Genomic DNA, 226,040 nt, shown 5'->3' with positions numbered 1-226,040 from the left:
CAGGGCAACGCTTGGTTCGCCATCGACACGCCGGCCGGCACCGTCATGACCCGCGACGGTCGTTTCTCGATGAACGAGAATGGCGAGCTGATGTCGGTCGAGGGCCATCCGGTGCTCGACGCCGGCGGCGCGCCGATCCAGCTCGATCCCCGCAACGGTCCGCCCAAGGCCGGCGCCGACGGCTCGCTGCGCCAGAACGAACAGCTCGTCGGCTCGATCGGCCTCTACAATTTCGACCCGGGCGAGAATTTCGTGCGCTACGGCAATTCCGGCATTGTGCCCGCACGCACGCCCGAACCGGTCACCGACCGCTCCGACATCGGCGTCGCGCAGGGTTTCGTCGAGGAATCCAACGTCAATCCGGTGCTGGAAATGACCCGGCTGATCATGGTCCAGCGCGCCTTCGAGAACACCGCCGCGCTGATGCGGCAGACCGATTCCTCCACCGACGAGGCGATAAAGACGCTCGGCTCGAAGTCATAGCATGTCGTCAGAGCAGCCATCCATCCGCGCACCCGAAAGACAGCTCCAGCCGGCGCCGCAGGATAGGCTTGCCGCTTTGGAGCGGATTGTCAGGCGCTTCGGCGACAGCGACGGGCTGGTCAAGCGCGGAGGCCTCGTCACGGAAGTCACGCCCACGCACTACAAGGTGCACGGCCTTTCCGATTTCACCAGGCTGGGTGACATTGTCGAGCAGCGCGGCCAGGCCGGCGCGCGCCGCGGCGAGATTGTCAAAATCAGCCGTGACGAGGTTGTGATCGCCCCCTTCGAACGCAGCGCCGACACCGGCATCGGCGATGCCGTGTTCCGCAGGGGTCCACTCGCGGTGGCGCCGCATGCCTCGTGGCGCGGTCGCGCCATCGATGCGCTCACCCGGACGATCGATGGGGGTCCACCTTTGGTAAGGGGCGACGACATGTCGGCGGCGGCCGCGACACCCGGCGCCATGGCGCGGCAGCGTGTCGGCACCGCCTTCATGACCGGCGTCAAGGTCATCGATATCTTCACGCCGCTCTGCTTCGGCCAGCGCATGGGTGTCTTCGCCGGCTCCGGCGTCGGCAAGTCGACGCTGCTTGCCATGCTCGCCGGCGCCGACGCGTTCGACACCGTCGTCGTGGCGCTGATCGGTGAACGCGGCCGCGAGGTCCGCGAATTCCTCGAGGACACGATCGGCGACAGCATGGCCAAAACCGTCGCCGTCGTCGCCACAAGCGACGAGAGCGCCATGATGCGCCGGCGCGCGCCCGACACCGCCATGCGCGTGGCCGAACACTTCCGCGACCAGGGCCACCGTGTCCTGCTGGTGCTGGATTCCATCACCCGCTTCGCTCATGCGCTGCGCGAGGTGGCGACGGGAACCGGCGAGCCGCCGGTCGCCCGCGGCTATCCCGCCTCTGTCTTCACCGAATTGCCCAAGCTGCTCGAGCGCGCCGGGCCTGGAGCCGAAGGTAAAGGCTCGATCACCGCCATCATTTCCGTGCTGGTCGACGGCGACGATCACAATGATCCGGTCGCAGATTCCGTGCGCGGCATCCTCGACGGCCATGTCGTGCTCGACCGCGCGATTGCCGAACAGGGCCGCTATCCGCCCGTCAATCCACTGTCGTCCATATCGCGACTTGCAGGCAAGGCCTGGAGCGTCGAGCAGCGAGCCCTTGTGACGCGGCTGAAGTCGATGATCTCCCGTTTCGAGGACACGCGCGATATCCGCCTGCTCGGCGCCTATCAGGGCGGCGTCGACGCCGAACTCGACATGGCCGTGCGCCAGGTGCCCCTGATCTATGAGGCGCTGGCGCAATCGCCGAGGGACCGCCCGTCCGCCGATCCGTTCTCCGACCTTGCCCGCCACCTCAAGGGAAAGCAGAATGCCGAACCAGGAGACTGAACGCCAGTACACCGAGCGCCTCCTGAACGAGATGATCGCCGAGGCGAACGCCGCGGAGCAGGCTCGAGCGGAGGAGGCCAGGGTCGCCAAGGCAAACGCCGTTGGCGCCATGGCTGCCAGGACCGCGGCTGTTCTGGCCAGGGCCGTCAAACCGGCTCTCCCCAGATCCGAAACTGTTCTTGGTCGGACCGCCCTTTCCTCAACGCATGTGGTTCCCGGCGTCGATGCTCCCGAGATGACGCAGGCAAGCCGCGAATCGCTGATCGATGGCCTGTTCGCCGCCACCGAATGGCCGCAGCCGCCAAAGCCGCAATTCCCCAGACTGGGCAAGAAGGCGGACCGTCGCGCCGACGTCGTCATCGCCGCGCTCGGCATCACGCTCGGCCTGACCTGCGCCCTGTTTCCCTGGTACATTTTCTTCAATCAGGACCAGTTCGGCGTGCAGGCGATCAAGTTCGGCGGCACAGGCACCAATTCGGGACGTGCGGGCGGCGGCGTGGTTTCCGCGCGCAGCGCGCCACTGACAGCCAAGGACGTTCCCAACACCAACGTCGACCTGCTTGCCACCGGCACGGTGCAGGACGATTCCAGAACGGAGCCGCCCGGCGATCAGCCCTTCCCCGCCGACATCGCGAAGTTCCGCATGGTCCATGTCGCCAACGGCCGCGCCATGATCGAGGACGACACCGGCCTGTGGATGGTCCAGCGGGGTTCGACGCTGCCGGATTCCAGCAAGGTATCGGCGATCGAGCAGCGCAATGGCAAATGGGTCATGCTCACCAGCGCCAACCAGGTGATCGAGCTTTCCAGGTAAGGCTGTTTCGGCTTTGCCCCGAGCCGGATCCAAGTCCAAAAAGACGGAGCAAGATGCCGTCCGAAAACCGCCTCATATTTTTCGCTGTCATACTCTAGCGACCGTCCGCAAGGTCCGCGCAAGACTGGCGGCCTAGTCTTTGGGCACATGCCCGGAGATTCCCATGGAGCCCGTTTCCCTTTTCGATCTCGCCGCCAAGCAAGCGCAGTGGCTGTCTGTGCGTCAGTCGGCGGTCGCCGGCAACATCGCAAATGCCAACACGCCGGGCTACACGGCAAACGATGTCGAGCCGTTCGAGAAGGTGCTCGACCGCACCGCGGTGTCGCTCCAGATCACCGAGCCCGGCCATCTCGGCAGTGCTGCCACCAATGCCGGCTTCACCATCAAGCCGCAGGAAGACGATGGCGTGATCATGCCGTCCAAGAACACGGTCGTGCTTGAAGACCAGCTTCTCAAGGCCGGCGAAGTACGCCGCTCCTTCGAGCTCAACACGGCCATCGTCAAGGCATTCCACTCAATGATGATGATGGCGGTGAAGAGCTGACCATGGACGCACTGACCGCAGCCCTCAAAGTCGCAGCATCAGGCCTCGGCGCTCAGTCCGAGCGCCTGCGCGTGGTTTCGGAAAACCTCGCCAACGCCCAGTCGACAGGCACCACGCCGGGCGCCGACCCGTATCGCCGCAAGACCATCAGCTTCGTTTCCGAACTCGACCGGGCCTCCGGCAGCTCAACGGTTGAGGTGAACTCGATCGACCGCGACCCGAGCGACTTTCCCATCGAATTCCAGCCCGGCAACGAGGCCGCCGACGACAAGGGCTACGTCAAGATGCCCAATGTCAACGTGCTGATCGAAATGGCCGACATGACCGAGGCCAACCGCTCCTACGAGGCCAACCTGCAAGTCGTGAAGCAGGCGCGCGACCTCATTTCAATGACCATCGACCTGATGAGGAACCAATGATCGTCAACGGCATCGGCGCGCTTAACCTGAAGCCTGGGCTGGGCGATACAGCCACCGACCTGCTGCAGGGCGGTGTTGCGTCGGCGGCATCGGGCAACCTCGGCACCTCCTTCGCCGAAGCGGTGAGCCAGGCTGCTTCCAACACCGTCAGCACCATGCAGAATGCCGAGCAGGTATCGATGCAGGCGCTCAAGGGCGACGCCGACGCCCGCCAGGTGGTCGATGCCGTGATGAGCGCCCAGCAGGCGCTGCAGACCGCCGTCGCCATCCGCGACAAGGTCGTCTCGGCCTATCTCGAAGTCAGTCGCATGGGCATCTGAGGAGCAGGCCATGAAAGCACTCGCCATCGCAGCCACCGGCATGAATGCCCAGCAGACCAATCTGGAAGTCATCGCCAACAACATCGCCAACATCAACACCACCGGCTACAAGCGCGCGCGCGCCGAATTCTCCGACCTGCTTTACCAGGTCGATCGCACGCAAGGCGTGCCGAACCGTTCCAACGCCTCGCTGGTGCCGGAAGGCGTTTCGATCGGCCTCGGCGTCAAGACGACCGCCGTGCGCAACGTTCACACACAGGGCGAGCTGACCAGCACCGGCAACAGTTTCGACATGGCGTTGACCGGCAGGGGCTGGTTCCAGATCGAAGGCGCCGACGGCGGCACGCTCTACAGCCGCGCCGGTGCCTTCAACACCAACGCCACCGGCCAGTTGGTGACCGTGGACGGCGCCAGTGTCATTCCGGCCATCACCGTGCCGACTAATGCGGTCGAGGTCATCGTCAACAAGACCGGTCAGGTCTTCGCCCGCATCGACGGCCAGACCAACCTGCAGACGCTCGGCCAACTTCAGATCGCCAACTTCGCCAACGAGGCCGGCCTCGCGCCGCTTGGCGACAATCTGTTCCAGGAAACGACGGCTTCCGGCCCGGCCAATGTCGGCGTGCCCGGCGATCCCGGCTTCGCCACCATCCAGCAAGGCTATCTCGAGGCTTCCAATGTCGATCCGGTCAAGGAAATCACCGAGCTGATCTCGGCGCAGCGCGCCTATGAGATGAACTCCAAGGTAATCCAGGCCGCCGACGACATGGCCTCAGTCGTCTCCAAGAACATCAGATAACGGATGATGGCCATGCCGATCTCCTGTTCAGCATTCCGCCGCGCCGCGCTGACCCTTGCGCTGGTGGCCGGCGGCATGCCGGCTTTCGCCCAGGAATCGACGAGTCAATCGGCAAGCCAATCGACGGGCCAATCGACCTCCCAGATCGCCAGCAACCAGCCTGCCGGCGAGGTCGTGCTGATCCCCAACCGCGTCATCTATCCCGGCGAGACGATCGAACTCGGCGCCCTGAAGCAGGTGACCCTCCTCCCCGGCAAGCACAAGCCGGATGCCGTGGCGACCCGTTCCGAGGAACTCCAGGGCAAGATTGCCAAGCGCACGCTGCTGCCGGGCCGCTATATTCCTTCCGCCGCCATCCGCGAGGCCTGGCTGGTCGAACAGGGTGCCGCCGTGCAGGTCTTCTTCGTCGCCGGCGGGCTGACGATAACGGCCACCGCCGTGACCTTGCAGCCGGGCTCGGCCGGCGACTTCATCAAGGTTCGCAACAGCGACAGCGGCAAGATCCTCTCCGGCACGGTGATGGCCGACGGCACCATCCAGGTCGGCGCTTCATGATGCGCCCATTTGCCCTTCTGCTCGCGGCGGCACTTGGCCTGCAGCCGGCGCTGGCCGATGGCTTGACGCCCAAGGCCAAGCGAGAGCTCGCCGCCAGGAGTGGCGGTGTCTACGACGATCCGGAATATGATCCGGCCACCACCACGCGCATGTTCCGCGTTTCGCCGGGGCCGAGTTCGCTGCCGCCAGGCCAGGTCGCCTCGCGCATCAAGGACATCGCGCAACTACAGAGCTCGCGCGACAACCAGCTCGTCGGCTACGGACTTGTCATCGGGCTGGCCGGATCCGGCGACAGCCTGCGCAATTCGCCGTTCACTGAACAATCGATCCGTGCCATGCTCGAAAATCTCGGCATCGCCACCGAAGGCGGCAGCGCGCGCGCCAAGAATGTCGCCGCCGTCATCGTCACCGCCAACATGCCGCCCTATGTGCAATCGGGCGCCCGCATCGACATCGATGTTTCGTCAATGGGCGACGCCACATCGCTTGCCGGCGGCACGCTGATCATGACGCCGCTGAAGGCGGCGGACGGCGAGATATACGCCGTCGGCCAGGGCGCGGTCATCGTTTCCGGTTTCACCGCCCAGGGTCAGGCCCAGCAATTGACGCAAGGCGTGCCGACCGCCGGCCGCGTGCCGAACGGGGCCATAGTCGAGCGGCAGGTAAAGGCCGAGTTCGACGACCAGTCGACGCTGACGCTGCAATTGCGCAATCCCGATTTTTCGACCGCCATCCGCATCGCCGACGCGATCAACGACTACACTGCCCAGCGCTTCGGCATGCGCGTGGCGGCCGAGCGCGATTCCCGAACCGTGCAGATCAGGCGGCCGAAGAGCGTTTCGGCTGCCCGCTTCTATGCCGAGATCGAGAATCTGGTGGTCGAGTCCGACACGCCGGCCCGCGTCGTCATCGACGAGCGCACCGGCACCATCGTCATCGGCAACGACGTCAAGATCTCACGTGTCGCCATCAGTCACGGCACGCTGACGGTGCGCATCACGGAAGCGCCGCGCGTCGTGCAGCCCGAACCCTTCTCCAAGGGCGAAACCGCCGTCGAGCCGTTCACCGCCATCGATGCCAGCCGGCCCGACGCCCGCGTCGCCGTGCTCGACGGGCCCGACCTGCAAACCCTCGTTTCCGGCCTCAACCGTCTCGGCGTCAAGCCGGACGGGATCATTGCCATCCTGCAAGGCATCAAGTCGGCCGGCGCCCTGCAAGCCGATCTGGTTCTCCAATAGGCGATGCCGATGATGCTTTCCCTCTCACCCAACGAAAGACGCCGGGCTCGCGCCATCCTGTTCGCGGCCGCGGCTCTCGCGGCCGTGTCCGTCTTCGGCGGCCGCGCTCACGGCGAGGACGCGGTTCGCCAGGTTCTGCCCGGAGCACAGCCCGCCGTGGCGCCGCAGCAATTGACGCGCGAGAAAACGCCGGACCAGAGTGAGATCGAGCGCTTCTGCTCCAATATCGCCGACGCCGCCCGCGATCGCCGCTATGCCCTGCAGGCCGAGGAGTTGAAGCAGCTCCAGGCCGGCATCGACGAGCGCATGAAGGCGCTGGACGCAAAGAAGGCCGAATACGAGACCTGGCTGAAGCGGCGTGAAGTGTTCCTGGCCCGGGCCGAGGACGGCGTCGTCAAGATCTATGCCGGCATGAAGCCCGATGCGGCGGCCGAACGCTTGGCGATCGTCAACGCCGACCTCGCTGCGGCCATCCTGATGAAGCTCGATTCACGCAAGGCCAGCGTCATCCTCAACGAAATGGACCAGAAGGCGGCGGCGACGCTTACCGGCATCATGGCCAGCGCAGCCCGAAGGGTAGATCCGTCATGATCCGCAGAATGCTCATCCTGTGCGCGGTCGCAGCACTGTCCGGCTGCGGAACCAACCTCAAGGACGTCGGCAAGGAACCGGCATTGTCCCCGGTCGGCTCCGGCATAGATGTCGGCAACACCGGCTCGCTGTATAAATACCCGGAAACGCCGCGGCAGCCGGTAAAGAAGTTCTCGCTGTGGAACGACCGCCAGAGCCGACTGTTCACCGACCCGCGGGCGCTGTCGCAAGGCGACATCCTGACCGTCAAAATCAGCATCAACGACCGCGCCAACTTCAAGAACCAGAATGACAGAAGCCGCACCGCCAGTCGGCAGCTTGGCTATGACATCAGCGCGCAATGGGACAAGCTCAGCACCGCCGGCAAGGGCTCTGGAGCGCTCAACTCCCAGACGGACACGACCGCCGATGGTGAGATCAAGCGGTCGGAAACGCTTGAGCTCAATGTGGCAGCCATCGTCACCGATGTCTTGCCCAACGGCAATCTGATGATCACCGGGTCGCAGGAAGTGCGCGTCAATGCCGAGCTCCGGGTGCTGACCATCGCCGGCATCGTGCGCCCAGCCGATATCGGCGCCGAGAACACGATCCCCTACGAACGCATCGCCGAAGCGCGCATTTCCTACGGCGGACGCGGCCGCATCACCGAGATCCAGCAACCGGCCTATGGCCAGCAGGTCCTCGACCAGGTTCTTCCGTTCTAGTTCTTGGCCTTGTGGGGATTGGAGAGCAAAACACCGTGGCCAACGTCGAACAGGTTCAGCCTCGCAAGGGTCCTTCCCTTGCCATCCAAGGCGCCATGCTGCTCGTGGTGACGGCCGCCGCCATCGGCATGGGCTGGATGTCAGGCGGCTATCTCAAAGGCGTCGATGCACCACCATCGGTGCCGGCTGCGCCTGAAAATGAGGGCAAGGTCGCCCAGCCCGCCGCACAACAGCCGGGCACAGGCCCGACGCTGGTCGCACTGGCGCCGATCACCACCAATATCGCCTCGCCCGCGGATACATGGATCAGGATGGAAGTATCCGTGGTCTATGACGCGCCGCAGCCGCCGACCATGGCGGAGGACATTCAGCAGGATCTTCTGGCTTTCGTGCGTACCCTGAAGATGCACCAGATCGAAGGTGCCAGCGGCTACCAGCATCTGAAGGCCGACCTCGACGAACGCGCCTCCATCCGCAGTCAGGGGCACGTCAAACAGATTCTTATCAGGACATTGCTGCTCGAATGAGAAAATTCCTTCTTGCCGCGGTACTGATCGGTGCCGCCACCTCCGTCGCGGCGGCCCAGCAACTGGACCTTGGCGGCATCGGCAAAGCCGATGGCACCACCGTCGGCTACATCATTCAGATGTTCGGCCTGCTTACCGTCCTGTCGGTGGCGCCGGGCCTGCTGATCATGGTGACCAGTTTCACCCGTTTCGTCATCGCCTTCTCGATCCTGCGTGCCGGCATTGGCCTGCAATCGACACCGGCGAACCTCATCCTCATTTCGCTGTCGCTGTTCATGACCTTCTATGTCATGGCACCGACCTTCGATCAGGCGTGGAACACCGGCGTCAAGCCGCTGATGGACAACCAGATCAGCCAGACCGAGGCCTTCGAGAAGATCTCCGATCCGTTCCGCACCTTCATGCTGCACAATGTGCGCGACAAGGACTTCGATCTTTTCGCCGACCTCGCCCGCGAGCGCGGCCAGGTTGTTGCCAAGAAGACGGTCGACCTGCGCATCCTGGTGCCTGCCTTCATGATCTCCGAAATCCGGCGCGGTTTCGAGATCGGCTTCCTGATCGTGCTGCCATTCCTGGTCATCGACCTGATCGTGGCCACCATCACCATGGCGATGGGCATGATGATGCTCCCGCCCACGGTCGTGTCGCTGCCGTTCAAAATCCTGTTCTTCGTCCTGATCGACGGCTGGAACCTGCTCGTCGGGAGCCTGGTGCGCTCTTTCACCTGATCTCCCACGCTCGACATCAGGCACCGCTCGCCCGAGGAACCGGGTGGCGCGAGCATCATCGAATTTTCTCCGAATTATTTTCGATTAACCGTCCAGTTTAGTCCTTTGGTAGGGACTCGCCGCCATAGTCGCTCGCAGATGGCGGGTGACCCAAACGCAACGGTCATTGGCATGATGCCGCTCCGTCATACCGGACAAACCGGTATGCAAAAAACACCTGTAAAAACAAGGTACGAGTAGCCATGGCCAGTATCATGACCAACACCGCCGCGTTGACGGCGCTGCAGAGCCTTAATGCCACGCAGAACAGCCTCGCCACCACCCAGTCCCGCATTTCGACGGGCTATCGCGTCTCCCAGGCTTCGGACAACGCCGCCTACTGGTCGATCGCGACCACGATGCGCTCCGACAACCAGGCCATGTCCACCGTTTCGGACTCGCTCGGCCTCGGCGCCTCGAAGGTCGACACCGCCTACACCGGCATGAGCAGCGCGATCACCACCATCAACTCGATCCAGCAGAAGCTGACCGCATCCTACGGCCAGACCGACGCCTCCAAGGAAAAGACCCAGGTCGAAATCAAGGCGCTTCAGGATCAGTTGAAGGCCTACGCCGATGGCGCGACCTTCTCGGGCACCAACATGCTTTCGGTGTCGACGGCTTCGGGCACGGCAGCCGACGTCAAAGTGGTTTCGGCTTTCAACCGTAGCGCCGCCGGCGCTGTTTCGATTTCGACGATCGACGTCAATGTCGAAAGCATCAAGCTCTATGACGCCGGCGCCGCACCGACCGCCAAGGGCATTCTGGACACAGACCGCCTCGGCGCCACTGGCGCAGCGGTTACATCGGCCTCGGCCCCGACCCTGGGCGCTGCCGCAGCGGGCACCGACACCTATTCGGTCGCCAGCTTGGCCATCTTCTCGGGCACCACGGCCGCCAGCGACAGCCAGATCTCGCAGATGATGACGGTTGTCGACGCCGCGCTCAAGGACATGACGACCGCCGCCACCAAGCTCGGCGCCGCCAAGAGCTCCATCGACCTGCAGAAGACCTTCACCTCGAGCCTGATGGACTCCATCGATCGCGGCGTCGGCCAGCTCGTCGATGCCGACATGAACAAGGAATCGACCCGCCTCCAGGCGCTGCAGGTTCAGCAGCAGCTCGGCGTCCAGGCGCTGTCGATCGCCAACGGCTCCTCGCAGTCGATCCTGTCGCTCTTCCGCGGCTGATCACACTCAACCGGCTACATTAGACCGACGGGCCGCGCCAAAAGCGCGGCCCGTTTTGCGTTTGCTCCAGCCCCGCGCAACCCTCGTTCCTTAACCCTCCAAAGTCAGCTTTTAACAGGCCGTTAACCATAACGCGCTAGTCATGGTTAACCAATGACTTACAACGGATTGCCGAATCGGCCCGATCGGGGCGGCGGCAATCCACGGGCGGGTCGAGCGGCTCGCGAGGGCAACGCCGGTTTTTGAGAAGACCGGTCTGGAAAAAGGAGCGAGTTTCTTGGCGAGCATCATGACGAACGCTGCGGCGTTGACCGCACTTCAAAGCCTCAACGCCACCAACAAGTCGCTCGAGCAGACACAGGCCCGCATCTCGACGGGTTACCGCGTCTCTCAGGCCTCCGACAACGCCGCCTACTGGTCGATCGCCACGACGATGCGCTCCGACAACCAGGCGCTCTCGACCGTGCAGGACGCCCTCGGCCTCGGCGCCTCGAAAGTCGACACCGCCTATACCGGCATGAACAATGTTCTGACGTCGATCGGCCAGATCAAGACCAAGCTGCTTTCCACCGTCGGCCAGACGGACGCCGCCAAGGCAAAGACGCAGACCGAGATCACGGCGCTCCAGGCGCAGATGAAGTCCTTTGCCGATGCCGCCACCTTTTCGGGTTCGAATTACCTTTCGGTGACGTCCAAGCAGGTCGCCGCGCCGAATGATGGCGTCCAGGCCGACGCCAAGATCGTCTCGTCCTTCAACCGCTCATCCTCGGGCGCCATTTCGCTTGGAACGATCGACATCAATGTCGAGAGCACCAAGCTGTTCGATTCCGGCCTCGCCACCGACGTCAAGAACCAGGGCACGCTCGATCGCCAAACCTCTGTCTACTCGACAGCGGCGGCACAGAGCCAATATGACACCGCTTATGCGACCGCGCTCGCTGGCGGCGCCACGGACATTGCCGCCAACACCGCGGGCCAGGCCGCGGTAAGCCCGGCTGCCACGAAGATCGACAATGTCTCCGCCTACAATCTCGACATCACCGCGACGGGCGTGACCGACGACATCATCACCCAGATGATCGGCAAGATCGACAAGGTCATGGCCCAGTTGACCGACCAGGCCACCATTCTCGGTTCTGCCAAGAGCAGCATCGACCTGCAGAAGACCTTCACGCAGAGCCTGATGGATTCCATCGACCGCGGCGTCGGCCAGCTCGTCGATGCCGACATGAACAAGGAATCGACCCGCCTCCAGGCGCTGCAGGTGCAGCAGCAGCTTGGCATCCAGGCGCTGTCGATCGCCAACAGCTCCTCGCAGTCGATCCTGTCGCTGTTCAAGAACGGCTAGTCCAGCCTTAGCTGACGGGTTACTTCTACTTCGAATTCACGGGCCGCGCCGCAAGCGCGGCCCGATTTCATTTTCGCACAAGCTTCGAGGGCTAGTGTTCCGGCGGACAGTCATGCTGGGAGTCGCTCAATCGTGCCGGAACAGATCCAGAGCATCATCTCGAATCTCCGCGGCTTTGGCGTCAGGCGCCTGGCCATGCTGGCGGGCATCGCCGTCCTGGTGATGGGTGTCATCGGCATAGCCTCGGTCTACCTCAACCGACCGGCCTACGACACGCTCTATGTCGGACTCGACCGCTCCGACGTGAACCAGATCGGCCTGGTGCTGGGCGAGGCCGGCATCGGCTTCGACGTCGGCGCCGACGGAACCTCCGTGCTGGTGCCGGCCGGCACCACGGCGCAGGCACGCATGCTGCTTGCCGAGAAGGGCCTGCCGACCAGCGCCAATGCCGGCTACGAGCTGTTCGACAATGTCGGTGCGATGGGCCTCACCTCCTTCATGCAGCAGATCACCCGCGTGCGTGCGCTCGAAGGCGAGATCGCCCGCACCATCCAGTCCATATCAGGCATCAAGGCGGCACGCGTCCACATCGTCATGTCCGAGCGCGCCAATTTCCGCCGTGACGAACAGCAGCCTTCCGCCTCGGTCGTCATCCGTTACGCCGGCATCGACGCGGAGAAAAGCGCCATGTCGATCCGCCACCTCGTCGCCGCCGCCGTCCCCGGCCTGGCGGCCGACAAGGTGACGGTGCTCGATTCCAACGGCAATCTGCTGGCCGCCGGTGACGATCCCTCCAACACCAGTGCCGCCCGCACGCTCGGCGTCGAACAGACCGTCGAAGCGCAGATCGGCGACAACATCCGCCGCGCGCTGACGCCCTATCTCGGTCCCGACAATTTCCGTGCCAGCGTCAAGGCCGATGTCAACACGGACACCCGTCAAACGGAGGAGACCATCTTCGATCCGAATTCCCGTGTCGAACGTTCCGTGCAGTCGGTGCGCGCCAATGAGAACAGCAACCAGAAACAGGCTTCGACCCCCGCCAGTGTCGAGCAGAATCTGCCGGAGACCCAGGCTACCGCGACCGAGGGCCCGCAAACCTCGTCGGCGAACGACCGCAAGGAAGAGATCACCAACTACGAGATCAACTCCAAGAAGATCGCCACCGTCTCCAACGGCTATACCGTGACCAAGATGTCGATTGCCGTCGTCGTCAACCAGGACCGGCTGAAGACGATCCTGGGCAAGGACGCGACACCGGAACAGATCGCCAAGCGTGTCGCCGACATCCAGAAGATGGTGAGCTCCGCCACCGGCTTCGACGACAAGCGCGGCGACGTCATCGACGTCTCGGCCGTCGAGTTCATAGACGGGCTGGACGGCGAGGCGGTGCCCCAGGCGGGAATGCTCGATTCCATCGGCCAGCATGCCGGCACGCTGATCAATGCCGGCGCCATCATCGTCGTGGTGTTCCTGGTCGCCTTCTTCGGCTTGCGGCCGATGGCGGCCGCGTTGACGGCAAAGGCGACGCCCGCCATAGCAGGCCCCAATTTCGATGAAGTCCAGCGCTCTCTGCCGACGCCGGAGGCAGCCGCTTCCGCCGATGCGGGTGCGCCCATCGGTGCCCTGCCCGGCACCCGTGCCGGCGCCACCCCGCTCGACGATCTGCGCCAGAAGATCAGGCCGGCCCCGCAGGAGCGGCTTGCCCGCATGGTCGACATCAACGAGGAACGCACCGCGCAGATCCTGCGCAAATGGGCGGCCCAGGAAGTCGCGGCCTAGACCATGCCCTCAGCAGCCCTCTTCGATCTTCTCCCGGATTTCGGCACCCGCGCGCAACGTGCCCGCCAGCCCCAGGCCGCCGCCGAGCAAAAGCCCGACGCGGCTGCACCGCCGGCCGATATCGGTACGCTGATCGCCGAAGCGGTTGCCCAGGCGGAGGCAACGCTCGGCGAACGGCTTGCCGCGGCCCATGAGGCAGCGCTGGAAGCGGAACGCCAGGCAAATGTCGAGGAAGCGAAGGCCTTTCTCGACAGCTTCGGTGGCGATGTCGGCAAGGCGGTCTCGTCGCGGCTCGACGCCATGGAGGCGCGCGTGACGGATCTTGTCGGCGCCACGGTCGCCCGCATCATCGGCGGCGTTGTCAGCGACGATCTGCGGAAGCGCTCGCTTGAAGCGCTCGCCGGCGCGGTCCGCGACGCCGTTGGAGATGGCGAAGCCGTGCGCATCGCCGTCCGCGGGCCGCTCCCGCTGTTCGAAACGCTGAAGGCATCGCTTGGGCCGCGCGCCGAAAATCTCGACTTCATCGAGGCGCCCGGCTTCGACCTGACGGTCACCATCGACGAAGCCGTGTTCGAGACGCGCATGGCCGAATGGTCGGCAGCACTTTCCGAGGTGTTGTCATGAGCGTCGCCGATGCCGATCATGGTAGGCACGAGATCATCATCGTGCGGCGCGGGCATGACGACCACGACGAAGGTCACCATGGCGGCGTCTGGAAGATCGCCTTCGCCGACTTCATGACCGCCATGATGTGCTTCTTCCTGGTCATGTGGCTGATCAATGCCGCCAACGAACAGACCAAGGCGGCCGTCGCCAGCTACTTCAACCCCGTCAAGCTGGTCGACCGCAATTCGAGCCGCAAAGGTCTGGAGGACCTTGGCGACGGGCCGCACGCGATCGGCACGACGGCGCAAAACCCGCAACAGGCGAAAGACAAGGCCGATCAGGGCGGCAATGGTGAGGCGGGTTCATCTGATCGCAAGCAGGACAAGCAAGAGCCAGAGCAGTCCCAACAGTCAGACGATCATCTGTTCGCCGACCCTTATGCGGTGCTCTCCGAGATTGCCACTGACACCGGCGTCATGCAAAATGTCAGCCAGAAAGGCGATGGCGGCGCGCAGAATTCCGGCCCGGCGACGGGCGCCTCGGGCGGCGCGTCCTACCGCGATCCCTTCGAGCCTGACTTCTGGTCGCAGCAGGTCGCCGTGCCGGGCGCCGAGGCCAGCGCCCAGCGTCCCCGGATCGAGGGCGATCCGCTCAAGTCCGGTGACAAGGCGGCCGAGACACAGGTCGCCAAGGTCAAGGCCGTGCCGCCGGCACCACCCATCAAGGACGCACCGCTCGAGCCCCTGGCCGGGGATGGCAAGGACGCCGCCGCGACAATTGTCAAGACCGGCGATGCCAAGACTGGCGATGCCAAGGCCGGCAACGCCGACGCTGGAGACGACAAGGCCGCGGATACGGCCAAGGCGGGCACGGCCGTCGCGAAGCAGGAGGCCACAAAACCCGAGGCGGCGGACAAGGCTCCGACCGCCGCCGCTGTGAAGGCGGCAGCCAACGTCAAGCAGCAGCTCGCCGATGCCTTCAAGCCCGGTGACAAGCTGCATGACGGTGTCTCGGTCGAAGCCACCGACAAGGGTGTCGTCATCTCCATCACCGATCAGCTCGACTTCGGCATGTTCGAGGTCGGGTCGGCGGTGCCGAGCCGTGAACTGGTGTTGGCGATGGAAAAGATCGGCCGCATCGTCAACGGCCAGAAAGGCACCATCAGCATCAACGGCCACACCGATGCGCGCCCTTTCCGCAGCGCCAGCTACGACAATTGGCGGCTGTCGACGGCGCGCGCGCACTCCGCCTACTACATGCTCGTGCGTGGCGGTGTCGATGAACGCCGCATCACCGAGGTTGCAGGCTTCGCGGATCGCCAGCCCAAGGATCCGGCAGACCCAATGTCGGCGGCCAACCGCCGCATCGAAATCCTGATGGCGACCGGCGGATGAAGCGGGCGGCGCTGACCAGCCGCCTGACGGGCCTGTTGCTGCTGCTGGCCGCGGCGTATCCGTCGGCGGGCTTCGCCCAGGATACGCTGCAGCCTTATCAGCTGGTACGCTCGTTGCAGCTTGTCCAGGACCGCATCGCGGCCGGCGACCACGCCGCGATGCCGATGCAGGCCAAGCTGCTCGAGATGACCGATGCGCGCTTGCGCGCGGCGGATGCCGACGATTTCAAGGATCCCAGGAATTTTCGCGCGCTCCTGGTCTACGGCATGAGCGGCGGCAATCCGGTGACCGTCGAGGCGGCCGTATCGCGCGCCGCCTCCGATCCACGGAACCTTGCCATAGCCAAGGGTGTGATCGACTATCTGAACGGCCGGCCCGGCCAGGCGATCGAAGCCCTGGGGCCGATCGACCCGATGGCCCTGCCGGGCGATCTCGGCGCGTTCCTCGCCTTGGTCAAAGGGTCGCTGCTTGCCACGGAACAGCCGGCGCTCGCGCTCACCCTGCTCGATGAGGCCAAGCTGCTCAGCCCCGGCACTCTGGTCGAGGAGGCGGCGTTGCGGCGCTCGGTCGGCATTGCCGTGACGCAAGGCGACGCGGCGCGGTTCGCGCTTGCCTCCACCCAATATGTCGAGCGCTATCTCTATTCGCCCTATGCCAGCCAGTTCGCCGACTCCTTCGTCTCCGGCGTCATCGCACTGCACATGTCGATCAGCCAGGACAAGCTTGTCGACATCACCTCTATGATGGATCCCGAGCGCGAGAAGGTGATCTATCTGCGCATCGCTCGCCGCGCTGCGATTGACGGCATGAGCGACTTGTCGGCCTTCGCCTCGGCACGGGCCGAACAGGGTCGCGACGGCAACACCAATCAGGGCGATCCGCGCGCCCTGCTCTATTCCAGCCTGTCCACGGTGACCTCCGATACCATCGAGGATGTGCGCGCCAAACTGGGCAAGATCGACCGCAGCAAATTGTCGGATGGCGACCGCGCCTTGCTCGACGCGGCCCAGACCATCGCCGGCGAAGTGGTGGCGCCGCCTGCCTCCCCTCCGGCCGCAGATCCGGCGCCCGCCCCGGTCGCGCCATCGCCCGAACCCGAGATTGCGGCCGCGTCGCCCACCGATGCCGCCGGATTGCCGCCTGTCGAGGGCGCCGTCTCCGAACAGCCGGCCGTCGCGCCATCCCTGGAAGCGGCAGCGGCTGCGCCGAGCGCACCCACGCCCGCAACCGACGCGGCAACCGTCCTGCCGGCATCTGCACCGGCGACCTCGGCCAGCGCCGACACCACAGACCCGACCGACGCCGCCATGACGAAAACCCGTCGACAGCTAGACCTGATCGACCAGATGCTTGGAGCCGCCCCGAAATGACCCCCAGCCTCGGCCCGGCCCTGCCAGGATTTACCGCCGCGCGCACGGCCGAGCAGCCGGCCGCGTCTGGAAAGAAGGACGACGCCAGCTTCGGCGAGATGGTGCACGGCGGTGCGAACCCTACTCATTCGGAAAAGCAGCCACCGGCCGAGGCAGGCTCTCGCGATCCGCGTTGGAGCAGACTTGCTGCGGACCTTGCTGCAAAGGAAGGCAAGGACGAGCCGATGCCCACGGGCAAGACAAGGACCACGCCAAGCGGATCGTCTGCCGCGAAATCCATGAAGGACGGCAAGGACGCCAGGGCGGACAAGGATGCCGATGCCGACGCGCCGGTCGCCGAACCGGGCGCGACGGCGCTCGACGAGCATCTGTCGCTGCTGATGGCGTTTCATGACCTGCGCCATTTCTCGACATCGGCCAAATCGGCCGACCCGAGCGAAGCAGGACAGGGCGCGGCTGTCGTTGGACAGCTTCCGCCGAAGGCCTATCGGCAGAAATCCGCCGCTGACGGTCTCGAACCCATATCCAAGCCTGAGCGGGTATCGCTCGTCGACGGACCGTTGACCAAACTCGACGGTCAGTTCGTCCGCGACACCCCCGTCGCGCCGAAACACGACAATACCATCGCGGCCGGCCCCCTGCCCGAGGCGCCCGCGGAGGTGCCGGGCGTGAAGACGGAACACGCGCCGCCGCAGCTGAAATCCATCGCCGACCTTCAGTCCTCATTGCGGTCCGAGCCGGGAAGACAACAGTCGGCGGCGGCACGCATCGACGTGGTTTCCGAACGCAGCTTTCCCGCGCCGCCGCAGGCGCCGATGAGCCAGGCAGCCCTCAACGTGATCGGCGCCATTTCAGCCGATGGCGGCCCGAACCAGGCGCTTTCCACGGCTTCCGCGACCGCTCAACTGACGGCCTCTGTTGCCGTTCCGACACATGTGTTGAAGATCGAACTTCACCCGGCCGAACTGGGTATGGTCACCGCCCATCTTCGGCTCTCTGGAGAACAACTGTCGATTGAATTGAAGCCCGAAACACACGATGCCTATCGCCGGCTTTCCAGCGACAGCGAGGCGATCGGCAAGTCGCTGCGCGGACTGGGCTTCGAGGTTGATAAGGTCACCATCCTGCAACCTTCGGTAGCAGCTCCCTCTGCAACCCGGACGGATACAACCGCCTCCGTCAGCGCTGCACCGGGCCGCGATCCATCATCCTTCCAGCCTGGAAATTCCGGCGGCGGCAATAGCGGAGCCGGCGGCCAGCAGTCGGGTCAGCAATCCGCAAGGGGTAACCATCATGAAGCGCAAGCACACGGCCGCGCCGCTTCGCCTTCTCGCGAGCGCGTTGGCGGCGATATCTTTATCTAGCCTCGCGAGCAGCGCTGGCGCCGCCACCAATCCTTGCGAACCCGAGATCCTGCGTGCCGCCGACCGCTATGGCGTGCCCGCCGGTATCCTCTATGCCGTCGGGTTGACGGAAACCGGCAACAAAGGCAGTCTTCAGCCCAACGCATTGAATATAGAGGGGAAAGCAGTCTTCCCGACAAGCCGGACCGAAGCCCTTGCCGCCTTCGCCAACGCCCAGCGCGAGGGCAAGACGCTGATCGATCTCGGCTGCATGCAGATCAACCATCACTACCATGCCTCGCATTTCCGCAGCGTCGAGGACATGCTCGACCCACGCCAGAACGTCGACTACGCGGCCCGCTTCCTGGCCAGCCTCCATGCCCGCCACGAGACGTGGTCGATGGCCGTCGCCCGCTATCATGCCGGTCCCGACAACGATCCGGCGCAGAAGGTCTATGTCTGCAGGGTGATCGCCAACATGGTGGCCACCGGCTTTGGCAAATGGACCGCGAACGCCCGCGCCTTCTGCAACCCCTAAGCGCATTTTCTCCTGCTAATACATCGATCCCCTGACACGAAGCGGGTAGTACGACTTCGTCACGAGTTGGACCGGTAAGCATATCTGGCGGCATGCTAATGCAACCGATGCGATTCCAGACTCCCAAGAAACTAGTTACAAGAAATGATGGTTGTTCAGGATTCCCGCCAGCGGATACGCCTTTCCCCACGGGGCAGATGTGCTGATTCGGAGGCGGGGCCGATGATCGTTATCGTTGACGAGCGAGAGCTCGTGACAGAGGGCTATAATTCACTTTTCGACCGCGAGGGGATCGCCTGCGCCGGTTTCGCGCCGGGCGAATTCGGCGAGTGGGTCAACTCGGCCGCCGACACCGATCTGCGTTCGGTCCGGGCCTTCCTGATCGGCGACTGCCGTGACGGCGCGATCTCGCCGCGCCAGATCCGCGACCGCACCGGAGCTCCGGTCATTGCGCTCAGCGAGCAGCATTCGCTGGAAAACACGCTGCGGTTGTTCGAGAGTGGCGTCGACGACGTCATCCGCAAGCCGGTGCACATCCGCGAAATCCTGGCCCGCATCACCGCCATCCGCCGACGCGCCAGCGAGGACGTCGCCTATACCGAGATCGGCGCCATGCGCATCTTCATGGACGGCCGCGATCCCGAGATCGACGGCCAGCCGCTGCCCTTGCCGCGCCGTGAGCGCCGTATCCTGGAATATCTGGCGAGCAATCGCGGCCGCCGCGTCACCAAGACCCAGGTGTTCAACGCCATCTACGGCATCTTCGACGAAGAGGTCGAGGAGAACGTGGTGGAAAGCCACATCAGCAAGTTGCGCAAGAAACTGCGCGAGAAGCTCGGCACTGACCCGATCGATTCCAAGCGCTTCCTCGGCTACCGGCTCGTGTTCTGATGCGGCACCGCGCCAGCCTCGCGCAAGACAGGACGCGTAGCCTCGAAGCCAGCGGCATGGATATTGCGGAGACATCTCGATGAGCCTCTACGGAATGATGCGGACCGGCGTTTCCGGCATGAATGCCCAGGCAAACCGCCTGTCGACGACGGCCGACAACATCGCCAACTCCGACACCACCGGCTACAAGCGGTCTTCGGCCGAATTTTCGACGCTGATCATGCCGTCGACCGGCGGCGCCTATAATTCCGGCGGCGTCACCACGACGATCCGCCAGGCGGTGAGCGATCCGGGCGTGCTTCAATACACGACCTCGGTCTCCGACCTTGCCGTCAGCGGCGATGGCTTCTTTGTCGTCCAGGACCCGAGCGGCACGCCTTTCCTGACCCGCGCCGGCGCCTTCGTTCCCGATGCCCAGGGCCGGCTGGTCAATGCCGCCGGTTTCCAGCTGATGGCCTACAGCTATGCCAACGGCACGCCGGCGGCGACGGTCAACGGCTTCGAAGGTCTCGAGCCGGTTGTCATCTCCGACCAGGGACTGACCGCGACGCCGAGCACCCAGGGTAATTTCAGCGGCAATCTGCCGGCAGGTGCGACGCCGGTCGCCGCCGGCAACCTGCCCAGCACGAACTCGGCGGGCGCGCAGTACACTTCGAAATCGTCGATGGTCGCCTATGACAATCTCGGCAACAAGAAGCTGCTCGACGTCTATTTCACCAATACCGGTGCCGGCACCTGGGAGGTGGCGGTCTTCGACCAATCGAAGGCGACGGCCGGAACTGGCTTCCCCTACGCTACCGGCGGTGCCCTGGGCACGGCCAACCTGACCTTCGATACCACGACCGGCAAGCTCACCGGCACCCCGACCGACGTTTCATTCACAGTACCGGGCGGCGCCAGCCTCGACCTCGATCTGTCGAAGCTGACCCAGCTCGGCACCGGCTTCACCGTCTCCGACGCACAGGTCAACGGCAACGCGCCGAGCACCATCGACAAGGTGCAGATCAGCAAGGACGGCACCATCTACGCCCAGTACAAGGACGGCACCTCCAAGCCGCTCTACAAGATTCCGCTGGCCGACGTGCAGAGCCCCGACCAGCTCAAGGCGCTGCCTGGCAATGTCTACGCCCAAGGCACCGACTCCGGTGCGATCCGTGTCGGCTTTGCCAACGAAGGCAAGCTTGGTTCGATCATTTCCGGCGCACTCGAAAATTCCAACGTCGATATCGCGGAGGAATTGACCGACATGATCGCGGCTCAGCGCAGTTACACCGCCAATTCCAAAGTCTTCCAGACCGGGTCCGATCTGATGGACGTCCTCGTCAACCTGAAGAGATAAACCGGGCTCCGCCCGTGAAAGACCAGCATGTCGCTTTCCTCCGCACTGAGCATCGCCCAATCGGCGCTTCTGGCCACCTCGCGGCAGACAAGCGTCGTCACGCGCAACGTGGCAGACGCCGACAATCCGAACTATTCGCGCCGCATCGCGCTGGTCACCAGCACGACGCCCGGCGCGCGTTCGGTTGATGTCCAGCGTGCAGCCAACGACCTGCTGTTTCGCCAGAACCTCGGCGCTCTGTCCGCCTACGCCGGCCAGAACGCGCTCTACGGCGGCATGGACCAGCTCGACGTTTCAGTGAATGGCGTCGACAACGCCTCCTCACCTTCGACCGCCATCGCCAACCTGCAGCAGGCGCTGCAGCTATACGCCACCTCGCCGTCCAACCAGAATCTTGGCTCGAGCGTCATCGACGCGGCCAAACAGGTCGTGCGGTCCCTGAATGAGGGCTCCAAGGCCATTCAGGATTTTCGTACCCAGACCGACGGCCAGATCGATACCGCCGTCAAGGATCTCAACTCCCTGCTCAACCAGTTCCAGGACGCCAACACGGCGGTCATGTCCGGAACCCGTTCCGGCACCGACGTTTCCGATGCGCTCGACCAACGCGACGCATTGTTGAAGAAGATCGCCAATTACATTCCGGTATCGACCTTCACGCGTGGCGACAACGACATGGTCATCACCACGGGTGACGGCACGACGTTGTTCGAGACGATCCCACGCGCCGTCAGCTTCGCCCCATCTACGGGCTATGCCGCGGGTGCGGCCGGCAACGCTGTCTACATCGACAACGTACCGGTCTCGGCGGGCAGCGGCGGCAACACCACCGCCAGCGGCACGATTGCCGGCCTGCTGCAATTGCGCGACGGCGTCGCCTCGACCATGCAGAGCCAGCTCGACGAAACCGCCCGCGGCCTTATCACCGCCTTTGCCGAAACCGCACCGTCGATGCCCAACGCGGCGGGCCTGTTCACCTGGTCGGGCGCACCGGCGGTGCCAGCCGCGGGCACGCTCGTCGATGGCCTTGCTGGAACGATCAAGATCAACGCCGCGATGGATCCCAGCGCTGGCGGCAACCCGACATTGCTGCGTGACGGCGGCGCCAATGGCGCCGCATACGTCGCCAACACTGGCGGAGCCTCATACTCCAACCTTCTGGTCGCCTATGGCGACCAGCTCGACAAGCCGATGACGTTCGATCCCTCGGCCGGGATTTCGGCAACCTCCAGCGTTGCCGACTACGCCGCCAATTCGATCGGCTGGTTGCAGGGCGTTCGTCAGCAGGCTTCGACCGCAGCCGACGCCAAGGAAGCCCTGGCACAGCGCAGCGCCGATGCCTTGTCCAACGCAACGGGCGTCAATGTCGATCAGGAGATGTCGCTGATGCTCGATCTCGAGCACACCTATCAGGCATCCGCCCGGATGATGAAGACCGTCGACGACATGATGACGGCTCTGTTGAACGCGGTGGGATAAGCCATGACCTTTGTCTCCTCTGCTGCCCTTACGAATGCCATGCGCTATCAGCAAATGCGTATGCAGGCCGATCTCGTCAAAGCCACGAAGGAGTCCTCGACCGGCAAGGTCGCCGATGTCGGTCTGGCACTCGGTGGGCGTACCGCACAGTCCGTCACCTTTTCGCGCGACCTCGACCGGCTCAACGTCATTGTCGATTCCAACGGACTGGTGGCCGCCCGGCTCTCATCGACCCAGACCTCGCTCGGCCAACTCTCCAACGTCGCGCAGACTTTCCTGTCCAGCCTGACCACCGCATCGTCGGGCGACAACACCGACAGCCTGACCCAATCGACCGGCCAGACAACCATCCAGCAGCTTACGTCGATCCTCAACACCAGCGTCAACGGCGAATATCTGTTCGCCGGCACAAACACCGACGTCAAGCCCATCAACGATTTCACGGCCGCCGGCTCTCCCGCCAAGGCCGCCTTTGACGCCTCCTTCGTCGCCAAGTTCGGCTTCACGCCCAATGACCCGGCCGCAGCCAACATCACCGCGGCCCAGATGGATGATTTCATCACCAACGATGTCACGCCGCAGTTCCTCGGCGCGGGCTGGCAGACCAACATGTCGAACGCGACCGACCAGCAGATCGTCAGCCGCATCGCGCTCAACGAAACCACCGAGACCTCGACCGGCGCCAACAGCGACGGTATCAGGAAGCTTGCCATGGCGGCCGCCTTGGTCTCCAGCCTGATGTCCACCAATATCAGCCAGGCGGCGAAGGACAGCATCGTCGACCATTCGCAGAAACTGGTCGGCGAGGCGCTGAGCGGCATCGCGCAGGTGCAATCCCAGACCGGCATCGTCCAGAAGCGCGTCTCCGACGCCAGCGACCGTATGAAGACGCAGATCGACCTGTTCGAACGGCACATTCTGGATCTCGAAGCAGTCGATCCGGCGGAAGCAGCGACCCGCGTCGCCGACCTGACGCAGCATATCGAGACGTCTTTCGCTCTGACGGCGCGCCTGCAGCAGCTCAGCCTGTTGAATTACCTGACCTGACACCTCTAGCGGAACGGTAGAGCCAACAATGTACCAATTCTCCTACGCCGACGTTCAGAGCACCTCCGTCGCGGACGCCAAGGACCGCGAACGGGAGCTGCTGACCCGCTCGATCGACATGCTGTCGGCCGCCGCCGCGGCCGGTCAGGCTTCGATGGAGGCCGTGGAGGCGCTGCATTTCACCAATCGCGTCTGGACCACCTTCGTCGAGGATCTTGGCTCCAGCGACAACGCACTCCCAAAGGAATTGCGCGCCAACCTGATTTCCATCGGCCTGTGGCTGTTGCGCGAGGCCGAGGACATCCGCCAGGGCCGCACCGACAATTTCGAGGGGCTGATCGAAGTGTCCCAGATCATCCGCGACGGCATTCAATGACCAACACGCTGAAGATCTCGCTGAAACCCAACGAGAAGATCTACATCAACGGCGCCGTCATCCGCGTCGACCGCAAGGTCACCGTCGAGCTGATGAACGACGTGCAGTTCCTGCTCGAAAGCCATGTGATCCAGGCCGACGAGGCGTCGACGCCATTGCGGCAGCTCTATTTCATCGTGCAGGTCATGCTGATGAACCCCGCTGGTGCCGATGAAGCCCGCGAGATGTTCCGCCGCTCGCTGCCGCTGCTTATTGCAAGTTTCGAAGACGCCGAGATCGGCAGCGCGCTGAAACAGGTCGACCGCATGGTCGGCGAGGATCACATCTACGAGGCCTTGAAGGCGATCCGTTCGCTTTATCCTCTCGAACGCCGCGCGCTTGGCGGCAATGACGATATTCCGGGCGCCGCGCGCCCGCTGGCCGTGGGAGCACGATACTAATGACCGTGGATATGACGACGACGGTACCGGTTGGCGCCAACCAGACCACCACGCAGACCGCCAAGACCGCTGTCGACTATAACTCGTTCCTGAAACTTCTGATCGCCGAGATGAAGAACCAGGATCCGACCAAGCCGATGGATTCGACGCAGTACGTCGCCCAGCTCGCCACCTTCTCCCAGGTCGAGCAGTCGGTACAGACCAACACCAAGCTCGACCAGATCATGCAGTCCTCGGCGCTGTCGCAGGCCGACGCTCTCATAGGCCGCAACATCACCTCGGCCGATGGTAAGACCACGGGCACGGTGGCGTCGGTGACGCTTGGCAGCAACGGCCTGATCGCAGTGCTGCAGGATGGCACCACGGTCCCCGTCGGCGCGGGCGTATCGATCAAGCCGGCGAGCTAGGCCGACCGCCGACATGAACGAGGCCGACGCACTCGATATCGTCCAGTACGCGGTGTGGACGGTGCTGACGGCATCCGCGCCGGTGGTGCTGGTCGCAATGGCCGTCGGCATCGGCATCGCCTTGATCCAGGCATTGACACAGGTCCAGGAAATCACCTTGACCTTCGTGCCCAAGATCGTCGCCATCATGCTGGTGGTGGCGCTTACTGGCCCATTCATCGGCGGCCAGATATCGGCCTTCACCAATGTCATCTTCGAGCGCATCCAGAACGGTTTCTGAGCGATTCCAGAAAGGATGCTCGGTGCCTTCCGCCACAAGCGTGTGGCCCTCCGCTATCCCCTTGTTGGACCATGATCTTGCCCGCAAGGCATTCGCCCTTTGCGCCGTGATGCCATAGTTTCGGCAAATCATGCGGGGAAACGGATCACCGCAAGGATCAGCGCGCCGTGGCAGGAACCGCCCATGATTGACGAAAAGCCGGATAGCGAAAGCGTCTCGGCGCTGGCGCCGTTCCGGCATGGCATCTTCCGCGCCGTGTGGGGCGCAAGCCTCGTCTCCAATTTCGGCGGCTTGATCCAGGGTGTCGGCGCCGCCTGGATGATGACCACCATCGCCACCTCGCCGTATCAGGTCGCCCTGGTCCAGGCCTCGACCACCTTGCCTATCATGCTGTTCGCGCTTGTCGCCGGCGCCATCGCCGACAGTTTCGACCGCCGCAAGGTGATGCTGGTCGCCCAGGCATTCATGCTGGTCGTTTCGGCGCTTCTGACCGCCTTCACCTATTTGGACCTGATCACGCCGTGGACGCTGCTGGCCTTCACCTTCCTGATCGACAGCGGCACGGCGCTCAACAGCCCGTCATGGCAGGCCTCCGTCGGCGACATCGTTCCGCGCAACAAGGTGCCCGCCGCCGTGGCGCTGAATTCCATGGGCTTCAACCTGACCCGCAGCGTCGGACCGGCGATCGGCGGCATCATCGTCGCGGCTGCCGGTGCGGCCGCCGCCTTCGCGGCGAACGCGGTGAGCTATGTCGGCCTCATCGTCGTGCTGGCACGCTGGAAGCCGGATGTACCGGTCTCGGCCCTGCCGCGCGAGTCATTGGGAGCCGCCATGGGCGCGGGCCTGCGCTACGTCGCCATGTCGCCCAACATCGGCAAGGTGCTGGTCAGGGGCGCGGCCTTTGGCTTCAGCGCCGGCGCGGTGCTCGCGCTGCTGCCGCTGGTGGCCCGCGATCTCGTCAAGGGCGACGCGCTGACCTACGGCATCATGCTGGGCGCCTTCGGCATCGGCGCGGTCGGCGGCGCGCTGATCAGCGTGCGGCTGCGGCAGTTGCTCTCCAGCGAGACGATGGTGCGCTGCGCCTTCGGCGGTTTCGCTGCCTGCGCCTTGAACGCCGCTATCAGCCAGCATGCCTGGCAGACCTCGCTCGGCCTGCTTGTCGGCGGCGCCTGCTGGGTGATCGCGCTATCCCATTTCAACGTCACGGTGCAGATGGCGACGCCGCGTTGGGTGGTCGGCCGGGTTCTCTCGGTCTACCAGACCGCCACCTTCGGCGGCATCGCGCTGGGCAGCTGGATCTGGGGTGTCGTCGCCGATGCGCATGGTGCCGGGACCGCGCTGATCGCCGCGGCCATCGCAATGCTCGCCGGCGGCGCCCTCGGCCTTGTGCTGCCGCTGCCGCAACAGCAGGTGCTCAACCTCGACCCGCTCAATCGCTTCAAGGAACCGCATCTCGCCCTCGACCTCAAGCCGCGCAGCGGCCCGATCGCCATCATGATCGAATATGTGATCCGGCACGAGGACGAGGCGGAATTCCTCGCCACCATGGCCGAACGTGGCCGCATCCGCCGCCGTGACGGTGCCCGCAACTGGACGCTGGCGCGCGATCTCGAAAATCCGTCGATCTGGATCGAGCATTACCACACGCCGACTTGGCTCGAATATGTCAGGCACAACGGCCGCATCACCCATGCCGACGCCATTGTCGGCGAACGCTTGCGGGCGCTGCACTCAGGCGATGAGCCGCCGCGCGTGCGACGCGTGATCGAGCGCCCGACAACCGCCGGCACGGCGTTGGTGCCTGCCAAGGGACCGATCGAGCACTGACGAGTTCGGAAACCGCGGGCGCCTATCCCTCGCCCGACAGGTCTCGGCGCGCCTTTTCGAGTTCCTCCGCATAGCGCCGCATCAAATGCCCCTCGGTCAGCAGACCGAGCACGATGTGGTCGGCGAAGTCCTCGACCACGGCCAGTTCCTCGGCGCCGGCGCGCTGGAAGGTCTCGGCGGCGGTCTGCACGTTCATGCTGGGCACCAGAACGGCATCCTTGTACTGGGTAAGATCGCGCACCGGCACCTCGCCGCCGGAAGGATCGCTGTGCAGTTCGGCCACGATCAGCATGCCGACATATTCGTCCCCCGGGTCGACGGCGATCACGCGCTGGGCCGACCCCAGCGGGAACTCCTTGCGGAAGGCGGCCAGCGTCGTCGACGCATCGATGGTCTTGATGTCCTCGCGCATCATCGAGTCGACGGTCAGGCTGCGCATCCAGCCGACATCGTGGGCGCTGCGGATCGTCTCGCCGCGCAGGTGGAAGCGCCAGGTAGAGAACGAATAGCCGAAGGTTTCGCGCACCAGGATCGCCGCCATGATCGAAGCGGCCAGCACCACGCCGGTGAGCGTCAGGTCGCGGGTCGATTCCAGCGCCAGGAAGGTCATGGTCAGCGGACCGCCGACGACACCGACGGCAAGCGACGTCATGCCGACGACGGCGGCGACGGAGGGGTCGATGCCGGTCGCCGGCGAGACGAGCGCCATGACACCGGCGAACGCCTTTCCGAGCAGCGCGCCGAGGAACAGTGAGGCGAAGAACAGTCCGCCGCGAAAACCCGAGCCCAGCGAGATAGCCGACGCCGCCAGCTTCAGCACGAAGACGCTGGCTACCACCGCCAGCCCGTAATTCATGGCGAACTCGCGGTGCAGCGCACCGTGGCCGCTGGACAGGACCTGCGGCGTGATCAGGCCGAGGAGGCCGACCAGGACACCGCCGATGACGGGCCGCAGCGAGGCATCGATCGAAAGCCTGTTGAAACCGCGCTCGATCAGCGTCACCAGTTGCATGATGGCGATCGAGGCCGCGCCGCCGAGCAGGCCGAGCAGAAGGAATGGCACATATTGGCTGGCGGTGAGTTGCGGCAACCCTGAAAGCTCGAGCGGGAACGGGACGCCGCCGAACACTTCCGCCGTCAGCGACGCCGAGACCGCGGCCGTCATGACAGGCGCGACATTGGCGACCGAGTAGATGCCGATGACCAGCTCGAAACCGTAGAAGGCGCCGGTCAGCGGCGCATCGAAGGCGGCTGATATGGCGCCGGCGGCGCCACAGCCGACCAGGATGCGGACATCGTTGCGGCGCAACCGGAAGGCGCGCGCCATCCGCGAGGCGACACCGGAGCCAACCTGCGTATAGCCGGCCTCCAGGCCTACGGAGGCGCCGAAGCCGCTGGAAATCATCGTCTGCACGACGATGATGAAGGTGTCGGTCAGCGACATGCGCCCGCCATAGAGCGCGTTGGCCTCGATCGGGTCGACCGGCGTGCGGAATTTCCGAAGCCTCAGCCAGACCACCGATATCCCGAGCAGGATGCCTCCGATCGCGGGGATCAGCGCCTGCATCGGATTGGCAAGCGAGAACATGCCCGACAGCCGCCCGCCGGGTTGGACACCGAACAGCAGCCCGTGCAGGTCCTGCACGATCTGGCTCATCGAGGTAACCAGTATGCCGGCCATGACGCCGACAACGCCCGCCATGATGACCACGGCGATGCCGCGCGCCTCCAGGAGAGGGACTGACCTCAAAAGCACCGCGCGCAGCCGGCGGGCGTAGACTTGGGGTTGGTTTCTGGAAAGCACCGGGACGGCTCGCCGATATCAAAGGCAAAGGAAGACCCGCCTGATACGCCGGGCGGCACGTCGTGACAACCACAATGCCGACATCAAAGGCGCCAATATGGCCGCGATACCGCCCGATCCGGCTTTTCTCGCCCTGGGAGCGGAAAGCCACCGGCGTCGTGCGGTCAGTCCGGTATCGTCAGCGGGCCGCAATCGTCGTCGGCAACAAAGGTCGCCAGCAGTTCGGCCGGCTCGGTGGTGCTGGCATTCTCGGCAAAGAGATGGATCGCTCCGGGTGGCTCGAACCAGGTTTGTCCCTCCGTATAGGTGCCGACGGGGCCGCCCGCCAGTTGCGAACGCAGCGTGCCCTTCAGCACAAAAGCGCTGACCGAGCCCGGATGCCGGTGTCGGGGCGTATAGGCATTTGGAGGAAATGCGACGACGACCGTGGTGATCGACTTGCCGGGCACGTTAGGCAGCCTTTCGCAGGAGACAGGCGTGACCACCGTCTTGGGCCGCGCGGCGGCGGGGCTGCCCTCGGCAGCGCCTTCCATGTTCATATGCGTTTCCATGCCAACCGGCTCGACACCCGTCAAACCCGGACCGGTCCATTTCGCCGCCAGCGCGAACAGAACCGCGACGGCACTGATAGCGATCAGAGACTGGCCAGTGCGCAAACGGGCATGATTGCTGATCATGTCGATGTCTCCGAGCGGATTGGTTCAGGCGGGCAAGCGGAAATCGGCGCGCCAGCCGAGCTCCTCGGCCGCCTTTCGCGTCGAGACGGCCCCGTTGGGTTCGGCAACGTTGAAGATGCCGGGCGCGCCATTGTCCAACGCGAGCAGCGCCGCATGGGCGGCCGCATCGACATGCAGCGGCGACGCGCCGGCAGCCGTATTCGCTCCCGTTCCCGGGCCATAGAGCTGGCCATACCGCAGGACGATGCCGGCGAATGGTGCGTCGAGGACGGCCGTTTCGAGCGCGATGACCCCGCCGACGCTGATGCCGCGATTGCCGCTTGCCCCGCCATCCAGGGGATCGGCCTCGGCATGCGGCTCGGGACCTGATGCATAGGCCCAGGCGATGCTTTGCGCGACCATGCGCCTGACGCCAGCGGCGGCGGCCGCGGCGACCAGATTGCCTGTGCCCTCGTCGCGAATGCGGGCGTTACGCACGACAGCCTCGGCCATGCGGCTCGGGTCCAGGCCCGCCGGCAGGTCGGTCAACTGGTGGACGACGATGTCGGGTCGGGCAGCAAGCATCGCCTGCATCAGTGCTTCGGCATCGAATACATCCACAACCGCCGGCTCGACGCCAAGGGCCTCCAATCTGGCGGCCTTGTCGGCATTGCGCGTGGTGCCCGTCACCTGATGGCCAGCGGCCAGGAGTTGCGGGACCAGCCGCTGCCCGATGGCGCCGGAGGCGCCGGCGAGAAAAATCCGATAGGCCATCGTCTTCGTCCTCGCTCTGCTTTAATATCAGTGTTCGAATTACATATAAGAGCTCTTACATCATGCGCAAGCCAAATCAGCCTCCGTCGGTTCCAGCTCCGGGCGAAGGCAAACGCGGCGAGGAAGGTTATCTCGGCTATCTCCTGCGGCAGGCGGCCGGCGCGCATCGGCTGAGAGTCGACCGGGCGCTGGCCGACCTCGGCGTGACCCAGCCGCAATTCGTCACTTTGACCATGCTGGCGGCCTATCCAGGCCTCTCCAACGCCGATCTTGCCCGGCTGGCGCTGCTCACCCCGCAAACGCTCAGCGTGATCGTCACCAATCTGGAGCGGGCCGGCTCGCTGGTGCGCAAGCCGCACGCTGTTCATGGCCGCATCCAGCATATCAAGCTCAGCGCCAGCGGACAGGCACTGCTGCGGCGATGCCGGGACCGTGTGCATGCGATCGAGAGGCAATTGGCCGCCGGCCTGTCGGCGGCGGAGGAACGGGTCGTCAGGCGGTGGCTGGTCGGCGTTGCCACCGCCGACACCGCCGGGACCTGATTGCTTGCTGGCGGCCGGCAAGGATCGGGGCGCCGGACCGCTCAAGTCGGCATGGCTTCGCCGGCCTCGTGGAGCACGAGATTGCGCTCGCCGATGCCGAGCTCCGGCCAGGTCGCACGCCAGTCGGCGATATGCGGCGAGCGGAAATGCGCATCGAGCGCCGGCCTGTCGCGCCATGCCTCGGTGACCCGGATCAAACCGGGATCAAGCACATCCTGCGCATAGGAATATTCAAGGCAACCGTCCTCGGCCCGGCTGGCGCGAACCATGCGCTCCATCACCGGCCTTGCCTCGTCGAGCCTGTCGGGTGGCAGGCGGATCGTACCGATGATCAGCAGCATGGATTGTCCTTCGCGAGAGAGTCGATCCGGCCACTCTCCCACCCTCGCGCAAGCTTGGCCAGCTACCCTCGCCGGGCTGTCGCATGCTCGGCAGCCCATGGGTTCGAGGACGAGAATGGCGATCAGCGAAAGCATCCAGCCCGGCGCGGTGGCCAAGAACGGCCGCGATATCTTCTTCGCGCTTGGCATCGTCATCATCCTGGCCGTGCTGTTCCTGCCGATCCCGGCTTTCCTCATCGACATCGGCCTCGCCTTCTCGATCGCGCTTTCGGTGCTGATCCTGATGGTGGCGCTGTGGATCCAGCGGCCGCTCGATTTCTCCTCGTTCCCGACCGTGCTGCTCATCGCCACCATGCTGCGCCTGTCGCTCAACATCGCCACCACGCGCATGATCCTGTCGCACGGCAATGAGGGCACGCACGCCGCCGGCTATGTCATCGCCGGCTTCTCCAAGCTGGTCATGGCCAGCGACTTCGTCATCGGCCTCATCGTCTTCATGATCCTGATCGTGGTGAACTTCATCGTCATCACCAAGGGCGCCACCCGTATCGCCGAGGTCGGCGCGCGCTTCACCCTCGACGCCATTCCCGGCAAGCAGATGTCGATCGACGCCGACCTCTCCGCCGGGATGATCGACGACAAGACCGCGCAGTTGCGCCGCCGCGAACTGGAAGAGGAATCGTCCTTCTTCGGCTCGATGGACGGCGCCTCGAAATTCGTGCGCGGCGACGCCATCGCCGGCCTCATCATCACCGCCATCAACATCGTCGGCGGCATCGCCATCGGCTACATCAGGCACGGCATGGGCATGGGCGAAGCCGCCGACGTGTTCATCAAGCTGTCTGTCGGCGACGGTCTGGTCACCCAGATCCCGGCGCTGATCGTCTCGCTCGCCGCCGGCCTGCTGGTCTCCAAGGGCGGCACGCGCGGCTCGACCAACCAGGCCGTGTTCGGTCAGCTCGGCGCCCATCCGCGCGCGCTCTACGTGGCGGCCGCACTGCTGGTGCTGCTCGGCCTGATGCCCGGCCTGCCACTGTTCCCGTTCTTCGCGCTCGCCGCCGGCATGGCCGGCCTCGGTTACGTCATACCGATGCGCCACAACCGGGCCGTCGCCGAGGCCGAGGCACAGAAGAGCCAGGAGAAGGCGACCAAGGCCGAGGAAGAAAAGAACTCGGTCAAGGCCTCGCTCGCCACCGCCGAGATCGAACTCCTGATCGGCAAGCAGCTTTCGACCCGGCTCCTGGTCTCGCATCAGGAACTGGTCTTCCGCATGTCCAAGATGCGCAAGAAATTCGCCCAGCAATACGGCTTCGTCGTTCCTGAAGTCCGTGTCGCCGACGACTTCGCCATCCCGCCGAAAAGTTATCAGATCAAGGTGCATGGCACCGTGGTCGCCGAATATTCGATGCGCGTCGGCGAGATCATGGTGCTGCTCGGCAACCGCGACATACCCGAAATCCCCGGCGAGGAAATCCGCGAGCCCGCCTTCGGCATGCGCGCCTACTCCGTCATGGAAACCTTCGCCGAGGATTTGAAGCGCGAGAACTTCACCTTCGCCGACAACATGTCGGTGCTGCTCACGCATCTCTCGGAAGTCATCCGCAACAACCTGCCGCAGCTCCTCTCCTACAAGGACATGAAGGCGCTGCTCGAACGCCAGGACCAGGAATACCGCAAGCTCGCCGACGAGATCTGCACCACCCACATCTCCTATCCTGGCTTGCAGGCGGTGCTGAAGCTTTTGCTTGCCGAACGCGTCTCGATCCGCAATCTGCATCTCATCATCGAGGCTATCGCCGAGATCGCGCCGCATGTGCGCCGCACCGAGCAGATCGTCGAACATGTGCGCATCCGCATGGCCCAGCAGATCTGCGGCGATCTCTCGGAAGGCGGCGTGCTCAAGGTGCTGCGCCTCGGCAACCGCTGGGACCTCGCCTTCCACCAGAGCCTCAAGCGCGACGCCAAGGGCGAGGTGCGCGAGTTCGACATCGATCCGCGCCAGCTCGAGGAGTTCGGCCAGGACGCCACCAAGGCGATCAAGAAACATCTGGAAGCCGGCGAGCGCTTCGTGCTGGTCACGGCGCCCGACGCCCGCCCCTATGTGCGCATGATCATCGAGCGCCTGTTCACCACGCTGCCGGTGCTCTCCCATGTCGAAATCGCCAAGGGCGTCGAGATCAGGGTGCTCGGGACCATATCGTGAGCGTTCTCTCGCAGGCCGTCGTCATCGCGGCGTTTCTCGCCTTCTGCCGCATCGGTGCCTGTTTCATGCTGATGCCGGGCCTGTCCAGCGCCCGCATCCCGGTTCAGGTCAGGCTGTTCGTCGCGGTCGCCGCTACCGGCGGCCTGCTCGCCTTCCTGTGGGACAAGATCTTTCCCTTCGTCGATCCGCGCCCGCAGATCCTGGTGCCGATGATCGTCTCGGAGCTGCTGGTCGGCGGACTGATCGGCGCCATGACCAGGCTCTACATGGAATCGCTTCGCTTCATGGGCTCGGCCATCGCCATGCTGATCGGCTATGGCGGCTCCGGCGGACCGGCGATCGAGGAGCCGGAACCGCAGGCGGCGCTTGCCGCCATCATTTCGTTCTCGGCGCTGCTGATGCTGTTCGTCTTCGACTTCGACCATGAGATCGTCCGCGCCCTGGTGACGTCCTACACGGTCGCGCCGGTCAACGTCTTCTTCAACCCGCAGGCAGCGCTGGTCGACATCACCGACACCGTGTCGGACACGTTCTTCCTGGTCATCCGCCTCGGCAGCCCGTTCGTCGCCTATGCCATTCTCGTCAACCTGACGATCGGCTTCGTCAACAAGCTGACCCCGCAGATCCCGATCTACTTCATCTCCCAGCCCTTCGTCATCGCCGGCGGCATGCTGATCTTCTATTTCGCCATCGGCACCATGCTTTCGCTGTTCGTCGACGGCTTCGTCGACCTCACGCTGGCGAGGTGACATGAGCACGCGCAAGGATCGCTTGAGAAAACTGGTCAAGGTGCAGGAGCAGCTGAAAGACCTGCACGAAACCCGCCACGCCACCTTCGTCGCCGCGGCAAACGCCGCCGAGACCGAAGCCCGCGAATTGATCGGCCATTTCGACCAGGACAATTCCCTCTCCAGCCTGTTCCCCGATCTCTATCATCGCCGCATCGCCCAGGCCGTCGTGCGCCAGGAGGAGAGCCTGGAAAGCGCAAGGCAAGAAGCCGGCCTCATCGCCGCGGCAAGCGCCCGCACCAACATGGTCGAGCGCGCCTACAAGGACGTCCGCAACCGCGACGAACGCGAGAGATCAGACCGCGAGCGCCTGGACCTGATCGCGCAGAAGCGGGGCGAGGAATAGTGCGGGGCTCGATCATTGGCCCGAATTCATCAATGTTGCGAAGACAGCCCATCCGCCTGCCGCGGAAATTGTGTTTAACGGTCGACACCCCAAACGTCCGGATTTCGTGCGAAGTACTCGATCAGCATTTCGATGAGGACCCGGACCTTTCGCGCGGGGTGCCGACCCGGCGGTCGGACGACATAAGCGCCTGCCGAAGGTGGGGGATAGCGTGTCATCACCGGAACCAGCGCGCCGGAGGCCACATATTCGTATGTGATGCAATCGGGGAGCCAGGCGATGCCGAGTCCTGCCGCGGCGGCAACGGCAAGCGCCGTAGCGTTGTCGGCCTTGAACCTGCCCTGCGGCTGAACCGTGACGATCTTGTCGCCATCCATGAACTGCCAGGCTTCCGTTCCCTGCATGAGGGCCTGATGGTCGACGAGTTGCTCTACCGTCTCAGGTGAACCGTGCGCTTTGATATAAGCCGGGCTTGCGACAAGCTTTCCGTAGATCGGCCCGATGCGCTTCGCGATCAGGTAGGAGTCCTGAAGATAACCGACCCGGATCGCGCAATCGAAACCTTCGGAGATCAGATCGACGAAGCGATCGCTGTAGGAGGTATGGATGTGGAGCTGCGGGTGATGTTGCGCCATTTCCGCAAGAACGGGGGCGAAGTGGGTCGGGCCGAAAGAAAGCGGCATCGCAACCCGCAGGCGGCCGCGCAACTCACCAGTGGGGAGGATCGTTTCCCTGGCCGTGTCGATCTCGGCGCTGGCTCGGGCCGCATGGTCCCTGAACGTCATGCCCGCTTCCGTGAGCGCAGCGCCACGGGTCGTTCGTGCCAGAAGCTGGACGCCAAGCTCCGCTTCAACCCGAAAGAGCCGCCGACTGACGATCGATTTGGAGACGCCGAGCCGGCGCGCGGCGGCCGATACGCCCCCTGCATCGGCCACTACGACGAATGTCTGTAGATCTTCAATGTCCATTCCGGCGTTCCTCGTTTCGCAACACAGCTTGCCTCACTATGGCACTACCGCATCACCAAGAGGAACAGCAAATTGCGTCCAGGCAACGCCGCCCGCTGGCGCATGTCTCCCCTGAACCCATTGCCGTCCATGGCAGCAGAGAAAGGAAGTCTTGATGACCCCTCGCAACGGCCTTGATTCGCTTCTTCGTCCTGAAGACTCGGTCCTCGTTCTGATCGATCACCAACCTTATCAGCTCGCAAACCTGAACAGCCACGATCCGCATATGGTGGTCAACAACACGACCGCGCTGGCGAAGCTAGCAAAAGCCTTCAATGTTCCGACCATTCTCACCAGCGTGATCGCGGCGCGCGGTGGACTTCTCTTTAAGCAGATCACCGACGTATTTCCGGACCAGGAAGTCATCGATCGCACCTGGGTGAACACCTGGCAGGACGAGAATGTGGTGAACGTCGTCAAGGCGACCGGCCGCAAGCAGCTGATCATCGCCGGCCTGTGGACCGAGGTCTGCGTCGCAATGCCTGTGATCCAGGCGGCCGGCGAAGGCTGGGACGTGACCGTGATCGCCGACGCGTCGGGCGGCATTTCGAAGGAGTCTCACGAAGTTGCCATCCAGCGAATGATCACGGCCGGCGCGAACGTGATGACCGTGATGGCGCTCGCTGGCGAATGGCAACGCGATTGGGCGCGCACCGAGCATGTCGAGGAGTTGACCGAGATTCTCATCCAGCACTTCGGCGGAAGCGGCATCGCGTATCTTTGGGAGCAGCAGCTTCTCAACACGCCTGTGCCGAGCACGGTGCGCTGATTTGGGGGGGTTGACGAAAGTCTTGAGCGATCCGCTCCGAACAAGCTGATTGCATATCGACTAGCGTCATCCCCTCATGTTCTGCTTCTGGCACTTGGCAGACCCGATTCCCGCCCCTGCGCCTCCCACTCCCCGCAAGCCTGCCACAAGCTTGTTGAGGCATGGTCCGGGCTAAGGAAACCCGGCAAAAGGCGGACCTTCTTGGCGATCTCTCCACCCAGCGACATCGTGATGGATGTCGCCCGAGCTGCCGATCCGATGGATATAGAGGCTGCCCGCGCCGCGCTGACCAAGCGCGCCGGGAGCGTCGCCGGCACGTTTTCGGTCGACACCGCGGCCTCGGTCGATGCCGGCTCGATCCTGTCGCGCGCGACGGCTGACAAGGCTGCGGCGACAGCCGATCCTGCCAAGAAATTCAAGAAGTTCGAGGCGATGGTCTTGCAGACCTTCATCCAGAACATGCTGCCCAAGGATACCGAGGGCGTCTACGGCACGGGTCTCGCCGGCGACATGTGGAAATCGCAGCTCGCCGAGCGCGTCGCCGACGTCATGGCCGATCGCGGCGGCATCGGCATCGCCAAGTCGCTGCTCGCCGACCACTACATGGACGGCAAGCGCAAGGTGCCGATCGGCCCGGTTTCGAACGGACCGGAAAAGACCGAGATCGATCAGCAGACCCGTCTGTCGACCTCGCTCGTCCAGGAATTGCAGCGCAAGGCCGCCAAGTCGATGACCGGCGACGAGACAACCATAAAAACAGACATCAAGATCTAGACTGGGAAACACCATGGCCGACTCTTCCGAATTGACCGCCAACCTGCCAGCGCGCGCGAGCGCGTCGGACGCACCGACCGCCTTTGCACGGCCTGGAAACCTTGCTGCCATCATCGGCCGCATCGAGGAGGTGGTCGAGGAAGAGACCGCCGGCATCCGCACCGACACCGGCTATGACCTCAAGGCGTCGAACGCCCGCAAGAGCCGTTATCTCTACGAGCTGACCCGTGCCATGAAGGGCGGCAGCGAGGCCGAATTCCTCGAGCAGCACCGCGAGGGCCTGACCCGGCTGCGCCAGAAGCTGGCGAAGAACGAGGCCGCCATCCTGGCGCATCTGAGCGCCGTCAACGAAGTCGCCGGCCTGCTGCGCAGCGCCATCCAGCGCGCCGAAACCGACGGCACCTACTCCGCCGGCGAGTTCGGCAGGCAAAAAGGTTAGAGCGCGGCGATGCCGGGCTCGGGATCAACATGATCAAGGTCATCGCCATAGCGGTCTGGATCTGCGCCGCCACGCTCGGCGCGGTGTTCTATTCGTTCCAGGCCGCCGGCGAACGCGGCGTCGGCGAAAAACCCAAGCCGATGCTGGGCGGGTTGGACTACGTCAAGACCGACGTCATTTCGGTGCCGCTGATCCACGATTCGAAGATCGACGGCTACTTCCTGGCCAAGCTCGTCTATACCGTCGAGCCGGAACAGATAAAGAAGCTGTCGATCCCAGCCGAGGCGCTGATTACAGACGAGGTCTACACCTATCTCTACGCCCACCCCCAGATCGACTTCAGCAAGAAGGCGACGGTCGACCTCGATGCCTTTCGCGGCGCCATCCGCCACACGATCAACACCCGTGTCGGCGCGACCCTGGTCCATGAGGTCCTGATCGACCAGGTCAATTTCCTCAGCAAGGATGAGATCCGCGACAACTGGCTGCGCCGGCGGCAGGACGCCGGCACCCCGGCGCCCGAGACTCCCAAGCCGGTCAGCGCGCATTGAGCTATCGGCCCGGTTCCGGTCGCCCTGATAGCAGTCGGGGTCGGGGCCGATTCCTGCAATTCGCGTTGACGTAAACGTCAATCCAAAGCTATATGCGGCAGCGATCGTGATCGCCAGTGATGCCGCACGGCTGGACCGAAGTGCCGTTGCGCGACAGAATGCAACCAGACAGGAGAACAGCGTGAGCGTTCAGGAGATTGCCGAGAAGATCAAGTCGCGCGTGGCCAGCAGCGGGTTCGATCGTTCCGTGAAATTCGACACCGGCAGCGACGGCGTCATCGTCATCGACGGCGCAACCGTCTCGACCACCGATGCTCCCGCCGACTGCACCATCAAGCTGTCGCTCGACGATCTGGATTCGCTGATCGCGGGCGACCTGAACCCGACAATGGCGTTCATGACCGGCAAGATAAAGGTCGAAGGCGACATGACCGTCGCCATGGCGCTGAGCCAGTTGATCGGCTGAACGGACGCGGCCGCCAGAAGCGGCTTTGAGATAACAAAACGCCGCCTTTTCAGGCGGCGTTTTGTTATGAAGGGCAAGTTGCGCTTAAGCCTCACGCGCCAGGATCGGCGCCTGTGCCTTGAGCTTGCGGCCGGATGCCTTCAGCGTGCCCTTGGCGCCATCAAGCGCGCCGTCCACCAGTTCCAGCGCCAGCAGGCGGTGCCGCTCGTAAGGTCCCGGCATGGCGAGCGCACCGGTCCTGGCGGCCGAAAAGCCGAAGCGGCCATAATAGGGCTCGTCGCCGACCAGCAGGATCGCCGCGTGGCCGAGGCGCGCGGCTTCCGCGATCGCATGGCGCATCAGCGCCGAACCGATGCCGGCACTCTTGAGCGAGGGATCGACGGCGAGCGGGCCGAGCAGCAGCGCTGCCGGACCACCCTCACCCAGCGTGACGTCCCATAGCCGCACCGTGCCGGCCACGCCGCCCGAGGCATCGCGCGCGACGAAGGCAAGACCCTCCGAGGGCCGGCGGCCGCGCCGCAGCTTCTCCGACGATTTGGTCTTGCGCTTCGGGCCCATGGCACGATCGAGCAAGGCTTCGCGCGCCGCCACGTCGGCAACGGTTTCGGCGACCATTACGAAGGCCGGCGCATGAGCCACGATTTCAACTGACATTTCCATTTCCGCAATCCTTGGCGAGCGGAGATCTGTTCCACAGGCGAGCCCAAGCGGGCGACGGGCGCCCACCAGGGGTGATCTGAACAGCTCTAGCGAGCCGTCAGATCACGTAGGATCGGAGAGGCTCGAAGCCGTTGAAGGCGACAGCCGAGTAGGTGGTCGTGTAGGCGCCGGTGCCTTCGATCAGCACCTCGTCGCCGATGGTCAGCGACAAAGGCAGCGGATACGGCGTCTTCTCGTACATCACGTCGGCCGAATCGCAGGTCGGGCCGGCGAGCACGCAAGGCGCGGTCTCGGTGCCGTCATGCGCGGTGACGATCGGGTAGCGGATCGCCTCGTCCATCGTCTCGGCCAGACCGCCGAACTTGCCGATGTCGAGGAACACCCAGCGCACATTGTCGTTGTCGGCCTTCTTCGAGATCAGCACGACTTCCGACTTGATGACTCCGGCGTTGCCGACCATGCCGCGGCCCGGCTCGATGATGGTCTCGGGAATGGCGTTGCCGAAATGCTTGCGCAGCGCCGAGAAGATCGCCTGGCCATAGGCCTGCGCCGCCGGCACGTCACGCAAATAGCGCGTCGGAAAGCCGCCGCCCATATTGACCATCTTGAGCACGATGCCTTCTTCGGCGAGCGTCGCGAACACCTTCTTGGCGTCGGCCAGCGCACGGTCCCATGCGGTCAGGTCGGTCTGCTGCGAGCCGACATGGAACGACACACCATAGGCGTCGAGGCCGAGGCCCTTGGCATGGCGCAGCACGTCGACGGCCATCGCTGGCACGCAGCCGAATTTGCGCGACAGCGGCCATTCGGCGCCTTCGCCATCGGTCAGCACACGACAGAACACCCGGGCGCCGGGAGCGACGCGGGCGATTTTCTCGACCTCTTCGACGCAGTCGACCGCGAACAGCTTGATGCCGAGCTGAAAGGCGCGTGCGATGTCACGCTCCTTCTTGATGGTGTTGCCGAAGGAGATGCGGTCCGCCGGCGCACCGGCGTCCATCGCCATCTCGACTTCGGCAACGGAAGCGGTGTCGAAGGACGAGCCCATCGCAGCAAGCAGGCGCAGGATTTCCGGCGCCGGGTTTGCTTTCACCGCATAGTAGATCCTGGAATCGGGCAGAGCCTTCTCGAAGGCGCGGAAATTGTCGCGCACGACATCGAGGTCGACGACGAGGCAGGGGCCGGACGGGCGTCGGGTGGCGAGGAAGTCGAGGATGCGCTGTGTAGCCATCGGGTTTCTCCATCGCGCCTTTCGGCGCGCACAAGGGTGCGGACACGGGCTTTCGGCCTCGCGAACACGCGGTCAAACAAAGGCGGGACGGAAAATCCATGGAACCAGCCGGTGGAGACCCCGGAACCATGAAACGCCGTCTCGCGGCGATGAACCTTGGCCTTGCCCGGCTTCGGTTCGCTTTGTCTGCCTTGGCTTGGATTGGGAGAACCCCGTTCCGCACTGCCGGCAATGAAGGTGTGCCTCTTCAGTAACCCCGGTCTTTGGACAACCGGCAGAGAACCAGAAAGGCCCGCACCGTCGTTGCTTCAAGGTGTCCTCGGTCTGGCGGTTGGCCGCTAAACCGACTGGAGGGGTTGGCTCCAGTTACCTTACCGAATTCCTCACCATTCGAGGACCGGCGGACACCCACAGGCACGTGCGACTTTGGGCAAGCGCGATATAAGAGCGAAGCATTTCACAATCAATAAAAATCGTATCCCAGGTTGAAAAATTTCTGGCATCGAACAATGTTGGCGCAACCGTATCCGGATATCGAACGATGACAGGCACGCACGGCCCCTTCAATGCCTTTCTCGACCTTCGCCAGATGCCGGTGGCGCATGCCGAGCTTGGGCCGCTGGCCGGGCTGCGGCTGGCGGTCAAGGACATTTACGACGTTGCCGGCTACCGTACCGGTTGCGGCAATTTGCAGAAATTCGCCGAAGGCCACGCGGCGTCGCGCACGGCGCCCGCCGTGCAGATGATTCTCGACGCCGGCGCGCGTTTCGTCGGCAAGACCCAGACCGACGAGCTCGCCTTCGCTCTGTTTGGCCAGAACGCGCATTTTCCGTTTCCAATGAATCCCGCGGCTCCCGACCGCGTCACCGGAGGCTCCTCGTCGGGGTCGGCGGCGGCGGTGGCGGGCAGGCTGGTCGACATCGCCACGGGCTCCGACACCGGTGGTTCGATCCGCGCTCCGGCGAGTTTCTGCGGGCTGATCGGGCTGCGCACCACGCATGGCCGCATTTCCCTCGAAGGCACCATGCCGTTGGCGCCCAGTTTCGACACGTTCGGCTGGTTCGCCGACGACATCGAAACCTACGAGACCGTCGGCAAGCTGCTGCTTGGCCGCGACCCGCACCAGCATCCGCTCGACCGCCCGCTGACGCTCGGCTGGCTGGACGAAATGGTCGCCCGGCCGGCACTCGCCGAATATGCGGGAATGAAGGCGCTGGCCGGCGCGGTGTTCGGCACGCCGGCGACGCCGACGACGCGCTTCAGCTCTCCGCCGGATGAACTCTATTGGTGCTTTCGCCGGCTGCAGGCCAGGGAGGCCTGGACGGTGCATGGCGAATGGATCACCAGCGGCGAACGTGACCTTGGGCCTGGGGTCGAGGAGCGTTTCGGCTTCGGCCGTGCGGTCGACGACCGGACGGCACAGGCCGAAAAAGTGCGCCGGCTGACCTTTCGCGGTGAATTGAGCGCCCTGCTCGGCAAGGACGGCTTCCTTGTCCTGCCGACGGTGCCAGGCCCGGCGCCATACGTCGACAGCACATCCGAGCAGTTCCAGGCCTATCGCGAGCGCGCCTTGCATCTTCTGTGCCTAGCCGGGCTCTCCGGCTTTCCCCAAATCACCTTGCCGATCGGCTCGGTCGCTGGCGCTCCTTTCGGCCTGTCGCTGCTTGGCCCTTCCGGCAGCGACATAGCCCTGATACGGCTCGGCCGAAGACTTCTCGATGCCGCACGAAAGGCTTGATTCATGGACACATTGACGCGCATGCGCGCCTTCATCGACGTCGTCGAGGCCGAGGGCTTTTCGGCGGCGGCGCGCAAGATCGGCCGCTCCAAGGCACTGCTGTCGAAATATGTGCGCGAGCTGGAGGACGAGCTCGGCGCGCTGCTGCTGAACCGCACCACGCGCCAGTTCTCGATGACCGAGGCCGGCCACACCTACTACCGCCGCGCCTCGGAGATCGTGCGCGAGGTCGACAGCCTGGCCGACGCCGTGCGCGAATCCTCCGGCGACGTGCGCGGCCGGATCAAGCTGTCGGCGCCGCGCACTTTCGCCGACGCGCCGATCGGCCAGTCGCTGATCGACTTCGCCAAGCAATATCCCGATATTGTCCTCGACATCCAGCTCGACGACCGCTTCGTCGATCTGGTCGAGGAAGGCTTCGACCTCGCGGTGCGCATCTCGCGGCTGGAGAACTCGTCGCTGATCGCCAGACGGCTGGCGCCGTTTTCGATCAAGCTCTGCGGCTCTCCCGACCTGATCGCCAGGCACGGCATGCCGACACGGCCCCAGGATCTCGGCCACATGCCCTGCATCGTCGACACCAATGGCCGCGGCCTGAACAACTGGCCGTTCAAGGGCGACAATGGCGATCCGGTGAGCATCGCCGTGTCGGGTCCGATCGAGGTCAACAGCCCGATGGCGGCGCGCGCCGCGGCCTTGTCGGGGCTTGGATTCTGCATCCTGCCGGATTTCATCGCCGCGCCCGACCTCAAGAGCGGCCAATTGGTGGCGGTGCTGGATGACCGCATCCTGCCCGGCGGCGGCATCTTCGCCGTCTACCCGCATCGCCGCTATCTGCCGGCGAAGGTGCGCGTTTTCGTCGACTTCCTGGTGCAGTGGTTCAGGACGCGCGAGAACGCCTGACCAGCCTCAGTGTGCGTGTCGTTGTCCCGAAACCGCTTCGCACTTTTGGGTGACATGCGCCGGCGGTCCCATTTTCGCCCCCTTTCTGGTAACCTTCGACAACTCTCTCCGAAAGCCAAGGGAATCGCGACCGCGAATGCATTTGAAACGGCACGCAATCATGCTGGCTTCGGCCTTGGCGGCGACCTTTGCCGCGACGGGACCCGCCGAGGTGCATCCGCACGTCTTCGCCGAGGCACGCCTCGACGTCATCCTGTCCCCGGATCACCAAAGTGTGAAAGCGTTGCGTCACCTGTGGCGCTTCGACGACCTGTTTTCGAGTACTGTGATGATGGAGTTCGACAAGAACTCCGACCTGAAGCTTGACGACAAGGAGCTGAAGGAGGTCGCCGATACCGTCCATGCCTCGCTGGCCGAGTTCAATTATTTCCAACTCGTCACGCAGAACGGCAAGGACGTGACGATGGTGCCGCCGCCGCATCTGATGGCCAATTTCGACAACGACCAGTTGATCATCCTGTTCGAGTCCGAACCCAAGGTGCCGATCAAGCTGACCGGTACGATCGACATAGGCGTCTACGATCCGACCTTTTACACGGCGATCGACTTCACCGAGGATTCCAACATCACCGTCGAGGGGCTGCCGTCGAACTGCACGAGCAAAGTCGTCCGGCCGGACCCGGACGAGGCGATCAAGGAAAACCAGAAGACCCTGACGGATGCTTTCTTCAACGATCCGACAGGCACCGACATGAGCAAGATCTTTGCCACCAAGCTCGAACTGACCTGTCAGCCAGAAGGATAGATCCGGTGAACCTGATCGGGAACTGCTCGAAACCGTCCCTGCGTCTGGCATTCGGCCTGTTGGCCCTCACCTTTGCCATGATGCATTTCGCCAATGCCGCGCACGCCCAGAGTTCGCTCGGCATCGGCGTCAATGACGGCATGGCGCCGACCACCGGTCCGTTCGCCCATATCCTGATGTGGATCAATCTCAGGCAGCAGGAATTCTATCGCGCGCTGGCGACAGCCATGAAGGCGATGCGCCAGGACAACAGCAAGATCTGGATACTCGTCGGACTGTCCTTCGCCTACGGCATTTTCCACGCCGCCGGCCCCGGCCACGGCAAGGCGGTGATCTCGTCCTACATGGTGGCAAACGAAGTGGCGCTGAAGCGCGGCATCCTGTTGTCCTTCGTCTCGGCGCTGCTGCAGGGCCTGACGGCGATCCTGGTCATGCTGCTTGCCTATTTCGTCCTGCGCGGCACCACCATCTCGATGACCGATGCGGCCTGGTTCATGGAGATCATGAGCTTTGCCCTGGTCACCCTCTTTGGCGCCTGGCTTTTGTGGCGCAAGCTGGGTCCAGCCGTCCTGCGCCTGTTTGGCAAGGGGCCGGCCTACAGCCTCTCGGCGGCTCACGCCGGTCATTCCCATGCGGGCCATTCGCATGGCGCTCACGACCATACCGCGCATGCACATTCCCATGCACTTCACACGCATGGGGACCACGACCATGCGCATGGCCATTCGCACGATCATCACGACCACGGCGCGCATGGCCACCATCATGACCATGGCGCGCACGATCATGCGCATCACGACCACGCCAGCGGCGAGGTCTGCGAAACCTGCGGCCATTCGCATGCGCCCGATCCGGCGCTGCTGTCGGGCGACCGCTTCGATTGGCGTACCGCATGGTCGGCGGTGGCGGCGGTCGGCATCCGCCCCTGCTCCGGCGCGCTGATAGTGCTGAGCTTCGCGCTTCTCAACGGGCTCTGGCTCGGCGGCTTGCTGTCGGTGCTGGCGATGTCGATTGGAACCGCCATCACCGTTTCGGCGCTGGCGACGCTTGCCGTGACCGCCAAGAACTGGGCGGTCTATTTCGCCGGTGATGGCCGCATGGGCAACCGCATTCATTCGATCGTCGAGATCGGCGGCGCCGCCTTTGTGTTCCTGTTCGGGTTGTTGTTGCTGTCGGCGAGCCTGACAGGCACCGTGTAGAGCTGCCCCATTCCGTTGGAATGGGCAAGGCGCGCCGCAACTCCTAACTGGGAATCTTGCCGCCGAGCTCATCCTCGATATAGGCTCGGATGATTTCGTCAAAACTCTTCTCGGCGCTGAAGCCAAGCTCCCTTGACCGCCGCGCCTCGAACCGCGTCGGCCAGCCCTTGACGATCGCCCAGATCGTCTCGTCGGGCACCTCGCGGATCAGGCTTACCGCCTTCGATCCGGCGATGCGTTCCAGCGCCTCGATCTGCTCACCGACGGTGACGGCGACGCCCGGCATCGTCAGGTTGCGGCGCGGCCCGACAGCATTGCCGTCGATGCCAGCCGCATGGATCAGGAAATTCACCGCCGAGCGCGGGCTGGCGTGGGTGTGCACGACCGAGCGCGGCACCGGCAGGATCGCCTCCTGCCCGCTCAGCGGTTCGCGGATGATGCCGGAGAAGAAGCCGGAGGCCGCCTTGTTCGGCTTGCCCGGCCGCACGCAGATCGTCGGCAGCCGGATGCCGATGCCATCGAAGAAGCCGCGCCTGGAATAGTCGGCCAGCAGCGCTTCGCTCATCTGCTTCTGGGTGCCGTAGGAGGTCAGCGGCGTCGGGTGGAATTCGTCGGGTATGACATCCGGGAACGGCGCGCCGAACACCGCGATCGACGAGGTGAACACGACGCGCGGCGCGAACCCCGCCAGGCGGATGGCCTCGAAAAGCGCGCGCGTGCCGTCGAGGTTGACGCGGTAGCCGAGTTCGAAATTCGCTTCCGCCTCACCCGACACGATGCCGGCGAGGTGGAAGACGACATCGGGGCGCGACGCAACAAGACCTTCTGCGGCGCCTGCTTCGGCAAGGTCACCCGTGTGCAGTGCGACGCCGACGCCGTCCATGGCTGGCGCCTGCGGCGGCACGATGTCGTGCAGATCGAGCGCGGTGATCTTCTTGCCGCGCAACGTGCCGTCCTTGGCCAGCCGGGCGATGAGCTTGCGGCCGACCATGCCCGCGGCGCCAGTGATCAGAATGCGCATGTCCGATACCCCTTACTTGTCCCGATTTTTGCGCTGGGTGCGCGCGCGCAGCCAGAACACCAAGAAAAACGCCAGCACGAAGGCGGTGCCGAAGATACCCGCCAGCACGGTAGAATAGTTGCCGAGTGCCAACATCACGGTCGGCAGGTAGAAAACGGCAATGCCGAACAGAAGCATGATCCAGACCGCCGCGATGGCCGCATTGCGCGTGTCACGGTCCATCATGCCGCACCACCGGAGCGCCGGTCGTTCATCGGGCTGAGTTTCAAGGCTGGAGAACTCCTGAGGCAGATCCGATTGATGGTCATCGATCGGACCTAGTGATAGTGGCCATGATGCGGGGCCGCATCGTGCTCATGCTCATGCTCGTGGTCGTCGCCATCGTCGGCGCACTGGCCGAATTCCGATTCCACGGTGGCATGGCTGATGCCGTGCTCGCTGGCAAGCCGCTTCTTGATGGCACTGACCGCCTGATGCGCATCGACGCCCTCGTCAAGGCAGGCGTGCAGTGTCGCCATGCTGCTCGTGCCGTCGATCGACCAGATATGCATATGGTGCACTTCGCGCACGCCCTTGACTGTTGTCTGGATATCCCCGGCGATCAGGTCGCGGTCGAGGCTTGGCGGCACGCCTTCGAGCAGGACGTGGGCGGCGGCGCGCATCAGCGACCAGGCGGTGGACAGGATCAGCAGCGAGACCAGCACGGACAGGATCGGGTCGATCGGCGTCCAGCCGGTCGCCACGATGACCAGTGCCGCCACGATCGCGGCGGCCGAGCCGAGCAGATCGCCAAGCACATGCAGGATGGCGCCACGCATGTTGAGGTTGTCTCGATCGCCGCCATGCAGCACCAGGAAGGAACCTATATTGACCAGCAGGCCGAGGATCGCCACCACCAGCATCGGTCCGCCCAGCACCGGCGCCGGTGTCAGCAGGCGATTCCATGCCTCGTAGACGATCCACAGCGCGATGACGAAGATGGCGATGCCGTTGGTGTAGGCTACCAGCGTCTTGACCCGGCCGAACCCATAGGTGAGCTGGCCGGTCGCCGGCCGGCCTGCCAGATGGAAGGCATACCAGGCCAGGCCGAGCGCAATGGCGTCGGCGAGCATGTGGCCGGCATCGGCCAGCAGCGCCAGCGACCCCGTAAACAGGCCGCCGAGCGCCTCCGCCACCATGAAGCCCGCGGTCAGGCAGGCCGCGATCAGGACGCGCTTCTTGTCGGTCGAGCCATGCATATGGCCGGCGCCGTGGTCATGCCCGCCGTGATCGTGCCCGCTGTGATCGTGGGTATGCGCCAAATGGCAAACTCCCGTTACGCGCCGAATTCCGCGCGAAAATCCTCCAGGCGGCGTTTTTGCTGGCCATCGGCGTCGAAGTTGGCCGGATCGAGCCATGCTTCATAGGCCTTGCGCAGAGCCGGCCATTCCTTGTCGATGATCGAATACCACGCGGTGTCGCGGTTTTCACCCTTGACGATGAGATGCTGGCGGAAAATGCCCTCGAACTTGAAGCCGAACCGTTCCGCCGCGCGCTTCGACGGCTCGTTGCGGTTGTTGCACTTCCACTCGTAGCGGCGATAGCCGAGTTCGTCGAAGATGTATTTCATGAACAGGAACTGCGCTTCCGTCGCCGCCGGCTTGCGCGAAATGAGCGGTCCCCAGTAGATGTTGCCGATCTCGATGACGCCATAGGCCGGATCGATGCGCATCAGCGTCTGGCGTCCCGCTATCTTGCCGCCGGCCTTGTCGATGACCGCGAAGAACAGTGGATCCTCGCTCGCCTCCACCTTGTCCAGCCAGGGCTGGAAGGCGGTGCGGGTTTCCGGCGGATAATCGGGCAGCCAGGCGAAGCGGCCGTCGACATCGGCTACGGACGACGCTTCATAGAGGCCGTCGCCATGTGTTGCGGCACTCAGCGGCTCGAGCCTGACATAGCGGCCCTCCAGCACCTTGCGCTCGGGCCGCGGGCGCGGCTGCCAATTTTCAAGATTTTCCGACACCAGAAACTCCAATCCGTTTGACTTTTGCGAGCGGACGCTCACAAAAACGCTGCCGCAGAGTAAGAACCACAGGGACGGGAAAAATGCTCCACACGATTTCGGCCTTCGACCGTCTCGGCGAGGAAAACGCCTTTGCCGTGCTGGCGCGAGCAACGGCACTTGCCCAACAGGGCCGCGACATCGTCAATCTCGGCATCGGCCAACCCGACTTCAAGACGCCGCAGCACATCGTCGAGGCGGCGATCAAGGCGCTGCGTGACGGCCATCATGGCTACACGCCGGCCAACGGCCTTCTGGCAACGCGCGAGGCGGTGGTGCGGCGCACGCTGACCACCACCGGCGTCGAGGTCTCGCCCGAGGCGGTGATGATCATGCCCGGCGGCAAGCCGACCATGTTCGCCGCCATCCTGATGTTTGGCGAACCCGGCGCGGAGATCCTCTATCCCGACCCCGGCTTTCCCATCTACCGCTCGATGATCGAATTCACCGGTGCAACCCCCATTCCCGTGCCGATGCGCGAGGAGAACGGCTTCGCCTTCTCGGCGCAAGAGACGCTGGCGCTGATCACGCCGAAGACCAGACTCCTGATCCTCAACTCGCCGGCCAACCCGACCGGCGGCGTCACGCCCCGGGCCGAGATCGAAAAACTGGTCAAGGGGCTGGAGAAGCACCCCGACGTCGCCATCCTCTCCGACGAGATCTACGACGTCATGACCTATGACGGCGAGACGCATTGCTCGCTGCTCGGCTTTCCCGAGATCCGCGACCGGCTGATCGTACTCAATGGCTGGTCGAAGACCTGGGCAATGACCGGCTGGCGCATGGGCTGGTCGATCTGGCCGAACGGCGACAAGGGCGCCCATCTCTACGACAAGGTGCGCAAGCTGGCGGTCAATTGCTGGTCCTGCGTCAACGCGCCGAGCCAGTTCGCCGGCATCGCTGCGATCGACGGCCCGCAGGACGACGTCGACAAGATGATGCGCGCCTTCGACAACCGCCGGAAGATCGTGGTCGAAGGCCTGAACGCCCTGCCAAACGTCTCCTGCATCACGCCCAAGGGCGCCTTCTATGCCTTCCCCAATGTATCGAAGACCGGCTGGAAGGCCAAGAAGCTCGCCTCGGCCCTGCTCGACGAGGCCGGCGTGGCGCTGATCGGCGGCCCCGATTTCGGCATTCTCGGCGAAGGCTATATCAGGCTCTCCTACGCCAATTCCGAGGAGAACATCCTGCGCGCGCTGGAGCGGATCGGAGCGTTCCTGACAAAGTGAGCTCGAGCGACGCGCTCCAAGCCTTGTTGTTATCAAGCGCGTCTTCGCGACGGTCCAGTCGCAGTCTCGGCGTCGCAAGCATCGCCGCCGCATGATGACCCGGAGCAAAAAAGCAGGCGTTTGATCCAGCGCAAAATGCCGGGCTGCCTGACGTGTAGGATGACAATCGTCAGCGATAGGACAATCCCATGCGGAAAGCTTTGATGAAGTCACCTACGGCAATCAGCGCGATCCTGGCCCTTGCGCCCGGCGCTGCATGGGCACAGGCACTGCCGGATGCCGACAGGTATGCCTATGGTCCCCGCATGATGTGGTGGGGCGGAGGTTGGGCGATGATTTTCGGTCCGTTGTTCATGATCCTCTTTTTCGTCGTGTTGGTGGCTGCTGCCGTTCTGCCTCTCACTCGCTGGCTGGGCGGGGCGGTTGTAATGCCACCTCATCACCACGCGCTGCCGGGTCGCACGCCTGTTGACATTCTCAAGGAGCGCTTCGCGCGCGGCGAAATCGACAAGAACGAGTTCGAGGGGCGACGGCGAGTGCTCGGCGATTGATGCACATCGCCCAAAGTGGGCAGCGGCTTCGGCGAATGCATCGAGACAAAAACCTGAAGCGCGTCGTCTGAACCCGTCTCAGCGCGACATGCGGTAGGTGCTTCGCTCGACCAATGCTTGGCGGCTATCCGCGGCCGACAAACGGCATCTTCGTCGCCATCACGGTCATGAACAGCACATTGGCGTCGAGCGGCAAGCTCGCCATGTGAAGCACCGCGTCGGCAACGCGCTGGACATCCATCACCGCTTCGGCGGCGATCGAGCCATTGGCCTGCGGCACGCCTACCGTCATCGGCTGCGCCATCTCGGTCAGCGCATTGCCGATGTCGATCTGGCCGCAAGCGATGTCGAAGGGACGGCCGTCGAGCGCCAGCGTCTTGGTGAGACCGGTGATGGCGTGCTTGGTCGCCGTATAGGGCACGGAGCCCGGACGCGGCGCATAGGCCGACACCGAGCCGTTGTTGATGATGCGGCCGCCCATCGGCTTCTGCTTGCGCATGGCGCCGAAGGCAGCGCGCGCGCACAGGAACGAACCGGTAAGATTGACGCCGACAATATCGTTCCACACCTCGACCGGGATCTCGTCGATCGGCGTCGACTTGTAGCCCATGCCGGCATTGTTGAAGAGCAGGTCGACGCGGCCGAACGCCTCCGCCACAGTCTCGAACAGATCGTCGACCTCGCCGGCCTTGCTGATGTCGCAGGCAACCGCCAATGCCCCGGCCTCGGTCGGGCCGATCTTGGCGATCGCGGCATCCAGCACCGGCTTGCGGCGCCCGCAGAACACCGTGTTCCAGCCCGCCTTGAGCAATGCCGTGGCGACGCTCTTGCCGATCCCGGTGCCGGCGCCGGTGACGATGGCGGTTTTTTGCTCGGTCATGGCAGTTGTCCTCCGGCAGCGCTGTGCGTGCTCGCCCGATCCACAAGTTTGGTTCGAGTGGAGAAGGCATCGCAAATGATGGCAGCGATGGCAAGCGCGGCCACCGGGGCATGCCCTCGAAAAGTGAAACGCGTTTCTTGGGAGAGAACCCGGCGAGCACCGACAAAAAGGGCGGTCATTGGCGACCGCCCTGATCTGAACCGGGCTTGGGAGGAGGAAAAGCCGATCCGACTGTGTAGAATCATGCGCTTCCTGAGTTAACGAAAGGTAAACGCCTCCGGGGCCCTCTGTGCCAATCCGGGTTACCAGCGCGGATTGAGTGAAGTACCCTTGGCGGTGGGCACTTTCGCCGCCGAAACCGTTGCCTCGACATGGTCGATCAGGGCATCCGGCAGGCCAAGCCGCCCGGCAAGCAGGTCGAGGTAACCGCGCTCGGCACGCGTATCGGGGTCGATGGTGAGGCGCGACGCCGTATAAAGCTCGAGCTTCTGCGCATCGGTCCTGGCGCCGGCCACCAGCGTGTCGAGGTCGAGCGGGCTCTCCAGCTCCGCCATCAGGAATTTTTCAGCATCGGTGCCGATCCCGGCGAGGCTGAGCTTGCCGGCGATCTTCTGGCGTTCCTCGTCGTCGACATGGCCGTCGGCCTTGGCCGCCGAGATCATCGCCCGCACCAGGGTTAGCGTGAACTCATCCTCGCCTTGCGGCGCCTGCGACGGGTGGAAGGCAGTGTCCTTGGGTGGCGGCAGCAATTCCGGCTCGCCGGCGGCGGGCGCCTGTTCCGGTGCGTTGCCGGCCTTGTAGTTCTGGTAGGCCTTGTAGGCGAGGCCACCGATGGCGGCCAACCCGCCGAGCTTCACCGCGGCACCCGTCACCTGCCGGCCGGCACCGGTCCCAAGCAGCACGGCCGCCAGCGCACCGGCGGCCAGCGGATTGTCCCTGGCCATCTGCACCGCCTGGCCGGCCTTGTCGCGGACCGTGCCGCTGGTGCCGGGAACTTGCGAGCCGAGCAGATCGTCGAGAAGCTTCTTGGGATCGAACATCAATGCCTCCAGGATTTGCCCGCCCGAACGGGCAGGTTTCGAACGCCGAAGACGTAGGTCCCGAAGCTTGACATTGCAATGACAGGCGGCCCCGGTTTGCCCGGCCCCGGCGCCTCGATCAGGATCCGATATGCGGTCCCCTGCCCCGGGCTTGCGCGAGCTCGACCTGCCGCTGGCGCTCTGCGTAGCGCTTGCGGTCCTCATCCGAGCGGGCGTCGAAGCAATGCGGGCACGAAACCCCGGCGGCATATTTCGGCGACATCAGGTCGCTCTCCGTCAGCGGATGGCGGCACGCGCGGCACAATTCCGCTGCGCCCTCCGCGAGGCCTTGCGACACCGAAACCCGCTCGTCGAAGACGAAGCATTCGCCTTGCCAGAGGCTCTGTTCGGATGGAACCTCCTCGAGGTATTTGAGAATGCCGCCCCTGAGGTGGAACACGTCCTCGAAGCCGAGCGACTTCACATAGGCGGTCGCCTTTTCGCAGCGTATGCCGCCGGTGCAGAACATCGCCACCTTGCGGCCTTCGAGATCCGCCCGATGCGCTTCCACCCAGGCCGGGAACTCGCGAAAGCTCGCCGTCGCCGGATCGACGGCGCCCTTGAAGGTGCCGATCGAGACCTCATAGGCGTTGCGCGTATCGATGACGATCGTGTCGGGTTGCGAGATCAGCGCATTCCAGTCGCCCGGTTCGACATAGGTGCCCGCGCTTGCCGCCGGGTCGATAGTCTCGACGCCCATGGTGACGATCTCGCGCTTCAGCCGCACCTTCATGCGGTGGAACGGCATGGCCGCGGCACTGCTGTACTTGACCTCGAGGCCCGCCAGGCCGTCGATGGCTTGGATATGTTCGATCAGCGCGGCGATCGCTTCCTCGCTGCCGGCTACGGTTCCGTTGATGCCCTCGTGAGCCAGGAGCAGCGTACCCTTGATGCCGCGGCCGCAGCAGAAGGCTGCAAGCGGCGCGCGCAACGCCTCGAAGGCGTCGAGCCGGGCAAAACGGTAGAGCGCGGCGACGCGAACTGGCTGGGATGGCGCGGGCGGTGTTGTCATTGCCTGAGCAACTAGACGCTCGTGGAAGCCGATTCAAGGCGAAACGGGTCGGGCTGCCTGTCATGGCCTTGTCGAGAAAGAACCTTTAAGCTTGATGGCAGCGCGTGACATCGCGCCGCGACCGGTTTCGTGGACAGGGCAATACCCGTCTGCTAATCGGTTGAAATTCCCTTCGATGCGGCCTGACAAGGAGAGACAGATGCCCAGCAAGACCGAGAAACTCCTGTCGCTCCTCAATGGCCAGCCAGTCATTCCGGTGTTGAAGATCGCCAACGTCGCCGATGCGGTGCCGCTGGCCCGTGCTCTGGCGCGCGGCGGCTTGCCTGCGATCGAGATTACGCTCAGGACCGCGGATGCGCTCGAAGCGATCCGTCGTGTGGCGGGCGAGGTCGAGGAGGCCATCGTCGGCGCCGGCACCATTCTTGACAGCAAGCAGTTCGACGAGGCAGCCGGCGCCGGTTCGCGCTTCATCGTCAGCCCCGGCATCACCCGCGAGCTTCTGGCTGCCGCCGCCGACAGCGAGGTTCCGTTGCTGCCCGGCGCCATCACGCCCGGCGAGATCATGGCCGCGCGCGAAGCCGGCCTGCGCTTCCTGAAATTCTTCCCGGCCGAACAGTCCGGCGGCATCGCTTCGCTCAAGGCTTTTGCCTCGCCACTGGCGGACGTCAAGTTCTGCCCGACCGGCGGCATCACCGGCAAGAACGCGGCCGATTATCTCGGCCTGTCCAATGTCGTCTGCGTCGGCGGCTCGTGGGTGGCGCCCGACGACATGGTCAAGGCCGGCAAGTGGGACGAGATCGAAGCGCTCGCACGCGCCGCGAGCAAACTCGCGAAATGAAATAACCTTTCGCGGCCGATGCTACCGCCAGTGCCGCACGCGTCGCACCTCTGGACAGCAAAAAGCCGCGCGGGTCGCCCGGCGCGGCTTCAGCAATATTGTGGTCTGTTCGTTACTTCGTCTGGAAGCGGGCGACCGACAGGAACTTGACGGCATTGCCGGTGAAGCGGCTGGCGTCGGCCATCTGGTTGCTCGGCTGGAAGCCGGCCGTATAGACCTCGCTCGGCGGCGTATGCACGATGTTGTAGGCGTAGCCCGGCGCGGTCGTCGCGCTCGAAACGGTAGCGACGTTCTCGCCGCTGGTCAGTGCCCAGCGGGCGGCCTGCGGCGCCGCGGCAACCACCACGGCCCTGGGGCCGGGTTTCTGATCGCGGGCGGTGGCCCTGGCCTCCTTGCGGGTCGTCTTCACGCCGGCGCCGATCGCGGCGACCGGATCGGAACCGGCAGGACGGGCGGCAACAGCTTGGCGCGGCGACGCCGCATCGACACCCGACGGATCGTTGAAGGCCGAACGCGGCTCTTCGGACAACGAAGCCACCTGATATTCGGCGGCGGTGCCGACCTGGGCATTGGCTTCGTCGAGCACGGCCTTGACGGCGTCGGGCCTGGTTGGCTCTGGACGCGCTGTCGGCAGCACGGAGAACGCATCCGTCGCGGTCTTGTCCTGGTCAGCCGTTTCGGCCAGCGCCATCAGCACATCCTTGCTGGGCGGCGGGGCGAGGTCCGCTGGCAGCGAGTGCTCGGGGCGCCATGTCGGCAGGGGAATGTTGTTGACGGCAACCTGCGCCTGATCGGCGGCGGCGGCTTGCGCGATGGCTGCCGGATCGGACTTGCCGAAAGGCATGTTCGCCGGTGCCTGCGCGGTCGCCACCGCCTGTTCGGTGGTGGCCGTCGCATCCGCCATGGCGAAGGGAACATTCTCAGGCTGTGCGCCGACATCGGCCTTCGGCCGCGGCGCGAAATCGGGCAGCGGGATTTCCTTGGCCGGCAGCGCCGCGATGATCGTCTCCGGCGTGTTCTTCTCCGGCTCTGGGGCTTGCTCGTCGGCAACCTGAGGAATGTCGGCGCGCTGGGCATTCTCCGGGGCCACGATGGCGATACCAGGCAGGTTGCTGCTCTTCGCGGTCGCGGCCGGCTTCAGATTTCTAGCCTTGGGCGCAGGTGCGGCCGAAGCGGTTTCCACGTCGGCGCTGTCGTCGGCCTCGTCGGCGCCACCGCCGCCGAACAAGGCAGAGAGGAACCCGCCGGATTTCTTGCCGCTGCCGCCGGCGCTGGCCATTTCGATATTCGGAGTGCCGGAACCCTTGCGCGATTGATAGGAGGCCAGCGCCTGTTCATAGCCGGGCAGCGGCCGGCCGTCGCTCGGCACATGCAGCGTCTTGCCATTGGGGAACAGGCTGACCAGTTCCTGGCGGCTGATGCCGGGCCAATGGCGCACATTGCCGACATCCATGTGGACGAATGGCGAACCGGAGGTCGGATAATAGCCGACGCCACCGCCCTGCATCTTGAGGCCGATATTGCGCAGCTTCTTCAGCGGCACGCCGGGAATATAGAAATCCATCGCCTTGCCAAGCATATGCTGGCTCTTCTCGGCGACGCCGCGGCTGCGGCTGCGCAGCATCGAATTGGTCGATGGCGAACGATAGCCGCAGACGACCTGGATATAGTCGGTTGAGCCGCTTTCGCGATACGCTTCCCAGACCAGATCCAGCAGACGCGGGTCCATCTTGGTCGGCTCGTTGCGGCGCCAGTCGCGCAGGATGATGTTGATCTTCCTCAGGCCCTCGGGAACGTAGCGGCCATTGCGCTTGTAGACGATCTCCGCCTTCTCGTGCGTGTGGAGGTGGTAGAGCTTCAGCGAACGAACTTCGGCCTGGGCGCCCGAGGCGGCCGCGGCGACAAAACCAAACGCGACAATCACCGCCGCCAACCATCTCGGCCAGACGCTCAAATGATAGTGCCGCCCGTTTGTGAGTCGTTCGATTCTGTTCAAATCAAAAGGCCTTGCAGGCTGCCGTTTGTCCCCGGATTTGCCCAAACGGACGTGTCGTTATCACATCCGAATATCGATCCTAATGGTTAATCATCGCTTATTGAAGCCGAAATGCGGTAACACGGTGGCGATATCCCGTCAAAAATTATCCGCAAGGTTTCTTGGTAAACCGCTGGTTTAGATCATGTTTTCCGGCTTTGGCCGAACACGATCTGTTACCGTTAGCCTTAATGCGTGAACACTGCCCCATCGAGCGCCGCCTCCGGCCCGCCATAGTCCGGGGAGGCGCTCTGTCAGCTGATATAGTGACGAGGGAAACTGGTCCCGGCCTTGCGGCTCAGGAAGCAAGCCTGTCGACGCGGCCGGTTTCCGGGTCGATGCCGTATTCCTTGAGCTTGCGGTAGAGCGTCGAGCGACCGATGCCGAGCCGGCGGGCGACCTCGCTCATTTGGCCATTGTAGTGATCGATGGCGAGCTTGATCATTTCGAGTTCGACATCGGCCAGCGCACGCACATTGCCGCGCTCGTCGAGTGCCCGCAGCATGCCGAAGCGGGGCTGCGCCCCGGCCGGCTGCTCGCGCACGGGAACGGTCTCGTCGGACACGACGTCCTCATCGCGCGGCGCCAGCGGCGGCGCGGCGCCGCCTGCTTCGAACGTGTCGTCCGCGTCAAGATTGACGGTGCCTTCCACCTGCGCCCGGATCTGCGGAAAATCGTCGGCGGTCAGCACATCGCCTTCGCACAGCACCGAGGCGCGGAAGACGGCGTTTTCGAGCTGCCGGATGTTTCCGGGCCAGTCATAGGCCTGCAGCACCGCGAGCGCCGCCGCCGAAATGCCCTTCAGCCGATGGCGCGGGTCGGCCGGCGCCACCTTTTCCATGAAATGCGTGACCAGATGGGGAATGTCGTCGCGGCGATCGCGCAGCGGCGGCACAAAGATCGGGTAGACGTTCAGCCGGTAGAACAGATCCTCGCGGAACTTGCCGTCCTTGACCTGCTGCAGGAGGTTGCGATGCGTCGCCGAAATCAGCCGGATGTCGACCTTGACGGTCGAGCGGCCGCCCACGGGATCGACCTCGCCCTCCTGGACGGCGCGCAACAGCTTGACCTGCACGTCGAGCGGCAGGTCGCCGATCTCGTCGAGGAACAGCGTGCCGGAATGCGCCTCGACGAATTTGCCGGTGTGCTTGTCAGTGGCGCCGGTGAACGACCCTTTCTCGTGGCCGAACAGGATGGACTCCACCAGATTGTCGGGGATGGCGCCACAATTGACCGTGACGAACGGTTTCGAGCGACGGTCGCCGCTTCCTTGGATGGCACGCGCCACCAGTTCCTTGCCGACGCCGGATTCGCCCTCGATCAGGATCGGGATATTGGAGGCCGCCGCTTTCTGGCCGAGGCGTATCACCCTGTCCATGGCCGGACTGTGGGTGATCATGTCCCTAAAGGTCAGCAGCCCGCCGCGTTTGCGCGACGTGCGCTTGACCTCACCCTCGACGGCCTCGACCTTGAGCGCATTGGAAATCGAGGCCTGCAGCCTGTCGGGCGAGGCCGGCTTGACGACGAAATCGAAAGCACCGTGGCGCATCGCCGAAACCACGGTTTCGATACCGCCCTGGGCGGTCTGCACGATGACCGGCACGCTGATGTCGCGCTCGCGCATCGCCTTCAGCACGCCGATGCCGTCGAGACCGGGCATGACCAGGTCGAGAATCACAACCGAGACGTCGCGGGCGCCACGCCCGTCGAGAACTTCGAGGCCGGCAGCACCGCCATCGGCGACGATCGCGGTATGGCCGAACCGCGTCACCGCCGCCTCGAGCAGCCGGCGCTGCACGGGATCGTCATCGACTATGAGTATGGAACCTGTCATGACTGTCTTGGTTTGCCCGCGCCCGAAATCCCCATGGATCATCTTGGCACAGGGTTCTAAATAAGGTTTCAAAAAACCCGGTGAACGAATTCCTTAGGATTTGACCGGCTTCTCCATTCCCTTGATCCTGGCTTCCCAATTGCGGCCACTTGATTCAAAGCCGGCCACTCGATTCAAAAAGCCGGTTTCTTGATCCAAAAAGAAGGTATGTCGATGCGCATGATGTTTGATCGGCGGATTGCGGCGCCAGCGTCCGGTCAGGGCGCGGCCGGGCTTGGCGATCTGCCGGAATGGAACCTCGCCGACCTTTATGCCGGCATGGACGCGCCGGAACTGAAGCGCGACATTGCCAAAGCGGCTGCCGACGCCATCGCATTCGAGGCCCGCTGGAAAGGCACGCTCGCCGCCGAGGCCGGGCGCGGCAGTGCCGGCAGGCTGGGCGGGGCCCTTGCCGCCTACGAGGCGCTCGAGGAACTGATCGGCCGCATCGTCTCCTATGCCGGCCTCGTCTATGCCGGCAACACCGCCGATCCGCAGCGCGCCAAGCTCTATGGCGACGTCCAGGAGAAGATGACCGACGCCAGCGCGCATCTCCTGTTCTTCGCGCTCGAACTGAACCTGATCGAGGATGCGGCGATCGAAGGCGCGCTGGCCGGCGACCCCGCCTTCGGGCATTACCGCCCGTGGGTGCTCGATCTGCGCATGGACAAGCCTTATCAGCTCGAGGACCGCGTCGAGCAGCTTTTCCACGAAAAGTCGATCACCGGGCGCGGCGCCTGGAACCGCTTGTTCGACGAGACGATGACCGATCTTCGCTTCGATATCGATGGCGAGGAACTGACGCTGGAGCCGGCCCTCAACCGCCTTCAGGATGCCGATGGCGAGGTCCGCCGGCGTGCCTCGGAGGCGCTGGCCACGACCTTCCGCAAGAATTTGCGCACCTTCACGCTGATCACCAACACGCTGGCCAAGGATAAGGAAATTTCGGACCGCTGGCGCGGCTTCGAGGACATTGCCGATTCACGCCACCTCGCCAACCGCCTCGAGCGCGGCGTGGTCGATGCGCTCGCCACCGCGGTGCGCGAGGCCTATCCGCGCTTGTCGCACCGCTACTACGCCATGAAGGCGCGCTGGCTCGGCATGGAGGTGATGAACCACTGGGACCGCAACGCGCCCTTGCCGGAGACGCCGCAGGCGGTGATCGGCTGGGACGAGGCCAGGAACACCGTGCTGTCGGCCTATCACCGCTTCTCGCCTGAGATGGCCGAGATCGCGCGCACCTTCTTCGACCGCAACTGGATCGACGCGCCGGTGCGCCCAGGCAAGTCGCCGGGTGCCTTTGCCCACCCGACCGTACCATCGGTTCATCCCTATGTGCTGCTCAACTACATGGGCAAGCCGCGCGACGTGATGACGCTGGCGCATGAACTCGGGCACGGCGTGCATCAGGTGCTGGCCGCCGGCCAGGGCGCACTGATGGCCCCGACGCCGCTGACGCTGGCGGAGACGGCATCCGTCTTCGGCGAAATGCTGACCTTCCGTTCGCTGCTCGAGCGGACCACCGACCGGCGCGAGCGCAAAGCCATGCTCGCCCAGAAGGTCGAGGACATGATCAACACGGTGGTGCGCCAGATCGCCTTCTATGAATTCGAGCGCAAGGTTCATGCCGAGCGCCGCAACGGCGAACTGACCTCCGACAGGCTCGGCCAGTTCTGGCTGGAAGTGCAGGCCGAAAGCCTCGGACCGGCGATCAAGTTGCGCGAGGGCTACGAGGTGTTCTGGACCTACATCCCTCATTTCATCCACTCGCCCTTCTACGTCTATGCCTATGCGTTCGGCGACTGCCTGGTGAACTCGCTCTATGCGGTCTACCAGAATGCCGAGCGCGGCTTTCAGGACAAATATTTCGAGATGCTGCGTGCCGGTGGCACCAAGCATCATTCGCAGCTTCTGGCGCCTTTCGGCCTCGACGCCACCGACCCTGCCTTCTGGCAGATCGGGCTCGGCGTGATCGGCGGCCTGATCGACGAATTGGAAACGCTGGACGATTGAGACGCCTCTCGCCCGGCAAGAACAGTTTAGCCCGAATGCATGTATGGACCGTGCTATTCTTGCCCTAAATATTTGTTCTTGAAGAACTCTGCACGGACGTTTTCCCATAGCTTTCGGCAAGCTCTATGGTAGCTTTCCCTTCAAGCTCAGCCGGAGCGCATGCGGATCGGCGAGGGAAAGTCCCGGCCGGCCGTGCGTTCAGGCGAACGCGACAACGGCCGTTGGCCATGGGCAGGCAAAGCCGATCGCCGACAGCTCGAACCGAAGCCGGCTGTTTCGCGAATCCGCGGAACCATCGAGTAGTCCATCGCCGAAGGTCATGACCCCGCGGCAGACGGATCTGACTGGAGAGAGATAATGGGCACTTTTTTCTACATGCTGCTGGCGTTCCTGGTAGGCGTGTTGGTTGGCTGGTTCATCTGGGGGCGTTTGCGCGGTGAGCTCGACGGTCTTCGAGGCGACCTCGATCGCACCCGCGGCGAGCGCGACAAGCTGCGCGCCGACAGTGATCGCCTGACCGGCGAACTCAATGCATGCGGCAAGACCCGCTCCGACCTCGAGCGCCAGTTGCGTGAGGCGCAGGCCTCGTCGGGCGCCGGCGGAGCAAAGGCGTCAAGTCCGGCACCGGCAGCCCTGATGTCGACGCCTGCCGCTGCCGAATCCACTCCGGCTGCAGCCAAGCCGGCTGCGGCGAAGGCCGCCCCGGCAAAGGCGGCGCCGAAGCCCGCGGCGGCCAAAACTCCAGCGAAGACCTCGGCCGCTCCCAAGACAGCGCCCGCCGCCAGGAAGGCCGCAACGGCAGCAGCCAAACCGGCGTCGGGCAAGCCCGACAATCTGCGCCGGCTGATTGGCATCGGCCCCGTCAACGAAAAGCTGCTCAAGGCGCAAGGCGTCACCACCTTCGCCCAGATCGCGGCCTGGACATCAACCGACATCAAGCGGATCGAGGATGTGATGAACTTCGACGGCCGCATCGCGCGCGAACGCTGGATCGAGCAGGCCAAGCTGCTCGCCGCCGGCAACGAGGCCGAATTCGCCAAGCAGTTTCCGACGGCCGGAACCGCCAGCAACACCTGAACGATGGCACAGAGACCTTGTGAGCGGCGGCGGCCTTGGCGCCGCCGCTTCTCTTTTGCCGGCAAGGTTGGATCCGGCCAAGGTCGGCTTTGAGGGACAGGGTGCCGTTCTCTCGATTGCGCGCGCCCGGTCCCCCATATAGAGCGATCGTCGGCTACATCGATCCCGGTTCCCATGTCCCTGCCCGCCGCAATTTTCCGCAACGACGAAAGCGCGCGCCAGCTCGTTTTCGAGCGGCCGGCCGATATCATCGTCGCGCATGAGGCCAAGGACTTCCCGGCCGCGTTGCAAGCGGCGCAAGCCGCGCACGACGCCGGCAAATGGCTGGCCGGCTATTTCTCCTACGAGGCCGGTTACCTGCTCGAGCCGAAACTGGTTCCCCTGCTGCCGGGCCGGCGCCGGGCCCCGCTGGTCTGCCTAGGGGTCTTCGATGCCCCCGATGAAGAGGCGGTGCCGCCGCGAAGCACGCCCACCAACGGCCCGATCTTCGACGCAAGGGCGACGTGGTCGTTCGAGGATTACCAGAAGCGGTTCTCGCGGCTGCACCGGCACATCAGGCGAGGCGATTGCTACCAGGGCAATCTAACTTTTCCGGTGCACGCGCAATGGTCCGGCGATCCGCTCGCCGCCTTCGACGCGCTGACCGAACGCCAGCCGGTGAAATATGGCGCGCTGGTCGCGCTCGGCGACCCGATCGTTCTGTCGCGCTCGCCCGAACTGTTCTTCGAGATCGATGTCGCGGGGATGATCGAAACGCATCCGATGAAGGGTACCGCACCGCGCGGCGCAACCAGGGACGAGGACGAACGGCAGAAGAATTTCCTGCGCAATGACGAGAAGAACCAGGCCGAGAACCGGATGATCGTCGACCTCCTGCGCAACGACATATCGCTGATCAGTGAGGTCGGCACGCTGGAGGTGCCGGAATTGTTCCGCATCGAGACCTACCCGACCGTCCACCAGATGGTGAGCGACGTCAGGGCCAAGCTGCTGCCCGGCCTCGGCATACGCCAGGTTTTCGCGGCGCTGTTTCCCTGCGGCTCGATCACCGGCGCGCCGAAGATCCGTGCCATGGAGATCCTGCATGATCTGGAAGGCACGCCCCGCGACGTCTATTGCGGCGCCATCGGCTGGATCGCACCCGGCGGCACGATGCGCTTTTCCGTCGCGATCCGGACCATCTCGCTCTTTGCCAGCGGCGAGGCCGTCTACAATGTCGGCGGCGGCATCGTCTTCGATTCGGTCGCACAAGAGGAGTATCAGGAGTGTCTGCTCAAAGCCCGCTTCGCGACGGGGACGCCGCCGGTTTCGAGCTGATCGAGACCATGCGCTGGGAACCCGCCTCGGGCTTCCTGCGACTCGATCGCCATCTCGCGCGCCTTTATGGCTCGGCGGCGGAACTGGGGTTCAGCTATGATCCGCAAGAAGTCGGCGAAGCCCTGAGCGGCGCGGTCGATCGATCACCCATCGCCATGCGCACGCGGCTCGCTCTGTCGCGCAACGGCGAGGCCAACGCCTCGGCGCAGCCCTATGAACCCCTTGCCGCCGACAAGGTGTGGGCGCTGCGGCTGGCACGGACGAGGCTCGATTCGAGCGACATGCTGCTGCGCCACAAGACCAGCCGGCGGCAGCTCTACACCCATGCCCGCTCCGAATATCTCATCACCCAGGCCGACGAGGTGCTGCTGGCCAATGAGCGCGGCGAGATCTGCGAAGGCACGATCACCAATGTCTTCGCCGATTTCGGCGATGGCATCCTGGCGACGCCTCGGCTCGATTGCGGCCTGCTGCCTGGCGTATTGCGCGCCGTGCTTCTGGATGAAGGCCGCGCCAATGAAGCGATCTACAGCTTGGATGACCTCAAATCCGCCAAGGCGCTGTTCGTCGGCAATTCGCTGCGCGGGCTGATCCCCGCCAGGCTGTCGTGACCCAAGCCCGGAGAATACAATGTTCGTCGTGTCGCTGAACTACAAGGTGCCGCTCACCGAGATCGACCGCTTGGCGCCAGGCCATATCGAGTGGCTGGAAGCCTGCTACGCCGAAGGCATCTTCGTTGCGTCCGGGCCCAAGCGACCAAGAACCGGCGGCATCATCATCGCACGCTGCCCCCGCGAAGTGCTCGATGCCAGGTTGGCAGCCGATCCTTTCGCCCAGGCGGGCGCCGCCGACTACGACATCACCGAATTCGCGGCGCGGATGACCGCCGCCGGCTTGGGCTCGTTCAAAGAGGCATGAGTTTCCGGCAACCCACCCATACGCCCTATGACGGCTCGTCGAAACTCTTCACCGTCGGTCTGAAGCCGCTGGAATCCGTGAACTGGATCGAGGTGGACGGTCACCTGCTGCCCTATCTCGCCGAGAAGCGCCGGCTCTATGACGAAATCCCCGAGCGCGTCTTCGTCGAGGAGGACGGCACGCGCGCTGCCCAGCAAGAGGTGCTCGACTTGCTCGGCGCTTACCTCCCGGAAAGATTTCCCGACACTCACCGGCGCAGCGATGCGGGCGTTGCGGTCATGGGCGCGACGAGCCATCCGGCAGTCCCGTCCAGCCTCGCCGGCGCTCCCTTGGTCGCGGCCTCGCTGCTGGTCCAGGAAGACCTGATCCTCATGCGCCGGGGCGAAGACGGCTGGCGTCTGGCCGCGGGTTCACTGTGCTTCCCCTCATCCTGGTCGCTCACCGAGAAATTCGGCAAGCCGTTGCAGCAGATCCATCAGCCGGTGCCGGGCTTCGGCCCGGGCACGAGACCGGCCGATCTCATCAACCGGATGTTCGATGGCCTGCAGGGCCAGGCCGTCGAACGTTACAACTGGTCGATCCAGTCAGGCGATGCGCTCTACCACCCGCTGTCCAATGTCGAGCGCATCGACCGCGCCACCAGCCGGCCGACGCGTTTCCCCGACGGTGACGTGAAGGCGCACGCCTTCATCCGCGTCGAGCGTCAAACGCTGCGCAAACTGCCCGCCTCGCGCGATATCCTGTTCACCATCCGCATCCACCTCGACCCGCTCGCCGTGCTGGCGCGGCATCCGGACCGGGCGACGCTGGCTGCGTCCTTCGCTGCCCAGCTCGAAGCGCTCGACATCGCCCAACTCGACTACAAGGGCCTGACGTCGGATCGCGATCGGCTGACCGCTGTCCTTAACCACATGGCCAAAGACGCGTAGTCGCGGGTTGGCGGTTTTCGCTGGTTTATGACAATGATCTGTGATGTAGCGCATGGCCGTTGGGCGAAAATGCCCGGCTTTTGCACGTGGTTGTTCGGCTTTTGCACGTAGTTGCCCAGCTTTTGCACGCAGTTGAAGGAGTGCTCGATAAAATGGCGAATGAAAACTGGCCCGTTTACGGTGAGATCACCGGCCCCGTGGTGATGATCGGCTTTGGTTCGATCGGACACGGAACGCTGCCGCTCATCGAACGCCATTTCAAGTTCGACAAGTCGCGCATGACGGTCATCGACCCGCGCGATACCGATCGCAAGCTGCTCGACGAGCGCGGCATCACCTTCGTCCAGGAAGCGGTGACCGAGAAGAATTACAAAAAGCTTTTGACGCCGCTGCTGACCAATGGTGGTGGCCAGGGCTTTTGCGTCAACCTGTCGGTCGACACCGGCTCGGTGGACCTGATGCGGCTCTGCCGCAAGCTCGGCGTGCTTTACATCGACACCGTCGTCGAGCCCTGGCTTGGCTTCTATTTCGACGCCAAGGCCGACAATGCCAGCCGCACCAACTATGCGTTGCGCGAGGCGCTGCTCAAGGAAAAGTACGACAAGCCGGGCGGCGCCACCGCCGTCTCCACCTGCGGTGCCAATCCCGGCATGGTGTCCTGGTTCGTCAAGCAGGCGCTGGTCAATCTCGCCACCGATCTAGGCATGGAGTTCTCCGAGCCCGCGCAGGAAGACCGCGAGGGCTGGGCCAAGCTCATGAAGAAGGCTGGCGTCAAGGGCATCCACATCGCCGAGCGCGACACCCAGCGCACCAAGAAGCCCAAGCCCATGGATGTGTTCTGGAACACCTGGTCGGTCGAGGGCTTCATCTCGGAAGGATTGCAGCCGGCCGAGCTCGGCTGGGGCACGCACGAGACCTGGATGCCGAAGAACGGCAAGAAGCACAAGCACGGTTCCAAGGCCGCGATCTACCTGGAGCAACCGGGCGCCAACACCCGCGTGCGCTCCTGGTGCCCGACGCCCGGACCGCAATATGGTCTGCTGGTGACGCACAACGAGGCTATCTCGATCGCCGATTTCTTCACCGTGCATTCCAAGAAGGGGAAGGTTCAGTACCGCCCGACCTGCCACTACGCCTACCATCCCTGCAACGATGCGATGCTGTCGCTGGACGAGATGTTCGGTGCCGCCGGCAAGCCGCAGCCGGTGCACCACGTGCTCGACGAGAACGAACTGGTCGACGGTGTCGACGAACTCGGCGTCCTGCTCTACGGCCACGACAAGAATGCCTACTGGTACGGTTCCCAGCTGTCGCTCGCCGAGGCGCGCAAGCTGGCCCCCTATCAGAACGCCACCGGCATGCAGGTTACCTCGGCGGTTCTGGCCGGCATGGTCTGGGCGCTGGAAAATCCGGCCGCCGGCATCGTCGAGGCCGACGAGATGGACTACAAGCGCTGCCTGGACGTGCAGTCGCCCTATCTCGGACCGGTCAAGGGCTATTATACCGACTGGACGCCGCTCGACAGACGCCCGGGTCTCTTCCCGGAGGACCTCGACCGCAGCGACCCGTGGCAATTCCGCAACATCCTCGTCCGATAGCATCACCCGGACCATGCGCCATTGCCTTGCAATCGCCCGGAAATCGGGCGATTGAAGGGTGCGGCCTGGGGTGGCGATGTGCGTCCGTCGGACGCTAAAGCATATTCCAGCACTTTGGACGTTCGCGTCGCGCTTCCAGAAATCGACCCGATTTTTGGACCGACGCGTTTGGAGAGGATTTCATATGACGATTGCGCGCAAAGTTCTTTCGATGGGCATGGCGGGTGCCCTCGCCTCGATGCTTGCTGCCTGTGCCACCAGCGGCCCCGACCAGCCGCCGATGGCTGCCGCGCCGAAAGGCGTCGAAGGTTCGTGGATCGATGCCAAGGGTACTGGCCTGTCGACCTTCACCGGCGGCACCTTCACGACCGTCGCCACGGACACGGGACAGAAGCTTGCCGATGGCAGTTACACGATGACCGGCGCCACGTCGGTGCAGATCAACGGCACCTCGCTGATCCGCCAAACCCCGGTGAGCTTCAATTGCCTGATGGTGTCGACCAGCCAGCTCAACTGCACCAGTTCCGCCGGCCAGAATTTCGTGCTGACGCGGCGCACCTGAACCTGGCGAACGTTCCAGTCACAAAGAACGGCGGCCGCTTGGTCGCCGTTTTTGTGCCGGCAATCCCTCGCCTTTTGCACCCGGAAATACCCCGGGTTTTGCGCCAGCAAATACCACCGGCATTTCCGCTTGCGTCGGCCCGAACGCGATGGGAACATGATCGAAACGCTGGCTGCAATATCCCAGTCAAGCAAGGCGTTAACCGCCTCTGATCAGCCTACCGGGAGACGAAGATGAAGAAGCTTGCCGCCATTGCCGCCCTTTCCGTGTCGACACTTGGCCTGTCGGCCGGCGCATCCTTTGCCGACTACACACTGAACATCCTGCATATCAATGACTGGCACAGCCGCATCGAAGGCAACAACAAATATGAATCGACCTGCTCTGCCGAGGAGGAGACCAAGGGCGAATGCATCGGCGGCGCCGGCCGGCTGATCACCGCCATCGCCCAGGAACGCAAGAAGCTGGAAGGCCAGAACGTGCTCTTGCTCAGCGCCGGCGACAATTTCCAGGGTTCGCTGTTCTACACGACCTACAAGGGCAAGGTCGAAGGCGAGTTCCTCAACGACATGAAGTTCGACGCCATGGCGCTCGGCAACCATGAATTCGACGACGGCGAAGCCGCCCTTGCGCCCTTTCTCGACATGATCAAATTCCCGGTGCTCGGCGCCAACGTCAAGGCAAACGCGCAGTCCAAGCTCGGCGACCGCGTCAAGCCATCTATCGTCGTCGAGGTCGGCGGCCAGAAGATCGGCATCATCGGGGCCGTCACCAACGACACGCCCGAACTCGCCTCGCCCGGCCCCAACATCACGATTGAGGACGACGTCAAATCGATCACGGCCGAGGTCGAGAAGCTCAAGGGAGAAGGCATCAACAAGATCATCGCCGTGACCCATATCGGCTACAACAGGGAACGCGACGTCATTGCCAAGATCCCCGGCATCGATGTCGTGGTCGGCGGCCACAGCCACACGCTTCTTTCCAACACCGATTCGAAGGCGGCTGGCCCCTACCCGACGATGGTCGACAATCCCGGCGGCTACAAGGTGCCGGTGGTGCAGGCGGCGTCCTATTCGAAATATCTCGGCGAGTTCAAGGTGGTGTTCGACGACAATGGCGTCGTCAAATCGGCAAGCGGCGACCCGATCTATCTCGACAAGTCGATCACGCCCGATCCCGCGGTGCTCGCTCGCATCAAGGAACTCGGCGCACCGATCGAGGCCTTGAAGAACAAGGAAGTGGCCGAGACCACCGACGTCATCGACGGCAGCCGTGAGAGTTGCCGCGCCAAGGAATGCGCGATGGGCAACCTCGTCTCCGACGCCATCCTCGACCGCGTCAAGGGACAAGGCGTCGAGATCGTCATCTCCAACGGTGGTGGCCTGCGCGCCTCGATCGACAAGGGCATGGGCGAGGTGCTGACCGTGCTGCCGTTCCAGAACACGCTGGCGACCTTCCAGATTTCCGGCAAGGATCTGGTCGCCGGGCTCGAAGGCGGTCTCAGCCAGATCGAGGACGGTGCCGGCCGCTTCCCGCAGGTGGCGGGTCTCAAATATTCCTTCGACAGGTCGGTCGCGCCCAATACCGGCCGTGTGAAGTCGGTGGAGGTGATGGAAAACGGCGCCTGGACGCCGATCAATCCCGACAAGGACTATCTGGTCGCCACCAACAACTATGTCCGCCAGGGCGGCGACGGCTACAAGGTCTTCGCCGAAAAGGCCAGGAACGCCTATGATTATGGCCCTGGCCTCGAACAGGTCGTTGCCGACTATCTCGGCGCCCACCGGCCCTATACGCCGAAGCTCGACGGCCGCATCACTGAGATCGCCGCGACGACTGCGGCAGCTCCCGCCGCCGAGCCGGCCAAGCCTGCCGAACCCGCAACGCCCGCCGAAGCTGCGCCGGCGATGCCTGAACTGCCTGCCAACTCAGGCGATATCGCCAACACGCCGCCAGCCATATCGACGGAAAACCCGCCACCGGCACCTGCCGAGCCGGCAAAGCCTGCCGAGACCGCTCCCGCGCCGGTCGCTCCCGCCGCGGCGACACCCGCGCCCGCCGAGCCGGCAAAGCCCGCTGAAGCCGCACCGGCCACAGGCAGCCATGTCATCGTTAACGGCGATACCTACTGGGATCTGGCGAAGAAAGCCTATGGCGACGCGACCAAGTGGAAACTCATCTATGAGGCGAACAAGGATCAAAGGCCGCATCGGCTTGTGCCGGGCGCGACCCTGACCATCCCGGCGAAGTAACGTCATTTCGCTTTCAGCAGAAACACCCGCCGGGGAAACCTGGCGGGTGTTCTGTTTCCGGCCGGAAAGGCGGTATGGTGCGGCCAGACGCGGCATTGAAAACCGGCGCGCCATCGCTAGTTTCACGCCGTGTCCGGAGAGCCCTTATGACGCCTGCCAATGTTGTCGACCCCAAGACGATCAAGCCGGTCGGCCCGACGGCGGGATACGCGCCGGCCAGGGCCGGCAAGGTTGGCGTCATGCTGCTCAATCTCGGCACGCCCGACGGTACCGAATTCAAGCCGATGTGGCGGTATCTCCGGGAATTCCTGTCCGATCCGCGCGTCATAGAGCTCAACAAGGCGATCTGGTATCCGATCCTCTATGGGCTGGTGCTGACCAGGCGACCTAAGAAGTCGGGCGCCAACTATGCCCGGATCTGGAACCGGGAGAAGAACGAGTCGCCTCTGCGCACCTACACCCGCGCACAAGGTGAAAAACTGGCCGAGGCGCTACGAGACCTGCCCGATGTCGTCGTCGACTGGGCGATGCGTTACGGCAACCCTTCGACATCGAGCGTCGCCGAAAGGCTGGTGGCGCAAGGCTGCGACCGCATCCTTTCATTCCCGCTCTATCCGCAATATTCGGCGACGACGACCGCCACCGCCAACGACCAGCTGTTCCGGGCGCTGATGAAGATGCGCGCGGCACCTGCCGTCCGCAGTGTGCCGCCCTACTATGCCGAGCCGGTCTACATCGAGGCGCTCGCCAGTTCGATCGAACGGCAGCTGGCGACGCTCGATTTCGAGCCGGAGTTGGTCATCACCTCCTATCACGGAATCCCGAAACCCTATTCCGACAAGGGCGATCCCTATCGGGCGCATTGCCTGGAGACGACGCGGCTGCTGCGCGAAAAACTCGGCTGGGACGAGAACAAGCTGATCACCACCTTCCAGTCGCGCTTCGGCGCGCAGGAATGGCTGCAGCCATATACCGACAAGACGGTGGAGAAGCTGGCCAAGGACGGCGTCAAATCGATTGCCATCGTCAATCCCGGCTTTTCCGTCGACTGCATCGAGACGCTGGACGAGATCGGCCGCGAGGCGGCCGAGACCTTCCATCATGCCGGTGGCGAAAACTTCGCCCACATCCCATGCCTCAACGACAGCCCCGAGGGCATGGCGGTGATCGAAGCGATGGTACGCCGCGAACTGTCAGGCTGGGCCTGACACCGGAACAACACAAGCTCCGGGGCGTTGAGCAGCGCCTCCGGAGAATTCGATGCTCCGCAAACTCGACCTCAGGACCGGCCAGCCCGTCTGGTCCGCCTATCGCGCGCCCGCGGTGCCGATTGCCAGTCTCACTCGGGACGTCAAGACCGATGTGCTGATCATCGGCATGGGCATCAGCGGCGCCATGATGGCCGAGACGCTGACAGCGGACGGTCACTCCGTAATCTGCATCGACCGGCGTGGGCCGCTGAAAGGATCGACAGCGGCAACCACGGCGCTGGTGCAGTTCGAAATCGACCAGCCGCTTTCGGTTCTCTCGAGGATGATTGGCAAGGCCCAGGCACGGCAGGCCTGGCGACGTTCGAGGCTGGCCATTTCCAATCTCGCCGCCCGCATCGAAGAGCTCGGCATCAACTGCGGCATGAGCCGCACCGCATCGCTTTATCTGGCCGGTACCGTGCTCGACCCATCGGGATTGCGCGAGGAAGCCGAGGCGCGACGGCGAGCCGGCATCGCCGCGACCTATCTGACCCCTCGGCCGCTCGCCGAGGCGTTCGGCATCGACCGCAGCGGCGCCATCCTCAGCCATGGCAATATCGCGCTCGACCCGCGCAAGCTGACGGCCGGGTTGCTGCTCAGGGCTCGGGAGCGCAAGGCACGTCTCTATGCGCCGGTCGAATCGGCAGCGATCAAGGACAGCGCCGACGAGGTGGTCGTGGCAACGAGGGACGGCCCCGCCATCACGGCATGGCACGTTGTCCTGGCCACCGGTTACGAACTGGTCGACATCGTGCCGGCGGCCGCCCATCGGGTCATATCGACATGGGCGATCGCGACCCGCCCGCAACCGCGAAAGCTCTGGCCGGGTGCGGCGTTTGTCTGGGAAGCTTCCGATCCCTATCTCTACGTCAGGGCAACGGCCGATGGCCGGGTCATATGCGGCGGCGAGGACGAGGATTTCATCGACGAGACGCAGCGCGATGACCTGATCGGCGACAAGAGCGCACGCATCGCCGCAAAACTAAACCTGATATTTCCGCATCTGGACGTCAGCCCCGATTTTTCCTGGACCGGCTCCTTCGGCACCACGACGTCAGGGCTGCCCTATATCGGCGCCATTCCGGGGCATCCTCGCATCCATGCCGTGTTGGGATATGGCGGCAACGGCATCACCTTCTCGCGGATCGCTGCCGAGATCGTCTCGGCATCGATCGACGGGCTTGAAGACACGGATGCAAGCCTGTTTGCCTTCAACCACTGAGTGTGTAACCGCAAACAATCCCTCATCACCTGATTGTAACGCTACTGAAATACACTTAAGTCTTTGGCGAAGTCGGCTGTGCGGGAATGGCTTGCGCGGCCTGCTTCTGAGGGAGAGCCAAATGGATTTCAGTGGTTTCGATATTGCGGTCGTTGTTTTGGTCGCGCTTGTCGTGCTGGTGCTGTTCAAGGGCATCAAGACAATTCCGCAAGGATACAACTATACCGTCGAACGTTTTGGTCGTTATACCAAGACACTGAGCCCCGGCCTCAACCTCATCACGCCCTTCGTTGACCGGATCGGCGCCAAGATGAACATGATGGAGCAGGTGCTCGACGTTCCGAGCCAGGAGATCATCACCCGCGACAACGCCATCGTCGGTGTCGACGGCATTGCTTTCTACCAGATCCTCAATGCGGCGCAGGCCGCCTATCAGGTTGCCGGCCTGCAGAACGCCATCCTCAACCTGACGATGACCAACATCCGTACCGTCATGGGTTCGATGGACCTCGATGAGCTGTTGTCCAACCGCGACGCCATCAACGAGCGCCTGCTGCGCGTCGTCGACGAGGCGGCACACCCATGGGGCATCAAGATCACCCGCGTCGAGATCAAGGACATCAACCCGCCAGCCAACCTGATCGAATCGATGGGCCGCCAGATGACCGCCGAGCGCAACAAGCGCGCGCAGATTCTGGCCGCCGAGGGCCTCAAGCAGTCGCAGATCCTCGAAGCCGAGGGCCGCAAGGAAGCCGCCTTCCGCGACGCCGAGGCGCGCGAACGCTCCGCCGAAGCCGAAGCCCGCGCCACCCAGGTGGTGTCGGAAGCGATTTCCAAGGGCGACGTGCAGGCGCTTAACTACTTCGTCGCCCAGAAATACACCGAGGCCCTGACCAGGATCGGTTCGGCCACCAACAGCAAGGTCGTGCTGATGCCGCTGGAAGCCTCGTCGCTGATCGGCACGCTTGGCGGTATCGGCGAAATCGCCAAGGAAGTGTTCCGCAGCGAAGGCACGACCGGCGCGCAGCGGCAGGCGGCACGTCCGCCGGTAGTCCGCCCGAGCGAGAATTGAGATCGTAGGAGGTTACTCCCATGCTCGATCGCATCGTTTCTGAACTCGGGCCGTGGAACTGGATGGTCCTGGGCTTCGTGCTGCTGGTGGTAGAGGTCATCGCGCCGGGCTTCTTCATGCTTTGGATCGGCATCGCCGCCCTGGTCATCGGCGGGATGTCGCTGCTGATCGGGGATGCCGCCATCTGGACATGGCAGGTCCAGGTGCTGCTATTCCTCGTGCTGTCACTGGTTTCAGCCTTTGTCGGCAAGAAACTCATGGGCGGACGCGACCAGCCAAGCGACCAGCCGCTGCTCAACCGCCGTGGTGCGCAGATGATCGGGAAGATGGCGACTCTTGCCGAACCGATCCGCGACGGCCGCGGCCGCATCAAGCTCGGCGACACGCTGTGGCGCGTCTCCGGCCCGGATCTGCCCGCCGGCACCCAGGTGCGCGTCACCGCCGCTGCCGACACCGATCTGGAACTGACGGTGGAACGGGTCTGAGTTTCCAGGCCGCCAATACCTGAATAGCACCGGCACAAGATGTGTTGAGATTCAGGTCAGGCCGAGTCGAGAACGACGGCTCTCGAGAACCGGAGCGGCGTGTACTTCAGTAGGTGAGCACCGGCCTACGCCGGCCGAAGCCTTGCCACGATCCCTCATGAGTGCTTCGGCCGGCGAAGGCCGGAAGCGCAGAAAGCCGCCGTTCGCAGGCCGGCTTCACCTGAATATCAGCGCACCTTAGGCTGCGCCGATGCGCAACAGGTCATGGAAATGCACCACGCCCAGCGGCATGTTGTTCCTGGTCACCACCAGCGCGCCGACATTGTGCTCGTTGAGCAGCGCGATCGCCGTGCCTGCGAGCGTCTGCGGGTCGACCGTCTTGGGCGTGCGGGTCATTACCTCGTCGACGATGACATCGGCTAGGTTGCGGTGCAGGTTGCGCGCGACATCGCCGTCGGTGATGATCCCCGCCAGTTCCCCATTCGCCTCGACGATCAGCACGCAGCCGACCTTCTTCTGTGACAGCGTCATCACCGCTTCCGGCATCTTGGTGCCGAGCGCGGCCAGCGGCATCTGGTCGCCGACCCGCATGATCTCGGACACCATGGTCAGGTTGGCGCCGAGCTGGCCGCCGGGATGGAAAGTGCGGAAATGGTCCGGCGTGAAGCCGCGCGCCTCGAGCAGCGCAATCGCCAGCGCATCGCCGATGACCAGCTGCAGCAGCGTCGATGTCGTCGGTGCCAGGCCATGCGGGCAAGCCTCGGGGGCGCGTGGCAAGAGCAATACCACGTCGGCCGCGCGCGCCAGCGCCGACGTCTCCCCGGAGGTCACGGCGATGAGCGGAATGGAGAAGCGCCGGGAATAGGCGACGATGCCCATCATCTCCTTGCTCTCGCCCGACCATGAGATGGCGATGATGGCGTCGTCCCTGGCGATCATGCCGAGATCGCCATGATTGGCCTCGACGGGGTGGACGAAGAAGGCCGGCGTGCCGGTCGAGGCCAGCGTCGCCGCGACCTTCGAACCGATATGGCCGCTTTTGCCGACACCGGTGACGATGAGCCGGCCCTCAATCTTCGAGATCATTTCGACGGCCTGGGCAAAGGGTGCTGCCAGTCCGTTCTCGAGCGCGTCGGCAAGGGCCGCGATCCCGGCCTGTTCGGTTGCCACGGTTCTCAGCGCCGATTCGATCGACGCTTGCCTGTCCAAGGGCTTCTTTTCCAGGGATTTCGCATGCATGGATGATGCGATTAGCGCTTTGCCGCCCGCCTGTCCAACGGAAATGGCCCCGCGTCTGTTGCTCAAACGCCGTGCGATCGATTGGGACAACGACAAGCGCAAGAACAGGAAGCTCAACGACGGTCGTAAGACTCCCAAATCGGCGTTCGAGGCCCATGGCGCGCACGGCCTCAACCCTCCGTTAACCATCCGCATTTACGGTTCGGTAAGTATGGCGCGCATGCGCCGCGCAAGCAGTGGTGGCGATGTCCGGGGTCCAGCCAGAAAAATTGAGAGGACGACAGGGCAAGGCGGTCTGCGCGTTGCTGCTGGCGACCAGCATCCTTGCCTTGCTGCGTCCCGCGCCGCTCCATGCCCAGGAAACGGAACTGCGTGGAGAAGTGTCCGAATCGGCGATCCTGTCCGACCAGCAGCGCAAGGCGAGAAGCCTGGTTCTCGCCCAGCAAGCGGCGGCCAACGCTGCCGCGCAGGACGATGCGCCGGCGCGTACCTATCTGCCGGCCAGCGCCGGGGCCGTGCCTGACGACACGGACGCCGCGAACTCGACCACCAGCGTCTTCGACCCGCCCCAGGCGGTCGAGGAGGCCTCCGCCGACACGCCAGCGCCGCCCAAGCCACGCCGCACTTCGACCGCCAGGCAGAATGCGGCTGACAAGGCAAAGGACAAGGCAGCCGACAAGTCGAAGAAGAAAAAGACCACCAAGGCGGCTACAGATCCAACCACCACCGCCAGGACTGCCACCACGGCGACGACGGACGACACCGACAGCAGCGCGGCGGACAAGGAAGCGGCCAACCGCCGTGCACTCACGATCGACAGTGTGGACAGGCAGAAACTCGATGCCGGCGCCGAGCGCACCGCCGCAATCGAGGGCCAGAACAAGAAACCAGAGGATGATCCGTTTTCCGCCACCGGCGTCAAATGGGGCTCCTTCGTCATCCGGCCGACCATCGAACAGGGGCTGACCGCCACCACCAACGGCGATTCGAGCAGTGCCGGTACATCGGCGCTGCTGTCCGAGACGGCGCTGCGCTTTACCGCCGCTTCCGACTGGCGCGAAAACTCCGCGACCATCGACGGCTATGGCATTTTCCGCGAAACCGTGTCGGGCTACCCGGTTCACGATGCGCAGGGCCGCATCGAAGGCCAGCTCAATGTCGACCTCGACAAGGAATTGCGCGCCATCGCCAAGCTCGGCTACGAAGCCGTGCCGGAATCCTCGTCTTCGCCCGATGCCATTGCCGGCGTCAGCACCCAGCCGCTGCGGCAGACGATCGACGGCAGCATCGGCGTCGAGAAGGCGGTCGGCAAGATGCAGTACACGTTGACCGGGGCGGTCTCACACGACTTCTATGGCGACGCCAAGCTCTCGGACGGCACCTCGCTGTCGCAGAAAGACCAGGACAACACGCTCTACACCGCAACCTTGCGCACCGGCTACGAGATCTCCCCGGCGCTCACCCCCTTCACCGAAATCGAGGTCGGCCGCCGGGCCTATGACCAGCGCATCGACAATGAAGGCTTCGAGCGCTCCTCGACGCGCCTCGGCGCCCGCGCCGGCCTGCAACTCGACATGGGTGAGAAGCTGTCGGGTGAATTCTCGGCCGGCTGGCTCAGGGAGGCGATCGACGACAAAAGCCTGGAAGCGATTTCGGGGGCCACCGTCAATGCCGATCTCAAATGGTCGCCGCAGCGCGGCACCACGATCGGCCTGACCGGCAAGACCACCGTCGAGACCACGACCACGTCGGGCGAAAGCGGCGATATCCTCTACTCCGGACGCCTGACCGGCGAACGCGTGATCCGATCCAATCTCACCGCGAATGCGGCTCTGGGCCTGGATTGGCGCGACTATGTCGGCATCGACGGCCACGACAGGATATTGAGCGCCGAGGCCGGGCTGACCTGGTGGCTGAACCGCTATGCCGGTCTCACCAGCCGGGTGAGAACCGAAAAACTGACCAGCAACCTACCCGGCCGCGACTACACCGCCAACAGCATCTACCTCGGCGTGAAGGTGCAGCGCTGAAGGCGTATGAGCTTCGTCATCCTGGGGCGTAGCAAGGAGCGAAGCGACGCGGCGCAGGCCCCGGGATCCATGCCGCGACTTATGGGTCGCCTCCGCGATGGCAGGCCTGGGGACATCGTTCCGGACCGCTACACTCTGGGTCTATGTAACGGAATGGATCCTCGGGTCTCCGCGACGTCGCTACGCTCCTGCTTTGCCCGAGGACGACGAAAATGGGGCCTAAAATGCCGCCCCGCGGCGCTCCGATGGCTGCATCTCGTCGAGCAGCGTGCGAATGACGCCGGCCATGCTCTGGTTCATGTCGTTGCGCCACAGCGCGAAGGCGACATTGGCCTCGACAAAACCTTCCGGCGAACCGCAATCGAAGGTACGGCCCTGATAGTGGTAGCCGTAGAAGGCCTGCTGCTTCTCCAGCTTCAGCATCGCGTCGGTGAGCTGGATCTCGTTGCCGGCGCCCTTCTCCTGTCCTTCCAGAATCCCAAATATTTCCGGCTGCAGGATGTAGCGGCCGTTGATGTAGAGGTTGGACGGCGCCGTGCCGGTCTTCGGCTTTTCCACCATTTCGGTGATGCGGAACCCGTGATGCGTGTCTTCGCCGCGCCCGACGATGCCGTATTTATGGGCCTCCGCCGGATCGCATTCCTGCACGGCGATGATGTTGTTGCCGGTTTCCTCGTAGAGCTCGACCATTGCTTTCGTGCAGCTCTTCTCCGACTGCATGATCATGTCCGGCAACAACAGGGCGAAAGGTTCGTCGCCGACCAGTTCGCGCGCGCACCAGACGGCATGGCCGAGACCCATCGGTACCTGCTGGCGGGTGAAGCTGGTCTGGCCCGGCAACGGCTGCAGTCGTTGCAGTCGGGCAAGCTGCTCGTCCTTGCCGCGCTGTGCCAGTGTGTCATAGAGCTCGAACTGGATATCGAAATGGTCCTCGATGACCGCCTTGTTGCGGCCGGTCACGAAAATGAAATGCTCGATGCCCGCCTCGCGCGCCTCATCGACGACATACTGGATGACCGGCCTGTCGACGACGGTCAGCATCTCCTTGGGAACAGCCTTGGTGGCTGGGAGAAACCGCGTGCCGAGACCGGCGACCGGGAAAACTGCCTTGCGAACTCTCTTCATACTTTCAATTATCCGTTTGCTGGCCCGCACCGCAATCCCGTCTCGCGACATTTTCACGCCGGAATCGAAGATTACTGGGCGGGTGAGGGAAACTTCCACCGGTTAAAGCATCGAGGTGTCTTTTCGTTCCAGGCGACACCTATGGTAAACCAATTCCTAACCCGGTTCGGCGATGAATGGTCTTTCCTGAGACAGAGAAGGAGGAAAAGATGTCCGTTCGCAATGCCGCAAAACGTTTTACCAGCGCCATGACGGCAGCCAGCCTCTCGCTCACTTTGCTCATCCCCACCGGGCCGGCTTTCGCCGACGCCGGGTTCCGGCAATGGGTCGCCGGCTTCCGCGCCACCGCCGTGGCGGGCGGCGTTTCCGGCGCTATTTACGACCAAGCATTCAGCGGCATCAAAGAAGCCGACCCGGTAGTGTTGGAAAAGGCTCGCACGCAGCCCGAATTCACCGCCCCCGCCTGGGATTATTTCGACAACCGCGTCCATGACCAGTCCGTCGCCGTCGGGCAGCAGATGGCGAAAAAGTGGAAGCCTTGGCTGGACAGGATCGAGGCAAGGTTCGGCGTCGACCGCTACGTTCTCCTGGCCATCTGGTCGATGGAATCCAACTATGGCGAGATCCTCAAGCGCGACGACATCATGCGCAACGTCATCCGTTCGCTGGCGACTTTGGGTTATGGCGACGCGAAACGTTCGAAATACGCTCGCACCCAGTTGGTCGCGGCCCTGAAGATCCTGCAAACCGGCGACATCGACGAGAGCCATCTGATGGGCTCCTGGGCGGGCGCCATGGGCCAGACCCAGTTCATCCCGACCAGCTACCAGCATTATGCCGTCGACATGGACGGTAACGGCAAACGCGACATCTGGAATTCCATTCCCGATGCGCTGGCGACATCAGCCAACCTGCTCAAGAAGAATGGCTGGCAGGCCGGAAAGACCTGGGGCTACGAAGTCACGTTGCCGGCAGGCAAATTGCCGGCCGGATCCAAGACGCTGGCGCAATGGCAGGCGCTCGGCGTGGTCCGCGCCAGCGGCAAGCCGTTCAAGAGCCTCGCCGACAAGGCGACGCTGAAAGTGCCGGATGGCCGTGGCGGGCCGGCCTTCCTGATGATCAGGAATTTCTCGGTCATCAAGGCCTACAACAATGCCGACAAATACGCGCTCGCCGTCGGTCTGCTTGCCGATGAGATTGCCGGCGGCAACGGCCTGGTGCAGGATTGGAACCGGCCTTTCACCAAGCTCAGCTTCGACGAACGGCAGGAGTTGCAGAAGCGACTTTCCCAGCATGGCCTTTATGATGGCAAATTCGACGGCAAGATCGGCGACGGCTCGAAGACGGCCATCATGGCCTATCAGGCAAAGGTCGGCTTGACCCAGGATGGCTATCCGAGCTTGGAAGTGCTGAAATGGCTCAGGCGGAAATAGAGTCTGACGTATTGAGTAGGGAGGGAACGATTGGTGTGGCCTGCGCGCATCGGGGCGTTCGTTCGTCGCATGCCGGTGCTGGTCCTGGCCTTCGCCGTGCTCGCCATTGCCGTGGCCGGCGCCGTCCATGCCCCAGCCATGGCGCAGGAGCAGCCGCAGCAGAGCCGCGGCTGGTCGTTGCGCGACCTCCTGTTTCCGCGCCGCAGCGAGCGGGTCGAGCCGCCGCAGGACATTCAGCAGGCGACGCCTAAGCCGAAGAAAAAACCGCGTGCGCCTCGCCCGCCAGCGGAGCCGGCAACGCCCGTGGTCGAAAAAGCGCCGGACGCCCGCACCGTGCTGGTGGTCGGCGACTTCATGGCGGCGGGCCTCGCCGAGGGTCTGGACGACGCCTTCGCCGAGAATACCGGTGTCAGGATCGTTGTCCGCAGCAATGGCTCGTCAGGCTTCGTGCGCGATGATTTCTACAACTGGCCCGAACAGATCAAATCGCTGATCGAAACCGAAAAACCCGCCGCGGTGGTCGTCATGCTGGGGTCTAACGACCGCCAGCAAATGAAGGTCGGCGACGTGCGCGAGCAGCCCCGCTCCGAGAACTGGACCAAGGAATACGAACGCCGCACCGATGAGTTCGGCAAGGCAATCGCCACCGCCAAGGTGCCTTTCCTGTGGGTCGGCATGCCGGCCTTCCGGGTGCCGAAGATGACCTCGGACATGCTGGCCTTCAACGACATCTACCACAAGGCGGCCGAAAGCCACGGCGGCGAGTTCGTCGATGTCTGGGACGGCTTCGTCGACGAGAACGGCGCCTTCATCACCAACGGCCCCGACATGAACGGCCAGCCCGTGCGGCTGCGCGCCGATGACGGCATCAACGTGTCCAAGGCCGGCAAGCGCAAACTCGCCTTCTACACCGAAAAGCCGCTGCTGAAGATCCTTGGATTGGCCGCGCCAGGAAGCGTGGCGCCGGCCGTCGCGCCGGCGGGCGCACCCGTCGAAGCACCTGCTCCGGCGGCCGCGCCCATCGTCATCGATCGCACCCAGCCCATGCTGCTCAGCGATCCCGCGCTCGACGGCGGCACGGAATTGCTCGGCGCCGCCCCGCCGCCGAAGGCCAATCCAGCTCTTCCCGGGGAAAGGCTGATGATCGAGGGCAAGGCGCCGGAGGCTTCGCCTGGCCGCGCCGATGATTTCTCCTGGCCACCGAAGGCAAGTTCGGCAGCCGCTGCGGCGGCCGATACCACGACGGCGATCAGCCCTTAACGCGGCAGAACGCTCGTCCCCATCAGCGCCTCGTCGATCGAGCGTGCCGCCTGGCGACCTTCGCGGATCGCCCAGACGACCAGCGACTGGCCGCGGCGCACATCGCCCGCCGCATAGAGCCGGTCGACGCTGGTCTTGTAGTCGCGGTCGTTGGCCTCGACATTCCTGGAACGGCGGCTGTCGGTGGTGATCTTCATCTCACCCTCCAGTTCCGCCGCAACGCCCGCCATAGCCGGGCCGGCAAAGCCGATGGCGATGAAGGCGAGATCGGCGCGGATGACGAATTCCGTGCCGGGGATCGGCTTGCGCTTCTCGTCGACCTCGCAGCACTTGACGCCCGTAAGCTGGCCTTCCTCGCCGATGAATTCGAGCGTCGCCACCTGGAATTCGCGTTCGGCGCCCTCGGCCTGCGAGGACGAGGTGCGCATCTTGGTCGCCCAGTAGGGCCAGACGGAGAGCTTGTCTTCCTTCTCGGGCGGCTGCGGACGGATGTCGAGTTGGGTGACGCGCACCGCGCCCTGGCGGAAGGCGGTGCCGACGCAGTCGGACGCGGTATCGCCGCCACCGACGACGACGACATGCTGGCCACTGGCGATGATCGGATGCGACGGCCATGCCACGGACTGGATCGGCTCGCCGCCGACGCGGCGGTTCTGCTGGACCAGATAAGGCATCGCGTCATGCACGCCGCCGAGATCGTCGCCTGGAATGCCGGCCGCGCGCGGTGTTTCCGAACCGCCGCAATAGAGCACCGCATCATGTTCGGCGAGGAGTTCCGCGACGGGCTTGTCGACGCCGACATTGACACCGCAATGGAAGATGACGCCCTCGCCCTGCATCTGTTCGATGCGCCGGTCGATATAGTGCTTCTCGATCTTGAAGTCCGGAATGCCGTAACGCATCAGCCCGCCGGGGCGGCTCTCGCGCTCATAGACATGCACGTCGTGGCCGGCGCGGCCAAGCTGCTGGGCGGCCGCCATGCCGGCCGGGCCGGAGCCGATGATGGCGACACGCTTGCCGGTCTTCTTCTCCGGCGGATAGGGCCTGATATGGCCGGTCTCATAGGCCTTGTCCGCGATCGCCTGCTCCACTGTCTTGATGGCGACCGGAATGTCCTCGAGGTTCAGCGTGCAGGCTTCCTCGCAAGGTGCCGGACAGATGCGGCCGGTGAACTCCGGGAAATTGTTGGTCGAGTGCAGGTTGCGGATCGCGTTATCCCAATCCCTGTTGTAGACGAGATCGTTCCAGTCCGGAATCTGGTTGTGGATCGGGCAGCCCGTCGGCCCATGGCAGAACGGAATGCCGCAATCCATGCAGCGCGCGGCCTGTTTCTCGACCTCCTTGTCCGACATCGGCAGCGTGAACTCGCGAAAGTGCCGGATGCGGTCGGAAGCAGGCTGGTACTTGTGCACCTGCCGGTCGATTTCGAGAAAGCCTGTTACCTTGCCCATAGTCCAGTTCCTGCTGTCCAGATGGTGCGGTTTTCGCCGCACCCGTTAACCTCTTGAGGCAGCCATGGCAACCTTGCACCCGAGGTCAAACTGACGATGAAGGGGCCGGGAAGCCTGGGCTCCCCGGCAATTCTCAAAAATCTATTCGGCCGCGACGCCCATGCGCATGCGTTCCATCTCGATCAGGGCCCGGCGGTATTCGACCGGCATGATCTTGCGGAATTTCGGCCGGAAAGTCGTCCAGTCGTCGAGGATCTCGCGGCCGCGCACCGAACCCGTATAGTGCACGTGGTTCGAGATCAGCTGGTAGAGTCGTTCCTCGTCATGGCTGGTCATGTCGCCGGACACGTCGACGCGGCCCTTGTGGTCGAGGTCGCCGCCATGGTGCAGCAGCTTTTCCATCAGGTCGTCTTCTTCCGGCACCGGCTCCAGCTCGACCATGGCCATGTTGCAGCGCTCGGCGAAATCACCCGCCTCGTCCAGCACATAGGCGACACCGCCCGACATGCCGGCGGCGAAGTTACGGCCGGTCTTGCCGATGACGACGACGACGCCGCCGGTCATGTATTCGCAGCCATGGTCGCCGACACCTTCGACGACGGCGGCCACGCCCGAATTGCGCACCGCGAAGCGCTCGCCGGCGACGCCGGAGAAATAGGCCTCGCCCTCGGTGGCGCCATAGAGCACCGTGTTGCCGACGATGATGGAGTCGGCCGCGACGATCTTGGCCTCTTGCGGCGGCCGGATGACGATGCGCCCGCCCGACAGGCCTTTGCCGACATAGTCGTTGCCGGCGCCGACGAGCTCGAACGAGATGCCGCGCGCCAGGAAGGCGCCGAAGGACTGGCCTGCGGTTCCGGTGAGCTTGACCTGGATCGTGTCCTCGCGCAGGCCCTTGTGCTTGAAGCGCTTGGCCACCTCACCCGACAGCATGGCGCCCGTCGAGCGGTCGACATTGCGGATGTCCACTTCGATCTTGACCGGTTGCTTGGCCTCGAGTGCGGGCTTGGCCAGTTCGATCAGCTTGCGGTCGAGCACGTCGTCGATCGGGTGCTTCTGCCGTTCGGTCCAGTGCACCGCTTCATGCGGCGCATCGGGCTTGTAGAACATCTTCGAGAAGTCGAGACCGCGCGCCTTCCAGTGCTTGATCACGTCGCGCTTTTCCAGAAGGTCGGCGTCGCCGATGATCTGGTCGATATGGGTGAAGCCCATCTCGGCGAGCAGCGCCCGCACCTCTTCCGCCACGTAGAAGAAGAAGTTGATGACGTGCTCGGGCGTGCCCTTGAAGCGCTTGCGCAGCACCGGGTCCTGCGTCGCCACACCGACCGGACAGGTATTGAGATGGCACTTGCGCATCATGATGCAGCCGGCCGCGATCAGCGGCGCGGTCGAGAAGCCGAACTCGTCGGCACCGAGCAGCGCGCCGATGATGACGTCGCGCCCGGTGCGCAGGCCGCCATCGACCTGCAGCGCGACGCGTGAGCGCAGGCCGTTCAGCACCAGCGTCTGATGCGTTTCGGCAAGACCCATTTCCCACGGGCTGCCGGCATGCTTGAGCGAGGTCAGCGGCGAGGCACCGGTGCCGCCATCATAGCCCGAGATGGTGATGTGGTCGGCGCGCGCCTTGGCAACGCCCGCCGCGACCGTGCCGACACCGACTTCCGACACCAGCTTGACCGACACGTCGGCCGCTGGATTGACGTTCTTCAGATCGTAGATCAACTGCGCCAGGTCCTCGATCGAGTAGATATCATGGTGCGGCGGCGGCGAGATCAGGCCGACGCCCGGCGTCGAATGCCGAACCTTGGCGATGGTGGCGTCGACCTTGTGACCTGGCAACTGGCCGCCTTCGCCGGGCTTGGCGCCCTGAGCCACCTTGATCTGCATGACGTCGGAATTGACGAGATACTCGGCCGTCACGCCGAACCGTCCCGAGGCGACCTGCTTGATCGCCGAGCGCTCAGGGTTCTTGCCGCCGCCGGGCAGCGGCAGGTAACGGTCGGCCTCTTCACCGCCTTCGCCGGTGTTCGACTTGCCGCCGATCTGGTTCATGGCCCGCGCCAGCGTCGTGTGAGCCTCGCGCGAGATCGAACCGAACGACATCGCCCCGGTCGAGAAGCGCTTGACGATGTCGGCCGCCGGCATCACGTCGTCGAGTGCGACCTTCTTGCGGCCGGTCTCATCCGCCAGCCTGATCTTGAACAGGCCGCGGATGGTCTGGGCGCGCGCCGTCTCGCTGTCGATTTGCGCCGAATAATCCTTGAACGTCTCCCACGATCCCTGGCGCACGGCATGCTGCAAGGTGGCGACCGCGTCGGGCGACCACATATGCGCCTCGCCGCGCATGCGGAACAGATATTCGCCACCGACCTCAAGGCTGTTGCGCAGCACCGGATCGCTACCGAAACCGTCCGTGTGGCGGCTGACGGTTTCGCCCGCGACCTCATCCAGTCCGACGCCTTCGATCAGCGTGGCGGTGCCGGTGAAGTATTGCTGCACGAAATCGGTCTTCAGCCCGATGGCGTCGAAGATCTGCGCGCCGCAATAGGATTGGTAGGTCGAGATGCCCATCTTGGACATCACCTTGAGGATGCCCTTGCCGATCGACTTGATGTAGCGCGACACCACTTCGTAGGCGTCGACCTCTTCAGGCAATTCGCCGCGCTTGTGCATGTCGAGCAGCGTGTCGAAGGCGAGATAGGGATTGATCGCTTCCGCGCCGTAGCCGGCAAGGCAGCAGAAATGATGCACCTCGCGCGGCTCGCCGGTTTCGACGACCAGGCCGACCGCGGTGCGCAGCCCCTTGCGGATCAGGTGGTGGTGCACGGCGGCCGTTGCCAGCAACGCCGGGATGGCGATGCGGTCCGGTCCAAGCTGGCGATCGGAGAGGATGATGATGTTGTAGCCGCCGGCGACCGCCGCCTCCGCGCGCTCGCACAGCCGGTCGATGGCCCCTTGCATGCCGGCGGCACCCTCGCTCGACCCATAGGTGATGTCGATCGTCTTGGTGTCGAAACGGTCCTCGGTGTGGCCGATGGAGCGGATCTTCTCAAGGTCGCCATTGGTCAGGATCGGCTGGCGCACCTCGAGCCGCTTGCGGCGCGAATTGCCGACCAAGTCGAAGATGTTCGGCCGCGGTCCGATGAAGGACACCAGGCTCATCACCAGTTCCTCGCGGATCGGGTCGATTGGTGGGTTGGTGACCTGGGCGAAATTCTGCTTGAAATAGGTGTAGAGCAGCTTCGACTTGTCCGACATCGCCGAGATCGGCGTGTCGGTGCCCATCGAGCCCACCGCTTCCTGACCGGTGGTCGCCATCGGCGACATCAGCAGCTTGGTGTCTTCCTGGGTGTAGCCGAACGCCTGCTGGCGATCGAGCAGGCTGACATCCTTGCGCAGCGCGCGCGGCTCGACCGGCTTCAAATCTTCAAGGATGAGCTGCGTATTGCCAAGCCAGGTCTTGTAGGGATGCTTGGTCGCGATCTCCGACTTGATCTCCTCGTCGGGGACGATGCGGCCCTTGGCCAGGTCGATCAGAAGCATGCGGCCGGGCTGCAGCCGCCACTTCTGCACGATCTTCTCCTCCGGCACCGGCAGCACGCCGGCTTCCGAAGCCATGATGACGCGGTCGTCATCGGTGACGATGTAGCGCGCCGGGCGCAATCCGTTGCGGTCGAGCGTGGCGCCGATCTGGCGTCCGTCGGTGAATGCGACCGCCGCCGGCCCGTCCCAAGGTTCCATCAACGCCGCATGGTATTCGTAGAAAGCCTTGCGGTCGGCATCCATGAGCTTGTTGCCGGCCCAGGCTTCCGGGATCAGCATCATCATCGCGTGGCTGAGGCTGTAGCCGCCCTGGAACAGGAACTCGAGCGCATTGTCGAAGCACGCCGTATCCGACTGGCCATCATAGGAGATCGGCCAGAGCTTCGAAATGTTGTTGCCGAACAGTTCGGAATCGACAGACGCCTGGCGCGCCGCCATCCAGTTGTTGTTGCCGCGCACGGTGTTGATTTCGCCATTGTGCGCGACCATGCGATAGGGATGCGCCAGCTTCCACGACGGGAAGGTGTTGGTCGAGAAGCGCTGGTGGACGAGGATCAGCGCGGTCTCGAAGCGCGGATCGGTCAGGTCCTTGTAGTAGGCCCCGACCTGATAGGCCAGGAACATGCCCTTGTAGACGATCGTGCGCGCCGACAGCGACACGCAATAGGCGCCGATGTCCTTGTTGTCGTTCTCCGCGTAGATGCGGCCCGATATGACCTTGCGCAGCAGGTAGAGCCTGGCCTCGTATTCCTCGTCCTCGGTGATGTCAGCCGTGCGGCCGATGAAGACCTGGCGGTGGAACGGCTCGGACGCGACGATGTCAGCCGCCTTCGACAGCGACGAATTGTCGACCGGCACGTCACGGAATCCCAGCAGCGGCAGCCCTTCGGACTGCGCCGATTCCGCGATGATTTCTTCGACATGGGCGCGAAGGATGGCATCTTGCGGCATGAACCAGTGTCCGACGCCATACTGGCCTACCGGTGGCAGTTCGATACTTTGGGCCGCCATCTCCTCACGGAAAAAAAGATCCGGAAGCTGCACCAGCACGCCGGCGCCATCGCCGACCAGCGGATCGGCGCCGACGGCGCCGCGGTGCGTCAGGTTCTCGAGCACGGCAAGCCCGTCCTTGACGATCTGATGCGACTTCACGCCCTTCATGTTGACGATGAAGCCGACGCCGCAGGCGTCATGCTCGTTGCGCGGATCGTAGAGACCCTGGGCGGTCGGGCCGCCGGTGGGCGCACGATTTTTGGTGGAGGTATTTTTGACGGCGGCCGCTTCCGTCTGCGCGGCCTGGCCGTTCGTCGCAGAGAGCGTCAATTCCGTCATCGTCCTATCCTCCGTTCCGCGCCACTTGGCATTGGTCAGCCTGTGGGCGCTGGTTTGCCTTGGCGAGCACTTGGGCTCGCCCTTCATCCTTGCGGCACGTCTTGCGAAATCGCCGAACCAGGCGGCACGCCGCTGGTTCACATCCGGTATCGTACAGGCCAGAGCCGGTCCGTCCACCTGTCGCTCGCGGCAAAAGCCGGAGTGGCCTAAAGGATACGCCAATCCAGTCTGTTTTGTGCGACAAAATAAGACAGCACTACTGTCCTAAATTTTTATGACAGAAATCCAGAACCCATACAAGACCGATTCACAAAAAACTTGGCCGCGCCGCGACACAAAATTTCGTGACGCGATCGCAAAACGTAAGCTTCGGTCTCTGGAGGCGCCGCCAGCCCGACACTGGCTTTACCCGTTTTCTTGTGTCTGGCTCTTGCGGGCGGGTCATGAAACCGGTCAAGGTCCAGCAATTTCCCCAGCACAGGCAGACGCATGTTCTTCGCTTCCGACAATTGGGCAGGCGCCCACCCAAGCATTGCAGCCGGCCTTTCGGCCCATACCGCCGGCATTTCGGCCGCCTATGGCGATGGTGCCCTCGACCAGGCCGTCTATCAGCGCTTCAGCGAGATTTTCGAACGCGAGGTGGCCGTGTTCTTCGTGGCGACAGGCACCGCCGCCAATTCGCTGTCGCTGACTGCCTATAACAAGCCCGGCGGCATTTCCTTTGCCCACCGCGAATCGCATGTCATCGAGGACGAGTGCGGCGCGCCGGAATATTTTTCAGGCGGCTCGCGGCTTCACGCCGTCGACGGCCCGCTGGGCAAGATCGAGCCACACAATCTGGACAGGGCGATCGGCCGTTTCGCCGGCGAGGTGGTCCATTGGGGCCGGCCGATGGCCGTCTCGATCACCCAGTCGACCGAGGTCGGCACTATCTATGGCCTGGACGACATCGACGCGATTGCGGCCATCGCCAAACACCATTCCGTGCCGCTGCACATGGACGGCGCCCGCTTTGCCAACGCGCTGGCCGCGCTCGACACCACGCCGGCAGAAATGACCTGGAAACGCGGCGTCGACATCCTGTCCTTCGGCGGCACCAAGAATGGCTGCTGGTGCGCCGAGGCGATCGTGCTGTTCGATCTCGACCGCGCCAACGAATTGGCCTTTCTGCGCAAGCGCGCCGCACAGCTGTTTTCGAAGTCACGTTTCGTCGCGGCGCAGTTCGAAGCCTATTTCAAGGACGGGCTGTGGCTCGACACCGCCAGGCATGCCAACGCCATGGCAGCGCGCCTGGCGGCGGCCATCGAGGATTCGGCCACGGCCAAGCTGGCCTGGCTGCCACAGGCCAACGAAGTTTTCGCGGTGATCAAGAAAGCGGAAGCCGAGAAGCTGCAGGCGGCCGGCGCGACCTTCTACGACTGGCACAGGCCGCACGGCTTTGAAGGCCATATCGGCGAGGACGAACTGCTCTATCGCTTCGTCACCAGCTTTGCCACGACCTCGGAGGAAGTCGACCGCTTTGGCCAGCTGATCGCCGGATAATCAGCCTTCGCGACAACAAAAAAGCGGCGCCTTTCGGCGCCGCTTTCCGTCTCGGGAGGAGACTTTAGACTTTAGGCAGCGGTCTTGGCCTCGATCTGCTTGGCCTTGGCCGGAGCCGAGGTGATCGCGATCTTGCGCGGCTTCAGCTCTTCGGGAATGTTGCGCTTGAGGTCGACGAAGAGCAGGCCGTTCTTCAGCGCGGCGCCGACGACTTCAACGTGATCGGCAAGCTGGAAGCGGCGCTCGAAGGCCCTGGAGGCAATGCCGCGATAGAGCAGCTCGGAGCCTTCGCCGGTGCCCTCGTCCTTGCGCTCACCCTTCACGGTCAGCACGTTGCGATGGGCTTCGATGGAGATCTCGTCATCCGAGAAGCCGGCAACCGCCATCGAGATGCGGTAGGAATCCTCACCGGTGCGCTCGATGTTGTAGGGCGGATAGGTCTGCGCGCCATCGGGCTGCGCAAGCGAATCGAGCATCGTGAAGAGACGGTCGAAGCCGACGGTCGAACGGTAAAGCGGGGAAAAATCAACGTGACGCATGATGTGTTCTCCTGTTGAGCAACATGGTTTGCGTATGGCCGGTGCGAAACCCGTGAGCGGCGTTTCGGGAGGACCAGCGACCCCGACATTGGCGGCCGCAATACACATCTGGGGAGCGCTCAAGAGCATTTCAAGTTTCGATTGACGGCAAAAAAATTGAGGCCGCGTGCCTTTGATGAACGGCAGATGAACCGGCGCTTCGGCGCCCGTTCAGACAGCCGCCGCTAAAGTGACTTTCAAGATCAAGGATTGGCGGCGCCGGATTTGCAGAGGTGCCGCATCGAGGCCGAACCGGGTGTTAACGTCCCTTCCTCCCGGATCGACAGGGGCCGGAAGCGCGCTCAAAGCCGCTTCCGGCCCTCCCCGCTGCAGGCCTCCATAACCCGGATTTGCTTTGCTTTTGATGTGTGGGCGTCTATCACCTTGAGGCCAGCCGCGAAGGGCTGGCGCGCCAAGACGCCGAGCACAAAGCGCCGAATGACGGATCTCCTCCACGACACACCCCTTTTTCACGAAGTTGAGGGCAATCCGCGACCGGAAAACGCCACGGGTGGCTTTTTCACCACGCGCGACGGCAAGAAGATACGTTATGGCCTGTTCGCAGCGGTGGCGCGTCCAATCCGCGGCACCGTGGTGCTGCTCGGCGGCCGCAACGAGTGCATCGAGAAATATTTCGAGACCATCCGCGATCTTGCCGCGCGGGGCTTCGGCGTCGCCACCTTCGACTGGCGCGGCCAGGGCGATTCCGACCGGCTGATCCGCGATCGCCAGCGCGGCTATGTCAGGTCGTTCCGCGACTATACGGCCGATCTGGAGCAGTTCTTCGAGGAGATCGTGCTGCCGGACTGCCGTGGACCCTATTACATCCTCGCTCATTCCGCCGGGGCGGTAATCACGCTGCTTGCCGCGCCATCGATGGTGAACCGCGTGCGGCGCATGGTGCTGATCGCGCCATTCCTGACATTGCCCGACCTGCCGGTCTCGATAGGGACGGTCCGCCGGGCCTGTTCGATTTTCTGCGCCCTGGGGCTCGGCCGGCTCTACGCCGCCTGGGGTCCACGGCCGAGACACACGCTGCCCTTCGAGGTCAACAAGGTGACATCAGATCCGCAGCGCTATCGCCGCAACACGCGCATCTATGAAGAATATCCGCAACTGGCGCTTGGCGGCCCGACGGTCCGCTGGCTGCAGGCGGCGGCGAAGGCGTCGGAAGCCATCAGCGACCCCGACTTCATGGCCCGCATTCAGGTGCCGCTGCTGATCATCGCCGCCGGCGCCGACCAGGTCGTCTCGACCAAGGCGGTGGAAAAATATGCGAGAAACCTGCGACTCGGTTCGCTGTTGATGATCGACGGCGCCAAACACGAAATCCTGCAGGAAGTCGACCTCTACCGCGAACAATTCCTCGCTGCCTTCGACGCCTTCGTCCCCGGTTCCGACGACCCGACGGCCTGACGGGCACCGCGGCCCTTCCAGGGCAAGGCTAGAGCAATTCCAGGAAAAGTGTGTAGCGGTTTTCCCGGGAAAAGCGCGTAGCGCTTTCCCCAGGGAATTGCGTGAAAACAAAGAGTTAGAGCGGTTTGGCGATTCTATCAAACGCTGAACCGCTCTAGCGTCAACAAAGAAGCCTATCAGCCGCGCAGGGCGGCCATCGCGGCGGCATGAAGCTCCGGTGTCGCCGCCGCAAGAACATCGCCGCCATTCTCCGCCGGCCCGCCATCGAAAGTGGTGACGACCCCGCCGGCTTTCTCGATGATCGGGATCAGCGCCACGATGTCGTAGGGCTTCAATCCAGGATCGGCGACGATGTCAACGCTCCCCGAGGCGATCATGGCGAAGGCATAGCAATCGGCGCCATAACGGGCGAGCTGTATCTGCTTCTCGAATGCGTCGTAGCGCGTGCGTGCCTCGCCCTTGAACAGCGCCGGCGTGGTGGTGAACAGCGTCGCCTCATCGAGTTTTGTCGTCTTGCGGGTCGACAGTTTTCGCGGCCCCCCCGGTCCCTCGTAATGCGAGCCGGACTCGTTGGCGTAGAACAGCTCGCCGGTGAAGGGCTGCGCCATCATGCCAGCGACCGCATCGCCATCGACCGTCAGCCCGACCAATGTCCCCCATACCGGCAGGCCGGAGATGAAGGCGCGCGTGCCGTCGATCGGATCGATCACCCAGACATGCCGGCTGGAGATGTTCTCGCTGCCGTGCTCTTCGCCCAGGATGCCATGGTCGGGATACTCGGCCGATATCAGCGCCCGGATGGCGCGCTCGGCCTCGCGGTCGGCCTCGGTGACCGGGTCGAAACTGCCCTTCTCTTTGTTGGCGACCGCGCCTTGGGCGCGAAAGCGCGGCAAGGTCTCCGCCGCTGCCGCTTGCGCAATGCGGCGCATGAAATCGATGCTGATGTCCAACTGATTCTCCCGCATTGCAGCATGCCCGAACCGGCTCTGCCGCCCGTCAAAACAAGCATGTTTATCGATTTATCGCCGCGATAGCTGTTGCCGGAATGTCACTCCAACGCCATCGGGAGGCAATTTCCACATCACTGTGAATTAAAAAAGCCTGAACGTCCCTTGACATTTGTGCGCTGCACAATACCCTCATCCTCGGACAGGGTTTCCTGTCCATGCCCTCCTTGGGCGTTTCCTCCCTAGACTTCGACCGTATCGTGCAAACGATGCGGTCTTTTTTTCACCGCTCCGGAGCCTGCCGCCCAAAAAACGGCAAAGTGTCTTGGGCACGCATGAGACAAGGCGTGATCTTCACTCCGCGGCCAGCGGCAGGTCGATGAAATGATGGTCCGGCATCGCCATCAGGTCGGCTGAAAACCGCGTCAGATCGTCGGCCAGCGCGTCGAAGCCGGCGGCCTTCTCGAATGTTCGCTCATTCATGTAGAGCCCGCGATTGACCTCAATCTGCAGCGCATGCAGGTGACGCGCCGGGCGGCCATAATGTTCCGTGATGAAACCGCCGGCATAAGGCTTGTTGTGAGCAACGGTATAGCCCATCGCGGTCAGCAGCCCGATCGCGGTTTCGGTCAAGGCCGAGGTGGCCGAGATGCCGAAACGGTCGCCGATGATGAAATCCGGCCGCAGCCCGTTGTCGCCGACGCGGATGCTCGCCGGCATCGAATGGCAATCGATCAGCACGGCAAAGCCGAAACGGGCGTGGGTCCTGGTCAAAAGCCGCTTCAGCGTTTCGTGATAGGGCTTGTAGACGGCCTCGATGCGGGCAACCGCCTCGGCGAGCGGCAAGCGGCCCGCATAGATGTCGAGCCCCTCGCCCACCAGCTTAGGCACGGTACCGAGCCCGCCGGCGACACGCGCGGAGCGGATGTTGCAGAAGGACGGCACCGGCTCGGCGAACATGCGCGGGTCGAGTTCCCAAGGCTCGCGGTTGACGTCGAGATAGGCACGCGGGAAATTCGCCGCCAGCATCGGCGCGCCCAGCGCCACGGCGCCGCCGAACAACTCGTCGACATAGCAATCCTCCGAGCGGCGGATGGCATTGCGATCGAGCCTTGCCATGGCAAGGAAGCGTTCGGGATAGTAGCGGCCGCTATGCGGTGAATTGAAGAGGAAGGGGACGCGCTGCTCGGCGCCCGAACGGATTTCGAAGGGGGGAAAGACCGAAAAATCCTCGGCTGCCGTCTTCAATTTGAACGAACCCGAAAACACCAGTGCATCATGACACGAAACTGCCACCTTGCCGGCCGCATGTCCAGCATTTCAGCGGTCGTGCCGCTGGGCAAATGTGGGCCAAGCGCGTCCGCGTTCACTTGATGTTTACTCTCACCTCCTCATATACAGGATGGTTAACGGGACTGCCCCACGGCAGTCTCTGGCGGGTGATTCGGACAGGATATCATGGCACGCATTCTTCTGGCGGAAGACGATGACGATATGCGTCGGTTCCTCGTCAAGGCGCTGGAGCGCGCCGGCTACCAGGTCAGCGATTTCGACAACGGCGCCAGCGCCTATGAGCGGCTGCGCGAGGAACCGTTCTCGCTGCTTCTGACCGACATCGTCATGCCGGAGATGGACGGCATCGAATTGGCACGCCGCGCCACCGAGATCGACCCCGACCTCAAGGTCATGTTCATCACCGGTTTCGCCGCCGTCGCGCTGAACCCGGATTCCAAGGCGCCGAAAGACGCCAAGGTTCTGTCCAAGCCCTTCCACCTGCGCGATCTCGTCAACGAGGTCGAGAAGATGCTGCAGGCGGCCTGAGCCACCTTCCGCAAGCCGCCGGCGTCAGTTCCACAGCCGCGGCGAGACGACGTGTTTTTCCTCTTTTCCTGCTATTGACGCGCCGGACCAAAAATGGTGTATGCGCGGCTTCGGATGGGCGTGTAGCTCAGCGGGAGAGCACTGCATTGACATTGCAGGGGTCACAGGTTCAATCCCTGTCACGCCCACCATCCAACCCAGACATTCGGCCCTTGCATCACGGCGCTCCCGTCTTGGCGCTCACCGGAATGGACGACGGCAGATTCGATCGCGAAACTCGTTTAGACGCCCGCGACGGCACACAGGCTTTTCATCCGCGACATGGCAAGGTCGGGATCAGCCAGCAATCCGGCCTGGTCGGCGAGGCGAAAGACTTCGGCATAATGGCGGATGCCGCGCGCCGACTGCATGCCGCCGACCATCGCGAAATGGTCCTGATGGCCGTTGAGCCAGGCCATGAAGACAATGCCGGCCTTGTAATGTTCGGTCGGCGCCTCGAAGATTTTTCGTGACAGAGGCACGGTCGGCGCCATCAGCGCGTCATAGCCGGCACGATCGCCATCAGCCAGCTTCGCCAGCGCGGCATTGGCAACCGGCGCGATCGCGTCGAAAATGCCGAGCAGTGCGTGCGAGTGCCGCTTGCCGTCTCCGGCAATCAGTTCGGGATAATTGAAGTCGTCGCCGGTGAACATCAACACACCGTCCGGCAGCCGGTTCCTGAGCGCCACCTCCCTGCCGGCGTCGAGCAGCGATATCTTGATGCCTTCGACCTTGCCGGCATGGCGCTCGATGATGGCGACCACCGTATCGAGCGCTGCCTCGAAGTCGTCGCTGCCCCAATAGCCCTTCAAGGCCGGGTCGAACATATCGCCCAGCCAGTGCAGGATGACCTTGCCGGAGGCCTGGCCCAATATGCGGTCGTAAACCAAGGCGTAGTCGTCCGGCCCCTTCGCCACGGCCGCCAGCGCGCGGCTGGCCATCATGATCGCCTTGCCGCCCTGTCCTTCGATGAAAGCGAACTGCTCCTCATAGGCGGCGATCACATCGTCGAGTGTCCTGGCCGACGCCGGCGCGAGGTGGTCGGTTCCGGCGCCCGAGGCGAGATCGCCAGCGACGGTCCGCGCCTCCGCGATGGAACGGCGGATCAATTCCCTGGCGCTCGCCCAATCGAAGCCCATGCCGCGCTGCGACGTGTCCATCGCCTCGGCGATGCGGAAGCCGAGCCGCCATAGATGATGACGAAACGCCATCGTCCTGTCCCAGTCGACAACCGGCCGCGACCATGGATCGGTCATATTTAGGGGGTCGGCGACGACATGCGCGGCGGCATAGGCGATCCGCGAAAACCGTGCGCCGATTACCGGTTGGACGGGCTTTCCGACAAGCGCGTAACGGGTGCTGCGGGCACCCTCACCCGGCAAGGCAATGTCCATCGATCTCTCCCTATCGCAGCGCTTATTAAATGGAACGTTCCAATAAATCAAGAACCTTTAGGATTCGAAGTGACCCCCCAACCAATGCTGCGTTGCAACACAAGACCCCTTGGATGGCAAACTGTTGGACCACGTATGACCGCGTCGTCTGATTGAGGAAAAATCCCGATTGACTCATCCATGGAGCAGAGATTAGAACGTTCCAATAAATTCGATTGAGAAAGCCGGGGAGGATATCTGGATGGCCAGCCGGGCCAAGGCGACGATCTTCGACATTGCCCGCGAGGCGGGCGTGTCCAAATCGACCGTGTCGCTCGTGCTCCAGGGCAGCGGACTGATCCGTCCCGAGACCGCGGTCAAGGTGCGCAAGGCGATCGAGGATGTCGGCTATGTCTACAATCGCGGCGCCGCCAATCTGCGCAAGGCCCATTCCAACGTCATCGGCATGGTCATCAACGATCTCACCAACCCGTTCTTCGCGGAACTGGCGGTGGGCATGGAGCGTGTTTTCCAATCGGCCGGCATCGTGCCCTTCATCGCCAACACGGCCGAAAATCCGGTGCGCCAGGAAGAAGTACTGAAGTCGCTGATGGAACAGGGCGTCGCCGGGCTCATCGTTTCCCCGGCGCGCGGCACCACGCCAGGAGCGTTCCGGCGGCTGGAAATAGCCGGTCTGCCGATTGTCTTCGCCATGCGCCGGCTGCCTGAAAGCCGCATTCCGGTGATTGCTCCCGACAATCATCGCGGCGCCTATCTCGCCACCGCTCATCTCATTGGCAAGGGGCACCGCCGGCTGGCGTTCTTCGGCGGCTCGTCCGACCTGGTGGTCTATCATGAGCGGCTGGGCGGCTTTCGCGAAGCCTGCGAAACGCTCGGCATCGACGCCCGCGACGCGCTCATCATCGAGGGCGAGACCAACCGCAAGGGCGGCATGGCCTGCCTGGAAACGTCGCTCGCAATGGTCGAGCCGCCAACCGCGGCGCTCTGCTTCAACGATGCCGTCGCCTTCGGCGTCATGCTGGCGCTGCGCAAGCGCAGGCTCGAGCCCGGCCCGGATTTCGCCGTCGTCGGCTTCGACGATGTGGTCGAGGCCGAGCACTATATGCCGCCGCTGACCAGCGTCGCGGTGGACTCCGCCGGTCTCGGCGAACGCGCGGCCCACGTCATGATCAAGTTGATCCAGTCGCGCACCACGCGCGCTGAGGACCATATCGGCGCCGTCAATCTCGTGGTCAGGGAAAGCTGCGGCCCAGATCGCCGCACGCGAAACAGGCCTACGGCAACGGGAGCCGCGACATGAGTGTCAAATGGGGGCTGATCGGCGCCAGCACGATCGGCCGGCAATTCATGATCGACGCCATTCGCGCGCAAGCCGATGGCGAGATATCAGCGGTGATGAGTTCCAACCCGGACCGCGCCGCGGCCTATGCAAGGGAAAATGGCATTCCGGCCGCCGTATCGAATCTCGATGCCTTGCTCGGATCCGGTATCGACGCGGTCTACATCTCGACCACCAACGAACTGCATCTCGAACAGGCACTGGCCGCGATCAAGGCGGGAAAACATGTGCTGTGTGAGAAGCCGCTGGCGCTGACCAGCGACGACGCGCGCAGGATGGTCGTTGCGGCCAAGGCCGCGGGCGTCGTGCTTGGAACCAATCATCATCTGCGCAATTCCGGTGCTCACCGCGCCATGCGCGAGGCTGTTACCGCAGGTCGCATCGGCCAGCCGATTGCCGCGCGGGTTTTCCACGCCGTCTACCTGGCCGAAAACCTGCAGGGTTGGCGCATCGCCAGGCCTGAGGCGGGCGGCGGCGTGGTGCTCGACATCACCGTACACGATGCCGACACGCTGCGCTTCGTGCTTGGCGACGATCCGGTCGAGGTTTCCGCTTTTACGCAATCCGCCGGTATGGCCGGCAGCGGGCTGGAAGACGGCGCCATGTGCATCTGGCGCTTCAAGTCGGGCCTCATCGCGCAATCGCATGAGGGATTCACCACCAGATTTGCCGATACCGGCTTCGAGGTGCACGGCTCGCAAGGGTCGCTCATCGCCCGCAATGTCATGACGCAAAAGCCGGTGGGCTCAGTCCTTCTGCGCACCGCCAGCGGCGAGGAAGAATTGAGCTTCGACCGCGAGAACCTCTATGTCAGGTCGGTGGACCGGTTCCATGCCGCGATCCGTGGCGATGACCAGCCCTCCGCCACCGGAGAAGACGGCATCTGGTCGCTCGCATCAGCCGAGGCGGCATTGCAATCGGCCAATTCCGGCAGAGTCGTCAAGATCGACCCGAAACTCGGGAGCATGAATTGAGCAAGGTCGTTTCACCGGCGCAGGCAGCCAGCCTGATCAAGGACGGCATGGTCGTCTCGGTGTCCTCGTCGAGCGGCCTCGGCTGTCCGGATGCCGTGCTCGCCGCCATCGGCGAACGCTTCGACAGCGAGGGCCATCCCAAGGACATCACCACGCTACACCCGATCGCCGCCGGCGACATGTATGGCATCAAGGGCATCGATCATCTGGCCAAGCCGGGCCTTTTGAAGCGTACGCTGTGCGGCTCCTATCCGTCCGGCCCCTCCTCCGCCGAGCCGCCGCGGATCTGGAAGATGATCGGCGACAATTCAGTTGCCGCCTATAACGTGCCATCCGGCATCCTGTTCGACATGCACCGCGAAGCCGCCGCCAAGCGGCCGGGCGTGCTGACCAAGGTCGGCCTCGACACTTTCGCCGACCCGCGCCACCAGGGTTGCGCCATGAACGCCGCCGCCGGCGAGCCGATCGTGTCGGTGCAGCAATTCGACGGCGAGGAATGGCTCTATTTCCGCGCCATTGTGCCCCAGGTCTCGATCATCCGCGCCACCACGGCGGACGAGCGCGGTAACCTGACCTATGAGCACGAGGGCGCCTATCTCGGCGGCCTGGAACAGGCGCTCGCCGCCCGCAACAATGGCGGCATCGTCATCGCGCAGGTCAAGCGCGTCGTCGAGAATGGCACGCTGAAGCCGCATGATGTGCGCGTGCCCGGCGTGCTGGTCGACCATATCGTCGTCGCGCCGGACCAATTGCAGACGACGCTGACGCCTTACGATCCGGCGATTTCTGGTGAAATCTTCCGGCCGCTGTCGAGCTTCCGCAATGCCGAGATGAACGTTCAGAAGGTGATCGCGCGCCGTGTCGCCATGGAGCTCCGCGACGGCATGGCCGTCAACATCGGCTTCGGCATCTCGGCCAACGTGCCGCGCATCCTTCTGGAAGAAGGCCAGCACGGCAAGGTCACCTGGGTGATCGAACAGGGCGCAGTCGGCGGCGTGCCGCTTCTCGACTTCAAGTTCGGCTGCGCCTCCAATGCCGAGGCGATCATGCCCTCGCCGCACCAGTTCATCTATTTCCAGGCCGGCGGCTTCGACGCTTCGCTGCTCTCCTTCCTGCAGATCGACCGCCACGGCTCGGTCAACGTGTCGAAGCTTTCGGCGCGGCCGCACGTCACCGCCGGGGCCGGCGGCTTCGTCGACATCACCTCGCGGGCGAAGAAGATCGTCTTTTCCGGCTTCTTCAATGCCGGGGCCAAGCTGTCGCTCGCCAATGGCGGCATCCGCATCGATGCGGAAGGCAAGGTCAAGAAAGTCGTCGAGGCGGTCGAGCACATCTCCTTCTCCGGCAAGCGCGCGGTCGCGCAAGGACAGGACATCACCTACGTCACCGAGCGCTGCGTCATGAAGCTGACATCAGATGGGCTGATGGTGACGGAACTGGCGCCGGGCATCGACCTCGAGCGCGATGTGCTTGGTCAAGCCGAGATCCCGCTCAATGTAGCCAACGACCTCAAGGTCACGCCGGCCGTGCTCTACCAGGATCGGCCGATCGGCCTGTCGCTCAATGGTGGCGCGTCGCTCGGAGGCGCGCATGGCTGAGCGCCTCGTCACCTTCGAGCAGGATGGCGCGATCGGCATCGTCACCTTGCGCCGGCCCGAAAAGTTCAACGCGCTCGACATTCCGATGCTGCGCGCGCTGGAAGCGGCGCTCGATGAGGCGGAAAGCGCCGAGGATGTGCGCGTCGTGCTCATACGCGGCGAAGGCAAGGGTTTTTGCGCCGGCGGCGATGTCGAGGCCTGGGGCGGCATGAACGCCGCCGATTTCCAGGTGCAATGGGTGCGCTACGGCCACCGTGTCTTCGACCGGCTGGCCAGGCTCCGGCAGCCGACCATCGCCGTGCTGTCGGGCCATGCGCTCGGCGGCGGGCTGGAACTGGCTGTCGCTTGTGATTTTCGCGTCGCGGAAACGCAGGTGAAGCTCGGCTTCCCCGAAACCTCGATCGGCGTTGTCCCCGGCTGGTCCGGCACGCAGCGCGCCGTGCGTCGCTTCGGCGCCCAGACGGTGCGTCGCATGGCGCTTGGCGGCGAGATTTTTCTGGCGGCGGAAGCACTTGCGCTGGGTATCGTCGATCGCGTCGTCGAAACCGGCAAAGCGTCGGATGAAGCCAAGACATGGGCTGAAAAAATCGCCGAACGCGGACCGCTGGCGACCGAAGCCGCCAAGCTGATGATCGCGGTGGCGGAAGGCGAGGAAAGTGCAGCTGCAACGGAAGCCTTGGCCAGCGGCTTCATAGCGCTAACCAGCGATCTCAAGGCCGGTGTCGGCTCCTTCAAGACCAAGCAGAAGCCCGTGTTTTCGCGTTCCTAGGACAGAGTGGAAATCACATGAATGCACCTCTCAAGATTTCCATGCCTGCCGAGGCCTCCGCGGCCCCCAAGGCATACAAGCTGCTGATCGACGGCAAGCACGTCGATGCCCGCGATGGCCGCATGCTGAAACGCAAGAGCCCCGGTCACGGCTTCACCGTTTCACACTATGCGCAGGCAGGTGCCGCCGAAGTGGAAGCCGCGATGCAGGCGGCGCACAGGGCGTTCGAGACCGGTCCCTGGCCGCGCATGAAGGCGGCCGAGCGTGCCGCGATCCTGCTCAAGACGGCCGACCTGATCGAGGCCCGGCTGGAAGACATAGCGCGGCTCGATGCACTGGAATCCGGCAAGCCGATCGCCCAAGCGCGCGGCGAGATCGGCGGCGCCGTCGACATCTGGCGCTATGCAGCTTCGCTCGCCCGAACGTTGCACGGCGAAAGCTACGCCAATCTCGGCGACGCCATGCTGGGCGTCGTGCTGCGCGAGCCGATCGGTGTCGTCTCGATCATCACGCCGTGGAACTTCCCGTTCCTCATCGTCAGCCAGAAATTGCCTTTCGCGCTCGCAGCCGGCTGCACGGCGGTGGTCAAGCCGAGCGAGATGACCTCGGCCTCGACCTTCCTGCTTGGCGACATCCTGCTCGAAGCCGGCGTTCCCGCGGGCGTCGTCAACATCCTCGCCGGCCTCGGCGCCGATGTCGGCGCGCCGATGGTCAGCCATCCCCTGGTCGAGATGGTTTCGTTCACCGGTTCCACCCGCGTCGGCAAGATGACCATGGCGGCGGCCTCGAATTCCCTGAAGAAGGTCTCGATGGAGCTCGGCGGCAAGAACGGCCAGATCGTGTTCCCCGATGCCGATCTCGAGGCGGCCGCCGACGCGGCGGTGTTCGGCGGCTTCTTCAATGCCGGCGAATGCTGCAATGCCGGCAGCCGGCTGATCGTGCACGAGGCGATCGCCGATGATTTCCTGGCCGCTGTGAAGGCATTGACCGCCAAGGTAACGGTGGGCGATCCGCTCGATGACAGGACCAAGGTCGGCGCGATGATTTCGTCCGACCATCTTGCCAAGGTGACCGATTACGTGGCGGCGGCCGCGAGTGACGGCGGCAGCATCTTCAGCGGCGGTCGGCAGCTCCCCTCCAATGCCGGCCAATATCTCGATCCGACGATCTTGCGCGACGTCACCGAAAACATGGCCGTCGCCCGCGAGGAAGTGTTCGGGCCGGTGCTCTCGGTGCTGACCTTTGAATCGATTGAGAAGGCGTTGCACATCGCCAACAACACGCCCTATGGTCTGTCGGCGGGTGTGTGGAGCGCCAGCATCGACACCTGCATGTCGGTGGCGCGGGGCGTGCGTTCGGGGACGGTCTGGGTGAACACGTTCATGGAAGGTTATCCAGAACTGCCGTTCGGCGGCTATAAGCAATCGGGCTTGGGCCGCGAACTCGGCAAGCGCGCCGTCGAGGACTATACCGAGGAAAAGACAATCCAGTTTCATCGCGGCCAGCGCACCGGTTGGTGGGTCGGCTGAGTTGGGAAGAACCCGGTGGCCTGCCACCGGTCGTGTAATGCAACAAGGGAGGAAGTACATGTTGCGCAAACTGCTTATCGGAACGGCTCTTGCGACAAGCTTTGTGTTCTCGGCCCACGCCGCGGACGTCAAGGAAGTGCAGATGCTGCATTGGTGGACGTCGGGCGGCGAAGCGGCGGCCCTCAACGTGCTCAAGCAGGATCTGGCCAAGGAAGGCTATGCCTGGAAGGACGTGCCGGTGGCCGGCGGCGGCGGCGATGCCGCCATGACCGCGCTGAAGGCGATGGTCGCGGCCGGCAACTATCCGACCGCCTCGCAGATGCTCGGCTACACCGTGCTCGACTATGCCGCGGCCGGCGTCATGGGCGACCTCACCGAGACGGCCAAGAAGGAAGGTTGGGACAAATCGGTTCCGACCGCCCTGCAGAAATTCGCCGTCTATGACGGCAAGTGGGTCGCCGCTCCGGTCAACGTCCACTCCGTCAACTGGCTGTGGATCAACAAGGCGGTGATGGACAAGATCGGCGGCACCGAGCCGAAGACCTTCGACGACTTCGTGGCATTGCTCGACAAGGCCAAGGCGGCCGGTGTCACTCCGCTCGCGCTTGGCGGCCAGAACTGGCAGGAAGCCACCATGTTCGATTCCGTCGTGTTGTCGACCGGCGGGCCGGAATTCTACAAGAAGGCGATGAACGACCTCGACGACGCGTCGCTTAAGTCCGACACGATGAAGAAGTCGTTCGACAATCTCGCCAAGCTCGTCACCTATGTCGACCCGAACTTCTCGGGCCGCGACTGGAACCTCGCCACCGCCATGGTCATCAAGGGCGATGCGCTGGTGCAGGTCATGGGCGACTGGGCCAAGGGCGAGTTCCACGCCGCCAAAAAGACCCCGGGCACCGACTTCCTCTGCTACCGCTTCCCGGGCACCGACGGCTCGGTGATCTACAACTCCGACATGTTCGGCATGTTCAACGTTCCGGAGGACCGCAAGGCCGCCCAGATCGCTCTGGCCACCGCCACTTTGTCGAAGAGCTTCCAGTCGGCCTTCAACGTCGTCAAGGGTTCGGTTCCGGCCCGGACCGACGTGCCAGACACCGACTTCGACGCTTGCGGCAAGAAGGGTATCGCCGACCTGAAGAAGGCCAACGAAGGCGGCACGCTGTTCGGCTCGCTCGCCCAGGGCTATGGCGCGCCTCCGGCGGTCGCCAATGCCTACAAGGACGTCGTCTCCAAATTCGTCCACGGTCAGATCAAGACCTCGGACGAGGCGGTGACCGAACTGGTCAAGGCGATCGACGACGCCAAGTAAGTGCTACGCACGAAAACACCTTCCCCGCTCCGGCGGGGAAGGGTCCCCGGTCCGTGAGGCCGGTCGGCCGGACGCCGACGGGAGGAACCCATGAGCACAGTCGCGACAACCCAGATCAAGCTGACGCCGGAGCATGCCCGCCCGCGCGCCTCCGTGCGCTCGCGCCTGCAGGATGCCTTGCCGAAAATCGTGCTGGCGCCGAGCTTCGCCATCACCATCGTTTTCGTCTACGGCTTCATCCTGTGGACGATCTATCTGTCCTTCACCAACTCCAAGACCTTCCCGTCCTACGCCATAACGGGCGGGCGCGCCTATCAGCGACTGTGGGGCTGGACCTTCGACACCGACCCGCCATCGAGCTGGTACACGTCGATCACAAATATGGGCATTTTCGGTTTTCTCTACATCTTGATCTGCCTGGCGCTCGGCCTGTTCCTGGCCATCCTGCTCGACCAGAAGATCCGCGGCGAAGGCGTTTTGCGTCCCATCTATCTCTACCCGATGGCGCTCTCCTTCATCGTCACCGGCGTCGCCTGGAAATGGTTCCTCGACCCCGGCCTCGGTCTTGAGCAGACGCTGCATCAATGGGGCTGGACGAGCTTCCATTTCGACTGGATCAAGAACAAGGATTTCGTCATCTACACGGTGGTCATCGCCGGCGTCTGGCAGGCTTCCGGCTTCATCATGGCGATGTTCCTGGCCGGCCTGCGCGGCATCGACGGCGAGATCATGAAAGCGGCGCAGATCGACGGCGCCACCACCTTCCAGCTCTATCGCCGCATCGTCATTCCGCTCTTGCGGCCGATCTTCCTGTCGGCCTTCATCGTGCTCGCGCACCTTGCCATCAAATCCTACGATCTGGTGGTGGCTCTGACCAGCGGCGGTCCCGGCGGCTCGGCCTGGCTGCCGTCCAACTTCATGTATGAATACACCTTCAAGCGCAACGAAATGGCCGTCGGTTCGGCAAGTGCGGTGATCATGTTGATGACCATCGTCGCCATCATCGTGCCCTACCTCTATTCGGAACTTAGGGAGAAGTCGCGATGAGCGCCGTCACCGCTCCCGCCCGCCAGGCCAGCCGTGGCGTCAACGTCAAGATCGTCAACCGCATCGTCATCTACGGGCTTCTGGCGCTGTTTGCGCTGTTCTATCTGATGCCGCTATTCGTCATGCTGGTGACCTCGTTCAAGACCATGGACGAGATCCAGAATGGCAACATGCTGGCCCTGCCCACGGCGCCGACCTTCGAGCCCTGGCTGAAGGCCTGGGGCGAGACCTGCGTCGGCCTCACCTGCGCCGGCATCAAGGGTTATTTCTGGAATTCCATCAAGATGGTGGTCCCGGCCGTGCTGATCTCGACCATGCTCGGCGCGCTCAATGGCTACGTGCTGACCAAATGGCGTTTTCGCGGCGCAACCCTGGTGTTCGGGCTGATGCTGTTTGCCTGCTTCATTCCGTTTCAGTCGGTGCTGCTGCCGATGGCGACGATCCTCGGCAGCCTCGGACGGTTCGGTGTGACGCTGCAGAACACGATCGGAACCAGCTTCGGCCTCGGCAATTCGACGGTCAACCTGGTCTTCGTTCATGTCGTCTACGGCATCGGTTTCACCACGCTGTTCTTCCGCAACTATTACGAGGCGTTCCCGAGCGAACTGGTCAAGGCCGCGCAAGTGGACGGCGCTTCCTTCTTTCAGATCTTCCGGCGCATCATGCTGCCGAACTCGATGCCGATCTTCGTCGTCACCGTCATCTACCAGTTCACCAACATCTGGAACGACTTCCTGTTCGCCTCCGCCTATGCCGGCACCGGTGACGCGATGCCGATGACGGTGGCCCTCAACAACGTCGTCAACACCTCGACCGGCGTCGTCGAATACAACGTCAACATGGCGGCGGCGATGATCGCCGCGCTGCCCACCCTTCTCGTCTATGTGCTCGCCGGCCGCTATTTCGTGCGCGGTCTGATGGCCGGCGCGGTCAAAGGATAACCCAATGGCTTTTCTGGAAATTGATGGTCTGAGGAAGCGTTTTGGCCAGGTCGAGATCCTGAAAGGGATTAACCTCGAGCTGGAAAAGGGCGGCTTCCTGGTGCTGGTCGGTCCGTCCGGCTGCGGCAAGTCGACCTTGCTCAACACCATTGCCGGACTGGAGACGATCACCTCTGGCGATATCCGCGTCGATGGTCGCACCATCACCGATCTGCATCCGTCGAAGCGCGACATCGCCATGGTGTTCCAGAGCTACGCGCTCTACCCGAATATGACGGTCGCCGGGAACATCTCCTTCGGCATGGAGATGCGCGGCGTGCCTGCCGACGAACGCCAGAAGGCGATCGACAAGGTGGCCAAGGTGCTGCAGATCGGCCATCTCCTGCAGCGCAAGCCGAGCCAGCTCTCCGGCGGCCAGCGCCAGCGCGTCGCCATGGGCCGGGCACTGGTGCGCGACCCCAAGCTGTTCCTGTTCGACGAGCCGCTGTCCAACCTCGACGCCAAGCTGCGCGTCGACATGCGCATCGAGATCAAGCGCCTGCATGCCACCACCGGCACGACCATCGTCTACGTGACCCACGACCAGATCGAGGCGATGACGCTGGCGACCAAGATCGCCGTCATGCGTGACGGCGAGGTGCAACAGTTCGGCACGCCGGCCGAGATCTACAACAACCCCGCCAACGTCTTCGTCGCCGACTTCATGGGGTCGCCGGCGATGAACCTGATCCCGGCCACCATCGACGGCAACGGCGGCGACCTGGCCGTCGTGCTCGATCGCGAGGCACGCCAGCCGATCACCTTGCCGATGGCCAACGCTCCGGCCGGATTGTCGGCGTTCAAGGGCAAGCCGGTCATCTTCGGCGTTCGCCCGGAGGCGCTCACCGATCCGGAAGGCGCGGAGCGCAACGCCTCGCAAATCGCCACCGCCGATTGCCATATCGAGGTTGTGGAGCCGGCCGGCTCCGACACTTTCGCCGTTACCAATCTCGGCGGCAAGGGCGTGGTGGCGCGGCTGCGCGCCGATGCCAACATCCAGCCGGGCACCAACACGCCGCTCGCCTTCAACCTCACCAAGGCGGTGTTCTTCGATCCGGCGACCGAGAGCCGTATTCGCTGATGCGTGTCGTCCAAAAGTGGATCCGGTTTTGGGGCAACGACATGCATCGAAACAAAAGAACTAAAGCGGGCGGCATGTGTCAATTCAAACGCGGCGCGCTTTAGGCGATGGCAAAGCCCGATATCGTCATCATCGGTTCCGGGATCGGCGGCGCCACGATTGCCTCCGGTCTGGCCGGCAGCGGCGCTTCCATCCTGATGCTGGAGCGCGGCGAGCCGTTGCCGTCGACGCCGCACGCGCGCGACACGCGCGCCATCTTCGTTGACGGCCATTACCGGCCGAAGGAAATGTGGCGCGAGGCTGGCGGTGCGTCCTTCAACCCAGGCAACTATTATTACGTCGGCGGCAACTCGAAATTCTTCGGCGCGGTGCTGATCCGTTACCGCAAGGAAGATTTTTCCGACATGGAACACTTTGGCGGCGTCTCGCCCGCATGGCCGTTCTCCTATGACGAATTCGAGCCTTGGTATTCCAGGGCAGAACAGCTTTTCCGGGTGCGCGGCACGCTTGGCGAGGACCCGACCGAGCCGTTCCACTCCATTCCCTATGCCTTCAAGCCGGTGCCTGACGAAGCGCCGATCGCGCGCGCCCGTGCCGAACTCAAGGGGCTGGGCCTGCATCCAGCCTCACTGCCGCTCGGCGTCGACATAGAGACATGGCAGAAGGAGGGCAGGACCGGCTGGGACGCCTTCCCCAACACTGGTCAGGGAAAGATGGACGCCCAGACGGCACCGCTGGCGGCGGCGCTCAAGGACGAGAACATCAAGCTCGAAACCGGCGCCTATGTCGAATGTCTCGAGACAGCCCCGGACGGCAAAACCATCTCGGCCGTTCACTATCGCCAGAACGGCGAGCCGAGGAAGGTCGCGCCGAAGCTGGTGATCCTGTCGGCCGGCGCGGTCAATTCAGCGGTCATCCTGCTGCGCTCGCCCTCACCCGGTAATGGCAAGGGAGGCGGCAAGGGCTTGGCCAACCGCTCCGACCAGGTCGGCCGCAACTTCATGAACCACAATTCGAGCGCCATGCTGGCGATCGATCCGCGCCGCAGGAACGATGCCGTCTACCAGAAGACGCTGATGCTGAACGACTACTATCTCTCGGACGGCAAGGGCGGCAAACCGCTCGGCAATGTCCAGCTTCTCGGCAAGATCGACGGCAACATGCTCAAGGCCAATGTGAAGCGGGTGCCGAAATTCGCGCTCGACTTCATGGCCGGCCATGCCGTCGACTGGTACCTGATGTGCGAGGACCTGCCAGATCCCGAAAGCCGCATCATGGTCGACGGCAAGGACATCGTCATGCAATGGCGACGCTCCAACATGCAGTCGCTGGAAGGCCTGACCAAGGTGATGCGCGAGAATTTCCGCGCCTGCGGTTATCCCCTCGTGCTGTCGCGCCCTTTCGACAAGCGCACGCCCTCGCACCAGTGCGGCACGGTGAAAATGGGCGACGATCCGGCGACGTCGCCGCTCGATCCGTTCTGCCGCGCCTTCGATCACCGGAACCTCTTCGTCGTCGACGCCAGTTTCCTGCCGAACTCAGCCGCCGTGAACCCGGCGCTGTCGATCGCCGCCCAGGCGCTGCGGGTAGCGGACCACATCCGTAAGAGCGAATTTCAATGATAGGTTCGCGCCGCCCCTCATCCGCCTGCCGGCACCTTCTCCCCGTAAGCGGGGAGAAGACAGCTCGCCGCAACCCCGGCGCTCTTCTTGCCACGCTGGCGATTAGCGAAAGCGGCCGCGACGGCCTCCTTCTCCCCGTCACTATACGGGGAGAAGTGCCCGGCAGGGCGATGAGGGGCGGCGCTAGCATACGGATAGGTATCCAATGACCCGTCCCGCAGCCATCGTCACCGGCGGCGCGCGCGGCATTGGGCTTGCCTGCGCCGAGGCGCTGGCCGATGCCGGCTTCGACATCCTGGTCGCCGATCTTGCCGATAGCCCCGTCAAAGGGCTAACAGAAAATATTATAGAGCGTGGCGCGGCCTTCGCTTACCATCCCTGCGACATCGCTGATCTTTCCGCTCACACCACACTTGTCGACGCTACCCTGCGCGCGTTCGGCCGCATCGATTGCCTGGTCAACAATGCCGGCGTCGGCGCTGCGGAGCGCGGCGACCTGCTGGACCTCAAACCCGACAATTTCGACCGCGCCCTCGGCGTCAACCTGCGCGGCACCGTCTTCCTCAGCCAGGCCGTCGCCAGGGCGATGCTCCGCCAGCCCAGCGATCATGCAAGATCGATCATCACCATCACCTCGGTCAGCGCCGAGATGGCCTCTCCGGAGCGTTCCGAATATTGCATGTCGAAAGCCGGGCTTTCCATGTGGGTGAAGAACCTGGCGCTCAGGCTCGCCCCGGAAGATATCGGCGTGTTCGAACTGCGGCCGGGCATCATCCGCACCGAGATGACGGCAGGCGTCAGCGCCAAATATGACGCTTTGATAGACAGCGGCCTGGTACCGGCGAAACGCTGGGGCGAAGCCTCCGACATCGGCGCCATGGTGGCCGCACTTGCTGCCGGCAGACTGGGCTTTTCGACCGGCTCGATCATCAATGTCGACGGCGCGCTTTCCGTGCCCCGGCTGTGAACGGATGAGACAATGACCGACTACATCATCGTGGGCGCCGGCCCGGCCGGCTGCGTGCTGGCCAACCGGCTGAGCGAGGATCCCTCCAATTCCGTGCTGCTGCTGGAAGCAGGCGGCAAGGACTGGCACCCACTGATCCACATGCCGGCGGGCTTCGCCAAGATGACCAAGGGCATCGCCTCCTGGGGCTGGTCGACCGTGCCGCAGAAGCACATGAAGGATCGCGTCTTCTGGTACACGCAGGCCAAGGTCGTCGGCGGCGGTTCGTCGATCAACGCGCAGATCTACACGCGCGGCAATGCGCGCGACTACGACGCCTGGGAGAAGGAGGAAGGGCTGACCGGGTGGAGCTACCGCGACGTCCTGCCCTATTTCAAGCGCGCCGAGAACAACCAGCGCTATGCCAACGATTTTCACGGCGACCAGGGCCCGCTCGGCGTCTCCAACCCGATTGCGCCGCTGCCGATCTGCGAAGCCTATTTCCGCGCCGGCCAGGAGATGGGCATTCCCTTCAACCCTGATTTCAACGGCGCCAGCCAGGAAGGCGTCGGCTACTACCAGCTGACCCAGAAAGACGCCCGGCGCTCCTCCGCTTCGGTCGCCTATTTGAAGCCGATCCGCGATCGCAAGAACCTGACCGTCAGGACCGATGTGCTGGTCACCCGCATCGTCGTCGAGAAGGGCCGTGCCATCGGCGTCGAGATCGTCGACAAGCCGGGCGGCCAGACAACAATCCTGCGCGCCGACCGCGAGGTGATCGTCTCGTCCGGCGCCATCGGCTCGCCGAAGCTGCTGATGCAGTCCGGCATCGGCCCGGCCGACCATCTAAAGTCGGTTGGAGTCACGCCCGTCCGCGACCTGCCCGGCGTCGGCTCCAACATGCAGGACCATCTCGACCTGTTCGTCATCGCCGAATGCACCGGCGATCACACCTACGACAATTATGCCAAGCTGCACCGCACCGCCTGGGCCGGCCTGCAATATCTGCTCTTGAAGAACGGACCGGTCGCCTCCAGCTTGTTCGAGACCGGCGGCTTCTGGTACGCCGATCCGACCGCCGCCTCGCCCGACATTCAGTTCCATCTGGGTCTCGGCTCCGGCATCGAGGCCGGCGTCGAGAAGCTGAAAAACCCGGGGGTCACCTTGAACTCGGCCTTCCTGCGCCCGCGCTCCCGCGGCACGGTACGCCTGAAAAGCGCTGATCCCGCCGACCATCCGCTGATCGACCCGAACTACTGGTCCGATCCCTATGACCGCGCCATGTCGCTGAAGGGGCTGCGGCTAGCGCGAGAGATCATGCGGCAGAAGGCACTTGTCCCCTACGTGCTGCGCGAGGTGCTGCCGGGTCCGTCGCTCGCCAGCGACGACGAGTTGATCGACTATGCCTGCCGCACGTCCAAGACCGACCACCACCCGGTCGGCACCTGCCGCATGGGCCATGACGAGATGGCGGTGGTGACGCCGGACCTCAGGCTGCGCGGGATAGAAGGCCTGCGCGTCTGCGACGCCTCGGTGATGCCGCGTGTGCCTTCTTCCAACACCAACGCGCCAACAATCATGGTTGGCGAAAAGGGCGCGGATCTGATCCTTGGCCGCGAGCCGCTGGCGCCGGCGGTATTTTCCGGCAATCGCGCTGCTTAGGGAGTGAAAAATGATCAGGCACTGTGTTTTCGCTAGATTTCGTAGCGATGTATCCCCGACCGAGCGCACGGCCATCCACGCCGACCTCGAGGCGTTGCGACAGGTGATCGAAGGCATGGAGACGGTTCATTTCAGCGTCAATGTCAGTCCGGAGCCGTTCGCGCGCGGGTTCAGCCATGGCTTCACCATCGACTTCCGCGATGCCGCGGCACGCGACGCCTATCTCGTGCATGAGGCGCATCAGCGTGCCGGCGCCCGGCTTGTCGCGGCCGTCGAAGGCGGCACGGACGGGCTGATGGTCTTCGATCTCGACCTTACGAAAACGTGAACCGCCGGCCTTTCGAAAGCCGGCTGACCGCTGTTCTCCTTTACCGGCGGGCCGACACAGTCTCCGCTGTCTCGAAGCACCGTTCCTGACTTTGGCGACCCGCTTCATGCGCGCGACCTTGCCCGGCGTCATCTACCAGGCCGGCAATCTCGCCGCGTCCTATGGCGGTCCGTATCAGGCGGGATCGCCGAAGCACCCGGAGGGAGCTATGGCTACGCGCTGGCGCTTTTTGCCGGCGTGGTCGCCGTCTGCATCATCGCTTCAGTCCGGAGCGGCGTGGCCAGGTGATGACCGTGCTGGGCTGAGAGATCAAGCCATCCTCAGCGCGATGACGCCCGCGACGATGCTGAGCGCGGCGGCACCGCGCCAGCCCGTCATCTTCTCGCCGAGCGCGTAGACCGAGATCATCATGGCGAACAGGATCGAGGTCTCGCGCAGTGACGCCACCGAGGCGATCGGCGCCTTGGTCATCGCCCACATCACGATCCAGTAGGCGGCGCCGGAAAGCACGCCGGTGAACAGCCCGGTCTTCCAGTCGCGCGCCAACACCGGCAGCGCCTTGGGCCCTCGGAAAACGAGGCACAGCACCAGCGCTCCGAGCGCATCGCAGATGAACAGCCAGGCGGCATAGCTTTGCGCGGTTGCCGCCAGCCGCGCGCCGCTGCCGTCGGACAGCGTGTAGCTGGCAATGAAGATCGACGTGCCCAACGCAAATGCGACCGCGCGCAGGTTCAGCTTCTCCAGATGCGCCCCGCCGCGAAACGACATCACCAGCGTTCCAGCCGACAACAGCAGGATGCCGACAATGGCGAGCGGCGCCGGCACCTCGGCGACCACGAACATGCCGCCAAGCGCGGCCAGCAGAGGTGCCGTACCGCGCGCCAACGGATAGGTCTGGGCGAAATCGCCGGCCTGGTAGGCGCCGATCAGAAAAGTGCGGTAGCCCATGTGGAAGATCACCGAAGCGGTGATGTAGGGCCAGACTTCCGCCTTGGGCACCTCGACGAAAGGCAGCACCACGAGGCCAGCGACCCCCATGCCGAACGTCATCAAAGTGATCGACAGGAAGCGGTCGAGATGCACCTTGACCAACGCGTTCCAGATCGCATGCATGGCGGCGGCGGCAAGCACCGCGAAGAAAACGAAAAGCGTCATATGGAGCTCATCGACCTCCCCAGCCGAAGGGCGTTTCAAGATCGATGTCGACCCGGACGGGGAAGTGATCGGACGCAAGCTCGCCGATGTCGGCGGTGACCGAGCGCACACGTCCGGCGAACATGCCGCCGACAAAGCAATGGTCAAGCCGGCGCTTTGCCAGTCTGCCGTCTATGATCTTCTCATGCGTGTGAAAATCACCAGCCGGTTCAACCGCCATGGCGGCGGCATCGACGAAGCCGTCGAGATAGGCCGCCCCACGATGATAAGGCGTGCTACCGACGATGCGCCGATATTCGGCGCTGCCGGGTTCCATGTTGAAATCGCCCAGCCAGATCGCAGCCAGCGGGTTTTCCGGCTCGGCTTCCCCATGTGTCCAGTTACGCGAAGGTTCGTCATCCACGCCGCTCCATGGTCCCCCTTCCCGCGGCGCCCGGCGATGCGCGGCCAAGAGATAGTCGATCTGCTCCAACCGCTCTTCAGCCGCGATGTGCGCGAGATGCAGCGAAAGCACCCTGACCGGCCCGGCCGGTGTGCGGATCATGCATTCGAGCGCGGCATTGCGGGTGTTGAGCGGACGCAACGTGCGGCGCATCGGCAGCACGTGCAGCCGCGACCAGACGATCGGCAGCCTCGACAGGACCATGGTGCCGAATTGCCGGCGCCGGTTGACCAGATGGCCGTCCCGCCACTCGCTGGCGTCCATGTCGAAGGCGGGGCCATATACCCAGTGATAACCAGGCAAAAGGCGTGAAAGCAGTTCCGGCTGGTCGTCGAAATTGCTGCGCTGCCAGTGCCGCTCGACCTCCTGCAGGGCGATGATGTCGGCGCCCGCGACGAGGCGCGCCGCGCGCGAAAGATCGTAGCGCCCGTCGCCGCCGAAGCCGTACTGGATGTTGTAGCTGACCAGCTTCATTGCTTATCCGGCTCACTTCTCGGCATTGGCAGTAACGGTTCGGTCGATCGCTTGCAATGTGCAGGAAGACGGACGGGGCTTGGGCCAGCAGGGCAGAGGTCGAGACGCGGTATCTGCTAGTCGGTGGTCAGCGGTTGGAACCGGCCGGCGGGCGACGCCGCCAATTCCGCCCAGTCGATTTCTTCCTCCAGCCGGTGATAGGCTTCATCGCCGATCGTGCCGTTGCTGCGAAGTTCCTCCAGCGTGTCGCGCTGGCGGTTGATGGCGTAGAGCCGCAGCCGGTCGTATTCGGTCGCCGCCTGCGCATCCTCCGGGTTTTCCGCGATCTGCCGCTGAGCCTCGTACTGCTCGCGCACGACGGCCGCCGCGCCCGAGGTCTTACGGCTCAACACGTCAAGGGCGGCCTGCATGACTGCAACGCGCGCCTGAGCCACTTCGCGATCGATACTCGTGTCCCGTTCGAAGTTGAGTATCCGCAGCAAGGGCTTCAAGGTCATGCCTTGCAACACCAGTGTGCCCAGAACCACCGCAAAGGCGGCAAGCACGATCGGATCGCGGCCGGGGAAGCCCGCCGGCAGCGCAATGGCGACCACCAGCGTCACCAGCCCCCGCATGCCGCACCAGCCGACCAGCACGGCGCCGCGAAATGTCGGCGCGTCTCCCTGTTGGCCTTCGCCGTCGCGGGCGAACCATCGTATGATCGCAACGTAACTCGCCACCCAGACGAGGCGTGCCAGAATGACGACGACCAGCACGGTCGCGGCAAAGACAAAGACTCCGCCCTGCCCGTCGCCGGAGAGCCGGCCGACGATCGACCGGGCCTGAAGGCCCATCAGCACGAAAGCCAGCACATTGAGCACGAACACCGCCGACTCCCAGACCGAATAGGTGCTGACGCGGCGTCTCGCCGACATGCGGCGCGGCGCGCTGCGCGCAATGGTGATGGCATAGACGACGATGGTGATGATGGCGGAAAGACCGAGCCTGTCGGCCAGGATCCACACCCCGAATGTCCCGGCGAACTGCACCACGGTGCTGCTTGCGGCGTCGTCGATCCGGGTAAGCGTCAGCAGCGAGACGCGGCCAAGCACATAACCCGCGACCAAACTGCCGATCGTGGACAGCAAGATCACCGGAATGGCGTTGCTCAGCATGATCGAACCGAGCGCGGCCGAAACCGCCAGCCGGTAGATCAGCAGCGCGGTGGCATCGTTGAGCAGGCTCTCGCCCTGCAGGATGGCGGTGAGGCGGTACGGCACCCTGAACTGGCCGAGCACGGCGCTCGCCGCCACCGCATCAGGCGGTGCGACGATGGCGCCAAGCGCGACCGCCGCTGCGACCGGCAGCCCGGCCATTTTCCAGCCGACGAAGGCAACGACCACGGTGGTGAAGACCACGGCGCCGAGCGCCAGCAGCACCAGCGACAGCCTGTAACGCTTCAGGTCACGCAGCGACATGTCATAGGCCGCATCGAGAAGCACCGGCGCGATGAACAGGGCAAGAGCCAGTTCCGGATCGATCTCGATCACCGGCGCACCGGGTACGAAGGCAATCGCGACGCCCGCCAGGGCCAGAAGGGAAGGATAGGGAATCTCCAGCCGCCGCGACAGCGCCGTCAGCGCGACGGCGGCCAAAAGCAGGACAAGCGTCAGTTCGAAAAGAGCCATGCGCTATCGTAGCGGCCGAATGAAACGATGGGCAGTGCCAAAGTCATGGCGTGAAACAACAGGATAACACCTCTGGCACGGGTTGTGTCGCCGCCGGCACGAGGAATCCGGAACGCTGGAGCACCCGTTGGGAGCGCCAACCGACGGTGGACTACCTAATGCAGCACCAGCATATCGCTCGACGAGAACGAAATCTCGGCCTTTTCACCGACCGCGGGTGGTGGCGTCGCCGGGCTGTTGAACGTGTCGAGCGACACCGTGTTGCCGCCGATGCCCACGCGAACACGGATCACCGAGCCGAGGAAGTGCACTTCGGAAATCTCGCCCGAAAGGCTGGAATCACGGCCGGGCTGGCGGCCGAGCGAAATTGCCTCGGGCCGCAGCGCCAGCGACAGCATGTCGCCGGACTTCGAGCCGTTGAGCTTGCCCTTGAGCGAGACTTCCTGCGTGTCGACCTGCACCGTGCCGGACGCGGCGTCGGTAACCTTGCCTTCGAGCACGTTCAGCGTACCGACGAAATTGGCGACGAATTTGGTCGCCGGCCGGTTGTAGATCTCGAACGGTGTGCCGACCTGCTCGGCCTTGCCGCCATACATGACGGCGATGCGGTCGGAGATCGACAGCGCCTCTTCCTGGTCATGCGTGACGAAGATGGTGGTGATGCCGAGTTTCTTCTGGATTGAGCGGATTTCCTCGCGCAGCGACACGCGCACCTTGGCGTCGAGCGCCGACAGCGGCTCGTCCAGGAGCAACAGCTTGGGCTTTGGCGCGATGGCGCGCCCCAGCGCGATGCGCTGCTGCTGGCCCCCGGAGAGTTGGTAGGGATAGCGGTCGGCCATCTGCGGCAGCTTGATCATGTCGAGCATCTCGGCGACGCGGGCATCGATATCAGCCCTGGGCATGCCGGCGACCTTCAGGCCGAAGCCGATGTTCTGCGCCACCGTTAGGTTCGGGAATAGCGCATAGGCCTGGAACACCATGCCGACATTGCGCTGGTTGGGCTTCAACCGGGTGATGTCCTTGCCGGCTACGACGATCTTGCCGGCTGATGGCTCCTCGAAGCCGGCGACCATGCGCAGCACAGTGGTTTTGCCACAGCCGGACGGCCCAAGAAACGAGACGAATTCACCCGGCTCGACGTCGAGATTGAAATCCTCCACGACCGTGGTGGCGCCGAAGGATTTTCGGACGTGCTGGATGGAGAGGAATGGCTCGGCCATGGTTCTTTCTTTCGATCAATTCGGACGGTTGGCGGACTTCGGCGCAAACCGCGACAGGACCTGGATCAGCGACATGCACCCCCAGGTGATTACGAAGGCGATAATGGACAGCGCCGCCGGTTCATAGGCCCGGTTGGCAACCAGGTTCTGCAAATATGGACCGAAAGCGGGCCGATTGAGCAGGCTTGCCATGGTGAACTCGCCGATGACGATCGCGAACGTCAGGAAGGCACCGGAGAGCACGGCGATCAACACGTTGGGAAGGATCACGCGGGTGACGATCGTACCCCAGCCGGCACCGAGTATCTGAGCCGCTTCCGTCAGCGTCCGCACGTCGATGGTCCGAAGTCCGGTGTCGACTGCCCTGTACATATAGGGCAGCGCCAGCGCCGCGTAGCCGATGACCAGCAGAGCATTTGTGGCCAAATTGTTTGACAGGAACGGCAGGGGCGAATTCGAGCCATACATCCTGATATAGCCGAAGACGATGACGATGGCCGGGATGACCAGCGGCAACAAGGTGATGAACTCGACCACCGGGCGAAGCTGAGGCAGACGCAGCCGGATCCAATAGGCCGTGGGCACAACGATCAGAACACCAAGAAGGATGGTGAAGACCGCCACGATCACCGAATACATGAAAGTTGTCTGGAACTGGCTATCGCCGAGCACGACCTTGTAGGCGTCGAAGGAATAGACGCCGCGGCGCATGCGCAGCGAAAACTCGATCGTCGCGATGAGCGGTATGAAGAAATAGGCCGCGCCGAGGATGAAGACGACCCAGGCCCAGAATCTGCCAGCCTTCATTTGAGCCACCTCTCGGAACGGGTCCGGAACCAGATGTAGAAGATGTTGGCCAGCCCGGTGATGAAGATCATGCCGAACGCAATCGCATAGCCGAGGTGGGCATTGTGCAGCACGTCGCCGCGTATTTGTGCGTAGAGCAGGATGGGCACGATGTTGAGCGAAGAGCCCGTTAGCGCGTAGGCGGTGGCGATGGCGCCGAAGGCATTGGCGAAAAGCAAGATCACGGTGCCCAGGAAACTCGGCCATAGCACGGGTATCACAACCATCCGCCAGTACTGCGACTGTGTCGCGCCGAGCGTCGCCGCGGCCTCTCCCCATTCTTTCTTCAGCCCGTCGATCGCCGGCACGATGATGACCACCATGAGCGGGATCTGGAAGTAGATATAGGTGAGCGTCAGCCCCCAGAACGACAGCAGGTTGAAACCATGCGCATAGATATTCAGCCCAACCAGCGTATTGAGCAGAACGGTAACCAGTCCAAGGCGGCCAAGCGTAGCGATGAAGGCGAAGGCAAGAGGCACGCCGGCGAAATTGGAAGCCACCCCGGAAAAGGTCAGCGTTGTCGACCGTATCCAGTTCGGCAGACCGCCGCGCACGATGGCAATCGCGATGGCAAGGCCTGCAAAGGCGCCGATCAGCGACGAGGCCAGGCTTACCTTGATCGATATCCAATAGGCGGCAACGATGTTCGCCTGCGATAGCGCGAAGATGTTTTCCAGCGTGAATTCGCCGGCATCGTTCTGAAATGCGCCAAGCATCAGATAGAGCGTCGGCAAAATCAGGAACATGATGGCGAAGATGAAGAACGGCGTCACGCCGAGCCACTGCGTCGGAAACCGCAAGGCGCGCGCTTCTCCTGGGGGCGCGGTCTTTCCCGCAATGGCCTGACTGGAAAGCGTAAGATCGGTCATGCGCCGGCTACCGTCTTCGAGGAAAGACCGGGCGGACACGTGGCCGCCCGGTGGATTTCAAGTTTTTACTTGACGTTGGCGCCGACGACAGCGTCCCAGTTCTTGGTGATGGCTTCCTTGGCCTTGCCCTGTTCGTCGAGCGTCGGGAACGCGGCGGCGGCATAGGATTCCGCCGGCGGCAGCTTGGCCAGCACATCAGCCGGGACCTTGCCGTTCTTGGCAAGATCGTTGAAGCGGATCGGGTGGCAATAGCCCTTCAGCCAGCCGATCTGGCCTTCGTCGGAATAGAGGTATTCCATCCACAGCTTGGCTGCATTCGGATGCGGCGCGAAAGCGCTGATCGCCTGCACGTAGACACCGGCGACGACGCCGGTCTTCGGCACGATGACGTCGACGGGCGGGTTGCCCTTCAGCGTGTCGCGGCCCGAAAGCGCGTTGTAGTCCCAGGTGACGAGGATCGGCGTCTGGCCCTGTGCGAGCGTCGCCGTCTTGCCGATGACCGGGACGAAATTGCCGGCGGCGTTGAGCTTCTTGAAGAAGTCGAGGCCAGCGGTGCCGGCGGCTTCACCAGCTGCCGCGCCACCGGAAAGGCCCGCGGCGTAGACGGCCTGGATGGCCTGGTTCGAAGCGCGTGGATCACCGGCAAGGGCGACCGAGTTTGCGAATTCCGGCTTCAGCAGGTCGGCCCAGTCGGTCGGAGCTTCCTTGACCAGATCCTTGTTCACTTCGAAGGCGAGCACGCCGTAATAGTCGCCGTACCAGGCGCCGTCGGCATCCTTGGCGCTGTCCGGGATCGAGTCCCAGGTCGACACCTTGTAGGGCATCAACAGGCCATCGGCCTTGGCGGTCGGGCCGAACGAGAGGCCGACGTCGATGACATCAGGAGCCTGCGGGCCCTTGTTGTCCTTGTTGGCCTTGATCGCCTCGACTTCGTCGCCGGAACCGGCGTCGGGGTTGAGTTCATTGACGGTGATTTCCGGATATTTCGCCTTGAAGCCGGCGATGACCTCGCCGTAACCACACCAGTCATGCGGCAAGGCGATCGTGGTGAGCTGGCCTTCGGCCTTCGCGGCCTTGATGAGATCGTCCATCGAAGCGGCGGACGAAATCACCGACGACACCATGAGGGTCGCGGCCGAAAGGGAAAGCACTTTCCCCGTGAGTTTGAACATGTGTTCTCTCCATTAAACTGACGCCGTTGGACGTCTGCGATGCGGTATCGTTTCCGTGTGACAGCCAGATGAAAGCTTTGTGAAACCGGCGCCTCGCAGCGTGAAAAGTTAACTCTTTTTAACGGGCTGTAGCAATTAGCCATCACTTTATTTTCCGGCTAATCATTAATCCGTCCTATATTGCCCCTTCCCCTTTCCTTTCCCTTCGTTTCCCAATCAACTTCCGCACCCCGGAACCGGCCTTAGACCGTCCCGGCGATAGCGTTTTCGAGCAGCGTCAGCGCGGCCTTCTTGGTCAGCTTGACCGGATTGCCGCCGGCCGTCGGATCGACCACCGCCATGTCGGCGATCAGCGCCTTGCGCTTCTTGTCCATGTCGAGCCCCTTGATCAGGCCCGGCAGCGCGTGCGGCACCTTCAATTCCTTGCGCAATTTGATGATCGCCTTGGCGAAGCCGTCGAACCCGCCCTTGATGCCGCAATAAGCGGCGAGCCTGGCAATACGCTCCTCGATGGAGTCCCGGTTGAAGGCCAGCACATAGGGCATGAACACCGCATTGGTCATGCCGTGATGGGTGTCGTAGAGCGCGCCGATAGGATGCGACAGCGAGTGGATGGCCCCCAGTCCCTTCTGGAAGGCGGCAGCGCCCATGGCGGCCGCGCTCATCATATGGGCGCGGGCGACAAGGTCCTTGCCGTTGGCATAAGCCTTCGGCAGGTTCTCGAACACCAGGCGCACGCCTTCCACGGCAATGCCGTCGGCCATCGGATGGTACCCTGGTGCACAATAGGCTTCGAGGCAATGGGCGAGCGCGTCCATGCCGGTACCGGCGGTGATGAAGCCCGGCATGCCGACCGACAGTTCCGGATCGGCAATGACGATCGCCGGCAAAAGTTTCGGGTGAAAGATCACCTTCTTGGTGTGCGTTGCCTCATTGGTGATGACACCGGCGCGACCGACCTCCGAGCCGGTGCCGGCCGTGGTCGGCACGGCGATGATCGGGGCAATGGCGTCGGAGTCGGCGCGCGTCCACCAGTCGCCGACATCCTCGAAATCCCACACCGGCCGCGTCTGGCCGGCCTGGAAGGCGATCAGCTTGCCGAGGTCGAGCGCCGAGCCGCCGCCGAAAGCGATGACGCCGTCATGTTTGCCCTTCTTGAACACCGCGATGCCGGCGGTGAGATTGGAGTCCACCGGGTTCGGCTTCACCTCGGAGAACACGCCATAGGGCACCTTCGCCTCATCCAGGATCTTCAGCGTCGAGGCGACCACCGGCAGTTTCGCCAATCCCGGATCGGTCACGAAAAGCGGCCGCTTGATGCCGGTGGCCGCGAGCACCTCCGGCAATTCCTTGATGCGCCCGGCGCCGAAGCGGACGGTGGTGGGATAGTTCCATTTGGAGATGAGCTTGGACATTGCTTGTCTTTCGAAAATTAGATGGCTTCACGCAGATGGAAGGATTTCGGCCGGGTCAGATTGTCGTAGCCGAGCGCCGACAGGGCAACGCCCTTGCCGGTGTCCTTGACGCCGGTCCAGACCAGCGCCGGATCGAGATAGTCGCAGCGGTTCATGAACACCGTGCCGGTCTCGACCCGGTCGCCGATCGCCACCGCATGCTCGGTGTCGCGCGTCCAGATCGAGGCTGTCAGTCCGTAGGGGCTGTCGTTCATCAGCGCGATCGCTTCCTCGTCGTTGCGCACCTTCATGATGCCGACGATCGGGCCAAAACTTTCCTCGCGCATGACACTCATCTGGTGGTCGACTCCCGTCAACACCTCCGGCGCCAGATAGGGGGAGCCGGCCTTGTCGTTAGCCACCTTCATATTGATGTGCGCCACCGCACCCTTGCGCAACGCCTCGGCCTTCTGCTCGCGGATCAGGTCGGCGAAACGCGCCTGCGCCATCGGCCCCATTGTCGTCGCCTGCTCCAGTGGATTGCCAACGACATAGTTTCTGGTCTCGGCGATGAAGCCTTCGACGAACTCGTCATAGACCTTCTCGTGCACATAGATGCGTTCGATGCCGCAGCAGCACTGGCCGGAATTGAAGAAGGCGCCGTCGACGAGGTTGGCGACCGCGTGATCCATCTTTGCGTCGGACAGCACGTAGGCCGGGTCCTTGCCGCCGAGTTCGAGGCCAAGCGTCATGAAGGTGCCGGCCGCCGCCTTTTCGATGGCACGGCCGCCGCCGACCGATCCGGTGAAATTGACATGATCGATCTTGCCGGAACCCAGCAGTTTTTCGGTCTGGGCGTGGTTGAGAACCACATTCTGGAACACGCCCTTGGGCAGGCCGGCCTTGTCGAAGGCTTGGCTGAAGCGCTCGCCGACCAGCAGTGTCTGCGCGGCGTGTTTCAGGATGACGGCATTGCCGGCCATCAGCGCCGGCACGATTGTGTTGACGGCAGTGAGATAAGGATAGTTCCAAGGGGCGATCACCATGACCACGCCGAGCGGATCTTTCTTCACATAGCGGCGGAACCCATCCTTGGGATTCGAGGCCGGCACGGGCTTGAGCGCCTGCTCGGCGATCTCGACCATATAGTTGGTACGTTCCTTGACGCCGCCGAACTCGCCGCCATAGCGAACCGGCCGCCCCATCTGCCAGGCAATCTCCGGCACGATCTCGTCGGTCATCGCGACCAGCGCTTCGAGCATCGCCAGCATGTACTTGCCGCGCTCGACGATCGACACCTGCGCCCACCTCTCCTGCGCCGCCTTGGCGCGTTCGACCGCGGCGTTGATCGCCTGGTCCGTGGCGATCGGACGCTCGGCGTAGATCGAGCCGTCGATCGGAGATTTTAACTTGACCGTTTCGGTCATTCGTTCAGTCCTCGCACTTCATGAAATCTTGATTGGCGCCGCCGCCTTCGAGCGATGGCCGGAGGGCAGCGGTGGCTTGGTTTAATATCGCTCGAACCCTCTGTGCAGTTCCCAATCCGTGATCCGGCGGTCGTATTCGAACTGTTCCCACTTCGCCGTGTGGACATAGTGTTCGAGCACATCCTCGCCGAGCGCCTGCTTCAGCATCTTCGACTTGGCCAGCGTCTCGGTGGCATCGCGCAGCGTCTTTGGAATCTCCGGCAAACGAGATGCCTGATAGGCATCGCCGACGAAGGGTTTCTGCAACTCGAGCTTTTCATCGATGCCGGCAAGGCCGGCGGCGATCAGCGCGGCAAAAGCCAGATAGGGATTGAGGTCGGCGCCGCCGATGCGGCATTCCATGCGGATGCCCTTGGTGCCCTCACCGCACAGGCGGAAGCCGGCAGTACGGTTGTCCTCGCTCCACATGATCTTGGTCGGCGCGAAGGTGCCGGCCTGGAAGCGCTTGTAGGAGTTGATGTAGGGCGCCAGGAACCAGGTGAATTCCTTGGCGTATTTCAACTGCCCGGCCGCCCATTGCTGACCGAGTGTCGACAAGGTCCAGTCGGCCTTTTTGTCGAAGAACAGCGGCGTCTTGCCGTCGGCGCTCCACAGCGAATTGTGGATGTGGCTGGAATTGCCGGCGAGCCCGTAATTGTATTTGGACATGAAGGAAATCGCCTTGCCTTCGGACTCGGCGATCTCCTTGGCGCCGTTCTTCAGGATGACATGGCGGTCGGCCATGTCGAGCGCTTCGGCATAGCGCACATTGATCTCCTCCTGGCCCGGACCCCACTCGCCCTTGGAATTCTCGATCGGAATGCCGGCCGCTTCCATCTCGTTGCGAAGCCGGCGCATGACGCCTTCTTCCTTGGTGGTGATGCCGATCTGGTAGTCGCCGATATAAGGCGATGCGGTGTCGAGACCTTGCCAGTGCTTCTTGCGGGCGGAATCGTAGGTCTCGTTGAAAAGATAGAATTCGAGCTCGGAAGCGAAATACCCGATGTAGCCACGCTCCGTCAGCCGCTTGACCTGCTTCTTCAGGATGGCGCGCGGTGAGTGCGGCAGGTCGTCATGGGTGTGGTGGTCGAGCACGTCGCAGATCACCAGCGCGGTCTTTTCCAGCCAGGGAATGCGCCGCAGCGTCGCGAGGTCCGGCTTCATGACGAAATCGCCATAGCCCTTCGACCAGCTTGCCGCCTTGTAGCCCGGCACCGGTTCCATATCGATGTCGGCCGCGAGCAGGTAGTTGCAGCCATGCGTTTCGTCATGCGCGGAATCGACGAAGTACTGCGCCAGGAACCGTTTTCCCGCCAGCCGGCCCTGCATGTCGACAATGCATGCCAGCACCGTGTCGATCTCGCCATTGGAGACCGCTTTCTTCAACTGATCGAACGAGAAATTTCCGGCCATTCCTTTGGCACTCCAGTGCTTGGTCGTTTCGGGCTTGTCATGTTGACGGAACTAGAAAACCGTGGCGAGCGAACCCGCCACGGTTTGATTGGCTGTTCAGGCGGATTCGCCGACGGCCTTTTCGGCCGCTGCGATGATCGCCCTGCGCTTGGCGATTGCCGCCTCGCCGATAGGCGGCCCCTGGAAGCGGCGATTTTCAACGGCGAACCACAAAACGACGAGCAGAATGATCAATCCGATCGCATAATTGATCAGGATGTCGAAGGGCGGTTGGATGCCGGCATACATCAGCACCATGACACCAATCACGGTGATGATGGCGAACGGCTTTGACCAGATGCCGAGCCGGAACGGTCCGAATTCGGTCCAGGTCTTTCCTTCCGCAAAAAGTCCGGCCGCTATCGGCATGGCATAGGAGACGTAGAGGAAGAGAGCGCAGCCGGCTGCAAGCGCCGCGAAAGCCGGCGAATAGAGCGTGGCGGCGATCGACAGCACGACACCTAGCCAGATAGCCGGGACCGGCGTGCGCCAGGTCGGCGAAACCTGCTTCCACAAGGACGATCCCGGCAGACCTCCGTCACGTGAAAAGGCGAAGATCATGCGCGAGGTCGAAGTAAGGCCGGCCAGCGCGCACAGATAGTTCGACAGCACGATGCAGATGCCGAGCAGATCCTTGAGCCAGGTCGGCGCCGGCAGGTTGTTGAAGAGATTGAACCAGGCATTGCCGCCGTCCTTGGCGGTCGCCACGAGATCGGGGCTCGCGAGGACGAAGGAGACCGCCATCACGAAACCGAAGACGAGAGACCAGAGAACCGCGTGGATCATACCTCTGGGCACCGCAACGCGGGCATTGTGCGTTTCCTCGGCGGTATGCGCCGAGGCGTCGAAACCGGTGATCGTGTAAAGCGGGTAGAGAAGGCCGATCAGGAAGGCCACGAGTGCAGTGCGGGCCGTCGGAACATAGCCACCACCGAGATCGCCGGTCGTGTTGACGAAGGTCGTCAGTCGCGAAAGGTCGAAACCATGCGCGCCCCAGATCAGGAAAGTCAGCGTCAGCACGACCGCAACGACGAGGATGAGGTAGCCGGAAAAGTCGGTCAATCTCGTTGTCGTCTTGATGCCGAGATGATTGAACAGACCTTGGGTGACGGTAATGATCACGACAGCCACCGTCTGCTGCCAGAAGCCCCAGGTCGATGTGTCCCAGCCGAAGATCGGGCCCGCGACGAGCCCTTGAAAAAGCAGGTAGACGCCGACATTCACCGAGGCGACCACGAAGATCAGGCCGAGCAGGTTGATCCAGGCCGTGGCCCAGCCCCAACCGCGTCCGCCCAGGATCGACGACCAGTGATAGAGGCCGCCGGCGGTAGGATAGGCCGAGCCGATCTGGCCCAACGAAGCAGCAACGACAAGGGCGAAGACGCCCCCGATGACCCAGCCGATGGTCGCCTCGAAACCACTGCCGGTGGCCATCGCCAGCGGGAAAGACGTAATGCCGCCCGCCAGAATGCAGATAATCGAGAAGGAAATGGCGAAGTTGGAGAAGCCGCTCATGCGGCGAGCCAATTCCTGGGCGTAGCCCATACTGTGAAGGATTTTTGTGTCCTCCGACTTGTCGGAGTGATCAGGTGTTGTCATGTCAGAATTCCCCTGTTGGTTCTTAGCTGGCCGATTGAACTGACTTTCCGACTGCGCTTCGTCGAGAGCCCTTGGCCTCCTCTGGCTCCAGATTCAAAAAAATGCCCGTAAGCAGATCCGCCCATTTCCGCTGCCCGGTTTCACCGGAGATTTCATCGTTGCGGATTTCGATCATCGCACAGGGCAAGCCACGCGAACGCGCATGCCGTTCCAGCGTGAAATAGACGCGGTCGGCAGGCGAATAGGGTTCGTTGACCCCGACCGCAACCCCGGCCAACCGCTGCAGCGCGCCGATCAGCGGCGCCGCCAGGCGGCGATCCTCGTCATGGATGATGCCGATATGCCACGGCCGGTTGCGGCCCTTGTAGACCGGCGTGAAGGAATGCACAGAAACCAGCCGGGTCTCTTGCCCGCGCGCCAACCGTTCCTCGACGATGCGCTCGATGGTGCTGTGAAATGGCTGCCATGACAGAGCGACCCGCGCCGCGCGCTGCTTTTCGGACAGGCCGGTATTGCCCGGTATTGCCGTGCTTTCGCTGACCGGCGGCACCAGATCCGGCGCGTCGAGCGGCCGATTGCAGTCGATGACCAGCCGCGAAATGCGAGTTTCGACCAGCGTCGCATCGAGCGCCTGCGCCATGCGCAGCGCCACCGGCAGCGCGCCGGGATCCCAGGCGATGTGACGCGACAGGTCCTCGGCGGCAAGGCCGAGCCTGCCGAATTCGGCCGGCAGGAAATTGGAAGCGTGGTCGCAGGTCAATACGAAAGGGCACGATCCGCCGGGGTTCGTCACCCGCACGGTATCAGACGATGCAAGGCTGGCGGGCCGTGCTTTCTCCATAGTCTGCAGTCCCCGGGGAGCGCTGTATCGAATGTTACGTATTTTGCCTCATTGCGTCCCTATGGATGATTTCATACAGTTTGCTTGGCTTTGTCAAATGCGATCTGAGGAAAAGACCGTCTGCGGGCCAAGGTGGGGAAAAGATGATTTCCAACATTGCCGAATTGATCGCCGACCGTATCGGCGCGATGCCTGCTGGTGAACGACGCGCGGCGCAGACTCTGATCGCGAGCTATCCCATGATCGGCCTGAAGACGGTCGCCGAATTCTCGGCCGCGGCCGGCGTCTCCTCGCCGACGATCCTGCGTTTTGTCGCCCGGCTCGGCTTCCAGAACTACCCGGAGTTCCAGTCGAGCCTGCAGGACGAACTGGCGGCGCAACTGCAGTCTCCGGCGATACGAACACTCAACCCGCCTTCGCCCAGCGGCGGTATGGCGTCTCCGATGCTGGAGGCGACGCTCGACAATATGCGAGAGACCTTCCGCCATCTGTCCGACAAGCAGCTTGCCGACATTGCCACCAGGCTGGCCGAGCGGCGCGGCAAGACATTCCTCATCGGCGGCCGCTTCACCGATCCGCTGGCGCGCTACATGGCCGCCCACCTGGCCGTCATCCAGCCCGATGTCTTTCACCTCGCCGGCCAAGAGAGCATGTGGCGCGACAGGCTGATCGACATGGGCAAGCGCGACGTGCTGGTGATCTTCGACATCAGGCGCTACCAGGATAGCCTAGTCCGCTTCGCCGAGAAGGCGCATCAGCGCGGCGTTCAGATCGTGCTCTTCACCGACCAGTGGCTGTCGCCGATCGCCCGCTTTGCCCGCCATGTCATCGCCGGACGAACCGCCGTGCCCTCCGCATGGGATTCTTCGGCGGCGCTTTTCGTCGTCGCCGAAACGCTGATCGGCGCCGTCACAAGACAACTCGAGGCCGACGGCGCCCGGCGCATCCGCGAGATGGAAGGCCTGCGATAAGCAGATTCCCCGGCCATCGCATCAGTTCCGCTACAGCGTCCCGAATTCACGTTACCGAGATTTAATGTGCACGATTGCGTGATAATTGCCATAAACCGATGATAATCGGGCGCGGCCGGTTGTTGCCGCCAGCCCGCATCGTCGCTGCATCCGCTTCCACCTGGAACCCAGCGGACGATTGTTGCCGCTGGGGTATCGATGTCGAGCTGGAAACAGATTGTTCTTGCATTTGTGATCGTGGTCGCCGCCGTGGCTGCGTGGGCGCGTTTCTACCCCGGCGCTCCTGAAGTGCTGGCACGCTGGGACTGGGCGTATGGCGCGACGCCTCCAGCGAAGGAAACCGCGGCGGTTGGCGCCCGGCAGGTGGGGCGCACTCGGATTGCCACGATCGTCGCGTCGCCAGCCAGCATGGCCACCATCAACGATCGCCTGCAGGCGATCGGCACCGGCCGTGCGAACGCCTCGGTGACCGTCAATCCCTACAGTTCCGGCCGCCTTGCCGAGTTGCTGGTCGAATCCGGCAGCCGTGTCGACAAGGGGCAGATCATCGCGACGCTCGATTCCGAGACGGAGATCATCGCCCAGAACCGGGCCAAGCTCGCCTTGCAGGACGCGCAAGCCAAGCTCGACCGCGTCAAGTCGCTGCGCGCCTCCAACGCCGCCACGCCGGTCGCGGTGGCCGATGCCGAAGTGGTGCTGGCCGGAGCCAAGCTGGCGCTTCAGGATGCCGAGCTTGCGCTGCGGCGCCGCTCGATCCTGGCGCCGATCGCCGGCACCGTCGGCATCCTGCCGATCTCGGCCGGCAACTACGTGACCAACCAGTCGGCGATCGCCACGCTTGATGACCGGTCCTCCATCCTGGTCGATTTCCAGGTGCCCGAGCGCTTCGCCGCCGCCGTCAAGGTCGGCGCGCAATTGACGGCGACGCCGATTGCCAATCCGAGCAACGCCTATACCGGCACGGTTTCCGCCATCGACAACCACATCGACGAAAAGAGCCGCACCCTGCTGGTCAAGGCCAAGATCGCCAACCCGGCCGATTCGCTGCGCGCCGGCATGTCGTTCGGAATCACCGTGAAGTTCCCCGGCGAGACCTATCCCGCCGTCAGCCCGCTGGCGATCCTGTGGGGATCGGACGGCGCCTATGTCTGGCGGATTGAGGACGGCAAGGCCAGGCGGTTGCCGGTTCGCATCATCCAGCGCAACACCGAAACCGTGCTGATCGACGCGGAGATCGGCAGCGGCGACATGGTGGTCACCGAAGGCACCCAAAGTGTCAGCGAAGGCGGCGAGGTTCGCATCGCTGGCCAGGAGCAACGCGCCGTCGACGCCGCGGAAGGCTCATGACCGGCACCGTCAACGCCGCCAGCGATACAGGCTTCACCGCGCTGTTCATCCGCCGGCCGGTCATGGCCTTCGTGCTGAACACCCTCATTGCCGTTGCCGGCCTCGCTGCCTTCTACGGTGTCGAGGTCCGCGAACTGCCCGACGTCGACCGCGCCGTCGTCACGGTCTCCACCACTTTCGAAGGGGCCGCGGCCGAAACCGTCGACCGCGAATTGACCGACACGATCGAGGGCGCGGTAGCCCGCGTCTCCGGCGTCAAGTCGATCTCGTCTTCCTCTTCCTTCGGCTCGAGCCGCGTCACCATCGAGTTCAACGACGGTGTCGATCTCAACGTCGCCGCCTCGGATGTCCGTGATGCCGTTGGCCGCGTCGCCAACCAGATGCCGGACACGGCCGATCCGCCACGCATCGTCAAGGCCGACGCCAATTCCGACGCGGTGATGCGGCTGGCGGTGACCTCCGACAGCATGTCGATCCAGGACATGACGGTCGTGGTCCAGGACCAGATCGAGGACGAGCTGGCAGCCGTGCCCGGCGTCGCCGACGTCCAGGTCTATGGCGATCGCGACAAGATCTTCCGCATCGATGTCGACCAGAACAAGCTCGCCAGCCTTGGCTTCACGGTCGCCGATCTCCGGGCGGCGCTCGCCTCCGTCGCCTTCGATTCCCCGGCCGGGTCGATCACCACGACCAACCAGGATCTGATCGTGCGCACCACGGCCGACGTGACGACGCCCGAGGAATTCGAAAGCATCATCATCGGCGGCACGACGCGCATCCGCGATGTCGCGACCGTCACGCTCGGCCCCGATGTCGGCCAGACAACGCTGCGTTCGGACGGCAAGACCGGCATTGGCATCGGCATCATCCGCCAGGCGGAATCAAACACGCTGGACATTTCGACCGGCGTCCAGGCCGCCGTCGCCAAGCTGCAGGAGAACCTGCCCAAGGGCATGGCGATCAAGATCACCAGCGACGACGCGGTCTTCGTAAAGGGCGCGGTGCACGAGGTCGAGATCGCGCTCGGCCTGTCGGTCACCATGGTGCTGATCGTCATCTATGTCTTCCTGCTCGACTGGCGCGCCACGCTCATCCCCGGCCTGTCGATGCCGGTCGCCATGATCGGCACCATCGCCGCCATCTATCTGGCCGGCTTCTCCGTCAACATCCTGACGCTGCTTGCCCTGGTTCTGGCCACCGGCCTTGTCGTCGATGACGCCATCGTGGCGCTGGAAAACATCGTGCGACGGCGCAACGAAGGCATGGGCCCGCGCGCAGCCGCCGTGCTCGGCGCACAGGAAGTGTTCTTCGCCGTCGTCGCCACGACGCTGACGCTGGTCGCCGTCTTCGTGCCGATCTCGTTCCTGCCCGGCCAGACCGGCGGCCTGTTCCGCGAATTCGGCTTCGTGCTTGCGATGTCGGTGCTTCTGTCCTGCGTGGTGGCACTGACGCTTTGTCCGATGCTCGCCTCGCGCATGCTAACCAGCGCGTCGCTCCACCACGAAGGCGGCCACGGCATCGGCGCGCGCATCGGCGGTGTCCTGAATGCCGGCTACAAGCGCGCGCTCCATGCATGTCTCGACGCGCCGTGGATCGTGGTTCTTGTCGCGGTGCTGTTTGCCGGCGTCGCCTTCACGCTGTTCGGCACCATCCGCCAGGAGCTGACGCCGACCGAGGACCGCGCCGCCGTGCTGTTGCGCATCAGTGCCCCGCAAGGCGTCAGCCTCGACTACACGACGCAGCAGATGCAGAAGATCGAGCGGCTGATCCAGCCGCTGCGCGATTCCGGTGAGATCATCAGCACCTTCGAGAGCGCCGGCAGGAATGGCGCCTACAACTCAGGCTTCATGGTGATGACGCTGGCGCCGTGGGACGAGCGCAGCCGCAGCCAGCAGCAGATCATGGCCGAGATCAGACAGTTGACCAAGGAGGTGCCCAACGTGCGCATCTTCCCGGTCCAACCCAACAGCCTCGGCATCCGCGGCGCCGGCAACGGCCTGCAGTTCGCGCTGGTCGGCAACGACCGCAAGGCGCTTGGCGATGCCGCGGTCAAGATCATCGCCGAGATGCAGAAGGATCCGCGCTTCCAGACGCCACGCCTGTCGATCGACCCGACCCAGCCGCAGCTCTCCGTCGCCATCGACCGGGAGCGCGCTTCCGATCTCGGCATCGACATATCAGGGCTTGCCAACACCATGCAAGCCATGCTCGACGGCAATGACGTCGTCGATGTCTACATCGCCGACCGCAGCTACGGCGTGAAGCTGGTCTCGACCACCAATCCGATCAACGACCCGACCGATCTGGAAAATGTCTTCCTCAAGACGGCGGATGGCCGCTTCGTGCCGATGTCGACCATCGCCACGCTGACCGAACGCGCCGTGCCGCCGTCGCTGTCGCGCGAGCAGCAGCAGCCTTCGGTGGCGATCACCTCGAACCTCTCGGGCAATTTCGCGCTCGGCGATGCGCTGGCGCGCGCGCAGGAAATCGCCACGCCGCTTCTGCCGCCCGGCAGCCGCATCCTGCCGCTGGCCGAGGCCGCGACTTTGGGCGAGACCAACAGCGCCATGATCACCATCTTCGGCTTCGCGCTGGTCATCATCCTCTTGGTGCTGGCCGCCCAGTTCGAGAGTTTCGTCAGTGCCGTCATCATCATGGCGACGGTGCCGCTCGGCCTTGCTTGCGCCATTTTCGCGCTGCTGTTGTCCGGCACCAGCCTCAATGCCTACAGCCAGATCGGCCTGGTGCTTCTGGTCGGCGTCATGGCCAAGAACGGCATCCTGATCGTCGAATTCGCCAACCAATTGCGCGACCACGGCCTCGGCGTGCGCGAAGCGATCGAGCAGGCCTCCACCATCCGCCTGCGGCCGGTGATGATGACGATGATCTGCACAATCCTCGGCGGTGTGCCGCTCGTGCTGGCCGCCGGCGCGGGCGCCGAGGCACGCGTGGCGCTCGGCTGGGTCATCGTCGGCGGGCTTGGCCTGGCCACCGTCTCGACGCTGTTCCTGACACCGGTCGCCTATCTCCTGCTTGGCCGTTTCGTCACGCCGAAGATCCATGAGCAAGCACGGCTGAAGCACGAACTCGAGGAAGCCGCCTACACCAATGTGGAACCGGCGCAATAGAGATAGCTATTTCAGCAGCCGGCCTTCGATCGACCAGCGCGCGGCAATAAAGTTCAGCACAGCCGCCACGATGACGCCGCCGATCTTTGCCGGCCACACGCCCGCGATACCGGCGAAGAGTGCGATCGACAGGCTGGAGACGCCGAGCGAAATCAGCGCTCCGAGCGAGACGAACCGCAGGAAGGCGTCATGCAGCCGGATGGCGTGATTGCGCTCGAACGACCAGAAGCCATTCGCCACGAAAGAGAAGATCACGGCGATCGACCACGAGACGACATTGGCGGATAGCGGCGGGACATGCAGCTTGAGCAGCAGGGAAAAGCCGGCAAGATCGATGGCCGTATTCGCCAGTCCGACAAGCGCAAAACGGACGATCTTGCTGCCGGTCGAACGCCGGGGCTGTTCGGCGCCGCTCATCCCTTGCCGTCCATGATCTCGACACCGGCGCGGGCCAGGCGTGCGCCGAACGCATCCGAGGCCAGTACCCCGAACTCCACTTCGCGCACGCCTTGCATCGGGTCGCGCGCGCGCAGCGTGTCGTCGACATGGCCGGGGTGGCACATGAACAACCCACGATCCGGCAACGCTTCGACCGCAGCCTCCAGCAATGGGGCAAACTTTTCGGGCTGCCGCCAGTCATAGATGCCTGCGAGCGGCTTCCAAACGGCAAAGCCGGCGCGCTGCATCGATTGGTTGAAGCCGGCGGCCACGGCAGCGATCGCGGCGATCTTCGGTGCGGCGGCGGCATCGCTGAGCGCCGGAGCGCCGCGCAACACCGGCCTGCCGGCAGCTTCGCGAAAATGCGCCCGCAGCCATCCGCGCACGACGGGCAGGAAATGCACGTGCTGATGACCGTCGATGAAGTCGGGCTTACGGCCCAGCGCCTCGACGAAACGACTGTACTGCGCGTCGAGTTCGGCATGGACGTCGCGTTTGTCGATCCGGCCGCGCAGGACCGGCAGGGCCAGAGAACGAAGCGGCGGCAGCCGGCCATCAGGCGCCAGGCTCGATTTGCCCGTGACGGCTGGCTGGTCCGTGAGGGTCAGGTGCAGCCCGATCGCCGCGCGGCCGCACAGTGGCTTTATGCGCGCTGCCGCCTCGGTCCATTCCGGAAAACCGGTCATGCAACTGGTGCCGGTAAGGCGTCGCCGGTCGAGCAGGTCTAGAATCCCGGCGCAAACCCCTGGCGCCAGGCCGTAGTCGTCGGCGATCAGGCGAATACGCCGCGTCATGTCCGGGACGCGCCTGCCGGCCTGTCCGACACGTCGCTGCGCAGGACATCGCGCACGAGATAGACTGGCCGGTCCTTGCTTTCCGAGAGTGTAACCCAGACATATTCGCCGATCAGGCCGAGCAAGGTGAGGTTGAGGCCACCGAGCAGGACGACGGCGACCATCAGGCTGGGATAGCCAGGCACGGCGATCCCGTAGAACATCACTTCGAAGAACACCTTGGCGCCGTAAACGCCTCCCGCCAGCGCCGCCAGCATCCCGCTCAGGCTGATGATGCGCAGAGGGATGACCGAAAATGACGTAAAGCCTTCCAGCGAAAAGGCGATCAGGTTGAGCCGGCTCCATTTCGATGTGCCGATGGCGCGGTTTTCCGGCGAATAGGGTATGGCTTTCTGGCGGAAGCCTGCCCAGGCGAACAGGCCCTTGTTGAAGCGCCGCTTGTCGCGCAGGCTGGTCAGCGCGCGCGCGACGGCACCGCGCATGACACGAAAGTCTCCCGCGTTCTCGGGGATGTCGAAACGCTGGCTGCTGTTGATCAGGCTATAAAACAGCTTCGCCAACTGGCTGCGCCGCCAGCTGGCCTCGCGCCGGTCGTTCTGGGCGTAGACGACGTCTATATCGGGGTGCTCCACCAACTCGGCAATCATCTGCAGGCTGATGTCCATGGAATGCTGCAGGTCTGAATCCATGATCAGCACCATGTCGCCGCGCGAGTGGTCGAGGCCGGCAAGCACCGCGACCTCCTTGCCGAAATTGCGGCTGAGGCGGACGATCTCCCACGATCCCGACAGGGCCTGCGAAAATCGCCCAGCGCCATCGTCGCGGCTGCCGTCGTCGACCAGGATCTTGTGGACGGCCATGCCGAAACGGCTTGATACCGCCTCCTCGAGTCTCTCGAGCAGCGCGGCAAAGGCCGACGCCGATTGCGCCTCGTTGAAGAAGGGCGCCACGATATCGAGTTTCTGACGCAACTCAGCCATGTGCAACGGGTCCGACATTCAGTGTCTTTTGGCGCGCCTTGGCCCAGAACCACCAGATCAGCGAACAGGCGATGAAGGTGACCGCGAGCGGCCGGAACCAGGGGTAGAAGAAATCATGCATGTGGCGCTCGACGCCGGTCAAACCTGTGAGGAACAATACCGTCGACAGCACCGAAGCCAGGACACCGCCACGCTCCTCCCGCCACAGTATGGCGATGGCGAGACCGGCAGGCACGGCGATCATGGCATAGGTATTTGGCTCGACGCGCGGATTGAAGACGCACATGTAGAAGGCGGCCGTCAGGAAGATCGCCAGTCCGGCCATTCCAGGCCGCAGCTTGCGGTCGAACCAGAGGACGATCGATAGCGTGAGCAGTGCCACGACGACGCGCACGATCGTGGCGGCGAATTCAGGCATGGGCACTCCCACCGAGGTGAAAGGCGCCGTGAAGTCGCTGGGGACGAAGCGGCCGGACTTGTCGACGGCCATAGAAGTCAGCATGCGGGCGAAATCACCGTACTGCTCGTTGACGTAGCCTGCAGGTGCGAAGGCATATGGTATGGCGAGCACGAACAACACCGCCAGCGCGAGCACGGGTATCAGCCGCAGGCGCAAGGCCCCCACCAGCAACAGCATGATGATCGCGGTTGGTTTGGCGATGATGGCGACCGAAGCCCAGAAGAAGGTCTCGGCGCGCCGCCCTTCGAGCGCAGACAGGGTCAGGAGCCAGCAGGCACCGGTCAGGAGGATCGTCGCCTGGCCGTTGCGGACGGCACCCAGCGCCATCGGCAAGGCAAGGAAGAGCCCGAAGGAAAGCAGCCACGGCAATTCTTCACCGCCGAGCTTGCGCACCTGCCGCATCGCCGCGAAGGTGAGCGCCGCGAAGCCCACCGCATGCCACACCACGCCGCCCAGATACGGTCCAAGCTTCAGCACCGGAATGTAGAGCGCGGCGAAGGCCGGCGCGTAGAGATAGCCCATCTCCGACTGGAGATTGTACAGTGGCTGGCCGCTGAGGAATGCCTCGCTGCCATATCCGTAGGCCTGCATCACCGTGCGCGTGTAGGGCGACCATAACACCAGGCCGAGAACGACCAGGAATGCCCCGACCCACATACCCAGCCCCAAACGGTCGAAAACCGGCTTGGAAATCGTCATCAATACACCCCGCACGCCATCGCGGAAGACGCCTCAGCCTAGCGCCTTCCCGGCATTCGATGGCGGCGACATATCACGGACAAAGCGACGAGGCATAGGGGGCTCAATGGCGTAAGCGGCGATCCCGCCGTTCCGATGGCAGCTGGACACGTGATTGTGTCGAGCGTCGAGAGCAAGGTCACCGCTTAAGGCCGGATCAATACCTTGCCGTTGGGCTTGGCCAGTTCCCCCGGCACGCGCGCCATTGCCTCGGCCAGCGGAATGACCGCCGTCACGTCTGTCGACCAGCGCCCGTCGGAAAACCGCTTCTGCGCCTCGAGGATCGCCGGACCACGCCGATCCCTAGATTGCCGCATCCATTCGCTCAGCCAGAAGCCCTCTATGCGCTTGTGCTGGAAGATCAGCTGGCCGGGCTCGCGGATGATGGTGGCCTCGGGATCGAGCCGGCCGTAGATGATCCAGCGCGCCCGTTTCGGCATCGCATTGAAGATGGCTGACGCCAGCGGGCCGGTGACCGCATCGAGGAAGATGCGCGGCTGTTCGGCCCTCATCACCTCGCGCAGCGTGGCCTCGAAATCCGGTGCCTTCTCGTTGAGGACATGCGCCGCGCCAAGCTCTTTCAGCAACGCGATCTGCTCGTCGCGACGCACGGTGACGACAGGCCGAAACCCTTCCTCCCTGGCCAGGCCGATGATCAGCTTGCAGAGCTGGCTGGCGCCGGCGGTCATGACGAAGGCCTTTTCGCCTTCCTGTTTGACGATGTCGAACATGGCGATCGCGGTCAGCGGATTGACGATCATCGCCGCGCCATCCTCGTCGCGCACCGTATCGAGCAGTTGAATGCAGGCTGCCGCCTCGGCGATGGCATATTCAGCCCACGAGCCCCAATTGCTAAGGCCGGTGGCGAAGGCGACACGCTTGCCGACGAGGCTCTTGGGATAGGGCTCCCCGCCACCCGCGACGACCGTGCCGACGCCCTCGAAGCCGGCCGGCTGGCCCTTGGCGCGCGGCTGGCCATACTGGCCCTTGATGAAGGCGACATCCGATGGATTGATCGAAGCCAGGCTGACCTTGATCAGCACCTGGCCCGGTCCGGGCACAGGTACGGCGATGCTGCCTGGTTCGAGATACGGCTCCATCGCCTCGAGCGCACTGCCGCTCGGCGTCTTGGTATAGCCGTCACCGACCAAGAGCAGCGCCTTCATTTCGGAGGGGATCGTCATTGGTGGTATTCCTTGTTTGTCGGCGGCAAGGCGGCCGGCAGCGCTCAGACCTTCTCCTGCGTGTATTTCTTCAGTTCCGTCCGCGCCACCTGCCGCCGATGCACGGCATCCGGCCCGTCGGCGAGGCGCAGCGTCCTGAGGTGCGTCCACGAGCGCGCCAGCGGCGTGTCCTGGCTGATGCCTTGCGCGCCGAACATCTGCACCGCCTCGTCTGTGACCTTCAGCGCGACACGCGGTGCGATGACTTTGATCTGGCTGATCCAGGGGGCCGCGGCACGCGCGTCGCCCTGGTCGATCATCCACGCCGCCTTGAGGCAGAGCAGCCGGGCCATCTCGATCTCCATGCGGCATTCGGCGATGATGTCGAAATTGGCGCCTAGCTTCGCCAGCTTCTGGCCGAAGGCCTCGCGGCGCATGGAACGCTGGCACAGCATCTCCAGCGCCATCTCGGCCTGGCCGATGGCGCGCATGCAGTGGTGGATGCGGCCGGGGCCGAGACGGCCCTGCGCGATCTCGAAACCCCTGCCCTCGCCGAGGATCAGGTTCGAGGCTGATATCAGCACATTGTCGAAGCGAAGATGCATGTGGCCGTGCGGCGCATCATCGTCGCCATAGACCTGCATGGCGCGAACCTTGGTCACGCCTTTCGTGTCCGAGGGAACCAGGATCATCGAATGACGGCGATGCCGTGGCTCGTCATCGCCGCCGGTTCGCACCATGACGATGTAGATGGCGCAGCGCGGATCGCCGGCGCCCGACGCCCACCATTTCTCGCCATTGAGCACATAGTCGCCGCCCTGCCGCTCGCAGCGCATGGAAATGTTAGTGGCGTCGGAGGAAGCGACATCCGGCTCCGTCATCAGATAGGCCGAGCGGATTTTTCCGTCCAACAGCGGCTCGAGCCATTCCCGCTTATGCTCGGCCGAGCCGTAGCGTTCCAGAACCTCCATGTTGCCGGTGTCGGGCGCGGAGCAGTTGAAGGTTTCGGCGCCGAGATGGGCCTTGCCCATCTCCTCTGCCAGATAGGCGTATTCGACGGTGGACAGGCCGTAGCCGCGTTCCGAGCCGGTCAGCCAGAAGTTCCACAGCCCTCGTTCCCAGGCGGTCTTCTTCAGCCCTTCGAGGATCTCGCTCTGTCGCTTGCTGTAGACCCAGCGGTCGCCGGCCTTGCCGACTTCGCCCAGAAATTCCTTGTCGAGCGGCATGATCTCGTCGCGCACCATGGCCGCGACGCGTGCGTGGATCGGCTTCAGCCGCTCGGTCATGCCGAGATTCATCTGCGTCATCGGTCGCTAACCCTTCATGCAGGCCGGGCATTTTATCCGTGGCAAGGATGACCGTACTTCGGATAGCCTTGTCAACGCGAACTGTTTTGCCGGCAGGCGAGGCAAAGGCGCGGAGAATTTGGATGAGCTATCTGGATGAGCTGTTTTCGGTTGCCGGCAAGACCGCGCTGGTGACGGGAGCGGCGACCGGCATCGGCCGTATGGCGGCAACCGCGCTGGTCAAGGCCGGTGCCAGCGTGATGATCGCCTCGCGCAAAGGCGAGGACTGCATCAAGGTCGCCGGCGAATTGAACGGACTTGGCGCCCCGGGCCGGGCGGAAGGCTTTGCCGGCGATGTCTCCAGTGAGGCTGGCATTGCCGCTCTGGCCGGCGAAGTCAAGGCGCGGACCGAAAGACTGCATATTCTGGTCAACAATGCCGGCGTGTCCTGGGGCGCGCCGCTGGAGAGCTTCCCTTATTCGGCATGGGCCAAGGTGTTCGGCGTCAATGTCACCGCGGTCTTCCATCTGACACGCGAATTGCTGCCGCTGCTCGATGCTGCTGCAAGCGACGCCGATCCGGCCCGGGTGATCAATCTGGGCTCGGTGATGGGCACGCAGCCGCTGGCCGATGACGCCTACTCCTACACTGCCTCAAAGGCCGCGGTGCACCACCTGACACGCACGCTGGCGATCGAATTCGCTGGCCGCCGCATCACCGTCAACGCCTTCGCCCTAGGCCCGTTCCAGAGCCGCATGACCGCATTCGCCACCGGCACGGACGAACAGGCCAGGCATGTCGGCAGCCATGTCCCGATCGGCCGCATCGGCACACCGGATGACATTGCCGGCGCAACGCTCTATTTGTGCAGCCGTGCAGGCAGCTATGTCACCGGCGCCATCCTGCCGATCGACGGCGGGCAGTCGGTGCAGCATGGGTTGACCTTGTTCAAGGAATGACATTTTCCGGCCGCAGAAGCCGGGGGTGAAACAGGAGGACATGAGCGTGGAACCGATAAGTCTCGATGTGCTTCTGGCCAGCGTCGGCAAGGAGGTCGGCGTTTCGCCCTGGCGTGTGGTTACGCAGCGCATGATCGACCAGTTCGCCGACGCCACCGACGACCACCAGTTCATCCACTGCGATCCAGAGCGGGCCAAGCGCGAAACGCCGTTCGGCGGCACCATCGCGCATGGTTTCCTGTCGCTGTCGCTGCTATCGGCGATGACGTTCGAGACCATGCCACCGCTGGAAAACGGCAAGATGGGCGTCAACCATGGCTTCGATTCGCTGCGCTTCCTGGCGCCGGTGAAGACCGGCGCGCGCATCCGCACCCGTTTCGTGCTGGCCGACGTCAAGGTCAGGCCATCGGGCTGGGTGCAGACGGCGCACGACGTGACCATCGAGATCGAAGGTTCGAAGAAACCGGCGCTGACCGCCCGCTGGCTGACGCTGACCTTGATTGAACGTCAGCCCGAGACTGCATGAGCGACCCGAACGCGCTTGACCAGGCGGCGCTTGCGCCTTACCTCGAGGCGCACATCCCGGGCTTTTCCGGGCTCACGGCAATCGAAAAATTCAAATCCGGCCAATCCAACCCGACCTATCTCCTGACGGCGGCAAGCGGCCGTTACGTGCTGCGCGCCAAGCCGCCAGGCCAACTCCTGAAATCGGCGCACCAGGTCGACCGCGAATTCCGGGTGATGAAGGCGCTTTTGGGCACCGCCGTGCCTGTCCCAGAAATGCTGCATCTGTCGGCCGAGGATTCGCCGATCGGCCGCATGTTCTACGTCATGGATTTCCTCGATGGCCGCATCTTCTGGGATCCGGCGCTGCCTGACGCCCGCGACAACGGTGAGCGCGCCGCGATCTACGACGCCATGAACGCGACGCTCGCCGCCCTGCGCGATGTCGATGTCGAGGCCGTGGGTCTCGGCGATTTCGGCCGCCCCGGCAGTTACTTCGAGCGGCAGCTGGCACGCTGGACCAGCCAGTACCGTGCCTCCGAGACCGGCACCATTGCTGACATGGATCACCTGATTGCCTGGCTGGAAACCCATATGCCGGCCGATGATATCAGGGTGTCGCTGGTGCATGGCGACTACCGGCTGGACAATCTGATCTTCGCGCCGGACCAGCCGAGGGTACTGGCGGTGCTCGACTGGGAATTGTCGACGCTTGGCCACTCCTTCGCCGACATCGCCTATCAGTGCATGCAATGGCGCCTGCCGCATGATTCCGGCTTTCGCGGCCTGGGCGGCGTCGATCGCTCGGCACTTGGCCTGCCCGGCGAAGAAGATTATGTCACCGCCTATTGCCAGCGGCGTGGGCTCGCCGGCATCGACAACTGGACGTTCTTCCTCGCCTTCTCCTTCTTTCGGTTGGCGGCAATCTGCCAGGGTGTCTACAAGCGGGCGCTCGACGGCAACGCTTCCAACCCGGAGAAGGCCAAAACCTATGGCGAGGCGGTCAAATTGCTCTCGCACCTCGCCGCCAAACTGATCGACGAGCAGACCTAAGGGGGAAACGTCATGGGTAGCTTCTGACGCCTGCCGCTTGGGAACCCGCGGCACCCTTGTTCGTTTCCGTACAGCGTATATAATTTAGCCAGGCACCGACCAGAAAAGGGCAACAGACTTGCCGCTGAGCGTCCAGAAACGCCGCGAGAAACAAAAGGCCGAACTGCGCTCGGAGCTTGTCGCGGCCGCGCACAAGCTCGTCCAGGAAGAAGGCTACGAAGGCCTGACCATCCGCAAGCTGGCCAAGCGGGTCGGGTATGCGCCTATGTCGGTCTATTCCTACTTCGCCGACAAGCAGGACATCCTGTTCGCGCTGGCCGAGGACGCGTTCGAAACGCTCGCCCGTCGCATCGAGGAGCACCCATCGGACGATCCGATCGAGGCCTTGCAGGCGGTCATGACCGAATATGCCGCCTTCGGGCTCGGCAATCCCAACGAATACCGCACCGTCTTCATGACCGAAAAGACCAAGCTGCCGGAAGGCAGGAGTTACGAGGACATGGAGGAAGGCAACCCGGCGATGAAGGCGCTGATCAGCAGGGTCGAGGCCTGTGTCGCCGCCGGCAAATTGCATGGCGATCCGCGCGCCATTGCCACCATGCTGTGGGCGGTCGGCCATGGCACGATCTCGCTGTTGATCACCTTCCCCTTTTATCCGTTCGGCGACCCGCAGGCTTTCGTCAAACGCATGTGCGATTTCACCCTTGCCACGCTCAGCACGCAAGATGTGCCGCCGTTGACCGAGACACCGGTCAACTGCTGAGCGCCAGCCCTTTCGTCTTCCCGTTTCCTCACCGCCCTCGCAGCCAAGTCTAGCTAATGCATGTCGCCCGGAAGTGTCCTCGGTTCCGGGATAACGACATGCATAAAATCAGAAGCTTACAGCAGGTCGGGCGAATCTTATTCGCCGCGACACGCTGTAGGCGAATTTCTTGGTTAACAAAAGTTTACCGTACGCGTACGATTCTCCCTTGAACTCCCCGATCGTCGGACGTATTTGTACGAAACAACGTACGTGTACGGAAACAAATTCACCGTCGAAAACGGAGACCGACCATGAAAAAGACACTTCTCACCCTCGCCGCCGTGCTGGCACTTTCGGGCTCGGCTTTTGCCGCCGGCTCCGCTCACCCGGTCAAGCACCCGACTGCAGCGACCTGCGTCGACATCAGGACCAATGTGAAGCTCGATTGCGCTTCGACCGGCTCGGTCGATAAGAAGGCTTCCAAGCAAGCCACGACCGACGGCAAGGGTCCGCGGCTCGGAATCACGGTGAACCCGTGGATCATGCCGAGCGCCTACTGAGATTTTCGGAAAGTCGGTTCTGGCCGGCTCAACCGGCCAGATGGTGATTTCAGGCGACCGAGACCGGCAGCTTGGTCGCTGAACTTTCGAAGGCCGCGTCGATCAGCTTCTGCATGTCTGCGGCCCGCCGGAACGACGGATCGCCGTTCTGTCCGGTATCGAGCGCATCGGCAAAGCGCCGGGCGTTGCGCTTGACTTCGGGCGGCATCAGCGTCCGCCAGCGCTGGTGGTCGACATCCTCGCCAAGGCAGGCGGACAGGTGCGAAACCTTGCCGTCGGTCTCGACCTTGATCGCGCCCTTGGTGCCATGCAAGGCCAGCGACAAATCGTTGCCGTGACCTGTCGTGTAGCGGCTGGCCATGATCGTGGCCAGCGCCCCGGATTTGAGCCGCGCCGTCATCGCCACGCTGTCATTGGCGTCGAGCACATAGTCGCCGATGCGATCGCCCTCCGCTTTCGGAAACGTCACCAGGTCGGCATGCAGACCGACGATATCCTGGGCCGCGCCATAGCTGGCGAAATCCAGGATGTGGATGCCGACATCACCCAGAACACCTGTCGAACCGTGTCGGCTCGACAGGCGCCACAGCCATTTGTCGTCGATCCGCCAGTCGCCCCAAAACTTGCTGACCAGCCAGCTTTGCCTGTAGCCCGCCTCGACATGGCGCAGCTCGCCGATCTCGCCGGCCTGCACCATGCGTCGGGCCTCGTGGATCACGGGTGAGTTGCGATAGGTCAGGTTGACCATGTTGACGAGCCCGGCCGCCTCGGCGGCTTCGCTCATCGCAAGCGCATCGGCATGGTTGGGCGCCAGCGGCTTTTCGCAGAACACATGTTTCCCGGCGGCAAGCAGGGAGAGCGTCGTCGCCTTGTGGACGCCGTCCGGCGTCGCGTTGATGGCGGCATCGAACTCACCCCAGGCGATCGCCGCTTCGAGGCTTTCGAAGAAATTGCCTATCTTGTTGGCGGCAGCGAACGCCGCCGCGCGGCCCGGCAGAGAATCGACGCAGGCGACGATGCTGCAGCCCGGAACCTGACCGAACTCCTCGATATGATGCGCCGCGATCCAGCCGGTGCCGAGCAAAAGCAAGCGATGCATCAGCTCAACCCCTTATCACCGTCGGCATGCAGGCGCAGGCCTTTCTGGACAATCTTCTCCTTGGCCTTGTCCGTCGGTACATTCGGCGCATTGGTGATGCCGGCCCAGGCCGGGGCCGGGTTGTGTGCCCAATGCACGGCGTTGCGCAGCACCTGCTGAACGCCTTCATTGTGATAGATCGGATAGGTCTCGTGGCCGGGCGAGAAGTAGAAGATTTTTCCCGCGCCGCGCTGGTAGGTCAGCCCCGATCGGAACACCTCGCCGCCCTCGTACCAGGAGATAAACACCGTCTCCAGCGGCTCCGGCACCGCGAACGGCTCGCCATACATTTCCGTCTCGCCGATCTCCAGGCATTCGCCGATGCCTTGGGCGATCGGGTGGCCGCGGTTGATCGCCCAGACCCGCTCGCGCTCGCCCGCCTCGCGCCATTTCAGCGAACAAGGCGTGCCCATAAGCCGCTTGAATATTTTCGAGTAATGGCCGGAATGAAGCACGATCAGCCCCATGCCTTCCCAGACCCGCTTCTGCACGCGCTCGACGATCTCGTCCTTGACCTCGCCATGGGCGGCATGGCCCCACCATAGAAGCACGTCGGTGGCCGCCAGGCGCGTCTCGCTCAGGCCGTGTTCGGGTTCCTGCAAGGTGGCGGTGGTCGCCTCAATGCGCTTGTCCTGGTTGAGCGCGGCGGCAATGGTGCCGTGCATGCCCAGCGGATAGAGGTCGCGCACGGCGGCATTGGTCTGTTCATGGACGTTCTCGCCCCAGACAACGGCTTCTATTGGCATTTTTCCTCTCCAAAGCGCTTTGAATACCGCATCCACCGAAGCATTGGGAAGACGCCTTCAGCCAAAAATTTCAGGGCTTGCGGGTCTTGCGGCCAGGAACTGTCTTGGCCTTGCCGGCTTTGGCCGGCGCGCCGGAAATGGACGACCCCGTAATCGACACGGGATCGCTGGCCGGGAACGTATCCTCGAGGCCTTCCTCGAGCTCTTCTTCGGCGTCGGCTTCCTGGCGCCGCTCAAGTTCTAGCGAGCGGACTGCCGCGGTTTTCGGCGATTTCGGCGCGGACTTCGACGGCATCGGCAATTCTCCTCGACCTGTCGCCGCACAACGGACGCGAGCGGCAAACGTTCCGGGGTCAGCCAGCGGCGTCGCGGGCTCCTTCGGACAGGAAAGTAAAGACATAGTCCGAGAAGGAACGCCAGCACTCGACCCGGAAGCCTTCGTCGGCCGTGCGCAACAGCACGATCTCGGCCTTGCCCAGGATGGTGCGCGAAGCGGCGCCCACCGGGAAGGCTTCGAGCGACAGATCCTGCGGGCAGCCCGAATTGATCGCGGCTTCCGCCGCCGGACCGGTGACTGAAATCGCGATGTTGCGATGCGAGATACCGACCGACGAGTGCAAGGCTGAAACCTTTGCGCAATCGGCGAGTGGGTCCTTGCCGGCCTCGTCGATGACAAGCCATTCGTCCGGCCCAAGCCACAGCGCCGTACGCCCGCCCTTCGACACTGATGTTTTCGGCTTCTTCGGCAAGGTCAGGCCGAGCGCCTTCGACAGTGCGGCGACCGAAGCTTCCGGCGCGCGCAGCGAGACGCGCTCGGCCGGCGGCAGCACCTCGACCTTGACACCCGTTGCGGAGACGGTGCGCCCGGCCAGTGCCGGACGCCGCTCTGCCGAGGGCGAAGCCGTCGCGGCCGTCTTTGCAGCAGCCTTAGCCATTGAGGCGCCCTCCCGTCTCGTCGAAGAACACCATGCCGGTAACCTCCACTTCGATCACCCCGTTCGGCATCGGCACGTAGAGCGTATCGCCCATCCGGTCACGCCCGCCGGCGACCAGCGCCAGCGCGATCGAACGGCCGCAATTTTGCGACCAATAACTCGATGTGACATGGCCGATCATCTTCATCGGAATCGCCTGCTTCGGATCCTCGACGATCTGCGCGCCTTCTTCCAGCACCACCTTGGGGTCCTTGGTTTTGAGGCCGACCAGTTGCTTGCGGCCTTTGGCCACGAGGTCAGGCCGCGTCAGGCCGCGAATGCCGACGAAGTCGGCCTTCTTCTTGCCGACCGCCCAGTCGAGACCGGCATCGTTGGGCGTCACCGTGCCGTCCGTATCCTGGCCGACGATGATATAGCCCTTCTCGGCGCGCAACACGTGCATCGCCTCGGTGCCGTACGCGGTGGCGCCATGCTTCTGGCCCTCGGCCCACAGCGCTTCCCAGACCGCCTGGCCATGGTCGGCCGGCACATTGACCTCGAAACCGCGCTCGCCGGTGAACGACATGCGAAACAGCCGTGTCGGCACGCCGCAGATCTTGCCCTCGCGCACCGACATATGCGGCAGCGCTTCATCGGACATGTCGATGCCTTCGACCAGCGGCGCGATGATGTCGCGGGATTTCGGACCCTGCACGGCGATGACCGCCCACTGCTCGGTGATCGAGGTCAGCCAGACATTGAGATGCGGGAACTCGGTCTGGAGGTAATCCTCCATGTGGTTCATGACGCGCGGCGCGCCGCCCGTCGTCGTGGTGACATGGAAACGGTCCGGCGCCAGCCTGCCGACGACACCGTCATCATAGATGAAGCCGTCCTCGCGCAGCATGATGCCATAGCGGCAGCGGCCTGGCTCCAGCTTCTCCCACGGGTTGGTGTAGAGCAGTTCCATGAATTTGGCCGCATCCGGCCCGACCACTTCTATCTTGCCCAGCGTCGAGGCATCGAACAGGCCGGCCTGGTTGCGGACGGCGACGCATTCGCGGTCGACCGCCGCATGCATGTCCTCGCCGGCTTTCGGGAAATACCAGGCGCGCTTCCATTGGCCGACATCCTCGAACACCGCGCCTTGCGCCTCGGCCCAGGGATGGATTGCCGTCTTGCGGGTCGGGTCGAACAGCGGCCCACGCGCGTGGCTGACGATCGCGCCGAAGGTGACCGGCGTGTACGGCGCGCGGAACGTGGTCAGGCCGACCTCGGGGATCGGCTTGCCCAGCGTCTCGGCGGCAATCGCCAGCCCGTGCATGTTGGACGTCTTGCCCTGGTCGGTCGCCATGCCGTTGGTGGTGAAGCGCTTGACATGCTCGATCGAGCGCATGCCTTCATGCACCGCCTGGCGGATATCCTTGGCGGTGACGTCGTTCTGGAAATCGACGAAGGCTTTCACCGTCGTGTCCGGCCCGGCGCCGGGTGCCGCACCCAGCATGCCGCGCGACCAGCTCTCCGAGGCGTCCACCTTCGGCTTCACACCTTTGGCGGCTTTCGCGCCAGCATCCTTGGCCGCCTTGGCGCCCGCCGCATAGGCTTCGTCAACCGTTGCCGACAGGCCGTCAGTGCCGTTGCAGGCGCCGACCGAGACGCAGTCCTGCGCATAGGTGCCCGGCACGAAGCGCTTGGTCTCGTCGTTGAAGGCGACCTTGCCGCGCGACTGCGAGAACAGATGCACCGACGGCGTCCAGCCGGCCGACATCAGGATCGCATCGACCGCGATGGTGCGTTCGCCGCCGCCATTCTTCGGCTGCACCGTCATCGACGACACGCGCAGCTTGCCGCCGGCGCGGATCACAGCACGGCCGAAATTGATCTCGATGCCGAGCGCCCTCGCCTCGTCGATCACCGGGCCGGTCGGGTTGTCACGCAGATCGACGATCGCCGCCACGTTGACGCCGGCCTTCTTCAGGTCGATCGCGGCGCCGTAGGCCGAGTCATTGGCGGTGTAGACACCGACATTTTTTCCGACCGCGACACCATAGTGATTGAGGAAGGTGCGCGCCGCGCCGGCCAGCATGACGCCTGGCCGGTCGTTGTTGGCGAACACCATGTGGCGCTCGATGGCGCCGGAGGCCAGCACCACGCGCTTGGCGCGGACCTGCCAGAGCCGCTCGCGCGGCAGGTCGTGACCGGGAGCCTTCAGGTGATCGCTGACGCGCTCGACCAGGCCGACGAAATTCTGCGCGTAATAGCCGAACGCCGTGGTGCGCGGCAGCACGCGGACATTGTCCATCGCACTCAGCCTGGCGATCGCCGCTTGCGCCCAGGCAAAGCCGCCCTGGCCGTCGATTTTCGCACCAGACTCGAAGCGCAGGCTGCCGCCGAACTCGGCCTGCTCGTCCGCGAGGATGACGCGCACGCCGGTCTCTGCCGCGGCAAGTGCCGCCGCGATGCCGGCGGCACCACCGCCCAGCACCAGAACGTCGCAATGGGCGTAGCGCGAGGAATAATGGTCTGGATCCGGCCTGTCGGGAGAGACGCCAAGGCCGGCGGCTTCGCGGATCTTCGGTTCGTAGAGGCTCTTCCAGGCCGCCTTCGGCCACATGAAGGTCTTGTAGTAGAAACCGGCCGAAAACAGCGGCGATGCCAAATCGTTGACCGCACCGACATCGAAGGACAGCGACGGCCAGCGGTTCTGCGAATTGGCGGCGAGCCCGTCATAGAGTTCCTGCACCGTCGCGCGCACGTTCGGCGTCTTGCGCGCGTCATCACGCACGATCTGCACCAGAGCGTTGGGCTCTTCCGCGCCGGCCGACAGGATGCCGCGCGGGCGGTGGTACTTGAACGAACGGCCGACCAGATGCACGCCATTGGCAAGCAGCGCCGAGGCCAATGTGTCGCCCTCGATGCCGGCATAGGCCTGGCCGTCGAAGCTGAAGCGGGCGGCCTTGGCCTGGCTGAGGCGTCCGGCGCCCGGAATACGCAACGCGCCGCTCATTTGGCAAGCCCTTCGTTGGAGTTATTGGGCAGCTTGGAAGGTTTCGGCTCGCCGGCCTTGTAGGTCATGACGAACTTGTCGGTGACGGTGTCGCGCACCGCGTTGAAGAAGCGCGCGCAGCCATGCATGTGCCGCCAGCGTTCATAGATGATGCCCTTGGGATTGGAGCGGATGAAGAAGAACTTCTCGAAATCGTCGTCGCTCTCGCCGGCCATGTTGGCCGAGCGCGCTATATGCGCCTCGCCGGCGTTGCGGAATTCGAGTTCCGGGCGCTCTTCCTCGCAATAGGGGCAGCGGATGAGAAGCATTCTGTTTGTTCCTACAATTCGCCGTGGCCGACGCGCGCGCCGGCGGGTTGATCGCAAAGCTTCTGGCCCATGGTCATCAATGGAGCCCCGCCAGCATCAGCGGCATCGCCACAGCCATCTCGGTCATCATCAGTGCGCCACCGCCGCCGCAGCAGCCTCGTCGATGAGGCGGCCGGTGCGGAAGCGTTCGATGGTGAAGGGCGCGTTGATCGGATGCGGATCGTCCTTGGCGATGGTGTGTGCAAAGACATGGCCCGAGCCAGGCGTGGCCTTGAAGCCGCCCGTGCCCCAGCCGCAATTGACATAGAGGCCTGGCACCGGCGTCTTGGCCAGGATCGGCGAGCGGTCGGGCGTCACGTCGACGATGCCGCCCCACGAGCGCAGCATCTTCATGCGCGTGAAGACCGGGAACATCTCGCAGATGGCGTCCAGCGTATGCTGCAAGATGTGAAGCCCGCCGGTCTGCGAATAGGAAACATACTGGTCGGTGCCGGCGCCGATCACCAGTTCGCCCTTGTCGGACTGCGAGATATAGGCGTGGACCGTGTTCGACATCACAACGCAGGGCACGACCGGCTTGACCGGCTCCGACACCAGCGCCTGCAGCGGATAGCTCTCCAGCGGCATGCGCACGCCTGCCATGTTCATGATGACGGAGGAGTGTCCGGCGGCGACGACGCCGACCTTCTTGGCGCCGATGAAGCCGCGCGTCGTGTCGACGCCGGTCACCGCGCCGTTGGCAGCCCGCTTGACGCCAGTGACCTCGCAGTTCTGGATGATGTGGACGCCGCGCGCCGAAGCCCCGCGCGCATAACCCCAGGCGACCGCGTCATGGCGCGCCGTGCCGCCGCGGCGCTGCAAGGCAGCCCCGACGACCGGATAGCGCGCGTCTTTCGAGGTGTTGAGCGGCGGGCAGAATTCCTTGGCCTGTTCCGGCGTCAGCCATTCATTGTCGATGCCGTTCAGCCGGTTGGCGTGGACATGGCGCTTCAGCACCTGGATGTCGTGCACATTGTGCGCCAGCATCATGACGCCGCGAGCCGAATACATGACGTTGTAGTTGAGTTCCTGGCTCAGCCCGTCCCACAGTTTCAAAGCGTGGTCGTAGATGCCGGCGCTCTCGTCATAGAGATAGTTGGAGCGGATGATGGTGGTGTTGCGGCCGGTGTTTCCGCCACCCAGCCAGCCCTTTTCCAGGACCGCGACATTGGTGATGCCGTGCACGGTGGCCAGATAATAGGCCGTCGCCAGGCCGTGGCCGCCGGCGCCGACGATGATGACATCGTACTCCTTCTTCGGCTCCGGCGAGGACCATTGTTCCTCCCAGCCCTTGTGGCCGCGCATGGCCTCGCGGGCGATGGCGAATACAGAGTATTTCTTCACGGTCCAGCCTCGCAAATGGCAGCCGGGCGTTCATCATCAAGCCCCGGCGCGCGAGGTGTATCACTAGCGAAACAGCGCTGCCATCCTTGCGCTGTTTGCGACGGCGCTTGCCGTTTTGCGCCGCGTTGAAAAAGAGGTATCCGGTCTGGCCCCGATGATTGCCTTCAGTCACACTCCTCGGCGTCGGGGATTCGGAGGACGATGGTGGGCAACGCCTGGTGGAATCTTACATTGCGCTTCCTGCTGGAGCTTGCCGCCTTGCTTGGCCTCGGCATGGCAGGCTGGAGCCTCTCGGACGGAGCGTGGCGTTGGGTCCTCGCCATCGCGTTGCCGCTCGCCTCAGCCGCGGCATGGGGTACCTTCGCGGTCCTCAATGATCCGAGCCGGTCAGGCCGGGCTCCGGTGCCGGTGCCTGGAGCTGTCAGGCTGGCGCTGGAATTCGTCGTCCTGTTCGGCGGTGCCGCGGGTTTCCATGTGGCAGGCCATACCGCTATGGGCATCATCATGGCCGTGCTGATCGTCATCACCTACGCGTTCTCGCTAGACCGTCTGGCATGGCTGCTGCGGCAATAGTTGGTGCGAACCTCTGCAGGTATCGGGTGGCTGCTCCTGAAGCGGATGGCCCAGCCGCAAGAGATCGCCCGCTCCGCGCTCTACCTTGCCTCCGACGCCTCGAGCTTCACCACGGGAACCGCGCTGTTTGCAGATGGCGGCGTGTCGATCAACCGGACGTGAAGGATTTTTACGGGGATCAGGCCTGTTCGTCGTTGTGACGCAGGCCGCCGGTCTTGCTTTTTCGGCGCGATTTGGCGATTCCGTTTCTGTCGAAACGGGTCTTCTTGCCAAGACGGGTCCTGGAACCATGATGCTGATCCGAACCTATGTCGCCCAGAGCGCAATCGAAGGCGTCGGCATGTTCGCCGCCGAGCCCATCCGCAAGGGCGCCTCGATCTGGCGCCTGGAGCCGGATTTCGATCGGCTGATCCCGATGGACAAATACGAGACGGCGCCGCAGCCCCTGAAGGAATTGCTCGACCGTTATGCCTATCCGAGCCCGGACAAGCCCGGGTTCATGGTCTATGAGGTCGACAATGGCCGCTTCATGAACCATTCGGCGACCCCGAACACCGATTTTTCGCAATATGGCGGCGCCATCGCGACCCGGGATATCGCCGTCGGCGAGGAGATCACCTGCGATTACGGCGAGTTCTTCGAGGATTTCGAGCGGCTACACCTGGCCACGGCGTAACTGGGACCTATCTCCAGTCTCCAGGCGAGCGTGGCATTTGGCTGTCGTCCGTCATTTCGACTGTGGACAGCGAGGCTTGATTCTGCTATCAGCCGCCACAATTCGTGGTGTCGAGCGCCGCGGAGGCTTGTGGCTATGGCTGCTTGCCTGTTGATATCAAACCCGAAAGACAGGATTGCCCGTGCAGGTACTCGTCCGCGACAATAACGTTGATCAGGCGCTTCGCGCGCTGAAGAAGAAGATGCAGCGCGAAGGCATTTTCCGCGAAATGAAGATGCGCGGCCACTACGAGAAGCCTTCCGAGAAGCGCGCCCGTGAAAAGGCCGAAGCCGTTCGCCGCGCCCGCAAGCTGGCCCGCAAGCGCGCACAGCGCGAAGGCCTGCTGCCGATGACCCCGCGTCCGGTCGCTGCTGGCGGTGCCGCCGGTGCAGCGCGTCCGCCGCGCTGATTATTGCCAATATTTCGTCCTTTTCGAAGGATACCAGGGTGGCGCGATGCGGAATCGCCGCCACCCTTTTATTTTGATTGTGACCCGGCCCGGAGGGGGAACCGGACCTGAACGACGGCGCAAGTGAGGACAGGGCAGACATGAACGCAACAAGCGTGGAGCGCGGAACCGCATTGCGTGGTTTCGCCCTGACAGCGGCCCTGCTTTCCGGACTGGTGCTTGCGGGCTGCCAGACATCGGGCCCGGCCGGCGAATTCAACAACATCGACAAGGCGCAAGGCTCGAGCGAGAACATCTCCTCGCTGTCGGCGGTCATCCAGCGCAATCCCCAGGATCCCGAAGGCTACAATGTGCGCGGTTCGGCCTATGGCCGCGGCGGCCAGTACCAGCAGGCGCTCAAGGATTTCAACCAGGCCATCCAGCTCAACCCGAATTTCTACCAGGCTTATTCGAATCGGGCCCTCATCCAGCGCTTCCTCGGCAACCAGGAAGCCGCACTCGCCGACTATAACCGCTCGATCCAGATCAACGGCAATTATGACGCCGCCTATATCGGCCGCGGCAATCTCTACCGCAAGGCCGGCCGCACCCAGGATGCCTTCAACGACTTCCAGAAAGCGATCCAGCTCGATACCACGGACGCCCGCGCCTACCACAATCGCGGCCTGATCTATCAGAGCCAGGGCCAGCACAAATTCGCCATCGAGGATTTCTCGACCGCCATCTCGCTGGCGCCTGACGCCGCCGAGCCCTACAACGGCCGTGGCCTCTCCTATCTGGCGACGGGCGACGAGGACAATGCCTTCTCTGACTTCAACATGGCCATCAAGCTCGACGGCCAGAACGCCGAGGCCTGGGCCAACCAGGCGCTGATCTACGAACGGCGCGGCGACAAGGCAAAGGCGGCGAAGGCCTATCGCGAGGCCGTGCGCCTCAACCCCAGCTACCAGCCGGCCAAGGACGGCCTCGCCCGCGTCAGCTGACATCGGCTTCGTCAGGCCCGCGCCAAAGCGCCCCACTGCATCGTGTGCGTGTCCGAAAGGACACGCGGCGCCGAAGATCGCCGCCAATCCGGCAACCCTGTGTTAACCCCCACGACAAGCCGTTAACCCTCGCCTTGTTCGCGCCAAGTTTTCGGCGGAACGGTCTGACCATTCAAGCCGTTATCACGAAGCGATTTGCGAAAGGACCCTCCCCATGATCAAGAAACTCGCCTGCGCCGCCGCCCTTGCAACGACCGTTTTCGCTGCCGCCCCGGCCAGCGCCGGCAGGTTGCAACTCGGCACGCTCGACTGCACCATCGATGGCGGCACCGGCTATATCGTGACCTCCAACAAGGGCGTGTCCTGCGTCTTCCGGCCCCATCATCACGGGCCGTCGGAAATTTATACCGGCGTCATCTCCAAGCTCGGCGTCGATGTCGGCAAGACGCATCAGGGCCAGCTCATCTGGGCGGTTTTTGCCGCGACCCGCGACCGTGACGCGGGCGACCTTGCCGGCAGCTACTACGGCGTCAACGCCGAGGCGAGCGTCGTGACCGGCGGCGGCGCCAACCTGCTGGTCGGTGGCTTCGACAGCGCCTTCATGCTGGAGCCGCTCAGCGTCCAGGCGCAGACCGGCGTCAATCTCGCCGTGGCGGTGACTTCGCTGGAGCTGATCCACTCGCTCAAATAAGTGGTTTGGAGCCTCGGCTCCAGGCCCTTCACTCTGCGGCGCGGAACCGGACAGATGGTTCCGCGCCGTTTGATTTTTGGCGGACGAGGACAGCCATAGCCGCTGCCATCACTGCAACCTGCCGGCAAGCAGTCCATCCAGGTCGACGCTGGCTCAAACATATCTTGAAAAATCCCTTGAGCTCAACCGAGGTTGAGGTTCTACAAACCCGCCCCGAGCAAGGCCGCGTCTCGACGCCGCGCGCATGGTCCTGCCGGAAGCCTCGCGCTGGCTCCTGGCGCCGTGCGGCTGCATCGCGATATGCAAATGCAGGGGATGGACATGACTGAAATCAGCACAAACAGGGTTGATTGGCGCGCATTGTGGGCGAGCGGCGACCTGGCGCGCTTCTGCTTCATCAGCCTCGGCATCCTGCTGCACGCCACCAATGAGACTATGGTGGCCACCGTCATGCCGGCCATGGTCGGCGAACTGGCCGGCGTGCAGCTCGTCGGCTGGTCGCTGGCGATCTACGAACTCGGCGCCATCGTCGCCGGTGCCGCGGCCGGACGGCTGGTGAGCTATGTGGCGCTGCGCACCAACATGGTGGTCGCGGCCCTGCTCTACGCGGCCGGGGCGCTGATCTGCGCCACCTCGCCGTCCATGCAATTGTTCCTGGCCGGCCGGCTGATCGAGGGTCTTGGCGGCGGCGCGCTGGTGTCGCTGGCCTTCGTCTCGGTCGAACGGCTGTTCTCGCGTGCCATCTGGCCGCAGCTTTTCGGCATCATGTCGGCGATCTGGGGCGTCGCTGCCTTCAGCGGTCCGCTACTCGGCGCGATCACTACCGAATTGCTGTCCTGGCGCTGGGCCTTCGGCGTCTTCACCCTCGGCGGCACCGCCATGGCGCTGGCAAGCTTCCTCGTACTCGACACGCCGGAAGCGACAAGACCCAGCGCGAGCAATGGCAAGGCGCCGCCCTTCCCGTTCACGGCGCTTGGCTGCCTAGCCATTGCCGTGGTGCTGATTGCCTCGGCCGGCGTTGACATCGCCCTGCTGCGTTCCTCGCTGCTGATCGTGCTGGGCCTGGCAAGCCTGGCGCTGTTCTTCTACATCGACGCGCTAAAACCGCGTTCCCGGCTGTTCCCGGCGCGGCTGTTCTCATGGCGCACGCCGGTCGGCGCCGGCATGACCATGGTCGCCGCCTTTTCCATCGCGACCTGCTCCTTCGGCGTCTACGGGCCGCTGCTGCTGACCAGCCTGCACGACATTCCGCTGCTGACCACCGGCTATATCATCGCCGCCGAATCGATCGCCTGGTCGATCCTGTCGATCCTCGTCGCCAACGCGCCGCCACGGCGTGAACGTATGATCATCGTCTGCGGCGCACTGATGATCGCGACGGGCATCGCCGGCTTCGCCTACACCATACCGCTGGGCTCTATCCCGCTGATCCTGGTCTGTGCCCTGCTGCAGGGCGGCGGTTTCGGCATTGCCTGGCCGTTCCTGACCCGCGTCATCGTCGCCTCCGCGCCGGACGACGAGCAGACCATCGCTTCGGCCGCGGTGCCGACCATGCAGCGCATCGGCTATGCCGTGGGTGCCGCCCTTGCCGGCATCGTTGCCAATGCCAGCGGTTTTTCGCAAGGGCTGAACCATGACGCGGCCGCTGGTGTCGCGAGCTGGCTGTTCCTTGCCTTCGTGCCGCTCGGCATTCTCGGCTGTCTCGCCGCCTTGCGGACATCGGCGGCGGCAAATCGGCCGCTCGCAGTCATCGGCTGACGCGGGTTCTATCGGGCGGGTTATTTCACTCGACGCGCAGGCGGTAGCCGACGCCGGTTTCGGTGGTGATGTAGCGCGGCTGGTCGGGGGTTTTTTCGATCTTCTGCCTGAGTTGGCGCACATAGACCCTGAGATACTGTACGTCGGTCGAATCGTCCCAGATCTGCTTCAGGATGTAGTGGTGGGTCAGTACCTTGCCGGCATGCTGCACCAGGATGCGCAGTATGTCGTACTCCTTCGGCGAGAGCTTCACCTCCCTGTCCTCGACCTTGACGATGCGCTTGACCAGATCGACGCTCAGGTCGCCGCTCTGGAAAACCGGCTTCTCGCCCTGTTGCTGGAACTTGTGGCGCAGCGCCACGCGGATGCGCGCCACCAGTTCGTTCATGCCGAACGGCTTGGTGACATAATCGTCGGCGCCGAGTTCGAGCGCGCTGACGATGCCGGCCTCGTCGGTGCGGCTGGAGAGGATGACGGCGGGAATGTCGACGCCGTCGTCACGCCATTTGCGCAGGAGCTCATGGCCCCCCATGCCGGGCAGACCGAGATCGAGCAACACCAGATCCGGCTTTTCCTGTTCCATCAGCTCGATAGCCACCTTGGCGTTCGGCGCCTCGCTGACCGTGTAGCCCTGGCTGGCGAGGCCGACCCGAAGCAGCTTGCGGATCGGCGGCTCGTCATCGACAACCAGTATCCTGACATTCGAATTGGTCATCGGGGCTGGTCCACGCCGGGCCCGTCGCCGCGGTTGTCGACATCGCGCGCTTGCACCGGCACCGGCATCCTGATGGTGAAAGCGGCACCGGGACGGTCGGTCCGGTTGGCGGCCGCGATCGTGCCGCCCATCGCCTCGACGAAGCCACGGCAGATCGACAGGCCGAGCCCGGTGCCGGCGCGCACCTGATCGCCCTTGCGGACGCGGTAGAAGGTGTCGAACACACGGTCCAGGTCCTGCGCCGGAATGCCCGGCCCCTCGTCCATCATCTGCACGACGACGGACCCATTGTCGGTCCATCCCTGGACGCGGATCGTCGAACCGGGCGGCGAATATTTCGAGGCATTGTCGAGAAGGTTGAACAGGACCTGCTCGAACAGCACGGGATCGAGCCTCAGCATCGGCAAGTCGGACGGAATATCGACCTCGATCTCGTGTTCGCTTGTGATCTTGCGGGCGCGGTCGAGTGCCGTGCCGACAATATCTCCGAGATAGTGGAGGGCGTAGTTAGGCTCCATCGCCCCGGACTCGATCTTGGTCATGTCGAGCAGGTTGGCGATGAAGCGGTTCAGCCGCTCCGATTCGTCGATCACCGTCGACAGAAGCTCCACCCTGTCCTGCTCGGGCAGGTCGGGCGCGAACTCCTTGAGTGTGCCGGCCGCGCCCATGATGGCCGAAAGCGGCGTTTTCAGGTCATGCGAAATCGAGGTCAGCAGCGCCGAGCGCAGCCGGTCGGCTTCGGCGGCGAGCTTGGCGCGGTCGACATCGGCGACGAGCTGGACGCGTTCGATCGCCACCGCCGCCTGGTCGGCCAGCGCGTCGAGCAGCCGCTGCTGCTCGGGCGTCAGCAGCGGGCCCTGCTTGTCATTGTCGAGGCCGACGACGCCGATCGCCGTGCGCCCCGTACGCAAGGGGAGATAGAGGCGCTTGGCGCCAGGCAGCGTGTCCGCGCCGCGTCCTGCGGCGCGGTTGTGCTCCCAGGCCCAGCGGGCAGCGGCGATGTCGGCTTCTGCCAGCGTATCGTCGGGCGGATAGCCTGCCTTGACGGTGATGGTGCCATCTTCCGGCAGAAGCAGCACCACGCGCAGCTTCAGCATCGAGGCGATCTGGAAGGCGGTGGCCCAGAGCACGTCATCGAGCGTGCCGGCGCCGGCGAGCTTCTTGGAGAACAGATAGATGTCTTCGGTTGCCCGCGCCCGCGAGCGGGCGGCGGCGGCCTGACGCTGCACGCGCGCCGTCAGGTTGCTGGCGATGACGGCAACGGCGAAGAAGACGGCAATCGCAACGATGCTCTCCGGATCCCGGATCGTCAGCGTGTAGCGCGGCTCGAGGAAGAAATAGTTGAAGGCAAGTGTGCTCAGGAAACAGGCGTAGAGCGCCGGCCAGAGACCCCCGGCCACCGCCGATGTCAGCACGGAGAGCAGGAAGACGATCGCCAGGTTGCGAACGTCGAGAAATTGGTCGAGGGCGGAGCTGACGGCCAATGATCCGGCAACGTAAGCGGTAGCCAGCAAATACGGCTTGGGCTGGAACTGCCTCTGCTCGGCGGCCGCGCTCACTCTCCTGGAAGGCGTCTCGGTGTCCCGCTCCGTTCCGGAGATGACATGGACGCTGATGTCGCCGGCATTGCGGATCAGATCGTAGGTGAGCGACCCCTCGATCAGTTCCCGCCAGCGCGACCGGGTCGGCCTGCCGACCACGATGTGGGTAAAATTGTTCGCCGTCGCGTGGCGCACGATATCCTGTGCCAGGTTCTGGCCTGGGATGGTCGTCACCTCGGCGCCGAGCTGCTCGGCGAGGCGCAGGAGTGTAGCGAGCCTGTCCTTGTCGTCCTCGGACATGCCGGCCGAGCGAGGCGTGTCGACATGAAGCGCCGTCCACGGCGCACGAAGCCTGTCGGCCAGCCTGCGTGCATAGCGAATGCGGGCTGCACCGCCCGGACGCGCATCGACGCAGACGAGAACCCGTTCCCCGGCAGCCCACGGACCCTGGATGGCGTGGGACTGCATGTGGTTGAGCAACTGCTCGTCGACGCGCTGGGCGGTACGGCGCAGCGCCAGTTCCCGCAACGCCGTCAGATTGCCCGGCGAAAAATAGTTCTCGACGGCACGCTGCGCCGTGTTGGGGAAATAGACCTTCCCCTCCTCCAGCCGCTTGATCAGGTCGTCGGGCGTCAGATCGATGATTTCGACGTCATCGGCTTGGTCGATGATGGAATCGGGCACCGTCTCGCGCACCCTGACCCGCGTGATCTGGGCGACGACGTCGTTCAGGCTTTCGACGTGCTGGATGTTGAGCGTCGTATAGACGTCGATGCCCCGCGCCAGGATTTCCTGGACGTCGAGATAGCGCTTGGGGTGGCGGCTGCCGGGCGCGTTGGTGTGGGCGAGTTCGTCGACCAGGACCAGCGCCGGGTGCCGGGCAAGGATGGCGTCGATATCCATCTCGTCGAGGACACGCCCCCTGTAATCGACCTTGCGGCGGGCAATGACTTCATAGCCTTCCACCAGGGCCTGGGTTTCTTTGCGGCCATGCGTCTCGACCACGCCGATTACCACGTCGACACCGTCGGCCAGCCTGGCACGGCCCGACATCAACATCTCGTAAGTCTTGCCGACACCAGGTGCCGCGCCGAGGAATATGCGCAGACGGCCGCGCCCTTCCCGCCCCGCATGCTCGAGCAGCGCGTCGGGGGATGGTCTGTTTTCGACGTTGCTTCTGTCGTTCGGCATCGGATTCGATCATGAATGGCGCCGGGAACCATGTCGATCCCCGGCGCCGGCCATCACCTATTTCGCGGCATCCAGCGCCAGGTTGAGCGCTAGCACATTGACCGCCGGCTCGCCAAGCACGCCCAGTTCCCGGTCCTCGACCTGGCTGTCGACGAGCGCCTTGAGCTTGGCTTCGTCGATGCCCCTGGCCTTGGCCACGCGCGGAACCTGGAAATAAGCGGCCTGCGGGCTGATCTGCGGGTCGAGGCCGCTGCCGGATGTGGTCACAAGGTCCATCGGCACCGGCTGGTTCGAGTTCTCCGCCGTCAGCTTCTCCGCATCGCCCTTGATGCGTTCGATCAGCTTCGGGTTGGTCGGGCCGAGATTGGAGCCACCCGAGGCGCCGGCATCATAGCCATTGCCCGCGGCTGAAGGTCGTCCGTGGAAATACTTGTCGCTGGCGAAGGCCTGGCCGATCAGTTCAGAACCGATCACCTTACCGTCCTTCTCGATCAGGCTGCCATTGGCCTGGCGCGGGAACAGTACCTGGGCGATGCCGGTCATGCCCAAGGGATAGATGAGCCCGGTCAGCACGGTGAAGAAGACGATCATGATGATCGCGGGTCTGATTTGCTTGAGCATCGGAATGATCCTTATGCAAGGCCGAGGGCCGTGACGGCCATGTCGATTGTCTTGATGCCGACGAACGGCACGACGATGCCGCCGAGGCCGTAGACGAGAAGGTTGCGGCTGAGCAGCGCGCCGGCGCCGATCGCCCGGTACTTCACCCCGCGCAGCGACAGCGGGATCAGCGCGATGATGATCAGCGCGTTGAAGATGATGGCCGACAGGATGGCGCTCTGCGGTGTTGCAAGGTGCATGATGTTGAGCGCCTGCAACGGGCCAGTGGTCTGGCCGGGCGCGACGTAGAAGACGGCGAACATGGCCGGGATGATGGCGAAGTACTTGGCGACGTCATTGGCGATCGAGAAGGTGGTCAGCGAACCGCGCGTCATCAACAGCGCCTTGCCGATCTCGACAATCTCGATCAGCTTGGTCGGATCGCTGTCGAGATCGACCATGTTGCCGGCCTCGCGGGCGGCGACCGTGCCGGTGTTCATGGCGACGCCGACATCGGCCTGTGCAAGGGCTGGCGCATCGTTGGTGCCGTCGCCGCACATGGCGACCAGCTTGCCCTTGGCCTGCTCGTCGCGGATCAGCCTCAGCTTGTCCTCCGGCGTTGCCTGGGCGAGGAAGTCGTCGACGCCGGCTTCCGCCGCGATGGCTGCCGCCGTCATCGGATTGTCGCCGGTGATCATCACCGTGCGGATGCCCATGCTGCGCAGCTCGGCGAAACGCTCGCGGATACCGCCCTTGACGATGTCCTTGAGGTGGACGACGCCGAGCAGCCGCCCGTCCCTCTCGACCGCCAGCGGCGTGCCGCCTGATTTGGCGACCTCGTCGGCGATCGCCTGCAGGTCGCGCACGGTATCGCTTCCGGGCCGTGTGCCATGCGTGGCCGATGTCGGCTGGCTGACATAGGTCAGGATCGAATCGACCGCGCCCTTGCGTACCGAGGAGCCGTCTATGTCGACGCCGCTCATGCGGGTCTGCGCCGTGAAGGGCACGAAAGTGGCGTGCAACGTCGCCATGTCGCGGGCACGGATGGCATATTTCTCCTTGGCCAGCACCACGATCGAGCGGCCTTCCGGCGTCTCGTCGGCGAGCGAGGCAAGCTGTGCAGCGTCGGCCAGTTCCTGCTCGCTGACGCCCTTGACCGGGCGGAACTCGGTCGCCTGGCGATTGCCGAGCGTGATCGTGCCGGTCTTGTCGAGCAGCAGCGTGTCGACGTCGCCGGCGGCCTCCACGGCACGGCCCGACATGGCCAGCACGTTGAAGCGCACCAGGCGGTCCATGCCGGCGATGCCGATGGCCGACAGCAGCGCGCCGATCGTGGTCGGGATCAGCGTCACGAACAGCGCGACGAGCACGGTCACCGAGATGTAGCCGCCCGAGTAGGAGGCAAAGCTGGGGATGGTGGCGGTGGCCAGCACGAAGATCAGCGTCATGCCGACGAGCAGGATGTTGAGCGCGATCTCGTTCGGCGTCTTTTGGCGCTCGGCGCCCTCGACCAACGAGATCATGCGGTCGAGGAAAGTATGGCCGGCAGCGGCGGTGATGCGTACCCGGATCCAGTCGGACAGCACCTGCGTGCCGCCGGTGACCGCCGAGCGGTCGCCGCCGGATTCGCGGATCACCGGCGCGGACTCGCCCGTTATCGCCGCCTCGTTGACCGAGGCCACGCCCTCCACCACCTCGCCGTCGGACGGGATGATGTCGCCGGCCTCGACGAGAACGATGTCGCCGACCTTCAAACTGGTGCCGGGCACCAGCTTGAATTTCGTCCGGTCCTCGCCGGCCAACAGCTTGGCCTGGGTTTCGGTGCGCGCCTTGCGCAGCGAAACCGCCTGCGCCTTGCCGCGCCCTTCAGCAACGGCTTCGGCGAAATTGGCGAACAGCACGGTGAACCACAGCCAGATGATGATCTGCAGCGTGAAGCGCGGATCGCCGCCTCCGGTGACGAGGTCCTTGACGAACAGCACCGATGTCAGTGCCGAGACGACGGCGACGACGAACATCACCGGGTTGCGGGCCAGCGTGCGCGGATCGAGTTTGCGGAAGGCACCGCCAATGGCGGGCCACAGGATGCCGGCATCCATGATGCTGGCCGATTTTGAGTGGCTCATTTTGAAGCTCCGGCTTCAATGTTGGTGTGCGGCACCGATTGGTCGGATGCCGGAAAAAGGTGTGGAAGCTCGTAGGCCAGCAGCCAGAGCGCGATCATGGCGGCGGCAAGCCCAAGAAATGTCGACAGGGTCGGGAAAGGAGGCGGCATTCCCTCCTTCTCCGGATCGGCCCGATGCCTGACATTGCGGCGCTTGTTGCTGAACCAGGACATATCCGCCTCAGAATGCCTGTCCATGGATCATCGCCAGGTGCTCGACGACAGGCCCGACGGCGAGCGCCGGGAAGAAGGTCAGGCCGCCGACGATGACGATGACGCCGACCAGCAGCCCGACGAACAGCGGGCCGTCGGTCGGGAAGGTGCCGGCCGAGGCGGGCACGGTCTTCTTCGCCGCCAGCGCGCCGGCGATGGCGAGCGCTGGGATGATGACCAGGAAACGGCCCATCAGCATGCCGATGCCGAGCGTGATGTTGTACCAGGGCGTGTTGCCGCCGAGGCCGCCGAAGGCCGAGCCGTTGTTCGCCGCCGCCGAGGTGTAGGCATAGAGGATTTCGGAGAAGCCGTGCGGCCCGCCATTGGCGATCGAGGCCACCGCGCTCGGCAGCACCACCGCGATGGCCGTGAAGACCAGCATCGCCAGCGGCAGGCACAGGATGGCCAGCATCGCCATCTTGACCTCCTTGGCCTCGATCTTCTTGCCGAGATATTCAGGCGTGCGGCCGACCATCAGGCCGGCGACGAAGACGGCGATCAGGATGAACATCAGCATGCCGTAGAAACCGGCGCCGACGCCGCCGACGATGACCTCGCCAAGCTGCATGTTCATGAGCGGGATCATGCCGCCGAGCGCGGTGAACGAGTCATGCATGGCGTTGACCGCGCCACATGAGGCAGCCGTGGTGATGACCGCGAACAAAGCCGAGAGCGCGAAGCCGAAACGGGTCTCCTTGCCTTCCATGTTGCCGCCGTCGATGCCGAGCGCATGGACCAGCGGATTGCCCGCGGCTTCCGCCCAGTAGCAGACGGCGACGCCGGCGATGAACAGCACGCCCATGGCGGCCAGGATCGCCCAGCCCTGACGCTGGTTACCGACCATGCGGCCGAAGACGTTGGTCAGGGCGGCGCCGACAGCGAAGATCGACAGCATCTGGATCAGGTTGGAGATGGCGTCGGGATTCTCGAAGGGATGTGCCGCGTTGGCATTGAAGAACCCGCCGCCATTGGTGCCGAGCATCTTGATGGCGACCTGCGAGGCGACCGGGCCGAGCGCGATCGTCTGCCTGGCGCCCTCGAGCGTGACGGCATCGACGTAAGGCCCGAGCGTCTGCGGTATGCCGAGCCAGACATAGACAAGGGTGAGCACGACGCAGAGCGGCAAAAGTACATAGAGCGTGGCGCGCGTCATATCGACCCAGAAATTACCGATCGATCTTCCGGAGGAGCGGGCAAATCCGCGGATCAGCGCAATCGCAATGGCGATGCCGGTAGCGGCCGAAACGAAATTCTGGACCGTCAGGCCGGCCATCTGCACGAGGTAGGACATCGTGCTTTCGCCGCCGTAGTTCTGCCAGTTGGTGTTGGTCATGAAGCTGGCGGCGGTGTTGAAGGCGAGCGCCGGGTCGACCGCGCTCATGCCGGCTGGATTGTAGGGCAGGCTGCCTTGCAGACGCTGCAGGACATAGAGCACCAGGAAGCCCGCCAGGTTGAACAGCAGCAGGGCCACCGCATAGGTGGTCCAATGCTGTTCCTCGCGCTCGCTGGTTCCGCAAATGCGGTAGAGCCCCCGCTCGAGCGGGCGGAAGACTGGCGAAAGCGGCGTGCGATCGCCTTTGAAGACGCGGTGCATGTAGAAGCCAAGCGGCTTCACCAGCAAAGCGAGGATCCCGCAATAGAGGAGGATCTGTATCCACCCGTTCAGTGTCATGGCTGTGGCTTTCCGCGCCTTCAGAAGCGTTCTGGACGAATGAGGGCGTAGGTGAGGTAAGCAAGCAAGAACAAGGTTACGCCTCCACCGAGGATGTAATCGAAAAGCATGATTCGATCCTTCCGCTCAGATTCTGTCGCAGGCTTTGACGTAGACGAGGGATAGAGCGAAGAACAAAACCCCGATCCCGACAACAATGACGTCCATGATTGCCTTCCTTGCTTCTACTTTTGTCTTTCGGCCACGATGGAAGAGGCCAAAAACCGTTCGCGCTTGCTCGTCGCCTCGATGGCGACGGCATTCAAAGCTTCTGTGGCGTGTTATATGGACCCGATCGCCATAAAGGTTCGAGACGGGGCGGATGGGAAAGAAATAGGAATTTTATAAAGGTTTTCGGGGTGGGCGGCGGGCCACCCTAGACGCAGTGACGCGCTATAGGATGCCGTTGCACCCAGTCGCATCCAATGGCATTCCGAGGATTTATGGCGGAGAGAGCGACAGCCATATTGCTGTCTCATGTCGTCTCAATCAACGAAAATCACAAGGCAATATCAATGCTTTAACCTAAAATGGCTGTCTCGCGCCGTTGCAATCCGCATCATCCAATGCCATTATTTTTGGCGGGTAAGATGATGGGATAGAGAAATGCCGAAGATCGCGAAGGAACTTTCAGCACTAGCGGTCAAGAACTTGAAACACCCCGGATCGACCACAGCGAGCAACGCCGTGTTTGCTGTTGGCGGTGTTGCCGGGCTCATGCTCCAAATCACGCCGGGAGGCGGGCGATCATGGCTATTGCGCACAACAAACGTCAATGGCCGGCGTTGCGAAATGGGCCTTGGCGGGCATGACGTATCATTGGGCGAAGCCCGCGAGCGGGCGAGGGCAACCAAAGACAAAATCCGCAACGGCATCAATCCGCTTCAAGAGAAGCGCGAGCGTCGCAAAGCCGCGATCGAGGCCGCAAAGCGGCGTCTCACATTCCGCGATGCCGTTGACAAATTCCTTGCCGACACGCTGGCGGAATTCAGAAACGAAAAGCATCGGAAGCAATGGCAATCCACGCTGGACACGTATGCAATGCCGGTCGTCGGCAATCTTGCCGTTTCCGAAGTCACCAAACATCACATGGTTGAAATCCTTAAGCCGATCTGGACGACCAAGACGGAGACGGCCACGCGTCTCCGGCAACGTTGCGAACGCGTGCTTGATTGGGCAAAGGCACCCGGACACCGCGAGGGCGACAATCCGGCAGAGTGGAAGGGCAATCTCAATGCCATGTTGTCCAAGCCAAGCAAGGTTGCGACAGTCGATAATCAGCCCGCCGTTCAGTTGAAAGACGCGCCCACCTGGTTCGCAGCATTGCGCAAACGCGGAGGCACGGGTGCGCGGGCATTGGAATTCGCGACATTGACCGCTGCGCGATCTGGCGAAGTGCGCGGCATGGAATGGCCTGAAATCGATTGGCACGCCGAATTGTGGACGGTGCCGGCATCGCGAATGAAAATGAGGCGCCCGCACGTTGTGGCGCTATCCGACGCGGCAATGACAATCCTGACTGCGATGAAAGAGGCCGCGACCGCCGACACAGAATATGTGTTTCCGGCGATCCGTGGCGGCATGCTGTCCGACATGACGTTGAGCGCCACCATGAGACGGATGCACGAAAGCGAGATCGAGGCGAGCCGCACGGGCTGGGTGGACAAGAACTCGAAGCGTCCAGCCGTGCCCCATGGGCTGCGGTCAACGTTTTCTGATTGGGCAGGGGAGTTGTCCGACTATCCCCGAGACATGCGGGAGTTTGCGCTCGCCCACGCCATCAGCAGCGACGTTGAGGCCGCATATCGGCGCGAAACCATGATTGAGAAGCGCCGCGCCATGATGAGCGATTGGGCTGCATTTTTGCGGGGCGGGAAGACACCAAGCTCTATGACGTGAGCCTCGGCAACGCCGACCGAAGACGATAAGCTCGCGAGCAAAACGGAACGCTAAGCTGTTCAGCAATATCGATTGCTGATCGCATCGGGCGAACCGGAATTATCAGCGGTGTCGCTGAGATGTTTCCGCTCGGTTCGATGGGCGCTGCGTGACGCCACCTCTAATTTCGCCTGGCTAAGCGCACGCCGGGCCCACCACCGTTCTCTGGAATGAATTCGATGCCAGCGTTCTCCAGGGCACCTTGTACCGCCTGCAGTGTGTTGTCGAACAAAACCTCGCCGCGCTCCAATCGCGCGATAGTGTTGGGAGAGACCTTGGCGAGGGCAGCAAGCTCCCGAATGCCTAGATGGAGAGCTGCCCGCGCCATCCGACACTGGGCCGAAGTTATTGCCATCCGTAGTAATCCTGTTACTAAGTTGTTGCATTTGCTGGCCATAGATAGTAACACTGATACTACCGTTGATGCCGACAAGCATCTTAAGCGGTTGGACAGGTGCGGTCACACCCGTCCAACCTAACCACAACCCCAGCTTTCATGGAGCTCGGATCATGGATGATTCCGACAATAGCATGAGTTTGTCTTTCGTCACCCGGCGGCGCTTGCTGGCGGGCACGGCCACGGCCGCCGTGGCATGGCCCTTCCAGGTAAAGTCGCGGGCCGCCGAACTGACGGACGGCAGCAGCGCGGCTGATCCTGCTCTTCGTCTGTGTGGGAACTGGCAAAACATCCACAACGAGACACTTGCGCTGTGCCGCGAACAGCAAAGGTTGGAGACACACCTCGCCAGGACGGTCGGCTTTCCCTGCGCCAAGGTACGGCTTGCCGATGGTACGGAATTAACGCTCCATTCCATGGAAGGCATGAACGATGCCTACTCTCCCGAAATTGAAGTCGAATGGGGCAGGGCGGTTGCCGACTTCGCGGCACACCAGGCGCGTTGGGATGCCGCCGATGCTGAGATCGGCTATTCGAGAGCAGACGAACTGATACGGCAATCCGAAATAGCCGAACGCGAACTTCTGGATAATCTACCGCATACAGCGGCTACCTCCATGGAGGGCATTTTAGCCAAGCTGCTCGTTATCTTGCATGACGGTGAGCATTGGGAACGTCCCGCCGATTTCCCTTGGCCTCATATCCGGTCGGTGCTGGATGACCTCGGCCGCCACCATAAATATCGATCCGGCGATGATCGCGATCGATCGGGCAATCGTTAGCCGACGGACCTTATAGGGCGGTGAGGATGCAGCCTGCTTCGAAGGAAGCCGGATCGGAGGCAGCCCGTCACGGCCGCTTCGCGCCAAAGTTGCCCTGCTTGAGCAAGCCATCTTGATCGGCGCGAGGCCGACCATCATTTCGGTTTGCCGTTTTCGCTCGCCTCGGCGGCGCTCCTGACGGACATGGCAGTAACCCTGCCGCCGTGACCGCTGCGTCTCGATGAAGGCCAGCTTTCCGCGCAGTGTGCATCACCCTCATCACAACTTGTCGCCCTCGTCTTGCGGACGCCACGAAACGGGATTGGTGATCCAGCGACTGATGTCGGATTCATGCCAGCCTGCACCGTGGATACTGATCTGGATCTGGCGTGGGAAGGTGCCGTCGGCGATCTTGCGATAGATGGTGGACCGGGACAGACCTGTCCGGGAGACGACGGTTTTCAGGCGGATGATACGGTCTGGTTCGCGCATGGACGCACTGCCTCCTGCTGGTTGTTTTTGACTGCTCTTGATCAAGAGAGGACAGACACTTGCGGGCGCGCAAGAGGTTTTCCGCGTCATCGCACCCCGGCGTAGAGACGGCGGCAGATAGGACTGTCTAGAGTCCAATGCCCCGGCCCCGACCGAGGTCGATGCCGTGGGTGAATGCGAGTTCCGCACCAAGGCGCCGACCAGAATCGACGCTGATGCCAAGGTCGTGCTTGCGGTTGGCGAGGATGGATTCAAGCTGCGGATCGCGCTCGAGGCTTTTGGCCATGTCACCCATCGCCGATCGCGTGGCCTTGTAGCCGGACATGTCACCCGCCTGATACTGGTGCTGGCTGGTCCGGTCGAGTTTGTGCCAACGCTCCACGAAATGGTCTGCGCGGCGGCCCGGATCGTTGTCCAGTCCGGTGCGGATTTCGGTTTCAAGCTGGAGGGCGCGGATGGCGCGGTTGATCCGTCCGCCGGCGGCCTCGGCGACAAGTTCCGGGCTCTTGACATAAGCGGCCTCGGCATCGCGCCAGCCATGGGGCCGCACCTCGTCGAAGGCTTTTCGGGCGTCAGCCAGTTCGCGCAACCGCATCGGGCTGGCCTTGTTTCCCGCGCCCTCGTCGCTGAATATCGCGTCCATGGCGCGGGCATGACGCACGAGCGCATCGGTTCGGGCTTTCCGCAACGCCGCTTGCCCGTCCTCGGCGATCTCTCTGGCGGGCGCTGCGGGTTCGAGGCGCACTTCCTCTCTTTCCGGCCTGCGCATGGCGTCGAAGTCGGGTGCGCCATCTGCCGAAGGGCGCCGGCCGTCGAACATGTTGCGTAGCCTTTCAGGCACGACCTTGCGCACGATCTCTGCGACACGCTCGCGAAAGGTGATGCCGCGCCGCTCGGCATAGCTCTGCGCCGGATCGATCTGCTCGTAGTCCAACGCCATGTCCTTGGCGCGATCACGTGACAGCGTACGGACAAGCCGGTCCCGTGTCGCGAAGTCATCGCCGCCGTAATGCAGCTCGGTCCCATCGCGATGCCGGGACAGCGCGACGTAGCTGCCATGCGCATCCATCCCCGGCGTAGCGAGCACATAGGTGCCGTCAACCGTCATGCCCTGCGCCTTGTGAATGGTCGCGGCATAGCCGTGGTCGATGTGGGCATAGTCTTTCAGGTCGAAGCTCACCAACCTGCCGTCGTCAGTGCGCACGGTCATGCTCTGCCCGCTGACGTCTTCAATCATGGCCAGCGTGCCGTTCTTCACGCCGAGTCCGCGTTCGTTGCGCAGGAACATGATGCGGTCGCCGGTTGCGAAGCTTCTTGCGCCGCGTTCGACACGGACCTGAACATCGTCGCCGAGATCGCCGGCAGCACCCATGCGTTCGCGCGCCGCCTGGTTGAGCGCGCGCACTTCGTCGTTTGTGTGGGTGAGAATGATCCGGCTTGCTTCAGGATTTGCCTGCCTGTCGCGCTCCCAGCGCTCGACCAGATCTCGGCGCGCCTGGTCGCGCGTCGCAGCCTGATGCACCATGCCTTGCGCTTCATATGCGCTGATCGCAGCGCCGATCCTGCCAGTTGCCAGATCGCGTGTTGCGTCACGCTGCCAGTCCTCGCGCTGCCGGCGCACCTGACCAATCTCGACGCCGCCATGTCGTTCGCGGATCGAACGGAATGCGGCGCCGGCTTCGATCGCCTGCAACTGCTGCGGATCGCCGACCAGCACAACCTTTGCGCCGACGCCTGCGGCATGGGAGAGCACGCGCTCCAACTGGCGCGTGCCGACCATGCCGGTTTCGTCGATCACCAGGACATCACGCGCGGTGAGAAGATCGCGGCCCTGTTCCCAGCTGTGTTCCAAACTGGCGATTGTGCGCGAAGCAATTCCTGAACCGCTCTCGAGATTTTCAGCGGCAATGCCGGAGAGTGCGGCGCCTCGAACCTCATAGCCCGCTGCCGCCCATGCCTGGCGCGCAACGCCAAGCATGGCGCTCTTGCCGGTTCCGGCAAACCCGACAACGACATCAAGACCGCGGCCGTCCGTGATATGCGCAAGCGCTTCGGCCTGCTCGCCTGACAGAACAAGCCCGCGTCGCGCTGCGCGCGCGAGAGCTGTCTCGCGATGTGCGTCACTCACCGTGTGGTGCTCTTGTCCGGCCATCAATTCCGCCGCGCGATGCAGGCGCTGTTCGGTCTCGATCATTTGCCGGGTGGTAAAGCGATCTTCGCCGCGTCCGTCCTTGCCCAGCTCGACCAGATCGTGTGCGTTGCCGATCGCTCCAATGACCTCGTTGAACTGCTCGATGCCATCGCTGTGCCGATGCGCGAACTTCGCGATGTCCTTTCGGGTGAAGGTCGATTGCTGATGCGTGATGGCATCGAGCGCTACAGATGGATCGGCAATGATGCGCGCGCCGTTGTTGCGCGCGATCTCGCGGTGCAGTTCGGCGCGATCTGCTTCAATACCGGCAGCGTCGAGGCCACCGCCCTCGATGCGTTGGGCCGGCGCACCAATCTGGGTCTGCGGCTCCAGGGCAATGCCCTGCGCCTCCAGACTGCGATGATCGATGCGGGCGTCTATGTCGAGTTCGGCAAGGCGCTCATTGGCAAGCTCGGCCCACCGTTCGCGCCAGCGCTCAACCAGCTCCGTTTGGTTCCAGTCGCGCACCTTTGCCCCAAAACCATTCTCATCCACGGACCGCATTGTGAGCATGACATGGGCATGCGGCTTGATGCTTCCATCCTCAGCCCTGTCCCAATGCACATTGAGATCGGCGACCATGCCCCGGCTGACAAACTCGGCCTGAACAAAGTCGCGCGCCAGTTCGATGCCCTGCGCCTGGGTCAGTTCGCGTGGAAGAGCAAACTCCACCTCGCGGGCAAGCTGGGCGTCCTTGCGAACCTCGAAGGCCTCGATATCGTTCCACAGCCGTTCACGGTCGCTCCAGGCTTCCGGTGCATTCTCCGGCAGCAAGACCTCGGAATGGACGACGCCACGCTTGGCCGAGAAATCATGGCTTCGATCAATGCGCTCGTCGCGCAGCCGCGAGGCGGAGCGATAGGCGGCCGACGCCACAGCACTCGAGCCAGCCTTGCGGCCAATGACCTTGACGTGAAGATGATAGATCGCCATCGCGACCAGATCATTTGCACGTCAAAGCGCACGTCGGCACGACGTATAAGCGCGCCCTCCCTCGAAAAATTCTCGGGATGGACCAGCCCGTCCCGGGCTGTCTCGGCAACCCTGAAGCTTTCCGACAGAGGGTTCCGTATCATGGCCGCATCAACAACCGATGGAGACAGCCATGCGAAAACCACGCGACTTTGACGTGGAGCTGAGGGCGCTGGAAGACAAGGCGCGGGAGCTCAAGACGCGAAAGGTTCAGCAGCTTGGCGAATTGGTGATCGCCACCGGCGCCGATCAACTCAGCACCGACGAACTGGCTGGCGCGCTGGTCGCAATCTCCGAAACGAAAGATCCCGCAAAGCTCGAGGCATGGGCCAAGCGTGGAGCGATGTTTTTCGAGAGCGGTTCCAGGAGAACTCCTCCGACAACTGGGCGCAACCTCCGCGGCACTCCAGCACAACCAGGCAGCGCACAATCGCCGGCAAGCGCATCTGGCTCGCAATGACATGCGCACCTGGCACGTCGAGCGCCGCAAGCGCACCCGACATCTGATTGAACTCGGCGGTCTCGTCGTCAAAGCAGGCATTGTCGAGCTGACCAACGACGATCGCGCCATCATCTACGGAGCGATGCTCTGGATCGCCGCCAAGCTGCAGAGCCGTGAGGCCGAGCATGCGCGGAACCTATGGGCCGGGAAGGGAAAGGAGGCTTTCGATTTGAAACCACATGAAGTGCAGAAGGCGGCGCAAACGTAGCAATGGTTGACGCAAGCGGGGCGGCGCAAAGGCCGAACAGCACGCGGACCTGCGCTTCCCCAAAAACGCCTATCGTTCGCAGATGTCTGAATGTCTCGATGGGCCGCTACCAAGGTGCAAGGGTACCGATACATCTGCCCACTGGGTCGTCGGTCAGTCGGTCACGAGCTGAAGAGCCTTTAGGTCGTGAACTGAGCCGCGGAAATCTCACCTTGCCTGGCAGCCGCAGCTGAGGCCGTAAGGCTCGTTGCGACGAACCTTGAAAGATCAGAAGTGATTGAGCAGTCCTCGAGGAAGATCCAACGCCTTCTTGATCCAAGGGCGCAGCGGACTCGCGACGGCTGTCGGGGATGGCAGGGCCGAGCAGCTCTCCAGCATTTTCGTCCACGAGGGACTGTTAAGCACCATGTCGCAGCGCGCGAGGCGCCTCTGCCCCCCGACACCCAAACACGCGAAGCTTCCCAACGGAAACTGTTCGCCGTCACTCAGACATGAAGCGCTCAGAGCATCCGTCCGCACCGGGATCGCGCCGCCCGGACAGTAGCCGGCGATCCTGTTCCAGGAAAAGACGTTCTGGTTGGTTTCGCAGCGAGCCAGATAGATATCGGGACCTGGCGCCAGGCAAGAATACTGGCCCAGCTCGAACTCTCCATTCGGGCCGAGACATTTTCCCTCTGCCAAGGTTGGCGCAGCCATGCCGAAGCACGCTACGCCAGCAACGAAGAATCTCAGGTTTGGCTTGCTCAATCGCGTACTCCGACCTGACTGATCGCATTACTTTATTGCGGCAGAATTCCGTACTGGCCTTTGACGCAGCCGGCGGCGTTCGCCCTGTCAGGTTCGTCAGAATCCTGGTCCGGCCGGCGCCGCGCGACCGGAGCGTCGAGCATATATCATGTTGACGATCGCGGAGCTGATGCCTGTGCTCGAAAAGCTGCTGGGTGAAAATCCCGGCCCAGTGTCGATCGTCGCCGGCATCGCAGCGCTGAGAACAGCCGGCGATCCCAGCGACGCGGTCGAGTTGCAGGCAGTAATTGGCACTTTTGCGGCAGATCGACAGCGATCTTTTTCGATCGAAGACCACCCGAGGGGGCGTAACCCTCGCGATTGGTTGGGGTGAATAAGACACCCATCGCACTGAAAGCCCCAAAGACGCCTGTCAAAACAACGCAGGTTGCTCGGGCGGCTCCCCCGGGGTTCCCTGCTCTTCGGCAAGCCCGTCAATCGCCTTGCGCGTCAGCCACCTCATACCGGAAGGTGTCGGAAACCTATCGTAGAGCGGCCGCTGATCGATAGGCGCACGCCCGGGGTGCTTTTCATGCACCGACCAGAGGCTCCAACCCTTGTATTGCGGATCGTGGAACCAAAGCTCTGTCGCTGAAATGAGCGACGATGGCGTTGCGGTCGCGAGGAGACCCTCAAAGTCCTGAATGTGCACGAACCCGACGGGGATTAGATCGTTGTCGACAATCTCCAATCCTTTGACCTGCCGGATTTCGTGCGCCAGCCTAAGAATCTCTCCTTGCATGGTCGAAGACATATCTGCCCACGTATCCAAGGTCAGCAGAACGCCCTTGATCGTCGGCGAAAATTCGACGTCACGGTCCACATGACCAAGCCGATGATGGGCGACGTGGCGCCATATCTGAAAGATCCCGTAAGCGAGGTCCGCTAAACCCTCAGCTTCGGAGGCGGATTCGGCGAATTTCGACGCATGGGAAGCTCTCTTCGCTTTACATTCTATCAGCAAGGACACGGAGCCGTCGGACAGCAGGGCGAGATCCGACGATCTATAGTTTATGCCCTTTTTCGGCGCATATGGCTTTTCCCGGATGATCGCGATCTCAGGCAGGAACGCATCGATAAGCATAGCAACGTAGTCCTCGAAGCGCTTGCCCATCTGCTCGTTGATGCCCCCGGGGCCGACGATATCGTAGTAGATGCCATTGCTTATCCGCAGCGATATCAACTGAGGTAGTGGCGCGATCAGATGAGTGCCGGCCGGAATGACGATACATGGGCTGATGCGAAGGGCGCTTTTCTTGTAGGCGGTGAGGCCCGATTCCCCTCTCAATGTTGATGCCGCTCTCCTGGCTTGAAGAAGCGGTAGAGAGAGCTTCTTGAACGTGATTTCTCTTTCTTTCTCGCTGATTTTGACCGCACTCAGATCGACGGTCATCGAGGCGAAGGGGCGCGACATCAGATGTGAGCGGAGGGCAAAGCCACAAAATGCAAATCGATCGACAGGAATCCCAACGTTCTCCTCGAAGCGGGCGAGCGCGTCGGGGAAATCAAAAATAAAAAGGGAGCGGTAGAGTTGAAAGAAATAGTCATATCCGCGCTGCCAAGGGAATTGTCGCTGCGCAAGATGGCCGATCAGGTGAAGAATATTACCAGAGTTCAGCCAAACGCCGTCCTCGGCGTTCTCCAACTCAACGAGCTTGGAGATCAGCGCGTTCGCCGCATTGTGGTTTTTGACGTTCAGCCTTCGCGGGCCGGATTTTTGTGAGGTGGTCAGGTATTCGTTGACAAGAGTCTCGAGGAGCCACGGCGCAAAGCGGAAACGTTCCCTCGCTTGCTGCATCTCCTCAGAGCTAAAGTCTGGTCCAAACCGGCGCGCGAGCGCAAACTCACCCTCGTGCAGCGCGGCGAGCGACCAAATCAAATTAAGAAACTCGCTCGGGCCGCCGATGCTTAGAAGATCACGCAATTCCTTTCGGAATCGATCTCGCCTTCGCCTTAGAGCGAACAGTGATAGATTGTTAGAAACGTCCTCATCTGCTGCCGTCATAGCCTGCGCAGCATATGCAAAGGCATCCCTTCGAGTTCAAACTTTCTCGATTTGTCCACACCCGCTCGAAACATGTGGAAAAGTTTGAAGCCTTTGATCGCAAAGGTTATCCCGTCGGCCTGTCACGCCGGAGGTCGCGGGTTCGAGCCCCGTCACTCGCGCCATTAAGTTCCTGAAAAACTGTTGTTTTCCGGATTTCCCTACTGACATAGCCGGGCAGCTCTTTGCCCATGTAAGCACAATGTAAGCAGCCGCCGTTGGCGGAGGGACACGGATATGAAGACATTGAAGGAATGGCTTGGAATCATCGAAAAGTTGGAACGCGAGTTCGTAAAGAAGGCAAATAGCCACTTCACGCCTGGCTCGATGTACCTTACTCACATGTTTCTTCTGGGCGCCGGTCAGCGGACCTTGTCGCAATCGCGCGGCTTTCGCCAGATGATCAAAGCAAGGAACTTTCCATCCGCCACGATTTTACTCCGTACACAAATCGACACCGCTATGCGAATTCATGGTCTCCCACTCATCCAGGACCGAGAGGAGAGCATGAAGCGAATGATAGCTGGCCAAGTGCAATTCGACAGGCTGACCACGATGGAGAATGGGAAACAGGTGCGACTCACCGACGCCTACCTGCGCAAACACCTCTCAGCGACCTACCCCTGGATCGACAATGTCTACACCGAGACATCGGACTTTGTTCATCTCTCGTTTCGGCATCTCTGGACGGCAATCGGTGGCGTTGACGATGAAGCCCGAACGGTTCAGTTCGCACTTTCCGGTATTGACGCCAAGCGTGACGAGTCGGCCTATTTCGAAGCGTGTGCTGCCTTTTTCGAGGTATCGAAAATCGTATACATGATGCTGTTGGTGGCATGGGGGTTAGCTCGGCCACCGGTCCAAACTGTCCCGGTTTCTGAGGCTGAGACGAATCCAACCGCGTAACAAATCTCTCTTGCAGATCTCTTGTGCTCGGTGTTGCGATGGCTGAAATAAAAGGAGCCACGGCTTTTTGGGGGAGGTGACATGGCAAGTCGAGAAGCTGGCTGGGCTTTTGCCGGGGGCGTCATCGGGGCCGTCGTCGGGGCCATAGCTACGGTATGGACAGGCGCCTTCGGATACTGGAATAAAAACCGCGAACTGGACATCGAAATGGTACGGGTGTCGCTTTCAATTCTGGCAGGCGAGAACAAGGACACATCATTGCCTGGGAGAAAATTCGCTCTTAGGGCCCTGTCACGTTACTCGGGTGTCGAGATTCCCGATGAAGAGTTCGACAAGTGGGCTAGTACGGGCACCGTGCCTCCTAGCCTTGAGTCTTGGTGGCGTCCTGTAAAACCGTCGCATGGCGCTTCAACTGACTACTGAAATTCCGGGCATCCCCGGCCACCTGAGCAACCGGGCATAATTCCAGACTGGAATTTTGCTCAGAACCCCTTCGCCGTCCAGTAGTGCGCGCGGGTATCCGGGCTATCGACGTCGGCTTGCGATAGTGGACCATTCCAGCCCGGCGCCGTGACGACTGGCCCGATAATCTTCAGCGATGGCTCGGGCCGCTTCTGCCTGTGCTTACGGACCAGTTCCCGCGCGATTTCGTGTCCCTCGCCTGTGAAGACGAGAGCGCCTTCGCTGCCTCCGCTGTCGGCGTCATCGCCCCATCGATCCAGGCCAACGCCGGTCTGCCCGGTGACGTTGCCCCAGCCCAAGGAAGGATCGCTGTCGCCCTGGTCCTCCAGGTCACCCTCACGGCCGAAACAGCCCAGCGAGCCCGTCTGTCACTGTGCTTCAGTCCAGCCAAGGCTGTGTTCGTCGTCGCCCTCCCATGTTCCGCCGCCGGCGCCGGCCTGCGGCTCGTCGTTGATATCGCCGCCGTGCTCGTCTTCGGCCTCGCGATCGTCGGAAATGCCGCCGGCTTCCAGTCCGCCGCTTTCGGGCCAGCCGAGCCAGGGCTCGAGGTCGGGATCCGGGTCGAGCTCGTCCAGCATGTCGATCAACTTTTCAATGGAGTCGGCGATCGCCTTCCGATTAGTAAGTGGGACAAGCAGGGTTTCTGGAGCTGCGGCGCGAAGGTCATGACGACCTCCGTGGCACGAGGAGGATGCGGCCGGAAAAGCGGCCGATGATAGCTATCCGGTCAGCGGTCATAGCTCCGCCGGCTGCCGGAACATGGATGTTCGGCATGATATTGCCCCATGAGCATGGTTGCTGTAACATCATGCAAATTAAATGACTTCGACTGCAAGTCAATACAATTTGCATGAAGTAGGAGCGCATGACGATATCTGCAGGTCAGTTGAGGGCGGCCCGCGGCCTAATAGGATGGTCGCAACAGGATCTCGCAGAGAAGGCTGATGTGGGGCGCGCGACGATCGCCGACTTCGAAGCGGGGAAGCGTGCGCCCTATGCCACCACATTAGCGCGCCTGCAGGAGACACTGATCGCGGCCGGCGTCGAGTTCATTCCCGAGAACGGCGGCGGCGCTGGGGTGAGGCTGAAGAAATGACCCCGGTACAAGAGGCAAATATCGAGCGCCTCAAAAGAGGCGACCGCAGGCCCTTGGCATAATTCTGATTGGCCTTCCGGTGGCACTCTTGCTTGTGACGTTCTGCAAAGCTGAAGGATGGAACAGGCACGTCTATGTGCCCGTCGTTATAGGCGTTGCGATCCTGGTCGGGCGCGTCTCAACCATCTTAGTGCAGCGGTTGATGGCTAGGAAATAACCCCCGCAGCCGCACTTCGCTGGAATCGTCAAGCCGCTCCCTTCGGGGAGCCCGCTTGCGTGCGCTCCACAGTTGCGCGATGTTCATTTAGGGCAAAAGAGGGAGGGGGAGGTGTTTGTGCGCCTTATTTTCTTCGTTTCGGCAGTTTTGTTGAACGCTTTCGCGTCAGTCCCAACGGCATATGCGGACACTTGGTCAGTTGCGGAATTCCGAGATCCCGTCACGGCCGAACCAGTGTCAGCAGCGACAACTACGAATACCCAAGGTTATTCGATCTACATATTTCGAAGCAATGACACCAAGGTTAGATGGGTACTGTCGCTGCCTCGAAGCTCACTTGACAGGATCAAGGCATTAGGAAGGGTCGCAACGCTTCGAGTCGATGATAATGAATCAATTGATTACAACATAGATTCTCAGAAAGACCCACTGAATCTTGAGCAACCAATTGTGGTTGAAGGTAGGTCGATTAGAGACATTCTTTGGCATGGCCAAGACCCTTCGCCGACGCGTGGGACTCTACGGAATATGTTGGACGGCAAAGTGCTGGAAATCCGGTTCTTTTTTGACGCGGGCAATTTCATAGACGCAACATTTGACCTTGCGGGAGCAGACGTTGCAATCGGTCCTGCGTTGAAAATCAACACCGTGGCTGACCCGGAGGTGATCGCACAAGCGCGAGACCGAGAGGAAGCCCTCCTAATTTCAGCAACCATATGCCAGTCGAGTCCCGATGTACCGAAGTGCTTGGGCGTGATGACTAAATGTATGGGACCGAAACCAAACGAACTCACAGGGAGCCGGATGCGGAGTTGCATGGCTGAAAACGGCTATCCGCTCGATCGGACAAACACTCCTGCAAGCGGGGAGACGGTGGAAGGGACAAAAACCCTGACAGCGAATTGCACCGCCCTGGGCTCACTAGCGCGTTCGATTATGGAGAAGCGCCAAGACGGGACTGATATGTCCGCCATGATGTCTGTTGTCGACAGATTCGACGTTGAGTCCTTCAAGCCGATAGCAAGGTCGATGGTAATGATGGCGTATTCAATGCCCCGCTTTAACGGCGAGGAGTTCAAGCAGAAGACGATCTTGGATTTCTCCAATCAAGTTCAGCTGGCCTGCTACCAAGGCAACAAGCCATAGAATGGTCCCGCTCTACATCGCTGCAATCGCCGCTGCGATGGTTGCCAGCGTTGTCTGGCGCTACCGGCAGCATGGCGGCAAGCGCGCTGATGGCTACGCTGGCGCTGTGGGGCTGTTTCTACCTCACACGGGGTGATCGACATGACGGAAAGCAAACTGGTTCACAACGAACGCGTGAAGCTGGCAGCGACGTTCTTCAACAGCCTAGCTGCCATTTCCCTTGCCACCGGCGCGATCGTTCCGATCTTGACGCTGAACCTGGCCGGAAAGCCATTCGAGATTTCGACGTTTCTTCCGTTGATCTTTGGCGCATTCATCAGCGCGTTCTGCGTGTCGATCTCGCGCAGCCTTATCGGCCACCTTAAGGAATAGACGCCCGCCAGCGCGCGTTTGCTCTCGCCGCCGTCCTACGCCGGCGATGCGCCCCGCGCATCCTGGCGCCTCTGGTAGGCGGCAAGGAAGCGTGCTTCGGCCTCTGCCTTGGCGACGGCAAGCTTCTCCTCCCGCACCCTCTCCCGCTCGAGCCTGAATTCCTCGGGTAGCGGTTGCCAGTTTTTCGGCTTGAGCTTCATGCACCATTGCGGCCGGCGATATCCCCAGTGCTCGATCGCGACGAGTTCCGAGCCATCGAACTAGCAAGTCACATTCAGCTTGGGGAAATGCAGGAAGCGAGCCGATGTCGTGCTCGCCGGCGCCGTTCTTCCATGGTGTCCAGCCTCGAACGGGCCGTTCGATCAGTTTGCTATCGCGCATTGGGCTTGTGCCTTTAAGGCGCTTCGCTGGTCCTTCGAGGCTCTAGAAGTCGTAGTTCCCGCAGCGCCCTTTGCACCCTATCCTGCGCGGCTTAGAAGTTACTGTGCACTCGCCGTCGACAAGAAGTTGGGGGTATCGTGATGCCCTCACGTACTTGATTGTCAGATAGCCATCATAGAAGCTTCGACCTTCAAAGAGCGGACGCCGGGGCGTCCACGTGTAGACGCCGAACCCGGTGCTGTGGGCGTTAAATCCAGCCGTCGTCGCCCTCGAACCACTGGCCGGGACCACAGACATTGTTCTCACTTTCGCTGCGCATATAAGGTACCCTTTGGGCGGGTAAAACGCATAGCTTGTATCTTCTCCCTTCCGTTTAGAGGGTGCGGCTAATCCGGCTATCTCCACCGCCTCTGAAGGGATGCCGAGCGCGTCTGTGGCGCTGCCCAGAACAGCCTTGCAGACAGGGTCTCGCATGCACTCAAAAAACGTATCTGGTAAGCTCTTGGGCTGCATGATGGAATTGACGCGATACATCTTCACGATGGACCGGTTGCTTGATTTGGCATTTGCGGGCGACAGTAAACAAGCCAATATTGCGAAAAAAACAATCGCTATTCTCATTTCGCCGTTCCCTCCCTTTCCTCTCCAGTTTAATATTAGACTTACTTCGTTCATGTATTCGGGCGACGCCGCGGCGGTGCTGGCCGCCATCCTCATAAGCGCTGTCGCATTGAGCAGGTCTCGGCGCCCCAGAGGCTAAGGACCGGTAACTTCCATTTGGAAGTCCATGACAGCAGAGCCATTCTTATTGGTAGCCTCTATTTGGCCGTAGTAAGTCGCTGGCACTGTCCCCTTGGGTACTCGTCCTTCGAATTTGAAGCCGTCCGTTCCTGCTGGGTAGCGAGAGATCTTGAGATAGGTCAGCACCAAGACGGTGAAGTCTTTCGCGTTGTCGCCAAACAGCCCGCCCCACATCTGATCCACATTGTCCCCAGGGCGATAGGGACCGAGTCTTACTCTCACAAACGGGTTTGGATGTGGCTTGAAAAGGCTCGATCTGCACTCCGGTTTCGCCCTTACCCCGACGACTTGAAGATCTTTCGTCGCTTTCAGTTTGATCTTTGGAAAGCAGAGAGCGCCGCTGGTGCAGTGTTGCTCATTGAAGAGTTGAGCCTGAAATCTGCAAAGGCCGTCCATCGGTGCGGGGTCATCGTAGCCGCCGCCGTTGCTGCTCTTTTTTTCGTAGATCGTCCTAATGGTTGACCAGTCGAACGTCTCCGGTCCGCACTTGCAGGTGATAGTGTCCTTGAGCATATCGGCAGCGTGCGCCGGAATGGCGAGCAAGTAAGAAAGAAGCAATGCCTCGACCGTTCTCATCTTCGAGCCTCACTGCTCGCAAGTTTTCGTCTCGGATTGAGCATTATCGATCCCCCACCGGCTAAGCAGAGTATATTAGCTGCTGCTTGTATTCAATCGCAAAGAAAAGCAGTCGGAACTTTGAGGGAGGGTCAGATAGAGTGGCTTGAGATCAGCGTCCCCAAGATAGTGCAGAGATTATCGAACCCCCTAGCAAGGGCTGGACGCGATGGGCGTCCAGCCCCTGCCTGGCTAAGGGTCGGAGCGGTGCGGTGGGCGCCGCGGGCGTCCTCACTATCGCGCATCAGCGTCTCCGCTTGTCCGGTGTCACCGCATGGTTCCGATCATCATCGCGGCCGGCGCTGCGGCACTCGCTGCAATAGATGATTTTCGACAGATCCCAGTGGAGGCAGGGCTGATCCGGCCCGAACCGCTTGGCCAGCGCGGCCAAGTCCAGCACCGCCCTGCGCCTGCATGTGAGGCAGTAGACTGATAGGCCTGTACCGGCCGCAAGCTTGCCGCCGAGCGTGCCTTCCGAAAAGGGGTATTCCTTGCCCATGGCGATCCTCGTGCTGAAGGATCACCCGCACCGTCTAGGGATTTATTCCTCGCTAAGCCTGCCTTCAAGCTCTTTGGTGAAATGAGCTTCGTTGAGCAGCTTTTCCCAGTCCGTGCCGAAACGCTCAATCAGATCACGAGCCTGTGCTTCCGTGAGATTCGCTTCTCGCGACAGCCGGCCGGCCAGGAGGTCAAATTCGGTGAGATCGGTCTCGGGCAAACGATGACTATGTTCGGGATCTGATAGTCTACCTTGCCGGCGTCGCGCAGGCTACGCCTCCCCGACGCTGACCAGGCCTATTGGCAGGAACTACTACCGCGGGATCCATCGGTCCACCAGAGCGGCTAAGGCCAATAGCAGCCGACGTCGCCGACCAAAGCCTCGCGCCTATGATCAACGACCGTTGAGCACCTGGGCCAGGTTCCCTATCATTTTCTCCCAAAGCTGTTGCGCGTCAGGCGGCCCAGCCCCGCTCGCTTGGAAATCCAAGTGCGAGCCGGCCCCCCTTGGTGTGATCGTTACATCGATCTGCGCGAGACCGGCGAAGTGTTGGGGCACGGCCAACGTGAATGACAGTCGTGTGGGCGCCTCGCAAATCGCGTATCCGAATCCATCGCCAACTCGATGACATGCTTGCAAGCGCCGAATCCGACGGACATGACAAATGCGCGCCCGTTGCAACGGATCACGCTCCAGCGACCGCTGAGAGATACCCAGGCACTATTCAGCATAAGTACCGGGATAATTTGGAACATCTCAATCTGTTCATGATAGTCGGCTCCTCCGCACCATTTGCATGCTGGGCGCACGAATCGTGGCTTTGACCAAATTGCTATCTGGCCGCTCGCGCACCTACCGCCCTGGCTTCTTTGCGCGGTTGTTTCCGGCGGGAAAATGGAAGCTGACCCTGGACCCCAAACTGTCGGGACATTTCCAGCTGGCTCAAGATAGCGAAGTCGAGCTTAGCTGCCTTGATGTCGTGTCGATTTCGACCAGCAAGGCCCTCTTGTGGCACACAGTCGAGATACGCGCTCGCGGCAGAACAGACACGCTGTCGGCACTATCGGGTGACGCGGCCACACAGTTGGCCGCGGACCTTCATGCCTTCATTAACACTCACCTTTTCGGGCTGATCGCCATCGAGAAGGGGCGCCTGCTTGAGGTCGACGGCAGGCTTCGGGAGATCACCGAGGGCAATAGACAGTATCTCGCCCAGGCCGATCTCAGCAGAGCCATTGCCAGTGTTCCAGGCGCCGCAGCAGCGGCCCTCTCTCATCCACTTCTCGACCCAAGCTTGATGCCTGCGGGGCTCAAGGCATCCCTCCCGGCTTCATTCGCCATGATAACCGACCCAAGGGTTCGACACGCCTACAACGAGGCTTTCGTCCGCTCGGAATTGATCAAGTTCCGGCCGTTCTTCGACGACCTCGACCGGCGCTCTTTTTCCGACCAGCAGCGCGAGGCCTGCATCCGCCTGGAGGACAACAACCTGCTCGTCGCCTCGGCAGGGTCGGGCAAATCCGCGACGATGGTCGGGAAGGTCGCCTACGTCCTGGAGAAGCAGCTCTATCGGCCCGACGAGATCCTGCTCTTGGCCTTCAACAAAAACGCAGCCGATGAACTCAGGACGAGGATCGCCGCCCAGCTGCAGGTCGCTGAGGACGCCGCCCTGGAGTGTCGCGTCACGACGTTTCATGCGCTCGGGCGCGGAATCATAAAGGAGGTCGAGGGCCGGCCGCCCCAGCTCGCCAACTGGGTGGATCATCCCGCCGGCGAAACCAAGGTCATTGAGGCGATCATCCAGAACCTTATCGAGGGCAACCCGGAATTCGCCCGCATGTGGGCCGAGCTTCTCGTTGTGCATCCCAAGGCCGACATCCCCATCGAGGTATTTGACGGCCAGGTCGACTATCGGCGCTACGTGTCGGACAGCCTTCGAAAGGGTAGCGCCACGATCGGTTCCCTGTCCGGCGTGATCGTAAAGTCCATGCAGGAGCAGAAGATCGCCAACTGGCTTTGGCTGCATTCCGTCACCTTCGAATACGAACGGCAGATTGCAGTAGCGGAAGACGGTGACGCGGTCCGCCATCTGCATCCCGATTTCTACTATCCGCAGACCGCAACTGTACACGAGCATTTCGCGCTCAATGCGGACGGAAGCTCACCCTTTGCGGACTATACCCAGCACGCCGAGAACAAACGGCTGGCATATCGCCGCAATGAGATCGATTTCTTCGAGACGACTTCCGCCCAGGCAAGCAACGAGACGCTGCTTGGCACGCTCGAATCCGAACTGGCGCGGCGCTCCATACCTTTCAAGCGCAAGAGCTACGCCGAAATCACCAAGGCGCTCGATCCGGTGATTATCAAGCATTATCACCAGCTGATATCCACCTGCTTGAAGCATATTCGCGCCAGCCATCTTACGCTCGACATGCTGCTCGAACGTGCCAAGACCTTGCATGACAAGGAGCGCGCGAAGCTATTCGCGCGCGTGGTCTTGATGATCACTCAGGGATATTCCCGGAAGCTCGAGGAAACAAAACGGATCGACTTCGATTCGATGATCGCGGATGCGGTCCGGCTGGTCGAGACAGGTCGATATCGAAGCCCCTATTCCCTCATTCTCGTGGATGAGTTCCAGGACATTTCCGAACCCCGCGCTAACCTCATCAAGGCGCTCAAACTGCAGAAAGCGTTCAGCAAGGTGTTCGCGGTTGGAGACGACTGGCAGTCGATCTATCGCTTTGCGGGATCGGACATCACGATCTTCACACGGTTCGAAGCGAATTTCGGGACCAGTTGGCAGGGGCGCCTGGAGCAGACGTATCGCTGTAACCAGCTCATTGCCGAAACGGCCGCCAAGTTTGTCCAGCGCAACCCCGAACAGATCAAGAAGTCCGTTCGCTCGACGCGCCCGGCCGTCTCGCGATCGATCCGTGTCATTCCCATCGACGATAAACGCGACAAGCCGGACTTCGCGGAGGCCTGTCAGCGGCTACTCGAACGGCTTGATGCCGCTCTGGGTGGCATCGCCAACCGGTGGCGCGACGAAAAGCGCGACAAGCTCAAGGTTCTGGTCTTGTGGCGATACAACGTCCTCGATACTTTCGAAGGAAGGCCGCCGTCCTTTGCCAACATCGAGGTGACCGGGCTGTCGTTTCACCGGTCAAAGGGCCTTGAGGCCGACTACACGGTCCTGCTCGATATCAGCGAGGGCAACTACGGCGTGCCAAGCCGCATCGAAGGTGATGAGCTGCTGAACCTGGTCATTCCCCGCCCCGAGACCTTCGCTTACGCGGAAGAACGGCGCCTGTTCTACGTGGCGCTGACGCGTGCCAGCCGAGGGGTCTACATGTTGACCAATCGCCGACAGCCATCCCGCTATATTCAGGAGCTTTGCGAGATAGCCGGCGACGAAGTCCGCTTCGAGACGGTTGAGGGAGCCGAATTGAGCCAATGCCCAGCTTGCCTCGTCGGCCAATTGGTGGAGCGGCGCAACAAAGACGGATCGATGTTTCGTGGATGCAATCAGTTTCCAGACTGCAAGCACACTGAACCGGCGAGCGTAGTGCGAAGACGGTAACCGCCTGCACTCATTGTGACGGTGAACTGGGACCTTTTACGAACTCACACTCTAAGGATCGTTGAGCTGAGCTTTGGCCTGACGGGGGAAAGAAGCGACTGGTAGATTTATCTCGGCATCGCTCAAAATTGCGATATACGGAAAATGGGCGATGCGGATTTGACCCCATACCAGGAGCGAATACTTGAGTGATCAAAACGAAGCCGTGACGGCTGATCTAGGTGAGCGGTTGCGTCGTTGATCATCAACCAATAGAGAGGGGATAAATCAGACAAAAGGACTACCAATGACCAACGTGTCCGACAGCCGCCCTGCCGAACTTGCTGAGTTAACAGCCGACATTGTCTCAGCATATGTCAGCAACAATCCATTGCCGGTGTCTGGCTTGCCGGACGTGATAGCATCGGTTCATGCTTCGCTGTCCGGACTTGGCACTCCGATCCCGCCTGTCGTTGAACCGCAAACTCCCGCGGTCAACCCGAAGAGGTCGGTGACGCCGGACTTCATTATCTGCCTCGAAGACGGCAAGAAATTCAAATCCCTGAAGCGCCATCTTAGCACCGACTTCGGCCTGACACCGGACGCCTATCGCGCCAAATGGAACTTGCCGCACGACTACCCTATGACAGCTCCGAATTACGCCGCTCAGCGCTCGCAACTGGCGAAATCCATCGGGCTTGGCCGCAAGGCTGAACCCCTCGCAGCAAACAAGAAGGCACCTGCGAAGCGGAAAGCCAAAGCCTAGTCCGTCACCACCTGACGCTGCGGAAAGACTCAGCTATGTTTGAAGAGTGGCGGACCTGAAAAGACCGTCTGGCCGGTGCCATTCGGGCAACCTCCCAGCGAGGGCGCCGGTCTTTTCCTAGCGGGCGGCGATAGCCGGCGAACACGTCTCAGGCACCTATCGCCAGCGCCTGAAGCTATCATCGGGGCCTTCGCGATGATCGACAACGGCCTCGGCTGCGGCGCAAAGGTAACCATCCTGCCCGGACCCGAGGGTGACCGGGCGAACCTTTTCGCCACCATAGGCCGGGCGGACGTGCAGGAGCTCGCGCCTCTTCCCGTGTGTTGAAGGACGTCAAGAATGCTCCCGGCAAACCACGGCTTGGCCAAAATCTGATGATACCACCTCTCGATCTGTGGCGCGGTAGATTCCATAGCCAACCTTGCTGAGCAGCCCCTCGTCGCACATCCGGGCCAGATAGCAGCGGGGAATTCCCATCTCAGTCAGCTCGCGCGTTCGCACTTCACCCTTTTCACGGGCAAATGCGACAGCGCGGTCTCGAAGGGATGGCCCAGGCCCGCCGGCCAATTTGATGCGCTCCGCGCGCTCTCGGTCACGCTTGCGAGTCTTGACGGAAGGTTCTGGCGTAGTTTCGAGGGGACCGGCAGCTCGTAGTTCGCGGTTTCATTCGGCCCGGGGAGCCAACAATCATTGATTTCGTTGTATTTTTGGCGAAAGTCGGGAACTTTCCCCGCTCTCCCCGCTTTTGGAATTTAGTGGCGGCCCGCCGCGCGGCCGACAAGATCGCCTATCTCGATCGCCAGATTCGTCTCTGCGAACAGCCATGAACAGGCAACACCCAGCTGGCAAGCCGCCGACATCTGGCCCTCACCCTTGCGTCAGTGGTTTCCTTTGCGTAATCAGACTATTGGGTGAGCAGGGAGTGATAGATGGCGGGCGATCCAGTCACCGAAGACGAGAAGGTTGATGCACTGGCCCTGGAAGAGGCTAGAATAACTCTGAACCGGGAGATCAAGCGAGAAAAGGGCAAATATAACGCCGCAGCGTCGGACAGACTCTCGACAGCATTTGTCGCCGCTGGCCTGATTACTCCTTCGGTTAGCGCCTATTTGCGCGCCCAGGCTTTAACGCTGAGTGACTGGGGTAAGCTCTTTGTCGTGCTGGGCGTTTGCCTAGTCGTCTCGATCGTCCTACATCTATACGGGAGGGAAACCCTAGAGGACGCGCTAAAATGATGATTTTGTTTTTCATCGTCGCCGGCGTCATCGTCGTCGGCTTCGCCTATCTGCAAAAGAGAAGTTTCCACAAAAGCATGGAGGAGCAGCGAGCCGAGGAGGCCGCGTTCAGAGAGAAGCTGTCAAAGTTTCGGGCTGAAGGACTGAACGCCGCAGCCGGGAAGGAGAAGTCCGCAGCGACAGACGCCGTCGAAAAGCGCGAGGGATCGCCTGAAGTCCTCCGTGAGAGGCTGATGGACGAGACGTTCTTGGCTGAAGCATTGGCGCGGAGATTGGCCGAGATCAAGGAGATACCAACGCGCTATGGCGAAGATCTCCTATTTGGCAAGATGAACGTGGTGATGAAGAACGCACCCTACACGAGCGAGGCCGCTGCTGAGCTAGCGGCGAGGCATCTTGCTCGCTCCAAAGGCGTCGTTGTCTTTGGCCTAGATGATGTGCTCCGCGGACAGGCGGGCTGGTCGATATTTGCAAAGACCTTGAAGCCATCGCTCAACGCGCCCATCGTCCCACCACAAGCATCCGCGTCTGGGAAGCCGCCCAAGACCCCTCGATAGCGCATAGCCGCCCCTCACTACCTACCATATATTTAGCCCGCCTCCCTTTCGAGAGACGGGCCTCGCGGGGCAACCGGACGCCAACAATCAAACACCGACTCGAAACTGCTGATCACACACGGCACAATTGTACCGCGCGAGTTGGCCGGGTCATCGTCCGTGCCGAACTGGACCGCTTCCCGCTTGCCCCTGCCGAACGGCGTCACTGCCAGGGCGATGGACAGGATCACAGCGAGGCCAAGTCCGCTAGCCCCGTTCGAGCTCTGCCGATAGCTGATCTGGGTCGATTATGCCCCGTCCGAAAAGGCTAATCACCTTGATCGCTACGCGCTCGCGGTCATCCCTGGGCATGATCTGGTGCTTTGAGAGTAGCCGCTCACCGATCTCGATGGGGTAACGTTTTACGATGGGAATGGAACCCCGGCTGGATGTCTCATGCCGTCGCATGCTGTCTAAATCAATAGCATTCTGCATGATGGGCTTTTTGGCGGGTAAGTTCTGAAATTCTCTATAAGTTATTGATTTTGTTGATGAACTGGCGGAGAGAGCGGGATTCGAACCCGCGTTACGGTCTCCCGTAAACACACTTTCCAGGCGTGCGCCTTCAACCACTCGGCCACCTCTCCGTCCTTGCATTTTTCGCGATGGCCGGTTTCGCCGCGCGGGTTGGGGACAATGCAGTCCCTTCAGGGAGGCCGGTACGCGATATCCGCGCCGTGGGTGCCGCCAACCAGCGAACACCTTCCCACCGCACCTGAGCCGTCGAAGCAACAGGCGCGGGGCTCATCTAGTCGATCCCGCGCCGAATGCCAAGCCATAACGGCAGTCTATTCGCTTTGCCGGCCACACACCGCTCCGCCAGGGCGCGCTCGCGCCCGTCTTTCAGGCCGCCACCACGAATGATGTGCACAGCCATGGCCGTAAGGCCGGCCGCGCTTGACTTCGCCACGTGCCACCTGTCGAGTGGAACGTAGGCTTTGCGGGGGCATCGTCCGGACATGACATCAAGCAATGAACAACCGGCCAGTGGGCAGCCGCCAGTCGGGCGCCCAGGCAGCGACCTGTCTTATGTCCCGGTGGGCTGGCTCATCTTCGTCATGGCGTGGTCGGTCTATGGCCTGGCCTCGGCCTGGTGGCTGACCGGCAATTCCGGCCTGCCGGACAGGATCTTCTATTTCCTCCTTGGCGGGCTTGCCGTCGACGTCATCACCATCCTGTGGGGGCTTTACCTGCTCGGCCTTGCCTTTGGCCGCTCGGCGCGCTTCCCGCGCCACTTCATCATCTGGCAGGTGGCGACCATCGTCTGGGTGCTGGCGAGGCTGGCCTATGTGCTGGCCGTGCCCGATTTCGTCTTCTCGGCCAGGAGCTTGCTCATAGCCGGCGCCGAGATCGCCATCGGCCTGCTCTGCATCTATCTGCTGCGCCGCGGCTCCGGCGCCGAAGGCGTCTATTCCAGGCCGTCGACCGAAGCGCCGTCGGTCTTCGTTTCCGTCGTCGCTGCCTTGCTCGGCATCATCCTGGGCGCGGTCATCGGCGCCGTTGGCGGCTTCCTGGCTGGCTCGGTGATCGCCGATGTCGCCGAGGTCAGTTGCTTCGAGGGCGGCTGCGGCTACTTTGCGGCCTTCATCGGACTGGCCGGGCTGGTGGTCGGCGCCATTGCCGGAGGCATTCTTGCCGTCTTGCTCGTTCACCGCCGCGGGCGCAAGCCAGTCGCATAGGGTTCAGAAGGCACCGCCTTCAAATTCGCGTATCGCGATTGCGGACAAACCGCACGCATTCTATTTCTGGTTTCGGGACATGTGCCGGAGGTCTCCTGGTTAGCGTCCAGGATCAGCCGGGGGAGAGCCTTGATGTTTCGCTTCGTCTTTCGTCTTGCGGCCATGATCGCGCTGTCGGTTTCCGTCATCATGGCGGTGCTCGACACGACGCGCACGGTGGCGGCTTCGGCCCTTGTGCTGACCCCGCTCAACGCGAGCTGGCTGGCCGTCTCGCCGGACACGCGGGCCGCCTTCGAAAGCTTCGTGCGCGCCAAGGCCAGTCCGCTGCTGTGGGATGGCGTCATCGCCTGGGTGCTCAACCAGCCGGGCTTTGCCGTCTTCGCGGTGCTGGCCTTCCTGCTTTACGCCATCGGCTACCGGCGGCAGCGGCGCACGGGACAGTTCGCCGCGAACTGACCCATCGTCGGCGCCATTCCGGCCGCCTGCCAACGGCTTGCGCGCAAGATCGGATCACGTCGTGGTTTGCCCGTGGCACGCTTTTCCAAAAGGTCAAAATTCCGCGTGAATTTTGTTTCGGGCCGTGCCAGATTGCCCGGGAGCGGGAGGGGAATACACTCCTGGCTGACGTCGTTTGCCGGCCGGAGAACCGGGCAGGCAGGCGGTGCGTAACGGAAAAAATAACCGACAGGGTGTGGATCACATGAAACGTATCGTTCTCGGCCTCCTGGCCGCAACCGCAATGGTTCTTCCGGCTTTCGCCGCGGATGTCCAGCCGGCCATCCTCTATGATCTGGGCGGCAAGTTCGACAAATCCTTCAACGAGGCTGCCTACCACGGCGCCGAGAAGTTCAAGACCGAGACCGGCACCCCCTATGTCGAGTTCGAAGTGTCGAACGCCTCGCAGCGCGAGCAGGCGCTGCGCCGCTTCGCCGAGGACGGCCACAACCCGATCGTCATGGCCGGCTTTGCCTGGGAGGATGCGCTGAAGAAGATCGCGGCCGAATATCCGGACCTCAACTTCGCGATCATCGACGATGCCGTCGACCTGCCCAACGTCCGCTCGCTGGTGTTCAAGGAGAATGAAGGCTCCTATCTCGTCGGCATCATGGCGGCGATGGCGTCGAAGTCGAAGAAGGTTTCCTTCGTCGGCGGCATGGACATCCCGCTGATCCGCAAGTTCGAATGCGGCTATGTCGGCGGCGCCAAGTCGGCCGGCGCGACCGAAGTCATCCAGAACATGACCGGCGACACGCCGGCGGCCTGGAATGATCCGGCCAAGGGCGGCGAAATCGCCAAGACCCAGATCGACCAGGGCTCCGACGTGGTCTACGCGGCCGCCGGCGGCACCGGCGTTGGTGTGTTGCAGGCGGCGGCGGATGCCGGCAAGCTTGGCATCGGCGTCGATTCCAACCAGAACGGGCTGCAGCCCGGCAAGGTGCTGACCTCGATGCTGAAGCGCGTCGACGTTGCCGTCTACACCGCCTTCATGGATGGCAAGAACGGCACCTTCAAGGGCGGCGTCGAGAATCTCGGCCTCAAGGAAGGCGGCGTCGACTACGCCATGGACGACAACAACAAGGCGCTGGTGACCGACGAAATGAAGGCGGCCGTCGAAAAGGCCAAAGCCGACATCATCGCCGGCAAGATCCAGGTGCACGACTACACCGCTGACAACGCCTGCCCCTATTGATCGGTGGCCATACGGCAATGACTGGAACCGCCGGGCGTTGCCCGGCGGTTTTTGCATCGGCCTATAGCTTGCCGGCCAAGTAACCGAGCGCGAAGACCGCCATCAGCCCGATGGCAATGACAAGTCCAAGCCGGCCGCCAAGCGCGTGCACGCCAACGCCATGTGGTGGCCGGGACAGGCTTCGGATCACCGTCGGTGACCTGGCATCGTTGCCGCCCAGGCCGACGCTGCGCATTTGCGGCAATTCGGAGAGGCGTTGCGTAACCAGCGCCCAATGATTGGCGCCCGCTGGTTTTTCGGCGCGGTCGAAAACATGCATGCGTTCGGCAAGCTGCACCACCGCGTCGCGGAAGGCAGGATCGATTTCGAGATCGCGCTCGGCCCGCTCGCGCTCGGCATCGTTCATCAGGCCCAGCACATAGTCGCCGGCCCTTGCGATGCGGTCGCTTTCACCGGCCATGGCCAGGCCCCTCCCTTTTTCCTCACCAGTGTGGCGGTTTGGTCACCGGCACATCCGGTGCCGCCTGCTCTTCAAGCGCCAGGAAGCGGTCGGTCAGCGCGTCGAGCTTGCGCTGCATGCGTTCGATCACCTTCCACTGCTCGGCGATCTGGCCCGACAGCTCCTCGATGGTCTTCTCCTGCTCGGCGGCGCGGATTTCCAACGTCGTCAACCGGTCGGCGGGCATGATCATGCAAAGTCCTCAGTTTTGTACCGCGACACCTTGCGCCGCAACGTCAAATCGACCTCGGCATATTAGCGAAGGCGAGAGCTTCGGCCACGTTCGAAATTGACAAGCGCGCGCGGATTTGTCGAGAGTGGACGCTGCTCCGGACAATTGGCACGGGCGGAGCGTCATGCTAGGCGTCTTGACCAAGCGATAAAAAATTAAGAGTGGGACGGGCTGCATGGCGCAAGCCGCAATCGAACTGATCGGCATCAACAAGAGTTTCGGCGCGGTGCGCGCCAACCGCGACATCAATCTGGAGATCGCGCGCGGCACCATCCACGGCATCGTCGGCGAGAATGGCGCCGGCAAGTCGACGCTGATGTCGATCCTCTACGGTTTCTACCAGGCCGACAGCGGCGAGATCCGTGTCGGCGGCCAACCGGCGTCGATCAAGACACCCAACGACGCGATCGCGCTCGGCATCGGCATGGTGCACCAGCATTTCATGCTGGTCGACAATTTCTCGGTGCTGGAGAACATCATCCTCGGCGCCGAAACCGACGCGCTTCTGAAGAGCAGCATCGCCAAAGCGCGCTCCGAGCTTGACCGGCTGGAACGCGAATACGGGCTGGAAGTCGATCCCGATGCGATCATCGAAGAACTGCCGGTCGGCCTGCAGCAGCGCGTCGAAATCCTTAAGGCGCTCTATCGCGGCGCCGAAATCCTGATCCTCGACGAGCCGACGGGCGTTTTGACGCCGGCCGAGGCCGACCACCTGTTCCGCATCCTCAGGCAGTTGAAGGAACAGGGAAAGACGGTGGTGCTGATCACCCATAAGCTGCGCGAGATCATGGCCATCACGGACACCGTGTCGGTGATGCGTCAGGGCACGATGGTGGCAACCCGGGAGACCAGGAAAACCACCGTCGAGGAGCTGGCGGAACTGATGGTCGGGCGCCGTGTGCTGCTGAGGGTCGAAAAGGGCGAGGCCGAAGCCGGCGCCGTCAAACTCGCGGTCAAGAACCTGACGGTCAGGGATTCCCGCGGCGTCACCATGGTCGACGACGTCTCCTTCGATTTGCGGGCCGGCGAGATCGTCGGCATCGCCGGCGTCGCCGGCAACGGGCAATCCGAATTGCTCGAGGCGATTTCCGGCATCAGGCATGCCGTTTCCGGTTCCGTGATGCTCGAGGGCAAGCCGATCGATCTCACCGGCAAGGCCGATCCCGGCGAATTGCGCGACCGCGGCCTCGCCCATGTGCCGGAAGATCGCCACCATGTCGGGCTGGTGCTGGCCTTCGAGGAAAACGAGAATTCCATCCTCGGTTACCACGACGATCCCCGCTATCTCAAAGGGCCGTTCCTCAACGTCGACGCCATCATGGCCGATGCCAGGGACAAGATCGAGAAATACGACATCCGTCCCGGCAATCCGCGCCTGAAGACCGCCAATTTCTCCGGCGGCAACCAGCAGAAGATCGTGCTCGCGCGCGAAATCGAACAGGATCCCGGCGTGCTCATCGTCGGCCAGCCGACGCGCGGCGTCGATGTCGGCGCGATTGAATTCATCCACAAGCGCCTGATCGCCATGCGCGACCAGGGCAAGGCGGTGCTGGTGGTCTCGGTCGAACTCGACGAGATCCGCTCGCTCTCCGACCGCATCCTGGTAATGTTTGCCGGCCGCATCGTCGGCGAGCGCGGCCCCGACGCGACCGAAGGCGAGCTTGGCCTGCTGATGGCTGGTGTCGAGCATCAGGAGGCAGCGCAATGAGCACGCCTTACGCCAAATTGCCGGCCTGGGCCGACTACGGGCTGATCCCGCTGATCAACCTGTCGGTCGCCTTCATCGTCGCTGGCTTCGTCGTCATGCTGGTCGGCGAAAACCCGTTCCGCGCCGCCGTCATCCTGGTCGAAGGCGCCTTCGGCAAGGGAACAGGCATCGCCTTCACCCTGTTCTATGCCACGACCTTCATATTCACCGGGCTTTCGGTGGCGGTGGCGGCGCATTGCGGCCTGTTCAACATCGGCACCGAGGGACAGGCCTACATCGCCGGCCTCGGCATCGCCATCGTCTGTCTTTCCTTCGACAGCACACTGCCCTGGTGGCTGACATTTCCGCTGGCCATCGTCGCCTCGGCGCTTGTGGGCGCGTTGTGGGCGTTGATCCCCGCCTACCTGCAGGCCAGGCGCGGCTCGCACATCGTCATCACGACGATCATGTTCAACTTCATCGCCGCCTCGATCATGGTCTACCTGCTGGTCGGTCCGTTGAAGCCGGCCGGGTCGCAGGCGCCGCAAACGCGCAACTTCCTCGCCGGCGCGGAACTGCCGAAGCTCAACTGGATCATCGAACTGTTCGGCGCCAAGATCCGCTCGGCGCCGCTCAACATCTGCTTCCTGCTGGCGCTGGTGATGGCCTTCCTGGTCTGGCTGCTGATCTGGCGCACCAGGCTCGGCTACGAGATGCGCACCTATGGCCACAGCCCCAAGGCGGCCCGCTATGCCGGCATTTCGGAAACGCGCATCATCATCACCGCGATGATGATCTCGGGCGCGCTGGCCGGCATGATGGCGCTCAACCCGGTGATGGGCGATCAGCACAATGTCGCGATCGACTTCGTTTCGGGCGCCGGTTTCGTCGGCATCGCCGTGGCGCTGATGGGCCGCCTGCATCCGGTCGGCATCGTGCTGGCCGCGATCCTGTTCGGCATGCTCTACCAGGGCGGCGCCGAACTCGCCTTCGAGATGCCGGCGATCAGCCGCGACATGATCGTCATCATTCAAGGGTTGGTCATCCTCTTCGCCGGCGCGCTGGAGCACATGTTCAGGCCCTATATCCAGGCTCTGTTCGCTTCGTTCAGCCCGAAATCGGCGGGCATGCAGGCGGTCAACGGAAAGGGCGCCTGAGATGGATATCTTCGACGCAATCATCCAGGTGCTGGACTCGACCATCCGCCTGTCGGTGCCGCTGCTGCTTGCCTGCCTCGCCGGCCTCTATTCGGAGCGGGCCGGCATTTTCGACATCGGCCTCGAAGGCAAGATGCTGGTCGGCGCCTTCGCGGGTGCCGCCGCGGCATCCGTTTTCCATTCGGCGCTTCTCGGCCTCGGTATGGCGATCCTGATCTCTGTCGCCTTCGCGTTGGTGCACGGCTTTGCCTCGATCACCCATCGCGGCAACCAGATCGTTTCGGGCGTGGCGATCAACTTCGTCGCCGCCGGATCGACCATCATCCTCGGCCAGGCCTGGTTCCAGCAGGGTGGCCGCACGCCGGCGCTGCAACCGGGCGAGCGGTTCGAGGCGATCATCTGGCCTGGCGCCGACGCGGCCAGGGACGTGCCGATCATCGGCCCGATCTATGCCGAATTGATCTCCGGCCATTCGATCCTCGTCTATTTCGCCTTTGCGATGGTGCCGTTCACCTGGTGGGTGCTGTTTCGCACGCGCTTCGGTCTCAGGCTGCGCGCGGTCGGCGAAAACCCGGCCGCGGTCGACACCGCCGGCATCTCGGTCGCCTGGCTGCGCTACCGCGCGCTGATCTGCACCGGCATCCTCACCGGCGTCGCCGGCGCCTATCTGTCGATGGTGCAGAATGGTGGCTTCGTGAAGGACATGACGGCGGGCAAGGGCTACATCGCGCTGGCCGCGCTGATCTTCGCCAAATGGAAGCCGGTCAACGCCATGTTCGCCTGCCTGCTGTTCGGCTTCCTCGACGCGGCGTCGATCCGCCTGCAGGGGACACCGCTGCCCATTGTCGGCAAGGTGTCGGTGCAGTTCATGCAGGCCCTGCCCTATATCCTCACCGTCATCCTGCTCGCTGGCTTCATCGGCAAGGCCATCCCGCCGCGTGCTGGCGGCGTGCCTTATGTGAAGGAACGCTGAGGGTCGAGAGCACATCGGAGAGAATAACTGAATGTCGCATGATCTGTTCGAAGCGGCCAAGGCCGCCATGGCCAAGGCCTATGCGCCCTACTCGAATTTCCCGGTGGGTGCCGCTTTGCGCACCGAGGACGGACGCGTCTTCACCGGCGCCAACATCGAGGTCGCCTCGTATCCGGAGGGCTGGTGCGCCGAGACCACCGCGCTTGGCCACTACATCATGGGCGGCGGCGGCAAGATCGTGGAAATCGCCGTCCTTGCCGAACGCATGGCCAAATGTTCGCCTTGCGGCGGCTGCCGCCAGCGGCTGGCCGAATTCTGCCGTCCGGAAACCAAACTCTATCTCTGCGACGCCTCGGGCGTCGCCGAGACCGTGACCATGGGCGACATGCTGCCCTATGGTTTTCGCGGTGACCTTCTCAAATGAAAAGCTGGCTCAAATGAAAAGCTGGCTCAAATGAAAAGCTGGCTCAAATGAAGCGTAGGCCGAGATGACGGAAAAGGCGCTGGACCATCTTATCGAAAGGCTGGACGGCCTGGCGCCGTCGACCGCGCTGGTGCTGGGTTCGGGCTTGGGAGGCCTGGTCGACCGGATCGAGAATCCGATCCGCGTCTCCTATGCCGACCTGCCCGGCTTTCCCATGAGCGGCGTCAGCGGCCATGCCGGCGAAGTGGTGGCCGGGCTGTTTGCCGGCGTTCCGGTGCTGATGCTGTCCGGCCGCGCCCACTACTACGAGCATGGTAACGCCGCGGCGATGCGTCCGGTGCTCGAAGTGCTTGCCGGCATCGGCATCACGAAACTGATCCTCACCAACGCAGCCGGCTCGGTCGATCCGGATATGCCGCCGGGCTCGGTGATGCTGCTCACCGACCACATCAACTTCTCCGGCACCAATCCGCTGATCGGCGAGCCGAGCGACCGCCGTTTCGTCGGCCTCACCGAAGCTTATGATGCCGGCATCCGCGACGCGATCGAACGCGCGGCCAAGGCGACCGGCACAGCGCTGCACAAGGGCGTCTATATGTGGTTCTCGGGCCCCTGCTTCGAGACCCCGGCCGAAATCCGCATGGCGCGCGTCATGGGCGCCAACGCCGTCGGCATGTCGACCGTGCCGGAAGTCATTCTCGCCCGTTTCCTCGGCCTGCGCGTCGCCGCCTGCTCGGTCATCACCAACCTGGCCGCCGGCATGACCGGAGCCGAGCTTTCGCACCAGGAAACCAAGGACATGGCGCCGGTTGGCGGATCGCGGCTGGCAACAGTGCTGCAGCGCGTGTTTCGTGACGGGCTGCTGGAGAGCTGATGCTTCCACAGGAAATCATCCGCCACAAGCGCGACGGCCATAGGCTGGCGTCTCACGAGATCGCCGCCTTCATCGACGGCGTGACGTCGGGCGCCGTGACCGACGGCCAGGTCGCGGCCTTCGCCATGGCGGTGTTCTTCAACGGCATGAACCGCGATGAGGCCGTGGCGATGACGCTTGCCATGCGCGATTCCGGCGACGTGCTCGACTGGTCGGATTTGCCGGGCCCCGTCACAGACAAGCATTCGACGGGCGGTGTCGGCGACAATGTCTCGCTGATGCTGGCGCCGATCGTCGCCGCCTGCGGTGCCTATGTGCCGATGATCTCGGGCCGAGGTCTCGGCCATACCGGCGGCACGCTGGACAAGATGGACTCCATTCCCGGCTACACCAGCCAGCCCGACATCGCGCTGTTCCGCAAGGCGGTGCTGGAAACAGGCTGCGCCATCATCGGCCAGACCGCCGATCTGGCACCTGCCGATCGCCGGCTCTACGCCATCCGCGACGTCACCGGAACCGTGGAATCGGTGCCGCTGATCACCGCATCGATCCTGTCGAAGAAGCTCGCGGCAGGCCTGCAATCGCTGGTGCTCGACGTCAAGGTCGGCAATGGCGCCTTCATGGAGAAATCCCGTGATGCGACCGCGCTCGCCAACAGCCTGGTCGAGGTCGCCGGCGGCGCCGGACTGAAGGTCTCGGCGCTGATCACCGGCATGAACGAACCGCTGGCCTCGGCCGCCGGCAATGCGGTCGAGGTGCGCAATGCCGTCGATTTCCTGACCGGCCGCTTGCGCGACCGGCGGCTGGAGGACGTGACGCTGGCGCTTGCCGCCGAAATGCTGCAGTCGGCGGGGCTGGTATCGTCCAACCAGGACGGCATGCGCCGCGCCACCGAGACGCTCGCCAGCGGCCGCGCCGCCGCCACGTTCGCGCGCATGGTGACAGTGCTTGGCGGCCCCGCGGATTTCATCGAAAAGCCGGAAAAATACCTGCCCGAGGCGGCAACGGAATTCGCGATCAAGGCGACGACGGACGGCTTCGTTACCGGCATAGCCACCCGCGACATCGGCCTCGCGGTGGTCGGGCTGGGCGGCGGGCGCGCACGGCCCGACGACAAGGTCGACCCCGCGGTCGGCATCACCAGGTTGCTGCCCATAGGCGCGGAAGTAAGCGCCGGAGATGCGCTGGCGCTGATCCACGCCCGCTCACAATCCGATGCCGAGGCGGCCGCCGCGACCGTGCTTTCAGCCTATGCGATCGGTGCTTCGAAGCCGGCCGCCGACAAGTCTGTCATCCGGCGGATTCTGCCGCGCGGCTGAGTGGACACTACTGAACCAATAGCAATGTGCCGTTCTCGGCCTGGTATTTGCCGAGCCGACTGAGGAAGCTCATGCCGATCAGGTTGGTGCGCAGTGCCTTGTCGTCGAGCACGATCGCCTGCACACTGTCGACGCTGATGCTGCCGATCTGCAGGCGGTCGATCATCACCACGGCTGCCTTGATGGTGCCGTTGGCGGTGTTGACCTCGTGGCTGAAATCGGCGGGATTGAGCGACAGCCCGATCCGGCGCGCCGTCGACGTATTGACCGCCACCAGCGTCGCGCCGGTGTCGATCATGCCGTCGATCTGACGGCCGTTGAGCTTGAAGGTGGACGAGAAGTGTCCACGCCCGTCCGCCGCGACCACGACCTTGCGGCCGGTCGGCAGCGGCGCCACCGGCTTGTCGGGAACGGACGCCAGGCTGACCTCGGGTTGCGTCTCGGCCCCAGGCTTGGTTGTCACCGCCGATTTCAGCAGGTTTTCGAATATTCGCGGATTCGACTGGTAGACAACCGGGATCGATGCCGACGCACCGGCAAAGACGCTGAGGATAAGAAGCTTGCGCAGCATGGATCGGCCTTTGTGATGGCCGATCCTTTTTAGCCCCGTATGGTGTTCGCCGCTTTAATGCGCGTCGAAACCGCGTCTTTGCGTAAACATTTGGTAAATCACACCAGCATTTTGCCTGATGTTACTTCGTCCCGTACATGCGATCGCCGGCGTCGCCAAGGCCAGGCATGATGTAGCCCTTCTCATTAAGCTGGCGGTCGATGGACGCGGTGAAGACCGGAACATCCGGATGCGCCTTGGTGAAGCGCTCGATACCTTCGGGCGCCGCCAGCAGGCACAGGAAGCGGATATTGGTGGCGCCGCGCTCTTTCAATTTGTCGATCGCCGCGATCGCCGAATTGGCGGTCGCCAGCATCGGGTCGACGACGATCACCAGCCGGTCGGCGAGGTCGCTCGGCGCCTTGAAGAAATACTCGACAGCCTCCAGCGTTTCATGGTCGCGGTAGAGGCCGACATGGGCCACGCGGGCCGCCGGCACCAGGTCGAGCAAGCCTTCGAGCAAGCCGTTGCCGGCGCGCAGCACCGAGGCGAAGACCAGCTTCTTGCCCTCCAGCGTCGGAGCCTCCATCGTCTCCATAGGCGTTTCGATCGTTGTCGTCGTCAGCTCGAGATTGCGGGTCACCTCATAGCCGAGCAGCAGCGAAATCTCGCGCAGCAGGCGCCGGAAGCCGGCCGTCGAGGTCTCCTTCTTGCGCATGATAGTCAGCTTGTGCTGGACAAGCGGATGGTCGACGACGGTGACGCCCTTCATGATGTTCTCCTGATGCATGTCGCCCGAAACCGCGCCTGGATCCCTTCGGACGTGCCGCGCTTCAAGCTGCTTGGGAGAACCCTAGCGATATTGGACCGGCCAAGGAACCGCTTGGCCCGCACCGACCACAGCTTTGTCGGAAGAATCAGCGAGCGGCGCTGTTCAGCCGGACAAGAAGCGCCGCTTTGGTCTTGCGGTCGACGAAAGCCGCCTCGATCGCCGTCCTAGTGACCGCGACGAGCGCTTTCTCGCTCATCGCGAAATGCTCCGCCGCAATGTCGTACTCCCGCTTCAGCGAGGTCCAAAAATAAGGCGGGTCGTCGGAGTTGAGTGTCACCTTGCAGCCGGCCGCCTGCAGGGCCGGAAACGGATGATCGGCGAAACTGTCGAACACCTTGAGCGCGATGTTGGAACCGGGGCAGCACTCCAGCACGACGCCCTCGTCGGCGATGCGTCGGACAAGGTCCGGGTTTTCGATGGCGCGCACACCATGGCCGATGCGCGACGGGCGAATATGGTCGAGTGCCGCCTGGACAGTCTGCCAGCCCGTCAGTTCGCCGGCATGGACGGTGATGCCGAGCCCGGCCTCGCGCGCGATCTCGAAAGCCCTGACATAGTCTTCCATGTCGCCTATGCGCTCGTCGCCGGCGACGCCGAAACCGGTGACCAGCGGGTGCCCGCAACGTGCCGCGAAGCGTGCCGCCCGTTCGATCGATTCGACGCCGACATGGCGGACACCGGTGACGATCATGCGTCCCTCGATGCCGGTCTTGGCCTTGGCGCGCAGCATGCCTTCGCCGAGCGCGTCGGTGTAAGCCTTGGGTGACAGCCCGGCTTTCGTCGCGTGGTCCGGCGAGGTGAACACCTCGGAGTAGATTGCCCCGTCGCGTGCCAGGCTGGTCAGATAATGGTCGGCCAGCCGCGCATAATCCTCCTCGGTCCGGAACAGGTCGGCGGAAAAGTCGTAAGCCGCGAGAAAGGAGGTGAAATCGTGCCAGACGAAGGACCCGTTCTGGATGTAGGGCGAGGTATCCTTGCCGTATTTCTGCGCCTGGCGGATGACGAGATCGGGCGCCGCTGCCCCTTCGATGTGGCAGTGCAGTTCCGCTTTCAGAGGCATTCAAACATCCCGTCTGTCAGTCCAGGTCTCGAAAACCCACCACCTAGAAGCGCGGCTGAACACCGCGCCTTAAACAATAGCGCCCGCACCATCGATCGGCTATGGTCCCGCCGGTTTTATGACGGATCAAAAAAAAAATGTCAGTTGAGAGAACCACGGCCGCCGGCGGCATGGAAACCTCCTATGGTTTCAAGCGTGTAGGGGAAGGCCAGAAGCAATCCCTGGTCAACGATGTTTTCCACAAGGTCGCCAATCGCTACGACCTGATGAACGACCTGATGTCTGGCGGCCTGCACCGGCTGTGGAAGGATGCCATGGTCGCCTGGCTCAATCCGCCAAAGCGGGCAGGCTGGCGTGTGCTCGATGTTGCCGGTGGCACCGGCGACATCGCCTTCCACATCGTCGCTGCCAGCCATGGCCATGCCCATGCCACCGTGCTCGACATCAACGGCTCGATGCTCGCCGTCGGCCGCGACCGGGCTGAAAAGAAGGGCCTGTCCGGCAACACCGATTTCGTCGAGGCCAACGCCGAGGAACTGCCCTTCGCTGACGCCAGCTTCGACGCCTACACCATCGCGTTCGGCATTCGCAACGTCCCGCATATCGACGTGGCCCTGGGCGAGGCGTTCCGCGTGCTGAAACCCGGCGGCCGCTTCCTGTGCCTGGAGTTTTCCGAGGTCGAGATGCCGTTGCTCGACAAGGTCTACGAAGCCTGGTCGTTCAATGCCATTCCCAGGATCGGCAAGTTGGTCACGGGCGACGGCGAGCCCTATTCCTATCTGGTCGAATCGATCGCGAAATTCCCCAATCAGCAAAACTTCGCGGCGATGATTTCCCGCGCCGGCTTCGACCGCGTCTCCTTCCGCAACTATTCAGGCGGCATAGCGGCCCTGCATTCGGGCTGGAAGCTTTGACGCCGTCGCCCATCTCCAACACGCGACGTGCCTTGCGCCAGTTCGATGAACCGGTGGGGCGGACGCGGCCATGAGCACCGTCAGCGCGGGATTCCGGCTCGTACGGGCCGGTTGGGTGCTGGTGCGCGAGGGCGTCGTCGCGGCCTTGCCCGGCGAGGAACTGTCCGGCCTGCCGAAACTCGGCTGGCGGCTGGCGCGGCTGTTCACCCGCCGCCGCGCGCTCGCCTATGAGCGCAGCGATCGGCTGGCCAAGGCAGTGGTCCGGCTCGGCCCATCCTACGTCAAGCTTGGCCAGTTCCTGGCGACGCGGCCCGACGTCGTCGGCAACGACATGGCGCTCGATCTCGCCATGCTGCAGGACAAGATGCACACATTTCCGAAGGCCGAAGCGATCGCGGCCGTCGAGGCCTCGCTCGGCCGCAAGGTGGGCGATCTCTACGCGCGGTTCGGCGATCCCGTCGCGGCTGCCTCCATCGCCCAGGTGCATACCGCCGACACCATGCATGATGGCGTGACCACCCAGGTGGCGGTGAAAGTGATCCGGCCGGGCGTTCGCCGCCGCTTCTTCCACGATCTCGAAAGCTATTTTCTCGCCGCCCGCCTGCAGGAGAAATACATCCCTTCCTCGCGCCGGCTGCGGCCGGTCGAGGTGACCGAGACGCTGGCCCAGACCACGAAGATCGAGATGGACCTGCGCCTTGAGGCGGCGGCACTCTCCGAACTCGGCGAGAACACCAGGGAAGACCCTGGCTTTCGCGTCCCTTCGGTGGACTGGGAACGCACCGGCCGCGACGTGCTGACCATGGAATGGGTCGATGGTGTCAAGATGAACGACATCGCCAGCCTGCAAAGCGCCGGCCATGACCTGAAGGCGATCGCCGCCAATCTCATCCAGTCCTTCCTGCGCCATACGCTGCGCGATGGCTTCTTCCACGCCGACATGCATCCGGGCAATTTGTTCGTCGAGGCAAACGGCACCATCGTCGCCGTGGATCTCGGCATTGCCGGACGCCTCGGCAAGAAGGAGCGCCGCTTCCTCGCCGAGATCCTCTACGGCTTCATCACACGCGACTATCTGCGCGTCGCAGAGGTGCATTTCGAAGCCGGCTATGTGCCGCGCCAGCACAATGTCTCTGCCTTCGCGCAGGCGATCCGTGCCATCGGCGAGCCGATCCACGGCCAGCCCGCCGAAACCATTTCGATGGCCAAGCTTCTGACGTTGCTGTTCGAGGTGACCGAACTGTTCGACATGGCGACGCGGCCTGAACTCATCCTGCTGCAGAAGACGATGGTGGTTGTCGAGGGCGTGGCGCGCACGCTCGATCCGGCCTTCAACATGTGGAAGACAGCCGAGCCGGTGGTCAGTGGCTGGATAGCCGGGAATCTCGGGCCGCGCGGCTTGCTGACCGACGCGCGCGACGGCGGCAAGGCGATGCTGGCGCTGATCCGCCAGGCGCCGGAACTCGCGCTCCGTACGGAACGGCTGTCGCGAGAGATCGACCTGATGGCCGAGCACGGCCTGCGCTTCGATGAGGCGACCGCCCGCGCCATAGGTAAGGCCGAGGCGCGCTACAGCCGTTCCGGCCGTGTGGCGTTGTGGGTGATCGCGCTGACGCTGGTCTATATCGCCTGGAAGATATTTTAGGCCCTGCCTTCGAGGCGAGGCCCGCGGCTTGCGGCAATTTGATTGCATTGCTATCATCGCTATCAGGCAGGATTGGGGTGGAGTGCAATCATATGGCCAGCATCACGATCCGCAACCTGGATGATGAGGTCAAGGAACTGCTGCGCCGGCTCGCGGCGGAAAACGATCGTTCCATGGAAGAACAGGCGCGGGTGATGATCCGGGCCGCTGTCGACGGTCAGATCGGCCCGGTCGGCCGTCTCGACCAGATAGAGAAAGCCCTCCGCGAACTGGCCGGTTCGCAAGGCGCCCCGACCCCGGCGTCAGCCTTGGCAGGCAACAGCTTGCTCCTAGGCTCACTTTCCAACAGACGCATCCTGCTCATCATCGGCGGCGGCATCGCCGCCTACAAGGCGCTCGACCTGATCCGCCGGTTGCGCGAGCGTGGCGCGGCGGTGCGGGTGGTCATGACGTCGGCGGCGCAGGAATTCGTGACGACGCTGTCGGTCGGGGCGCTTTCCGCCGACCATGTCTTCACCGACCTGTTCGACCGCGACGATGAACACGATGTCGGCCACATCAGGCTGTCGCGCGAGGCGGACCTCCTGGTGGTGGCGCCCGCCACCGCCGACCTGATGGCCAAGCTCGCCAATGGCCATGCCAACGATCTGGCCTCGACCGTGCTCATCGCCACCGACAAGCCGGTGCTGATGGTCCCGGCGATGAACCCGAAGATGTGGTCGCATCCCGCCACCCGCCGCAACCGCGCGACGTTGAGCAAGGACGGCATCGCCTTCGTCGGCCCCGCCAAGGGTGAAATGGCCGAGAGCAACGAGGCCGGCGAAGGCCGCATGGCCGAACCGCTCGAGATCGTCGCCGCGGTAGAGGCGCTGCTCGATGCCGGCCCCAAGCCGCTGGCGGGGCGCAAGATCATCGTCACGTCAGGCCCGACGCACGAGCCGATCGATCCCGTGCGCTATATCGCCAACCGGTCTTCCGGCAAGCAGGGCCACGCCATTGCCGCGGCACTGGCAAGGCTTGGCGCCGATGTCCGCCTTGTCTCGGGTCCCGTGAGCATTGCCGACCCAGCCGGTGTGAAAACCATCCATGTCGAGCGAGCGCAGGAAATGCGCGACGTAGTGGAACGCCTTCTGCCCGCCGACGCTGCGGTATTCGTCGCCGCCGTTGCCGACTGGCGCACCGAGAATTCAGCCGGTGAGAAGATCAAGAAGGTCGCGGGCGAAGGCCCGCCGGTGCTGCGCATGCTCGAAAACCCCGACATCATGGCGGGCGTTGGCCACCACGAGCAGCGACCCGGCCTGGTCGTCGGCTTTGCAGCCGAGACGCAGGATCTCTTGCGCAACGCCGAGGCCAAGCTCGCGAAGAAAGGTGCCGATCTCATCGTCGCCAACGATGTGTCGCAGGCCAGCGGCATCGGTCCTTCAGGCGTGATGGGCGGCGATCGCAATCGGGTGCGGATCGTGTCGAAGTCCGGCGTCGAGGAATGGCCTGAAATGACCAAGGACGAAGTGGCGGCGCGACTCGCCGCGCTCATCGCCGAGCGGTTGAAGACGATCGTTGTCTGACAAGTGTTGGCGGAAGCCGCCAACACCCCGTCGCCCGCGGTGAGCTAGAAGAATTCCAGGAAAGTGCGTAGCGGTTTTCCGTCCGGAATTGCGTGAAAACAAATAGTTAGAGCGGTCCAGCGATTCTATCAAACGCTGAACCGCTCTAAGCCGTCAGTTGGCCAAAAGCTCCGCCGTGCGGGCAAGCGCCCCGCCGAAGCCGTTGAGCGGAATGGAAAAGCTTACGACTTGCCCGGTATCGGCCGCGAACGCGTCGATCTTCAGCGTGGTGCCGTTCTTCAGCAGCGGCGTGACATTGGCGTCGAACGCCACCGGCACCAGGCAGCCGACCACCTGGCAGGTGTTGAATGGAAGGCTGCCGTCGAGCTTCTGGTCGTCTATGGTCAGCGCGACACCCTTGGCAAGCGCCAGGCCGAACGGCAGGGCAAGGGTTCCGCTCGCATCCTCGCCGGTCTTGCTCGACAGTTCGATCGCCAGCAGTCGCTGGTTGCTTTGCTTGTTGAATTGCTGATGCGACAGGCTGCAGACCTTGTTCGTGCCCGATATCTGGCAATTGACCGTCCAGTCGCCATGGGTTTCGGACAAGGCCGATGCACCGCCGGGCAGCTGCGGCGCGGCGACTGCGGCGGGCGGTGTTGCCGCCACCTTGTCGCTCTTGGTTTGCGCCGCCATGGCCGGCAGGCCGGCGATACAGGCAGCACCCAGCACTGCTGCGAAATACGCGTATTTCCTCATCAAGATCTCTCTCGCCCGGCCCGGCCCTGAGCCAGCCTAGAAACTGACCTTGAGAGACGCGCTGACTGCATTCTGTTTGACCGTTTCCCCGAAGGCGCCATTATACCTGACGGACATGCCGACACCATTGACGCCATTCAACTGGAGGCCGGCGCCGACCCGATAGAGCGGCGAATCGATCGCTTCCGTCAAGTGCAATGCCGGGTTGCCGGGCAGATTCTCCGCAGCCGCAAAGCGGCCTTCGATCTCCCACTGCTTGGTGGAAAACTCCACCCCGGCCTTTTCATAGAAGCGAAGACTGGCAATATCGCTGAGTGCGATGTCGGTTCCGATTTCGAGCGCCGGCGTCGCCGCATAGAAGGTGTCTGCCGATCCATCGAAGTTGAAACCGGCAACCGACCCTTCTTCCTTTCCGGAAACACGCAGCCAGCGCGCGTCGAACTGCAAGGTCGGCTGCAGGTAGAACGCGCCCATCTGTTGCGTGAAGCCAAGCCTTGCACGCACCTGTCAGCGCCAGGGCGTCGCGATCTGGTTGTTGAGGTCCACGTCGCGGTTGGAGTGAGGGCGGTCAACATTCCCGCCATGGCATCGCCGGACAAACACCCTATATATCTGGTGTGATGAGATTTTTTTGCAGGAATGAGCGGATGTACACGCGTCGTTCGCCGATGATTTTCGTACTGGCAATGCTGGCTGGTGCCGCCGGCATTACGTCGCCCGCTTCCGCGCAGGTGCTCAATCCAGCCGTCAGAAACAATATGCTCATCCAGCAGGATGATCTGCAAGCCTTGCAGAACCGGATTCAGCGGCAGCAATTTCAGCAGCAGCAACAGCAATATCGTGCCCAGGATCGCGTCATCGTCCAGCAGCCTCCGCCTGTCGTTCCGCAGGTCAGGCCGAGCTGCCAGATGCAGATAATCGGCAATACCGCCGTCAGCACCTGCCGCTGACAGCCGGGCAACCTTCTTTTATTTAGCCGACTTACATGATAGGGCACTTTGGGTGCCCCTGCGGTAGTTTGGATTTTGCAAAGGCGTCGCATCACGCTAAGGGGCATTACAGCGACTGGATTGTTGAGATGGCAGCCACCAAGAAAAAGGCCGTACGCCAGGCCGAGAATGGCCAAAGGATCCGCCAGGTGGCGGCGATTCCCTTTCGGCTGAACACTCACGGTGACATCGAGGTGATGCTGGTCACATCGAGAACGACGAGACGCTTCATCGTGCCCAAGGGGTGGCCTATGAAAGGCAAGAACGGGCGCAAGGCAGCCACCATCGAGGCGCTGGAAGAAGCCGGCGTGGTTGGCAAGACGCTGAAGCAGCCGGCGGGCACGTATTCCTACTGGAAACGCTTGGCCAACCGCTTTGTCCGCGTCGACGTCGTCGTGTTTCTGCTGGAAGTGACGGAAGAGCTTGCCGACTGGCAGGAAGCCAAACGGCGGCAGCGGGCTTGGCTGGCGCCGGCCGACGCCGCGATGCTCATCGACGAGCCCGATCTCGCGACGCTGGTGAACACCTTGAAGCTTCCCGGACCTGCGCCGCTCGAGCAGGCATAAGCCCGTCGATGCGGCTTTCCTGCAACGTGTGAAAGCGCCCGAGCCTCGCGGCGGAGACTCTGTCTTAGCTCCCGCGGCTCTTGAAAAGGGCCGCTAAATTTCGAAGTCCTCGTTCAGGCGCTGGTCGCCAGCCCGAGCCTCCATACGCTTTCGGCGGTTCGCGCCTATGTCGGCGGCGAAAGGGGCTAGAACTGCCTCAGGACAGCCGCTCCAGCAGGATTGTCGGGGCGTCGTGATAGACGGTTCGCACCGCTTCCCGGTAGCCGCATTTCGTTGCGACGTTCAAGGAGGCGGTGTTCTCGGGATCGATGATGCAGACGGTTCTGACAGACCCGAACGTCTCTTCGCCCCATGCCAGGACGCGGCCGACGACCTCCGAGGCAAGACCCGCCCCGTGCGCGGCCGCCGCCAGCGCCCATCCGGCCTCCGGAATGCCTTCAATCGACGGCTGCATCTCACGCTTCAGATCATGAAAACCGGCTTCACCGATAAAATGGCCGGTGGCCTTTTCTTCGATGGCCCAGAATCCGTAGCCCAGCAGCGACCACAGGCCTGCGTGACGCAGGAAGCGCATCCAGCTTTCTTCGCGTGTGCGGGGCTTGCCGCCGATGAAACGGGTGACGACCGGATCAGCCCACATCGCGGCATAGGCATCGAAATCACCGAGCCGGTGTGCCCGCAGAATGGTTCGCGGCGTCTCGATGACCGGAGCGATGGTCGCTTGCGTCGTGTTCATTGCATTTTGCCTCGCGTTACGGCCTGCGGTTAGCAAATCGCCGGCGCGGTGCAAGAGCCAGGGAACCAGGAACCGTCATCCAGGACAAAGCCGCAACGTCCGGCAGCCTTGATGACATCCGGGCCGCGCTATGGGATTTTCGCGCGGCGGTGTTATTTTCGACATGGGCTGATTCAGCGCGTCCCATTCATTCAGGCGCCGGCCGGTGCCGCCGATCCAAGGAAAACCGCATGGACACCACCGACCTCATGCTCGCCATCCTCCACCATGTGCTGGTGTTCTCGCTGGCCGGGATCATCGGCGCCGAATTCGTGCTGATCCGTGGCGATATGCCGGCCGCCACGCTCAAGCGGCTCGCCGGCATCGACCGCCACTACGGCATCATCGCCGCGCTCATCATCATCGTCGGCATCGGCCGTGTCGTCTGGGGCCTCAAGGGTTGGGAGTTCTACGTCCACAACTGGGTGTTCTGGGCCAAGATGGCGGCGTTCGGCATCGTCGGCCTGCTGTCGATCGTCCCGACCGTCCGTTTCATTTCCTGGAACAGGCAGGCCAGCGCCAATCCTTCCTTCGGCGTGCCCTCGAGCGAACTGGCCTCGGTAAAGACCTTTATCCGCGCCGAGGCGTTCGTATTCCTGCTGATCCCGGTCTTCGCGGCGGCGATGGCGCGTGGCTACGGCACCTGATCGTCAGCGGCAACCGTTTCGAGCGGAGCGATCGGCACCAGCGGTGCCGGAATGCTGGTCGTCTTCACCTCCGCCTTGCAGATATCGGCGATGACGCAGGCCGGGCAATCCGGCTTGCGCGCCTTGCAGACATAGCGACCATGCAGGATCAGCCAGTGATGCGCGTGGCGCATATATTCGTCCGGGATGATCTCCAAAAGTCCCTGCTCGACCTGTTCCGGAGTCTTGCCGGGCGCCAGGCCAAGCCGGTTGCCGATGCGCAAGATGTGGGTGTCGACCGCCATCGTATGCTGGCCGAAGGCCATGTTGAGCACGACATTGGCGGTCTTGCGCCCGACACCAGGCAGCTTGACCAGCTCATCGCGGTCATCCGGCACCTCGCCGCCATGGTCGCGGATCAACGCCTCCGATAGTGCCATGACGTTCTTGGCCTTGTTGCGCCAGAGCCCGATGGTCCTGATGTAGTCGCCGACCTTGGCTTCACCCAGCGCCAGCATCTTTTGCGGCGTATCGGCGGTCTTGAACAAGGCACGCGTCGCCTTGTTGACGCCGGCATCGGTCGCTTGCGCCGACAGCACCACCGCAACCAGCAGCGTGAAGGCGTTGACGTGTTCGAGCTCGCCTTTCGGCTCCGGCCGCTGCACCGAAAAGCGCCGGAATATTTCATGCACTTCAGCCGGGCTGTAGCGCGAAGTCCGCCGCACGGGCCGTGGACGCGGCTTGGCGTTGGAGCCATCGCGCCGTCCGGGCGGCGGCTCTTTTTCGGACATGGATGATTCTTTGGACTTGGGGCGCGCCATTTCCCTCCTATAATAGTCTGTCATGAGCGATACAAACGCCTCGTTCCAGGCTGACGAGCCCTTCTTTCACGCATTGCTGACCCCACATCGGTCGCTGGGCAGGACGGGCTTCGTGATCCTGATGGGCGCGCTGCTCTTCGGCTGGCTGGTGACGGGTGCGTTTTTCCTGTCGCGTGGCGCCTGGCCGGTGTTCGGCTTCTTCGGCCTCGACGTGGTTGCAGTCTATATCGCCTTCCGCGTCAATTATCGGGCTGCCCGCGCCCGCGAGGAAGTGTCGGTCTCGCGCACCAGCCTCGACATCCGCAAGACGGCCCCCTCGGGAAAGTCGGAAGCGCATCGCTTCAATCCGTTCTGGGCACGGTTTTCGGTCGCCCGTCACGCCGAGATCGGCATCACCGGAATGACCGTGGAAGCACAGGGGCAGAACGTGCCGATCGGCGGCTTCCTCGACCCCGATTCCCGCGAGAGCTTTGCCACCGCCTTCTCGCGCGCGCTGGCGACCGCCAAGGCGCGCTAGAAGCAACTCCAGCAAAAGTGTGAAGCGGTTTTCCGTCAGAAGCGATAACGCAGCAGCCTGCCGATCTTGCGCAGCGCCGGAATGTACTTCCAAAGGCGGACGAACAGCTTGGCGGACCAGCCCATGCGAGCAGCGTGCTCAGGCTTATAGGCTGAGATATTCTCGACAAAGCGCAGCTTCGGAATCGCCCTTTCCAGCTCGTGCGGGTCGTCGATCGCCCAGTGGACCTCGGCGCCCGTCGCCTTGATGGTCGGGTTGAGCCGAAGCAGCATCAGCCCGAAACGGCTGTAGGCGTCGAACATCAGTTCGCCCCCGGCAAGATGCGAGACAAGCCGTGAAAGCAGGCGCAGCCCATCGTCCGCCGGGAGATAGGGCGTCAGCCCTTCCGCCACCACCATGGCCGGGCGGTTGCGGGGCACTTCAGCCAACCAGCCGGGCTCGGTCACCGACGAAGCGATGGGGTGGTAATGGTCGCGGAACGGGTAGAGCTTGCGCCTGAGTTCGATCACTTCGGGATAGTCGACATCGAACCAGTCCACCCCTGGTGGGGGATCGACCCGGAAGATGCGGGTATCAAGCCCGCAGCCCAGATGCAGCACGATGGCGTCAGGATTTCTGGCCAGGAAATCCTCGACACGGACGTCCAATGTCTTGGCCCGGATCGCCAGGCCGATGCCGAGATTCTCGTCGACCTTGAGCCTGGCGAAATCATAGTCGATCTTGCGCAGCGCCGCGTCGGCGAAATGATCCCCAAGCAGCGAATCCGGCATCCGGCTCTCCAGCGCCTTGCCGTAGAGCGTCATGAGCAAGGTCTCTTTTGCTCCCGTCAGATGTACTTTTTCGCCAGCCATGAGCGGCTCCCTGGCTCGAATCCCGAGTCTATCTGGACAAGTGCTGCAAGAAGGCAAGTTTCGGGTGGCGATCGGCGCCCCAAGGGGCGATATTCCAGCCCAAGGAGACAGGTCCATGAGCACACACACGGCAGTCCTCGAGAAGGACATCACGCCCGAAGGCAGCGACTACGAAATCGTGCGCCGCGCCATCGAGAAGATCAGCCTCGACTATCGCGAACAGCCATCGCTGGAGGAACTCGCCGCAGAGGTCGGCGAGACGCCGACCGGCTTGCAAAAACTCTTCACCCGCTGGGCCGGCCTGTCGCCCAAGGCCTTCCTGCAGGCGGTGACGCTGAACCATGCGCGCAAGCTGCTCGATTCCGGCATGCCGCTGCTCGAAACCTCATTCGAGCTGGGCATGTCCGGTCCCGGCCGGCTGCACGACCTGTTCGTCACCCATGAGGCGATGTCGCCGGGCGACTATAAGACGCGCGGCGCTGGCCTCACCATCCGCTACGGCTATCATCCCTCTCCCTTCGGCACCGCCCTGATCATGGCCACGGACCGCGGGCTTGCCGGCCTCGCCTTCTGCGACGCCGGCGAGGAGCGCGCCGCCTTCGCCGACATGTCCGGCCGCTGGCCCAACGCCCTCTATGTCGAGGACAGGGAAGCGACAGGCCCCTATGCCGCGCGCATCTTCGAGCCGACGCTGTGGCGCGCCGACCAGCCGCTGCACGTCGTCATGATCGGCACCGATTTCCAGGTCCGCGTCTGGGAAGCCTTGCTGCGGATCCCGATGGGCAAGGCCCGCACCTATTCCTCGATCGCCGCCAGCATCGGCGCGCCGAGCGCCAGCCGGGCGGTCGGCGCCGCCAACGGCGCCAACCCGCTCTCTTTCGTGGTGCCTTGTCACCGCGCCATCGGCAAATCGGGCGATCTCACCGGCTATCACTGGGGCCTGACCCGCAAGCGCGCCATCCTGGGCTGGGAGGCGGGGCAGATTTCATCTTGAAGGACACTGATGCGGCAACACCGGCGGATGCCTTCATCTACGGACAAACGATATCGCCCTGCTGACCTGCAAATGGCGCAGCACGTTGGCGCCTGCCATAACAGCATCCTCTGGAAAGCCATGATCTTACAGGATAGCTTCCGGCTCATTCAGCAGGAGGCATTTCTTGATTATCGTCATCGGCTCGATCAACCTCGACCTTATCGCCAATGTCGACCGCTTGCCGAGCCCCGGTGAGACGGTGAGCGGTTCCGGTTTCACGACGGCGCCCGGCGGCAAGGGCGCCAACCAGGCGCTCGCCGCCGCACGTGCCGGCGCTCAGGTGCGCATGGTCGGTGCCGTCGGCAAGGACACTTTCGCAGCCGAAGCGCTGGCGTTGCTGCGCGAGGCCAAGGTCGACCTGTCAGGCGTGGGAGAAACCTTTGCCTCGACCGGCACGGCGCTGATCATGGTCGGCGACGACGGCGAGAACATCATCGCCGTGGTTCCCGGCGCCAATGCTTCCGTGGTGCCCGGCGACCTCTCCAAGGCTTTTCTGAAAAAGGGCGACGTCGTGCTGCTGCAGCATGAGATTCCGCTCGCGACGATCGATGTGGCACTCGACCGGGCAAGGACGGCCGGCGCGGTCACGGTGCTCAACACGGCCCCGTTCCACGCCGAAGCGGCCGACTTCCTCGGCAAGGCTGACTACGTCGTCGCCAACGAGACCGAGTTCGACCTCTATGGTGAAGCGCTGGCTTTGAAGGGTCGCGATCGTGCGGCGCGCATGCGCGATTTTGCGGGGAAAACCGGACGCGCCATCGTCGTCACGCTTGGCGGCGAAGGCGTGATGGCGGCGACGCCGAGCGATTTCCTGACCGTTCCCGCGTTGAAGATCACGCCGGTCGACACGGTCGGGGCCGGCGACACTTTCTGCGGCTATTTCGCGGCCGGCCTGGCGTCGGGCTTCACGCTCGAACAGGCACTGGCGCGAGCCGGCGCCGCCGGCTCGCTGGCCTGCCTCAAGCCCGGCGCCCAGCCGGCGATCCCGCTGGCGAAAGACGTCGACCAGGCCTTGCAGGAAACCCGTTGAAATGATGCGCCCCCGCACCAGACATGCCGTACCCGCGGCCAGCGAGATCTGCCGCCTGTCGGCTGTCGAACTCGCCGACGCGATCCGCCGAAAGAAGCTCTCCGTACGCGAGGTGGTGACGGCGTTCCTCGATCGCATCGATGCGGTCAATCCGCAGGTCACCGCCATCGTCTCGTTGCGCGACCGCGTCGACATCCTGCGCGAGGCCGACGCCGCCGATGTCAGTCGGACGGACGGAACCGGCTCCCTTTTTGGCCTCCCCATCGCCATCAAGGACCTTGCCTCGACCACCGGCCTCAGGACCTCGTTCGGCTCGCCGATCTTCGCCGATTTCGTACCGCAAGAAGACGATTTCTTCGTCGAACGCATCCGCAAGGCCGGCGCCATCATCATCGGCAAGACCAACGTTCCCGAATTCGGGCTGGGCTCCAACACCTACAACAACGTGTTCGGACCGACGCTGAACGCTTTCGATCCGGCGCTCACCGCCGGCGGCTCGAGCGGCGGTGCGGCGGTGGCGCTGGCACTGGACATGGTGCCCATCGCCGACGGCAGCGATTTCGGCGGCTCGCTGCGCAACCCGGCGGCCTGGAACAATGTCTACGGCTTTCGGCCATCGCAGGGGCTCGTGCCCAGCGGTCCCGACTTGGAGGTCTTCCACGCGCAGATGGGCGTCGAGGGGCCGATGGGCCGCAACGTCGCCGACATGGCGCTGTTGCTCGACGTGCAGGCCGGTTACCATCCGCAGGCGCCCCTATCCTATGAGAAGCAAGGCTCCTTCCTCGAAGGACTCGCGGCGGCGGCCGGCGGCCGCATCGCCTGGCTCGGCGACCTCGGCGGCCATCTGCCGATTGAACCCGGCATCCTCGATCTGTGCGAGGCAGCACTCAACCGATTCGCGGATGCCTCCTTCCTGACGGAACCGCTGTTGCCGGATTTCGATTTCGAGGCACTCTGGCAGGCCTTCGTGACGCTGCGCCAGGCCAGCAGCGGCTGCGCCCTCAAAGTGCACTATGACGATCCTGCCAGGCGCGGCCTGCTGAAGCCGGAAGCCGTCTGGGAGGTGGAGAACGCCATGCGGCTGACGGCGCCGCAAATCCGCGCGGCCTCGGTCGTCCGCACCTCCTGGCACCGGGCGCTGCTGTCGATCTTCGACCGCTTCGACCTCATTGCGCTGCCGACCGCGCAGGTCTTTCCCTTCGAGGTCGGCATTCATTGGCCCCGCGAGGTCGCGGGCCAAGCGATGGATAGCTACCATCGCTGGATGCAGGTTTCAGCCTTTGCCACCTTGGGCGGTTGCCCGGCGGTCAATGTGCCGGTCGGCTTCGACGACAGGGGCCGACCCATGGGCATGCAGCTGATCGGCCGGCCACGCGGCGATCTCGCCGTACTGAAGGCCGCGGCCGCCTATGAGACGACGTTGCCCTGGCCGGCCGGCGCCTGAGCCAAGCTTGCCGCGCGCCGGCTTGCGTCGTCCTTGCCGCCATGCATTGATTGTCGTCTGACAGGCCGCGATAGCGGCATTACGAGGGATGGTCATGTCGCTGGAACTCTACGCCGCCTATGTTCTTGCCTGTGTCGTCATCATCCTGGTGCCCGGTCCGACGGTCACGCTGATCATCGCAAACAGCATCCGCCACGGAACTCGTGCCGGTCTCGCCAATGTCGCCGGCACGCAGGCCGGGCTCGCCGTCATGATCGCCATCGTCGGCATCGGCCTCAACACGCTGATCTCGGGCATGGGCCACTGGTTCGAGTGGGTCAGGTTGATCGGCGCCGCCTATCTGATCTGGATGGGCGTACAGATGTTCCGTTCCAAGGGCACGCTGAACGCCGACGGAACCGCCCGCAAACCACGCGGTGGCTTCTTCCTGCAGGGCCTGCTGGTGGCGCTCAGCAATCCCAAGACGCTGATCTTCTTCGGCGCCTTCTTCCCGCAGTTCATCGCGCCGCAGGGCAATTATTCGCTGCAGATCGTCGTCATGGGCCTGACCGCCATGATCTTCGCCGCCATGTCGGATTCGACCTACGCGCTCGCCGCCGGCCGCGCCGGTCGCCTGTTGTCGGCCGGCCGCGTCAAGCTCCTGTCGCGGATCAGCGGCAGCTTCATGGTCGGCGGCGGCCTGTGGCTGGCGTTCTCGAAGGCGAAGTAACCATGAAAGCGCCTTCTTCATAAATTTTTGCAGAGACATATTGAAGAATTGTACGCTGCTGCACAACTCTTCAACATGCGCAAATCAAACGTTTCCTTTCGGGATCGCTTGCTTATTTGGCAATACGAATACAGCGACGCCGTGATCGGCGTCGCTTTCTTCTGCGCCTTTGCGCTGATGAAATCCATTGCGATTGTGGGGCTTCAGGCCAATCCGGTCGTCGCAACCCAACGCGTGATGGCCGTGGTCGAATACATCAGAGTGAAGCCTATCAGCCCGTACGCTATGGTAGGTCACAATCTATACTACACCTACGATGTGCGCCTTGATGACGACAACACGCGGATATCGATAGACGACGACGTCGAGCAACCGCATCTTATTGGCTCCCTCGTTCCTATTGAACGACAACACCACAAACACGGCGTCGACACTTATCGATTGCTCAGTGGGTGACAACGCGCGCTAGTGACAAGGCGCGCTTGTCGCCTGTCCAAAACGTCAGTTAAGCCGCCCCAGCCTCTCCACCAGCAAGGCAAAAAACCCGTCATGGTCGATGTCGCGCATCACCATGGCGTTCTTTGCCCGCTTGGTCACGCCCCACCAGTCGATCACGGTCATGCCCATGGTCAGTTCCGAGGCCGTCTCGATGCTGACGTTGCAGTTGCGGCCCTTGAACAGGTCCGGCCTCAACAGGTAGGCGATGACGCAGGGGTCGTGCAGCGGCCCGCCGTCGGTGCCGTACTTCTCCTCGTCGTAACGCTCGAAGAATTCGAGCATGTCCGCCGTGGCGATGCCGACCTTGCTGCCAAGCTTGCGGAAGGCCGCGATGCGCTTGGACGTGGTCAGCGCCTTGTGGGTGACGTCGAGCGGCATCATCACGATCGGGATGCCGGACTTGAAGACCAGATCGGCGGCCTGTGGATCGACATAGATGTTGAATTCGGCGGTCGGCGTGACGTTGCCGCCTTCGAAGAAGCCGCCACCCATCAGCACGATTTCCTTGATGCGCGGTCCAATGCGCGGTTCGCGGATCAATGCCAGCGCTATGTTGGTGAGCGGCCCGAGCGGGCAAAGCGTGATAGTGCCGCTCTCCTCCTTCATCAGCGTCTGGACAATGAAATCGACGGCATGCTGCTCCTGCAGCTTCATCGTCGGTTCCGGCAGTTGCGGCCCGTTGAGACCGGTCTTGCCATGCACTTCCTCGGCGGTGACCAATTCGCGCGCCAGCGGACGGATGGCGCCGGCATAGACCTTGATATCGGGCCGGCCGGCCAGTTCGCAGATCTTGCGGGCGTTCTTTTCGGTCAGTTTCAGCGGCACGTTGCCGGCAACGGCGGTAATGCCGATGATGTCCAGTTCGCTGCTGCCGAGCGCCAACAGAATGGCGACGGCATCGTCCTGGCCGGGATCGGTGTCGATGATGATCTTGCGTGGTTGGGGCATTTCAATTCCTTGTTTGGCTGGCCATCAGCTCACCGGGCCAATCATGCGCCCGAAAGACGCCAACCAGCTGCAAGCCGCCGAACCGCTTGACGGGGAACGGTCCCGGCCTGCGCGCTTCTCCTTGCATCCGCGCGTCGTTTCAAGCGCCATGTCGAATATTCCTGTGAGTCCACGATTGGTCTTTTTGGGCGGGTCTTTTGGTGGCTTGAAGTTCGCCGCGGGGCGGACCATATCAAGGCCATCGGGAAAAATGCCATTTGGGTTTTTCCAGTTTATGTCGCTCTTGAGAGGACAGTGTAACATGAGCCGAATGACGCCTTTCTCCAGCCCGCTTCTTCTGGGTTTCGACGCCATGGAAAAGACCCTGGAGCGTCTGGCGAAGTCCGGCGACAGCTACCCTCCCTACAACATCGAGCGCCTCAGCGGTGCCGACGGCAAGGCCGAGAGGCTACGCATTACGCTCGCCGTCGCCGGTTTCGCCGAAAGCGATCTCGATGTGACAACGGAGGAAAACCAGTTGGTCGTGCGCGGCCGTCAAACCGACGACACCGAACGCGAATTCCTGCATCGCGGCATTGCCGCACGCCAGTTCCAGCGCTGCTTCGTGCTGGCCGACGGCATGCGCGTGATCGCGGCAGAGTTGAAGAACGGCCTTTTGTCGATCGATCTCGATCGGCCGGAGTCCGAACGGCTGGTACGAAAAATAAATATATCGGTGAAAGACTGATCTTCACTGATGGCTCTTATGCGGGATGGCCTTGAGCGGCGTCCTCGCGCCAAGGAGGCTTGAAATGACCAGAACTGACGAAACCATCACCATGACCAGCGGCGAATTCGCCCATCTCGGCGAGGGCTCGGTCGCCTATCTGCGCAAGGTCTCGAGCGACGAACTGCTCGGCCGCTTCCCCAACATCGGCGAAATCGCGCCCGGCATGGAGCTGTGGGCCTTGTTTGGCGCCAACGGCCAGCCGATCCTGCTTTCCGATGCGCGTGACCGCGCACTGGCCGGCGCCATGGAAAACGACCTGACCACCGTCGCCATTCACTAAGGCGGGCGGTTGACGGAAACGAAAGGGCCGCTCACGGCGGCCCTTGGGGCGATACCTTAAAAAAGATGGCTTCAGGCCGCGTGCGAGGCCTGCGTATCCGACAAAAGCGCGTGGATCGCCGCGGCATCACGCGTCCCTCTGATCTTGGCCACCGTGTCGGCGTCGCGCAGCACGCGCGCGATGCGCGACAGCGCCTTGAGGTGATCGGCACCCGCCCCTTCAGGCGCCAGCAGCAGGAACACCAGATCGACCGGTTGGTCATCCAGCGATTCGAAATCGACCGGCGTCTCCAGCCGGGCGAAAACGCCGGCGATGCGCTTCACGCCGGCGAGCTTGCCATGCGGGATGGCGATGCCGTTGCCGACGCCCGTCGAACCCAGGCGTTCGCGCTGCAGGATGGTGTCGAACACCTCCCGTTCCGGAATGCCCGAAATCGCCGCTGCCCGCTCGGACAGCAATTGCAGAAGCTGCTTCTTGGAGTTCGCCTTCAACGCCGGCAAAATCGCCGGAACGCTGATAAGATCGCTCAGATCCATGCTTGAAAATCCTTGTTCGCCTGCCGCGCCAGTCCCCACCCCTCGTGCGGCCGGCTTTTATCCCTGTGCGACTTTGGTCGTGGACGGATCGATCCAGCCGATGTTTCCGTCGGGCCGGCGATAGACGATGTTGAGATGGTCGGTTCCGGCATTGCGAAAAACAACCACCGGACTGTCCTTGGTATCGAGCTCGATGACCGCCGACGCCACCGACATGGTCTTCAGCGTCATGGTCGATTCTGCGACGATGGCCGGTGCGAAATCCTCCGGGATCTCCTCATCGTCATCGGCAAGCGGTGCCATCACGGTATAGGCAATGTCGGTCAACTCGCCATTGGCATTGCCCGAATTGTGCGATTTCAGACGGCGCTTGTAGCGCCGAAGCCGGGTCTCCAGCCGATCGGCGGCGGCCTCGAAGGCGAGCGTCGGATCCTGGGCATCGCCCGTGGCCTGCAGCGAGGCGCCGGAATCCAGCCGAATCATGCAATCCGCCGAATAGCGCGAGCCCGACTTGATGACGGTGACGTGTCCCGCGAAGCCGCGATCGAAATATTTGCCGATCGCTTCGCCGACACGATCGTTGATGCGTGTGCGGAACGCATCGCCGATATCCATGTGCTTTCCCGATATGCGCAGATTCATCTGAAAACTGACCTTCCTTGCTCAGGCTTCAAACTGGCCCGAGTTTATACTCGTGATCCGTGCGCACAAGCTTTGCGGCGTCACTCGCGCCGATTTAAATCCGAACTTTCCGGTTGATCACAAGCCGCCTTCTTGACCGTCCCGGGTCATTGTCGTGACGGACCATCCGCTAGCGGGCATCAAGCCCATCTCATGCGGGCGGGCTTCTAGCCACTTCACCGTGGCTTGTCAATGAAACTCGAAAACTGTGGAAATCGCGAACGCCTAGCGGCCGGCGCTGGCGAGCGCCCGCTTCTCGCGCCGGCGTTGCACCGACGAGGGAATATTCATGCCTTCCCGGTACTTGGCGACCGTGCGCCGGGCGATATCGACGCCGCTTTCCCTCAGCATGTCGACGATAGCGTCGTCCGACAACACATCGACGGGCTTCTCCTCGTCGATCATTTGCCTGATGCGATCACGCACCGCTTCGGAGGAATGCGCGTCGCCGCCGCCCGAGGCCGCGATCGAGGCGGTGAAGAAATAGCGCAGCTCGAACACGCCGCGCGGGGTGAGCATGTATTTGTTCGCGGTGACTCGGCTGACCGTCGATTCGTGCATGCCGATGGCGTCTGCCACCGTGCGCAGGTTGAGCGGCTTCAGATGGCGTACGCCATGGACGAGGAAAGCGTCCTGTTGGCGCACGATTTCCGAGGCCACTTTGAGGATCGTCTTTGCTCGCTGGTCGAGGCTGCGTGTCAGCCAGTTGGCGTTCTGCAGGCACTCGGCCAAGAAGTCCTTCTCCGCCTGGTTTTTCGCGTGCGGCGACACATGGGCGAAATAGATATGGTCGACCAGCACGCGCGGCAGCGTTTCGGCATTGAGCTCGACGGTCCAGCTGCCGTCATTGGCAGCCCGGACCTCGACATCGGCGACGATCGAGTCGCTGGCGCCGCCCGAAAACGCCATGCCCGGCCGCGGGTCGAGCGCCCGGATTTCGGCCAGCATGTCGAGCAAATCCTCCTCGTCGACGCCGCAGAGCCGTTTCAGCGTCTGGAAATCGCGCCGCGCCAGCAGTTCCAGATTGGCGACCAGCGCCTTCATCGCCGGATCGAGCCGGTCACGCACGGCAAGCTGCAGGGAGAGGCATTCCGCGAGATCGCGGGCAAACAGGCCGGCCGGTTCGAAGGTCTGGCATACGGCCAGCACCTTGCCCACCGCCACGCCGTCGATGCCAAGCCGCGCGGCGATCTCCGCCAGATCGGCCCGGACATAGCCGGTCTCGTCGAGCCCGTCGGTCAGCTCTCCGGCGATCAGCCGCCCTACGGGATCGGTGAAGGCAAGTGCGATCTGCTCGCCGACATGGTCGCGCAGCGTGATCGCGCTCGCCGCCATATCGCCGGCATCGAGCCCCTCGGACGAGGAGCCGCCGCCACTGCCCGAAGCCGATTTCCATTGCGCCGTCAGGTCGGGTCCGAGCCGCTCGCTGGTGCCGGGATCATCGGGAAACAGGTTTTCCAGGGACGCATCGAGCTTTTCCGAGATCGCCTCTGCGCTCCATGCCGTCTCGTTCTCGAACCAGTCGCCATCGGGGGCCGCTTGCGGCTCTGCCTCGGGCTTCTGCGCCTGATCGCTCGCGGCATCGTCCTGCGGCTCGGCGCGCTCCAGGAGCGGGTTGCGCTCGATCTCCTCGTCGATGAAATGCTCGAGCTCGGCATGGGTGAACTGCAGCAGCCGAATCGACTGCATCAGCTGCGGCGTCATCACCAGCGACTGCGACTGTCGGAGCTGTAGTTTCGCCGCTAATGCCATGATTCGGTTTCAAACGCCTCCTCTACGCGTCCGGACTTCCGGAATGAATTTCCCAGCCTGCCATAGAAACTGGCCCGGCTTTTGCTTGTCAAGGCAAAGCCTAGCAAAACTCGCTTACCGGAGCGTTATTCCGGATCAAAATCGCGGAAAACAGGTCGTCGGCGCGTAAAAAATCGTGTCAGGAAACAAATTTCACGCTGAGAGCGATTCCAGGAGCCGGGAAAGAATGGCTTTCCGATCGGAATTCCGTGAAAAAAGAGACGGGGCGGTTCGCCGTCTCAGACGGTGAAGGTCTCAGAGCGTGAAACCCTCGCCGAGATAAAGCCGCCGCACATCCGGATTTGCCACCACTTCGTCGGCGCGGCCATGGGTCAGCACCTGGCCGGCATGGATGATATAGGCACGGTCGATCAGGCCGAGCGTCTCACGCACATTGTGGTCGGTGATGAGGACACCGATGCCCCGCGCCGTCAGGTGACGCACCAATTGCTGGATGTCGGCGACGGCGATCGGATCGATGCCGGCGAAGGGTTCGTCGAGCAGCATGTAGGCCGGGCGCGTCGCCAGCGCGCGCGCGATTTCCAGGCGCCGCCTTTCGCCGCCCGAGAGCGACATGGACGGTGCCTTGCGCAGATGGCTGATGTGAAATTCCTCGAGCAGTTCGTCGAGGTTGCGCTCGCGGACCTTTCGATCCCTTTCGACCACTTCGAGCACGGCGCGGATGTTCTGCTCGACATTGAGGCCGCGGAAGATCGAGGCCTCCTGGGGCAGATAGCCGATGCCGAGGCGCGCGCGCCGATACATCGGCATCGAGGTGACGTCGAAGCCGTCGATCTCGATCGTGCCCTCATCCACCGGCACCAGGCCGGTGACCATGTAGAAACAGGTCGTCTTGCCGGCGCCGTTGGGGCCGAGCAGCCCGACGGCCTCGCCGGCGCGCACGCCCAGCGTGACGCCGCTGACGACCTTGCGGCCCTTGTAACTCTTGGTCAGACCCTTGGCGATCAAGGTTCCCTTGAACTTCGCCTTGTCGACAGTGACGGTGGCCGGAGCCGAAAGCTTGCCTGCGGCCCGTCCCGGGAGACGCGCCGTCAGCGACGACAGGCTGACCATCAGGGGTTCGTCGCTCCCGATTTCGACGCATCCGATTTCGGCGGAGGTGTGATCGACATCTGGACACGCTGCCCAGCGCATGGATCGACCTGGGCGAGCCCGCTTTTCATCTGCACGGTGAGCTTGCAGCCGACCAGGACATTGTCGTTTTGCGACAGGACGACCTTTTTGCCCGAAAGCACCAGCACCTGGCTCTTCATGTCGAAGCTGCCCTGATCGCCGGTCGCAACCTGCTGATCCGACTTGATGTAGACCTTGTCGGAAATCTCCAGGTGATCGATGTTGGCCGAACCGGTCATGGCTGCCGCCCCGGCGGCTTCGGTACCCTTCGTACCCGCGTTGGGATCCTTGACGTAGTAGACCATCATCTTGCCGGCCTTCATCAGCGTCGGCCCCTGAACGACGGTGACATTGCCCGTGAAGATGGCGACACTGTCGGCCTGGTGGACTTCCAGCTTGTCGCTTTCGATCTGGATCGGCTTGTCGCCGGCCAGTTTGAGACCCGACACCTGGCTGGCCGCCCCCGACTGCGCCAGCGACGGCGCCAGGCTGAGCAGGAACAGCGCCGAAGTCGCGGCCGCAAGCCGTGTCGAACTAGTGAGCCACATTCGCTTCTTCGCCCTTTGCCTCAGCCGCCTTCAGAACGGCGGGATCGATATTGACACGAACTTTGTTCTCGAACACCAGGATCTTGCCATTGTCCTGGACCGACATCGAATCCGCCGTGATCTGCGACCCGCCACGGCTGACATCGACGGGATCATCCGTCTTCATAGTGCCTTTGCCCATGTCGAGGAAGACCGATTTGAACTTCGCCTGCATGCCGTCGGTCGTGGTGATGGTGACGTCGCTGTTCAGTTTCATCGTGTTGCCGTCGCGATCGTAGGTACCGCGCGAAGCTTTTACAGCCGCGACATTGTCGGGAGCGATCGGCACCTTGGCGTCGATGCCTTCGAGTTCGATGATGCCTTGCGTGCTCACATCCTGTATCGCCCGCAGCGCCGTCATCGAATAGGGCTGCTTCAGCTTGGTGAAACCATTGAGTTTGGGATTGGCCATCACCAGCTTGCCGTTGGAGAAGGCGGTACCTTCGGCCTGTACCGCGACGGAAACAGGGGCGGCGAAATAGGAATAGACCGGGAAAGCGACGGCGATCAACGCGGCGGCCAAGGGCACGGCGAATTTGAGCACGCGCACGCGGCGCGAATGGCGCTGGGCGCGATTGAAAGCCTCGCCCCGCGTCCAGCCATCCGCCGGGAGAGCCAACTCCGTCTCCGGGCTGGTCGGTTCATTCGGTCGCGCTAACATGACTGCTTTCTTCTAAAACCCTGCCCCGGGAGCACCGCCTATAGGTGGGACGCCAGCGCCCTCACGCAAGCACAAGCCGACGAAAACCGCAAAAATGTGACAGCTGCCATTGCACAAACGAAACCCGGGTCGGCGCAACAGCCAGTGCTTCATAGCAGAAATAGACGTGCTTGCGTCTTTTTTCATCACCGAAGTTCTTCCCACTTACCTTGCGTCGCTCGTACAGGCCAGTCACAAAACAGACAACATGTGGACCGTCGTGCGCGGATTGCCGCGCCATGTGCGGACGGAACTGCTTCCCGATGAAGACATCATGGTCTAAAAGCGTCTCTTCCCGCTGAGTGTGAGGCTGACGATGGCATTGAGAGCCGACGACCTGATCGACCGCCGCCGCTTGCGGCGCAAGCTGACTTTCTGGCGCGTTGCGGCCTTTGGCATCGTGGCGCTCGGGGTGATTGCGCTGTCGGCATGGTTCTATGGCGACGATTTCGGCGGCTCCGCCGTCGACCACATCGCCAAGGTCAGGATCGAAGGCACCATCACCGAGGACGACGAACTGATCAAGCGGCTGGAGACCATCCGCCTGTCGCCGAAAGTAAAGGGCGTGATCCTGGTGGTCGATTCTCCTGGCGGCACGACCGTCGGCGGGGAATCGATCTACGAGGAGGTGCGCAAGCTCGCCGCCGACAAGCCTGTCGTGGCCGAGGTCGGCACGCTCGCCGCGTCGGCGGGCTACATGATCGCCAGCGCCGCCGACCATATTGTCGCCCGCAAGACCTCGATCGTCGGCTCGATCGGCGTGCTGATCCAGTATCCTGACGTCAGCGGCCTGATGGACAAGCTCGGCGTCAAGCTGGAGGAGGTTAAATCCTCGCCGCTCAAAGCCTCACCCTCGCCCTTCAAGCCGACCAATGACGACGAGCGCGCCATGGTCCGCAAGCTCATCCTCGACAGCTACGACTGGTTCGTCGGCATCGTCGCGGAACGCCGCAAGATGACCCACGAACAGGCGCTGGCGCTCGCCGACGGTTCGATCTTCACCGGCCGCCAGGGTGTTGCCAACGGGCTGATCGACGCCGTCGGCGGCGAATCCGTGGCGATCGACTGGCTGGCGACCAAGGGTGTCGATGCCAAGCTCAAGGTGGTCGAGTGGAAGGACACGGAACGGCGCGGCGGTTTCCTGTTCTCGAAGGCGATGGCACACACCATCGCCGGCGCGCTCGGCCTGCCGGACTCCGGCGGCGACGTCATCCACGAACTTGGCGCCGACCGCTTGTTTCTTGACGGTCTCGTTTCCGTCTGGCACCCTTGAGACGCGTTGGGACAGCTGAAAAAGCAAATAAAATCATCCTGATAATTTTGGCCGAACTGCTTTCACGGGGACCCGTCTGATGATCAAGTCCGAGCTTGTGCAGATTATTGCCACGCGCAATCCGCATCTTTTCCTGCGCGACGTCGAAAACATCGTCGGCGCGATCTTCGATGAAATCACCGACGCGCTTGCCGAGGGCAACCGGGTCGAATTGCGCGGTTTCGGCGCTTTTTCGGTGAAGAACCGACCCGCCCGCACCGGCCGCAACCCGCGCACCGGCGAATCCGTCGAGGTCGAGGAGAAATGGGTGCCGTTCTTCAAGACCGGCAAGGAACTGCGTGAAAGGCTGAACGGCGGCAAGTAGCCGGACGACCTTGTCCCGGCCGGCTTGCGACGGAAATTATCATGCTCAATCGTTTCATGCTCATCGTGGTCTTCGTGCCCCTGGCGATCATCCTGATCGCCTTGGCCGTCGCCAACCGCGAACTCGTCGCCTTCACGCTGGACCCGTTCAACCCCGGCAATCCCAAGCTGACGCTGACCTTGCCTCTGTTCATCTTCCTGTTCCTGGCGCTCGCCATCGGCATGATCGTCGGCAGCCTGGCGACCTGGGTCAAGCAGGGCCGCTACCGCAAGCTGGCGCGCCAGCGTGGCGTCGAGGCCGAAAACCTGCGCCAGGCGGTCCGCGCGCCTTCAATGCCGCAAGCCCCGGTCCAAGGATCAGCCCAGGGGTCAGCCCAGGGGTCAGCATTGCCGAAGCCCACCAATTGAAGCGCCGGCCGGCGCATTTCTTTTCACGGAGCTTTTCATGCTGACCATTTCGGCGGCGGAGGTCGATCGTGCACTGACCTTTCCTGGACTGGTCGAGACGCTGCGCGCGGCTTTTCGCGAGGGCGCGGTGCAGCCAGTCAGGCATCATCATGCGGTCGAAAGGCCCGACGGTGCGGCGTCGACCCTGCTGCTGATGCCGGCCTGGACCGATTTTCACGCCGCGGGCGGTTCCGCCGGCGGCCATATCGGCGTCAAGATCGTCACCGTCTCGCCCGACAACAACGCGATCGGCAAGCCCGCCGTGATGGGGCTCTACCTCCTGCTCGATGGCGGCACCGGCGAACCGGAAGCGCTGATCGACGGCCAGCGGCTGACGCAGTGGCGCACGGCCTGCGCCTCGGCGCTCGCGGCATCCTATCTCGCCCGTGACGATGCCTCGCGGCTGCTGGTGGTCGGCGCCGGCGCGCTGTCACCCTTCCTGGCCAAGGCGCACAGCGCCGTGCGGCCAATCAAGACCATCCGCATCTGGAACCGTACCCCGGCCAACGCCGAGAAAGTCGCGGCCGAGCTGCGCGCCGAGGGCTTCGCAGCCAGCGCCGCGACCGATCTCGATGCCGAGCTTGGCCAGGCCGACATCGTCTCCTCGGCGACAATCACCACCACGCCGCTGATCAAGGGCGCACTGCTGCGGCCAGGGACCCATGTCGATCTGGTTGGCGGCTTTACCCCGACGATGCGCGAAAGCGATGACGAGGCGATCTTGCGCGCCCGCGTCTATGTCGACACCCGCGCCGGCGCCACCAAGGAGGCCGGCGACATCGTCCAGCCACTGGCCTCCGGCGTGCTGAAACCGGAAGCCATCGTCGCCGACCTGCACGAACTGACGCGCGGCCAGAAGCAAGGCCGCGGTAGCCCTGACGAGATTACGCTGTTCAAGTCGGTTGGCGCAGCACTCGAGGACTTGGCCGCCGGCATTGCCGTCTACAAGGCGCTCAGAGGCTAGCTCAAGCGAGTTTGGCGCCCATCGCCCCTGCGATCAGGGCGAAATCGGCCGCGCCACAAAGGTGCGGACCGAAATCCCGAGATCATCGGCCAGCACCCGCCCGCTCACCGGCCAGCGGTGCCGGCGCAGCGACTTGATCAGATCGAGCAGGCGTTCGGAACGGGACATGGACGACGATAAGGGCCAGGGCTGAGGCAACGGCAAGTGGCGACGGTTAGGAACGGCTTCGGCCCGGAACCGTTGTTGCGTCATGCGAATACATGGCTTCCTGCTGTTCTGGTCTGTCTTGACCGCCACCATCGCTGCGCTCAGCCTCGGACCGTCCTTCGCCCATGTCCTGGAATCGGCGCCCCGGCTCACCCGGTGGTCCCCGGCGCTTTGGCGCGAGGCGACCGTTTTCAATGGCCAGTTCCTGCTCTTCGCAATCGTTGGCGCGCCGCTGGATGTCGCGGCGGTCGCCTGCCCGGGACTGCTGGCATGGCTGCTGCGCGAGGATCGGTCGGCGTTCTCGTTCGCACTCGCCGCCACCTTGCTCTATGCGCTGTCCCTCGTGCTTTGGTTCGTTCTCGTCAAAGCGGCCAATAACGTTCTCGCCACCTGGGTGCCAGGCCCGATTCCCGACAATTTCGAAGCCATACGGCTGCGCTGGGAGACCGGCCACATGGCGGTCACGGCGGCCAAGGCTGCCGGTTTCGTTTCGCTGCTTGTCGCCCTGCTTTCGATCGGGCGTGGCTGAGCCGTTCGCAATCGCAATGTTGCGCGGGTTTGTTGCGCCGATGGGCATAGCTGTGGCAGAAGCGGGCCGAACCGCCGGAGAAGCTGCCTCTTGAAGTCTTTTCGCGACAAACGCCGCGACGGCCGACCGCACCCAGCGAAGAGCGGGACCGTAGAGCCGCGCCCCGCCGAGAATCGGTCCGCGGTCAAGCCAGATCCCAGGCCGCGCGAACAGCACAATGTGAAACCGGAAAACCAGCCGAAATCCGCGCCGCGCATCCTCGCCCGCCGCGAAGGCGCGCTGCCCGCTGAGCAACTTCCGGTAATCCTCGAGGTAGCTCCCAACGCGGACTACGCGCTGCTCGACAGCGGCGCCGGCCAAAAGCTCGAACAATACGGCCCCTACCGCATCGTGCGCCCCGAGGGCCAGGCGATCTGGCAGAAGGCCCTGCCGGCAAGGGACTGGGAGCGCGCCGACGCGATCTTCACCGGCGACACCGACGAGGAAGGCATCGGCCGCTGGCGTTTTCCCAAGACACCGCTAGGCGAAACCTGGCCGATGAAGCATGACGGCATCGACTATCTCGGCCGTTTCACCTCGTTTCGCCATGTCGGCGTCTTTCCCGAGCAGGCCTCGCACTGGGACCATATGGCGGGCTTGATCGTGGCGGCCAGGCGGCCGGTCAAGGTGCTCAACCTGTTCGGCTATACCGGCCTTGCCTCGCTGGTGGCCGCGCGCGCGGGCGCGGAGGTCACTCATGTCGACGCCTCGAAGAAGGCGATCGGCTGGGCGCGGGAGAACCAGGAGATGGCCGGCCTTGGCGCCAAGCCGATCCGCTGGATCGTCGACGACGCGGTGAAGTTCGCCGAGCGCGAGGAGCGTCGCGGCAGCCGCTACGACATCATCCTGTTCGATCCGCCGGCCTATGGCCGCGGCCCCAAGGGCGAGGTCTGGCAGTTGTTCGAGGACCTGCCTGATCTGACGGACCTCTGTCGCTCGATCCTGACCCCGAAGCCGCTTGCCGTGGTACTGACCGCCTATTCGATCCGCGCCTCCTTCTTCGCCATCCACGCTCTGATGCGCGACACCTTCGCCGGCATGGGCGGCAAGGTCGAATCGGGTGAGTTGATCATCCGTGAAAAGTCCGCCGGCCGGGCGCTTTCGACTTCACTGTTTTCGCGCTGGGTGGCTTGACATGAACGAACGGCACGCCGGCGCGCCTGGCCAGGTGAAGGAAGTCACCAGCCTCGCCAACCCGCTGGTCAAGGACATCAAGGCGCTCGCCTTGAAGAAATTCCGCGACCAGCAGAACGCCTTCATGGCCGAGGGGCTGAAGCTGGTCATCGACGCGCTCGACTTGGGCTGGCAGATCAGGACGCTTGTTTTCGCCAAGGCCGGACGCGGCAACGCGGCCGTGGAAAAAGTCGCGGCGCGCACGGTTGCAGCCGGGGGTACCGTGCTCGAAGTGTCGGAAAAGGTGCTTGTCGCCATCACCCGCCGTGACAATCCGCAAATGGTGGTCGGCGTCTTTTCGCAAAAATTCCTGGCCCTGAAGGACATCCGTGCCGACAATGGCGACGTCTGGGTGGCGCTCGACCGGGTGCGCGATCCCGGCAATCTCGGCACCGTCATTCGCACGGTCGATGCCGTCGGCGCCAAGGGCGTCATTCTGGTCGGCGACACCACCGATCCGTTTTCCGTCGAGACGGTACGCGCCACCATGGGATCGATCTTCGCCGTGCCAGTGGCGAAGGCAACGACCGAAGCATTCCTTGCCTGGCGCGGCGGCTTTTCAGGTCTCGTCGCCGGCACGCATCTGATGGGCGCGGTCGATTACCGCTCGGTCGATTTTTCCCGCGGGCCAGTACTTTTGATGATGGGCAATGAGCAACAGGGCCTGCCCGAAAGCCTGACGGCAAGCTGCGACAGGCTGCTCAGGATTCCGCAGGCGGGCCGTGCCGATTCGCTCAATCTCGCGGTCGCCACCGGCATCATGCTGTTCGAGATCCGGCGCGGCGCGCTGAAGCTCGAACCAATCCCGGACCAGCAATGAGGGTTGCCCAATCGTGAAATCATGGTCTCCCTACGCGCTGCTCGTCATCGTCGCCATCGCGCTCGACCAATGGATAAAGGCACTGGTCGAGGCCGGCCTGCCCTTCCAGGAAAAGCTCGACCTCCTGCCCTTCCTGGCGCTGTTTCGCACCTATAATACGGGCATCGCCTTCTCGATGTTCTCCTCCTTCGGCGACACCGGCCTCGTGGTCATCGCCGTGCTGGTCGTGGCTTTCGTGCTTTACCTTGCCACGCGGACGCCATCGGGCCACGTCATCACCCGCATCGGCTTTGCGCTGATCATCGGCGGCGCGGTGGGCAATCTGATCGACCGTGCCGTCTACGGCCATGTCATCGATTACATCCTGTTCCACACGCCGGTCTGGTCCTTCGCCGTCTTCAACCTTGCGGATGCCTTCATTTCCGTGGGCGCGGCACTGGTCGTCTTCGACGAACTCATCGGCTGGCGGCGTGAACCGAAACCTTCGAACGCCAAGCCTTCCAAAGATTGACCCCAAGCGGCCATCGCCGCACAGTCAGACGCCAAGCAAGTTCGCGGAGAGAAAGATGACCGAAACCTTCAAAGCCATCCTCGTTTCGCGCGATGCCGAAAAAAAACAGTCGGTCGCCGTGACCGATCTCACCGACGCCGATCTGATGGAGGGCGACGTCACCGTCGCGGTCGAGGCGACGACGGTGAACTACAAGGATGGACTGGCCATATCGGGCAAGGCGCCGGTGATCCGCCGATGGCCGCTGGTGCCGGGCATCGACCTCGCCGGCACCGTCATCTCCTCTTCCAATCCCGAGTGGCGCAAGGGCGACAAGGTCATCCTGAACGGCTGGGGCGTCGGCGAAATCCATTTCGGCGCCTATGCCGGGCGCGCCCGCGTCAAAGGCGACTGGCTGGTGCCTCTGCCGGAAGGCATGAGCGCGCATGATGCCATGGCGGTCGGCACCGCCGGCTACACGGCCATGCTCTGTGTCATGGCGCTGGAGCGGCACGGCATCCTGCCCGATCGCGGCCCTGTCGTGGTGACGGGCGCCGCCGGCGGCGTCGGTTCGGTCGCGGTCTCGATCCTGTCCAGCCTCGGCTACCATGTTATCGCCTCGACCGGCCGCAATGCCGAAAGCCCTTATCTGATCAACCTTGGCGCCGCCGAGGTGATATCGCGCGACGAGCTCAACCAGCCTGCCAAGCCGCTCTCCAAGGAGCGCTGGGCCGGCGGCATCGATTCGGTCGGCAGTCACACGCTGGCCAACGTTCTGTCGATGACCTCCTATGGCGGGGCGGTCGCCGCCTGCGGCCTGGCCGGCGGCATGGATCTGCCGTCGAGCGTCGCTCCCTTCATCCTGCGCGGTGTCTCGCTGCTCGGCATCGATTCGGTGATGGCGCCGAAGGCCGTACGCCTCGAGGCCTGGCGGCGCATCGGCGCCGATCTCGATGTCGACAAGCTTGCCAGCCTGTCCACGACCATCGGCTTCGACGGCATCATCGGTGCGGCACACGACATCGTCGATGGCAAGATCCGCGGTCGCGTCGTCGTCGACATGTGACCGACACAGGGATCGCAGGCGCCGGACGGAATTGCCACATCGGCTGGCAAATCCGTCGCCGCCGGGTCAAAAATGCCCGATCCGCTAAAATTCGAACGATCCCCCGCAATTTTCCATAATCTCTGTCTGGCAATGGATTTCGCATGATCGCGGAATCCGACAGCCAGCAGGCCGACGCTGGCGACGACACCGATGCGGCGCCGGCGCAAGCGCCGGCATCCGTGCGGCGGTTTATCGCCGCGCCGCCGCTGGTGCCCGATCAGCAGCCGGCCAAGCGCGAAGGCCTGCCGATACTGACCTTCGTTGCCGTTCTGGTGCTGGCCGGCCTCTCCTACCTGACCGGGGCGCCGGCCTTCATCAGTCTGGCGTTGCTGGTAACCGGCCTTGCCGGCCTGGCCATGCACCTGCACGCCAGACGCAGCGTACGCCGCAGTACGGTGCTGCTCGACGAAACCACCGCCCGCAACCGCGCCGAGATCGAGACGCTGGCCGACCGCATGTGGGAGATGCAGGAAAGCGAGGAGCGCTTTCGCGGTCTCATCGACGCGCTCGGCGATCTCGTCATCCATCGCGACCGCGACGGTTACATCGTCTATGCCAACAAGGTGTTCGCCGACCTCGTCGAAACCGACCAACGCGACCTTGCCGGCAAGACGCTTGCCGAGCTCGGCATCGAGGTCGGCCTCGTTCCCGATGCTGCTTTCTCCGACCATGAATGCCTGAGTTCCACCGACGTTGCCATCCGCACGCCGACCGGCCCGCGCTGGTTCTCGTGGATCGAGCTATCGGTGCGCGACAAGGACAGCAATGCCGTCTCGCATCGCGCCATCGCCCGCGACATCACCGCACGCAAGCGCGCCGAATCGTCCATGATCACCGCGCGCGAGCGGGCAGAGTTCGCAAGCCAGGCAAAGTCGCGCTTCCTCGCCACCGTCAGCCATGAGATCCGCACGCCGATGAACGGCATCATGGGCATGGCCAGGCTGCTCGCCGACACCAGCCTGTCGCCGGAGCAGCAGACCTATGTCGGCGCCATCTCGACCTCGGCCAGCGCCTTGCTTGCCCTGATCGAGGACCTGCTCGACTATTCCAAGATCGAGGCCGGACGCTTCGATCCCGAACCGCAGCCCATGTCCGTGCGCGAGATCGCCGACAACATCATCGAACTGATGGCCGCGCGCGCCTTCGCCAAGAATATTGGCCTCGGCTGCCATGTCGAACCGGACGTGCCGCAATTGATCACCGCCGATCCGGGCCGGGTCAGGCAGGTGCTGCTCAACCTCATCGGCAACGCCATCAAGTTCACCGACGGCGGCGGCGTGCTGGTCAGCGTCGCGCGCGCCCGCACCGAGATCAGCGACCGCATCTGCTTCACCATCGCCGATACCGGTCCTGGCCTGCGCGACGAGGACATGGAGCGCATCTTCGAGGAGTTCGAGCAGGCCGACGGCACCTCGACGCGCACGCATGGCGGGGCCGGATTGGGACTTGCCATCTCCAAGCGCCTGGTGACCGCCATGGGCGGCACGATTTCGGTTTCCAGCCGGCTTGGCCAGGGATCGGAATTCGTCTTCGAAATCCCGGCCATGTCGGCCACCGAGCCGCCGCAGGGCCGGCAGGACGCGCTTGCCGGCCGGCGCGCCGTGATCCTGTCCAAGAACACCGTCGAGGCCGACGCCATCGCCCGCACCATCCGCGCCAA

Annotated in this window: 224 protein-coding genes, 2 tRNA genes and 2 pseudogenes (2 of these 228 cut by a window edge); 141 read left to right on the top strand and 87 right to left on the bottom strand. The window is 63.3% G+C overall.

Going from position 1 to position 226,040, the window contains the following annotated elements:
- The 30 genes from flgF to FJ970_RS09730 all read left to right on the top strand — a co-directional run.
- A protein-coding gene (flgF, locus tag FJ970_RS09875) for a flagellar basal-body rod protein FlgF (protein ID WP_140755908.1) crosses the window boundary here: on the top strand, positions 1-483 show its 3' portion. The gene continues 243 nt to the left of window position 1, outside the view; the window shows 483 of its 726 coding nt (coding positions 244-726); its start codon lies beyond the left edge, outside the window; the stop codon is at positions 481-483.
- Between the two features lies 1 nt (position 484).
- The gene (gene fliI / locus FJ970_RS09870; RefSeq protein WP_140755910.1) at positions 485-1,885 is read left to right on the top strand and encodes a flagellar protein export ATPase FliI; all 1,401 of its coding nucleotides are present in this window, start codon (positions 485-487) and stop codon (positions 1,883-1,885) included.
- Entirely contained in the window at positions 1,866-2,699 is an 834-nt protein-coding gene (locus FJ970_RS09865) for a hypothetical protein (RefSeq protein WP_140755912.1), read from the top strand. Before fliI ends, FJ970_RS09865 begins: the two co-directional genes overlap by 20 nt.
- A gap of 163 nt (positions 2,700-2,862) precedes the next feature.
- Complete coding sequence (gene flgB / locus FJ970_RS09860) at positions 2,863-3,243, top strand: flagellar basal body rod protein FlgB (protein ID WP_027144748.1); 381 nt, start codon at positions 2,863-2,865, stop codon at positions 3,241-3,243.
- A 2-nt stretch (positions 3,244-3,245) separates the two neighbouring features.
- Positions 3,246-3,662, top strand: a complete 417-nt coding sequence (flgC, locus tag FJ970_RS09855; RefSeq protein ID WP_140755914.1) for a flagellar basal body rod protein FlgC — start codon at positions 3,246-3,248, stop codon at positions 3,660-3,662.
- Complete coding sequence (locus FJ970_RS09850; protein WP_181178319.1) at positions 3,659-3,982, top strand: flagellar hook-basal body complex protein FliE; 324 nt, start codon at positions 3,659-3,661, stop codon at positions 3,980-3,982. Before flgC ends, FJ970_RS09850 begins: the two co-directional genes overlap by 4 nt.
- Before the next feature lie 10 nt (positions 3,983-3,992).
- Positions 3,993-4,781 carry a flagellar basal-body rod protein FlgG gene (flgG, locus tag FJ970_RS09845; protein WP_023770445.1) on the top strand — a complete coding sequence of 263 codons (789 nt, stop codon included), beginning with the start codon at positions 3,993-3,995 and terminating at the stop codon, positions 4,779-4,781.
- Between the two features lie 6 nt (positions 4,782-4,787).
- A complete protein-coding gene (gene flgA, locus FJ970_RS09840) occupies positions 4,788-5,336 on the top strand; it encodes a flagellar basal body P-ring formation chaperone FlgA (protein WP_181178346.1) in 549 nt (182 codons plus the stop codon).
- Entirely contained in the window at positions 5,333-6,574 is a 1,242-nt protein-coding gene (locus tag FJ970_RS09835; protein ID WP_140755918.1) for a flagellar basal body P-ring protein FlgI, read from the top strand. Before flgA ends, FJ970_RS09835 begins: the two co-directional genes overlap by 4 nt.
- A 3-nt stretch (positions 6,575-6,577) precedes the next feature.
- Positions 6,578-7,165 carry a MotE family protein gene (locus tag FJ970_RS09830; RefSeq protein WP_140755920.1) on the top strand — a complete coding sequence of 196 codons (588 nt, stop codon included), beginning with the start codon at positions 6,578-6,580 and terminating at the stop codon, positions 7,163-7,165.
- Complete coding sequence (gene flgH, locus FJ970_RS09825; protein ID WP_140755922.1) at positions 7,162-7,869, top strand: flagellar basal body L-ring protein FlgH; 708 nt, start codon at positions 7,162-7,164, stop codon at positions 7,867-7,869. Before FJ970_RS09830 ends, flgH begins: the two co-directional genes overlap by 4 nt.
- Before the next feature lie 35 nt (positions 7,870-7,904).
- Positions 7,905-8,396 (top strand): flagellar basal body-associated FliL family protein, encoded by a 492-nt coding sequence (locus FJ970_RS09820; RefSeq protein WP_140755924.1) that lies wholly within the window; start codon positions 7,905-7,907, stop codon positions 8,394-8,396.
- The gene (gene fliP / locus FJ970_RS09815) at positions 8,393-9,124 is read left to right on the top strand and encodes a flagellar type III secretion system pore protein FliP (RefSeq protein WP_140755926.1); all 732 of its coding nucleotides are present in this window, start codon (positions 8,393-8,395) and stop codon (positions 9,122-9,124) included. The genes FJ970_RS09820 and fliP overlap by 4 nt, the downstream gene beginning before the upstream one ends.
- Positions 9,125-9,366: 242 nt before the next feature.
- Entirely contained in the window at positions 9,367-10,353 is a 987-nt protein-coding gene (locus FJ970_RS09810) for a flagellin (protein ID WP_140755928.1), read from the top strand.
- A 277-nt stretch (positions 10,354-10,630) separates the two neighbouring features.
- Positions 10,631-11,701, top strand: a complete 1,071-nt coding sequence (locus FJ970_RS09805) for a flagellin (protein ID WP_140755930.1) — start codon at positions 10,631-10,633, stop codon at positions 11,699-11,701.
- Positions 11,702-11,833: 132 nt separating this feature from the next.
- The gene (fliF, locus tag FJ970_RS09800) at positions 11,834-13,483 is read left to right on the top strand and encodes a flagellar basal-body MS-ring/collar protein FliF (protein ID WP_140755932.1); all 1,650 of its coding nucleotides are present in this window, start codon (positions 11,834-11,836) and stop codon (positions 13,481-13,483) included.
- Positions 13,484-13,486: 3 nt separating this feature from the next.
- The gene (locus tag FJ970_RS09795; protein ID WP_140755934.1) at positions 13,487-14,107 is read left to right on the top strand and encodes a hypothetical protein; all 621 of its coding nucleotides are present in this window, start codon (positions 13,487-13,489) and stop codon (positions 14,105-14,107) included.
- Entirely contained in the window at positions 14,104-15,483 is a 1,380-nt protein-coding gene (locus tag FJ970_RS09790; RefSeq protein WP_140755936.1) for a MotB family protein, read from the top strand. Before FJ970_RS09795 ends, FJ970_RS09790 begins: the two co-directional genes overlap by 4 nt.
- Complete coding sequence (locus FJ970_RS09785) at positions 15,480-16,853, top strand: chemotaxis protein MotC (RefSeq protein WP_140755938.1); 1,374 nt, start codon at positions 15,480-15,482, stop codon at positions 16,851-16,853. The genes FJ970_RS09790 and FJ970_RS09785 overlap by 4 nt, the downstream gene beginning before the upstream one ends.
- Complete coding sequence (locus FJ970_RS09780; RefSeq protein ID WP_140755940.1) at positions 16,850-18,217, top strand: flagellar hook-length control protein FliK; 1,368 nt, start codon at positions 16,850-16,852, stop codon at positions 18,215-18,217. The genes FJ970_RS09785 and FJ970_RS09780 overlap by 4 nt, the downstream gene beginning before the upstream one ends.
- Positions 18,147-18,734, top strand: coding sequence for a transglycosylase SLT domain-containing protein (locus FJ970_RS09775; protein ID WP_181178322.1), 588 nt, complete (start codon positions 18,147-18,149; stop codon positions 18,732-18,734). The genes FJ970_RS09780 and FJ970_RS09775 overlap by 71 nt, the downstream gene beginning before the upstream one ends.
- A gap of 222 nt (positions 18,735-18,956) precedes the next feature.
- On the top strand, positions 18,957-19,625 hold the full coding sequence (locus tag FJ970_RS09770; RefSeq protein WP_015315897.1) for a response regulator transcription factor: 669 nt from the start codon (positions 18,957-18,959) through the stop codon (positions 19,623-19,625).
- Positions 19,626-19,704: 79 nt separating this feature from the next.
- On the top strand, positions 19,705-20,964 hold the full coding sequence (locus tag FJ970_RS09765) for a flagellar hook protein FlgE (RefSeq protein WP_140755942.1): 1,260 nt from the start codon (positions 19,705-19,707) through the stop codon (positions 20,962-20,964).
- Between the two features lie 27 nt (positions 20,965-20,991).
- Positions 20,992-22,443 carry a flagellar hook-associated protein FlgK gene (gene flgK / locus FJ970_RS09760; RefSeq protein ID WP_140755944.1) on the top strand — a complete coding sequence of 484 codons (1,452 nt, stop codon included), beginning with the start codon at positions 20,992-20,994 and terminating at the stop codon, positions 22,441-22,443.
- A gap of 3 nt (positions 22,444-22,446) precedes the next feature.
- A complete protein-coding gene (locus FJ970_RS09755; protein ID WP_140755946.1) occupies positions 22,447-23,490 on the top strand; it encodes a flagellar hook-associated family protein in 1,044 nt (347 codons plus the stop codon).
- A 28-nt stretch (positions 23,491-23,518) separates the two neighbouring features.
- On the top strand, positions 23,519-23,866 hold the full coding sequence (flaF, locus tag FJ970_RS09750) for a flagellar biosynthesis regulator FlaF (protein ID WP_140755948.1): 348 nt from the start codon (positions 23,519-23,521) through the stop codon (positions 23,864-23,866).
- Positions 23,863-24,306, top strand: coding sequence for a flagellar biosynthesis repressor FlbT (gene flbT, locus FJ970_RS09745; protein ID WP_140755950.1), 444 nt, complete (start codon positions 23,863-23,865; stop codon positions 24,304-24,306). The genes flaF and flbT overlap by 4 nt, the downstream gene beginning before the upstream one ends.
- Positions 24,306-24,713, top strand: coding sequence for a flagellar hook assembly protein FlgD (gene flgD / locus FJ970_RS09740; RefSeq protein ID WP_140755952.1), 408 nt, complete (start codon positions 24,306-24,308; stop codon positions 24,711-24,713). Before flbT ends, flgD begins: the two co-directional genes overlap by 1 nt.
- 13 nt (positions 24,714-24,726) lie before the next feature.
- Positions 24,727-24,993: a flagellar biosynthesis protein FliQ gene (gene fliQ, locus FJ970_RS09735; RefSeq protein WP_013893193.1), complete on the top strand. Its 267-nt coding sequence runs from the start codon at positions 24,727-24,729 to the stop codon at positions 24,991-24,993.
- 183 nt (positions 24,994-25,176) lie between these two features.
- Positions 25,177-26,820 carry an MFS transporter gene (locus FJ970_RS09730; protein ID WP_140755954.1) on the top strand — a complete coding sequence of 548 codons (1,644 nt, stop codon included), beginning with the start codon at positions 25,177-25,179 and terminating at the stop codon, positions 26,818-26,820.
- 22 nt (positions 26,821-26,842) lie between these two features.
- Here FJ970_RS09730 and FJ970_RS09725 read toward each other — a convergent pair whose 3' ends face one another.
- The 3 genes from FJ970_RS09725 to FJ970_RS09715 all read right to left on the bottom strand — a co-directional run bounded on the left by FJ970_RS09725 (position 26,843) and on the right by FJ970_RS09715 (position 30,054).
- Positions 26,843-28,624 (bottom strand): chloride channel protein, encoded by a 1,782-nt coding sequence (locus FJ970_RS09725; protein ID WP_140755956.1) that lies wholly within the window; start codon positions 28,622-28,624, stop codon positions 26,843-26,845.
- Between the two features lie 164 nt (positions 28,625-28,788).
- On the bottom strand, positions 28,789-29,301 hold the full coding sequence (locus FJ970_RS09720; RefSeq protein WP_140755958.1) for a cupin domain-containing protein: 513 nt from the start codon (positions 29,299-29,301) through the stop codon (positions 28,789-28,791).
- Between the two features lie 24 nt (positions 29,302-29,325).
- Positions 29,326-30,054, bottom strand: a complete 729-nt coding sequence (locus tag FJ970_RS09715) for an NAD-dependent epimerase/dehydratase family protein (RefSeq protein WP_140755960.1) — start codon at positions 30,052-30,054, stop codon at positions 29,326-29,328.
- 62 nt (positions 30,055-30,116) lie between these two features.
- On the opposite strand from FJ970_RS09715, the gene FJ970_RS09710 reads away from it, so the two are divergent.
- Positions 30,117-30,596, top strand: coding sequence for a MarR family winged helix-turn-helix transcriptional regulator (locus FJ970_RS09710; protein WP_140755962.1), 480 nt, complete (start codon positions 30,117-30,119; stop codon positions 30,594-30,596).
- A gap of 41 nt (positions 30,597-30,637) precedes the next feature.
- Here the strand turns inward: FJ970_RS09710 and FJ970_RS09705 are convergent, their stop codons facing one another.
- On the bottom strand, positions 30,638-30,937 hold the full coding sequence (locus FJ970_RS09705; protein ID WP_140755964.1) for a putative quinol monooxygenase: 300 nt from the start codon (positions 30,935-30,937) through the stop codon (positions 30,638-30,640).
- A gap of 115 nt (positions 30,938-31,052) precedes the next feature.
- Between FJ970_RS09705 and flhA the strand changes: the two genes are divergently transcribed.
- Genes flhA through FJ970_RS09690 form a run of 3 tightly spaced genes read left to right on the top strand, consistent with a single transcriptional unit; the run spans position 31,053 to position 34,274 of the window.
- Positions 31,053-33,140: a flagellar biosynthesis protein FlhA gene (gene flhA, locus FJ970_RS09700; protein ID WP_140755966.1), complete on the top strand. Its 2,088-nt coding sequence runs from the start codon at positions 31,053-31,055 to the stop codon at positions 33,138-33,140.
- Positions 33,137-33,889, top strand: a complete 753-nt coding sequence (gene fliR, locus FJ970_RS09695; protein ID WP_140755968.1) for a flagellar biosynthetic protein FliR — start codon at positions 33,137-33,139, stop codon at positions 33,887-33,889. Before flhA ends, fliR begins: the two co-directional genes overlap by 4 nt.
- Before the next feature lies 1 nt (position 33,890).
- Positions 33,891-34,274 carry a hypothetical protein gene (locus FJ970_RS09690; RefSeq protein ID WP_140755970.1) on the top strand — a complete coding sequence of 128 codons (384 nt, stop codon included), beginning with the start codon at positions 33,891-33,893 and terminating at the stop codon, positions 34,272-34,274.
- Positions 34,275-34,348: 74 nt separating this feature from the next.
- Here the strand turns inward: FJ970_RS09690 and FJ970_RS09685 are convergent, their stop codons facing one another.
- Positions 34,349-35,242 carry a LysR family transcriptional regulator gene (locus tag FJ970_RS09685; RefSeq protein ID WP_140755972.1) on the bottom strand — a complete coding sequence of 298 codons (894 nt, stop codon included), beginning with the start codon at positions 35,240-35,242 and terminating at the stop codon, positions 34,349-34,351.
- 154 nt (positions 35,243-35,396) lie between these two features.
- On the opposite strand from FJ970_RS09685, the gene FJ970_RS09680 reads away from it, so the two are divergent.
- The 5 genes from FJ970_RS09680 to FJ970_RS09660 all read left to right on the top strand — a co-directional run bounded on the left by FJ970_RS09680 (position 35,397) and on the right by FJ970_RS09660 (position 38,280).
- Entirely contained in the window at positions 35,397-36,050 is a 654-nt protein-coding gene (locus FJ970_RS09680; protein ID WP_140756470.1) for a hydrolase, read from the top strand.
- 231 nt (positions 36,051-36,281) lie between these two features.
- On the top strand, positions 36,282-36,824 hold the full coding sequence (locus FJ970_RS09675; RefSeq protein WP_140756472.1) for a rod-binding protein: 543 nt from the start codon (positions 36,282-36,284) through the stop codon (positions 36,822-36,824).
- Between the two features lie 13 nt (positions 36,825-36,837).
- Positions 36,838-37,263, top strand: coding sequence for a hypothetical protein (locus tag FJ970_RS09670; protein WP_140755974.1), 426 nt, complete (start codon positions 36,838-36,840; stop codon positions 37,261-37,263).
- A 29-nt stretch (positions 37,264-37,292) separates the two neighbouring features.
- A complete protein-coding gene (locus FJ970_RS09665; protein ID WP_140755976.1) occupies positions 37,293-37,814 on the top strand; it encodes a hypothetical protein in 522 nt (173 codons plus the stop codon).
- A gap of 181 nt (positions 37,815-37,995) precedes the next feature.
- Positions 37,996-38,280: an SCP2 sterol-binding domain-containing protein gene (locus FJ970_RS09660; RefSeq protein ID WP_027144782.1), complete on the top strand. Its 285-nt coding sequence runs from the start codon at positions 37,996-37,998 to the stop codon at positions 38,278-38,280.
- Between the two features lie 84 nt (positions 38,281-38,364).
- Here FJ970_RS09660 and FJ970_RS09655 read toward each other — a convergent pair whose 3' ends face one another.
- Together FJ970_RS09655 and odc2 are read right to left on the bottom strand one after the other, a co-directional pair.
- A complete protein-coding gene (locus FJ970_RS09655; RefSeq protein ID WP_140755978.1) occupies positions 38,365-38,940 on the bottom strand; it encodes a GNAT family N-acetyltransferase in 576 nt (191 codons plus the stop codon).
- Positions 38,941-39,037: 97 nt separating this feature from the next.
- Positions 39,038-40,171, bottom strand: coding sequence for an ornithine/lysine decarboxylase (gene odc2 / locus FJ970_RS09650; RefSeq protein ID WP_140755980.1), 1,134 nt, complete (start codon positions 40,169-40,171; stop codon positions 39,038-39,040).
- Between the two features lie 541 nt (positions 40,172-40,712).
- Between odc2 and FJ970_RS09645 the strand changes: the two genes are divergently transcribed.
- The 4 genes from FJ970_RS09645 to FJ970_RS09630 all read left to right on the top strand — a co-directional run bounded on the left by FJ970_RS09645 (position 40,713) and on the right by FJ970_RS09630 (position 44,816).
- A complete protein-coding gene (locus FJ970_RS09645; protein WP_140755982.1) occupies positions 40,713-41,909 on the top strand; it encodes an amidase in 1,197 nt (398 codons plus the stop codon).
- 3 nt (positions 41,910-41,912) lie between these two features.
- Positions 41,913-42,812: a LysR family transcriptional regulator gene (locus tag FJ970_RS09640; protein ID WP_140755984.1), complete on the top strand. Its 900-nt coding sequence runs from the start codon at positions 41,913-41,915 to the stop codon at positions 42,810-42,812.
- A gap of 136 nt (positions 42,813-42,948) precedes the next feature.
- Complete coding sequence (locus FJ970_RS09635) at positions 42,949-43,617, top strand: DUF1007 family protein (RefSeq protein ID WP_140755986.1); 669 nt, start codon at positions 42,949-42,951, stop codon at positions 43,615-43,617.
- 77 nt (positions 43,618-43,694) lie between these two features.
- Positions 43,695-44,816 (top strand): nickel/cobalt transporter, encoded by a 1,122-nt coding sequence (locus FJ970_RS09630; RefSeq protein WP_415752041.1) that lies wholly within the window; start codon positions 43,695-43,697, stop codon positions 44,814-44,816.
- A gap of 43 nt (positions 44,817-44,859) precedes the next feature.
- On the opposite strand, the gene denD is transcribed toward FJ970_RS09630, so the two are convergent.
- From denD to FJ970_RS09610, 4 genes are all read right to left on the bottom strand, one after another.
- Positions 44,860-45,837, bottom strand: a complete 978-nt coding sequence (denD, locus tag FJ970_RS09625) for a D-erythronate dehydrogenase (RefSeq protein WP_140755988.1) — start codon at positions 45,835-45,837, stop codon at positions 44,860-44,862.
- 12 nt (positions 45,838-45,849) lie between these two features.
- Complete coding sequence (locus FJ970_RS09620; protein ID WP_140755990.1) at positions 45,850-46,062, bottom strand: hypothetical protein; 213 nt, start codon at positions 46,060-46,062, stop codon at positions 45,850-45,852.
- Between the two features lie 92 nt (positions 46,063-46,154).
- The gene (locus tag FJ970_RS09615; protein WP_140755992.1) at positions 46,155-47,138 is read right to left on the bottom strand and encodes a cation diffusion facilitator family transporter; all 984 of its coding nucleotides are present in this window, start codon (positions 47,136-47,138) and stop codon (positions 46,155-46,157) included.
- Positions 47,139-47,152: 14 nt separating this feature from the next.
- On the bottom strand, positions 47,153-47,839 hold the full coding sequence (locus FJ970_RS09610) for a GNAT family N-acetyltransferase (RefSeq protein WP_140755994.1): 687 nt from the start codon (positions 47,837-47,839) through the stop codon (positions 47,153-47,155).
- A gap of 83 nt (positions 47,840-47,922) precedes the next feature.
- Here FJ970_RS09610 and FJ970_RS09605 point away from each other — a divergent pair, with 83 nt between their 5' ends.
- A complete protein-coding gene (locus tag FJ970_RS09605; protein ID WP_140755996.1) occupies positions 47,923-49,107 on the top strand; it encodes a pyridoxal phosphate-dependent aminotransferase in 1,185 nt (394 codons plus the stop codon).
- Between the two features lie 203 nt (positions 49,108-49,310).
- On the top strand, positions 49,311-49,658 hold the full coding sequence (locus FJ970_RS09600; protein ID WP_140755998.1) for an SHOCT domain-containing protein: 348 nt from the start codon (positions 49,311-49,313) through the stop codon (positions 49,656-49,658).
- Between the two features lie 124 nt (positions 49,659-49,782).
- Here FJ970_RS09600 and FJ970_RS09595 read toward each other — a convergent pair whose 3' ends face one another.
- From FJ970_RS09595 to FJ970_RS09585, 3 genes are all read right to left on the bottom strand, one after another.
- Positions 49,783-50,538, bottom strand: a complete 756-nt coding sequence (locus FJ970_RS09595) for an SDR family oxidoreductase (protein ID WP_140755999.1) — start codon at positions 50,536-50,538, stop codon at positions 49,783-49,785.
- A 302-nt stretch (positions 50,539-50,840) separates the two neighbouring features.
- The gene (locus tag FJ970_RS09590; RefSeq protein ID WP_140756001.1) at positions 50,841-51,578 is read right to left on the bottom strand and encodes a tellurite resistance TerB family protein; all 738 of its coding nucleotides are present in this window, start codon (positions 51,576-51,578) and stop codon (positions 50,841-50,843) included.
- A gap of 118 nt (positions 51,579-51,696) precedes the next feature.
- The gene (locus tag FJ970_RS09585) at positions 51,697-52,629 is read right to left on the bottom strand and encodes a rhodanese-related sulfurtransferase (RefSeq protein ID WP_140756003.1); all 933 of its coding nucleotides are present in this window, start codon (positions 52,627-52,629) and stop codon (positions 51,697-51,699) included.
- Positions 52,630-52,828: 199 nt separating this feature from the next.
- Here FJ970_RS09585 and FJ970_RS09580 point away from each other — a divergent pair, with 199 nt between their 5' ends.
- Complete coding sequence (locus tag FJ970_RS09580; protein ID WP_140756005.1) at positions 52,829-53,467, top strand: 2-dehydro-3-deoxy-phosphogluconate aldolase; 639 nt, start codon at positions 52,829-52,831, stop codon at positions 53,465-53,467.
- Positions 53,468-53,579: 112 nt separating this feature from the next.
- On the opposite strand, the gene FJ970_RS09575 is transcribed toward FJ970_RS09580, so the two are convergent.
- Together FJ970_RS09575 and FJ970_RS09570 are read right to left on the bottom strand one after the other, a co-directional pair.
- Complete coding sequence (locus tag FJ970_RS09575; protein ID WP_227792063.1) at positions 53,580-55,391, bottom strand: DUF882 domain-containing protein; 1,812 nt, start codon at positions 55,389-55,391, stop codon at positions 53,580-53,582.
- 409 nt (positions 55,392-55,800) lie between these two features.
- Positions 55,801-57,336, bottom strand: a complete 1,536-nt coding sequence (locus FJ970_RS09570) for a sigma-54-dependent transcriptional regulator (RefSeq protein WP_140756009.1) — start codon at positions 57,334-57,336, stop codon at positions 55,801-55,803.
- Positions 57,337-57,549: 213 nt separating this feature from the next.
- On the opposite strand from FJ970_RS09570, the gene FJ970_RS09565 reads away from it, so the two are divergent.
- From FJ970_RS09565 to FJ970_RS09505, 13 genes are all read left to right on the top strand, one after another.
- Positions 57,550-59,388: a M3 family oligoendopeptidase gene (locus FJ970_RS09565; protein WP_181178326.1), complete on the top strand. Its 1,839-nt coding sequence runs from the start codon at positions 57,550-57,552 to the stop codon at positions 59,386-59,388.
- Between the two features lie 357 nt (positions 59,389-59,745).
- A complete protein-coding gene (locus FJ970_RS09560) occupies positions 59,746-60,465 on the top strand; it encodes a proton-conducting membrane transporter (protein ID WP_140756011.1) in 720 nt (239 codons plus the stop codon).
- A gap of 162 nt (positions 60,466-60,627) precedes the next feature.
- Positions 60,628-61,782: an aminodeoxychorismate synthase component I gene (locus FJ970_RS09555; RefSeq protein WP_415752040.1), complete on the top strand. Its 1,155-nt coding sequence runs from the start codon at positions 60,628-60,630 to the stop codon at positions 61,780-61,782.
- Complete coding sequence (locus FJ970_RS09550; RefSeq protein ID WP_140756015.1) at positions 61,731-62,393, top strand: aminotransferase class IV family protein; 663 nt, start codon at positions 61,731-61,733, stop codon at positions 62,391-62,393. Before FJ970_RS09555 ends, FJ970_RS09550 begins: the two co-directional genes overlap by 52 nt.
- A gap of 19 nt (positions 62,394-62,412) precedes the next feature.
- Positions 62,413-62,700 (top strand): YciI family protein, encoded by a 288-nt coding sequence (locus tag FJ970_RS09545; protein ID WP_140756017.1) that lies wholly within the window; start codon positions 62,413-62,415, stop codon positions 62,698-62,700.
- Complete coding sequence (locus FJ970_RS09540) at positions 62,697-63,629, top strand: heme-dependent oxidative N-demethylase family protein (RefSeq protein ID WP_140756019.1); 933 nt, start codon at positions 62,697-62,699, stop codon at positions 63,627-63,629. Before FJ970_RS09545 ends, FJ970_RS09540 begins: the two co-directional genes overlap by 4 nt.
- Before the next feature lie 152 nt (positions 63,630-63,781).
- The gene (locus tag FJ970_RS09535) at positions 63,782-65,227 is read left to right on the top strand and encodes a homospermidine synthase (RefSeq protein WP_140756021.1); all 1,446 of its coding nucleotides are present in this window, start codon (positions 63,782-63,784) and stop codon (positions 65,225-65,227) included.
- A 184-nt stretch (positions 65,228-65,411) separates the two neighbouring features.
- Positions 65,412-65,789, top strand: coding sequence for a hypothetical protein (locus FJ970_RS09530; protein WP_140756023.1), 378 nt, complete (start codon positions 65,412-65,414; stop codon positions 65,787-65,789).
- Positions 65,790-66,022: 233 nt separating this feature from the next.
- Entirely contained in the window at positions 66,023-68,044 is a 2,022-nt protein-coding gene (locus FJ970_RS09525; RefSeq protein WP_140756025.1) for a bifunctional metallophosphatase/5'-nucleotidase, read from the top strand.
- Between the two features lie 146 nt (positions 68,045-68,190).
- Positions 68,191-69,252 (top strand): ferrochelatase, encoded by a 1,062-nt coding sequence (gene hemH, locus FJ970_RS09520; RefSeq protein WP_140756027.1) that lies wholly within the window; start codon positions 68,191-68,193, stop codon positions 69,250-69,252.
- 52 nt (positions 69,253-69,304) lie between these two features.
- Positions 69,305-70,516, top strand: coding sequence for an NAD(P)/FAD-dependent oxidoreductase (locus FJ970_RS09515; RefSeq protein ID WP_140756031.1), 1,212 nt, complete (start codon positions 69,305-69,307; stop codon positions 70,514-70,516).
- Positions 70,517-70,637: 121 nt separating this feature from the next.
- Complete coding sequence (locus tag FJ970_RS09510; RefSeq protein WP_127278883.1) at positions 70,638-71,588, top strand: SPFH domain-containing protein; 951 nt, start codon at positions 70,638-70,640, stop codon at positions 71,586-71,588.
- Between the two features lie 20 nt (positions 71,589-71,608).
- Complete coding sequence (locus FJ970_RS09505) at positions 71,609-72,073, top strand: NfeD family protein (RefSeq protein ID WP_140756035.1); 465 nt, start codon at positions 71,609-71,611, stop codon at positions 72,071-72,073.
- A 237-nt stretch (positions 72,074-72,310) separates the two neighbouring features.
- Here FJ970_RS09505 and FJ970_RS09500 read toward each other — a convergent pair whose 3' ends face one another.
- Positions 72,311-73,312, bottom strand: a complete 1,002-nt coding sequence (locus FJ970_RS09500; protein WP_140756037.1) for a KpsF/GutQ family sugar-phosphate isomerase — start codon at positions 73,310-73,312, stop codon at positions 72,311-72,313.
- A gap of 245 nt (positions 73,313-73,557) precedes the next feature.
- Here FJ970_RS09500 and FJ970_RS09495 point away from each other — a divergent pair, with 245 nt between their 5' ends.
- Positions 73,558-75,342, top strand: coding sequence for an outer membrane beta-barrel protein (locus tag FJ970_RS09495; RefSeq protein ID WP_181178328.1), 1,785 nt, complete (start codon positions 73,558-73,560; stop codon positions 75,340-75,342).
- Positions 75,343-75,561: 219 nt separating this feature from the next.
- On the opposite strand, the gene galU is transcribed toward FJ970_RS09495, so the two are convergent.
- The gene (galU, locus tag FJ970_RS09490; RefSeq protein ID WP_181178348.1) at positions 75,562-76,476 is read right to left on the bottom strand and encodes a UTP--glucose-1-phosphate uridylyltransferase GalU; all 915 of its coding nucleotides are present in this window, start codon (positions 76,474-76,476) and stop codon (positions 75,562-75,564) included.
- 200 nt (positions 76,477-76,676) lie between these two features.
- On the opposite strand from galU, the gene FJ970_RS09485 reads away from it, so the two are divergent.
- Positions 76,677-77,900: a lytic murein transglycosylase gene (locus tag FJ970_RS09485; protein ID WP_140756041.1), complete on the top strand. Its 1,224-nt coding sequence runs from the start codon at positions 76,677-76,679 to the stop codon at positions 77,898-77,900.
- A gap of 30 nt (positions 77,901-77,930) precedes the next feature.
- Positions 77,931-79,160 (top strand): DUF459 domain-containing protein, encoded by a 1,230-nt coding sequence (locus tag FJ970_RS09480; protein ID WP_140756043.1) that lies wholly within the window; start codon positions 77,931-77,933, stop codon positions 79,158-79,160.
- On the opposite strand, the gene FJ970_RS09475 is transcribed toward FJ970_RS09480, so the two are convergent.
- Both FJ970_RS09475 and gltB read right to left on the bottom strand, forming a co-directional pair.
- Positions 79,157-80,611: a glutamate synthase subunit beta gene (locus FJ970_RS09475; RefSeq protein WP_140756045.1), complete on the bottom strand. Its 1,455-nt coding sequence runs from the start codon at positions 80,609-80,611 to the stop codon at positions 79,157-79,159. The two genes, FJ970_RS09480 and FJ970_RS09475, sit on opposite strands and share 4 nt — an antisense overlap.
- 141 nt (positions 80,612-80,752) lie before the next feature.
- Positions 80,753-85,486 carry a glutamate synthase large subunit gene (gene gltB / locus FJ970_RS09470; RefSeq protein ID WP_140756047.1) on the bottom strand — a complete coding sequence of 1,578 codons (4,734 nt, stop codon included), beginning with the start codon at positions 85,484-85,486 and terminating at the stop codon, positions 80,753-80,755.
- A gap of 489 nt (positions 85,487-85,975) precedes the next feature.
- Here gltB and FJ970_RS09465 point away from each other — a divergent pair, with 489 nt between their 5' ends.
- The gene (locus FJ970_RS09465; RefSeq protein ID WP_140756049.1) at positions 85,976-87,028 is read left to right on the top strand and encodes a threonine aldolase family protein; all 1,053 of its coding nucleotides are present in this window, start codon (positions 85,976-85,978) and stop codon (positions 87,026-87,028) included.
- A 71-nt stretch (positions 87,029-87,099) separates the two neighbouring features.
- On the opposite strand, the gene FJ970_RS09460 is transcribed toward FJ970_RS09465, so the two are convergent.
- Entirely contained in the window at positions 87,100-87,567 is a 468-nt protein-coding gene (locus FJ970_RS09460) for an Hsp20 family protein (protein ID WP_027142918.1), read from the bottom strand.
- Between the two features lie 477 nt (positions 87,568-88,044).
- Here FJ970_RS09460 and FJ970_RS09455 point away from each other — a divergent pair, with 477 nt between their 5' ends.
- Positions 88,045-89,022, top strand: a complete 978-nt coding sequence (locus tag FJ970_RS09455) for an alpha/beta fold hydrolase (RefSeq protein WP_140756051.1) — start codon at positions 88,045-88,047, stop codon at positions 89,020-89,022.
- Positions 89,023-89,198: 176 nt separating this feature from the next.
- Here the strand turns inward: FJ970_RS09455 and hisN are convergent, their stop codons facing one another.
- Both hisN and FJ970_RS09445 read right to left on the bottom strand, forming a co-directional pair.
- Entirely contained in the window at positions 89,199-89,972 is a 774-nt protein-coding gene (hisN, locus tag FJ970_RS09450; RefSeq protein ID WP_140756053.1) for a histidinol-phosphatase, read from the bottom strand.
- Between the two features lie 351 nt (positions 89,973-90,323).
- Entirely contained in the window at positions 90,324-91,265 is a 942-nt protein-coding gene (locus FJ970_RS09445) for an N-formylglutamate amidohydrolase (RefSeq protein ID WP_140756055.1), read from the bottom strand.
- Between the two features lie 162 nt (positions 91,266-91,427).
- Between FJ970_RS09445 and cpdR the strand changes: the two genes are divergently transcribed.
- Together cpdR and FJ970_RS09435 are read left to right on the top strand one after the other, a co-directional pair.
- Positions 91,428-91,790 carry a cell cycle two-component system response regulator CpdR gene (gene cpdR / locus FJ970_RS09440; RefSeq protein ID WP_006199474.1) on the top strand — a complete coding sequence of 121 codons (363 nt, stop codon included), beginning with the start codon at positions 91,428-91,430 and terminating at the stop codon, positions 91,788-91,790.
- Between the two features lie 116 nt (positions 91,791-91,906).
- Positions 91,907-91,981: transfer RNA gene (locus FJ970_RS09435), tRNA-Val, on the top strand.
- A gap of 90 nt (positions 91,982-92,071) precedes the next feature.
- Here the strand turns inward: FJ970_RS09435 and FJ970_RS09430 are convergent.
- Positions 92,072-93,223 (bottom strand): dihydrodipicolinate synthase family protein, encoded by a 1,152-nt coding sequence (locus tag FJ970_RS09430; RefSeq protein WP_140756057.1) that lies wholly within the window; start codon positions 93,221-93,223, stop codon positions 92,072-92,074.
- Between the two features lie 241 nt (positions 93,224-93,464).
- On the opposite strand from FJ970_RS09430, the gene FJ970_RS09425 reads away from it, so the two are divergent.
- The 13 genes from FJ970_RS09425 to FJ970_RS09365 all read left to right on the top strand — a co-directional run bounded on the left by FJ970_RS09425 (position 93,465) and on the right by FJ970_RS09365 (position 108,410).
- A complete protein-coding gene (locus tag FJ970_RS09425; RefSeq protein ID WP_140756059.1) occupies positions 93,465-94,523 on the top strand; it encodes a LacI family DNA-binding transcriptional regulator in 1,059 nt (352 codons plus the stop codon).
- Positions 94,520-95,536, top strand: coding sequence for a Gfo/Idh/MocA family protein (locus FJ970_RS09420; RefSeq protein WP_140756061.1), 1,017 nt, complete (start codon positions 94,520-94,522; stop codon positions 95,534-95,536). The genes FJ970_RS09425 and FJ970_RS09420 overlap by 4 nt, the downstream gene beginning before the upstream one ends.
- Positions 95,533-97,134, top strand: coding sequence for an acyl CoA:acetate/3-ketoacid CoA transferase (locus tag FJ970_RS09415; protein ID WP_140756063.1), 1,602 nt, complete (start codon positions 95,533-95,535; stop codon positions 97,132-97,134). Before FJ970_RS09420 ends, FJ970_RS09415 begins: the two co-directional genes overlap by 4 nt.
- Positions 97,127-97,903, top strand: a complete 777-nt coding sequence (locus FJ970_RS09410; protein ID WP_140756065.1) for an enoyl-CoA hydratase/isomerase family protein — start codon at positions 97,127-97,129, stop codon at positions 97,901-97,903. The genes FJ970_RS09415 and FJ970_RS09410 overlap by 8 nt, the downstream gene beginning before the upstream one ends.
- 17 nt (positions 97,904-97,920) lie before the next feature.
- Positions 97,921-99,432: an aldehyde dehydrogenase family protein gene (locus tag FJ970_RS09405; protein WP_140756067.1), complete on the top strand. Its 1,512-nt coding sequence runs from the start codon at positions 97,921-97,923 to the stop codon at positions 99,430-99,432.
- A 58-nt stretch (positions 99,433-99,490) separates the two neighbouring features.
- The gene (locus FJ970_RS09400; RefSeq protein WP_140756069.1) at positions 99,491-100,744 is read left to right on the top strand and encodes an ABC transporter substrate-binding protein; all 1,254 of its coding nucleotides are present in this window, start codon (positions 99,491-99,493) and stop codon (positions 100,742-100,744) included.
- 90 nt (positions 100,745-100,834) lie between these two features.
- Entirely contained in the window at positions 100,835-101,791 is a 957-nt protein-coding gene (locus FJ970_RS09395) for a carbohydrate ABC transporter permease (protein ID WP_140756071.1), read from the top strand.
- A complete protein-coding gene (locus tag FJ970_RS09390; RefSeq protein ID WP_140756073.1) occupies positions 101,788-102,732 on the top strand; it encodes a carbohydrate ABC transporter permease in 945 nt (314 codons plus the stop codon). The genes FJ970_RS09395 and FJ970_RS09390 overlap by 4 nt, the downstream gene beginning before the upstream one ends.
- Positions 102,733-102,736: 4 nt before the next feature.
- Positions 102,737-103,852 (top strand): ABC transporter ATP-binding protein, encoded by a 1,116-nt coding sequence (locus FJ970_RS09385; RefSeq protein ID WP_140756075.1) that lies wholly within the window; start codon positions 102,737-102,739, stop codon positions 103,850-103,852.
- 107 nt (positions 103,853-103,959) lie between these two features.
- A complete protein-coding gene (locus FJ970_RS09380) occupies positions 103,960-105,474 on the top strand; it encodes an FAD-dependent oxidoreductase (protein WP_140756077.1) in 1,515 nt (504 codons plus the stop codon).
- Between the two features lie 205 nt (positions 105,475-105,679).
- On the top strand, positions 105,680-106,441 hold the full coding sequence (locus FJ970_RS09375) for a 3-ketoacyl-ACP reductase (RefSeq protein WP_140756079.1): 762 nt from the start codon (positions 105,680-105,682) through the stop codon (positions 106,439-106,441).
- A gap of 12 nt (positions 106,442-106,453) precedes the next feature.
- The gene (locus tag FJ970_RS09370; RefSeq protein ID WP_140756081.1) at positions 106,454-108,082 is read left to right on the top strand and encodes a GMC family oxidoreductase; all 1,629 of its coding nucleotides are present in this window, start codon (positions 106,454-106,456) and stop codon (positions 108,080-108,082) included.
- A gap of 10 nt (positions 108,083-108,092) precedes the next feature.
- On the top strand, positions 108,093-108,410 hold the full coding sequence (locus FJ970_RS09365; protein WP_140756083.1) for a Dabb family protein: 318 nt from the start codon (positions 108,093-108,095) through the stop codon (positions 108,408-108,410).
- A 309-nt stretch (positions 108,411-108,719) separates the two neighbouring features.
- On the opposite strand, the gene FJ970_RS09360 is transcribed toward FJ970_RS09365, so the two are convergent.
- From FJ970_RS09360 to FJ970_RS09305, 12 genes are all read right to left on the bottom strand, one after another.
- The gene (locus FJ970_RS09360; RefSeq protein ID WP_140756085.1) at positions 108,720-109,565 is read right to left on the bottom strand and encodes an EamA family transporter; all 846 of its coding nucleotides are present in this window, start codon (positions 109,563-109,565) and stop codon (positions 108,720-108,722) included.
- A 7-nt stretch (positions 109,566-109,572) separates the two neighbouring features.
- Entirely contained in the window at positions 109,573-110,481 is a 909-nt protein-coding gene (locus tag FJ970_RS09355) for an endonuclease/exonuclease/phosphatase family protein (RefSeq protein WP_140756087.1), read from the bottom strand.
- Between the two features lie 116 nt (positions 110,482-110,597).
- Positions 110,598-112,148 carry a cation:proton antiporter gene (locus FJ970_RS09350; protein ID WP_140756089.1) on the bottom strand — a complete coding sequence of 517 codons (1,551 nt, stop codon included), beginning with the start codon at positions 112,146-112,148 and terminating at the stop codon, positions 110,598-110,600.
- Between the two features lie 155 nt (positions 112,149-112,303).
- Positions 112,304-113,368, bottom strand: coding sequence for an ABC transporter ATP-binding protein (locus tag FJ970_RS09345; protein ID WP_140756091.1), 1,065 nt, complete (start codon positions 113,366-113,368; stop codon positions 112,304-112,306).
- Between the two features lie 15 nt (positions 113,369-113,383).
- Positions 113,384-114,175, bottom strand: a complete 792-nt coding sequence (locus tag FJ970_RS09340; RefSeq protein ID WP_140756093.1) for an ABC transporter permease — start codon at positions 114,173-114,175, stop codon at positions 113,384-113,386.
- Positions 114,172-115,086 carry an ABC transporter permease gene (locus tag FJ970_RS09335; RefSeq protein ID WP_140756095.1) on the bottom strand — a complete coding sequence of 305 codons (915 nt, stop codon included), beginning with the start codon at positions 115,084-115,086 and terminating at the stop codon, positions 114,172-114,174. Before FJ970_RS09335 ends, FJ970_RS09340 begins: the two co-directional genes overlap by 4 nt.
- A gap of 65 nt (positions 115,087-115,151) precedes the next feature.
- On the bottom strand, positions 115,152-116,258 hold the full coding sequence (locus tag FJ970_RS09330) for an ABC transporter substrate-binding protein (RefSeq protein ID WP_140756097.1): 1,107 nt from the start codon (positions 116,256-116,258) through the stop codon (positions 115,152-115,154).
- A 242-nt stretch (positions 116,259-116,500) separates the two neighbouring features.
- A complete protein-coding gene (locus tag FJ970_RS09325) occupies positions 116,501-117,673 on the bottom strand; it encodes an iron-containing alcohol dehydrogenase (protein ID WP_140756099.1) in 1,173 nt (390 codons plus the stop codon).
- Positions 117,674-117,690: 17 nt separating this feature from the next.
- A complete protein-coding gene (locus FJ970_RS09320; RefSeq protein ID WP_140756101.1) occupies positions 117,691-119,079 on the bottom strand; it encodes an aldehyde dehydrogenase family protein in 1,389 nt (462 codons plus the stop codon).
- Positions 119,080-119,160: 81 nt separating this feature from the next.
- On the bottom strand, positions 119,161-120,531 hold the full coding sequence (locus FJ970_RS09315; protein ID WP_140756103.1) for a glutamine synthetase family protein: 1,371 nt from the start codon (positions 120,529-120,531) through the stop codon (positions 119,161-119,163).
- A gap of 96 nt (positions 120,532-120,627) precedes the next feature.
- Entirely contained in the window at positions 120,628-122,169 is a 1,542-nt protein-coding gene (locus FJ970_RS09310) for an amino acid permease (protein ID WP_140756105.1), read from the bottom strand.
- Positions 122,170-122,191: 22 nt separating this feature from the next.
- On the bottom strand, positions 122,192-123,010 hold the full coding sequence (locus tag FJ970_RS09305; RefSeq protein ID WP_140756107.1) for an N-formylglutamate amidohydrolase: 819 nt from the start codon (positions 123,008-123,010) through the stop codon (positions 122,192-122,194).
- Between the two features lie 143 nt (positions 123,011-123,153).
- Here FJ970_RS09305 and FJ970_RS09300 point away from each other — a divergent pair, with 143 nt between their 5' ends.
- The 3 genes from FJ970_RS09300 (at position 123,154) to FJ970_RS09290 (ending at position 128,456) form a co-directional block, all read left to right on the top strand.
- Positions 123,154-123,981, top strand: coding sequence for a MurR/RpiR family transcriptional regulator (locus tag FJ970_RS09300; protein WP_140756109.1), 828 nt, complete (start codon positions 123,154-123,156; stop codon positions 123,979-123,981).
- Between the two features lie 198 nt (positions 123,982-124,179).
- Complete coding sequence (locus FJ970_RS09295) at positions 124,180-125,328, top strand: efflux RND transporter periplasmic adaptor subunit (RefSeq protein WP_140756111.1); 1,149 nt, start codon at positions 124,180-124,182, stop codon at positions 125,326-125,328.
- On the top strand, positions 125,325-128,456 hold the full coding sequence (locus tag FJ970_RS09290; protein ID WP_140756113.1) for an efflux RND transporter permease subunit: 3,132 nt from the start codon (positions 125,325-125,327) through the stop codon (positions 128,454-128,456). Before FJ970_RS09295 ends, FJ970_RS09290 begins: the two co-directional genes overlap by 4 nt.
- Positions 128,457-128,462: 6 nt before the next feature.
- On the opposite strand, the gene FJ970_RS09285 is transcribed toward FJ970_RS09290, so the two are convergent.
- The 6 genes from FJ970_RS09285 to FJ970_RS09260 all read right to left on the bottom strand — a co-directional run bounded on the left by FJ970_RS09285 (position 128,463) and on the right by FJ970_RS09260 (position 134,336).
- Entirely contained in the window at positions 128,463-128,873 is a 411-nt protein-coding gene (locus FJ970_RS09285) for a GtrA family protein (RefSeq protein ID WP_140756115.1), read from the bottom strand.
- A complete protein-coding gene (locus tag FJ970_RS09280) occupies positions 128,870-129,688 on the bottom strand; it encodes a ChbG/HpnK family deacetylase (RefSeq protein WP_140756117.1) in 819 nt (272 codons plus the stop codon). Before FJ970_RS09280 ends, FJ970_RS09285 begins: the two co-directional genes overlap by 4 nt.
- Positions 129,685-130,668: a glycosyltransferase family 2 protein gene (locus tag FJ970_RS09275; RefSeq protein WP_140756119.1), complete on the bottom strand. Its 984-nt coding sequence runs from the start codon at positions 130,666-130,668 to the stop codon at positions 129,685-129,687. The genes FJ970_RS09280 and FJ970_RS09275 overlap by 4 nt, the downstream gene beginning before the upstream one ends.
- The gene (locus tag FJ970_RS09270; RefSeq protein ID WP_140756121.1) at positions 130,661-131,827 is read right to left on the bottom strand and encodes a glycosyltransferase family 87 protein; all 1,167 of its coding nucleotides are present in this window, start codon (positions 131,825-131,827) and stop codon (positions 130,661-130,663) included. Before FJ970_RS09270 ends, FJ970_RS09275 begins: the two co-directional genes overlap by 8 nt.
- A gap of 185 nt (positions 131,828-132,012) precedes the next feature.
- The gene (locus FJ970_RS09265) at positions 132,013-133,050 is read right to left on the bottom strand and encodes a zinc-binding dehydrogenase (RefSeq protein ID WP_140756123.1); all 1,038 of its coding nucleotides are present in this window, start codon (positions 133,048-133,050) and stop codon (positions 132,013-132,015) included.
- A 44-nt stretch (positions 133,051-133,094) separates the two neighbouring features.
- A complete protein-coding gene (locus FJ970_RS09260) occupies positions 133,095-134,336 on the bottom strand; it encodes an acyl-CoA dehydrogenase family protein (RefSeq protein ID WP_140756125.1) in 1,242 nt (413 codons plus the stop codon).
- 122 nt (positions 134,337-134,458) lie between these two features.
- Here FJ970_RS09260 and FJ970_RS09255 point away from each other — a divergent pair, with 122 nt between their 5' ends.
- The 5 genes from FJ970_RS09255 (at position 134,459) to FJ970_RS09235 (ending at position 138,136) form a co-directional block, all read left to right on the top strand.
- Entirely contained in the window at positions 134,459-135,274 is an 816-nt protein-coding gene (locus FJ970_RS09255; protein ID WP_140756128.1) for an SDR family oxidoreductase, read from the top strand.
- A 40-nt stretch (positions 135,275-135,314) separates the two neighbouring features.
- A complete protein-coding gene (locus FJ970_RS09250; RefSeq protein WP_019861112.1) occupies positions 135,315-135,800 on the top strand; it encodes a MaoC family dehydratase in 486 nt (161 codons plus the stop codon).
- Positions 135,797-136,831, top strand: a complete 1,035-nt coding sequence (locus FJ970_RS09245; protein WP_140756130.1) for a phosphotransferase — start codon at positions 135,797-135,799, stop codon at positions 136,829-136,831. The genes FJ970_RS09250 and FJ970_RS09245 overlap by 4 nt, the downstream gene beginning before the upstream one ends.
- A gap of 118 nt (positions 136,832-136,949) precedes the next feature.
- The gene (locus FJ970_RS09240; protein ID WP_140756132.1) at positions 136,950-137,594 is read left to right on the top strand and encodes a TetR/AcrR family transcriptional regulator; all 645 of its coding nucleotides are present in this window, start codon (positions 136,950-136,952) and stop codon (positions 137,592-137,594) included.
- Between the two features lie 293 nt (positions 137,595-137,887).
- A complete protein-coding gene (locus FJ970_RS09235; protein WP_140756134.1) occupies positions 137,888-138,136 on the top strand; it encodes a DUF680 domain-containing protein in 249 nt (82 codons plus the stop codon).
- 49 nt (positions 138,137-138,185) lie between these two features.
- Here the strand turns inward: FJ970_RS09235 and FJ970_RS09230 are convergent, their stop codons facing one another.
- From FJ970_RS09230 to FJ970_RS09200, 7 genes are all read right to left on the bottom strand, one after another.
- Positions 138,186-139,235, bottom strand: a complete 1,050-nt coding sequence (locus FJ970_RS09230; RefSeq protein ID WP_140756136.1) for a Gfo/Idh/MocA family protein — start codon at positions 139,233-139,235, stop codon at positions 138,186-138,188.
- Positions 139,235-140,020, bottom strand: a complete 786-nt coding sequence (locus FJ970_RS09225) for a ThuA domain-containing protein (protein ID WP_140756138.1) — start codon at positions 140,018-140,020, stop codon at positions 139,235-139,237. The genes FJ970_RS09230 and FJ970_RS09225 overlap by 1 nt, the downstream gene beginning before the upstream one ends.
- Before the next feature lie 70 nt (positions 140,021-140,090).
- Positions 140,091-140,315 carry a hypothetical protein gene (locus tag FJ970_RS09220; RefSeq protein WP_140756140.1) on the bottom strand — a complete coding sequence of 75 codons (225 nt, stop codon included), beginning with the start codon at positions 140,313-140,315 and terminating at the stop codon, positions 140,091-140,093.
- 58 nt (positions 140,316-140,373) lie between these two features.
- Positions 140,374-140,955, bottom strand: coding sequence for a sarcosine oxidase subunit gamma (locus FJ970_RS09215; protein WP_140756142.1), 582 nt, complete (start codon positions 140,953-140,955; stop codon positions 140,374-140,376).
- Positions 140,948-143,941: a sarcosine oxidase subunit alpha gene (locus tag FJ970_RS09210; protein WP_140756144.1), complete on the bottom strand. Its 2,994-nt coding sequence runs from the start codon at positions 143,939-143,941 to the stop codon at positions 140,948-140,950. Before FJ970_RS09210 ends, FJ970_RS09215 begins: the two co-directional genes overlap by 8 nt.
- Positions 143,938-144,249, bottom strand: a complete 312-nt coding sequence (locus FJ970_RS09205; protein WP_140756146.1) for a sarcosine oxidase subunit delta — start codon at positions 144,247-144,249, stop codon at positions 143,938-143,940. The genes FJ970_RS09210 and FJ970_RS09205 overlap by 4 nt, the downstream gene beginning before the upstream one ends.
- Before the next feature lie 129 nt (positions 144,250-144,378).
- On the bottom strand, positions 144,379-145,632 hold the full coding sequence (locus FJ970_RS09200) for a sarcosine oxidase subunit beta (RefSeq protein ID WP_140756148.1): 1,254 nt from the start codon (positions 145,630-145,632) through the stop codon (positions 144,379-144,381).
- A gap of 204 nt (positions 145,633-145,836) precedes the next feature.
- Here FJ970_RS09200 and FJ970_RS09195 point away from each other — a divergent pair, with 204 nt between their 5' ends.
- The 7 genes and pseudogenes from FJ970_RS09195 to FJ970_RS09165 all read left to right on the top strand — a co-directional run bounded on the left by FJ970_RS09195 (position 145,837) and on the right by FJ970_RS09165 (position 150,761).
- Positions 145,837-146,205 (top strand): YrdB family protein, encoded by a 369-nt coding sequence (locus tag FJ970_RS09195; RefSeq protein WP_140756480.1) that lies wholly within the window; start codon positions 145,837-145,839, stop codon positions 146,203-146,205.
- Between the two features lie 36 nt (positions 146,206-146,241).
- Positions 146,242-146,367 (top strand): annotated as a pseudogene (locus FJ970_RS09190) (SDR family oxidoreductase); the annotation flags it as partial.
- Between the two features lie 127 nt (positions 146,368-146,494).
- Entirely contained in the window at positions 146,495-146,881 is a 387-nt protein-coding gene (locus tag FJ970_RS09185; protein ID WP_140756150.1) for an SET domain-containing protein-lysine N-methyltransferase, read from the top strand.
- A 181-nt stretch (positions 146,882-147,062) separates the two neighbouring features.
- Positions 147,063-147,329, top strand: coding sequence for a 30S ribosomal protein S21 (gene rpsU / locus FJ970_RS09180; protein WP_010911429.1), 267 nt, complete (start codon positions 147,063-147,065; stop codon positions 147,327-147,329).
- Positions 147,330-147,469: 140 nt separating this feature from the next.
- A complete protein-coding gene (locus tag FJ970_RS09175) occupies positions 147,470-148,312 on the top strand; it encodes a tetratricopeptide repeat protein (protein ID WP_140756152.1) in 843 nt (280 codons plus the stop codon).
- Positions 148,313-148,526: 214 nt separating this feature from the next.
- The gene (locus tag FJ970_RS09170) at positions 148,527-149,003 is read left to right on the top strand and encodes a DUF992 domain-containing protein (protein ID WP_140756154.1); all 477 of its coding nucleotides are present in this window, start codon (positions 148,527-148,529) and stop codon (positions 149,001-149,003) included.
- Between the two features lie 321 nt (positions 149,004-149,324).
- On the top strand, positions 149,325-150,761 hold the full coding sequence (locus FJ970_RS09165) for an MFS transporter (RefSeq protein ID WP_140756156.1): 1,437 nt from the start codon (positions 149,325-149,327) through the stop codon (positions 150,759-150,761).
- Positions 150,762-150,786: 25 nt separating this feature from the next.
- On the opposite strand, the gene FJ970_RS09160 is transcribed toward FJ970_RS09165, so the two are convergent.
- Genes FJ970_RS09160 through kdpF form a run of 7 tightly spaced genes read right to left on the bottom strand, consistent with a single transcriptional unit; the run spans position 150,787 to position 158,967 of the window.
- Positions 150,787-151,476 (bottom strand): response regulator transcription factor, encoded by a 690-nt coding sequence (locus FJ970_RS09160; RefSeq protein WP_140756158.1) that lies wholly within the window; start codon positions 151,474-151,476, stop codon positions 150,787-150,789.
- On the bottom strand, positions 151,473-154,208 hold the full coding sequence (locus tag FJ970_RS09155) for a sensor histidine kinase (RefSeq protein ID WP_140756160.1): 2,736 nt from the start codon (positions 154,206-154,208) through the stop codon (positions 151,473-151,475). Before FJ970_RS09155 ends, FJ970_RS09160 begins: the two co-directional genes overlap by 4 nt.
- Before the next feature lie 57 nt (positions 154,209-154,265).
- On the bottom strand, positions 154,266-154,829 hold the full coding sequence (kdpC, locus tag FJ970_RS09150; protein ID WP_140756162.1) for a potassium-transporting ATPase subunit KdpC: 564 nt from the start codon (positions 154,827-154,829) through the stop codon (positions 154,266-154,268).
- A gap of 11 nt (positions 154,830-154,840) precedes the next feature.
- Positions 154,841-156,934 carry a potassium-transporting ATPase subunit KdpB gene (gene kdpB / locus FJ970_RS09145; protein ID WP_140756164.1) on the bottom strand — a complete coding sequence of 698 codons (2,094 nt, stop codon included), beginning with the start codon at positions 156,932-156,934 and terminating at the stop codon, positions 154,841-154,843.
- A complete protein-coding gene (locus FJ970_RS09140; protein ID WP_227792061.1) occupies positions 156,931-157,170 on the bottom strand; it encodes a hypothetical protein in 240 nt (79 codons plus the stop codon). The genes kdpB and FJ970_RS09140 overlap by 4 nt, the downstream gene beginning before the upstream one ends.
- Positions 157,154-158,857, bottom strand: a complete 1,704-nt coding sequence (gene kdpA / locus FJ970_RS09135) for a potassium-transporting ATPase subunit KdpA (protein ID WP_140756166.1) — start codon at positions 158,855-158,857, stop codon at positions 157,154-157,156. The genes FJ970_RS09140 and kdpA overlap by 17 nt, the downstream gene beginning before the upstream one ends.
- Positions 158,858-158,877: 20 nt before the next feature.
- Entirely contained in the window at positions 158,878-158,967 is a 90-nt protein-coding gene (gene kdpF / locus FJ970_RS09130) for a K(+)-transporting ATPase subunit F (protein WP_032919213.1), read from the bottom strand.
- A gap of 535 nt (positions 158,968-159,502) precedes the next feature.
- Here kdpF and FJ970_RS09125 point away from each other — a divergent pair.
- A complete protein-coding gene (locus FJ970_RS09125; RefSeq protein WP_140756168.1) occupies positions 159,503-160,795 on the top strand; it encodes a tyrosine-type recombinase/integrase in 1,293 nt (430 codons plus the stop codon).
- Between the two features lie 160 nt (positions 160,796-160,955).
- On the opposite strand, the gene FJ970_RS09120 is transcribed toward FJ970_RS09125, so the two are convergent.
- On the bottom strand, positions 160,956-161,162 hold the full coding sequence (locus tag FJ970_RS09120; RefSeq protein WP_023825501.1) for a helix-turn-helix domain-containing protein: 207 nt from the start codon (positions 161,160-161,162) through the stop codon (positions 160,956-160,958).
- A 182-nt stretch (positions 161,163-161,344) separates the two neighbouring features.
- Between FJ970_RS09120 and FJ970_RS09115 the strand changes: the two genes are divergently transcribed.
- On the top strand, positions 161,345-162,013 hold the full coding sequence (locus FJ970_RS09115; protein ID WP_140756170.1) for a hypothetical protein: 669 nt from the start codon (positions 161,345-161,347) through the stop codon (positions 162,011-162,013).
- A 258-nt stretch (positions 162,014-162,271) separates the two neighbouring features.
- Here the strand turns inward: FJ970_RS09115 and FJ970_RS09110 are convergent, their stop codons facing one another.
- Positions 162,272-162,484 carry a helix-turn-helix transcriptional regulator gene (locus FJ970_RS09110; RefSeq protein ID WP_023825499.1) on the bottom strand — a complete coding sequence of 71 codons (213 nt, stop codon included), beginning with the start codon at positions 162,482-162,484 and terminating at the stop codon, positions 162,272-162,274.
- 127 nt (positions 162,485-162,611) lie between these two features.
- Positions 162,612-165,608, bottom strand: coding sequence for a Ti-type conjugative transfer relaxase TraA (traA, locus tag FJ970_RS09105; protein WP_140756172.1), 2,997 nt, complete (start codon positions 165,606-165,608; stop codon positions 162,612-162,614).
- Positions 165,609-165,768: 160 nt separating this feature from the next.
- Here traA and FJ970_RS09100 point away from each other — a divergent pair, with 160 nt between their 5' ends.
- Together FJ970_RS09100 and FJ970_RS09095 are read left to right on the top strand one after the other, a co-directional pair.
- Positions 165,769-166,107, top strand: a complete 339-nt coding sequence (locus FJ970_RS09100) for a conjugal transfer protein TraD (protein WP_227792059.1) — start codon at positions 165,769-165,771, stop codon at positions 166,105-166,107.
- Between the two features lies 1 nt (position 166,108).
- A complete protein-coding gene (locus tag FJ970_RS09095) occupies positions 166,109-166,357 on the top strand; it encodes a conjugal transfer protein TraD (RefSeq protein ID WP_140756176.1) in 249 nt (82 codons plus the stop codon).
- A gap of 267 nt (positions 166,358-166,624) precedes the next feature.
- Here FJ970_RS09095 and FJ970_RS09090 read toward each other — a convergent pair whose 3' ends face one another.
- Positions 166,625-167,104 (bottom strand): hypothetical protein, encoded by a 480-nt coding sequence (locus FJ970_RS09090; RefSeq protein WP_140756178.1) that lies wholly within the window; start codon positions 167,102-167,104, stop codon positions 166,625-166,627.
- Between the two features lie 148 nt (positions 167,105-167,252).
- On the opposite strand from FJ970_RS09090, the gene FJ970_RS09085 reads away from it, so the two are divergent.
- The gene (locus FJ970_RS09085) at positions 167,253-167,477 is read left to right on the top strand and encodes a hypothetical protein (RefSeq protein ID WP_140756180.1); all 225 of its coding nucleotides are present in this window, start codon (positions 167,253-167,255) and stop codon (positions 167,475-167,477) included.
- Positions 167,478-167,516: 39 nt separating this feature from the next.
- On the opposite strand, the gene FJ970_RS09080 is transcribed toward FJ970_RS09085, so the two are convergent.
- Positions 167,517-169,067: a hypothetical protein gene (locus FJ970_RS09080; protein ID WP_140756182.1), complete on the bottom strand. Its 1,551-nt coding sequence runs from the start codon at positions 169,065-169,067 to the stop codon at positions 167,517-167,519.
- Between the two features lie 357 nt (positions 169,068-169,424).
- Between FJ970_RS09080 and FJ970_RS09075 the strand changes: the two genes are divergently transcribed.
- Positions 169,425-170,093, top strand: a complete 669-nt coding sequence (locus FJ970_RS09075) for a hypothetical protein (RefSeq protein ID WP_140756184.1) — start codon at positions 169,425-169,427, stop codon at positions 170,091-170,093.
- A gap of 81 nt (positions 170,094-170,174) precedes the next feature.
- Positions 170,175-170,516, top strand: a complete 342-nt coding sequence (locus FJ970_RS09070; RefSeq protein ID WP_140756186.1) for a hypothetical protein — start codon at positions 170,175-170,177, stop codon at positions 170,514-170,516.
- A gap of 59 nt (positions 170,517-170,575) precedes the next feature.
- Here FJ970_RS09070 and FJ970_RS09065 read toward each other — a convergent pair whose 3' ends face one another.
- Together FJ970_RS09065 and FJ970_RS09060 are read right to left on the bottom strand one after the other, a co-directional pair.
- On the bottom strand, positions 170,576-170,854 hold the full coding sequence (locus FJ970_RS09065) for a hypothetical protein (RefSeq protein ID WP_140756188.1): 279 nt from the start codon (positions 170,852-170,854) through the stop codon (positions 170,576-170,578).
- 69 nt (positions 170,855-170,923) lie between these two features.
- Positions 170,924-171,142, bottom strand: coding sequence for a hypothetical protein (locus tag FJ970_RS09060; RefSeq protein WP_181178330.1), 219 nt, complete (start codon positions 171,140-171,142; stop codon positions 170,924-170,926).
- 278 nt (positions 171,143-171,420) lie between these two features.
- Here FJ970_RS09060 and FJ970_RS09055 point away from each other — a divergent pair, with 278 nt between their 5' ends.
- The 3 genes from FJ970_RS09055 (at position 171,421) to FJ970_RS09045 (ending at position 173,386) form a co-directional block, all read left to right on the top strand.
- Entirely contained in the window at positions 171,421-171,651 is a 231-nt protein-coding gene (locus FJ970_RS09055; protein ID WP_140756192.1) for a helix-turn-helix domain-containing protein, read from the top strand.
- 745 nt (positions 171,652-172,396) lie between these two features.
- A complete protein-coding gene (locus FJ970_RS09050) occupies positions 172,397-173,014 on the top strand; it encodes a hypothetical protein (protein WP_140756194.1) in 618 nt (205 codons plus the stop codon).
- Positions 173,015-173,155: 141 nt separating this feature from the next.
- Positions 173,156-173,386, top strand: coding sequence for a hypothetical protein (locus FJ970_RS09045; RefSeq protein WP_140756196.1), 231 nt, complete (start codon positions 173,156-173,158; stop codon positions 173,384-173,386).
- A 35-nt stretch (positions 173,387-173,421) separates the two neighbouring features.
- Here the strand turns inward: FJ970_RS09045 and FJ970_RS09040 are convergent, their stop codons facing one another.
- The 4 genes from FJ970_RS09040 to FJ970_RS09025 form a co-directional block, all read right to left on the bottom strand.
- The gene (locus FJ970_RS09040) at positions 173,422-173,586 is read right to left on the bottom strand and encodes a hypothetical protein (RefSeq protein ID WP_181178332.1); all 165 of its coding nucleotides are present in this window, start codon (positions 173,584-173,586) and stop codon (positions 173,422-173,424) included.
- A gap of 937 nt (positions 173,587-174,523) precedes the next feature.
- Positions 174,524-175,144 carry a hypothetical protein gene (locus FJ970_RS09035; protein WP_140756198.1) on the bottom strand — a complete coding sequence of 207 codons (621 nt, stop codon included), beginning with the start codon at positions 175,142-175,144 and terminating at the stop codon, positions 174,524-174,526.
- Positions 175,145-175,427: 283 nt separating this feature from the next.
- On the bottom strand, positions 175,428-175,682 hold the full coding sequence (locus FJ970_RS09030) for a hypothetical protein (protein ID WP_140756200.1): 255 nt from the start codon (positions 175,680-175,682) through the stop codon (positions 175,428-175,430).
- A gap of 42 nt (positions 175,683-175,724) precedes the next feature.
- Positions 175,725-175,901 (bottom strand): hypothetical protein, encoded by a 177-nt coding sequence (locus FJ970_RS09025; RefSeq protein WP_181178334.1) that lies wholly within the window; start codon positions 175,899-175,901, stop codon positions 175,725-175,727.
- 595 nt (positions 175,902-176,496) lie between these two features.
- On the opposite strand from FJ970_RS09025, the gene FJ970_RS09020 reads away from it, so the two are divergent.
- Complete coding sequence (locus tag FJ970_RS09020) at positions 176,497-179,268, top strand: UvrD-helicase domain-containing protein (protein ID WP_265336219.1); 2,772 nt, start codon at positions 176,497-176,499, stop codon at positions 179,266-179,268.
- Between the two features lie 286 nt (positions 179,269-179,554).
- Complete coding sequence (locus FJ970_RS09015; protein ID WP_140756202.1) at positions 179,555-180,013, top strand: MucR family transcriptional regulator; 459 nt, start codon at positions 179,555-179,557, stop codon at positions 180,011-180,013.
- A gap of 333 nt (positions 180,014-180,346) precedes the next feature.
- Here FJ970_RS09015 and FJ970_RS33580 read toward each other — a convergent pair whose 3' ends face one another.
- Positions 180,347-180,490, bottom strand: coding sequence for a type IV toxin-antitoxin system AbiEi family antitoxin domain-containing protein (locus tag FJ970_RS33580; RefSeq protein WP_265336218.1), 144 nt, complete (start codon positions 180,488-180,490; stop codon positions 180,347-180,349).
- Positions 180,491-180,942: 452 nt separating this feature from the next.
- Here FJ970_RS33580 and FJ970_RS09005 point away from each other — a divergent pair, with 452 nt between their 5' ends.
- Both FJ970_RS09005 and FJ970_RS09000 read left to right on the top strand, forming a co-directional pair.
- Positions 180,943-181,248 (top strand): hypothetical protein, encoded by a 306-nt coding sequence (locus tag FJ970_RS09005; RefSeq protein ID WP_140756204.1) that lies wholly within the window; start codon positions 180,943-180,945, stop codon positions 181,246-181,248.
- Positions 181,245-181,805 (top strand): hypothetical protein, encoded by a 561-nt coding sequence (locus FJ970_RS09000; RefSeq protein ID WP_140756206.1) that lies wholly within the window; start codon positions 181,245-181,247, stop codon positions 181,803-181,805. Before FJ970_RS09005 ends, FJ970_RS09000 begins: the two co-directional genes overlap by 4 nt.
- Positions 181,806-182,341: 536 nt before the next feature.
- Here FJ970_RS09000 and FJ970_RS08995 read toward each other — a convergent pair.
- A tRNA-Ser gene (locus tag FJ970_RS08995) sits at positions 182,342-182,431 on the bottom strand.
- A 372-nt stretch (positions 182,432-182,803) separates the two neighbouring features.
- On the opposite strand from FJ970_RS08995, the gene FJ970_RS08990 reads away from it, so the two are divergent.
- From FJ970_RS08990 to FJ970_RS08980, 3 genes are all read left to right on the top strand, one after another.
- A complete protein-coding gene (locus FJ970_RS08990; RefSeq protein WP_227792056.1) occupies positions 182,804-183,523 on the top strand; it encodes a DUF2569 domain-containing protein in 720 nt (239 codons plus the stop codon).
- Positions 183,524-183,655: 132 nt separating this feature from the next.
- Positions 183,656-183,979 carry a hypothetical protein gene (locus FJ970_RS08985; RefSeq protein ID WP_140756208.1) on the top strand — a complete coding sequence of 108 codons (324 nt, stop codon included), beginning with the start codon at positions 183,656-183,658 and terminating at the stop codon, positions 183,977-183,979.
- A gap of 244 nt (positions 183,980-184,223) precedes the next feature.
- Complete coding sequence (locus FJ970_RS08980) at positions 184,224-185,213, top strand: BMP family lipoprotein (protein ID WP_140756210.1); 990 nt, start codon at positions 184,224-184,226, stop codon at positions 185,211-185,213.
- Between the two features lie 61 nt (positions 185,214-185,274).
- Here FJ970_RS08980 and FJ970_RS08975 read toward each other — a convergent pair whose 3' ends face one another.
- Positions 185,275-185,673, bottom strand: a complete 399-nt coding sequence (locus FJ970_RS08975) for a hypothetical protein (protein WP_140756212.1) — start codon at positions 185,671-185,673, stop codon at positions 185,275-185,277.
- A gap of 22 nt (positions 185,674-185,695) precedes the next feature.
- Entirely contained in the window at positions 185,696-185,902 is a 207-nt protein-coding gene (locus FJ970_RS08970) for a SlyX family protein (RefSeq protein ID WP_123151274.1), read from the bottom strand.
- Positions 185,903-186,119: 217 nt separating this feature from the next.
- On the opposite strand from FJ970_RS08970, the gene FJ970_RS08965 reads away from it, so the two are divergent.
- The 6 genes from FJ970_RS08965 (at position 186,120) to deoA (ending at position 192,378) form a co-directional block, all read left to right on the top strand.
- On the top strand, positions 186,120-187,652 hold the full coding sequence (locus FJ970_RS08965) for an ABC transporter ATP-binding protein (protein WP_140756214.1): 1,533 nt from the start codon (positions 186,120-186,122) through the stop codon (positions 187,650-187,652).
- On the top strand, positions 187,649-188,788 hold the full coding sequence (locus FJ970_RS08960; protein WP_140756216.1) for an ABC transporter permease: 1,140 nt from the start codon (positions 187,649-187,651) through the stop codon (positions 188,786-188,788). The genes FJ970_RS08965 and FJ970_RS08960 overlap by 4 nt, the downstream gene beginning before the upstream one ends.
- Position 188,789: 1 nt before the next feature.
- Positions 188,790-189,761, top strand: a complete 972-nt coding sequence (locus FJ970_RS08955) for an ABC transporter permease (protein WP_140756218.1) — start codon at positions 188,790-188,792, stop codon at positions 189,759-189,761.
- A gap of 31 nt (positions 189,762-189,792) precedes the next feature.
- Complete coding sequence (gene cdd, locus FJ970_RS08950; RefSeq protein ID WP_140756220.1) at positions 189,793-190,185, top strand: cytidine deaminase; 393 nt, start codon at positions 189,793-189,795, stop codon at positions 190,183-190,185.
- A gap of 64 nt (positions 190,186-190,249) precedes the next feature.
- Positions 190,250-191,059, top strand: coding sequence for a purine-nucleoside phosphorylase (locus FJ970_RS08945; RefSeq protein ID WP_140756222.1), 810 nt, complete (start codon positions 190,250-190,252; stop codon positions 191,057-191,059).
- Entirely contained in the window at positions 191,059-192,378 is a 1,320-nt protein-coding gene (gene deoA, locus FJ970_RS08940; RefSeq protein WP_140756224.1) for a thymidine phosphorylase, read from the top strand. The genes FJ970_RS08945 and deoA overlap by 1 nt, the downstream gene beginning before the upstream one ends.
- A 7-nt stretch (positions 192,379-192,385) precedes the next feature.
- Here deoA and FJ970_RS08935 read toward each other — a convergent pair whose 3' ends face one another.
- From FJ970_RS08935 to FJ970_RS08925, 3 genes are all read right to left on the bottom strand, one after another.
- On the bottom strand, positions 192,386-192,949 hold the full coding sequence (locus FJ970_RS08935) for a TIGR02281 family clan AA aspartic protease (RefSeq protein ID WP_140756226.1): 564 nt from the start codon (positions 192,947-192,949) through the stop codon (positions 192,386-192,388).
- A gap of 121 nt (positions 192,950-193,070) precedes the next feature.
- Positions 193,071-193,700 (bottom strand): uracil phosphoribosyltransferase, encoded by a 630-nt coding sequence (gene upp, locus FJ970_RS08930; protein ID WP_015315749.1) that lies wholly within the window; start codon positions 193,698-193,700, stop codon positions 193,071-193,073.
- Between the two features lie 145 nt (positions 193,701-193,845).
- A complete protein-coding gene (locus FJ970_RS08925) occupies positions 193,846-194,820 on the bottom strand; it encodes an adenosine deaminase (RefSeq protein ID WP_140756227.1) in 975 nt (324 codons plus the stop codon).
- Positions 194,821-194,957: 137 nt separating this feature from the next.
- Here FJ970_RS08925 and ubiE point away from each other — a divergent pair, with 137 nt between their 5' ends.
- The 3 genes from ubiE (at position 194,958) to coaBC (ending at position 198,944) form a co-directional block, all read left to right on the top strand.
- On the top strand, positions 194,958-195,734 hold the full coding sequence (gene ubiE, locus FJ970_RS08920; RefSeq protein ID WP_140756228.1) for a bifunctional demethylmenaquinone methyltransferase/2-methoxy-6-polyprenyl-1,4-benzoquinol methylase UbiE: 777 nt from the start codon (positions 194,958-194,960) through the stop codon (positions 195,732-195,734).
- Positions 195,735-195,804: 70 nt separating this feature from the next.
- The gene (gene ubiB / locus FJ970_RS08915; RefSeq protein ID WP_140756229.1) at positions 195,805-197,379 is read left to right on the top strand and encodes a 2-polyprenylphenol 6-hydroxylase; all 1,575 of its coding nucleotides are present in this window, start codon (positions 195,805-195,807) and stop codon (positions 197,377-197,379) included.
- A gap of 92 nt (positions 197,380-197,471) precedes the next feature.
- Positions 197,472-198,944, top strand: a complete 1,473-nt coding sequence (gene coaBC / locus FJ970_RS08910; RefSeq protein WP_210243029.1) for a bifunctional phosphopantothenoylcysteine decarboxylase/phosphopantothenate--cysteine ligase CoaBC — start codon at positions 197,472-197,474, stop codon at positions 198,942-198,944.
- Positions 198,945-199,097: 153 nt separating this feature from the next.
- On the opposite strand, the gene FJ970_RS08905 is transcribed toward coaBC, so the two are convergent.
- On the bottom strand, positions 199,098-199,679 hold the full coding sequence (locus FJ970_RS08905; RefSeq protein ID WP_140756230.1) for an invasion associated locus B family protein: 582 nt from the start codon (positions 199,677-199,679) through the stop codon (positions 199,098-199,100).
- Between the two features lie 36 nt (positions 199,680-199,715).
- Positions 199,716-200,126, bottom strand: coding sequence for a hypothetical protein (locus FJ970_RS08900; RefSeq protein ID WP_227792055.1), 411 nt, complete (start codon positions 200,124-200,126; stop codon positions 199,716-199,718).
- A gap of 200 nt (positions 200,127-200,326) precedes the next feature.
- On the opposite strand from FJ970_RS08900, the gene FJ970_RS08895 reads away from it, so the two are divergent.
- Both FJ970_RS08895 and FJ970_RS08890 read left to right on the top strand, forming a co-directional pair.
- Positions 200,327-200,629: a hypothetical protein gene (locus FJ970_RS08895; protein ID WP_140756231.1), complete on the top strand. Its 303-nt coding sequence runs from the start codon at positions 200,327-200,329 to the stop codon at positions 200,627-200,629.
- A gap of 128 nt (positions 200,630-200,757) precedes the next feature.
- Entirely contained in the window at positions 200,758-201,234 is a 477-nt protein-coding gene (locus FJ970_RS08890) for an NUDIX hydrolase (RefSeq protein ID WP_140756233.1), read from the top strand.
- A 196-nt stretch (positions 201,235-201,430) separates the two neighbouring features.
- Here FJ970_RS08890 and FJ970_RS08885 read toward each other — a convergent pair whose 3' ends face one another.
- Positions 201,431-201,970 carry a GNAT family N-acetyltransferase gene (locus tag FJ970_RS08885; RefSeq protein WP_140756490.1) on the bottom strand — a complete coding sequence of 180 codons (540 nt, stop codon included), beginning with the start codon at positions 201,968-201,970 and terminating at the stop codon, positions 201,431-201,433.
- A gap of 230 nt (positions 201,971-202,200) precedes the next feature.
- On the opposite strand from FJ970_RS08885, the gene FJ970_RS08880 reads away from it, so the two are divergent.
- Positions 202,201-202,656 carry a DUF2214 family protein gene (locus FJ970_RS08880; RefSeq protein WP_140756235.1) on the top strand — a complete coding sequence of 152 codons (456 nt, stop codon included), beginning with the start codon at positions 202,201-202,203 and terminating at the stop codon, positions 202,654-202,656.
- Here FJ970_RS08880 and nth read toward each other — a convergent pair.
- Entirely contained in the window at positions 202,644-203,456 is an 813-nt protein-coding gene (nth, locus tag FJ970_RS08875) for an endonuclease III (RefSeq protein ID WP_140756237.1), read from the bottom strand. The two genes, FJ970_RS08880 and nth, sit on opposite strands and share 13 nt — an antisense overlap.
- A 22-nt stretch (positions 203,457-203,478) precedes the next feature.
- Between nth and FJ970_RS08870 the strand changes: the two genes are divergently transcribed.
- Positions 203,479-203,973, top strand: a complete 495-nt coding sequence (locus FJ970_RS08870; protein ID WP_140756239.1) for a DUF2244 domain-containing protein — start codon at positions 203,479-203,481, stop codon at positions 203,971-203,973.
- Positions 203,974-204,008: 35 nt separating this feature from the next.
- Here the strand turns inward: FJ970_RS08870 and FJ970_RS08865 are convergent, their stop codons facing one another.
- On the bottom strand, positions 204,009-204,824 hold the full coding sequence (locus FJ970_RS08865) for a class I SAM-dependent methyltransferase (protein ID WP_140756241.1): 816 nt from the start codon (positions 204,822-204,824) through the stop codon (positions 204,009-204,011).
- Between the two features lie 115 nt (positions 204,825-204,939).
- On the opposite strand from FJ970_RS08865, the gene FJ970_RS08860 reads away from it, so the two are divergent.
- From FJ970_RS08860 to FJ970_RS08840, 5 genes are all read left to right on the top strand, one after another.
- Positions 204,940-205,818 (top strand): methylated-DNA--[protein]-cysteine S-methyltransferase, encoded by an 879-nt coding sequence (locus FJ970_RS08860; RefSeq protein ID WP_140756243.1) that lies wholly within the window; start codon positions 204,940-204,942, stop codon positions 205,816-205,818.
- Between the two features lie 166 nt (positions 205,819-205,984).
- Entirely contained in the window at positions 205,985-206,890 is a 906-nt protein-coding gene (locus FJ970_RS08855; protein ID WP_140756245.1) for a ribokinase, read from the top strand.
- 1 nt (position 206,891) lies between these two features.
- The gene (locus tag FJ970_RS08850; protein WP_140756247.1) at positions 206,892-208,334 is read left to right on the top strand and encodes an amidase; all 1,443 of its coding nucleotides are present in this window, start codon (positions 206,892-206,894) and stop codon (positions 208,332-208,334) included.
- 94 nt (positions 208,335-208,428) lie between these two features.
- Positions 208,429-209,043: a LysE family translocator gene (locus tag FJ970_RS08845; RefSeq protein WP_140756249.1), complete on the top strand. Its 615-nt coding sequence runs from the start codon at positions 208,429-208,431 to the stop codon at positions 209,041-209,043.
- Positions 209,044-209,091: 48 nt separating this feature from the next.
- On the top strand, positions 209,092-209,499 hold the full coding sequence (locus FJ970_RS08840; RefSeq protein ID WP_181178339.1) for a hypothetical protein: 408 nt from the start codon (positions 209,092-209,094) through the stop codon (positions 209,497-209,499).
- Between the two features lie 45 nt (positions 209,500-209,544).
- On the opposite strand, the gene FJ970_RS08835 is transcribed toward FJ970_RS08840, so the two are convergent.
- A complete protein-coding gene (locus tag FJ970_RS08835) occupies positions 209,545-210,489 on the bottom strand; it encodes a nucleoside hydrolase (protein WP_140756252.1) in 945 nt (314 codons plus the stop codon).
- 301 nt (positions 210,490-210,790) lie between these two features.
- Here FJ970_RS08835 and FJ970_RS08830 point away from each other — a divergent pair, with 301 nt between their 5' ends.
- Entirely contained in the window at positions 210,791-211,216 is a 426-nt protein-coding gene (locus FJ970_RS08830) for an Hsp20 family protein (RefSeq protein WP_013893014.1), read from the top strand.
- A gap of 64 nt (positions 211,217-211,280) precedes the next feature.
- Positions 211,281-211,538 (top strand): DUF1150 family protein, encoded by a 258-nt coding sequence (locus tag FJ970_RS08825; protein ID WP_015315721.1) that lies wholly within the window; start codon positions 211,281-211,283, stop codon positions 211,536-211,538.
- A gap of 71 nt (positions 211,539-211,609) precedes the next feature.
- Here FJ970_RS08825 and ptsN read toward each other — a convergent pair whose 3' ends face one another.
- The 6 genes from ptsN to lptC all read right to left on the bottom strand — a co-directional run bounded on the left by ptsN (position 211,610) and on the right by lptC (position 216,928).
- Positions 211,610-212,074 (bottom strand): PTS IIA-like nitrogen regulatory protein PtsN, encoded by a 465-nt coding sequence (ptsN, locus tag FJ970_RS08820; RefSeq protein ID WP_019861194.1) that lies wholly within the window; start codon positions 212,072-212,074, stop codon positions 211,610-211,612.
- Positions 212,075-212,131: 57 nt separating this feature from the next.
- Positions 212,132-212,716 carry a ribosome hibernation-promoting factor, HPF/YfiA family gene (hpf, locus tag FJ970_RS08815; protein ID WP_027143036.1) on the bottom strand — a complete coding sequence of 195 codons (585 nt, stop codon included), beginning with the start codon at positions 212,714-212,716 and terminating at the stop codon, positions 212,132-212,134.
- Between the two features lie 264 nt (positions 212,717-212,980).
- A complete protein-coding gene (rpoN, locus tag FJ970_RS08810) occupies positions 212,981-214,507 on the bottom strand; it encodes an RNA polymerase factor sigma-54 (RefSeq protein WP_140756254.1) in 1,527 nt (508 codons plus the stop codon).
- 294 nt (positions 214,508-214,801) lie between these two features.
- Complete coding sequence (gene lptB / locus FJ970_RS08805; RefSeq protein WP_140756257.1) at positions 214,802-215,620, bottom strand: LPS export ABC transporter ATP-binding protein; 819 nt, start codon at positions 215,618-215,620, stop codon at positions 214,802-214,804.
- Entirely contained in the window at positions 215,620-216,228 is a 609-nt protein-coding gene (locus tag FJ970_RS08800; protein ID WP_140756259.1) for an LptA/OstA family protein, read from the bottom strand. The genes lptB and FJ970_RS08800 overlap by 1 nt, the downstream gene beginning before the upstream one ends.
- Positions 216,215-216,928, bottom strand: a complete 714-nt coding sequence (gene lptC, locus FJ970_RS08795) for an LPS export ABC transporter periplasmic protein LptC (RefSeq protein ID WP_140756261.1) — start codon at positions 216,926-216,928, stop codon at positions 216,215-216,217. The genes FJ970_RS08800 and lptC overlap by 14 nt, the downstream gene beginning before the upstream one ends.
- Before the next feature lie 355 nt (positions 216,929-217,283).
- On the opposite strand from lptC, the gene sppA reads away from it, so the two are divergent.
- The 4 genes from sppA (at position 217,284) to FJ970_RS08775 (ending at position 220,014) form a co-directional block, all read left to right on the top strand.
- Positions 217,284-218,240 carry a signal peptide peptidase SppA gene (gene sppA / locus FJ970_RS08790; protein WP_140756263.1) on the top strand — a complete coding sequence of 319 codons (957 nt, stop codon included), beginning with the start codon at positions 217,284-217,286 and terminating at the stop codon, positions 218,238-218,240.
- Positions 218,241-218,319: 79 nt separating this feature from the next.
- Positions 218,320-218,604, top strand: coding sequence for an integration host factor subunit beta (locus FJ970_RS08785; protein WP_006200394.1), 285 nt, complete (start codon positions 218,320-218,322; stop codon positions 218,602-218,604).
- A gap of 41 nt (positions 218,605-218,645) precedes the next feature.
- The gene (locus FJ970_RS08780; RefSeq protein ID WP_140756265.1) at positions 218,646-219,011 is read left to right on the top strand and encodes a DUF1049 domain-containing protein; all 366 of its coding nucleotides are present in this window, start codon (positions 218,646-218,648) and stop codon (positions 219,009-219,011) included.
- 37 nt (positions 219,012-219,048) lie between these two features.
- Entirely contained in the window at positions 219,049-220,014 is a 966-nt protein-coding gene (locus FJ970_RS08775; protein ID WP_140756267.1) for an ornithine cyclodeaminase family protein, read from the top strand.
- A gap of 60 nt (positions 220,015-220,074) precedes the next feature.
- On the opposite strand, the pseudogene FJ970_RS08770 reads toward FJ970_RS08775, so the two are convergent.
- A pseudogene (locus tag FJ970_RS08770) lies at positions 220,075-220,182 on the bottom strand (transcriptional regulator); the annotation flags it as partial.
- An 82-nt stretch (positions 220,183-220,264) separates the two neighbouring features.
- Here FJ970_RS08770 and FJ970_RS08765 point away from each other — a divergent pair.
- The 6 genes from FJ970_RS08765 to FJ970_RS08740 form a co-directional block, all read left to right on the top strand.
- Entirely contained in the window at positions 220,265-220,750 is a 486-nt protein-coding gene (locus FJ970_RS08765) for a DUF1772 domain-containing protein (protein WP_140756269.1), read from the top strand.
- 90 nt (positions 220,751-220,840) lie between these two features.
- Positions 220,841-221,923, top strand: coding sequence for a class I SAM-dependent rRNA methyltransferase (locus tag FJ970_RS08760; RefSeq protein ID WP_140756271.1), 1,083 nt, complete (start codon positions 220,841-220,843; stop codon positions 221,921-221,923).
- Between the two features lies 1 nt (position 221,924).
- Positions 221,925-222,782, top strand: a complete 858-nt coding sequence (locus FJ970_RS08755) for a TrmH family RNA methyltransferase (protein WP_140756273.1) — start codon at positions 221,925-221,927, stop codon at positions 222,780-222,782.
- 13 nt (positions 222,783-222,795) lie between these two features.
- Complete coding sequence (gene lspA, locus FJ970_RS08750; RefSeq protein WP_140756275.1) at positions 222,796-223,293, top strand: signal peptidase II; 498 nt, start codon at positions 222,796-222,798, stop codon at positions 223,291-223,293.
- 55 nt (positions 223,294-223,348) lie between these two features.
- Complete coding sequence (locus tag FJ970_RS08745; RefSeq protein WP_140756277.1) at positions 223,349-224,338, top strand: MDR family oxidoreductase; 990 nt, start codon at positions 223,349-223,351, stop codon at positions 224,336-224,338.
- 143 nt (positions 224,339-224,481) lie between these two features.
- A protein-coding gene (locus FJ970_RS08740) for a PAS domain-containing hybrid sensor histidine kinase/response regulator (RefSeq protein ID WP_140756280.1) crosses the window boundary here: on the top strand, positions 224,482-226,040 show its 5' portion. The gene runs 736 nt beyond the window's last position; the window shows 1,559 of its 2,295 coding nt (coding positions 1-1,559); it begins with the start codon at positions 224,482-224,484; its stop codon lies off the right edge, out of view.

The sequence above is a fragment of the Mesorhizobium sp. B2-1-8 genome (assembly GCF_006442545.2).
Classification (GTDB): Bacteria; Pseudomonadota; Alphaproteobacteria; order Rhizobiales; family Rhizobiaceae; genus Mesorhizobium.
The sequence above is the reverse complement of the archived record's forward strand: the minus strand, read 5'-3'. Positions and strand labels throughout refer to the sequence as shown.

Excerpts from the sequence above, each read along its gene's own strand:
- FJ970_RS09605 (WP_140755996.1), top strand. The coding sequence starts at position 47,923 with ATGCTCCACACGATTTCGGCCTTCGACCGTCTCGGCGAGGAAAACGCC.
- flgH (WP_140755922.1), top strand. The coding sequence starts at position 7,162 with ATGATCCGCAGAATGCTCATCCTGTGCGCGGTCGCAGCACTGTCCGGC.
- fliI (WP_140755910.1), top strand. The coding sequence starts at position 485 with ATGTCGTCAGAGCAGCCATCCATCCGCGCACCCGAAAGACAGCTCCAG.
- FJ970_RS09485 (WP_140756041.1), top strand. The coding sequence starts at position 76,677 with ATGTCCGTTCGCAATGCCGCAAAACGTTTTACCAGCGCCATGACGGCA.
- kdpB (WP_140756164.1), bottom strand. The coding sequence starts at position 156,934 with ATGAGCCACTCAAAATCGGCCAGCATCATGGATGCCGGCATCCTGTGG.
- FJ970_RS09560 (WP_140756011.1), top strand. The coding sequence starts at position 59,746 with ATGGGCACTTTTTTCTACATGCTGCTGGCGTTCCTGGTAGGCGTGTTG.
- FJ970_RS09810 (WP_140755928.1), top strand. The coding sequence starts at position 9,367 with ATGGCCAGTATCATGACCAACACCGCCGCGTTGACGGCGCTGCAGAGC.
- FJ970_RS08990 (WP_227792056.1), top strand. The coding sequence starts at position 182,804 with ATGACATCAAGCAATGAACAACCGGCCAGTGGGCAGCCGCCAGTCGGG.
- FJ970_RS09405 (WP_140756067.1), top strand. The coding sequence starts at position 97,921 with ATGAATGCACCTCTCAAGATTTCCATGCCTGCCGAGGCCTCCGCGGCC.
- FJ970_RS08765 (WP_140756269.1), top strand. The coding sequence starts at position 220,265 with ATGCGAATACATGGCTTCCTGCTGTTCTGGTCTGTCTTGACCGCCACC.
- FJ970_RS09850 (WP_181178319.1), top strand. The coding sequence starts at position 3,659 with ATGATCGTCAACGGCATCGGCGCGCTTAACCTGAAGCCTGGGCTGGGC.
- FJ970_RS08865 (WP_140756241.1), bottom strand. The coding sequence starts at position 204,824 with ATGGCTGGCGAAAAAGTACATCTGACGGGAGCAAAAGAGACCTTGCTC.
- flgA (WP_181178346.1), top strand. The coding sequence starts at position 4,788 with ATGGCCATGCCGATCTCCTGTTCAGCATTCCGCCGCGCCGCGCTGACC.
- FJ970_RS08965 (WP_140756214.1), top strand. The coding sequence starts at position 186,120 with ATGGCGCAAGCCGCAATCGAACTGATCGGCATCAACAAGAGTTTCGGC.
- flbT (WP_140755950.1), top strand. The coding sequence starts at position 23,863 with ATGACCAACACGCTGAAGATCTCGCTGAAACCCAACGAGAAGATCTAC.
- FJ970_RS09245 (WP_140756130.1), top strand. The coding sequence starts at position 135,797 with ATGAGCGACCCGAACGCGCTTGACCAGGCGGCGCTTGCGCCTTACCTC.
- flgG (WP_023770445.1), top strand. The coding sequence starts at position 3,993 with ATGAAAGCACTCGCCATCGCAGCCACCGGCATGAATGCCCAGCAGACC.
- FJ970_RS08835 (WP_140756252.1), bottom strand. The coding sequence starts at position 210,489 with ATGCCCCAACCACGCAAGATCATCATCGACACCGATCCCGGCCAGGAC.
- FJ970_RS09000 (WP_140756206.1), top strand. The coding sequence starts at position 181,245 with ATGATGATTTTGTTTTTCATCGTCGCCGGCGTCATCGTCGTCGGCTTC.
- FJ970_RS08890 (WP_140756233.1), top strand. The coding sequence starts at position 200,758 with ATGGCAGCCACCAAGAAAAAGGCCGTACGCCAGGCCGAGAATGGCCAA.
- FJ970_RS08945 (WP_140756222.1), top strand. The coding sequence starts at position 190,250 with ATGACGGAAAAGGCGCTGGACCATCTTATCGAAAGGCTGGACGGCCTG.
- deoA (WP_140756224.1), top strand. The coding sequence starts at position 191,059 with ATGCTTCCACAGGAAATCATCCGCCACAAGCGCGACGGCCATAGGCTG.
- nth (WP_140756237.1), bottom strand. The coding sequence starts at position 203,456 with ATGGCGCGCCCCAAGTCCAAAGAATCATCCATGTCCGAAAAAGAGCCG.
- FJ970_RS09165 (WP_140756156.1), top strand. The coding sequence starts at position 149,325 with ATGACTGAAATCAGCACAAACAGGGTTGATTGGCGCGCATTGTGGGCG.
- FJ970_RS09430 (WP_140756057.1), bottom strand. The coding sequence starts at position 93,223 with ATGGACATTGCCTTGCCGGGTGAGGGTGCCCGCAGCACCCGTTACGCG.
- FJ970_RS09220 (WP_140756140.1), bottom strand. The coding sequence starts at position 140,315 with ATGCCGTCGAAGTCCGCGCCGAAATCGCCGAAAACCGCGGCAGTCCGC.
- FJ970_RS09795 (WP_140755934.1), top strand. The coding sequence starts at position 13,487 with ATGCCCTCAGCAGCCCTCTTCGATCTTCTCCCGGATTTCGGCACCCGC.
- ptsN (WP_019861194.1), bottom strand. The coding sequence starts at position 212,074 with ATGGATCTGAGCGATCTTATCAGCGTTCCGGCGATTTTGCCGGCGTTG.
- FJ970_RS09375 (WP_140756079.1), top strand. The coding sequence starts at position 105,680 with ATGACCCGTCCCGCAGCCATCGTCACCGGCGGCGCGCGCGGCATTGGG.
- FJ970_RS09775 (WP_181178322.1), top strand. The coding sequence starts at position 18,147 with ATGAAGCGCAAGCACACGGCCGCGCCGCTTCGCCTTCTCGCGAGCGCG.
- FJ970_RS09050 (WP_140756194.1), top strand. The coding sequence starts at position 172,397 with ATGTTGGACGGCAAAGTGCTGGAAATCCGGTTCTTTTTTGACGCGGGC.
- FJ970_RS09085 (WP_140756180.1), top strand. The coding sequence starts at position 167,253 with ATGTTGACGATCGCGGAGCTGATGCCTGTGCTCGAAAAGCTGCTGGGT.
- FJ970_RS08980 (WP_140756210.1), top strand. The coding sequence starts at position 184,224 with ATGAAACGTATCGTTCTCGGCCTCCTGGCCGCAACCGCAATGGTTCTT.
- FJ970_RS09730 (WP_140755954.1), top strand. The coding sequence starts at position 25,177 with ATGATTGACGAAAAGCCGGATAGCGAAAGCGTCTCGGCGCTGGCGCCG.
- FJ970_RS09155 (WP_140756160.1), bottom strand. The coding sequence starts at position 154,208 with ATGCCGAACGACAGAAGCAACGTCGAAAACAGACCATCCCCCGACGCG.
- FJ970_RS08845 (WP_140756249.1), top strand. The coding sequence starts at position 208,429 with ATGTCGCTGGAACTCTACGCCGCCTATGTTCTTGCCTGTGTCGTCATC.
- FJ970_RS09475 (WP_140756045.1), bottom strand. The coding sequence starts at position 80,611 with ATGGGCAAGGTAACAGGCTTTCTCGAAATCGACCGGCAGGTGCACAAG.
- FJ970_RS09235 (WP_140756134.1), top strand. The coding sequence starts at position 137,888 with ATGAAAAAGACACTTCTCACCCTCGCCGCCGTGCTGGCACTTTCGGGC.
- FJ970_RS09340 (WP_140756093.1), bottom strand. The coding sequence starts at position 114,175 with ATGAAGGCTGGCAGATTCTGGGCCTGGGTCGTCTTCATCCTCGGCGCG.
- FJ970_RS09665 (WP_140755976.1), top strand. The coding sequence starts at position 37,293 with ATGATCAAGGTCATCGCCATAGCGGTCTGGATCTGCGCCGCCACGCTC.
- FJ970_RS09780 (WP_140755940.1), top strand. The coding sequence starts at position 16,850 with ATGACCCCCAGCCTCGGCCCGGCCCTGCCAGGATTTACCGCCGCGCGC.
- FJ970_RS09635 (WP_140755986.1), top strand. The coding sequence starts at position 42,949 with ATGCATTTGAAACGGCACGCAATCATGCTGGCTTCGGCCTTGGCGGCG.
- FJ970_RS09765 (WP_140755942.1), top strand. The coding sequence starts at position 19,705 with ATGAGCCTCTACGGAATGATGCGGACCGGCGTTTCCGGCATGAATGCC.
- FJ970_RS33580 (WP_265336218.1), bottom strand. The coding sequence starts at position 180,490 with ATGGGAATTCCCCGCTGCTATCTGGCCCGGATGTGCGACGAGGGGCTG.
- FJ970_RS08800 (WP_140756259.1), bottom strand. The coding sequence starts at position 216,228 with ATGTGGCTCACTAGTTCGACACGGCTTGCGGCCGCGACTTCGGCGCTG.
- FJ970_RS08885 (WP_140756490.1), bottom strand. The coding sequence starts at position 201,970 with ATGAACACGACGCAAGCGACCATCGCTCCGGTCATCGAGACGCCGCGA.
- FJ970_RS09270 (WP_140756121.1), bottom strand. The coding sequence starts at position 131,827 with ATGACGATTTCCAAGCCGGTTTTCGACCGTTTGGGGCTGGGTATGTGG.
- FJ970_RS09185 (WP_140756150.1), top strand. The coding sequence starts at position 146,495 with ATGATGCTGATCCGAACCTATGTCGCCCAGAGCGCAATCGAAGGCGTC.
- hemH (WP_140756027.1), top strand. The coding sequence starts at position 68,191 with ATGACGCCTGCCAATGTTGTCGACCCCAAGACGATCAAGCCGGTCGGC.
- FJ970_RS09515 (WP_140756031.1), top strand. The coding sequence starts at position 69,305 with ATGCTCCGCAAACTCGACCTCAGGACCGGCCAGCCCGTCTGGTCCGCC.
- FJ970_RS09305 (WP_140756107.1), bottom strand. The coding sequence starts at position 123,010 with ATGGAGAAAGCACGGCCCGCCAGCCTTGCATCGTCTGATACCGTGCGG.
- FJ970_RS09210 (WP_140756144.1), bottom strand. The coding sequence starts at position 143,941 with ATGAGCGGCGCGTTGCGTATTCCGGGCGCCGGACGCCTCAGCCAGGCC.
- FJ970_RS08935 (WP_140756226.1), bottom strand. The coding sequence starts at position 192,949 with ATGCTGCGCAAGCTTCTTATCCTCAGCGTCTTTGCCGGTGCGTCGGCA.
- FJ970_RS09320 (WP_140756101.1), bottom strand. The coding sequence starts at position 119,079 with ATGACCGAAACGGTCAAGTTAAAATCTCCGATCGACGGCTCGATCTAC.
- FJ970_RS09455 (WP_140756051.1), top strand. The coding sequence starts at position 88,045 with ATGACGGATCTCCTCCACGACACACCCCTTTTTCACGAAGTTGAGGGC.
- FJ970_RS08975 (WP_140756212.1), bottom strand. The coding sequence starts at position 185,673 with ATGGCCGGTGAAAGCGACCGCATCGCAAGGGCCGGCGACTATGTGCTG.
- FJ970_RS09670 (WP_140755974.1), top strand. The coding sequence starts at position 36,838 with ATGGCCGACTCTTCCGAATTGACCGCCAACCTGCCAGCGCGCGCGAGC.
- FJ970_RS08905 (WP_140756230.1), bottom strand. The coding sequence starts at position 199,679 with ATGAGGAAATACGCGTATTTCGCAGCAGTGCTGGGTGCTGCCTGTATC.
- hpf (WP_027143036.1), bottom strand. The coding sequence starts at position 212,716 with ATGAATCTGCGCATATCGGGAAAGCACATGGATATCGGCGATGCGTTC.
- FJ970_RS09230 (WP_140756136.1), bottom strand. The coding sequence starts at position 139,235 with ATGCATCGCTTGCTTTTGCTCGGCACCGGCTGGATCGCGGCGCATCAT.
- FJ970_RS09225 (WP_140756138.1), bottom strand. The coding sequence starts at position 140,020 with ATGCCAATAGAAGCCGTTGTCTGGGGCGAGAACGTCCATGAACAGACC.
- FJ970_RS09600 (WP_140755998.1), top strand. The coding sequence starts at position 49,311 with ATGAAGTCACCTACGGCAATCAGCGCGATCCTGGCCCTTGCGCCCGGC.
- FJ970_RS09460 (WP_027142918.1), bottom strand. The coding sequence starts at position 87,567 with ATGCGTCACGTTGATTTTTCCCCGCTTTACCGTTCGACCGTCGGCTTC.
- cpdR (WP_006199474.1), top strand. The coding sequence starts at position 91,428 with ATGGCACGCATTCTTCTGGCGGAAGACGATGACGATATGCGTCGGTTC.
- flgC (WP_140755914.1), top strand. The coding sequence starts at position 3,246 with ATGGACGCACTGACCGCAGCCCTCAAAGTCGCAGCATCAGGCCTCGGC.
- FJ970_RS09525 (WP_140756025.1), top strand. The coding sequence starts at position 66,023 with ATGAAGAAGCTTGCCGCCATTGCCGCCCTTTCCGTGTCGACACTTGGC.
- FJ970_RS09175 (WP_140756152.1), top strand. The coding sequence starts at position 147,470 with ATGAACGCAACAAGCGTGGAGCGCGGAACCGCATTGCGTGGTTTCGCC.
- FJ970_RS09690 (WP_140755970.1), top strand. The coding sequence starts at position 33,891 with ATGAGCACGCGCAAGGATCGCTTGAGAAAACTGGTCAAGGTGCAGGAG.
- FJ970_RS09205 (WP_140756146.1), bottom strand. The coding sequence starts at position 144,249 with ATGCTTCTCATCCGCTGCCCCTATTGCGAGGAAGAGCGCCCGGAACTC.
- FJ970_RS09355 (WP_140756087.1), bottom strand. The coding sequence starts at position 110,481 with ATGAAGCTGGTCAGCTACAACATCCAGTACGGCTTCGGCGGCGACGGG.
- FJ970_RS09705 (WP_140755964.1), bottom strand. The coding sequence starts at position 30,937 with ATGCTGCTGATCATCGGTACGATCCGCCTGCCACCCGACAGGCTCGAC.
- FJ970_RS09360 (WP_140756085.1), bottom strand. The coding sequence starts at position 109,565 with ATGACGCTTTTCGTTTTCTTCGCGGTGCTTGCCGCCGCCGCCATGCAT.
- FJ970_RS08785 (WP_006200394.1), top strand. The coding sequence starts at position 218,320 with ATGATCAAGTCCGAGCTTGTGCAGATTATTGCCACGCGCAATCCGCAT.
- FJ970_RS09785 (WP_140755938.1), top strand. The coding sequence starts at position 15,480 with ATGAAGCGGGCGGCGCTGACCAGCCGCCTGACGGGCCTGTTGCTGCTG.
- FJ970_RS09075 (WP_140756184.1), top strand. The coding sequence starts at position 169,425 with ATGAAGACATTGAAGGAATGGCTTGGAATCATCGAAAAGTTGGAACGC.
- FJ970_RS09255 (WP_140756128.1), top strand. The coding sequence starts at position 134,459 with ATGAGCTATCTGGATGAGCTGTTTTCGGTTGCCGGCAAGACCGCGCTG.
- FJ970_RS09680 (WP_140756470.1), top strand. The coding sequence starts at position 35,397 with ATGACCCCTCGCAACGGCCTTGATTCGCTTCTTCGTCCTGAAGACTCG.
- FJ970_RS09015 (WP_140756202.1), top strand. The coding sequence starts at position 179,555 with ATGACCAACGTGTCCGACAGCCGCCCTGCCGAACTTGCTGAGTTAACA.
- FJ970_RS09350 (WP_140756089.1), bottom strand. The coding sequence starts at position 112,148 with ATGGCTCTTTTCGAACTGACGCTTGTCCTGCTTTTGGCCGCCGTCGCG.
- FJ970_RS09770 (WP_015315897.1), top strand. The coding sequence starts at position 18,957 with ATGATCGTTATCGTTGACGAGCGAGAGCTCGTGACAGAGGGCTATAAT.
- FJ970_RS08985 (WP_140756208.1), top strand. The coding sequence starts at position 183,656 with ATGTTTCGCTTCGTCTTTCGTCTTGCGGCCATGATCGCGCTGTCGGTT.
- sppA (WP_140756263.1), top strand. The coding sequence starts at position 217,284 with ATGGCATTGAGAGCCGACGACCTGATCGACCGCCGCCGCTTGCGGCGC.
- gltB (WP_140756047.1), bottom strand. The coding sequence starts at position 85,486 with ATGACGGAATTGACGCTCTCTGCGACGAACGGCCAGGCCGCGCAGACG.
- FJ970_RS08825 (WP_015315721.1), top strand. The coding sequence starts at position 211,281 with ATGACCAGAACTGACGAAACCATCACCATGACCAGCGGCGAATTCGCC.
- FJ970_RS09620 (WP_140755990.1), bottom strand. The coding sequence starts at position 46,062 with ATGATGGACCGTGACACGCGCAATGCGGCCATCGCGGCGGTCTGGATC.
- FJ970_RS09315 (WP_140756103.1), bottom strand. The coding sequence starts at position 120,531 with ATGGCCGGAAATTTCTCGTTCGATCAGTTGAAGAAAGCGGTCTCCAAT.
- FJ970_RS08925 (WP_140756227.1), bottom strand. The coding sequence starts at position 194,820 with ATGCCTCTGAAAGCGGAACTGCACTGCCACATCGAAGGGGCAGCGGCG.
- FJ970_RS09865 (WP_140755912.1), top strand. The coding sequence starts at position 1,866 with ATGCCGAACCAGGAGACTGAACGCCAGTACACCGAGCGCCTCCTGAAC.
- traA (WP_140756172.1), bottom strand. The coding sequence starts at position 165,608 with ATGGCGATCTATCATCTTCACGTCAAGGTCATTGGCCGCAAGGCTGGC.
- FJ970_RS09285 (WP_140756115.1), bottom strand. The coding sequence starts at position 128,873 with ATGAGCGGCGCCGAACAGCCCCGGCGTTCGACCGGCAGCAAGATCGTC.
- FJ970_RS09790 (WP_140755936.1), top strand. The coding sequence starts at position 14,104 with ATGAGCGTCGCCGATGCCGATCATGGTAGGCACGAGATCATCATCGTG.
- FJ970_RS09675 (WP_140756472.1), top strand. The coding sequence starts at position 36,282 with ATGGATGTCGCCCGAGCTGCCGATCCGATGGATATAGAGGCTGCCCGC.
- FJ970_RS09005 (WP_140756204.1), top strand. The coding sequence starts at position 180,943 with ATGGCGGGCGATCCAGTCACCGAAGACGAGAAGGTTGATGCACTGGCC.
- flgD (WP_140755952.1), top strand. The coding sequence starts at position 24,306 with ATGACCGTGGATATGACGACGACGGTACCGGTTGGCGCCAACCAGACC.
- FJ970_RS09295 (WP_140756111.1), top strand. The coding sequence starts at position 124,180 with ATGTCGAGCTGGAAACAGATTGTTCTTGCATTTGTGATCGTGGTCGCC.
- flgB (WP_027144748.1), top strand. The coding sequence starts at position 2,863 with ATGGAGCCCGTTTCCCTTTTCGATCTCGCCGCCAAGCAAGCGCAGTGG.
- FJ970_RS09545 (WP_140756017.1), top strand. The coding sequence starts at position 62,413 with ATGTTCGTCGTGTCGCTGAACTACAAGGTGCCGCTCACCGAGATCGAC.
- FJ970_RS08775 (WP_140756267.1), top strand. The coding sequence starts at position 219,049 with ATGCTGACCATTTCGGCGGCGGAGGTCGATCGTGCACTGACCTTTCCT.
- FJ970_RS09030 (WP_140756200.1), bottom strand. The coding sequence starts at position 175,682 with ATGGGCAAGGAATACCCCTTTTCGGAAGGCACGCTCGGCGGCAAGCTT.
- FJ970_RS09710 (WP_140755962.1), top strand. The coding sequence starts at position 30,117 with ATGCGCAAGCCAAATCAGCCTCCGTCGGTTCCAGCTCCGGGCGAAGGC.
- FJ970_RS08745 (WP_140756277.1), top strand. The coding sequence starts at position 223,349 with ATGACCGAAACCTTCAAAGCCATCCTCGTTTCGCGCGATGCCGAAAAA.
- FJ970_RS09120 (WP_023825501.1), bottom strand. The coding sequence starts at position 161,162 with ATGGCGCGGGCAGCTCTCCATCTAGGCATTCGGGAGCTTGCTGCCCTC.
- FJ970_RS09835 (WP_140755918.1), top strand. The coding sequence starts at position 5,333 with ATGATGCGCCCATTTGCCCTTCTGCTCGCGGCGGCACTTGGCCTGCAG.
- FJ970_RS09265 (WP_140756123.1), bottom strand. The coding sequence starts at position 133,050 with ATGACGATCCCCTCCGAAATGAAGGCGCTGCTCTTGGTCGGTGACGGC.
- FJ970_RS09570 (WP_140756009.1), bottom strand. The coding sequence starts at position 57,336 with ATGACAGGTTCCATACTCATAGTCGATGACGATCCCGTGCAGCGCCGG.
- coaBC (WP_210243029.1), top strand. The coding sequence starts at position 197,472 with ATGGCCAGCATCACGATCCGCAACCTGGATGATGAGGTCAAGGAACTG.
- FJ970_RS09055 (WP_140756192.1), top strand. The coding sequence starts at position 171,421 with ATGACGATATCTGCAGGTCAGTTGAGGGCGGCCCGCGGCCTAATAGGA.
- FJ970_RS09755 (WP_140755946.1), top strand. The coding sequence starts at position 22,447 with ATGACCTTTGTCTCCTCTGCTGCCCTTACGAATGCCATGCGCTATCAG.
- FJ970_RS09250 (WP_019861112.1), top strand. The coding sequence starts at position 135,315 with ATGAGCGTGGAACCGATAAGTCTCGATGTGCTTCTGGCCAGCGTCGGC.
- FJ970_RS09370 (WP_140756081.1), top strand. The coding sequence starts at position 106,454 with ATGACCGACTACATCATCGTGGGCGCCGGCCCGGCCGGCTGCGTGCTG.
- FJ970_RS09565 (WP_181178326.1), top strand. The coding sequence starts at position 57,550 with ATGCGCATGATGTTTGATCGGCGGATTGCGGCGCCAGCGTCCGGTCAG.
- FJ970_RS09720 (WP_140755958.1), bottom strand. The coding sequence starts at position 29,301 with ATGATCAGCAATCATGCCCGTTTGCGCACTGGCCAGTCTCTGATCGCT.
- denD (WP_140755988.1), bottom strand. The coding sequence starts at position 45,837 with ATGCGCATTCTGATCACTGGCGCCGCGGGCATGGTCGGCCGCAAGCTC.
- FJ970_RS08755 (WP_140756273.1), top strand. The coding sequence starts at position 221,925 with ATGAACGAACGGCACGCCGGCGCGCCTGGCCAGGTGAAGGAAGTCACC.
- FJ970_RS09365 (WP_140756083.1), top strand. The coding sequence starts at position 108,093 with ATGATCAGGCACTGTGTTTTCGCTAGATTTCGTAGCGATGTATCCCCG.
- FJ970_RS09125 (WP_140756168.1), top strand. The coding sequence starts at position 159,503 with ATGCCGAAGATCGCGAAGGAACTTTCAGCACTAGCGGTCAAGAACTTG.
- FJ970_RS09530 (WP_140756023.1), top strand. The coding sequence starts at position 65,412 with ATGACGATTGCGCGCAAAGTTCTTTCGATGGGCATGGCGGGTGCCCTC.
- FJ970_RS09330 (WP_140756097.1), bottom strand. The coding sequence starts at position 116,258 with ATGTTCAAACTCACGGGGAAAGTGCTTTCCCTTTCGGCCGCGACCCTC.
- FJ970_RS09590 (WP_140756001.1), bottom strand. The coding sequence starts at position 51,578 with ATGTTCGATCCCAAGAAGCTTCTCGACGATCTGCTCGGCTCGCAAGTT.
- FJ970_RS09100 (WP_227792059.1), top strand. The coding sequence starts at position 165,769 with ATGGAGACAGCCATGCGAAAACCACGCGACTTTGACGTGGAGCTGAGG.
- upp (WP_015315749.1), bottom strand. The coding sequence starts at position 193,700 with ATGAAGGGCGTCACCGTCGTCGACCATCCGCTTGTCCAGCACAAGCTG.
- FJ970_RS09325 (WP_140756099.1), bottom strand. The coding sequence starts at position 117,673 with ATGTCCAAGCTCATCTCCAAATGGAACTATCCCACCACCGTCCGCTTC.
- FJ970_RS09585 (WP_140756003.1), bottom strand. The coding sequence starts at position 52,629 with ATGACAACACCGCCCGCGCCATCCCAGCCAGTTCGCGTCGCCGCGCTC.
- ubiE (WP_140756228.1), top strand. The coding sequence starts at position 194,958 with ATGTCAGTTGAGAGAACCACGGCCGCCGGCGGCATGGAAACCTCCTAT.
- FJ970_RS09500 (WP_140756037.1), bottom strand. The coding sequence starts at position 73,312 with ATGCATGCGAAATCCCTGGAAAAGAAGCCCTTGGACAGGCAAGCGTCG.
- kdpC (WP_140756162.1), bottom strand. The coding sequence starts at position 154,829 with ATGCTCAAGCAAATCAGACCCGCGATCATCATGATCGTCTTCTTCACC.
- FJ970_RS09535 (WP_140756021.1), top strand. The coding sequence starts at position 63,782 with ATGGCGAATGAAAACTGGCCCGTTTACGGTGAGATCACCGGCCCCGTG.
- cdd (WP_140756220.1), top strand. The coding sequence starts at position 189,793 with ATGTCGCATGATCTGTTCGAAGCGGCCAAGGCCGCCATGGCCAAGGCC.
- FJ970_RS09655 (WP_140755978.1), bottom strand. The coding sequence starts at position 38,940 with ATGGAAATGTCAGTTGAAATCGTGGCTCATGCGCCGGCCTTCGTAATG.
- FJ970_RS08860 (WP_140756243.1), top strand. The coding sequence starts at position 204,940 with ATGAGCACACACACGGCAGTCCTCGAGAAGGACATCACGCCCGAAGGC.
- flhA (WP_140755966.1), top strand. The coding sequence starts at position 31,053 with ATGGCGATCAGCGAAAGCATCCAGCCCGGCGCGGTGGCCAAGAACGGC.
- FJ970_RS09280 (WP_140756117.1), bottom strand. The coding sequence starts at position 129,688 with ATGACGCGGCGTATTCGCCTGATCGCCGACGACTACGGCCTGGCGCCA.
- FJ970_RS09310 (WP_140756105.1), bottom strand. The coding sequence starts at position 122,169 with ATGACAACACCTGATCACTCCGACAAGTCGGAGGACACAAAAATCCTT.
- FJ970_RS08895 (WP_140756231.1), top strand. The coding sequence starts at position 200,327 with ATGTACACGCGTCGTTCGCCGATGATTTTCGTACTGGCAATGCTGGCT.
- FJ970_RS08960 (WP_140756216.1), top strand. The coding sequence starts at position 187,649 with ATGAGCACGCCTTACGCCAAATTGCCGGCCTGGGCCGACTACGGGCTG.
- FJ970_RS09170 (WP_140756154.1), top strand. The coding sequence starts at position 148,527 with ATGATCAAGAAACTCGCCTGCGCCGCCGCCCTTGCAACGACCGTTTTC.
- FJ970_RS09640 (WP_140755984.1), top strand. The coding sequence starts at position 41,913 with ATGGACACATTGACGCGCATGCGCGCCTTCATCGACGTCGTCGAGGCC.
- FJ970_RS09685 (WP_140755972.1), bottom strand. The coding sequence starts at position 35,242 with ATGGACATTGAAGATCTACAGACATTCGTCGTAGTGGCCGATGCAGGG.
- flgK (WP_140755944.1), top strand. The coding sequence starts at position 20,992 with ATGTCGCTTTCCTCCGCACTGAGCATCGCCCAATCGGCGCTTCTGGCC.
- FJ970_RS09115 (WP_140756170.1), top strand. The coding sequence starts at position 161,345 with ATGGATGATTCCGACAATAGCATGAGTTTGTCTTTCGTCACCCGGCGG.
- FJ970_RS09345 (WP_140756091.1), bottom strand. The coding sequence starts at position 113,368 with ATGGCCGAGCCATTCCTCTCCATCCAGCACGTCCGAAAATCCTTCGGC.
- FJ970_RS09140 (WP_227792061.1), bottom strand. The coding sequence starts at position 157,170 with ATGGACAGGCATTCTGAGGCGGATATGTCCTGGTTCAGCAACAAGCGC.
- kdpF (WP_032919213.1), bottom strand. The coding sequence starts at position 158,967 with ATGCTTTTCGATTACATCCTCGGTGGAGGCGTAACCTTGTTCTTGCTT.
- FJ970_RS09465 (WP_140756049.1), top strand. The coding sequence starts at position 85,976 with ATGTTCTTCGCTTCCGACAATTGGGCAGGCGCCCACCCAAGCATTGCA.
- FJ970_RS09630 (WP_415752041.1), top strand. The coding sequence starts at position 43,695 with ATGATGCATTTCGCCAATGCCGCGCACGCCCAGAGTTCGCTCGGCATC.
- flaF (WP_140755948.1), top strand. The coding sequence starts at position 23,519 with ATGTACCAATTCTCCTACGCCGACGTTCAGAGCACCTCCGTCGCGGAC.
- lptB (WP_140756257.1), bottom strand. The coding sequence starts at position 215,620 with ATGGTCAGCCTGTCGTCGCTGACGGCGCGTCTCCCGGGACGGGCCGCA.
- FJ970_RS09070 (WP_140756186.1), top strand. The coding sequence starts at position 170,175 with ATGGCAAGTCGAGAAGCTGGCTGGGCTTTTGCCGGGGGCGTCATCGGG.
- FJ970_RS09580 (WP_140756005.1), top strand. The coding sequence starts at position 52,829 with ATGCCCAGCAAGACCGAGAAACTCCTGTCGCTCCTCAATGGCCAGCCA.
- FJ970_RS09095 (WP_140756176.1), top strand. The coding sequence starts at position 166,109 with ATGCGCACCTGGCACGTCGAGCGCCGCAAGCGCACCCGACATCTGATT.
- FJ970_RS09505 (WP_140756035.1), top strand. The coding sequence starts at position 71,609 with ATGCTCGATCGCATCGTTTCTGAACTCGGGCCGTGGAACTGGATGGTC.
- FJ970_RS09035 (WP_140756198.1), bottom strand. The coding sequence starts at position 175,144 with ATGAGAACGGTCGAGGCATTGCTTCTTTCTTACTTGCTCGCCATTCCG.
- FJ970_RS09420 (WP_140756061.1), top strand. The coding sequence starts at position 94,520 with ATGAGTGTCAAATGGGGGCTGATCGGCGCCAGCACGATCGGCCGGCAA.
- fliP (WP_140755926.1), top strand. The coding sequence starts at position 8,393 with ATGAGAAAATTCCTTCTTGCCGCGGTACTGATCGGTGCCGCCACCTCC.
- FJ970_RS09260 (WP_140756125.1), bottom strand. The coding sequence starts at position 134,336 with ATGACGCAGATGAATCTCGGCATGACCGAGCGGCTGAAGCCGATCCAC.
- FJ970_RS08830 (WP_013893014.1), top strand. The coding sequence starts at position 210,791 with ATGAGCCGAATGACGCCTTTCTCCAGCCCGCTTCTTCTGGGTTTCGAC.
- ubiB (WP_140756229.1), top strand. The coding sequence starts at position 195,805 with ATGAGCACCGTCAGCGCGGGATTCCGGCTCGTACGGGCCGGTTGGGTG.
- FJ970_RS09110 (WP_023825499.1), bottom strand. The coding sequence starts at position 162,484 with ATGCGCGAACCAGACCGTATCATCCGCCTGAAAACCGTCGTCTCCCGG.
- FJ970_RS08880 (WP_140756235.1), top strand. The coding sequence starts at position 202,201 with ATGGACACCACCGACCTCATGCTCGCCATCCTCCACCATGTGCTGGTG.
- FJ970_RS09395 (WP_140756071.1), top strand. The coding sequence starts at position 100,835 with ATGAGCACAGTCGCGACAACCCAGATCAAGCTGACGCCGGAGCATGCC.
- FJ970_RS09390 (WP_140756073.1), top strand. The coding sequence starts at position 101,788 with ATGAGCGCCGTCACCGCTCCCGCCCGCCAGGCCAGCCGTGGCGTCAAC.
- FJ970_RS08850 (WP_140756247.1), top strand. The coding sequence starts at position 206,892 with ATGATGCGCCCCCGCACCAGACATGCCGTACCCGCGGCCAGCGAGATC.
- FJ970_RS09540 (WP_140756019.1), top strand. The coding sequence starts at position 62,697 with ATGAGTTTCCGGCAACCCACCCATACGCCCTATGACGGCTCGTCGAAA.
- odc2 (WP_140755980.1), bottom strand. The coding sequence starts at position 40,171 with ATGGCTACACAGCGCATCCTCGACTTCCTCGCCACCCGACGCCCGTCC.
- lptC (WP_140756261.1), bottom strand. The coding sequence starts at position 216,928 with ATGTTAGCGCGACCGAATGAACCGACCAGCCCGGAGACGGAGTTGGCT.
- kdpA (WP_140756166.1), bottom strand. The coding sequence starts at position 158,857 with ATGACACTGAACGGGTGGATACAGATCCTCCTCTATTGCGGGATCCTC.
- FJ970_RS09385 (WP_140756075.1), top strand. The coding sequence starts at position 102,737 with ATGGCTTTTCTGGAAATTGATGGTCTGAGGAAGCGTTTTGGCCAGGTC.
- FJ970_RS09215 (WP_140756142.1), bottom strand. The coding sequence starts at position 140,955 with ATGGCTAAGGCTGCTGCAAAGACGGCCGCGACGGCTTCGCCCTCGGCA.
- FJ970_RS09160 (WP_140756158.1), bottom strand. The coding sequence starts at position 151,476 with ATGACCAATTCGAATGTCAGGATACTGGTTGTCGATGACGAGCCGCCG.
- rpoN (WP_140756254.1), bottom strand. The coding sequence starts at position 214,507 with ATGGCATTAGCGGCGAAACTACAGCTCCGACAGTCGCAGTCGCTGGTG.
- FJ970_RS09040 (WP_181178332.1), bottom strand. The coding sequence starts at position 173,586 with ATGAAGCTCAAGCCGAAAAACTGGCAACCGCTACCCGAGGAATTCAGG.
- FJ970_RS09510 (WP_127278883.1), top strand. The coding sequence starts at position 70,638 with ATGGATTTCAGTGGTTTCGATATTGCGGTCGTTGTTTTGGTCGCGCTT.
- FJ970_RS09290 (WP_140756113.1), top strand. The coding sequence starts at position 125,325 with ATGACCGGCACCGTCAACGCCGCCAGCGATACAGGCTTCACCGCGCTG.
- FJ970_RS09275 (WP_140756119.1), bottom strand. The coding sequence starts at position 130,668 with ATGGCTGAGTTGCGTCAGAAACTCGATATCGTGGCGCCCTTCTTCAAC.
- FJ970_RS09645 (WP_140755982.1), top strand. The coding sequence starts at position 40,713 with ATGACAGGCACGCACGGCCCCTTCAATGCCTTTCTCGACCTTCGCCAG.
- FJ970_RS09400 (WP_140756069.1), top strand. The coding sequence starts at position 99,491 with ATGTTGCGCAAACTGCTTATCGGAACGGCTCTTGCGACAAGCTTTGTG.
- FJ970_RS08955 (WP_140756218.1), top strand. The coding sequence starts at position 188,790 with ATGGATATCTTCGACGCAATCATCCAGGTGCTGGACTCGACCATCCGC.
- fliQ (WP_013893193.1), top strand. The coding sequence starts at position 24,727 with ATGAACGAGGCCGACGCACTCGATATCGTCCAGTACGCGGTGTGGACG.
- FJ970_RS08870 (WP_140756239.1), top strand. The coding sequence starts at position 203,479 with ATGAGCGATACAAACGCCTCGTTCCAGGCTGACGAGCCCTTCTTTCAC.
- FJ970_RS09495 (WP_181178328.1), top strand. The coding sequence starts at position 73,558 with ATGTCCGGGGTCCAGCCAGAAAAATTGAGAGGACGACAGGGCAAGGCG.
- FJ970_RS09830 (WP_140755920.1), top strand. The coding sequence starts at position 6,578 with ATGCCGATGATGCTTTCCCTCTCACCCAACGAAAGACGCCGGGCTCGC.
- FJ970_RS09595 (WP_140755999.1), bottom strand. The coding sequence starts at position 50,538 with ATGACCGAGCAAAAAACCGCCATCGTCACCGGCGCCGGCACCGGGATC.
- FJ970_RS09425 (WP_140756059.1), top strand. The coding sequence starts at position 93,465 with ATGGCCAGCCGGGCCAAGGCGACGATCTTCGACATTGCCCGCGAGGCG.
- FJ970_RS08780 (WP_140756265.1), top strand. The coding sequence starts at position 218,646 with ATGCTCAATCGTTTCATGCTCATCGTGGTCTTCGTGCCCCTGGCGATC.
- FJ970_RS09335 (WP_140756095.1), bottom strand. The coding sequence starts at position 115,086 with ATGACCGATCTTACGCTTTCCAGTCAGGCCATTGCGGGAAAGACCGCG.
- FJ970_RS09380 (WP_140756077.1), top strand. The coding sequence starts at position 103,960 with ATGGCAAAGCCCGATATCGTCATCATCGGTTCCGGGATCGGCGGCGCC.
- FJ970_RS09410 (WP_140756065.1), top strand. The coding sequence starts at position 97,127 with ATGGCTGAGCGCCTCGTCACCTTCGAGCAGGATGGCGCGATCGGCATC.
- FJ970_RS09715 (WP_140755960.1), bottom strand. The coding sequence starts at position 30,054 with ATGGCCTATCGGATTTTTCTCGCCGGCGCCTCCGGCGCCATCGGGCAG.
- FJ970_RS09300 (WP_140756109.1), top strand. The coding sequence starts at position 123,154 with ATGATTTCCAACATTGCCGAATTGATCGCCGACCGTATCGGCGCGATG.
- FJ970_RS09045 (WP_140756196.1), top strand. The coding sequence starts at position 173,156 with ATGACGGAAAGCAAACTGGTTCACAACGAACGCGTGAAGCTGGCAGCG.